We start from the raw sequence: 230686 nt of genomic DNA, 5'->3' as shown, positions 1-230686 counted from the left end.
GGCCACCTACGCCGCAAGCCTGGGACTGAAGGTTAACGCCGGTCACGGCCTGACCTACCATAACGTGAAGGCCATTGCCGCCCTGCCTGAAATGCACGAGCTGAACATCGGCCACGCCATTATTGGCCGCGCGGTGATGAGCGGCCTGAAAGAGGCGGTTTCTGAGATGAAACGCCTGATGCTGGAAGCGCGTCAGTAATGGCCATTCTGGGCTTAGGCACCGATATCGTCGAAATAGCCCGCATAGAAGCGGTGATCGCCCGGAGCGGCGATCGCCTCGCAAGACGCGTGCTGAGCGATAACGAATGGGCCATCTGGGAAGCGCACCAGCAGCCGGTGCGTTTTCTGGCAAAGCGCTTTGCGGTAAAAGAGGCTGCGGCCAAAGCCTTCGGGACCGGCATTCGTAACGGCCTGGCGTTTAACCAGTTCGAAGTATTTAACGATGAGCTGGGCAAACCGCGCCTGCGGTTATGGGGAGAAGCGCAAAAGCTGGCGGAAAAGCTGGGGGTGAATCACATGCACGTGACGATCGCGGATGAACGCCACTATGCCAGCGCGACGGTGATTATCGAAAGCTAAATTTTGTCCGCGTGATGCAGCAGGACAAATTTATCCCACAGCTGTTCTTCGCTCTCGACGTGTGCCGGATCCTTCAGGATAGTGTTGGGGATCGGGCACACCTTCTGGCAGGTCGGCGTTTCATAGTGGCCGATGCATTCCGTGCAGCGGTCGCTGTTAATCTCGTAAATGCTGTCGCCCATCGAAATCGCCTGGTTCGGGCATTCGGGTTCGCACATATCGCAATTGATGCATTTTTTGGTAATTAACAGCGCCATCAGGAAATTCTCAGAAACAACACAAACTGGGCGGGCATTATACGCGTCAAACCAGTTTCTTTACCAGTTCTTCGCTGTGACGAATGCGCTCGGGTGCGCGCTCCAGATCCTGCTGTACCAGCGCCATAAACAGCAGGTCCGTCAGCATCATTTGCGCGCTGGTGGACGAGATAGCCGCGCTGCGCGTGGCCTGCTCTTCGGCAATAGTATATAAACAGCGCGTTGCCCGCTGCTGCAGCGAATTTGGGGTGAATCCGGTAATGGCCAGAATTTTACCGCCGACGCGCAGGGCTTCGTCGGTGGCCATATTGATCTCGCGGCGCTCGCCGGAATAGGAGATGGCCAGCAGCAGATCGTCAGGATCCATTGCCTGTACGGTCGCCAGCAGGGCATGCATATCCTGCTCGACAATAGCGTTAAAACCGATTTTAGTCAGCTTCCAGCCAAAATTACGCGCCACCAGACCGGACGCGCCAATACCGGTCAAAATAATACGCCGCGCCGCGCGCAGCATCGCCACGCTTTCCAGTAACTTCTCTTCGGTATTCACATCCAGCGTGGCGTGCATCGCCGCCACGTTCTCTTTGATCAGCTTTTCCCCGACCAGACGCATGGGATCATCGCCGCGGATCTGGTTATGCACCGGCATGGACTGCGGGTTTGGGTTACTCACCAGCGCTTCGCTGATCGCAAGCTTAAGGGCAGGGAAGCCTTTAAAGCCAATCTTCTGGGCAAACTTCACCACGCTTGACTGACTCACCCCGGCTTCGCTTGCCAGCTGCTGCGAGCTGAGATGACGGGCGCGGTCAGGTTGGGAAAGCAGAAAGTCCGCCAGCTTTTTGTCGCTTTGAGCAAAGCCGGCGTAGCGCTGGCGAATGCGAATTAAACAGTTCATAGGTACTCCCGGCGGAAATGTGATTGTCTGCGCAAATACGAATTTTGCTCGCCTGAATGAATTTTATATTCCATTATAGTGAGATTATTATGAATTAAAAATTCTTGAGGTACAAAAATGAATCTTGGCTCACTTGTTTCTGAAACGCGTAACCCGCAAACCATGGATCTGGATGCGCTCTCCACCCTGGAGCTGGTTAACCGCTTTAATCAACAGGATACGCTGGTCGCGCAGGCAGTGAAAGAGACATTGCCTGAGGTAGCGAAAGCGGTCGATGCGGCGGCGGCGGCCCTTAAGGCCGGCGGTCGCATTATCTATATGGGCGCCGGCACCAGCGGGCGTCTTGGCGTGCTGGATGCCTCGGAATGTCCGCCCACCTTTGGCGTTCCGCACGGCCTGGTCGTTGGCCTGATTGCGGGGGGGCCCGGCGCGCTGCTGAAAGCTGTTGAAGGTGCGGAAGATAACAAACAGCTGGGCGAGGATGACCTGAAGGATCTGAACCTGACGGCGAACGATCTGGTGGTCGGCCTGGCGGCATCCGGGCGCACGCCGTACGTCATTGGTGGCCTGGAATACGCCAACCGGACCGGCTGCACGACGGTCGCCATCTCCTGCAACCCCGGCTCCCCGATTGCGCAGGTGGCCGCTATCGCTATCTCTCCGGTCGTTGGGCCGGAAGCGCTCACCGGCTCCACGCGCCTGAAATCCGGGACCGCGCAAAAGCTGGTGCTCAATATGATCTCCACCGGCGCGATGGTGAAATTTGGCAAGGTCTACCAAAACCTGATGGTGGATATGCAGGCCACCAACGTCAAGCTGGTGGACAGAGCCTGCCGCATGGTGATGGAGGCGACAGGCGCAGGCCGTGAAGAGGCAGAAGCGGTACTCAAACAGACCGATCACGATGTTAAACCTGCCATTCTGATGATCTTAAGCGGGCTGGATGCGGCGGCCGCGCGAGCCAGGCTTGATGCGCATAACGGCTTCTTACGGGCGGCATTAGAAAACTAGCAGAGGCGTGTATGGACAAAACAGCAGCGCTCGCCAGCGATATCCTGCAGGGGATTGGCGGAGAAAAAAATATTCAGCGTCTGGAAAACTGCATGACGCGCGTGCGCGTCGAGGTGCATAACGACGACCAGCTTGACGTGCCGGGTCTGAAGAAGCTATCCGGCGTCAGCGGCTATGTGAAACAGGGGCAGCAGCACCAGCTGATCGTCGGGCCGGGCAAGGCGGCGCAGGTCGTCGATGCCATGCGTGCGCTGATGGGCGGCGAAGCGAGCGTGACGGTTGACGATGCTGAACGCACCAAAGCGCAGGCGAAGGCGAAATATAAAGCCCCCATGAGCGACGCGCTGCGACAGCTGGCAAACGTCTTTATCCCGCTGATCCCCGCGTTTATTGCCTCTGGCCTGATCACCGGGATCATCAACATCCTCAAGCGGCCGGATATCGTCGGGGACTTTGCAACGCAGTATCCGAACCTGCTGGGTATTCTCGCAATCTTTGGCAGCGCGGTGTTTGCCATCATGAACATTCTGGTCGGGGTCAATACCGCCAAAGTGTTTGGCGGCTCGCTGGCCATGGGTGGCGTAATGGCGGGGATCTTGTCCAGCCCGCAGCTGGCGCAAATCACGCTGTTTGGCGAGGCGCTCCAGCCTGGTCGCGGCGGGGTAATTGCCGTGCTGCTGGTGGTTATTCTGATGTGCTGGATCGAGAAAAAGCTACGTACGGTTCTGCCCGGCTCGATTGAGCTTATCCTCAACCCGCTGCTAACCACCTTAATTACCGGTAGCGTCGCGATTGTGGTCCTTCAGCCGCTAGGCGGGTGGATCTCTGATGCCATCGCCCACGGCGCGTCTCTGGCTATTGACCGCGGCGGCCTGTTAGTGGGCGCGGTGCTGTCAGGCACCTTCCTGCCGCTGGTGCTGACCGGCCTGCACCAGGGGTTGGTACCTATTCACGTCGAGCTGGTGCAGGCGCACGGTTACAACGCGCTGCTGCCTATTCTCTCGATGGCGGGCGTCGGGCAGGTGGGGGCAGCGATTGCCGTCCTGATGAAAACCCGCAACGCGCGCCTGAAAAAAGTGATTAAAGGGGCGTTGCCGGTCGGGCTGCTTGGTATCGGCGAGCCGTTGATATTCGGCGTCACGCTGCCGCTGGGTAAACCGTTCCTCGCCGCCTGTATGGGCGGCGCGGTGGGCGGGGCGCTCATCAGCTACTGGAAAGTCGCCACCGTTATCACCTTTGGTCTTTCCGGTTTACCGCTGGCGTTAACCATCGTGACCGGAAAAGTGATGCTCTATCTGTTAGGCTATTTAGTAGCGGTGATCGCCGGGTTCCTGTTTACCTGGCTGTTAGGATTCAACGACCCAGAGGAGTAAGGTTTGGCCAATCACGAGCGTCGCGTTGTCTTTTTCGACCTGGATGGAACGCTGCATCAGCAGGATATGTTTGGTACGTTTATGCGCTACCTGCTGCGGCGTCAGCCTCTGAACGCGCTGCTCGTCTTACCGCTCTTACCCGTGATTGGCATTGCGCTGCTGGTAAAAGGCCGGGCGGCGCGCTGGCCGATGAGCCTGTTGCTCTGGGGATGCACCTTCGGTCACAGTGAAGCGCGGCTCAAACAGCTCGAACAGGATTTCGCTGACTGGTTTCGCGGCCACGTTGCCGCGTTTCCCGTGGTGCAGGCGCGCCTCACCAGCTATCTTGATGCCAACGATGCCGACATCTGGTTGATTACCGGCTCGCCGCAGACGCTGGTGGAGCGGGTCTACTTTGATACGCCCTGGCTGCCGCGCGTAAATCTTATCGCCACGCAAATTTCCCGCGGCTACGGCGGCTGGGTACTGACGATGCGCTGCCTGGGGCATGAAAAAGTGGTCCAGCTGGAAAAACGTATCGGCACGCCGCTGCGGCTGTACAGCGGCTACAGCGACAGCAAACAGGACAACCCGCTGCTCTACTTTTGCCAGCACCGCTGGCGCGTGACTCCCCTCGGTGAACTTCAGCAACTCGAATAGTCTTATCTATAAGGGCTGTGTATAATGCCGCCCGCTTTTCGACTGGAGTATCAACCCTTGTCCAACCCTGAATACAATCATGAATACTGGATGCGCCACGCGCTGACGTTGGCTCAACGTGCCTGGGACGAGGGCGAAGTGCCCGTGGGCGCGGTGTTGGTTCATAACAACCAGGTGATTGGCGAAGGGTGGAATCGTCCTATTGGCCGCCACGATCCTACCGCGCACGCCGAAATCATGGCGCTTCGTCAGGGCGGGCTGGTGCTGCAAAACTATCGCCTGCTTGATACCACCCTGTACGTCACCCTGGAACCGTGCGTGATGTGCTCCGGTGCGATGGTCCACAGCCGGATCGGGACGCTGGTGTTTGGTGCGCGGGATGAAAAAACCGGTGCGGCCGGTTCGCTGATGGACGTGCTGGGGCACCCGGGGATGAACCACCAGGTGCAGACTATCGGTGGGGTACTTGCACCAGAGTGTTCGGGGCTATTAAGCGATTTCTTTCGAATGCGCCGTCAGCAGAAAAAGCAACAAAAGGCAGAATTGAAGCTGTCGGATGATTAAGCTCGCCCGGCGCCACAACCGGATAACTTTCCGCCAGCTGTTTTGCCTCTGTTGCCTCTTTCTCTTTCTCCAGCAGATAGCCGACCAGGCTAATCTGATACTTACGAATATTTTCCACGTAGGCGTAGGCTTCATGTCCGCGCGCGTAGCCATACGTCAGCTTGTTATACCATGGCTTCTGGCTCAGCAGCGGCAGGCGCTGTTTGACGTCTGACCAGCTGTCCGGGTTCCCCTTCGTTTTCGCCGTCAGAGCCCGCGCGTCAAGCATGTGCGCATAGCCCATGTTGTAGGCCGCCAGTGCGAACCAGATCCGCTCTTCTTCCGGCACCGTTTCCGGCACTTTAGCCATCATATCCTGCAGGTAGCGCGCCCCGCCGCTGATGCTCTGTTCCGCATCGGTACGATCATTCACGCCCAGGCTCAGCGCGGTATTTTTGGTTAACATCATTAACCCACGCACACCCGTGGGGGAAGTCGCCTGGGTGTCCCAGTGGGACTCCTGGTACGAGATCGCCGCCAGCAGTTTCCAGTCAATTTCCTGGGCGTATTTTTCAAATAACGGCTGAAGGTCCGGCAGGACGCTGTCTACCGCGCGCAGGAAGCTGCGGGTATCAACGTAATCGAAGTCATCCCCGTGGCCGAGGTACTTCTCCTCAAGGCGCGCCAGCGTGCCGTCTTCATTTATGGTGTTATAGAAATCCAGCATGGCCGCAGAGAGGGTCTGATCGTCATCCAGATGGGTAAACCAGGTAACGGGCTGTTCGTCCGTCACGTCCAGCGCCACGGCGATTTCTGGATGCACCCGCTGGAAAAGGCTGATCGCCACCGAATCGGCAATGGTGTAGGGCAGTTTCTGATCTTTGACTTGCTCCAGCAGCGCCGTCGTGCCGAGTTTGGGATCGACCGTCCAGCTCAGATCGGGGTATTTCTTCTCCTTAAGCTCGCGCAGATCGTCAATCACCACATGGCCGGGCGCAATCGCCAGCTGTTGTGCGTTGATCGAGGCAAGCGTACGCGGGCGCAGGCTCCCGACGCGATAGACCAGCTGCTGGGAAACGGAGTAGTAGGTCGGGCCTGGCTGGTAGTTCTTGCTGCGCTCGCTGTTATAGACCAGACCGGCGGCAAGGATATCGGCATCGTCGTTATCGAGGTCGTCAAACAGCTGGTTGATGTTCTGACGAACGGTAATTTTAAGCTTCACGCCCAGATAATCGGCGAACTGCTGCGCCAGCTCATAATCCAGACCAATAATTTTGCCGTTAATGTCGCTGTAAATCAGCGGAGAGTTGAGGGTACTGACGCGCAGTTCCCCCCGCTCCTGAATGGCGGCGATACGGTTTTCGGCTTTGCCGAACCAGGGGATGGAAGGCCAGAGGGCCACTGCCAGCAGCAACGTTACAATGCCGATGAGCAGATAATTAATCTTTAATTTTTTCAATTAGTTAATTCTCTGCGACGCCGGATGCCTCAGTCTGCTGTAGCCATGTTAACAATAAGGTTTGCCATTGAATGAGCGGCATTTTGCGTAAACTTGCGCCACTTGGCAACCAATTAGAGAGACAGGTCACATCTATTGCTAAACATCTTCGCAAATTTTATTTCGACGCAAACGGTTTCGTCGACGCTCAGGATTCTCTATAATGACGCCCGTTTTCCCCCCTTGCGCACACTGTAAGCGCCCCGGCGCTTCGAAGACGAGAGACTTATGATGGAAATTCTGCGTGGTTCGCCTGCACTGTCTGCCTTCCGTATTACCAAACTGCTGGCACGTTTTCAGGCGGCCGACCTTCCGGTAAGCAATATTTACGCTGAGTATGTCCATTTTGCTGACCTGAATGCCCCCCTGAATGCAGAGGAGCGCGTACAGCTGGAACGCCTGCTCAAGTATGGTCCAAATCTGAGCAGCCATACGCCAACCGGCAAACTGATCCTTGCGACGCCGCGTCCGGGTACCATCTCCCCCTGGTCTTCCAAAGCTACCGACATCGCCCACAACTGCGGCCTGAGCCAGATTAACCGTCTGGAGCGCGGCGTGGCGTACTATGTTGAAGCCTCTACCCTGAGCGACGCGCAGTGGCAGGCGGTTGCGGCTGAACTGCACGATCGCATGATGGAGAGCGTGTTTGCCTCTCTCGATGACGCGCAGAAGCTTTTCTCCCACCATCAGCCTGCGCCGGTACAGAGCGTGGATCTGCTGGGGCAGGGCCGTCAGGCGCTGATTGACGCCAACCTGCGTCTCGGCCTGGCGCTGGCAGAAGACGAAATCGACTACCTGCAGGATGCGTTTATTAAGCTCAACCGTAACCCGAACGATATCGAACTCTATATGTTCGCGCAGGCTAACTCTGAGCACTGCCGCCACAAAATTTTCAACGCCGACTGGATTATTGACGGCGAACAGCAGCCGAAGTCGCTGTTCAAAATGATCAAAAACACCATGGAGCAAACCCCTGACCACGTGCTGTCTGCCTACAAAGACAACGCCGCTGTGATGGAAGGTTCCGAGGTGGGCCGCTTCTTTGCCGATCGCGAAGCAGGGCGCTATGACTTCCACCAGGAGCCTGCGCATATCCTGATGAAAGTGGAAACCCACAACCACCCGACCGCAATCTCTCCGTGGCCGGGGGCGGCGACCGGCTCCGGCGGTGAAATCCGTGACGAAGGGGCGACCGGTCGTGGTGCAAAACCCAAAGCGGGTCTGGTCGGTTTCTCCGTATCCAACCTGCGTATCCCGGGCTTTGAACAGCCGTGGGAAGAAGATTTCGGCAAGCCAGAGCGCATTGTCACCGCGCTGGATATCATGACCGAAGGCCCGCTGGGCGGGGCAGCGTTCAACAACGAATTTGGCCGTCCGGCGCTGAACGGTTACTTCCGTACCTATGAAGAGAAAGTGGACAGCCACAACGGCGAAGAGCTGCGCGGCTACCACAAACCGATCATGCTGGCGGGCGGGATCGGCAACATTCGTGCCGATCACGTGCAGAAAGGCGAGATCGTCGTCGGCGCGAAGCTGATCGTGCTGGGCGGCCCGGCCATGAACATCGGTCTGGGCGGCGGCGCGGCCTCCTCTATGGCCTCCGGCCAGTCTGACGCGGATCTCGATTTCGCGTCCGTGCAGCGCGACAACCCTGAAATGGAGCGTCGCTGCCAGGAAGTGATCGACCGCTGCTGGCAGCTGGGCGATGCCAACCCGATTCTGTTCATCCACGACGTGGGCGCGGGTGGCCTGTCAAACGCCATGCCTGAGCTGGTGAGCGATGGCGGCCGCGGCGGACGCTTCAACCTGCGCGATATCCTGAGCGATGAGCCGGGCATGAGCCCGCTGGAAATCTGGTGTAACGAATCCCAGGAGCGCTACGTGCTGGCGGTTGCGGCCGATCAGCTGCCGCTGTTTGACGAGCTGTGCCGCCGCGAGCGCGCGCCGTATGCCGTCATCGGTGAAGCGACCGAAGAGCAGCACCTTTCCTTAAGCGACACCCACTTTGACAACCAGCCGATCGATCTGCCGCTCGACGTGCTGCTCGGTAAAACGCCGAAGATGACCCGCGACGTAACAACCCGCAAAGCGGCGGGCAAAGCGCTGGATCGTCAGGGCATCACCGTGGCAGAAGCGGTCAACCGCGTGCTGCACCTGCCTGCTGTGGCGGAGAAAACCTTCCTGGTGACCATCGGCGACCGTACCGTGACCGGTATGGTCTCCCGCGACCAGATGGTCGGCCCGTGGCAGATCCCGGTCGCTAACTGCGCCGTGACCACCGCGAGCCTCGACAGCTACTACGGCGAAGCGATGGCTCTCGGCGAACGCACCCCGGTGGCGCTGCTGGACTTCGCCGCCTCTGCCCGTCTGGCGGTCGGTGAAGCGCTGACCAACATTGCCGCGACGCAGATTGGCGACATCAAACGTATCAAGCTTTCCGCGAACTGGATGGCCGCTGCCGGCCACCCTGGCGAAGACGCGGGCCTGTATGAAGCCGTGAAAGCGGTGGGTGAGGAGCTGTGTCCAGCCCTCGGCCTGACCATTCCGGTGGGTAAAGACTCCATGTCGATGAAAACCCGCTGGCAGGAAGGTAACGAGCAGCGCGAGATGACCTCTCCGCTGTCGCTGGTGATCACCGCGTTTGCCCGCGTGGAAGACGTGCGCCACACCGTTACGCCGCAACTGGCCACCGAAGACAACGCCCTGCTGCTGATTGACCTGGGCAAAGGCCACAATGCGCTGGGCGCCACCGCGCTGGCGCAGGTTTACCGTCAGCTCGGCGACAAGCCAGCCGACGTGCGCGACGTGGCGCAGCTGAAAGGCTTCTACGACGCGATTCAGGCGCTGGTGGCGCAGCGCAAGCTGCTGGCCTACCACGACCGCTCCGACGGCGGCCTGCTGGTGACGCTGGCAGAGATGGCCTTCACCGGTCACTGTGGCGTGGAAGCGAACATTGCCACGCTTGGCGAAGACCGCCTGGCGGCGCTGTTTAACGAAGAGCTGGGCGCGGTGATTCAGGTTCGCGCGGCAGACCGCGATGCAGTTGAAGCGCTGCTGGCGCAGCATGGCCTGGCTGACTGCGTGCACTATCTGGGTAAAGCCGTTCAGGGTGACCGCTTCGTCATTGAAGCTGACGGTCACGCCGTGTTCAGCGAAAGCCGCACCACGCTGCGCATGTGGTGGGCGGAAACCACCTGGCAGATGCAGCGCCTGCGTGATAACCCGGAATGTGCCGATCAGGAGCACAATGCGAAGGCTAACGACAACGATCCAGGCCTGAACGTGAAGCTCACCTTCGACATCAATGAAGATATTGCCGCGCCGTACATTGCGACCGGCGCGCGCCCGAAAGTGGCCGTTCTGCGCGAGCAGGGCGTTAACTCCCACGTTGAGATGGCGGCAGCCTTCCACCGCGCGGGCTTTGACGCTATCGACGTCCACATGAGCGACTTGCTGGCCGGACGTACCGGTCTGGAAGATTTCCATGCGCTGGTGGCGTGCGGCGGTTTCTCCTACGGGGACGTGCTGGGCGCGGGTGAAGGCTGGGCGAAGTCCATTCTGTTCAACAGCCGCGTGCGCGATGAGTTCGAAACCTTCTTCCACCGTCCGCAAACGCTGGCGCTGGGCGTGTGCAACGGCTGCCAGATGATGTCTAACCTGCGCGAACTGATCCCAGGCAGCGAAGCCTGGCCGCGCTTTGTGCGTAACCAGTCAGACCGCTTTGAGGCGCGCTTCAGCCTGGTAGAAGTGACTCAGAGCCCGTCTCTGCTGCTGCAGGGGATGGTCGGGTCGCAGATGCCAATCGCCGTTTCCCACGGTGAAGGCCAGGTAGAGGTGCGTGATGCTGCGCATCTGGCTCAGCTGGAGAGCAAAGGCCTGGTGGCGCTGCGCTTTGTCGATAACTTCGGCAAGGTCACGGAAACCTATCCGGCTAACCCGAACGGCTCCGTCAACGGTATTACGGCGGTGACCAGCGAAAGCGGCCGCGCGACTATTATGATGCCGCACCCGGAGCGCGTGTTCCGTACCGTGAGCAACTCCTGGCATCCGGAAAACTGGGGCGAGGACAGCCCGTGGATGCGCATCTTCCGCAACGCGCGTAAACAGCTGGGTTAAGAAATAAAGCAGGTACTTCGCAGGCCCGGTAAGCGGTAGCGCCACCGGGCTTTTTTATGCGTGTCGCAAAATTGCGACAAAGAGGGTACATGACTGTCTCTAAAAGGAGACATATAACTCATTGATTTATATATAGCAGTAAAGGTTCCCATTAAGGTGTTGCTTAATAGCGACACTTAGCCTGGAAATCATTCAACACACAATGAACCGATTAAGTGAGTAAAAATTATATATTTCAATGTGTTAATATTTTGTTTTGCATTCTGGCATGGGTGTTGCATAATATTAACCAGTGGCTCATTCACCTTCTTATGTCAGCCCCTTCGGGACGTGCTACATAAACTTCGAATGACGCACAAAAAGGTGCCTGCCGTCCAACTACTGATCATAGCGATGCTTTATCAGGCCAGGGCGAAACGTCGAGTTAGGCACCGCCTTATTCCATGACAAAGCCGGGTTTTTACCCGGCTTTGTTGTATCTGAAGGGCAGACTCAGTTACGCTCTCCGTAAACCCCCATGAAGAGAGTAATGCGTTGAAACGCTGGCCCGTTTTTCCCCGCTCCCTGCGACAGCTCGTGATGATGGCCTTTCTGCTGATCCTGCTGCCATTGCTGATCCTCGCCTGGCAGGCGTGGCAGAGCCTGAACGCGCTGAGTGCCCAGGCGGCACTGACGAACCGCACCACGCTTATCGACGCCAGACGCAGTGAAGCGATGACCAACGCCGCGCTGGAGATGGAGCGTAGCTATCGTCAGTACTGCGTGCTCGACGATCGGACGCTGGAGAAGGTGTACCAGAGCCAGCGCAAGCGCTACAGCGAAATGCTGGATGCCCACGCGGGCGTGCTGCCGGACGACAGGCTCTATCAGGCACTACGTCAGGATCTGAACGATCTCGCGCAGCTGCAGTGCCATAACAGCGGCCCGGATGCGGCTGCCGCCGCGCGCCTTGAAGCCTTTGCTGCCGCCAATACCGAAATGGTGCAATCCACGCGGACGGTAATTTTCTCTCGCGGCCAGCAGCTACAGCAGGAGATTGCCGAGCGCGGCCAGTTCTTCGGATGGCAGGCGCTGGTGCTGTTCCTGGTGAGCCTCGGGCTGGTGCTGCTCTTTACCCGCATGATCATCGGCCCGGTGAAGGGTATTCAGCGTATGATCAACCGCCTGGGGGAGGGGAAATCGCTCGGGGATACGGTTGCCTTTAAAGGTCCTCGCGAGCTGCGATCCGTCGGCCAGCGCATTATCTGGCTATCCGAGCGCCTGGCGTGGCTGGAATCCCAGCGCCACCAGTTCCTGCGCCATATCTCTCATGAGTTGAAAACCCCGCTGGCCAGCATGCGTGAAGGAACGGAGCTGCTGGCGGACGAGGTGGCAGGACCGCTTACGCCGGAGCAGAAAGAGATTGTCGAGATTCTGGACGCCAGCAGCCGCAACCTGCAAAAGCTCATTGAGCAGCTTCTGGATTACAACCGCAAGCTGGCTGACGGGGCGGTCGTGCTGGAAGAGGTGGAAATTGAGCCGCTGGTGGATATGGTGATCTCCGCCCATAGCTTGCCGGCAAGAGCTAAAATGATGCATACCGGGGTAGAGCTGAATGCGCCGACCTGTCTCGCTGAACCCATGCTATTAATGAGCGTTCTGGACAATCTTTACTCCAATGCGGTGCACTATGGTACTGAATCCGGTAACATTTATATCAGAAGTTATATGAAGGGTTCCCGGGTGTTTATTGACGTCGCAAACACCGGCACCCCGATCCCCGATGACGAAAAAACCATGATCTTCGAACCCTTTTTCCAGGGGAGTCATCAGCGGAAAGGTGCGGTAAAAGGAAGCGGTCTGGGCTTAAGCATCGCCCGGGACTGCATACGACGCATGCAGGGTGAGCTAAACATTGCCACGGACGAACGTTCAGATGTTTGCTTCCGTATTGAACTGCCCCTGAGCCGGAAAAATTAATAAAATGAATCTATATCTGGTGAGTATGTCACACGTCTTTTTCCGCGCCATACGCGCGGTGTTTTCCAGCAAAGCGGGTCGCCTGAGTCTGCCCTGTTTAGTTCTGGCGGGGTGCGTTTCCCATGCGCCGCAAAGTGCGATAAGCGGTAAACAAGAAGATAAATGGCCCGATAACCAGCTGGCGGATTTCCTCTCTACCCGCTGTGACGATATCTGGAATCTGTCAGGGCATGACGTCGAAAATAATCCGCTGTTCTGGCTGCGCGGAATAGATTGCGCCCAGCGGCTTGCGCCGGTAGACGCCCGCTCGAAGGCGGCGATGCTGGATGAGGACACCTGGCAGGACGCTTTCAAGCGTGGGATTTTACTGGCCGATGCGAAAATTACCCCCGTTGAACGTCGGGCCAACGTGACCCGGCTGGACACGTTTGTGATCAATCTTCCCGCACAGGTGCGCCCGGTCTACCAGCTCTGGCGGGACGGGCAGACGTTACAGTTGCAGCTGTCTGAAGAGCGCTCCCGCTACAGCAAGCTGCAACAGTCAACCGACAGCGAGCTTGATACGCTGCGCCAACAGCAGCAACATTTACGTAGCCAGCTGGATACCACGACGCGCAAGCTGGAAAACCTGACCGATATCGAAAGGCAGCTCTCGTCGCGTAAATATCAGCCAGGTAGTTCATCTGCTGCACCGGACAGCGATATGCCGAAACAAGAGGATGTGAAGCATGACGAGCCGTAAACCAGCCCATCTCTTACTGGTGGATGACGATCCCGGCCTGTTAAAGCTGCTGGGGATGCGTCTGGTGAGTGAAGGCTACACCGTGGTGACCGCGGAAAGCGGGCAGGAGGGGCTGAAGGTCCTCAGCCGCGAGAAGATTGACCTGGTGATCAGCGACCTGCGGATGGACGAAATGGATGGCATGCAGCTGTTCGCCGAAATCCAGAAGCAGCAGCCGGGCATGCCGGTGATTATCCTGACGGCGCACGGGTCAATCCCGGATGCCGTTGCCGCAACCCAGCAGGGCGTATTCAGCTTCCTCACCAAGCCGGTAGATAAAGACGCGCTTTACAAAGCTATAGACAGCGCGCTGGAGCACGCCGCGCCCTCCGGCGACGACGCATGGCGTGAATCTATCGTCACCCGCAGCCCGATAATGCTGCGTCTGCTTGAGCAGGCGCGAATGGTCGCACAGTCAGACGTTAGCGTGCTGATTAATGGTCAAAGTGGAACCGGGAAAGAGATCCTGGCGCAGGCGATCCACAACGCCAGCCCGCGCAGCAAAAACGCCTTCATCGCCATTAACTGCGGTGCCCTGCCAGAGCAGCTTCTTGAATCTGAACTTTTTGGCCATGCCCGCGGCGCATTTACCGGCGCGGTGAGCAGCCGGGAAGGGCTGTTCCAGGCTGCAGAAGGCGGCACGCTGTTCCTCGACGAGATTGGCGACATGCCCGCGCCGCTGCAGGTCAAACTGCTGCGCGTGCTTCAGGAGCGTAAAGTGCGCCCGCTGGGCAGCAATCGCGATATTGATATTAACGTGCGAATCATTTCCGCCACCCACCGCGACTTGCCAAAAGTGATGGCCCGCAACGAGTTCCGAGAAGATCTCTACTACCGCCTGAACGTGGTGAACCTGAAGATACCGGCGCTGGCGGAGCGCGCGGAAGATATTCCGCTGCTGGCGAATCACCTTCTGCGCCAGGCGGCCGATCGCCATAAACAGTTCGTGCGCGCCTTTTCGACGGATGCGATGAAGCGGCTGATGGCCGCAAGCTGGCCGGGTAACGTGCGCCAGCTGGTGAATGTGATTGAGCAGTGCGTGGCGCTGACCTCCTCACCGGTTATCAGCGACGCGCTGGTGGAGCAGGCGCTGGAAGGGGAAAACACGGCCTTGCCGACGTTTGCCGAAGCGCGGAATCAGTTCGAACTGAACTATCTGCGCAAGCTGCTGCAGATAACCAAAGGCAACGTGACCCACGCGGCGCGGATGGCCGGACGCAACCGTACAGAGTTCTATAAGCTGCTCTCACGCCACGAGCTGGAAGCAAACGATTTTAAAGAGTAGTGCCGTATGGTACTGTGAGCAACCGATTACGAAGCAGCTTACAGGCAAGAGTTTAAGGACCCACCATGAAAAAGATTGATGCGATTATTAAACCTTTCAAACTGGATGATGTACGTGAAGCGCTGGCGGAAGTCGGCATCACCGGGATGACCGTGACGGAAGTGAAAGGTTTTGGTCGTCAGAAGGGCCACACCGAGCTTTATCGTGGCGCAGAGTACATGGTCGACTTTCTGCCGAAAGTGAAAATTGAAATCGTGGTCAGCGACGATATCGTCGATACCTGCGTGGATACCATTATCCGCACGGCGCAGACGGGCAAAATTGGCGACGGGAAAATCTTTGTCTTTGACGTGGCGCGCGTGATCCGAATCCGTACCGGTGAAGAAGACGACGCGGCGATTTAAAAAAAGATTTGCCAGGCCGGGTAAGGTGAAGCCGCCACCCGACGAAAAAAAGCCCCTCGAACGAGGGGCTTTTTCATTACAGCACCTTATGCGGCCCGAAACATTCGTAATGAATGTGGTCTTTATTTACGCCCAGCTCAACCAGCTGCTTCGCGGCATACTGCATAAACGCCACCGGCCCACAGACGTAGAACTGCATCTCCGGCGCGCTAAACGCCCCTTCCATCTGGCTTAAGTTCATCAGACCTTCGCTGTCAAACCGTGCGGCTGCGCGGTCTGCTTCCGTCGGCAGGCGATACCAGGTATTTGCGGTGAAACGCGGCAGGGACGCCCCCAGCGCATTCACTTCATCCGCAAAGGCGTGCACGTCGCCGTTTTCCGCAGCATGGAACCAGTTGACCTGCGCACCGTGGTTTGCTTTCGCCAGGGTATCGAGCATCGCCAGCATAGGCGTTTGGCCGACACCCGCAGAGATCAGCGTGACCGGGGTATTGGCTTCGACGGCCATAAAGAAATCGCCCGCCGGCGCGGCCAGATGAACCACGTCGCCCACGTTGGCTTCGTTGTGCAGCCAGCTGGAAACCTGACCGCCGTCCTCGCGCTTCACCGCAATGCGGTAGCCTTTGCCGTTTGGCTTGCGGGTCAGAGAGTACTGGCGGATCTCCTGGTGCGGGAAGCCTTCAGGCTTCAGCCATACGCCCAGATACTGGCCCGGCTGGTAATCGGCCACCGGCTGTCCGTCCACCGGCTCAAATTCAAAGCTGGTGATTAATGCGCTGCGCGGCGTTTTCTCGACGATGCGGAAGGCGCGAGTGCCTTCCCAGCCGCCGTTCTTGCTGGCGTTTTCGCTGTAGATCTGCGCTTCACGGTTGATAAATACGTTTGCCAGTACGCCATAGGCTTTACCCCACGCGTCCAGCACCTCCTGGCCCGGGCTGAACATTTCGTCCAGCGTCGCCAGCAGGTGGCCGCCGACGATGTTGTACTGCTCGGGTTGGATCTGGAAGCTGGTGTGTTTCTGCGCGATTTTTTCCACCGCGGGCAGCAACGCCGCCAGGTTTTCGATATTGCTGGCGTAGGCCGCGATGGCGTTGAAAAGCGCTTCACGCTGATCGCCGTTACGCTGGTTGCTCATGTTGAAAATCTCTTTGAGCTCCGGGTTGTGCGTAAACATGCGATCGTAGAAATGGGCGGTAAGTTTAGGGCCGGTTTCCACCAGCAGGGGAATGGTGGCTTTAACGGTAGCGATGGTTTGAGCGTCGAGCATGGCAGCTTCCTTCTGATGTCACTTTAATGATGTATTTTAAATGCATCTTATAAAAAATACCCATGCTTTGTAAATGGTTCTTTGCAAGATGAAAAATATGCATCACAAACCTGAAAAGAAATCTGCTGGAAATAGCGAGATCTTTATTCCTCAAACCCTTGCGTGGCGTGAAGGAAAACGTTTGCGTAAAATCGTTTGTCAAGACCTGTTATCACAGAACTATTCAGTTATACTGTTGCCCGTCGTCCAACAGGACTGCCTTTTCAGGCCAAAATTTACTTGTTAGCTGAGTCAGGAGATGCGGATGTTAAAGCGTGAAATGAACATTGCCGATTATGATGCCGAACTGTGGCAGGCTATGGAGCAGGAAAAAGTACGTCAGGAAGAGCACATCGAACTGATCGCCTCCGAAAACTACACCAGCCCGCGCGTGATGCAGGCGCAGGGCTCTCAGCTGACCAACAAATACGCTGAAGGTTATCCGGGCAAGCGCTACTACGGCGGTTGCGAGTACGTTGATATCGTAGAGCAGCTGGCTATCGACCGTGCGAAAGCACTCTTTGGCGCTGACTACGCAAACGTCCAGCCGCACTCCGGCTCCCAGGCTAACTTCGCGGTTTACACCGCACTGCTGCAGCCGGGCGATACCGTTTTAGGAATGAATCTGGCGCAGGGCGGCCACCTGACTCACGGCTCCCCGGTTAACTTCTCCGGCAAACTGTACAACATCATCCCTTACGGTATTGATGAGTCCGGTAAAATTGACTACGAAGACATGGCGAAGCAGGCTAAAGAGCACAAGCCGAAGATGATCATCGGCGGCTTCTCCGCTTACTCCGGTATCGTTGACTGGGCAAAAATGCGTGAAATCGCAGACAGCATCGGCGCGTACCTGTTCGTTGACATGGCGCACGTTGCGGGCCTGATTGCCGCAGGCGTTTACCCGAACCCGGTTCCACACGCTCACGTTGTGACTACCACCACCCACAAAACCCTGGCAGGTCCACGCGGTGGCCTTATCCTGGCGAAAGGCGGTGACGAAGAGCTGTACAAAAAATTGAACTCCGCCGTGTTCCCAAGCGCGCAGGGCGGCCCGCTGATGCACGTTATCGCGGCAAAAGCGGTAGCGCTGAAAGAAGCGATGGAGCCAGAGTTCAAGGTTTACCAGCAGCAGGTTGCTAAGAACGCTAAAGCGATGGTGGAAGTTTTCCTGAACCGTGGCTACAAAGTGGTTTCCGGCGGGACTGAAAACCACCTGTTCCTGCTGGATCTGGTTGATAAAAACCTGACCGGTAAAGAAGCTGACGCCGCTCTGGGCCGCGCCAACATCACCGTGAACAAAAACAGCGTGCCAAACGATCCGAAGAGCCCGTTCGTGACCTCGGGTATCCGTATCGGTTCTCCGGCCGTCACTCGCCGCGGCTTTAAAGAAGCGGAAGTGAAAGAACTGGCTGGCTGGATGTGTGACGTTCTGGACAACATCAATGACGAAGCGGTTATCGAGCGCGTTAAAGGTAAAGTTCTGGATATCTGTGCACGCTTCCCGGTATACGCATAATTCCTCTGCTTTGCAGAAATAAAAAAGGCCGCGCTTGCGGCCTTTTTTTTGGTTTAACGCCGATCCAGGGAAATGGCCCCAGGCCCGACTATCGCCAGCAAAATAAAGGCGCCAGCAATACTGACGTTCTTGTAGAAATTAATCATATTCGGCACAACCGCATCACCGGTCATATCCCAGTAGTGGTGACCGATGATCGCCGTGCCCAGCGTATAGAAGACAAAGAGAACCGCGAGAGGGCGGGTGAAAAAGCCCAGCACGATCAGAATGGCGGCAGGCACTTCCATCACCACCGCAATAATGGCCGCCAGCATGGGCATCGGCGTACCCAGCGAGGTCATATACTGTACGGTGCCGCTAAATCCTGTCAGTTTCGGGTAACCAAAGATAATAAACAGTACGACAAGTGCGATACGCCCAATCAACAGCAGCAGATGACGCGACTGACCAAAGTCGAGATAACGTAGTGAGTTCATGGCAGAAATACCTCTGCAAGTGGAGTAATTTAAACGTAATACACATTTTCATTCACTGCCATAAGCCAGACGACTGCTCAATATGTTAATTTTTCGTTAATTTATAGCAGGCTATCTACTTGCTTAATTTTTATATTCTCGCCAGACTATGGCCTCCATTTCGGGAGGGATTCATGGTCTTGCATTCCACGCGCTGGCTGGCGCTCAGCTACTTCACCTACTTTTTTAGCTACGGTATTTTTCTGCCTTTCTGGAGCGTCTGGCTCAAGGGAATTGGTTTGACCCCAGAAACCATCGGTATCCTGCTGGGCGCGGGGCTGGTGGCTCGTTTCCTTGGTAGCCTGCTGATTGCACCCCGCGTCAGCGATCCCTCCCTACTAATAAAAGCGGTGCGTATTCTGGCGCTGCTAACGCTGGTCTTTGCGGCCTGCTTCTGGGTCAGCCACCAGTTTGCCTGGCTGATGGTGGTGATGGTCGGCTTTAACCTGTTCTTCTCACCGCTGGTACCCTTGACGGATGCCCTGGCGAACACCTGGCAAAAGCAGATCACCATGGACTATGGGCGCGTGCGCCTGTGGGGCTCGATTGCCTTCGTGATCGGCTCGGCGCTGGTGGGGAAACTGGTCAGCCTTTACGACTACCGCGCGATTCTGGCTTTGCTCAGTATCGGGATAGCCTCGATGCTGCTTGGGATGCTGCTGCGCCCGTCGGTGATGCCGCAAGGGGAGAGTCGCCATCAGGAGAGCGCCGGCTGGCCCGCCTGGCGGAGCCTGGTGGCACAGAGCTGGCGTTTTCTGGCGAGCGTCTGTCTGCTTCAGGGGGCGCATGCGGCGTATTATGGCTTCAGCGCTATCTACTGGCAGGGGGCGGGCTACTCTGCCTCTGCGGTCGGTTACCTGTGGTCGCTGGGCGTGGTGGCAGAAGTCATTATTTTCGCCCTGAGCAAGAAGCTGTTCCGCCGCTTTGGCGCGCGCGACCTGCTGCTGCTTTCCGCGGTGTGCGGCGTGGCTCGCTGGGGCATTATGGGCTGGACAACGGAACTGCCGTGGCTGATTGTGGCGCAGATTCTTCACTGCGGCACGTTCACCGTGTGTCATCTGGCGGCGATGCGCTATATCGCTGCGCGTGAGGGCGGGGACGTGATTCGTCTTCAGGCGGTCTATTCTGCGGTGGCGATGGGCGGCAGCATTGCAGTGATGACGGTATTTGCGGGCTTCCTCTACCAGCATCTTGGACACGGCGTGTTCTGGGTCATGGCGCTGGTGGCGCTCCCGGCGATGTTTGTTCGACCAAAAGTGGCCGCGCGAACGTAACTACGATTCCAGCATGGCGCGAATATGCTCTTGCTGCTGCGCGTTCAGTGATTCAACTGCGTGGATCAGCGGCGGCGAGAACAGCGGCAGGGCCGTAGGATAGGGGGTGATAACCAGCGCGGCTTCGCGCGGCGCCCCCTCTTTCTGAAACGCCTGCAGGGTCAGATAGCGAATATTGAGCGGCAGCAGCGTCAACTCGCGCAGCTGCTGTTCAATTATCTCCTCGCAGGATTTATCCTCCCCGGTCAGCAACACCACCTGTTTTTCATGCAGATCGGACTCCTGCATCAGCCAGGCGCCAAAAATGACCGCCACGAGCGCCATCTCCTCATCGGAAAAACGCAGGCCAAACTCCGCCTCCAGCTCAAACAGCGCCTCTTTCGTTGTGCGCAACAGCCGGGGGTAGAGGCGGTGGATCTCCTCCGGCAGGCTGTTATCGATGCCGATCTCAAACAGAGAGCGGTCCAGCGCCTGAGCCAGATGAATATATAGCTGATCGGTCAGCCCCTGCTCGTCGCTGAAGTTCATCCCTGTCTGGGAGCGAAAACGGGCCACCATGCGCACAATGGCTCGGCGCAAACGCTGATCCTGCTGGTGTTTATCGAGCACCGGATCGGGCGTGCGGAGCATCATAAACAGCAGCGCCAGAAACAGTTGCTCATCTACGTGCGCGCCCTGCGGCACGCGCCGCTTCCAGTGGCGGACAATCTCCTGTGCCGTAAAATACTCTCCCCGCGACTGGGTCCAGCTGCGCTGGGCATGCGAAAACTGCGGCGTGTTTCCTAAGTGATGCTGGATGAGGCAGTATTGTAAATAGAGCTGTAAGAACTGAACGTCCCGGCATTCAAACTGGCGCTGAAGCTTGCGGGAGCAGAAGCCGATCAGCGCCCGCAGGTTTGCATCGTCGTAAAGCGGCCGCGCGATGCCGTGCTGTTTAAGCGCGGTTTTTAAGGCTGGCGTAAACTGGTGCAAGACAAACTGTGGGCAAAGGCGCAGCGCCCTGCGCAGCCAGTGCAGGAGGCACAAACGCTGATTCAGGGCAGTGCCTTCAATTCGGTAGCTGCCGTCGTGGTGCGTAACGATATCCAGCCGGTGATAGCGCTGGATTTCATCGCGCGTCTCGGCTATATCTTGCCGTGCCATGACGTCGTCCACGCCGTTGGCAGCGATTATGCTCTGTGCGGTGACGGCAGCATCGGGCAGGTAAAGCATTAAAAGCACCTGGCAGCGGCGCTGCGAACTGGAAAGCACAGATGGAATTTCAAGCGTCGTCATCATCTGTCGGGTATCCAGTGTGAATGTTTGATAAGAATAGCTAAAGGATGGGCGCTGAAAAGCGCGCCGGCAGGCCTTTCACTCAGGATTGCTGGGGAACATCACAGAATTTTTGACGTGAGGAATTGATGCGGACAGTTAAACAAAATGCGATGGCGTTATTTTTGGCGGTTATCACCTTTACCGCCAGCGCGCATCCTCACAGTTTTATCAGCCTGAAAACCGAGCTGGTCACCGACGGCACGCAATTGAGCGGCCTGAAAATGCGCTGGACGATGGATGAAATCACCTCGGCGGATCTGCTTTATGATGCGGGCAACGCGAAGCCCGGCGACGAAATCTGGAAAAAGCTGGCGGCGGAAGTGATGGCCAACGTGTTGGGTCAGCACTACTTCACCGAGTTCTGGCATAACGGACAAAAGGTGAAGTTCCTCAATCGCCCGACAGAATACGGCATGTCCCGCGACGGGCATCAGGCGGTGCTGACATTCGTGCTCCCGCTGGCGCACCCGCAGCCGCTGGCAGGACAAACCTATACGTTTTCCACCTTTGACCCAACGTACTACGTGGACATGAGCTATGCCGAAGAGCGCGACGTTCAGCTTCCGGCATCGTTGCAAAAAACCTGCAAAATTGCGGTTCATACCCCGAAGCCCAGCGAAGAGACGCTGAACTTTGCGGTCTCTCTCGATAAGGAAGATGCGCCGCCGGAGGACATGGAACTGGGTAAACAGTTCGCACAGAAGGTAACGTTACAATGTCAGTGATCTCCTCTCCGGTACGAAAACCGCGCCGCTGGTTGCACCTCTGGCCGCTGGCGCTCTTTTTACTGTTTGCCTTCGGCGGTTCGCTCTGGCTGTGGCAGGCCTGGCCGCAGGTGATGATGAAAAGCATCATCTGGCAGCGTGAGGTCAACCAGCAGATGAGCGGGCTGCTGAAGGCGGTGGCGGAGAATCCGACCAGGGCGGGCGGTTCTCTGCTGGCGTTCAGCTTCATCTACGGCGTGCTGCACGCGCTGGGTCCGGGGCACGGTAAAATCGTTATAACCACCTGGCTTGCGACCCATCCGTCGAAGCTGAAATCGAGCATTGGCCTGACGCTGGCCTCTTCGCTGCTTCAGGGGGGCGTGGCGATAGCGCTGGTGGTGGTTGTGCTTTCGCTATTACAGCTTCCCGCGCGCCAGCTTCACATGAGCAGCTTCTGGCTGGAGAAGGGCAGCTATGCGCTGGTGGGCGTGCTGGGGCTGATCCTCTGCTGGCGGGCGCTGAAAAAGCTGCGCGCGCTGCTGCAAAAGCCCAAATTCAAAACCTTTACGCCGCACCACGTTCATGATGAACACTGCGGCTGCGGGCATCAGCACCTGCCGACGCAGGATCAATTACAGAGCGGTGACGACTGGCGCGCGCGGCTGATGATAGTTCTCTCTATGGGGATGCGCCCGTGCTCGGGGGCCATCATGGTGCTGCTGTTCAGTAAAGTGATTGGTGTGTTCGGCTGGGGCATGCTCTCGGCGCTGGCGATGGCGGCAGGGACGTCTCTCACCATTTCGTCTTTAGCGCTGCTGGTACACAGCTTCCGTCAGCTGGCGGTCAAACTCAGCGGCAATAAAACGCCGGTGCTGTGGCGGCAGGTAGGATGGACAACGCTCGCGCTGGCGGGCGGGGTGATTCTGCTGGTGGCGGCGGTGACGATGTGGGTGAGTACGGTGCCGTTTAACACCCTCTCCCCTTTGGGGAGAGGGTTGGGGTGAGCGGATTAACGCTTCAGCGCATCGCTCAGCTCGTCACGCATGTTGGCCAGCATGGCTTTAACAACGCGTGGGTTACCCGCAACGATGTTGCCGGTAGACATATAGTTATGGCCGCCGGTGAAGTCGCAAACAATCGCGCCTGCTTCACGTGCGATCAGCTCGCCCGCCGCGAAGTCCCACGGCTTCAGTGACAATTCGAAGTAACCGTCAACGCGGCCGGTGGCAACGTAGGCCAGATCCAGCGCAGCAGAGCCGGTGCGACGGAAGTCCGCGCATTCGGTGAACAGCTTGCCCAGGATATTCATATAGGTGGTCGCGTGCTGCTTCGCCTTGAATGGGAAGCCGGTCGCCAGGATGGTGCCGTCCAGGTCGCGTGCATTGCTGCAGCGCAGACGGTAGCCGTTCAGCTGTGCGCCCTGGCCGCGGGTAGCGGTGAACAGTTCGTTACGCATTGGATCATAAACAACGGCGACTTCAGTACGGCCTTTAATGCGTACTGCAATTGACACAGAGAAGTGTGGCAGGCGTTTGACGAAGTTGGTGGTGCCATCCAGTGGATCGATAACCCATTGAACATCCTGATCGGTACCTTCATGTTCACCGCTTTCTTCGGTGATGATGGTGTGCTGCGGGTAAGATTTGCGGATCGTTTCGATAATAATCGCTTCTGCGGCTTTATCGACGTTAGTCACGAAATCATTGCTGCCTTTCTGGCTGGTTTCTACGGAGTCTGGCGTTTCGTAGTGTTTGGCAATTACGTTACCCGCCTTGCGCGCTGCGCGCACGGCGATGGTCAGCATCGGATGCATCGGTCTCTCTCACTGGATGTTAAAGAACAGGAAAATCGGCGCAGAGTATAGCAGCGGGATCGGATTATGTCTCCCGTTTATGATAATATGCCCGAATATTCTTCAGACACTGAATCCAGACATCTAAAAATTATGCTGCAAAACATTCGAATCGTGCTGGTCGAAACATCGCACACCGGCAACATGGGCTCCGTTGCCCGCGCTATGAAAACCATGGGCTTAACGAACCTCTGGCTAGTTAACCCGCTGGTGAAGCCCGACTCTCAGGCTATCGCTCTGGCGGCCGGGGCAAGCGACGTGATCGGCAACGCCCAGATCGTCGATACCCTCGACGAAGCGCTGGCCGGCTGTAGCCTCGTTGTCGGTACCAGCGCGCGCTCCCGCACGCTGCCGTGGCCGATGCTGGACCCACGCGAATGCGGCCTGAAAAGTGTCTCAGAAGCAGAACAGGCGCCGGTTGCGCTGGTGTTTGGCCGCGAGCGCGTTGGCCTGACCAACGACGAACTGCAGAAGTGCCACTACCACGTTGCGATTGCCGCCAACCCGGAATACAGCTCGCTGAACCTGGCGATGGCGGTGCAGGTTATCGCCTACGAAGTGCGTATGGCGTGGCTGGCGACGCAGGAAAAGCAGGCTGAACCGAAAGAAGAGACGGCCTATCCGCTGGTGGACGACCTTGAGCGTTTCTACGGCCACCTGGAGCAGACGCTGCTCTCTACCGGTTTCATCCGTGAAGGCCACCCGGGTCAGGTGATGAACAAGCTGCGCCGTATGTTCACCCGCGCGCGCCCGGAAAGCCAGGAGCTGAACATCCTGCGCGGAATTCTGGCGTCGATTGAGCAGAAGAATAAAGAGTAGTGCCGGTTTGTTTTCTCCCTCTTCCCGTGGGAGAGGGCCGGGGTGAAGGCATCAGGCCGAACCCAGGCAATACGGCACGGAAGGTTAAATACCTGACTAAAACAGTCAAGTAAATAGTTGACCATTTTAGTCAGGAATGTCAGACTTGGCCCTGCTATGCAATACCCCCATTTTACAATAAAAAACCCCGGGCAGGGGCGAGTTTGAGGTTAAGTAAGACATGAGACTGACATCTAAAGGGCGTTATGCCGTGACCGCGATGCTGGACGTTGCGCTCAACTCCGAAGCGGGCCCGGTTCCGTTGGCTGATATTTCTGAACGACAAGGGATCTCCCTCTCTTACCTGGAACAGCTGTTCTCCAGACTGCGTAAAAATGGACTGGTTTCCAGCGTTCGTGGCCCGGGCGGCGGTTATCTGCTGGGTAAAGACGCGGGCAGTATTGCGGTTGGTGAAGTGATTAGCGCCGTTGACGAATCTGTGGACGCGACCCGTTGCCAGGGTAAAGGCGGCTGCCAGGGCGGCGATAAGTGCCTGACCCACGCGCTGTGGCGCGATCTGAGCGACCGTCTGACGGGCTTCCTGAACAATATCACCCTCGGTGAACTGGTGAATAACCAGGAAGTTCTGGACGTATCAGGCCGTCAGCACAGCCATGATTCACAACGCAGCACCCGCGCGCAGGACGCTATCGACGTCAAATTACGCGCGTAATAAAACGATAAGTATTTCAGAATCAGGCCGGGGCGGTCACGCCCCGCGTACTCGGTCGTACATCCAGCCGGTTGCCTGATTCCTTGCATTGAAGCGATGTACGGAGTTTAAAGAGCAATGAAATTACCGATTTATCTCGATTACTCCGCAACCACGCCGGTGGACCCGCGTGTTGCCGAGAAAATGATGCAGTGTCTGACCCTGGACGGAAACTTTGGTAACCCAGCTTCCCGTTCACACCGTTTTGGCTGGCATGCTGAAGAGGCGGTGGATATCGCCCGTAATCAGATTGCTGACCTGGTGGGTGCCGACCCGCGTGAGATTGTTTTCACCTCCGGTGCGACCGAATCCGACAACCTGGCGATCAAAGGTGCAGCCAACTTTTATCAGAAAAAAGGCAAGCACATCATCACCAGCAAAACCGAACATAAAGCCGTGCTGGATACCTGCCGCCAGCTGGAGCGTGAAGGGTACGAAGTAACTTACCTGGCGCCACAGAGCAACGGGATCATCGACCTGAAAGAGCTCGAAGCGGCTATGCGTGATGACACCATTCTGGTCTCCATCATGCACGTCAACAACGAAATCGGCGTGGTGCAGGACATCGCGACCATCGGCGAAATGTGCCGCGCGCGCGGTATCATCTACCACGTGGACGCGACCCAGAGCGTGGGCAAACTGCCTATCGACCTGAGCCAGCTGAAAGTGGACCTGATGTCCTTCTCCGGCCACAAAATCTATGGCCCGAAAGGTATCGGCGCGCTGTACGTTCGTCGTAAGCCGCGTATCCGCATCGAAGCACAGATGCACGGCGGCGGTCACGAGCGCGGCATGCGTTCCGGCACGCTGCCTGTTCACCAGATCGTGGGCATGGGCGAAGCGTACCGCATTGCAAAAGAAGAGATGGAAACCGAGATGGCGCGCCTGCGCACGCTGCGTAACCGTCTGTGGGACGGCGTGAAAGATATGGAAGAAGTGTATCTGAACGGCGATCTCGAGCAGGGCGCACCAAACATTCTCAACGTCAGCTTCAACTATGTTGAAGGCGAATCGCTGATTATGGCACTGAAAGACCTGGCCGTTTCTTCCGGTTCTGCCTGTACGTCTGCAAGCCTGGAGCCATCCTACGTGCTGCGCGCGCTGGGCATGACCGACGAGCTGGCACACAGCTCTATCCGTTTCTCTTTAGGTCGTTTCACTACCGAAGAAGAGATTGACTACACCATCAAGCTGGTTCGCAACTCCATTGGCCGTCTGCGCGACCTTTCTCCACTGTGGGAAATGTTCAAGCAGGGCGTGGATCTGAACAGCATTGAATGGTCACATCACTAATCGGTACATAAGGAGAATTCAATCATGGCATACAGCGAAAAAGTCATCGATCATTACGAGAACCCGCGCAACGTTGGCTCTTTTGACAACAGCGACGAATCTGTCGGTAGCGGCATGGTTGGCGCACCGGCGTGTGGCGACGTGATGAAGTTGCAGATTAAAGTCAACAATGAAGGTATCATTGAAGACGCGCGCTTCAAGACCTACGGCTGCGGTTCTGCAATTGCGTCCAGCTCCCTGGTCACCGAATGGGTGAAGGGCAAGTCTCTGGACGAAGCACAGGCAATCAAGAACACGGATATTGCTGAAGAACTCGAACTGCCGCCGGTGAAAATTCACTGTTCTATTCTGGCAGAAGACGCGATCAAAGCCGCCATTGCGGATTATAAAAGCAAACGTGAAGCAAAATAATTGAGGTTTGAGTATGTCGATTACCCTTAGCGACAGCGCTGCCGCGCGAGTAAGCTCTTTTCTGGCGAACCGTGGTAAAGGCTTTGGCCTGCGACTGGGCGTACGTACCTCCGGCTGTTCTGGTATGGCTTACGTACTGGAGTTTGTTGACGAGCCGGCGTCTGACGACACCGTGTTTGAAGACAAGGGCGTGAAGGTGGTGGTCGATGGCAAAAGCCTGCAATTCCTCAACGGCACTCAGCTGGACTTCGTTAAAGAAGGCCTGAACGAAGGGTTCAAATTCACGAACCCGAACGTCAAAGACGAGTGTGGTTGCGGCGAAAGCTTCCACGTTTAACCGCGCGTCATCCGAAACCCCACCGCAGGATCTCTGCGCGTGGGGTTTGTTCTAACAGGCTACCCCTGAGATTGTTATGGATTACTTCACTCTCTTCGGACTACCCGCTCAATACCCGATCGATCTCCAGTCGCTGACGATCCGTTTTCAGGATCTGCAGCGTCAGTATCATCCGGATAAATTCGCCAGCGGGACGCAGGCAGAACAGCTGGCTGCGGTTTCCCACTCCGCCACCATCAATCAGGCCTGGCAGACGCTGCGCCATCCGCTGGCGCGCGCTGAGTATCTGCTCTCGCTCCACGGTTTCGACCTGGCGAGCGAGCAGCACACCGTGCGCGACACGGCGTTTCTGATGGAGCAGCTGGAGCTGCGCGAAGAGCTGGATGAGATTGAACAGGCCAAAGACGAAGCGCGTCTGGAAAGCTTCATTAAGCGCGTGAAGGGCATGTTCGATACCCGCCATCAGCAGATGGTGGAGCAACTGAACAACGAGACCTGGGATGTAGCGGCAGACACTGTGCGCAAACTCCGTTTTCTCGATAAACTGCGAAGCAGTGCTGAACAACTCGAAGAAAAGCTGCTCGATTTTTAATTTCGGAAGCAATTATGGCCTTATTACAAATTAGTGAGCCTGGCTTAAGTGCCGCACCGCACCAGCGTCGTCTGGCGGTGGGTATTGATCTCGGCACCACCAATTCCCTCGTGGCAACCGTGCGCAGCGGCCAGGCGGAAACGCTGGCCGACGAGCAGGGCCGCCATCTGCTGCCTTCCGTGGTCCACTACCAGCAGCAGGGTCACGCGGTCGGCTATGACGCCCGCGCCAACGCCGCGCGCGATCCGGCCAACACTATCAGCTCCGTAAAGCGCATGATGGGCCGCTCGCTGACCGATATTCAGACCCGCTACCCGCATTTGCCGTATCAGCTGCAGGCAAGTGAAAACGGCCTGCCGATGATCGCGACCGCGGCCGGTCTGCTGAACCCAATTCGTGTTTCCTCCGACATCCTCAAAGCGCTGGCGGCACGCGCGACGGCGACGCTCGGCGGCGATCTGGACGGTGTAGTCATTACCGTTCCGGCCTATTTTGACGATGCACAGCGTCAGGGCACCAAAGACGCGGCGCGTCTGGCGGGCCTGCACGTACTGCGCCTGCTGAACGAACCGACGGCGGCGGCGATTGCCTACGGCCTCGACTCCGGTCAGGAAGGGGTCATTGCGGTTTATGATCTCGGTGGCGGCACCTTTGATATCTCGATCCTGCGCTTAAGCCGCGGGGTGTTTGAAGTGCTGGCGACGGGCGGGGATTCCGCGCTGGGCGGCGATGACTTCGACCATCTGCTGGCGGACTACATCCGCGAGCAGGCGGGTATCAGCGATCGCAGCGATGCGCGCGTGCAGCGTGAACTGCTGGATGCGGCTATCGACGCCAAAATCGCCCTGAGCGATGCGCAGACGGTTACCGTAAACGTTGCGGGCTGGCAGGGTGACATTACCCGCGACCAGTTCGACGACCTGATTGCCCCGCTGGTAAAACGCACCCTGATGGCCTGTCGTCGCGCGCTGAAAGATGCGGGCGTTGAGGCCAGCGAGGTGCTGGAAGTGGTCATGGTGGGCGGTTCGACCCGCGTGCCGCTGGTGCGCGAGCGCGTGGGCGAATTCTTTGGCCGCACGCCGCTGACCTCCATCGACCCGGACAAAGTGGTTGCCGTGGGCGCCGCAATCCAGGCCGATATTCTGGTCGGCAACAAGCCGGACAGCGAAATGCTGCTGCTGGACGTCATCCCGCTGTCCCTTGGTTTAGAAACCATGGGCGGTCTGGTGGAGAAAGTGATCCCGCGTAACACCACCATTCCGGTGGCGCGTGCGCAGGAGTTCACCACCTTCAAAGACGGCCAGACCGCAATGTCCATCCACGTGATGCAGGGCGAGCGCGAGCTGGTGCAGGACTGCCGCTCTCTGGCGCGCTTTGCGCTGCGCGGCATTCCTGCGCTGCCGGCGGGCGGGGCGCATATTCGCGTCACCTTCCAGGTAGATGCGGACGGCCTGCTGAGCGTCACGGCGATGGAAAAATCGACCGGCGTGGAATCGTCCATTCAGGTGAAGCCGTCCTACGGCCTGACCGATGGCGAAATCGCCTCCATGATTCAGGACTCAATGAGCTACGCCGAGCAGGATGTGAAGGCGCGTATGCTGGCTGAACAAAAAGTTGAAGCCGCCCGCGTGCTGGAGAGCCTGAACGGCGCGCTCGCTGCCGATGCCGCGCTGTTAAGCGCCGCTGAGCGCCAGGTGATTGACGACGCTGCCGCGCGCTTAAGCGCTGTCGCAGTTGGCGATGACGCTGACGCAATAGAAGAAGCCATTAAAAACGTTGATAAACAAACCCAGGACTTCGCTGCTCGCCGCATGGACAAATCTGTCCGCGTCGCGCTGAAAGGCCAGTCCGTGGACGAGGTTTAATATGCCAAAGATTGTTATTTTGCCTCATGCGGACCTCTGTCCGGATGGCGCTGTTCTGGAAGCGAAGACCGGTGAAACCATTCTCGATGTAGCCCTGCGTGCAGGTATCGAAGTGGAACACGCCTGTGAAAAATCCTGTGCCTGCACCACCTGCCACTGCATCGTGCGTGAAGGTTTTGACTCTCTCGCCGAGAGCACCGAAGACGAAGACGACATGCTGGATAAAGCATGGGGTCTGGAGCCAGACAGCCGCCTGAGCTGCCAGGCCGCGGTGACCGATGAAGATCTGGTCGTGGAATTCCCACGCTACACCATCAACCACGCACGCGAGCATTAATATGGGACTAAAGTGGACAGACAGCCGTGAAATCGGCGAAGCGCTCTACGACGCGAACCCGGATCTCGATCCGAAGACCGTACGATTCACCGACATGCATCAGTGGATCTGCGATTTAGAGGATTTCGACGACGATCCAAACGCATCCAATGAAAAAATTCTGGAGGCGATTCTGTTAGTCTGGTTAGATGAAGCAGAATAAATAACAAAACGGGCTGCCTTCAGGCGGCCCGTTTGCTAGTTGCTAATAAGGATAAATAAAATGACCGAAGCGATGAAGATTACGCTCTCTACGCAGCCAGCCGACGCGCGCTGGGGCGAGAAAGCCAGCTACAGCATCAACAACGATGGTATTACCCTGCACCTGACGGGCAAAGATGATCTGGGCCTGATCCAGCGCGCCGCGCGGAAAATTGACGGCCTGGGTATTAAGCATGTGTCCCTGGAAGGTGAAGGCTGGGATACCGACCGCAGCTGGGCATTCTGGGCGGGCTACAAAGGCCCAAAAGGCACCCGCAAAATTGAGTGGGCGAACCTCGACGAAGCCGGTCAGAAAGAGCTGGAAAGCCGCCTGCAAATTATCGACTGGGTGCGCGACACCATTAACGCTCCGGCGGAAGAGCTCGGTCCGGAGCAGCTGGCGCAGCGCGCGGTTGACCTGCTGTGCGGCGTGGCGGGCGACAAGATGTCCTACCGCATCACCAAAGGTGAAGACCTGCGCGAGCAGAACTACATGGGTATCCACACCGTGGGCCGAGGTTCTGAGCGACCTCCGGTCCTGCTGGCGCTGGATTACAACCCAACCGGCGATAAAGAAGCGCCGGTCTTTGCCTGCCTGGTCGGGAAAGGCATCACTTTTGATACCGGCGGCTACAGCCTGAAGCAGAGCGCGTTCATGGATTCCATGAAGTCCGACATGGGCGGCGCGGCAACCATCACCGGCGCGCTGGCGTTCGCCATCACCCGCGGTCTGAACAAGCGCGTGAAGCTCTACCTGTGCTGCGCGGACAACATGGTCAGCGGCAACGCCTTCAAGCTGGGCGACATCATTCGCTACCGCAACGGCAAAAACGTTGAGGTGATGAACACCGACGCGGAAGGCCGTCTGGTGCTGGCCGATGGCCTGATCGACGCCTCTGCCCAGAAACCAGAACTGATTATCGATATGGCAACCCTGACCGGCGCGGCGAAAACCGCCCTGGGTAATGACTACCATGCGCTGTTCAGCTTCGATGACAAGCTGGCCGCTCGCCTGCTGGCAAGCGCCGCTGCGGAAAACGAACCGTTCTGGCGTCTGCCGCTGGCCGAGTTCCACCGCAGCCAACTGCCGTCCAACTTTGCCGAGCTGAACAACACCGCGAGCGCTGCATACCCGGCGGGGGCAAGCACCGCCGCAGGCTTCCTGTCTCACTTCGTTGAGAATTATCATGAAGGCTGGCTGCACATCGACTGCTCCGCAACGTACCGTAAAGCGGCGGTTGAGCAGTGGTCCGCGGGCGCGACCGGTCTGGGCGTGCGTACCGTGGCGAACCTGCTGACGGCTGAGTAATCGTTATTGCCCTCACCCTAACCCTCTCCCACGGGGAGAGGGGATAGTTTGCTCCCTCTCCCTGTGGGAGAGGGCCGGGGTGAGGGGAAATGCATCATCTGGAATTGTTATGTCCGAAACCAAAAACGAATTAGAAACCCTGTTGGAGCAGGCGGCGACCGAGCCCGCACACCGTCCGGCATTTTTCCGCACGCTGCTGGAGTCCACCGTCTGGGTGCCGGGCACCGCGGCGGAAGGCGAGCAGGTTGTCGAAGACAGCGCGCTGGATCTGCTGCACTGGGAAAAAGACGACGGCTCTTCGGTGATCCCGTTCTTCACCTCGCTGGAAGCCCTGCAGGAAGCGGTAGAAGATGAACAGGCGTTCGTGGTAATGCCGGTGCGTACCCTGTTTGAAATGACGCTGGGCCAGACGCTGTTCCTCAACGCGAAGCTGCCAACCGGGAAAGAATTCACCCCGCGTGAAATCAGCCACCTGATCGGCGAAGAGGGTAACCCTCTCAGTACCCAGGAGGTGCTGGAAGGGGGGGAAACGCTGCTGCTGTCTGAGGTGGCCGAGCCGCCTGCGCAGATGATAGATTCCCTGACCACGCTCTTCAAAACCCTGAAACCAGTAAGACGCGCATTCCTCTGCTCTATCAAAGAGAGCGCTGACGAAAAGCCTGTTTTGCTGATTGGCATTGAAGCCGACGGCGATATCGACGACATCATTCAGGCGGCGGGAAGCGTGGCGACCGACACGCTTCCGGGCGACGAGCCGATCGATATCTGTCAGGTGACGAAAGGTGAGAAGGGCATCAGCCACTTTATCACCGAGCACATCACCCCGTTCTACGAGCGTCGCTGGGGAGGCTTCCTGCGCGATCTAAAAACAAACCGCATTATCTGATTACGGCGGGGTGAGTTTCACCCCGTTGCTTCCAGCAGCAGTAAATCCATCAGCAGCACCAGATTCGACTCAAACGACGTCACTCCTGCGGCTTCGGCGGCGAAGTGTACCGCTTCGTCATAGAGGGCAAAGTGCACGTCCGCCATCCCCGCCAGCGTATTGGCCGAGGCGCGGGTAAACGCGACGATGGTCATGCCGACGTTTTTGGCAATCCGCGCTTTGTCCAGCACCTGCTCCGTTTCGCCGCTGCGCGAGACGGCAATAAACACCTGATAGCGCGTGGCGTTGCTGAGAAATATATTACGGCTGTCCCCCGGTCCGGAGATGAACGCCGTTTTGCCCAGTACCTGTAATTTCTTGGTCAGGTACTCGGCAAAGAGATAGGAAAACCCGGCGCCATAGAGAAAGAAGCTCTCTTTCTGGCGCAGAAGGTCGGCAAACTGCTGGCGCTTCTCCTGCGTGACCCACTGGAAGGTGTGCTGATAGTTGGCGATAAACTGATTAAACAGCGCCGGGAGTTCAGGAAGGGATTGCGCCTCGGCTGCTATATGCGGCGTGTCGGAGAGCAGTTGCTTGCAGTGCCAGATAAATTCGCTAAAGCCGCTGAACCCCAGCTTCTGACACAGCCGCATAATGGTGGCGGTCGAAACAAACGTCGCCTGCGCCAGCTCGCGCACCGTGATATTGCCTACCAGCAGCGGATGCTCCGTGAGGTGGGCGAGGACGCGATACTCCGCGCGGGTCAATGACGCTCCGCGCGTTAACAGCGTGGCCAGGCGGTTATCCATTATTTCGCGGGTTCGACAGGCAGATCTTCCCGCGCACCCCATTCGCTCCAGGCGCCGTCGTAGAGCGTGACGTCGCTTACGCTGAGCGTGGCAAGCGCCAGAATCACTACGCAGGCCGTTACGCCGGAGCCGCAGCTGGCAATAATCGGACGATGTAAATCCACGCCAGCACGGTCAAAAATGGCGCGCAGCTCGTCGGTGGTTTTCAGCTCGCCTTCAAACACCAGGTCGCCCCACGGCACGTTCAGCGCGCCCGGAATATGTCCACGCTTCAGCCCCGGACGCGGCTCGTCCGCTTCGGCATTGAAGCGCGGAGCAGGACGGGCATCGACGATTTGCGCCGTTTTTTCATGGCTCACGACCAGCACGTCGGTCAGGCGTTTCACCACGTGCGCGTCGAACGTGGCATCGAATTCGCCTTCCGGCAGCGTCACGTCGCCCTGCTGAAGGGGCAGCTCGTCACGCTTCCAGCCCGCCAGCCCGCCCGCCAGAATCGAGACTTTTTCCACGCCGAAGTTTTTCAGCATCCACCACGCGCGCGGTGCGGAGAAGAGGTTACCTTCATCATAGACAACAAGATGTTTGTCTTTACTGACGCCCAGCTCGCGCATCGCCACGGAAAACGCTTCCGGGCGCGGCAGCATGTGCGGCAGGGGAGAGTTGCGATCGGAGAGGGCTTCGATATCAAAAAATACCGCGCCAGGCAGATGTCCGGCACGGTATTCCGCGACCATATCGCGAAGGTGTTCCTGCCCGGCCGGGGCCATACGCGCGTCAATAATCTGGACTTCCGGATCGTCGCCGTGCTCAATCAGCCAGTCGGCGGCGACAAAATATGAGGTGGACATGGGTTGCCTCCATTCTTTTCCGTAAAAAAGGATTGTCGGTGTTTTTTCTGACACCGACAAGCAAACCTCGTTCAACTCGCGAGCAAGCCCCTATTTTTTCACCGGTTCGCCGTCCTGCCAGGCTTTTTGCAGCGCAGGCCAGTAGTCGCGGTTGGCCTCGATCATCTCATCCAGAATCGCTTTTGCATGCTCCATGGTTGGCACGGTGCGGTTGAGGGTGAACGCCTGCAGGGCTTTCTCATAGCTGCCCTCGATGGTCGCCTCCACCAGAAGCTGTTCCGAGGCGAGCTGCTGTTGCAGCAGAGTCTGATGAAACAGCGGCACCTGCCCCACGCGCACAGGCTCCGGCCCTTCGGAGGTGATATAGGCGGGCACTTCCACCACCGCATCGTACGGCAGATTGGTTATCGCCCCGCGGTTTTCCACCATCACCAGATGTCGTTGGCGCAGGTTAAAGGCCAGCGAGCAGGCGACGTCAACGATAAACTCGCCGTGAACACCCACGTGGAAGGCATCCGGTAAAATCCCGGTGCGCTTGTACTCTTCAGCAGCAGCAAAAAGTTTTTTCTCACGCCCGTTCATCACTTCGTTAGCACGGGTATAGTCCGGGTTCTGGTGCTCCACAATCTGGTTCGGCATCAGGTAGTACTGCAGGTACGGGTTCGGCAGGTACTCCGGGAAGTTATCCATAATCGGCTTGATGTTGCGCCAGGTTTTAACCCACGAGGGATCGGAGTGCTGCGGATCGGTTTTGGCCGCATCTTCCGTCAGCAGACCAAACTTCGCGATATGCTTACGCAGCGCCGGCAGCTTGTCCTCGCCGTCCACCAGCACGCGGGTAAACCAACCGAAGTGGTTCAGGCCGAAGTAGTCCACTTCCAGCTTGCGGCGATCGACACCCAGAATCGCTCCCATATTGCGCATGGCAGCCACCGGCATATCGCAGATGTTCAACACCCGCGCGTTAGGGCGCAGGCGGCGCACACCTTCCGCGACGATCGCCGCCGGGTTGGAGTAGTTCACGATCCAGGCCTTCTCATGCGCGTAGCGATCCACCAGATCGATAAGCTCGACCATCGGCAGGATCGTGCGCAGTCCGTAGGCCAGCCCGCCGGGGCCGCAGGTCTCCTGGCCGACCACGCCGTGACGCAGCGGGATCTTCTCATCCTGCTCGCGCATTTTATACTGGCCGACGCGCATCTGGGCGAAGACGAAATGCGCGCCGCTGAAGGCCACTTCCGGGTCACTGGTGACGGTAAATTTGATGCTCTGGCTGTGGTCGCGAATGACCTTTTCGACGACGGGCGCAATGGTGTTCTGACGCGTCTCGTCGATGTCATAGAGGCGAATTTCGGCCAGCGGGAAATCCTTCAAGCGCACCATCAGGCTTTTTACAATACCCGGCGTGTAGGTGCTGCCGCCGCCGGCAATCGACAGAATAAATGGGGGTGTAAACATCTTTAGCTCCTTTCAGAGAAACGTCTCAACGGCTTCTCGCATTTTTTTGACATGCAGCCCGTAGACCACCTGAACGTTGTTACCTTGTTTGATAACCCCTTTCGCGCCGGTCGCCTTCAGGCGAGGCTCGTCGATGATGGCGACGTCCTTCACCGTGACGCGTAAGCGGGTGTAGCAGTTATCCACAACCTCAATATTTTCCCGGCCGCCCAGTCCCACCACGATGGACTCGCCCAGCCCGTCGTTGTTGCCTTTCGCCTGGTACTCCTGCTTGCTGTAAAGGCGTGTCTCCTGATCTTCATCCTCACGGCCCGGCGTTTTCATGTTGAAGCGCAGGATCAGGAAGCGGAACACCACTAAGTAGAGGGCAAACACGATCAGCCCGACCACGATGTACATCGGCCAGTTGGACTTCTCCGTGCCGAGCGGCAGGTTGTAGAGGATGAAGTCGATAATCCCGTTGGCGCCGATGGCGTGAACACCCAGCAGCGAGAACAGCATCATGCCGATGCCGGTCAGCACCGCATGCACCACGAACAGCAGCGGGGCGACGAACAGAAAGGAGAACTCAATCGGCTCGGTCACGCCGACCAGCAGTGAGGTCAGCGCCGCCGGGATCAGAATCGCTTTCGCAATGGCTTTACGCTCGGGCTTCGCGGTCATGTACATTGCCAGCGCGGCGGCGGGCAGCCCGAACATCTTGCTGATGCCGCGCGCGTCCCACACTACCGTGCTGCTGAGCTGCTTCACGTCCGGGCAGGCCATCTCGGCGAAGTAGATATTGCGCGCGCCCTGATAGGTTGCGCCGCACACCTCCTGCGTACCGCCCAGTTCGGTATAGAGGAACGGCGTATAAACCAGATGATGCAGGCCTGTCGGCACAAGAATGCGCTCAAGGAAACCGTAAATGGCTACGCCGAGCGGGCCGGAGCCTTTAATAGCCAGCGCCAGCGCGCTAATGCCGTGCTGAGCGTACGGCCAGAGTTCGCTCATTACCACGCCGAGCAGCATAGAGACGGGCAACATGACAATCGCCACAAAGCAGTGTCCGGAGTAAATCGCCATCGCGCCGTTAAACTGTACGCCGGAGTATTTGTTATACAGATAACCGGATAGCGCCCCGGTCAGGATCCCGGCGAACACGCCCATCTCCAGCACCTGCACGCCCAGCACCATGCTTTGACCCGCGGCTTTCATCTGCTCAGCAGGGGCCAGCTCGCCCTGTAGCTGCAGCGTGACGTTCATGGCATTGATAAACACCACGAAGGTCACCAGCCCAATCAGCGCCGCGTAGCCTTTATCGCGCGTCGCCAGACCAATCGGGATCCCGACGGCAAACACCAGCGCCAGGTTGACCAGCACCGACACGGCAGACTTGGCGATCAGCTGGCCAATATTCTGAATAAGGGGATGCCCGAGAAAAGGCAGGTATTCTGCGAGGTTACCGTTACCCAGCACGTTACCAAAGGCGATAAACAGACCGACGATCGGTAAGATAAGTACCGGTCCGTACAATGATTTTCCGAAATTTTGTAGGGCGTTCACGGCTCGTTTCATAGCTTTCTCTCTTTTTGAACCGCGCACTCGAGGTGCGTCATGGTCATAAAGCTAGCAGTCTTCAGGCGAGCTTATCCAGCTATCTTCTTGTTTTAAAAACAAATGACGTGAAAGGTAACATGTGACGTTATGTGCTGTGATCGCGGTTTCATCCCGGTGTAACGGGGGAATGCCATTCTGCGAGGCGCTTTCCAGATTCTAAAATTGGACTTTTTGTATTAACGAAACTTGCGGATAATACTTATTCGGACGACGACCAACAGGCCCCCTCTCAGGCCAGGGACAAAGGATGAAACCGTTTCGCTTAGCCGCGATCTCTCTCGCGCTGCTCACCACGTTTACGCTTGTCGGCTGTGATAACAGCGATGATAAGCCTCAGACTGCTGCGCCAGCAGCGTCTACTGCATCAACACCGAAAGCCGCAGAAAAGCCCGATGCTGAAAAACTGGCTAAAATGGCCGCCCAGAGTCAGGGAAAAGCGCTGACCCTGCTTGATGCCTCGGAAGTTCAGCTCGACGGTGCCGCCACGCTGGTGCTGACCTTCTCTGTACCGCTGGATCCGAATCAGGATTTCGCCAAAACGGTGCATGTCGTGGATAAGAAAAGCGGCAAGGTTGACGGGGCGTGGGAACTTGCGCCTGGCCTGAAAGAGCTTCGCCTGCGTCATCTGGAGCCTAACCGAAACCTGGTCATCACCGTGGATCGTGGCCTGGTGGCGCTGAACAAAGCGACCTTTGGCATTGATTATGAAAAAGCCCTGACCACCCGGGATGTAGAACCGACGGTCGGTTTTGCCAGCCGCGGCTCGCTGCTGCCGGGCAAGGTAGTGGAAGGTCTGCCGGTGATGGCGCTTAACGTCAACAATGTGGACGTTAATTTCTACCGCGTGAAGCCGGAATCGCTGGCCTCGTTTGTCAGCCAGTGGGAATACCGTAACTCGCTGACCAACTGGGAATCAGACAATCTGCTGAAGATGGCGGAGCTGGTCTATACCGGTCGCTTTGACCTCAATCCGGCGCGCAACACGCGCGAAAAACTGCTCCTGCCGCTCAAGGATATCAAGCCGCTTCAGCAGTCCGGCGTCTATATTGCCGTTATGAACCAGGCCGGGCATTACAGCTACAGCAATGCCGCAACACTCTTTACCCTGAGCGATATCGGTTTGTCCGCTCACCGCTATCATAACCGGCTGGACATCTTCACCCAGAGCCTGGAAAACGGTGCGGCGCAGTCCGGTGTCACCGTCACGCTGTTAAATGATAAAGGGCAGACGCTTGCCGAGGCGAGCAGCGACGCCGACGGTCATGCGAAGCTTGAAACCGATAAAGAAGCCGCGCTTATTCTGGCCAGCAAAGACGGCCAGACCACGCTGCTTGACCTCAAGCTTCCGGCGCTGGATCTGGCGGAGTTCGATATTGCCGGTAACCCGGGATACAGCAAGCAATTCTTTATGTTTGGCCCGCGCGATCTCTATCGTCCGGGTGAAACGGTGATTCTCAACGGCTTACTGCGCGACAGCGACGGAAAACCGCTTCCCGACCAGCCCGTGAAGCTTGACGTGCTGCGCCCGGACGGCCAGGTGGCACGTACTATCGTTGTTCAGCCTGAGAACGGCCTCTACCGCTTCAATTATCCGCTGGATAGCGGCGCGCAGACCGGCATGTGGCATATTCGTGCCAACACGGGCGATAACCTGCAGCGCATGTGGGACTTCCACGTTGAAGATTTTATGCCTGAGCGTATGGCGCTGAACCTGACGGGACAAAAAGCACCGGTTTCCCCGCAGGATAACGTGGACTTTAACGTTGTGGGCTATTACCTCTATGGCGCACCGGCCAACGGCAACTCGCTGCAGGGCCAGCTTTTCCTGCGTCCGCTGCGCGAGGCGGTTACTGCGCTGCCGGGCTTCCAGTTCGGTGATATTGCTGAGGAAAACCTGAGCCGCAGCCTGGATGAAGTACAGCTTACGCTGGATGAGCAGGGGCGCGGGCAGGTGACCACCGAAAGCCAGTGGAAAGAGGTACACTCGCCGCTGCAGCTGATTCTGCAGGCCAGCCTGCTGGAGTCGGGTGGACGTCCGGTAACGCGTCGCGCTGAGCAGGCCATATGGCCGGCGGCGGAGCTGCCGGGGATCCGCCCGCAGTTCGCCAGTAAAGCGGTTTACGACTACCGTACCGATACCACCGTCAACCAGCCGATTGTCGATGAAAACGGCAACGCCACCTTTGATATTGTTTATGCCGATGCCAGCGGCTCGAAAAAAGCGATTTCCGGCTTGCAGGTTCGCCTGATCCGCGAGCGACGTGACTACTTCTGGAACTGGTCTGAGAGCGAAGGCTGGCAGTCTCAGTTTGATCAGAAAGACCTGGTCGAAGGCGAGCAGGCGCTTAGCCTTAAGGCCGATGAAACCGGAAAAGTCACCTTCCCGGTGGAGTGGGGCTCATACCGTCTGGAAGTGAAAGCGCCTGATGAAATGGTCAGCAGCGTGCGCTTCTGGGCGGGCTACAGCTGGCAGGATAACAGCGACGGCACGGGAGCAGCACGCCCTGACCGCGTGACGCTGAAACTGGATAAACCGGCCTATCAGCCAGGCGATACCATCCAGCTGCACATTGCAGCGCCGGCCGCAGGCAAGGGCTATGCCATGATTGAGTCCAGCGAAGGGCCGCTGTGGTGGAAAGAGATCGACGTACCGGCAAACGGTCTGGATCTCTCCATTCCGGTGGATAAGGCCTGGAAACGGCACGATCTCTACCTCAGCGCGCTGGTGGTGCGTCCTGGCGATAAATCCAAATCCGCTACGCCGAAGCGCGCGGTTGGACTGCTGCATCTGCCGATGGGCGACGAAAATCGTCGCCTGAACATAGCGCTGGATAACCCGCAGAAAATGCGTCCAAACCAGACGCTCTCCGTGAAGGTGAAGGCCAGCGTGAAAGAGGGGGCAGTTCCGCAGAAAGTGAACGTGCTGGTCTCGGCGGTGGACAGCGGCGTGCTGAACATTACCGATTACGTCACGCCGGATCCGTGGCAGGCTTTCTTTGGCCAGAAACGCTACGGCTCGGATATCTACGATATCTACGGCCAGGTCATTGAAGGGCAGGGCCGTATGGCCGCGCTGCGTTTCGGTGGTGACGGCGATGAACTCAAGCGCGGCGGCAAACCGCCGGTGAACCACGTTACCATTATTGCCCAGCAGGCTCAGCCGGTTACGCTGGATGCCAACGGAGAAGGCACTATCACGCTGCCGATTGGTGATTTCAACGGCGAGCTGCGCCTGATGGCGCAGGCCTGGACGGAAGATGATTTCGGCAGTAGCGAAAGCAAGGTTGTGGTGGCCGCGCCGGTTATTACCGAGCTTAATACGCCGCGCTTCCTGGCTAGTGGAGATACCTCACGGCTGACGCTGGATCTCACCAACCTGACCGACAAACCGCAAACGCTGAAGGTTGCCCTGAGCGCGACAGGCAAGCTGTCACTGGAAGGCGCGCAGCCGCAGCCGGTTCAGTTGCCTCCGGGCGCGCGCAGCACCCTGTTTATTCCGGTGCGTGCACTGGAGGGGTATGGCGACGGTGAGGTGACGGCACAGGTTACCGGTCTGGAGCTTCCTGGCGAAACCTTTGCCCCGCAGCAGAAGAGCTGGAAAATCGGCATTCGTCCGGCGTTCCCGGCGCAGACGGTCAATACCGGTGCCATGCTGAACCCTGGCGAGTCCTGGACCGCGCCGGCACAGCATAGCAATGGATTCTCTCCTGCCACTCTGCAGGGGCAACTGCTGCTGAGCGGTAAACCACCGCTCAACCTGGCGCGCTACATCCGCGAACTACAGGCGTATCCGTATGGCTGCCTGGAACAAACCACCAGCGGCCTGTTCCCGTCTCTCTATACCAACGCGGCGCAGCTTACCGCGCTTGGCATCAAAGGAGATACCGATGACAAGCGCCGTGCTGCCATTGATGTCGGGATCTCCCGTCTGCTGCAGATGCAGCGTGATGATGGCGGTTTTGCCTTGTGGGATAAAAACGGCCCGGAAGAGTACTGGCTGACCGCCTATGTGACTGACTTCCTGGTGCGCGCGGGTGAGCAGGGCTATAGCGTACCTGCCGATGCGGTGAACAATGCCAACAACCGTCTGCTGCGCTACCTTCAGGATCCGGGCATGATGTCCATTCGCTATAGCGATGATACTCAGGCCAGCAAATTTGCCGTGCAGGCTTATGCCTCGCTGGTGCTGGCGCGTCAGCAAAAAGCGCCGCTCGGTGCGCTGCGTGAAATCTGGGAGCGTCACGCTCAGGCCGCCTCCGGGCTGCCGCTGATGCAGTTGGGCATGGCGCTTAAACTGATGGGCGATGCGCCGCGCAGCCAGCAGGCGCTGGATCTGGCACTTAAAACGCCGCGCAACGACAGCAAAAACTGGATGGCCGATTACGGCAGTCAGTTGCGCGATAATGCCCTGATGCTCTCCCTGCTGGAAGAGAACAAGCTGCTGCCGGATGCGCAAAATACGCTGCTGAATGCGTTGTCTGAACAGGCTTTCAGCCAGCGCTGGCTGTCTACTCAGGAAAGCAACGCGCTGTTCCTGGCCGGACGTTCGCTGCAAACCTTGTCAGGTGCCTGGCAGGCGAAAACTTCCCTGTCTGATACCGCATCAGGCGGGGATAAGGCGCAGGTACAAAACGTGAGCGGCGACCAGCTCGGTGCGCTGCAGGTAACCAATACCGGCACGGCACCGCTGTGGGTACGTCTGGACAGCACCGGCTATCCGGAATATGCCCCTCAGCCGAGCGCTAACGTGCTGCAGGTTGAACGTCATATCCTGGCAACCGATGGCAGCAGCAAATCGCTCTCTTCGCTGAAGAGCGGTGAGCTGGTGCTGGTCTGGCTTGAAGTGAAAGCCAGCCAAAACGTGCCGGATGCGCTGGTAGTGGATCTCCTCCCGGCAGGTCTGGAGCTGGAAAACCAGAATCTGGCGAGCAGCAGCGCCAGCCTGCAGGATAGCGGTAGCGAAGTGCAGAACCTGCTCAGCCAGATGCAGCAGGCGGATATTCAGCATATGGAGTTCCGCGACGACCGCTTTGTGGCTGCCGTGCCGGTAAACGAAGGTCAGCCGATCACACTGGTCTATCTGGCACGCGCCGTGACGCCGGGAACCTACCAGGTACCGGTGCCGATGGTGGAGTCTATGTACGTTCCGCAGTGGCGGGCAACGGGTGCGGCCAGCGGCCCGCTGATCGTTGTTCCGTAACATGCCGGGAGCACGTCTGACACGCTCCCGCTGGCTCTGGCTGGCGGGAGCGCTTCTCGTTTTATGGGGGCTGATTATCGCCGCCGACCGCCTGTGGCCGTTGCCTCTGAAAGAGGTTAACCCTGCACGAGTCGTGGTGGACGAGAAGGGCGCGCCGCTCTGGCGTTTTGCCGATAGCGACGGTATCTGGCGCTATCCGGTTACCATTGAAGACGTTTCTCCGCGCTACCTTGAGGCTCTGATCCAGTACGAAGATCGCTGGTTCTGGGATCATCCAGGCGTAAACCCGCTCTCTGTCCTGCGCGCCGCCTGGCAGGATCTCACCTCCGGAAGAGTGGTTTCGGGAGGAAGCACGCTTACCATGCAGGTTGCGCGCCTGCTGGATCCGCATCCGCGCACCTTTGGCGGCAAAATTCGCCAGCTATGGCGGGCGATGCAGCTGGAGTGGCATCTCTCTAAACGTGACATTCTTACGCTCTATCTCAACCGCGCCCCGTTTGGCGGCACGCTGCAGGGCGTGGGGGCGGCGAGCTGGACCTATCTTGGGAAACCCCCTTCGCAGCTGAGCTACTCCGACGCGGCGTTGCTGGCGGTTCTGCCGCAGGCGCCAAGCCGCCTGCGCCCGGACCGCTGGCCGGAGCGGGCCGAAGCGGCACGCAACAAAGTGCTCGACCGCATGATGACCCAGGGCGTCTGGTCAGCAAAGCAGGTGAAAGAGTCCCGTGAAGAGCCGGTATGGCTGGCTCCCCGGCAGATGCCGCAGCTGGCGCCGCTCTTTGCACGCATGATGCTTGGCAAAAGTCGCGACACAAAGATTGTCACCACGCTGGATGCCGGACTGCAACGGCAGCTGGAAGAGCTGGCGATGAACTGGAAATCCCGCCTGCCGGCACGCAGCTCGCTGGCGATGATCGTAGTCGATCATACCGACATGAAGGTGCGCGGCTGGGTTGGCTCGGTAGATATCAACGACGACACGCGTTTTAGCCACGTGGATATGGTTAACGCGATCCGATCCCCGGGATCGGTATTGAAACCGTTTATCTACGGTATGGCGCTGGACGATGGCCTGATCCATCCCGCCTCGCTGCTTCAGGACGTGCCCAGAAAAACCGGCGATTATCGCCCGGGAAATTTTGACAGTGGGTTCCACGGGCCGGTCAGCATGAGTGAAGCGCTGGTGCGCTCCCTCAACCTGCCAGCCGTACAGGTGCTGGAAGCCTACGGACCTAAACGGTTTGCGGGGATGCTGAGCAATGCCGGGCTGCCGCTGATCCTGCCTGCCGGAGCGCAGCCGAATCTTTCGCTGATCCTGGGGGGCGCAGGCGCGAGGCTGGCGGATATCGCCGCCGCGTACAGCGCCTTTGCAAGGCATGGCAAGGCGGGGCGGCTGCGCTTACAGCCGGGCGACCCGCTGACTGAACGCCCGCTGTTATCGCCGGGCTCGGCGTGGATTATTCGCCGTATTCTGGCGAACGAGGCGCAGCCGCTGCCGGACAGCGCGCTGCCGCAAATTGCGCCACTGGCGTGGAAAACGGGCACCAGCTACGGCTACCGTGATGCCTGGGCCATCGGTCTGAATGCCCGTTACGTAATAGGTATCTGGACAGGACGACCGGACGGCACGCCCGTAGCGGGGCAGTTTGGTTTTGCCAGCGCGGTTCCGCTATTAAACCAGGTGAATAACCTGCTTCAGTCACGCTCGACCATAGACGAGGCCCGCCTGCCGCGCGATCCGCGCCCGGAAAGCGTCGGGCGGGGCGTGATCTGTTGGCCTGGCGGTCAGTCGCTGCCGGAAGGGAGTGAAAACTGTCGACGTCGTCTGTCGACCTGGCTGCTGGAAGGGAGTGACCCCCCTACGCTGCTATTGCCCGAACAGGAAGGCATTCGCGGCATTCGTTTCCCGGTCTGGGTGGATAAAACGGGCAAGCGTGTGGCGGCAGATTGCCCTGATGCAACGGAAAAAGTCCTCGATGTCTGGCCGCTGCCGCTGGAGCCGTGGCTGCCTGCGACCGAGCGTCGTGCGGTACGGGTCCCGACTTCATCAACAATCTGTCCTCCGCTCTCGCAGGATGCACCTGCGCCACTCATCCTGACCGGCGTGCGCGAAGGGGCCGTTATAAAACGTCTGCCGGGGGAGTCCCGCGTTTCGCTGCCGCTTCAGGCGACCGGCAACAGCGGCGAGCGCTGGTGGTTTTTGAACGGTGAACCGCTGAGTGTGAAAGGACGGGTTTACACATTACAGCTTGATAAACCGGGCGAATATCAGTTACTCGTTATGGATGAGACCGGGCAGGTTGCGACGGTGAATTTTACGCTGCAGTGACCTTAAAACAGCGTTCAGATGTGAGCTGTTGCTAAAACTCGTCTTATTTTAAAAAAATGTTACCTGAATCCATAGGCAATGGCGCTATTGCTCATTATAATCCGCGCCACACCATACTCCGGTATGCAAAACAACAGAACATTGACAGAGGTTATCATGGCTATTGAACGTACTTTTTCCATCATCAAACCAAACGCGGTGGCAAAAAACGTTATTGGCAGCATCTTCGCTCGCTTTGAATCAGCAGGGTTTAAGATCGTTGGCACCAAAATGCTGCACCTGACCGTTGAGCAGGCTCGTGGTTTCTACGCTGAGCACGAAGGTCGTCCATTCTTTGATGGCCTGGTTGAGTTCATGACCTCCGGTCCAATCGTGGTATCCGTGCTGGAAGGCGAAAACGCAGTACAGCGTCACCGCGATCTGCTGGGTGCAACCAACCCGGACAACGCGCTGGCGGGTACCCTGCGCGCTGACTACGCGGACAGCTTCACCGAGAACGGCACCCACGGTTCCGACTCTGTTGAATCTGCTGCGCGCGAAATCGCGTTCTTCTTCGCTGAAGGCGAAGTGTGTCCACGTACCCGTTAATTTAACGGTTTCGTTTACACATTATTTTCGTAAATGCCACGTCCAGACGTGGCATCCCTGCGCCAGACTTTGTACAATGCAACGCCCCGGACGAGCAGACAGCTTTCCGGGGCGTTTCTATTCAACCCTCCATGGGCCACAACGTGTAACAACGAGGCCGGAAAAAATTATGTCTGAACTAGTGAATACCTCCGAAGTCGCCATTCCTGCGGTTCCCAATAAAAATGGAAAAATTAACCTGCTGGACCTGAACCGTCAGCAGATGCGCGAGTTCTTTAAAGATATGGGTGAGAAGCCGTTTCGTGCAGATCAGGTCATGAAGTGGATGTACCACTACTGCAGCGACAACTTTGATGAGATGACTGACATCAACAAAGTGCTGCGCAACAAGCTCAAAGAAGTGGCTGAAATCCGCGCACCGGAAGTGGTGGAAGAGCAGCGCTCGGCGGACGGCACCATCAAATGGGCGATTGCGGTAGGCGATCAGCGTGTTGAAACCGTCTACATCCCGGAAGAAGATCGCGCCACGCTGTGCGTCTCTTCTCAGGTGGGCTGTGCGCTGGAGTGCAAATTCTGCTCTACCGCTCAGCAAGGGTTTAACCGTAACCTACGCGTGTCTGAAATCATCGGTCAGGTCTGGCGTGCCGCGAAGATCGTTGGCGCAGCGAAAGTGACCGGCACGCGTCCGATCACCAACGTGGTGATGATGGGGATGGGTGAACCGCTGCTGAACCTGACCAACGTGGTGCCGGCGATGGAGATCATGCTGGATGACTTCGGTTTTGGCCTGTCCAAGCGTCGCGTGACGCTGTCTACCTCAGGCGTTGTGCCTGCGCTGGACAAGCTCGGTGACATGATTGACGTTGCGCTGGCTATCTCCCTGCACGCGCCAAACGATGAAATCCGTGACGAAATTGTACCGATTAACAAAAAGTACAATATCGAAACCTTCCTCGCTGCCGTGCGTCGCTACCTGGAGAAATCCAACGCAAACCAGGGCCGCGTTACCATCGAGTACGTGATGCTTGACCACGTCAACGACGGTACCGAACACGCGCATCAGTTGGCTGAGCTGCTGAAAGATACGCCATGCAAAATCAACCTGATTCCGTGGAACCCGTTCCCGGGCGCACCGTATGGCCGTAGCTCGAACAGCCGTATCGACCGTTTCTCCAAGGTGCTGATGGAGTATGGTTTCACCACCATCGTCCGTAAAACCCGTGGTGATGATATTGATGCTGCGTGCGGACAGCTGGCAGGCGACGTCATTGACCGTACCAAACGTACCCTGCGTAAACGCATGCAGGGCGAGACGATTGCGGTCAAAGCTGTTTGATTATTATGCACTCACGGCGCATTATCTGCGCCGTGATGCTTAATCTTATTGAATAATCAGTCAGATTCGTGATGACTGATCAATAATTACGGTGCGTTTCATCCGACTTTCGGGCAGTATGTAACGACGTAACAACAGTTTAGCCGTTCGGGCAGGGCTGTACTGTCATCTCCGGGCTGACAGTCTTATACTGTCTGTTCAAGGTTAACTGACCTGAAGTTTCGCGGTGCGGGTGGCATTGTGACTCACCGGCACCTGAACCCTTTTTTTCACGTACCAGTAGTTGTAGCGAATGAATACTGAAGCCACTCACGACCAACATGAAGCACTCTCCACTGGCGTTCGTCTTCGCAACGCCCGTGAACAACTCGGACTCAGCCAGCAAGCCGTTGCAGAACGCTTGTGCCTGAAGGTTTCCACGGTTCGCGATATTGAAGAAGATAAGGCGCCTGCCGATCTGGCTTCAACATTTCTGCGCGGTTATATCCGCTCTTACGCAAAGCTGGTGCACATCCCCGAAAACGAATTACTGCCAATGATGGAGAAGCAGGCACCGGTTCGTGCAGCAAAAGTTGCCCCGATGCAAAGCTTCTCCCTGGGGAAACGCCGTAAAAAACGTGATGGCTGGCTGATGAGCTTTACCTGGCTGGTGCTGTTTGTGGTTGTCGGTCTGACCGGCGCGTGGTGGTGGCAGAACCACAAGGCACAGCAGGAAGAGATCACTACCATGGCCGATCAATCCTCCGCCGAACTCAATCAGGCGAGCAACGGTGGCGCCCAGAGCGTCCCGCTGAACACCGAGGGTGCAGCGACCTCAAGCGAGCCGCAAACAACGGCTCCGGCGACCGAAGCAGCACAGGCTCCGGCCGCAACGGCTAACACCGCTGCGCCGCAGGCCCAGGATCAAAACGCGGTCGTCGCGCCTTCTCAGGCAAATGTCGATACTGCGATGAACGCCCCGGCAGCGACTCAGCCTGCGGACAATAACGCGGCGTCCCTGCCGACCGACCCGGCGGCAACAGCCGCGCCAGCCGCCGATCCAAACGCGCTGGTGATGAACTTCACGGCTGACTGCTGGCTGGAAGTGACAGACGCGACAGGTAAAAAACTCTTCAGTGGCCTGCAGCGTAAAGATGGCAATTTAAATCTGGTCGGTCAGGCTCCTTATAAGCTTAAAATTGGCGCTCCGGCAGCGGTACAGATCCAGTATCAAGGAAAACCTGTCGACCTGAGCCGCTTTATCAGAACTAACCAGGTTGCACGTCTTACCGTTAATGCCGAACAATCAGCAGCACAGTAACAGACGGGCAACGCGGGAGATTTTTCATGCATAACCAGGCTCCGATTCAACGTAGAAAATCGAAACGGATTTACGTTGGGAATGTGCCAGTCGGCGATGGGGCACCTATCGCCGTCCAGTCGATGACCAATACGCGCACCACGGACGTGGAAGCGACGGTCAACCAAATCAAAGCATTAGAGCGTGTAGGCGCGGACATTGTTCGCGTCTCCGTGCCCACTATGGATGCCGCTGAGGCGTTCAAACTGATCAAACAGCAGGTCAGCGTTCCGCTGGTTGCAGACATCCACTTCGACTACCGTATCGCGCTGAAAGTCGCCGAATACGGCGTTGATTGCCTGCGTATTAACCCGGGCAACATCGGTAACGAAGAGCGTATCCGCATGGTCGTGGACTGCGCCCGCGACAAAAATATTCCTATCCGTATCGGCGTAAACGCCGGTTCCCTGGAAAAAGATCTGCAGGAAAAATACGGCGAGCCTACGCCTCAGGCGCTGCTCGAATCCGCGATGCGTCACGTCGATCATCTCGATCGTCTTAACTTCGATCAGTTTAAAGTCAGCGTAAAAGCGTCCGACGTGTTCCTCGCAGTGGAATCTTACCGTCTGCTGGCAAAACAGATCGAGCAGCCTCTGCACCTCGGGATCACCGAAGCGGGCGGTCTGCGTAGCGGATCTGTAAAATCGGCGATCGGTCTGGGGCTGCTGCTCTCTGAAGGGATCGGCGACACCCTGCGCGTCTCGCTGGCGGCCGATCCGGTCGAAGAGATCAAGGTCGGTTTTGATATCCTGAAGTCACTGCGCATTCGTTCGCGTGGGATCAACTTCATTGCCTGCCCAACATGCTCACGTCAGGAATTTGACGTGATCGGCACGGTGAATGCCCTGGAGCAGCGTCTGGAAGACATCATTACCCCAATGGACGTCTCCATTATCGGCTGCGTGGTGAATGGTCCGGGTGAAGCGCTGGTGTCAACCCTGGGCGTAACCGGCGGTAACAAGAAAAGTGGTCTCTATGAGGATGGCGTTCGTAAAGATCGTCTGGATAATAGCGACATGATCGACCAGCTTGAAGCCCGCATCCGCGCCAAAGCCGCGATGATGGACGAAACACAGCGTATCAGCGTTCAGCAGGTTGAAAAATAACGTGATGGGAAGCATGCCGCTTCCCATGTATGATTGAACCCATTCTTTGGGTTTTTTTTGTATATAGAAAGAGAATAAACGTGGCAAAAAACATTCAAGCCATCCGCGGCATGAACGATTACCTGCCTGGCGAAACCGCCATCTGGCAGCGCATTGAAGGCACACTGAAGCAGGTGCTCGGCAGCTACGGTTACAGCGAAATCCGTTTGCCGATTGTAGAGCAGACCCCGTTATTCAAACGTGCGATCGGTGAAGTGACCGACGTGGTTGAAAAAGAGATGTACACCTTTGAGGACCGCAACGGCGACAGCCTGACCCTGCGTCCGGAAGGTACGGCGGGCTGCGTACGCGCCGGCATCGAACATGGTCTTCTGTACAATCAGGAGCAGCGCCTGTGGTATATCGGCCCGATGTTCCGCCACGAACGTCCGCAGAAAGGTCGTTATCGCCAGTTCAACCAGCTGGGCGTGGAAGTCTTTGGCCTGCAGGGCCCGGACATCGACGCCGAACTGATTATGCTGACCGCCCGCTGGTGGCGCGCGCTCGGTATCGCCGATCATGTCTCCCTGGAACTGAACTCAATCGGTTCTCTGGAAGCGCGAGCTAACTACCGCGATGCGCTGGTGGCGTTCCTGGAACAGCACAAAGAGAAGCTGGACGAAGACTGCAAACGTCGCATGTACAGCAACCCGCTGCGCGTGCTGGATTCCAAAAACCCTGATGTCCAGGCGCTGCTGAACGATGCCCCTGCGCTGGGTGACTACCTGGACGACGAGTCTCGCGAACACTTTACCGGTCTGTGCAAGCTGCTCGAAGCGGCGGGCATTGCCTACACCGTGAACCAGCGTCTGGTGCGCGGTCTGGATTATTACAACCGCACCGTGTTTGAGTGGGTAACCACCAGCCTCGGTTCGCAGGGTACCGTATGTGCCGGCGGCCGTTATGATGGTCTGGTTGAGCAACTGGGTGGCCGTGCGGCCCCTGCGGTTGGCTTCGCGATGGGTCTTGAACGACTTGTTTTGCTGGTTCAGGCAGTTAATCCGGAATTTAAAGCAGATTCCGTTGTCGATATATACCTGGTGGCTTCAGGCGCGGAAACGCAGTCTGCGGCGATGCAGCTTGCCGAACGCGTGCGTGATGCGCTGCCGGGCGTTAAGCTAATGACCAACCATGGCGGCGGCAACTTCAAAAAACAGTTTGCTCGTGCCGATAAGTGGGGCGCAAGTATTGCACTGGTGCTGGGCGAGTCCGAAGTGGCTAACGGCGAAGTGGTAGTAAAAGACCTGCGCTCTGGTGAGCAGACAACGGTAACGCAGGACGGCGTTGCGGCGCACTTGCGCACTCTATTGGGCTAAGGAGAAAGACGGCGTGGAAATGTACGAGAACGAACACGATCAGGTCGACGCGATTAAACGCTTCTTTGCTGAAAACGGCAAAGCGCTGGTTGTTGGGGTAATTTTAGGTGTGGGTGCGCTGGTTGGCTGGCGTTACTGGAACAATCATCAGGCGGATTCCGCGCGCGGCGCGTCTCTGTCCTATGAAAATACCGTTAGCGCGCTTCGGGCCGATCAGCCGCAAACGCTGGTTGCGGCAGAGAAATTTGCCGCCGACAACAAAAACACCTACGGTGCGCTGGCTGCACTGGAAGTGGCTCAGCAGTATGTTGATAAGAACGAACTGGATAAAGCCGCTGCTCAGCTGTCTCAGGGCCTTGCTGCTGCCAGCGATGAAAATCTGAAGGCAGTGATCAATCTGCGCCTGGCACGTATTCAGGTTCAGCAGAAAAAAGCTGACGACGCGCTGAAAACGCTCGATACCATCAAAGGCGAAGGTTTTGCTGCCATCGTTGCCGATCTGCGCGGTGAAGCACTGCTGAGCAAAGGTGACAAAGCGGGCGCGCGTAAAGCGTGGCAAGCTGGCGTAGAGAGCAAAGCGTCACCTGCGCTGAGCGAAATGATGCAGATGAAAATAAATAATTTGTCCGTCTGAGAGGGACCCGATGCAATTGCGTAAATTACTTCTGCCAGGACTGCTTTCTGTTACGTTATTGAGTGGTTGTTCACTGTTCAGTGGCGAAGAAGACGTTGTGAAAATGTCCCCACTGCCGACGGTTGAAAACCAGTTTAACCCATCCACCGCGTGGGATGTCTCCGTGGGCAGTGGGATTGGTGATTTTTATTCCAACCTTCATCCGGCCTATGCCGACAGCGTTGTCTATGCCGCTGACCGCAAAGGTACCGTGAAAGCGGTCAACGCCGATGATGGAAAAGAAGTCTGGTCCGTTAACCTGGCGGAAAAAGACGGCTGGTTCTCCCGTAAACCTGCACTGCTGTCTGGCGGTCTGACCGTTTCCGGTGGTCATGTGTACGTGGGCAGCGAAAAGGCGCAGGTGTATGCGCTGAACAGCAGCGACGGTTCCATTGCCTGGCAAACGACCGTTGCCGGTGAGTCTCTGTCTCGCCCTGTGGTGAGCGACGGCCTGGTGCTGATTCATACCAGCAACGGCCAGCTGCAGGCGCTGAACGAAGCGGACGGTCTGGTGAAATGGACCGTTAACCTGGATATGCCAGCGCTCTCTCTGCGCGGTGAATCTGCGCCGGCTACCGCATTTGGCGCTGCCATTGTGGGCGGTGACAACGGTCGCGTGAGCGCCGTGCTGATGCAGCAGGGCCAGATGATCTGGCAGCAGCGCATCTCTCAGGCCACTGGCTCAACGGAAATTGACCGTCTGAGCGACGTAGACACCACGCCGGTTATCGTTGACGGTGTGGTTTACGCGCTGGCCTATAACGGCAACCTGACCGCGCTGGACCTGCGCAGCGGCCAGATTATGTGGAAACGTGAGCTGGGCTCCGTGAATGACTTCATCGTTGACGGTAACCGCATCTATATGGTTGACCAGAACGATCGCCTGCTGGCGCTGAGCACCGAAGGCGGCGTGACGCTGTGGACGCAGAGCGATCTGCTGCACCGCCTGCTGACCGCGCCAGCCCTTTACAACGGCAGCCTGGTGGTCGGTGACAGCGAAGGGTATATGCACTGGATTGATCCAGAAAACGGTCGCTTTGTTGCACAGCAAAAAGTTGATGGTTCTGGTTTCCTGACCGATCCGGTTGTGGCTGACGGCAAACTGCTGATTCAGGCAAAAGACGGCACGCTGTACGCGATCACGCGTTAATTACCCGGCGGTTGTAGTATACTAAACGGCTCCTGTTCACTCAGGAGCCGTTTTGACATTTTTAAAAACGCCGCGAAAGCGACGTTTATTTGAATTTTATGAGGCTTCAAACATGGTACCTGTGGTCGCGCTTGTCGGGCGCCCTAACGTTGGAAAATCCACTCTTTTTAACCGTTTAACACGCACCCGTGATGCGCTGGTTGCGGATTTCCCGGGGCTGACGCGTGACCGTAAGTACGGTCGTGCAGAGGTGGAAGGACGCGAGTTCATCTGTATTGATACTGGCGGTATCGATGGCACAGAAGACGGCGTTGAAACCCGCATGGCGGAACAGTCATTGCTGGCGATTGAAGAAGCGGACGTCGTGCTGTTCATGGTGGATGCGCGCGCTGGCCTGATGCCGGCGGACTCCGCTATCGCTAAGCACCTGCGTTCACGCGAAAAGCCAACTTTCCTGGTGGCGAACAAAACTGACGGCATCGATGCCGATCAGGCTATCGCGGACTTCTGGTCTCTGGGCATGGGGGAGATCCACCCGATTGCGGCATCGCATGGCCGCGGTGTGACCAGCCTGCTGGAAACCGTTCTGCTGCCGTGGGTGGACGAAGTGAACCCGCCGGAAGAGGTGGATGAAGACGCCGCCTACTGGGCGCAGTTTGAAGACGGTGAAGAGGGCGAAGAAGAAGCGCCTGAGGATGACTTCAACCCTCAGGATCTGCCGATCAAGCTGGCTATCGTCGGCCGTCCAAACGTAGGTAAGTCTACGCTCACTAACCGTATTCTGGGTGAAGAGCGCGTGGTGGTTTACGACATGCCGGGCACTACGCGTGACAGCATCTACATCCCGATGCAGCGCGATGAACGTGAGTATGTCCTGATCGACACCGCCGGGGTACGTAAGCGCGGAAAAATCACCGACGTGGTGGAAAAATTCTCCGTTATCAAAACCCTGCAGGCAATTGAAGATGCCAACGTGGTGCTGCTGGTTATCGACGCGCGCGAAGGTATCTCCGATCAGGATCTCTCTCTGCTCGGCTTTATCCTCAATAGTGGGCGCTCACTGGTTATCGTGGTCAACAAGTGGGACGGCCTGAGCAATGAAGTACGCGAGCAGGTGAAAGAGACCCTGGACTTCCGTCTGGGCTTTATCGACTTTGCCCGCGTGCACTTTATTTCTGCGCTGCACGGCAGCGGCGTCGGTAACCTGTTCGAATCCGTGCGTGAAGCGTATGACAGCTCCACTCGTCGTCAGAGCACCGCCATGCTGACCCGCATCATGAATATGGCTGCGGAAGACCACCAGCCGCCGCTGGTTCGTGGTCGTCGCGTGAAGCTGAAATATGCCCACGCCGGTGGCTATAACCCGCCAATCGTGGTGATCCACGGCAACCAGGTGAAAGACCTGCCGGATTCCTACAAGCGCTATCTGATGAACTACTTCCGGAAATCGCTGGACGTGATGGGCACGCCTATCCGCATCCAGTTTAAGGAAGGGGAAAACCCGTTCGCCAACAAGCGCAACACCCTGACGCCAAACCAGATGCGTAAGCGTAAGCGTTTGATTAAGCACATTAAGAAAAGCAAATAATCATTGACGATCTCACGAAGGCCCGCGTTTATCGCGGGCTTTTTTTTGCCCAAATCATACCGCCAGTTTTCTCTGTGTGATGTCAATCACTATTCATTTTCAACCACGTTTAAATCTAAGAAAGTAGACAATCGTCGAATTTTCATCTTAAAGTCCAGGGTCCGGTACTAGACAAAACTAGCGACTGGTTATCAAATGGTTAACTAACTTTTCGCCGCATGTAAAAAATCGGTCAGATACGTAACTGGCCGGCGTACCTGCTGGTGTTTACAAGCACGACACATACCTTTCGGGAGAATTATGCAATCCTCTGTTAATCAAAAAGAGAGCCGAACGTTCTTCGGCCATCCGTATCCGCTCGGTTCGCTGTTCTTTACCGAGATGTGGGAGCGTTTCTCGTTTTACGGCATTCGTCCGCTGCTGATCCTGTTTATGGCCGCCACCGTCTATGACGGCGGAATGGGGCTGGCGCGCGAAAACGCCTCGGCGATTGTCGGTATCTTTGCCGGCACCATGTACCTCGCCGCGCTGCCGGGCGGCTGGCTGGCGGATAACTGGCTCGGCCAGCAGAGAGCTGTCTGGTACGGTTCGATTCTGATCGCGCTCGGCCATCTGTCGATCGCGCTGTCGGCCATCATGGGCAATAACCTGTTCTTTATCGGCTTGATGTTCATCGTGCTCGGCTCTGGCCTGTTCAAAACCTGTATCTCGGTGATGGTCGGGACCCTGTATAAAAAAGGCGATGCGCGTCGTGACGGCGGTTTCTCGCTGTTCTACATGGGCATCAACATGGGCTCGTTCATCGCCCCGCTGATTTCCGGCTGGCTGATAAAAACCCACGGCTGGCACTGGGGCTTTGGCATTGGCGGCATCGGGATGCTGGTGGCGCTGATTATCTTCCGCGTGTTTGCCGTTCCGGCAATGAAGCGTTACGACGGCGAAGTCGGCCTCGACTCAACCTGGAACAGCCCGGTGGTGAAGCGTAACGGCGTGGGCGTTTGGCTGCTGGCGCTGGCGGCAGGCGTGGCAACGCTCGTGACGCTGATTGCGCAGGGCGTGATTGTCATTAACCCGGTCGCGGTAGCCAGCGTGCTGGTCTACGTGATTGCGGCGTCTGTTGCCCTCTACTTTATCTACCTGTTCATTTTCGCGGGCCTGAGCCGCAAAGAGCGCGCCAGGCTGCTGGTCTGCTTTATTCTGCTGGTCTCCGCCGCGTTCTTCTGGTCCGCGTTTGAGCAGAAGCCAACCTCGTTCAACCTGTTTGCCAACGACTACACTAACCGCATGATTGGTGATTTTGAAATTCCGGCGGTGTGGTTCCAGTCGATCAACGCCCTGTTCATCATCCTGCTGGCCCCCGTGTTCAGCTGGGCATGGCCGAAGCTGGCGAGCATGAACATTCGCCCGAGCAGCATCACCAAGTTTGTAATTGGTATTCTGTGTGCGGCAGGGGGCTTTGGCCTGATGATGCTGGCGGCACAGAACGTGCTGAGCAACGGCGGGGCGGGCGTGTCGCCGTTCTGGCTGGTGGGCAGTATCCTGATGCTGACGCTCGGTGAGCTGTGCCTGAGCCCGATCGGTTTGGCGACCATGACCCTGTTGGCACCGGAGAGAATGCGCGGCCAGATGATGGGGCTGTGGTTCTGCGCCAGCGCGCTGGGTAACCTGGCGGCTGGCTTGATTGGCGGCCACGTGAAGGCCGACCAGCTGGATATGCTGCCTGATCTCTTTGCGCGCTGCTCCATGGCGCTGCTGATTTGTGCCGCAGTGCTGATCGTCCTCATTGTTCCGGTGCGCCGCATGCTGGAAAATGTGCAAACTAAACCGGCAGTCAGCGCCTCATAAACCTCGGTGTGCCGGGGCAGGCGTTACGCCCCGGCACGGTATTTTCTGAGGCGAAACTATGCAGTTAGGATTTGTTGGTCTTGGCGCGGTAGTGGAAACAGCGTATCTGCCCGCTTTGCGTAACCTGTTCGATGGCGCTGTTCGTTGTTTCGGCTTCGATGTTCTCCCCGCTAAGCACCCCGAAGGCGTTACGCGCAGCGCCTCGCTTGCGGAGCTTTTAGCCACCCCGCTGGATACCCTTTTTATCACCACCGCATCGCTGCACCATCTTGCAGTGCTTGAGCAGGCGATTGCCTCGCCCGTACCGCGGATTGTGATTGAAAAACCGATTGTCGCCACGCTTTCTCAAATCGAAAAACTCAACGCGCTGCTGGCAACGCCCGATGTGGCATCCCGCGTGCTGGCGCTCGACCACTGGATGGCGCGCACCGAAACGGTGAAGCATTCACTGGTCGGCCATTTTTCTGACATCGTTCGCATCGAAGGCTTTTTGCAGGAGCCGAGTGGGTATAACGACGCCGGGGAACCTGTCGCGCTCAATTTCGCGACCGGTGAACCGGATACGAGAACGCTTCGCCACCCGGACGGCGTGATTCTGGATATCGGTACGCACGTGCTGGCGATGCTGCGTGAAACGGTGCGCTATCTTGGCGGCCATGACGATATGACGCTGCAGGTCGTCACGGCCAAAGATCGCCTGGGCCGCAATATTGCAAAAGGCGACCTGACCACGGCGGAAGGTGAGGCGCACTTGCAGGGAAGCATCAGCGGTGTGCCAGTGGAGATCTGGCTTAACAAATACGCGGGGCCTGCAGGTGGACAAAAGGGCTTACGAGTGTATTTACGCGACGGGCGCATCATCAACCACGACCGACGCGGCGCGGAAGATGTGCTGGAGCTGATTGAGGGTAAGGATATTCAGCGCTGGCATATCCCCGGTACGATCTATGAACGCTGTCTTGCCGAACACATTATTGGCGCAAAGAGCCTGTTTGAACGCGATCCGCAGGAGGTGAGCCGCACGACGCGCCGCAGAATCGAGGAGGTGGCGCTGCTGCTGACCTTGCAGCAACAGTTACGTGGCCCTCACTGAAGACGTGGTAAAATTATCGCAGACCAGAACGCCCTGAAGGAGACACCATGACCATTACCTGCCCGGATTGCCAGGCACAGCTTGAACCCCTGAACGGGGCGGTGCACTGCGACAGCTGTAATAAAGATATTGCGCTCGAAGCCCGCTGCCCGGAGTGCCATCAGCCACTCCAGGTCTTAAAAGCCTGCGGGGCGGTGGATTATTTCTGCCAGAACGGCCACGGCTTAATCTCTAAAAAGCGCGTGGAGTTTGTCCCGGCCGAAGGTTAATCACACACGCAGCCTTCGCCTTTCTTCCACAGCTCGACCAGCGACTCGGGCGCTTCCTGCTCAGGTACCAGCACGATGATATCGGCGTAGTGCGCCTGATTTTGGCCGGTCCAGATAATCTGGATGCGGAAATAGCGCTGGTCCCCGCTGCCGGGGGAAGAGACTTGTCCGGGCGGCTGGCCGCGCGGGAAGGCCTGCTCGAGGATGCTCACCAGGCGCTGGCGCTGGGCCTCATTGAGCGAGGAGAGCGCGATGGTGCGCTGGCCGCTCAGCTTAGGAATAAAAGCGACGCCGCCTTCCCGGGCCAGCTCAACCACGGCGTCATCCGTCAGTTCCGGAACCTGCATTTACAGCACTCCCACCTGTTCCCAGGCTTGTTTTATTGCCGCCCCTACGTCGCTACCGGAGCGTTTCTCTCCGTGCGCTATCGTCAGTTTTGCAAAGGCATCAAAATCCGCATCCTGCGCCAGATTGCGATCGCAAACCGTGTCGTACCAGGCATAACCCGCTTTTTCCCAGGCGTAACCGCCGATTGCGGTCGCTGCCAGATAAAACGCCCGGTTAGGGATGCCGGAGTTAAGATGTACGCCGCCGTTATCCTCGCGCGTTTTGATGAAATCTTTCATATGCGCGGGCTGCGGGTCTTTGCCTAGCAGAGGATCGTCGTAGGCGGTGCCGGGTTCTGACATGGAGCGCAGCCCTCTGCCGTTAATGCCCGCGGCCAGCAGCCCTTCACCAATCAGCCAGTCTGCTTTATCGGCGGTTTGCTTCAGATGATACTGTTTCACCAGCGAGCCAAACACGTCTGACAGAGACTCGTTCAGCGCGCCCGACTGCTCAAAATATATCAGCCCGGCTTCGGTCTCGGTTACGCCGTGGCTCAGCTCGTGCGCCACCACGTCGATGGCAATCGTAAAGCGGTTAAAGATTTCCCCGTCGCCGTCACCGAATACCATCTGCTGCCCATTCCAGAAGGCGTTCTGATATTCCCGCCCATAGTGAACGGTGCCGGTCAAAATAAGCCCCTTATTATCGAGCGAATCACGCTGATATTCTTTCCAGAAGAAATCATGGGTGATACCTAAATAGTTATAGGCTTCATCCACCGCCACATCGCCGTTGGAGGGTTGCCCCTCATAACGCACCTGCGTACCCGGCAGCTCCTGGGTCTGTTTCGCATCGTAGATATCGCGCTCAAGCTGACCGGCTTTATTCACGTGCGGCGCGGCGGGTTTGCCCGGCATATGCGCCATCAGGGTCTGGACGTGGGTTAAGGTCTGGCGGGCACAGCGCTGCTGCGGCTCGGAACCGCTTTCGATAATACGACGAAGAATATAAGGGGGAATAACGCTACGAAGATGGGACATGCTGCTCTCCTTATTAAAAAAGGGAATAGCAGCAGTATAGTAAGTAACCGGCGAAGAATTATCCGGTTTTGCGCTGACGCGTCTTTTTCACCGGTTTAATTGATTTCACTTCGCTTTCTACCCAGCCGTCAGACAGCCGGGTGGTAAGAACATCACCGGTATTCACCTGTTTTGCTTGCTTCAGCACTTTGCCGTCCGCTGCCGTCGTCACGCTATAGCCGCGCGCCAGCGTGGAGAGGGGGCTCACGGCTTCCAGATGGGTCACCGCGTTGCCAAAACGTTCGCGGGTGCTGCTCAGACGCGCCCGGAGAGTTTCCGCCAGACGATACTCCAGCTGCTGAATGCGCGTTTGCGCGCGATAAATTTTCGGCTGCGGATTCTGCTGGTTCAGGCGCTGCGTCACGCGCTGCTGGCGCGCTACCGCGCGCTTGAGCTGCGCGTCCACCGCAACGTTCATGCGCTGACGCAGGCGCTCCAGCACGGTCTGCTGACGCGCCAGACGCAGCTGCGGGTGCTGCTGCTGAAGACGATGATGAAGCTGAGTAAAGCGGCGGGTACGGTTGGCAAGGAAGTAGTCCATCGCCATCTCAAGACGCTGCTGGCCGTTCTGAATCTGGCGCAGCAGCTCCAGCTGGTTACGGCTCACCACTTCCGCTGCCGCGGACGGCGTAGGCGCGCGCAGATCCGCGACAAAATCGGCAATCGTCACGTCTGTTTCGTGCCCGACGGCGCTCACCACGGGGATAACGCTTGCAAAGATTGCCCGCGCCACGCGCTCGTCGTTAAAGCTCCACAAATCCTCCAGCGAGCCGCCGCCGCGCCCGACGATTAAGACGTCGCACTCCTGACGGGCGTTCGCCAGCTCAATGGCGCGAACTATCTGTCCTGGCGCATCGTCACCCTGAACGGCGGTGGGGTAGATGATGACGGGCAGGGAAGGGTCGCGACGCTTCAGCACGTGCAAAATATCGTGCAGTGCCGCACCGGTTTTCGAGGTAATCACCCCCACGCAGTGGGCAGGCGAGGGCAGCGGCTTTTTGAACTGCTGGTCGAACAATCCTTCGGCAGAGAGCCTGGCTTTTAACTGTTCATACTTCTGCTGCAGCAGACCTTCGCCCGCAGGCTGCATGCTCTCGACGATAATTTGATAATCACCGCGCGGTTCATACAGGGTGATATTGGCGCGTACCAGAACCTGCTGGCCGTGCTGAGGGCGGAACGTCACGCGGCGGTTGCTGTTGCGGAACATCGCGCAGCGCACCTGGGCGGTATCGTCTTTTAGCGTAAAGTACCAGTGGCCGGAGGACGGCTGCGTGAAGTTAGAGATCTCACCGCTGATCCAGACCTGCCCCATTTCCTGCTCAAGCAGCAAACGCACCGTCTGATTAAGGCGGCTAACGGTATAAATTGAGGGGGATTGAGAGGATAACATGTGAGCGGGATCAAATTCTAAATCAGCAAGTTATTCAGTCGATAGTAACCTGCTGAGAGGCAATCGCAAGCTTTTTTATAAAAAAGTGTAGATGCAATCGGTTACGCTCTGTATAATGCCACGGCAATATTTAACCACCCAGGTCAGAGATATTGCCCATGCTACGTATCGCTAAAGAAGCACTGACGTTTGACGACGTCCTCCTCGTTCCCGCTCATTCCACCGTTCTGCCGAATACTGCCGACCTCAGCACGCAGTTGACGAAAACCATTCGTCTGAACATTCCTATGCTCTCCGCGGCAATGGACACCGTGACGGAAGCGCGCCTGGCAATCGCCCTGGCACAGGAAGGCGGCATTGGCTTTATCCACAAAAACATGTCTATCGAGCGTCAGGCGGAAGAAGTTCGCCGCGTGAAGAAACATGAATCCGGCATCGTGTCTGACCCACAGACCGTTCTGCCAACCACCACCCTGCACGAAGTGAAGGCCCTGACCGAACGTAACGGCTTCGCCGGTTACCCGGTTGTGACCGAAGACAACGAACTGGTCGGTATCATCACCGGTCGTGACGTACGTTTCGTGACTGACCTGAACCAGCCTGTCAGCGTGTACATGACGCCAAAAGAGCGTCTGGTGACCGTTCGCGAAGGCGAAACCCGCGACGTGGTGCTGGCAAAAATGCACGAAAAACGCGTTGAGAAAGCGCTGGTGGTGGATGCGAACTTCCACCTGCGCGGCATGATCACCGTTAAAGATTTCCAGAAAGCTGAACGTAAACCGAACGCCTGTAAAGACGAGCATGGCCGTCTGCGCGTCGGCGCTGCGGTTGGCGCCGGTGCCGGTAACGAAGAGCGCGTTGACGCGCTGGTTGCTGCGGGCGTTGACGTCCTGCTGATTGACTCCTCTCACGGCCACTCCGAAGGCGTTCTGCAACGTATTCGTGATACCCGCGCCAAATACCCTGACCTGCAGATCATCGGCGGTAACGTGGCCACTGGCGCAGGCGCTCGCGCGCTGGCTGACGCTGGCTGCAGCGCGGTGAAAGTGGGTATCGGCCCAGGCTCTATCTGTACCACGCGTATCGTGACCGGCGTGGGCGTTCCACAGATCACCGCCGTGTCTGACGCGGTTGAAGCGCTGGAAGGCACCGGTATTCCGGTTATCGCTGACGGCGGTATCCGCTTCTCTGGCGACATCGCTAAAGCCATCGCCGCTGGCGCAGCTGCCGTGATGGTAGGCTCCATGCTGGCCGGTACCGAAGAATCCCCGGGTGAAATCGAACTCTACCAGGGCCGTTCTTACAAATCCTACCGCGGCATGGGCTCCCTGGGCGCGATGTCCAAAGGTTCCTCCGACCGTTACTTCCAGACCGATAACGCCGCTGACAAACTGGTACCGGAAGGTATCGAAGGCCGCGTTGCCTATAAAGGCCGCCTGAAAGAGATCATTCACCAGCAGATGGGCGGCCTGCGCTCCTGTATGGGTCTGACCGGCTGTGGTACCATTGACCTGCTGCGTACCAAAGCGGAATTCGTACGCATCAGCGGTGCGGGTATCCAGGAGAGCCACGTTCACGACGTGACGATCACCAAAGAGTCCCCGAACTACCGTCTGGGCTCCTGATTAATTTCCGCGCCCGGCTTCTGCCGGGCGCTCTGTTTTTGTTTCACTTGCCTCGGAATTAGCGTCAATGACGGAAAACATTCATAAACATCGCATTCTCATCCTGGACTTTGGTTCTCAGTACACTCAGCTGGTGGCGCGTCGCGTGCGTGAACTGGGCGTTTACTGTGAGCTGTGGGCGTGGGATGTCACGGAAGCACAGATTCGCGAATTCAATCCAAGCGGCATCATCCTGTCCGGCGGCCCGGAAAGCACCACCGAAGAGAACAGCCCGCGTGCGCCGCAGTACGTGTTCGAAGCGGGCGTGCCGGTATTCGGCGTCTGCTACGGTATGCAGACCATGGCAATGCAGCTGGGCGGCCACGTAGAAGGCTCTAACGAGCGTGAGTTCGGCTATGCACAGGTAGAAGTCGTCACCGACAGCGCGCTGGTGCGCGGTATCGAAGACTCCCTGACCGCAGACGGTAAACCGCTGCTGGACGTGTGGATGAGCCACGGCGACAAAGTTACCGCCATCCCGTCTGACTTCGTCACCGTTGCCAGCACCGAAAGCTGCCCGTTCGCCATCATGGCGAACGAAGAAAAACGCTTCTACGGCGTACAGTTCCACCCGGAAGTGACTCACACCCGTCAGGGTATGCGCATGCTGGAGCGCTTCGTGCGTGACATCTGCCAGTGTGAAGCCCTGTGGACCCCGGCAAAAATCATCGACGACGCCGTTGAGCGTATCCGCCAGCAGGTTGGCGATGACAAAGTGATCCTCGGCCTCTCCGGCGGCGTGGACTCCTCCGTGACCGCGATGCTGCTGCACCGCGCCATCGGTAAAAACCTGACCTGCGTCTTCGTGGACAACGGTCTGCTGCGTCTGAACGAAGCTAAGCAGGTTATGGACATGTTCGGCGACCACTTCGGTCTGAACATCGTTCACGTGGAAGGCGAGCAGCGCTTCCTGGACGCGCTGAAAGGCGAGAACGATCCGGAAGCGAAACGTAAGATCATCGGCCGCGTGTTCGTGGAAGTGTTCGACGAAGAAGCGCTGAAGCTGGAAGACGTGAAGTGGCTGGCGCAGGGTACTATCTACCCTGACGTGATCGAATCTGCGGCTTCCGCCACCGGTAAAGCACACGTCATCAAATCTCACCACAACGTGGGCGGCCTGCCGAAAGAGATGAAGATGGGTCTGGTTGAGCCGCTGCGCGAGCTGTTCAAAGACGAAGTGCGTAAGATCGGTCTGGAGCTGGGTCTGCCGTACGACATGCTCTACCGTCACCCGTTCCCGGGTCCGGGTCTGGGCGTGCGCGTGCTGGGTGAAGTGAAGAAAGAGTACTGCGACCTGCTGCGTCGCGCGGACGCGATCTTCATCGAAGAGCTGCACAAAGCTGATCTGTACAACAAGGTAAGCCAGGCGTTCACCGTGTTCCTGCCGGTTCGCTCCGTCGGCGTGATGGGCGATGGCCGTAAGTACGACTGGGTTGTTTCCCTGCGTGCGGTGGAAACCATCGACTTCATGACCGCGCACTGGGCGCACCTGCCGTATGACTTCTTAGGCCGCGTGTCTAACCGCATCATCAACGAAGTGAACGGTATTTCCCGCGTGGTGTATGACATCAGCGGTAAGCCACCGGCTACGATTGAGTGGGAATGATTTCCCTCTGAATTAACACCCAAACCCTCTGCCTGTGCAGGGGGTTTTTTATTTCCTTACTTCCCTTCCCCCAACCGATACGCCAGCGCCACCACCAGCGACTGCACCAGGCACAGCGTCGCCGACTGAGACCGAAACGCATCCACCTGCGCCTCTTTCACCACAAAGCAGAGATCGCTGAACGTCGCCAGCGGGCTTATCTGGCTGTCCGTAATCACGATCTGCCGCGCGCCGACGCTGGCGGCGGTTTCGCTGACCATCACCGTCTCTTCCGCGTACGGCGAGAAGCTGATCGACACCACGATGTCGCGCGCCTTAATGCGGCTGATCTGCTCGCGCAGCATCCCGCCCATGCCGTCGAGCAGGATAGGGCGACACTCGAGGTGGCTCAGGGCGTAGGTGAGGTAGGCCGCGACGCTAAAGGAGCGGCGCAGTCCGGCAATGTAGATGGTGTCGGCGTCGGCCAATAGCTGCACCGCGCGCTCCAGCATTTCCGGCTCGGCGCGGGCGGCCAGCTGCTGTAGCGCCTGCGCGTTCGAGCGGGCGAACTCCTGCAGGATATCGAGCGGCGTTTCCGGCACGGCCTCGCTCTCCATCTCGCGAAACAGCCGGGCGCGGTCGCTGTAGCTGGCGGTCTCCTCCACCAGGTTCATGCGAAACAGCTGTTTCATTTCGTTGAAGCCGGTGAAGTAAAAGGCGTTGGCAAAGCGGATCAGCGTCGAGGGCGGCACGTCGGCGCGCTCGGCAATAACGGCAACCGTATCAAAGGCCACGCTGTTGGTGTTATCCAGCACGTAGCGGGACACCTGCTGCAGCCTCTTGCTCAGGCTATCGTAGCGATCGCGGATTTGCTGCTGCAGTTCGTTCAGGCTGGTTGCTGTCGTCATGTTATCCCCCAAATACAGTCTTATGATTCTAAACGCAAAACCGCGTCTTTTAAATGTCGGCCATCCATCTGGCAGCAAAAATGAAACAGAAGCTTCAGTCATTTCCTCGCCCGAAATCCCTTAATAGCGCACGCGGCGTCAGTGTTGCTGGCTGTTAACATAAAAATCCATCCTTGATCACATTAATCATTATTTATTTTATTTCAACTTAAAATGGAATATTTGTTTCATATATAGTGTTCAGTACACAGCGTTCAGGTAACAGTCACGTATCAACAGCGAGAGGTTAAGGATGGAGACGGTAGCGAATTTTATTCACGGCGAATGTGTCACCGGTTCAGGCCAGCGCGTTCAGGCGATCTTCAACCCGGCCACCGGCGAGCAAATCCGCCAGGTGGTGATGAGTACGGCGCGGGAAACCGAACAGGCGATTGCCGCCGCGCAGCAGGCGTTTCCTGCGTGGGCGCGCCAGGCTCCGCTTAAGCGCGCGCGCGTGATGTTCCGCTTCAAGGCGCTGCTGGAGGAGAACATGGAGCGCCTGGCCCGCATCATCAGCGAAGAGCACGGCAAGGTCTTCTCCGACGCGGTGGGTGAACTGACCCGCGGTCTGGAAGTGGTGGAATTTGCCTGCGGCATTCCGCATCTGCAAAAGGGTGAACACTCGGCGAACGTCGGTACCGGCGTCGACAGCCACTCGCTTATGCAGCCGCTCGGCGTCTGCGCCGGGATCACGCCGTTTAACTTCCCGGCGATGGTGCCGATGTGGATGTTCCCGATTGCGCTGGCGACCGGTAACACCTTCGTGCTGAAACCCTCTGAAAAAGATCCCTCTCTGGCGCTAGCGCTGGCCCAACTGCTGAAAGAGGCTGGCCTGCCGGACGGCGTCTTCAACGTGGTGCAGGGAGATAAGGAATCCGTTGACGTACTCCTGACCGACCCGCGCGTGCAGGCGGTGAGCTTTGTCGGCTCCACGCCAATTGCGGAATACATTTACCAGACCGCGTCCGCCCACGGTAAGCGCTGTCAGGCGCTGGGCGGCGCGAAAAACCACTGCATTCTCATGCCGGATGCCGACATGGAGATGGCGGCCAACGCCATTATGGGCGCGGCCTACGGAGCGGCGGGAGAACGCTGCATGGCACTCTCGGTGGTACTGGCTGTGGGGGATAAAACCGCCGATGACCTCTGCACCCGGCTGGAAAAACAGATTGCCGCGCTGCGCGTCGGGCCGGGCCTGGACCAGACGCCGGAAAACGAAATGGGGCCGCTTATCTCCTCCGCGCACCGCAGCAAGGTGCTGGGCTACATCGACAGCGGCGAGTCGCAGGGGGCAAAACTTCGCGTGGACGGTCGCGGCTTCAGCGTGAAGGGGCACGAGCAGGGCTACTTCGTCGGGCCGACGCTGTTCGATAACGTCACCCCGGAGATGACCATCTATAAAGAAGAAATTTTCGGCCCGGTACTTTCTGTGGTGCGCGTAGCAGATTACGCCAGCGCGGTGGATCTGATTAACCGCCATGAATATGGTAATGGCTCAGCGATTTTCACCCGCGACGGCGGCTGCGCTCGCCGCTTCTGCGAAGAGGTGCAGGCGGGCATGGTGGGAGTCAACGTGTCGATCCCGGTGCCGATGGCGTTCCACAGCTTCGGCGGCTGGAAGCGCTCGATTTTTGGCGCGCTCAACGTCCACGGCAGCGACGGCGTGCGCTTCTACACCCGAATGAAAACCATCACCGCGCGCTGGCCGGAAATGCAGCAGGAGACAAGCGCTGCGTTCTCCATGCCGACGCTGGGCTGACAGGAGGCGTTATGCAAACCGAACGTATGACCATGGCCCAGGCACTGGTCCGGTTCCTTAATCAACAGTACGTCAGCGTGGATGGCAATGAAACGCGCTTTGTCGAGGGCGTGGCGACCATCTTTGGGCACGGCAACGTGCTGGGTATCGGCCAGGCGCTGGAGCAGGAGCCCGGTCATCTGAAAATCATGCAGGGGTGCAACGAGCAGGGTATCGCTCACATGGCGACGGGATTCGCCAAACAGCACCGCCGCCAGCGCATTTTTGCCGTCACCTCCTCGGTCGGGCCGGGCGCCGCCAACATGGTGACCGCCGCGGCAACCGCCACCGCGAACCGCATCCCGCTTTTACTGCTGCCGGGCGATATCTACGCCAGCCGACAGCCGGACCCGGTGCTGCAGCAGATCGAGCAGTATCACGATCTCAGCATCAGCACCAACGACTGCTTCCGTCCGGTCTCCCGCTACTGGGACCGCATTAACCGGCCGGAGCAGCTCATGAGCGCCATGCTAAGCGCGATGCGAACGCTTACTGACCCCGCCAATACCGGGGCGGTGACCATCTGCCTGCCGCAGGACACGCAGGGAGAAGCCTGGGATTACCCGCTGAGCTTCTTCGCGCGTCGCGTGCACCACATTGAGCGTCGTCCGCCTGACCCGCAGCGTCTGGCGCAGGCGCGGGCGCTGATCGCCCGCAAACGTCGTCCGCTGGTGGTGTGCGGCGGCGGTGTGCGCTATTCCGGCGCGCATGAGGCGTTTCGCGAATTTGTCGAGACGCTGCAGCTGCCGTTTGCCGAAACCCAGGCCGGAAAGGGGGCGCTGGTAAGTGACCACCCACTTAACCTGGGCGGTGTAGGGGTGACGGGGGGAATGGCCGCTAACCAGCTTGCGCCACAGGCCGACCTGGTGATCGGCATCGGCACCCGCCTGACCGATTTTACCACCGGCTCTAAGGCGCTCTTTTCCCACCCGGACGTTGAATTCCTGCTGCTGAACGTGGCCGAGTTTGACGCCCTGAAGCTGGACGCCACCGCGCTGATTGCCGATGCCCAAACCGGACTCCAGGCATTAACCCACGCGCTCAGGGATTACCGCAGCGGCTGGGGAGAGGCAATCGCCCAGGCGAAATCCGCCTGGCGCGACGAGTGCAGCCGCCTGTGGGATCGCCAGTGGCGTCCTGACGACGCGCCTGAAGTGGCGGGGCACCTGGATGCGCAGCTGGCGGAGTACGGCGAGACGCTCAACACCCGCCTGACCCAGACGCGGGTGCTGGGGCTGATCAACCAGCATATTGAAGATAACGCCATCGTGGTGGGCGCGGCCGGTTCGCTGCCGGGCGATTTACAGCGTCTCTGGCAGGTCAAAACGCCGGACAGCTATCACCTGGAGTACGGCTACTCCTGCATGGGCTACGAGATTGCGGCGGCCATCGGCGCGAAGCTCGCCAGACCCGGGCTGCCGGTGTACGCCATGGTGGGGGATGGTTCCTACATGATGCTGCACTCCGAGCTGCAAACCGCCGTGCAGGAGGGGATTAAGGTCACCGTTTTGCTGTTTGATAACGCCAGCTTCGGCTGCATTAACAACCTGCAGATGGGGCACGGGATGGGCAGCTTTGGCACGGAAAATCGCCATCGCAACCCGGAAACCGGGCGGCTCGACGGGCCGCTGGTAAAGGTCGATTTTGCGCAAAACGCGGAGAGCTACGGCTGCCGCGCGTGGCGGGTGAACGACGAGCAAACCCTGCTGGCGGCGCTGGAGGCATCACGGGCGCATCCGGGCCTGACGCTGCTGGACATCAAGGTGCTGCCGAAGACCATGACCCACGATTACGCCTCCTGGTGGCGAACCGGTGACGCGCAGGTGGCAGAGTCTTCTGCCGTGCGTGAGGCCGCAGAGCAAACCCAGGCGCAGGTGAAAAAAGCCCGCCAGTATTGAGTTTTCTCTTCGTAACGAAATTTTCATTTCATTTTGTTTCCCCCTCACCCCGGCCCTCTCCCCAGAGGGGCGAGGGGGAAAAGCCCGCACTCAACCGTCCCCTCTCCCCTCTGGGGAGAGGGTTAGGGTGAGGGACATCCCTTCCTCAATGTTGTGAGATTGATAACAAAATTTATCTCATTCATCTCAAAAGTGTTAACCCACACTCAAAAACATAATTTTCACTATTTATAAAAATGAAATAAATGTTTTATTTATAGGGTCGTTAGTTCACAGCATTCACCAACACCGGGAGCCGTTATGTTTAACATTGCTTTACTGGGCGCTGGCCGAATTGGCCAGGTACATGCAGCTAACATCGCCAGCCACGGCGCGACCACGCTCTGGTCCGTGGTTGACCCGAATCAGGAATTTGCCACCCGTCTCGCCACGCAGTATCAGGCCCGCCAGCAGAGCCTGAACGAGGCGATGACCGACCCTAACGTTCACGCCGTGCTGATTGCCTCCGCCACCGATACCCACGCGGATCTGATTGAAATGGCCGCCCGCCACGGCAAGGCTATCTTCTGCGAAAAGCCGGTCCACCTTGACCTCGCCCGCGTGCGCGACTGCCTGAAGGTGGTTAAAGAGTACGACGTGCCGCTGTTCATCGGCTTTAACCGCCGCTTTGACCCGCAGTTCCGCCGCGTGAAAACCGACGCCCAGGCCGGGCGCATCGGCAAACCGGAATCGCTGCTCATCATCTCCCGCGATCCGTCTCCGCCGCCCGCAGAGTACGTGCGCGTCTCCGGCGGCATGTTTCGCGATATGACCATTCACGACTTCGACATGGCCCGCTTCATCATGGGCGAAGAGCCGGTGTCGGTGTATGCCCAGGGGAGCAACCTGGTGGATCCGGCGATTGGCGAGGCGGGGGATATCGATACCGCGTTTATCGTTCTGAAATACGCCTCCGGCGCAATGGCGACCATCGTCAACAGCCGCCGCTCATCTTACGGCTACGACCAGCGCCTGGAGCTTCACGGCTCCGAAGGCCTTCTGTGCGCGGGCAATATCCTGGAAAACCAGGTGCAGCACTATGGCAAACAGGGCTGCACCAGCGCGCTGCCGGAACACTTCTTCCTGCAGCGCTACAAATCCGCTTACGCCGCGGAATGGGAGCACTTTGTTGCGGTATTACGCGGCGAAGCGGTGCCTGACTGCAGCGGCGATGATGGTGAACGTGCGCTGTACCTTGCGGATAAAGCGCTGGAGTCGCTGCGCAGCCAGCGCGAGATCGTCCTCTAAATACACCAACCCTACACAGAGAGACATAATAATGAAAAAACTGATCTTAGCCGCCCTCATCGCCATGACATCCGGGGCCGCCCTCGCCGAAAACGAGCAGATTGTTTTCAGTACGCCAAACCTGGCGATGCCGTTTGAAGTTCACATGCAGCGCACGGCGGTGAAAGCCGCAAAAGAGATGGGCGTGAAGCTTCAGGTACTGGACGGGCAGGGCAGTTCACCGAAGCAGGTGGCTGACCTGGAAAACGCCATCACCCGCGGGGCGCAGGGTTTTATCGTCTCCCCGAACGACGTCAACGCGGTCTCAAGCGCGGTGGATGAAATTCAGGATGCGAAGCTGCCGGTGGTCACCCTTGACCGCTCCGTCGACAGCCAGAAGAAAGTGCCGCACTTTGGCGCCAACAACTACAAAGGCGGCCAGGCGATTGGCGACTTCGTCAAAACCAAATTCCCCGACGGGGCGGAGATCATTCTGCTGACCGGCCAGCCGGGCTCCTCCTCCAACATCGAACGCACCAAAGGGATCCGCGACAGCCTGAAGGCAGGCGGGGATAAGTACAAGATCGTCGCCGATCAGACCGGCAACTGGATGCGTTCCGAAGGGATGCGCATCGTTGAAAGCGTGCTGCCCTCGCTGCCGAAACGCCCGCAGGTGATCCTCTCCGCTAACGACGACATGGCGCTGGGGGCGATTGAAGCGCTGCAAAGCCAGGGCGTGAAGCCGGGCGAAATTCTGGTGACCGGGTTTGATGCGGTGCCGGAAGCGCTGGCCCGCGTGCGCGACGGCTGGCTGGCGGTAACGGCGGATCAGCGTCCGGGCTTTGCGGTGCAGACGGCGATGAGCCAGCTGGTGGCCAATGTACGCGAGAAGAAAGCCATCACCGGGGCCGACTACCCGCCGACGCTGATCACCAAAGAGAACCTGCAGCAGGCTGAGCGTATCGGTGAGGCCGGTAACTGATATGTCCCGAGCCGCCTTTGGCGGCTCATCATGAGGAGGAGCAGACCGATGTTGCAACCCTTACTGAAAGTGACCGACCTGGCAAAAAGCTTTTCCGGCGTCTGGGCGCTGAGCAGCGCCCAACTGACCGTCGGCGCGGGGGAGATCCACGCCCTGCTGGGGGAAAACGGGGCGGGAAAATCCACGCTACTGAAGGCGCTCGCAGGCGCGCAGCCGCAAACCCGCGGGGATATCTGGTTCAACGGCGAAACGCTGCCGGTGGACGACTCCCCGGTGGAACGCCAGAACAAGGGCATTATCACCATCTATCAGGAATTCAACCTGCTGCCCAACATGACCGTCGCGGAAAACATGTTTCTCGGGCGCGAGCCGCGCAGGCGTAACCTGATCGTCGACGAAAAGGCGGTCAACCAGGAGGCGCAGGTTATTCTCGATTACCTGCAACTGAACGTTGCGCCGACCACGCCGGTGGCCCGTCTGAGCGTCGCCCAGCAGCAGATGGTGGAGATCGCCCGCGCGCTGACCCTCAACGCCCGGTTAATCATCATGGACGAACCTTCCGCCGCGCTGAGCGACAGCGAGGTGGAAAGCCTGCACCGCGTGGTGCGCGAGCTTAAAAACCGCGGCGTGAGCATTATTTATGTTACCCACCGTCTGCACGAAGTTTTCCAGCTCTGCGATCGCTTCACCGTTTTCCAGGACGGCCGTTTCACCGGCACCGGCGCGGTGGCGGAGACTAACGTCGAACAGCTGATTCGCCTGATGGTCGGGCGCGACGTGGCCTTTAACCGCCGCCCCGCCAGCGAAACCCATCATGAAGACAAACCCGTCCGCCTGGCGGTGAAGGGGCTGAGCCGCGAAAAGCCGCCGCTGGATCCGCACGGTATCGCCCTGCACGACATCAGCTTCCACGTCCACGCCGGGGAGGTATTAGGCATTGCCGGGCTGGTGGGCGCGGGGCGTACCGAGGTGGCGCGCTGCCTGTTTGGTGCAGACGCGTTTACCTCGGGGAGCTTTGAGCTGGACGGCGTGCCTTACCAGCCGCGCGACCCGCTGTATGCCCTCGATCAGGGCGTGGCGCTGGTGCCGGAAGATCGCAAAAAAGAGGGGGCGGTGCTGGGGCTGTCGATTCGCGACAACCTGTCGCTCTCCTGTCTCTCCTCGCTGCTGCAGTGGCGCTGGTTCGTGAACACCCGCAAAGAGGACGATCTGATTGAGTCCTACCGCCAGGCGCTGCAGATCAAAATGGTCAACAGCGCGCAGGAGGTGCGCAAGCTCTCCGGCGGCAACCAGCAAAAAGTGATCCTTGCGCGCTGCATGGCGCTCAACCCGCGGGTGCTGATCGTCGATGAGCCGACGCGCGGCATCGACGTGGGGACCAAATCGGAAGTGCACCAGGTGCTGTTTGACATGGCGAAAAAGGGCGTGGCGGTGATCGTGATCTCCTCCGATCTGCCTGAAGTGATGGCGGTGTCTGACCGGATCATCACCCTCAGCGAAGGCCGGGTGACCGGCGAGATCCACGGTGACGACGCTAACGAAGAACGGCTGATGACGATGATGGCCATCAACCACAACGCCCTGAACGCGGCATAACGGAGTTTCTCATGACGCAGATGATTTCTAAAACGCAGGCCCCGGTCAAACGCGCCGGACGCATCGATCCCATCGCCTTCTTCGAGCGCTTCGGGGTGCTGATTTTCATGATCCTGCTGCTGATCTTCTTCCAGTCGCAGAACAGCAACTTTTTCTCTGAACGCAATATTTTCAACATCCTGACCGAAGTCTCCATCTACGGGATCATGGCCGTGGGGATGACGTTCGTCATTCTGACCGCCGGGATCGACCTCTCCGTGGGCTCCATTCTGGCGGTGTGCGCAATGACCGCAGCGTACGTGATCAAGGGTGATAACTTCACCACCGTAGACCCGAACGCCTGGGGCGGCATGAGCTGGCTGATCGGCCTGGGAATTTGTCTGGCCATGGGCACGGCGATTGGCTTCCTGCACGGCCTGGGCGTCACCCGCCTGCGCCTGCCGCCGTTCATCGTCACCCTCGGCGGGATGACCATCTGGCGCGGCCTGACGCTGGTGATTAACGACGGCGCGCCGATTGCCGGTTTCGATCAGGGCTACCGCTGGTGGGGGCGCGGGGAGCTGCTCGGCATCTCCATTCCGATCTGGATCTTTGCCATCGTCGCCGTCGGCGGCTATCTGGCGCTGCACAAAACCCGCTGGGGCCGCTTCGTCTACGCCATCGGCGGCAACCCGGAGGCGGCGCGCCTGGCGGGGGTCAACGTCAAGCGCGTGCTGGTCAGCGTCTACGTGCTGATCGGCTGTCTGGCGGGTCTGGCGGGCTTCATCCTGAGCGCGCGTCTGGGAAGCGCCGAGGCGGTGGCCGGGATCTCCTTTGAACTGCGCGTCATCGCCTCGGTGGTGATCGGCGGTACCTCGCTGATGGGCGGCTACGGGCGCATCGGCGGCACCATTATCGGCTCCATCATAATGGGTATTCTGATTAACGGCCTGGTGCTGATGAACGTCTCGGCCTACTACCAGCAGATTATCACCGGATTAATTATCGTTCTGGCGGTGGCATTCGATACCTATGCCAAAAGCCGTCGCGGCGCACTGTGAGGAACACGATGAAAGAGGTTCGTATTGGATTGATTGGCACCGGGTATATCGGCAAGGCGCACGCTATCGCCTATGCCCAGGCCGCGACGGTGTTCAACCTGCGCGGCAAACTGGTGCGCGAGATGGTGGCGGAAGTCACGCCGGAGCTGGCGGCAGAGCGCGCGCGGGCGTTTGGCTTCAACCGTTCCACGGGCGACTGGCGGGCGCTGGTGGCCGACCCGGCCATTGACGTGGTGGATATTTGCTCACCTAACCACCTGCATAAGGAGATGGCGCTGGAGGCGATCCGCCACGGCAAGCACGTCTACTCGGAGAAGCCGCTGGCGCTTAACGCCCACGACGCGCGCGAGATGGTCGACGCCGCGAAGCGGGCCGGTGTGAAAACGCTGGTGGGGTTCAACTACATGAAGAACCCAGCGGCGCAGCTGGCGAAGGAGATTATCGCCCGCGGCGAGATTGGCGATGTGATCCACTTCTACGGCACCCACAACGAAGACTACATGGCCGACCCGCTGTCGCCCATCCACTGGCACTGCTTTAAAGAGACCGCCGGGCTGGGCGCACTGGGCGACCTCGCGGCGCATATCGTCAATATGGCCCAATACCTGGTGGGCGATATCGAGCAGGTCTGCGGCGATCTGAAGATCGTGGTTCCGGCGCGCCCGGCGAAGGCCGGTTCGTCAGAGATGATTGCCGTCGAAAACGAGGATCAGGCCCACGCGATGGTGCGCTTCGCGGGCGGGGCGCAGGGCGTGATTGAAACCTCCCGCGTTGCCTGCGGCCGCAAGATGGGGCTGTCGTACGTCATCACCGGGACGAAAGGCGCCATCAGCTTCACCCAGGAGCGCATGGCGGAGCTGAAGCTTTATCTGCATGACGATCCGGTGAACCGTCAGGGGTTCCGTACGCTGCTCGTCGGCCCGGCGCACCCGGAATACGCCGCGTTCTGCATGGGTGCGGGCCACGGGATTGGCTTTAACGATCAAAAAACGGTGGAGGTGCGCGACCTGGTGGACGGGATTGCCGCCGACGCGCCGATGTGGCCGGACTTCGAAGAGGGCTGGAAGGTGTCGCGCGTGCTGGACGCGATTGCACTCTCGCACCGGGAAGGCCGCTGGCTGAACGTGAACGACATTGTCTGATGAGGTATCAACGTGGAAAAGCAGTTTGATGTGATATGCATGGGCCGCGTGGCGGTAGACCTCTACAGCCAGCAGATTGGTGCCCGTCTGGAGGACGCGTCGAGCTTCGCCAAATATCTCGGCGGGTCATCGGGTAACGTGGCGTACGGCACCGCGCGTCAGGGTTTACGCTCGTCGATGCTGGCGCGCGTCGGCGATGAACATATGGGCCGCTTCCTACGCGAAGAGCTCAACCAGGTGGGCTGCGATACCAGCCATCTGATTACAGATAAACAACGCCTTACGGCGCTGGTGCTACTCGGTATTAAAGACCGGGACACCTTTCCCTTAATTTTTTATCGCGATAACTGCGCGGATATGGCGATTACCGCCAGCGATGTGGACGAAAGCTACATTGCCTCCGCTCGTTGTCTTGCCATCACCGGGACCCACCTTTCTCATCCTCAGACCCGCGAGGCTGTGCTGACGGCGCTGGGCTATGCCCGCCGTCACGGCGTGCGCACGGTACTGGACATCGACTACCGTCCGGTGCTGTGGGGGCTCACCTCCTTAGGCGACGGCGAAACGCGCTTTATCGCCGCCGATAAGGTCACCCGCGAGCTGCAGGAGGTGCTGCACCTCTTCGACGTCATTGTCGGCACCGAAGAGGAGTTTCACATTGCGGGCGGCAGCACGGATACCCTGCAGGCGCTGGGGCAGGTGCGCGCCGTCAGTGACGCAGCGCTGGTCTGCAAACGCGGCGCGCTCGGCTGCTCGGTCTATACCGACGCCATTCCGCCCCGGCTGGACGACGGCCTGACGGTCACCGGCGTGCGCGTGGAGGTGTTGAACGTCCTCGGCGCGGGGGACGCGTTTATGTCCGGCCTGCTGCGCGGCTACCTGAACGACGAGGGCTGGGAGCAGGCGTGCCGCTACGCCAACGCCTGCGGCGCGCTGGTGGTCTCGCGCCACGGCTGCGCCCCGGCCATGCCGAGCAAAATCGAGCTGGATGACTATCTTTCCCGCGCCGCGAACGTGCCGCGCCCGGATCTCGACCCGCGTCTTAACCATCTCCACCGGGTGACCACCCGCCGCGGCGAATGGCCGGAGCTGTGCGTGATGGCCTTCGATCACCGCAGCCAGCTTGAGGATATGGCGATGCAGTGCGGCGCGTCGCTTAAGCGCATTCCGGCACTGAAGCAGCTGATCCTGCAGGCCAGCCGCGAGGCGGCGAGCCGCGCCGGGCTGGAGGGCAAAGCGGGCTTGCTGTGCGACGGCACCTTTGGTCAGGACGCGCTGAACGCGATCACCGGGGAAGGGTGGTGGATTGGTCGCCCCATTGAGCTGCCGGGCTCCCGGCCGCTGGAGATGGAGCACGGCAACATCGGCACCCAGCTTATCAGCTGGCCGCAGGAGCACGTGGTGAAGTGTCTGGTCTTCTTCCATCCGGAAGATGCCCACGGCCTGCGCCTGGAGCAGGAGCAGAAAATTGCCGAGGTGTACCACGCCTGCTGCCGGTCCGGGCACGAGCTGCTGCTGGAGGTGATCCTGCCTGCGACCATGCCGCGCAGCGACGAGCTCTACCTGCGCGCCATCTCCCGCTTCTACAACCTGGGCATCTACCCGGACTGGTGGAAGCTGCCGCCGCTTTCCGCCGACGGCTGGACGGCGCTCGGCGAGATTATCGACCGCCGGGACCCGCACTGCCGCGGGGTGGTGATCCTCGGCCTGGACGCCCCGGCAGAACAGCTGCGCGCCGGCTTCAAAGCCGCAGCGGGGCAGCCGCTGGTAAAAGGCTTCGCCGTGGGGCGCACGCTGTTTGGCGATGCGTCCCGCGCGTGGCTGAAGCACGATATTGACGATGCGCAGCTGGTGGCGCGCATTCGGGACAACTACCTGCAGCTTATCGCCTGGTGGCGCGAGCGCGGACACGCATAATGGAGACGACAATGAGTGTGCAATTAGGCATTAACCCGCTGACGTGGACGAACGACGATCTGCCTTCTCTCGGCGCCGAGACGTCGCTGGAGACCTGCCTGAGCGAAGGAAAAGAGGCCGGTTTTGCCGGCTTCGAGCTGGGCAACAAATTCCCGCGCGAAGCGCGCCTGCTTGGCCCGATTTTGCAGCGCCACGACCTGAAGCTGGTCTCCGGCTGGTACTCCGGCCGCCTGCTGGAGCGCAGCGTGGGGGAGGAGATTGCCGCCGTGCAGTCCCACCTGACGCTGCTGCGTGAGCTGGGGGCAAAGGTGCTGGTCTTTGCGGAGGTGAGCGGCTGCATTCACGGCGAGCAGCAGACGCCGGTGCATCTGCGCCCGCGCTTCCCACAGGAGCGCTGGAAGGAGTACGGCGAGAAGCTCACCGAATTTGCCCGCTACACCCAGCAGCAGGGGGTGCAGATTGCCTACCATCACCATATGGGCACGGTGATTGAGTCCGCCGAGGATGTTGACAACCTGATGGCCCACACCGGCGACGAGGTTGGACTGCTGCTGGATACCGGCCACCTGACCTTTGCCGGGGCCGATCCGCTGGCGGTAGCGCAGCGCTGGGCGTCGCGCATCAACCACGTTCACTGCAAAGACGTGCGCGCCGACGTGCTGGCGGACGTCAAAAACCGCAAAACCAGCTTCCTCGATGCGGTGCTGAGCGGCGTGTTTACCGTGCCGGGCGACGGCTGCGTCGATTACCCGCCGATTATGCGGCTGCTGAAGGCGCAGGATTATCACGGCTGGCTGGTGGTCGAGGCGGAGCAGGATCCGGCGATTGCCCATCCGCTGACCTACGCCCGTCTGGGGTACAACAACCTGAGCCGCCTGGCGCGCGACGCCGGACTGATTTGAGGAGGGGACATGTCACGTCTGTTATCACGCTGGCAACAGCCGAACACGGAGGGGCGAACCCAGTCCGTTACGCCGGAAAGCGCGGGGTGGGGCTACGTCGGGTTTGAGGCGTATGAGCTGCAGGAGGGGCAGACGCTGACGCTGCCCGCCGTCAGCGAAGAGCGCTGTCTGGTGCTGGTCGCCGGACGGGCCTCCATCAGCACCCCTTCCGCGCAGTTTAACGACATCGGCGAGCGGATGAGCCCCTTCGAGCGCATCAAGCCGTGGGCGGTGTACGTCGCCCCGCGGGAGACGGTGCAGGTGAAGGCGCTGACGAAGCTGGAGCTGGCGGTCTGCGCCGCGCCGGGCAAGGGCTCGTATCCGACGCGGCTGATAGCCCCGCAGGACATCGACGCCGAGGCGCGCGGCAAGGGCCACAACCAGCGCTACGTGCACAACATTCTGCCGGAAGACAAACCGGCTGACAGCCTGCTGGTGGTGGAGGTATGGACTAACGAGGGCTGCACCAGCTCGTACCCGAGCCACAAGCACGACACGGATAACCCGCCTCAGGAGACATATCTGGAGGAGACCTACTACCATCGCCTCAATCCGGAGCAGGGGTTCTGCATGCAGCGGGTCTACACCGACGACAGAACGCTGGATGAGTGTATGGCGGTCTACAATCGCGACGTGGTGATGGTGCCGAAGGGCTATCACCCGGTGGCGACGATGGCCGGGTATGACAGTTACTACCTTAATGTGATGGCCGGCCCGGTGCGCAAATGGATGTTTACGTGGGAAAAGGACCACGCGTGGATTAATCATGATTATCCCGCGGATGGCGGGGGCTGAGACGGCCTTTTTTGTCGGGTGGCGCTGCGCTTACCCGACCTACGAAATCGTAGGCCCGTGCAAGCGTAGCGCCGCCGGGCGAATTGTCCTCAGTGCATCCGCCTCGCCTGCTCAATCGTCCGGGCGATAGCCTCCGGCTGGCTTACCATCGACACGTGGCTCGCCGCCACCTCGGTGGTTTTCGCGCGGATCGTCTTCGCCATGGCGCGCTCAAGCTCCGGGTTGATCATTCGGTCATTCTTGCTGACCACAAACCAGCTCGGTTTATCATGCCACGCCGCGTGGGTGACCTTTTCACCAAACGCATCGGCCTTAATTGGCCCCTGCGTGGCCGCGATAGCGTTTTGTTCTTCTGGCTTCACATCCGGCGCGAAGTCCTTCCTGACGGCTCCTGTCGGCAGGTATAAATAGCCGTCTGCCGTTTTGGTGATGCCCGCGCTGCCCGGCGGTTCAGGGTAGCTTCCTGCCAGATCTGCCGTCGACTGGCCGGAATCCGGCGCGAATGCCGCTACATACACCAGCGATTTCACCCGCGCATCGTTGCCCGCCTCGCTAATCACAGTGCCGCCCCAGGAGTGGCCCACCAGCACCACGTCGCCTTGCGCCCGGGAGATGGCCCGTTTTGTGGCCGCAACGTCGTCCCTGAGAGAGGTGAGCGGGAGCTGGACGGCAATCACCTCATCGTGCTGCTTCTGCAGCAGGGCGATCACCTTATTCCAGCTGCTGCCGTCGGCAAACGCGCCGTGCACCAGCACAACGCTGGTTTTACTTTGTGCAAAGGCGCTGGCGGAAAAGGCCAGCAGGCCCGCCGTCACTACAGACAGTGCTTTCATCTTCAGACTCCTTAAAAATGGTGGACCGCCGCGTGGGGCGGAACGGTGAATTCAATGGTTTTGTGATCGAGCGGCTTGTGCGTCGGGTCGGCCAGGATAATCGTTACCTTGTGCTTGCCGGCGGGCAGTCCCACCAGGATCACCGGCTCGCCGCTGGCGTCAGCCCAGTGCCACGGCGCGCCGTCCACCACCACGTGAATGTGTCCGATACGCGGGGTTACCTTGAGCGCCTCGGGGCCGAACACCGGTTCGATGCGCAGGTTTTCGGCCCGGTACTGAATAAACACCGCGCCTTTGCTCAGCGGGCCAGCGAGCGGGGGATCGACGATCAGCCTGGCGGGCGGCTGCGGCTGCGCCAGCGGCGCAACGGCGGCGGGGCCGTTAACGTCCGCGGCGCTCAGGTTGTCCAGCGGTGTGGCCCGGGCATGGGCTACAGATGCCAGGAAAAGCAGGGGGATAAGTGCATAACGGCGGATCATCGGTTTCTCTCCTCATCGGTTCTGAATGGCGACAGGGAAAGAAAACCATTTTTATGTATCGGAGATATTTGCCGGAGGCGGCGTTTTGTACCCGTTTGTCAGCGCAGGGTTCTGGATACAGTGCGATACACTTTGCCTCCCGGGACGGCGCACAATAGCTATCGCCAGCCCGGCAATTACCAGCGTCAGCCCCATTGAAACCCACATTGCACCCGCGATCCCCAGCGTTTTATTCAGCCATGCAAAGGCAAACGGAGAAGCTGCGGCCATCAGCTGCCCCGGGATGAGAAGCATGCCTGTCCGGCTGGCGTAACGTTCCGCGCTGAACAGCTCCAGCGGCAGGGTCGCTTTGACAATGGTTACCAGCCCGTTAATTGCGCCATAGCCCAGCACAAATCCGGCGGCACCCCAGACAAACAGGGTGCTGCTCAGCCCGATGAGAAAACAAAGCGGCATGGCAATGGCAGTAAAAAGCGTAAGTTTTAAAGGGGTTAAGCGTGCTCCCGCCAGCACCTCCATAAAGCGCGCGCCCGTCTGGCCGATCCCCCACAGCATGCCGACCGCGACCGGCAGGCCGAAGCTGGCGATAAACTCGGGGAGGTGGGTAGAGGTCCCGCTTGAGACAAAGGTAATGAGCGCAATAAAGGTCGCATACAGCCAGCCGTTACGCCTGTCTTGGGGCGAGACCGGCGCGCTCGCTTTTGGCTTCACCGCAAAGCGCTGACGCGGGAAGTGGCGAAGAAGCAGGGCGCTCAGTAATCCGGACAGGGCGTAGACCTTCAGCGCGTCCTGCCATGCCATCACATTGAGTAAAGCCTCTCCCAGCGGCCAGAAGACGGCGGACGCCAGCCCGCCCATCAGCGTAATACGTGAGATGGTCCCGCGTGCCTGCTGGCCGTACAGGTTAACCAGCGCGGCGAACAGTGCGTCATACAGCGACAGGCGCATCCCGAGGCCGCACAGTAGCCAGGCGCAGTACCAGCCAGACAGCGTCCGGGTATACGCCATACCGGCGCAGCTTGCAGCAATCAGCAGCGTTCCGCCCATCACCACCCTCTGTCCGCCAAAACGTGCCAGCAGACGGGCGACGTAAGGGGAGACCGCCGCCATCACCAGCATCGCCAGCGTCAGGCCGAGGTAAATCTGCGGTGCTGACCAACCCCGATCGGCTGAAATCGCCCGCGCAAAGGTGCCGGGCATATAAAATGAGATCCCCCAGTTGAGGAGTTGATGACATCCGGCAGTGAGGGCAAGGCGACGAGGCAGGGCAGGTGTTTCCATTGTTTTTCATTCCGTTATGCAGTTGTCCTGAGCATAGCGAGCGCGGTATTGTGCTGGCAGGCCTGCAACCTTATGCGCTGTATAAGAGAAACTTTGAATGACGACGCTTAACCTCGGCTATCTCGCGACGTTCCGCCTGGCGATCCAGCGCGGCAGCTTTTCGGCGGCGGCGGATCTGCTGGGCATTTCCCAGCCCGCGGTCAGCCTGCAAATACGCCAGCTGGAGCAGTTTCTGCAAACGCGGCTGGTGGAGCGTACCGGGCGGGGCATTAAGGCCACGGCGGCCGGAGAGGCATTGCTGGCGCACGGGGAGCGCATTCAGCAGGTCGTGGACGAAACCCTCCTGTCCGTGAGCGCGTTCAGCCACGATGTCAGCGGGACCATTACCCTTGGCACGGGGGCGACGGCCTGCATCCATCTTCTGCCACCCCTGCTGGAGCAGCTGCGCCGCGACTATCCGCTCCTGCGGGTGGGCGTAACAACGGGCAACACCCTCGATATCGTCAGGGCCATCGAAGAGAACCGTCTTGATATGGGGCTGGTGACGCTGCCGGTGAGCGGCAGAGCGCTGGACGTTATGCCGGTGATGGACGAGGAGTTTGTTTTTATCGCGGCGCGGGAGCAGCAGGACGCTTTCCGGGAATTAACCCCACAGGCGCTCCATGCTCAGCCGCTGATTGTCTTTGAGTCAGGCAGCAGTACGCGGGCGCTGATTGATGGCTGGTTTGCGGCCAATGGGTTAGCGATCGCGCCGGTGATGCAGCTTGGCAGCATTGAGGCGATTAAGCGTATGGTTCGCGTGGGGCTGGGCTACAGTATCGTTCCGCGAATGGCGGTTGAGCATGACGCTGACCGTGAAGGGCTCTGCGTCATGTCACTCACGCCCATGCTGCAGCGGCAGCTGGCCATCGTGATGCGGCAGGATAAGATCCTCAGCAAAGGGATTGCCGGGATTATTCGGCTGGTGCAAGACACTGCGGCGGGCTAGCGGTCAGCGGCGTCGACGTTCAGGCTGGACTGCTGTGACTGGGTTTTGTCCTGATGGTGATACCAGGCGCCGATGGAAGAGTAAACGAAGCGGCCAAAGAAAAACAGAAAGCTGATGAGCAGTATGATGCGGGTCATTCGGGTGTTAAAACGGTGTCGTTTGCGCATACGCGTGGCCTGACTCACTCTCTTTTTTCCTGGGCATGCCCTTTTGGGCGACGGGGATATTAAGGCACAGCGGAAAGAGAGGGTCAATTCCGTCATGTGTAAATAACCGTCAACGTATACATTAATTATTGTTATTGAAATTAATAATTGCATTTACCATATTGATAACATGAAGAAAATTATTTCAAAAAAACGCTATGCAAGGCTTATTTGCGTAAAATAGTTTGATTTATGTCAACGGATTCCCGGCCCTGATATTTAAAATCCCTCCTCCATACCGTTCGCCCTGCATGTAGCCGGGCGGCGCCAGGTCAGGTTGGATGCCTGTCTTTATTTTCCCTCTGGAGAAAAAGGGGTTTAACCGGGCATCTATGAACATTTTCGCTTTCCTGAAAAACAATAAACACCGCTGGTGGGCATTGCCGCTTATTTTACCGGTGGTTTTACTTCCCGTACTGAGCGTGGCGAATACGTTCACGCAGCTGGGTGACGGGATAGTGGCACTTTATTATTTACCGCTCTCGTTTTTGCTTTCGCTGATGATGTTTTTTGGTCCTGGAGCTCTTCCCGGGATCGTGTTGTCGCTGTTTATCCGCTATTACCCGTCGGTCGGGATGTTTGAAACCGTCGCCGGCGTGCTCCATTTTATTGTCCCTTTAGTGCTGAGCTGGGGCGGCTACCGGGTGTTTGCGCCCAGACGCAATATGACGGCGTACGGCGACGTACGGCTGATGGCGCAGCGCATCTTCTGGCAGGCCTTCTGTCCCGCGACGCTGTTTCTGGTGCTGTTCCAGTTTGCGGTGTATCTGGGCGTATATGAGAGCCGCCAGAGCCTGGCGGGGCTTAACCCCCTCAATATTCGCACGCTGATCAACTATCAGGCCTTGCTGGTCAGCGGCCTGACGGGCGTGCCGTTAAGTTATCTGCTGATCCGCCTGATTCGTCATCCGCGCTATCTCAAAAGCCTCGTCTCGCAGATCCGTACCCAGATAGACAAAAAGGTGACGCTCGCTGAGTTTCTGATTTGGGCCATTGCGCTTGGCGGGCTGCTTTCGCTGCTGCTGCTCCCGATGAATGAAAACAGTTCGATTTTCACCACTAACTACACCCTGTCGCTGCTGATGCCGGTGATGCTCTGGGGCGCGATGCGTTTTGGCTATAAGCTGATTTCGATTATCTGGATCCCGATCCTGCTCGTCTCTATTCACTATTTTTACCGCTATATTCCTGTGAACCAGGGGTACGACATTCAACTGGCGATCACCTCTTCCAGCTATCTGGTCTTCTCGTTTGTGGTGATTTACATGTCGATGCTGGCGACCCGGCAGCGGGCGGTGAACAAACGCGCCCGCAGGCTGGCGCTGCTCGACCCGGTCCTGCATATGCCTAACCTGCGGGCGCTCTCCCGCGCTCTGGCGAAAAAACCGTGGTCGGCGCTCTGTTTACTCCGCGTTCCGGAGCTGGAAATCCTGGGCCGTAACTATGGCGTGTTACTGCGTATTCAGTACAAACAGCAGCTGGCGCAATGGATTAACGGCACGCTCCAGCCCAATGAGCAGGTCTATCACCTGACGGGCTGTGACATGGCGGTTCGCCTTAACGCCGAATCGCACCAGCAGCGGATTGAAACCCTGGACGAGCACATCAAGCAGTTTCGCTTTGTCTGGGACGGCATGCCGCTGCAGCCGCAGGTGGGCGTGAGCTACTGCTATGTGCGTTCGCCGGTTAACCACCTCTATCTGGTGCTGGGTGAGCTGGGCGTGGTTGCCGATCTGTCGCTCTCCTCTAACCACCCGGAAAATCTTCAGCAGCGCGGAGCCGTGCATATGCAGCGCAGCCTGAAGGATAAAGTCGCGGTGATGAGTCGCCTGCAGCGTGCGCTGGATAACAACGCATTCACGCTGCTCGTTCAGCCCGTGCGCGGCCTGCGTGGCGATAGCTATCACGAGGTCCTGCTGCGGATGACAGACGTAAACGGACTGTTGATCTCCCCTGAACAATTTCTGCCGATAGCCCAGGAGTTTGGCCTCTCTTCGCGGGTGGATTTGTGGGTGCTGGAGCATACGCTGCGCTTCCTTGCCGCGCATCGCGAACGGCTGCCCGGCCAGCGCTTTGCCATTAATCTGGCCCCTTCAACGGTGTGTCGGGTGCAGTTCCCGCTTGAGGTGAGCCGCCTGCTGGTGAAATATGCCATTGAGCCGTGGCAGCTGATCTTTGAAGTCACGGAGTGCAGCACCTTCTGCAACGCGGAGCAGGGGCTCCACATTCTCCGGCAACTGCAGAAAATGGGGGTGCGCATTGCGATTGATGATTTCGGCACCGGGTATGCGAGCTACGCGCGGCTGAAAAGCGTGGATGCGGACATTCTCAAAATAGACGGCGACTTCATCCGCAATATCGTCAACAACAGTCTGGATTACCAGATTGTGGCGTCTATCTGCCATCTGGCGCGTATGAAGAAGATGCTGGTGGTGGCGGAATATGTCGAGACCGAAGAGATACGTAGCGCGGTTCACGCGCTAGGTATCGATTATGTGCAGGGCTATCTGATTGGCAGACCGGCACCGCTTGAGTCACTGCTGGAAGCAGAGGCGTCCACCGCGGACGCCTGAGCCGTTACGCGGCGACGTCGGCGCTCTCTTCCTCGATTTTGAGCATCCAGCCGGTGACCGATTCCCAGTACTGCTGCTCTTTTTCCAGGTCCAGCAGGACCAGCGCGTTCTGGCTAAACCAGTCGTGCGGGAAGCTCAGCGTCCAGTGGTGATCGTCGGTTTTCAGCTTCAGCGTCGGCGGCGTGGTGGTCGCCTGCCGCTGATTATTCAGCAGCACGCCCAGACGCAGAAGCTGAATTAACGGCAGGAACTGCTTTTTCTTAAACAGCGTGAAGCGCGGCAGATCGTCGAGCTTGATGGCTTTGCGGTGATAGCGCACCAGGGTTGCCATCATGGTTTGCTGCTCCTGGTTGAAGCCGGGCAGATCGCTGTTTTGCAGAATATAGGCCGAGTGGCGGTGCATCCCGCTGTGGTTGATGTTCAGCCCCACTTCGTGCAGCATCGCGGCCCATTTCAGCAGAGCGGCAAGCTGCGGGTGCGCGAGCTTGGGGTTCTGCTCCTGCCACTGTTCGTACATCTGCACCGTGGTTTCCAGCACGCGCTTCGCCTGCTCGCGGTCGATGTTGTACTGGTTGGCCAGGCTCTGGGCGGTGCGGCTGCGAATATCCTGATGGCGGAAGCGGCCTTCCATCTCATACAGCACCCCCTCACGCAGCGCGCCGTCGGAGAGGCGCAGCTCTTTAATTGCCAGCGCGTCAAATACGCCGCAGAGAATAGCCAGACCCGGCACGAAGACTGCCTTACGCTCGTCGGAAAGCCCCGGCAGGCTTAGGGCGTCAAAACTTTTATGCTTCAGCACCTCTTCAGTCAGCAGGGTCAGGCGTTCAGGCGTGATAAAGCCGTCTTTTTCACCCATCGCCAGCAGCACCTCATGCGCCGCCTTGATGGTGCCCGACGCGCCCAGCGCCACGTTCCAGCCCTGAATGCGGTACTGCCAGGCCAGGTTTTCCAGCTTCTGGATCGCAGCCATTTTCGCCCGCTGGAAGTTCTCGCGGGTGATGGTGCCGCCCGGGAAATACATCTGCGCGAAGCTGACGCAGCCCATACGGCGGCTCTCCACCAGGCGAGGCTCAAAATCTTCGCCGATCACAAGCTCCGTTGAGCCACCGCCGATGTCGATCACCAGCTTGCGGCCTTTTTCCGGCTGGGTGTGTTCAACGCCCATGAAAATCAGACGCGCTTCCTCGTTACCGGAGATGATCTCAATCGGGTAGGGGATCACTTTTTCGGCCCGCTTGAGGAACTCCGGCGCGTTCAGCGCCTGGCGCAGAGTGTGGGTGCCCACGATGCACACGCTGGAGGGCGAGAAGCCCTGCAGGCGTTCAGCAAACAGCGACAGGCAGTTCAGGCCGCGCTCCATCGCCTCTTCGCTGAGCATGCTGCGCTCATCAAGCCCATCCGCCAGGTGTACGCGCTGCTTCAGACGACCGATGATCTGCAGCGCGCCATCCACCTCACGGGCAATGACCATGTGAAAACTGTTAGAGCCAAGATCGACCGCGGCGAATTCCTGCGGGCGTGGGGTCTTATCATTTATCGGCATAGGTTAATCGGGTTGCTCGAGTGATTTGATATAGTCGTAAATCGCCAGCTGTGACCGCACTTTACGGCGATTGCCGCGCGGTACGTAGCGGTTACTGAGTTCTTTGTCGATATAGCGCGCTTTTACCGTATCGCTGAACAGGATCTCGATAATGTCGAGGATACGCTGTTTCAGACGCGGATCCAGCAGCGGGGTTGCGACTTCAATTCGATAGTCAATATTGCGCGTCATCCAGTCTGCCGAAGAGAGATAGACCTGTTTATCGCCAGCATTATCGAAAATATAGACCCGATCGTGCTCCAGGTAGCGGTCAACGATGCTGATAACGCGAATATTGTCGCTAATGCCTTCCAGTTCGGGGATAAGCGAGCACATGCCGCGGATCAGCAGGTTAACCGGCACACCGGAGCTGGACGCTGCGTACAGCCTGTCCACCAGTCCTTTGTCGACCAGGTTGTTAAGCTTCAGCGTGATGCCGGACGACAAGCCTTTCTGGGCATTGGCGATCTCTTTATCTATCATATCGTACAGCAGGCGGCGCGAGTTCTGCGGGGAGACCAGCAGATAATCGAAGCTTACCGGGCGGTACGGGTTTTCGATAAAGTTAAAGACCCGGCGCACCTCGTTAGTGATGCGGGCATCGGCGGTCAGCAGCGAGTAGTCGGTGTAAATCCGTGCGGTTTTTTCGTTAAAGTTCCCGGTGCCGATGTGGGCATAACGCACCACGTCGTCGCCCTCTTTGCGCGAAATCAGGAACAGCTTGGCGTGAATTTTCAGCCCCGGCGCGGAGAAGATGACGTGCACACCGGCTTCCGTCAGACGGCGCGCCCAGTGAATGTTTGCCTCTTCGTCGAAGCGCGCCTGTAGCTCAACCACCACGGTCACTTTTTTGCCGTTGTGCGCCGCGTGGATCATCGCGTCGATGATGCGGGAATCTTTTGCCACGCGGTAGATGTTGATTTTGATCGCCAGCACGCTCGGGTCGAAGGAGGCCTGACGCAGCAGCTCCAGCACGTGCTCAAACGTGTGATACGGATAGTAGAGCAGCACGTCGCGCTCGCGAATGGCGTCGAACCCGTTGCGGAACTTATCGAACCACAGATGGCGCAGTCGCGGCAGCGGCTTGTTCACCAGATTGGCTTTGCCGACGTTCGGGAAGCCAATAAAGTCTTTAAAATTGTGGTAACGGCCACCCGGCACGATGGAGTCATAGCGCGAAATGGTCAGTTTCTCGCGCAGCATCTCCACCATGGCGTCCGGCATATCGCGCTGATAGACAAAGCGCACCGGCTCGGCCGTCAGGCGCTGTTTCAGGCTGGAGGACATTAGCTCCATCAGGCTGGCTTCCATCTCGTGCACCAGGTCATATTCGGCGTCACGGGTCATCTTCATCGAGTAGGCGTTTAAGGCATCGTAATCGAAGAAGCCTTTGAAGATGTCGTCCAGACAGTAGCGCAGGATGTTGTCCAGCAGGATCATCGGCTTGCGTCTGCGCGGGGTCTCCGGCGGCAGGTTCACAAAGCGCGGAACCTTATCGGACGGGATCTCCAGCAGGGCGTAACGGATGGATTCACCGCGAATAATTTCCACCGCCAGGTAGGTATAGTCATCCTTGAGGAACTGCACCAGGTCGGTTTCGCGGTTGATGAGAATCGGGGTAATGTGCTGGCGCAGGTAGTGTTTAAAGTAGTGACGCAGCCAGCTTTGTTGGTTAACGGAAAGCTGACGTTCGTTAATCAGGAAGATTTGATTGCGCGCCATCTCCAGCAGCAGTTCGTTATACAGGCCGTCAAATTCCTGATCGGCTTTCAACACGCGGGACTGGATTTTGCCCAGCAGATGCCGCGAGTGCGAGTTTAAGCCCTGTTCTTCGCTGATGATGATCCGTCTTTTCAGCTCGGCAAAGCGAACCTTGTAGAACTCATCCAGGTTGTTGGAATAAATGCCTAAAAAACGCATGCGTTCGATCAGCGGGTTACTTTTGTCTGCCGCTTCCTGGAGTACACGTTCGTTAAATGCTAACCAGCTTAGCTCTTTCTCGATATATAACTTTTCCTGACCCATTACAGCTCACACTCCAGTTCAATCACAGGACGTGGTAAATCCGTCTCGTCCTTATTATGGCGAGCATTTCCACGATATGTCCAACAGTGCCAGAAAAGTATGACAGTTATTTTTTTTGTTGGGGATTTTAGCGGGTTGGGGGAGGGAATATCGGGTAATGCAATGTACAGGTCGGGTAAGCGCAGCAGCGCCACCCGACATAACAAACTACTCTTCCGCTGCATAGCCCTGCGGGGGTAACTTCACGCCGTCCAGCCAGGCCGCGCCGTCGAGCATCTCCAGACGCCCGTCGACAAACCAGCTCACCACCAGCGGGTAAATGGCATGTTCCTGGGCCTGCACGCGCTCGGTCACGTCTTCTTCGCTGTCGCCGTCAAAGACCGGGACTTTCGCCTGCAGGATAACCGGGCCGCCGTCCAGCTCGTCGGTGACGAAATGGACAGAAGTGCCGTGCTCCTCGTCGCCGTTTTCCAGCACCTGACGATGGGTGTGCAGGCCGGGATATTTTGGCAGCAGGGAAGGGTGGATATTCAGCAGACGACCGGCGAAGTGTTCGACGAAGGCCGGGCTCAGAATACGCATATAGCCCGCCAGCACGACCACGTCTGGCGCGTAGGCATCAATCTCATGCACCAGCTCGCGGTCAAAGGCTTCACGCCCGGCGAACTGGCTGGCTTCCAGCGCGTGCGCAGGAATGTTCGCTTCCCGCGCGCGCTCAAGGCCGAACGCGTCGGCCTTGTTGCTGAAAACTGCCCGAATGGTGCCATTGATTTTCTTCTGTTTGCAGGCGTCTATGATTGCCTGCAAATTGCTTCCGTTGCCGGAAATGAGCACCACGATGTTTTTCATTCAATGACCACACGCTGTTCGGAATCGGAGGCTTTAATCGTACCGATTTTCCACGCGTTTTCACCTTTCTCTGTCAGCAGCTTAACCGCTTTATCCGCTTCGCTTGCCGGCAGGGCGATAACCATGCCCACACCGCAGTTAAAGGTGCGGTACATTTCGTGAGAGCTCACGTTGCCTGCGGTCTGCAGCCAGTTAAAGACGGCCGGCCACTGCCATGAGGATTCGTCGATCACCGCCTGGGTGTTGTCCGGCAGGACGCGCGGGATGTTTTCCCAGAAGCCGCCGCCGGTCAGGTGAGCGATAGCGTGCACGTCAACGTTCTCGATAAGCTCGAGCACGTTCTTCACGTAGATGCGGGTTGGGGCCAGCAGGTGGTCAGCCAGCGGTTTGCCGTCCAGCTCGGTGGTCAGCGGGTCGCAGCCGCTCACTTCGAGGATTTTACGTACCAGAGAGTAACCGTTAGAGTGCGGGCCGCTGGAGGCCAGCGCGATCAGCACATCGCCATCGGCCACTTTGCTGCCGTCGATAATTTCTGATTTTTCTACTACGCCGACGCAGAAGCCCGCGACGTCATAATCTTCGCCGTGGTACATGCCCGGCATTTCAGCGGTTTCACCGCCTACCAGCGCACAGCCGGACTGCAGACAGCCTTCGGCGATACCGTTAATGACGCTGGCTGCGGTATCCACATCCAGTTTGCCGGTCGCGTAGTAATCGAGGAAGAACAGCGGCTCTGCTCCCTGAACCACCAGGTCGTTCACACACATCGCGACCAGATCGATACCGATCGTGTCGTGACGTTTTAAATCCATCGCCAGGCGCAGCTTGGTGCCTACACCGTCAGTACCCGAGACCAGAACAGGTTCACGATATTTTTGCGGCAGCGCGCACAGTGCGCCGAATCCACCCAGACCACCCATCACTTCCGGGCGGCGGGTTTTCTTCACCACACCTTTGATTCGGTCAACCAGCGCATTACCTGCGTCAATATCAACACCGGCATCTTTGTAGCTGAGAGAAGTTTTGTTGGTCACGGCTTAAATCCCCACGCGATTGCATAGCTAGTAAGAAAAATCGGCGCAATTCTAACAGTCCAGGCAAACGTTTGCGAGCCTATTCTGGACGTGGGGATCTTTTTTTCTGCATAGCCTGTAAATGCAGCCAAACTTGACTCCGTTCACGAAAATGAAACCGGTTTCGGAGAACTGCTTGCAACGGATATCCCCTTTGCACATCATCGAAATGAAACCGGTTTCTGTAATTGTTTTTGCAGAAAATAACGCAGAATGAGGGAAAGCGAATGTCAGGATTTAAAGCAGATTTTCTGTGGGGTGGGGCCGTGGCGGCACACCAGCTTGAGGGCGGCTGGAAAGAGGGCGGCAAGGGCGTAAGCGTGGCCGACGTGATGACCGCGGGCGCGCACGGCGTGCCGCGTGAAATCACCAACGGCGTTCTGGAGGGGAAAAACTACCCTAACCATGAGGCCATCGATTTCTACCACCGCTATAAAGAAGACATCAAACTCTTTGCCGAGATGGGGTTCAAATGCTTCCGTACCTCCATCGCCTGGACGCGCATCTTCCCGAAAGGCGACGAGCTTGAGCCCAACGAGGCGGGCCTGAAATTCTATGACGATCTGTTCGACGAATGCCTGAAGTACGGCATTGAACCGGTTATTACGCTTTCCCACTTTGAGATGCCTTTCCACCTGGTCACAGAATACGGCGGCTGGCGCAACCGTAAGCTGATTGACTTCTTTGTCCGCTTTGCGAAGGTCGTTTTTGAGCGCTACCAGCATAAAGTGAAGTACTGGATGACCTTTAACGAGATCAACAACCAGGCCAACTTCCACGAAGACTTTGCGCCGTTCACCAACTCCGGGCTGAAATATGCGCCGGGTGAAGACCGCGAGCCGGTGATGTTCCAGGCCGCGCACTACGAGCTGGTGGCCAGCGCCCTGGCGGTGAAGGCGGGGCGCGAGATTAACCCGTCGCTGCAGATCGGCTGCATGATTGCCATGTGTCCCATCTATCCGCTGACCTGCGCGCCGGACGACATGATGATGGCGATGAACGCCATGCACCGCCGCTACTGGTTCACCGACGTGCACGTGCGCGGCAAGTATCCTCAGCATCTGCTCAACTACTTTGAACGTCGCGGCTTCGCGCTGGATATCACCCAAGAGGACAAAGCGGCGCTGACGCAGGGCTGCGTTGATTACATTGGCTTCAGCTACTATATGTCCTTCGCCACCAAGGCAACGGCGGATAACCCGCAGTTGGACTACGACGAGAGCAAGAGCCTGGTCTCCAACCCTTACGTGCAGAAATCCGACTGGGGCTGGCAGATTGACCCGGTGGGATTGCGCTACTCCCTGAACTGGTTCTGGGATCACTACCAGCTCCCGCTGTTTATCGTTGAGAACGGCTTTGGCGCAATCGACGTGCAGGAGAGCGACGGCACGGTGAACGACCAGTACCGCATTGATTACCTGGCCGCCCACATCCGCGAGATGAAAAAAGCGGTGGTAGAAGACGGCGTGGATCTGATGGGCTACACCCCGTGGGGCTGTATTGACCTGGTGTCTGCCGGTACGGGCGAAATGAAAAAACGCTACGGCTTTATCTTTGTCGATAAAGATAATGAAGGTAACGGCACGCTGAACCGCAGTAAGAAGAAATCGTTCGACTGGTATAAGCAGGTGATCGCGAGCAACGGCGATAACCTGTAATTGTCGGGTGGCGCTAACGCTTACCCGACCTACAATACACGTAGGCCCGCGTAAGCGTAGCGCCACCGGGCAGAACCTCGCACTTAAGCCGGAGACCTGTCTCCGGTTTTTTGTCTTTGCTTGATCCCTGTCAAGCAACATGGGTATGGCGCAATCCGAAAAAAGCGGTATAATCCCGCGATTTTTTTGCGGATGCCACCTCAGAGGAGAAAGAGAATGAAGATTGTGGAAGTGAAACACCCACTCGTTAAACACAAGTTGGGCCTGATGCGTGAGCATGACATCAGCACGAAGCGTTTTCGCGAACTGGCTTCTGAAGTGGGCAGCCTGCTGACCTACGAAGCGACCTCTGATCTGGAAACAGAAAAAGTGACCATCGAAGGCTGGAACGGCCCGGTGCAGGTTGAGCAGATCAAAGGTAAGAAAATTACCGTCGTGCCTATCCTGCGTGCCGGTCTCGGTATGATGGAAGGCGTACTGGAGCACGTCCCAAGCGCGCGCATCAGCGTGGTCGGTATCTACCGTAACGAAGAGACGCTGGAGCCGGTACCTTATTTCCAGAAGCTGGTCTCTAACATCGACGAGCGTATGGCGCTGGTGGTTGACCCAATGCTGGCGACCGGCGGTTCAATGATCGCCACCATCGACCTGCTGAAAAAAGCGGGCTGCAGCAGCATTAAGGTGCTGGTTCTGGTGGCTGCACCGGAAGGGATCGCGGCGCTGGAAAAAGCGCACCCGGACGTTGAGCTGTATACCGCCTCTATCGACCAGGGGCTGAACGAGCACGGGTACATCATCCCGGGGCTCGGCGATGCCGGCGATAAGATCTTTGGTACGAAATAATCGAATAACGATAAATAAGCCGACTTTGATAGTCGGCTTTTTTTTGAATAAAACACCAACAACGATACTACACAGAGGAAAACACTATGACGCGCCGTGCTATCGGGGTGAGTGAAAGACCGCCGCTTTTACAGACTATCCCGCTTAGTTTGCAGCACCTGTTCGCCATGTTTGGCGCAACCGTGCTGGTGCCAATCCTGTTTCACATTAACCCGGCTACCGTACTGCTGTTCAACGGCGTCGGTACGCTGCTGTACCTCTTTATCTGTAAAGGCAAAATCCCGGCGTATCTCGGGTCGAGCTTTGCCTTTATCTCGCCGGTGCTACTGTTGCTGCCGCTGGGTTATGAGGTCGCGCTGGGCGGCTTTATCATGTGCGGCGTGCTGTTCTGCCTGGTCTCCTTCATCGTGAAGAAAGCGGGTACCGGCTGGTTGGACGTGATGTTCCCGCCTGCGGCGATGGGCGCTATCGTTGCGGTCATCGGTCTGGAACTGGCGGGCGTGGCGGCGAACATGGCCGGCCTGCTGCCTGCGGACGGCCAGTCGCCGGATTCCAAAACCATCATTATCTCGCTGGTAACCCTGGGCGTGACGGTGTTTGGCTCCGTGCTGTTCCGCGGCTTTATGGCGATTATCCCGATCCTGATCGGCGTGCTGGCGGGCTATGCGCTCTCCTTCGTCATGGGCGTGGTGGATACCACCCCGATTGCTCAGGCACCCTGGTTCGCGCTGCCAACCATCTACACCCCGCGCTTTGAATGGTTTGCTATTTTCACCATTCTGCCTGCCGCGCTGGTGGTGATTGCCGAGCACGTTGGCCACCTGGTGGTGACGGCGAACATCATTAAGCGCGACCTGATCCGCGACCCGGGGCTGCACCGCTCCATGTTTGCCAACGGTTTCTCGACTATCATCTCCGGATTCTTCGGTTCCACGCCAAACACCACCTACGGCGAAAACATCGGCGTGATGGCGATTACCCGCGTCTACAGCACCTGGGTTATCGGCGGCGCGGCGATCATCGCCATTCTGCTCTCCTGCGTGGGCAAGCTGGCGGCAGCGATCCAAATTATCCCGGTTCCGGTGATGGGCGGCGTTTCCCTGCTGCTGTACGGGGTGATCGGCGCGTCCGGTATTCGCGTGCTGATTGAATCCAAAGTGGATTACAGCAAAGCGCAAAACCTGATCCTGACCTCCGTCATCCTGATCATCGGCGTGAGCGGTGCGAAGGTGCATATTGGCGCGGCCGAGCTGAAGGGCATGGCGCTGGCGACCATCGTCGGTGTGGGCCTGAGCCTGATTTTCAAGCTGATCTCGGTGATCCGCCCGGAAGAGGTGGTGCTGGACGCTGACGAAAGCGAAAAAGCGCCACATTGATCCTTTAACCGGGTGGACGATCCGCCCGGTTCTCTCCCGGATGGTTCCGTGTTAAACTCATCGCCGATTTTATGTAAGATCTCTGGTTGAGGTATTTCTGAACGGACCGGCACAGCTCTCTCTGCCACTTTATCTCCCTGACGACGAAACTTTCGCGAGTTTCTGGCCGGGTGATAACCCCTCTTTACTGGCTGCACTGCAAAATGTGCTGCGCCAGGATCACAGCGGATACATTTATATCTGGTCACGCGAAGGCGCGGGGCGCAGCCACCTGCTGCATGCCGCCTGCGCGGAGCTTTCGGCCCGCGGTGACGCGGTAGGCTACGTGCCGCTGGATAAACGTACCTGGTTCGTGCCTGAGGTGCTGGAGGGAATGGAACATCTCTCGCTGGTCTGCATCGATAATATCGAATGCGTGGCGGGGGACGAGCCGTGGGAAATGGCGATCTTCAACCTCTACAACCGCATTCTGGAGTCGGGAAAAACCCGGCTGCTGATCACCGGCGATCGACCGCCGCGACAGCTGAATCTGGGGCTGCCGGATCTGGCGTCTCGTCTGGATTGGGGGCAAATCTACAAGCTCCAGCCGCTGTCGGATGAAGATAAGCTTCAGGCGTTACAGCTGCGCGCAAAGCAGCGCGGCTTTGAGCTGCCGGAAGACGTGGGCCGTTTCCTGCTCAAGCGTCTGGACCGCGAAATGCGCACCCTGTTTGATACGCTCGATCAGCTCGATCGCGCCTCGATTACCGCCCAGCGCAAGCTGACCATTCCGTTTGTGAAAGATATTCTCAAGCTGTAGTTATGCCGGGTGGCGGCTACGCCTTACCCGGCCTACATATGGCACCCGTAGGCCCGCGCCACCGGGCTAAAGATCCCCCAGCAAGTGCTCCACCAAAAGTGGAATCGGTCTCCCCGACGCCACGCTCCTGCCATTCTCACGCCACAGCGCCGTGCCGCTGATGTCCAGATGCGCCCACGGGATCGTCGGCGGGCAGAAATGGTGCAGCAGCCACCCCGCCGAAGCGCTGATCGCCGCGTTGTTTGTCGGGGTGTTGCACAGATCGGCGATGGCGCTGTCGGTCTGCTTTTTCAGCCGCGCATCTAAAGGCAGGGACCACACTTCATCGCCGCTCTGCTTACCCGCCCGCGTCAGCGCGGCGCGCAGCGCTTCATCCTGCGTCATTAGCCCGCTCAGCTCATACCCCAGCGCCTTCACCACCGCGCCGGTTAAGGTTGCCATATCAATGATATAGCGCGCCTGCGGATGGCGCTGGCTGGCCCAGGCGATGACGTCGGCCAGCACCAGTCGGCCTTCGGCATCGGTGTTGTTGATTTCAACGGTGGTGCCGTTGCAGGCGGTCGCCACCGTGCCGGGCTGCATGGCGTCCGGGCCTATGGCGTTTTCCGCCAGCGCCAGCACGCCCATGATGCGCACGGGCAGCGCCAGCTCTGCAGCGGTCAGCATCAACCCCAGCACGTTGGCCGCGCCGCACATGTCGTATTTCATGGTGTACATGCCCGCGCCTTCCTTCAGCCACAGGCCGCCGGTATCGAAGGTGATGCCTTTACCCACGTAGCAGCGCACCGGGCCGTCAGACACGCCGTCGTAATGAATCGCCAGCAGACGCGGCGGACAGGTCGCCCCTTTGCCGACGGCGTTCAGCAGCCCCAGCCCCTGCTCAACGATTTGTTTTTCATCCAACACTTCACAGCGCAGGGTGAGGAAGGTAGCGCAGAGTTTTTGCGCCTCTTCGACGACAAACTGCGGCGTGCAGCGGTCGGACGGGATATCCGCCAGGCGTCGCGCCGCGACCATACCGTGGGCGATAGCCTGCTGCTGGCGGAAAATAACCGCCAGTCGGTCCTGCTGTTCTGGTAAACAGAGCGCGGTGATGCGCTGAAGACGGACCTCGTCACTGGTTTTCTTCAACTGCAAATCGCTTAGCCTGTGCGCCTGATTAAAGAGAAAGCGCAGAACCTGCGCCAGGACGACGTCGTCGATATTTGTTACGTCCAGCACGATGTCTGCGCTGACGGGAGAGGCAATCAGCGGTCGCAGGGCGGCAAGCAGGCTTTCAGTAAGTGCGTCATGCCAGAGCGCGTCCGGCAGCAGAGTGATGCGGGCAAACGGCGCGCAGCCAAAGCGGGTGTCAGCTATGCTGGCAGAATTGCGCATTTCCGCGACAAGCGCCGTTTCGGGCAAGTGCGTACAGGAGGTGGAGGCAATCAAATGGCATTGCGGAGCCGCGTCAGAAAGCGCGGTGATAAACTGATATTCAATCATCATGACTCCTCAATCGGCGCACGGATCCGCGCGGCATAGGCCTGCATCCACTCATCGTCTACCGCGTGATAGTGCGTTTTCTCCCGCAGGCGCTCGGTACGATAAACGGTGAGAGGCTGACGGGCCGTCGCCACCACGAACGAGAAGGTTTTGATGTTGGTGGCGGCACCAAATTCGCCCCTGTTATTCATGCATACCACGGAGAGATCGCCCGCGCGGCCGAAGCGCGACATCAGCTTGTCCTCCAGCTCGAACACCACTGAATCTGCCGCCTGCTGGGGAGACATCCCTTGCGCCATGCGGCGGACGATTTCGTAGCTGGTGCAGCCTTTCATCAGATCTTCACCGACGCCCGTGGCGGTGGCCGCGCCGGTTTCGCTGTCGCAGTAGAACCCAGAGCCGATAATCGGCGAATCCCCAATGCGGCCGCGTTTTTTCATAAACAGGCCGCTGGTGGAAGTGGCGACGCTCATCGAGCCCTGTTTATCGAGGCCGATAATGCCGACGGTGTCGTGCCCGTCGTACGGGCTCAAGCCTTTATCCAGCGTCTCGCGGCAGCGCTTACGGTAGTGCTGCATGGCCCGGTCGGTGAGCATGGTTTTGTCGGCAAAGCCCTGGCTTAGCGCCCATTCCCGTGCGCCCTGGCCGACCAGCAGGCTGTTGTAGCGCTGGCGGCTGAGCGCGAGCGCCACGCGCACCGGGTTGGCGATATCCACCAGATTCCCCACGGCACCGAATGCCAGCGTGTCGCCGTCCATGTAGGCCGCGTCCAGCTCGACCTCGCCGTTTTCGGTAGGCAGCCCGCCGTAGCCGACGGATTTATAAAACGGAAAGTCTTCGACGGCGGCGACGGCATCAACCACCGCCGGCGCGACCGGTTTTCCCGCCGCCAGCGCAGACGCGGATTCCGTCACGCCTTCAAGCGCCATTCGCCAGGTGGCGATAATTCCCCACATGCTTTACTCCTGTTTTGCAAGGGTGGTGTCGGTGTGCGTAACGGTGGCAATTTCCGCCACGCGGTACTGTTTGTCCACGATACGCATGAAAGGAAGGTACAGCATGGCGCCAATCAGCAGGTTAATCAGCTGCATCACGCTGCCGCTCAGGTGCCCGGTGACGATAAAGCCGCTGATCACAGGCGGCAGTGTCCAGGGAATAAACACCCCGGTGGTGACGGCGACCGCGCCAACCTTCATCGCCGCATACTGCACGGTAACCAGCACCAGCGGTACCAGGTTGAACGGGATGAGCATGATCGGGTTCATGATCACCGGCAGGCCAAACAGAATCGGTTCGTTGATGTTAAACACCGAAGCCCCGGCGCCGAGGCGCGCCACTTCGCGCATGTTTTTGCTGCGGGCGAAAATCAGCATCGCTATCACCAGCGACAGCGTGGCACCCGCGCCGCCCATCCAGATCATGTCAAAAAACTGCTCGGTGATGATGTGCGGCGGCGTTGCCCCGGCCTGAATGGCAGCGATGTTGTCGGTCTGGTTCTCCATCCACAGCGGGCGAATAATGCCGTTTATCATCGAGCCGGAGTTAATGCCCACGGACCACAGAATGGTGATGCTGAAGACGGTCATCAGCGCGCCAAAGTATGAGGTGCCGTAGTGGCGTACCGGCGTGGCAACGACTTCATAAATAAACTGATGAATCGTGTGGTAGTGGGTGTTTTCGAAGACGATGCGGATACCCAGCACCAGAATCATCACCAGCAGGGCGGGGATCAGCGCCGCGAACGACACCTGCACCGCAGGCGGCACGCCGTCGGGCATTTTTATGACCAGATTTTTGCGCTTCAGCCAGCAGAACAGCTCCGTCCACAGCAGGGAACCGATCATCGCCACGAACAGACCTTTGCTGCCAATCCACTCCACCGGCATCACGGTAATGCCGCCGTTTTCTGCCACCTTGATAAACGGCGTCAGGATCAGAAACGCGACCAGCGCCAGAATGCCGCAGGAGATGCGGTCCTCGCCATAATGTTCGGCCAGGCGGTAGGCCACGAGGAAGCTGATAAACAGCGACATGGTGGAGAAGACCGCGTTGAATGGGATTTCAATAATGGCGCTCCAGCTCTCACCAAAGGCCTGAGACATAAACTGCTGATAGGCTTGATTCGGGAACGACGAGATCACCAGCAGAATAGAGCCGACGATGATAAACGGCATGAATGACACGTAGGCGCCGCGAATGGCCCCGAGATGACGTTGCTGGGCCGTTTTGGCCGCCAGCGGCATCAGTTTTGCTTCAAGAAATCCCAGAACATTGTTCATTGTGAACTCCGTACAAGATTGAGGGGTGTTGTTTATGTTATGTCTGTGGATTATCAGTGAAGCACGGCGAGCGAAAGGTGAAATCGGTCACAAAGCAACCGCCTTTGTAATATAAATCTCACATGATTAGTTAATGGAGTTGTTGCGATGGAAATTAAGCTACACGCCAACGCCACCACCACGCCGCGTATCCGCCGCTATCTGCAGCAGTCAGATAAAAGCGACAGAGAGCTGGCCGTTGAGCTGGGGATCTCGGTCACGACAGTCAGGCGCTGGCGCAACCGAGATCGGGTTTCGGATAATCACACCACGCCAAAAGTGATACACAAAGCGCTGAGACGGGAGCAGGTTGCGCTGGTCAATGCCCTGCGCGATATCTCAGGGGCGCCGCTGGATGAACTGCTGAAGATGGTTAACGACGTGCTGGGGATCCCCGTTTCAAGGGCAACGCTCAATCGCTATCTCAAACCGGCACCCGCGAAACATAAGGGGAGTTCACTGCAGGGGAAAAAAGCGCTGAAGGCCGGCATCCTGCCGCATACGCTGATGCTGCATCATCTGCCTTTGTCGCTGCATATGGACGATGGGGGAGAACAGCATCTGCTCTGGGCGCGTGAACCGGTAAGCGGCTGGTGCTATGCCCGGCTCTACGCAGGTCTTTCGCCCCGGTTGCTTACTACCTGGACGCAGGCGCTGCTGGAGGCCTGTCCCGCTGATATACAATCTATTGAGACTTTTGGCTTTGAGCCGACACAGCCTGTAAAAGATGTGGCTGTAAAAACGCATCCCCAGAAACAAAATGCGCTTCAGGTGGCGGTGCCATTACGCGATATTATTCCGCGCGTGAATGATGAACCTGCCGGAGAGGTATTAATCGCGCTGTGCGAGTTTTATAACCGGGGCAAAACGCAGAAAAAGCTGGGAGAAAGTACGCCGCAGGCGTTTCTGGAAGCGCTGCGGCGTAAGGACTAGAGGATGTCGAGCACATCTTCCGGCGGGCGGCCAATGCGCGCCTTGCCGTTCGCCACCACAATCGGACGCTCAATCAGCTTTGGATTGTCGACCATCGCCTGTACCAGCTCAGCCTCGGTGAGACGGCTGTCATCCAGATTAAGCGATTTATACAGATCCTCTTTCTGACGCATCAGTTCGCGCGCGCTGCCCATCCCCAGCATGTGCAGCAGTTCGCGGATTGTCTGCGCGTCCGGCGGCGTCTCCAGATACAGCACCACCTCCGGGTCGATGCCGTTAGACTTCAGCAGGCTGAGCGTGTCGCGGCTCTTGGAGCAGCGAGGGTTATGGTAAATTTTTACCGCGTCTGTCATGACTTCTCCTTTATTACATCTTCTCGTACGGCTTAAAGCGCTGTTGCAGGCCGCGCAGCTGGTCGATACGCGCGTCGTAGCGGGCCTGCTGCAGGCTGCCGAGCTTCACCTGCGAGCTGGCGCTGCTGAGCAGGGAAATCGCCTGATCGAGGCGACCCGCCAGGGCCAGCCCTTCAGCACGCGCCGCCAGCTCCTGATCGCGGTTACCCAGCTGACCCTGGGCCTGGGCGAGCAGCTCCCAGCCGTTCTGGTCGTCTTTATTGTTAAAGGTATAGCGGTTCAGAATGGTCACGGCCTGCGCAGGCTGACCGCCCTGTAAGTAAGCGTTCGCCAGGTTAAGCTGCAGCACCGGGTTGGTCCGTACGTCTTTCGCCCCTTTCAGGCGGTTAATCGCATCGGTGGCTTTCTTCTGTCCCAGATCGATATCCGTCGAGAGATCGAGATACCACGGGTTATTGGGGTCGGCTGCCAGCAGCGGCTGCAGCGCTTTACGCGCCTCGTCATATTTGCTGGCTTCCATCGCCTGCAGCGCCTGACCATATTGCGCGGCATTTTTTTCCCGCACGTTGCCTTTCGCCAGGGTATCCAGCAGATCGCTGGTGAGCTGGTTACGCCCGGAGTTGTACATGCCGAGCGTTCTTACCTTAGCCATGTAGAAGTCCTGCGACGACTGCACGACCACCGGGCGCATCTGGTTGGCACGGTTGCGCGCATCCGACAAACGGCTTTCCGGTAACGGGTGGGTAAGCAAAATTTCCGGTGGACGGGATGAATAACGCGCCTGGTCGAGCAGTTTTTCCAGGAAGCTCGGCATCGCCTGCGGGTCAAAGCCGGAGCGCTGTAAAACCTGGATGCCGATGCGGTCTGCTTCCTGCTCGTTTTGCTGGGTGAAGCTGATCATCCCCTGGCGCGTTCCCGCCAGCGTACCGGTCAGGGCCGCCATCCCGGCCTGTGGGCTGGCCATCGCCAGCAGAATAGAGCCCAGTGCGCCCACCCAGGTGAGCGGGGCGTTACGCTTCTGATCTTCCATCGCACGCGCCAGGTGGCGCTGGGTGACGTGCGAAATTTCGTGCGCCATCACCGAGGCCAGCTGGCTTTCGTTGTCAGAGTAACGGAATAACGCCGAATGCAGCACCACGTTACCACCAAAGAAGGCGAAGGCGTTGATTTCGTCGTTATTGATTAAAAAGAAGTGGAAGGGGGTTTTTACCGAGTCGGCGTGCGAAACCAGCCGCATCCCCAGCCCGTTAATGTACTGCACCAGCAAAGGGTCGTTGATCAGCGGGGCGCTACCGCGCAGCTGGCGCACATAGTAATCACCCATCTGCATCTCTTGCCCGATAGAGAGCGTGCTTCCTGCCGTGGTGCCCATGTCCGGCAATGAATCGGACGAGTCAGCGAAAGCGGGCAACACCTGACCGACCGTCACTGCGGCAATCAGTGTTGCAACCAGTGTTTTTCTCAACTGCCTGAACATAACCACTGTCCTGTATGTTGGAGGTGCTAATTTGACCGATGAACCGGCATATCGTTCATCTCTGCTGCCCTGCGAGTGTAGCCGTGTTACCGCATGAAGAAAATCCCATTCATCAGGCTTTTGCGGATTGTGACAGGGATACAAAAAGCGAAAGTCTTTTTTGTGACAATTAGATACAATTCATCGTCTCACTCCCGCCAATCGATTCAGGGAAGGGTTGTATGCTCGAAATGTTAATGCAGTGGTATCGGCGTCGGTTCAGTGACCCGGAAGCCATTGCTTTGCTGGTTATTCTGGTTGCCGGGTTCGGTATTCTGTTCTTCTTCAGCGGTCTTCTCGCCCCCCTGCTGGTGGCGATTGTGCTGGCGTACCTGCTGGAGTGGCCAACAGCGCGCCTGGAACATATCGGCTGTTCACGCCGCTGGGCAACGAGTATCGTGCTGGTGCTGTTTGTCGGCATTCTTATGTTGATGGCATTCGTGGTGATGCCGGTTGCCTGGCAGCAGGGGATCTACCTGATCCGCGATATGCCCGGCATGTTGAATAAACTCTCTGATTTCGCCGCCACGCTGCCGCGTCGTTATCCCGCGCTGATGGATGCCGGGATTATTGATGCGATGGCCGAAAACATGCGCGCCCGCATCATGACGATGGGCGACTCGGTGGTGAAATACTCTCTGGCCTCGCTGGTGGGGCTGCTGACGCTGGCGGTTTACCTTGTGCTTGTGCCGTTAATGGTGTTCTTCCTGGTCAAAGACAAAGAGCAAATGCTTAACGCAGTCCGCCGCGTGCTGCCGCGCAATCGCGGCCTGGCCGGGCAGGTCTGGGAAGAGATGAACCAGCAGATCACCAACTACATTCGCGGCAAGGTGCTGGAGATGATTGTGGTCGGGGTCGCGACCTGGATTGGCTTCCTGATCTTCGGCCTGAACTACTCGCTGCTGCTGGCGGTGCTGGTCGGATTTTCGGTTTTGATCCCCTACATCGGCGCGTTTGTGGTGACCATTCCAGTGGTGGGCGTTGCGCTGTTCCAGTTTGGCCTGGGCACGGAGTTCTGGAGCTGCTTTGCGGTATACCTCATCATTCAGGCGCTGGACGGTAACCTGCTGGTGCCGGTGCTGTTCTCCGAGGCGGTGAACCTGCATCCGCTGGTGATTATCTTATCCGTGGTGATTTTCGGCGGGCTGTGGGGGTTCTGGGGTGTGTTCTTTGCTATTCCGCTGGCGACGCTGATTAAAGCGGTGGTGCATGCGTGGCCGGATGTGCCGGCGATGGAAGAGAAGTAGTTTTTGTGCGGGCTGATGCCCTCACCCCGGCCCTCTCCCACGGGGAGAGGGGGAAAACACTCAAAACGGCAACCTGGGTTGTAATGCCAGTCAGTTAAGCAACTGACTGGCTTTTTTTCGGGGCTGTGGGGTATCTCCAGGGCCTTTCCTTTACCACCCTCGGGAAGGCCCTTTCCCTTCTTGTCGGCAACTTTACCAGTTGCGCCATGCTTTCAAGATCACGCATCAGCTCCGGGATACGCCCTGGTGAAGCGCCCTGCAGCGTCATCAGCATTCTCATGACCATGCCGCATGATTCTGAGAAGCTCAGCTGATTCGGCCAGTATCCTTTCAGATGGCCCGCCATTTTAATCATCTGATATCGCACCAGATTATACGCCAGTAACACGCCCCATAACTCCTGCTCCACAAGCTCCGGCTTTTTACTTCTCAGCGTCAGCCTGCTCAGTTGCATCGTTTGTTTTATCTCCCTGTACCCCAGCTCTATTTCCCAGCGATGGCTGTACAGGTCTGCCATTTCTCCTCCGGGATAGCGCATGGCGTCCGTCATCGACGTCAGCAGATGGCAGACTTTCCCTTTGCGCGTTACGGTCAGCAGGCGGGCTGTCATCTCATCTCCCAGACCCGGCCATTTTTTTCGTGCCTGTGGGCTGGTTTTCAGCTTCACCAGATAGTCGCCTTTACCCAGCTTTCTGACCTCTTCATACTGTGCTCCCTTTCTGAGAGGGAGCATCCAGTGACGGTGTTCTCCCGCCTGGCTCCACGCATTCAGCAACCCCAGCGAGTAATAGCCTTTATCCATTAACGTCAGGGTGTTATCCCCGGTCTGCTCTATCAGTTGCTTCGCGAGCTCATTTTCGCTGTTTTTCATCGTGCCGAAGGCCGCTGCCGTCAACAGATGGCTGGTCAGTTCCATCTGGCAGACCATTTTTACCTGCGGGTAGAGTGCCGGGTTTCCGCCATGCGTCTGGCGGGGAAAGGCGCTGTCGTTTTCCGGCGTGTCCGGTGTTCGCCAGAACACACCATCGATGGCCAGCAGGGTCAGGCCGCACCAGTGCGGATGCGGTGTTGCGTTATGCCAGAGCTGCGCTGTTTGCGTGAACACACGGCGGACGGCTTCGCTTCCCAGCCGCTGACGGGCCTGGATCACGGCGCTGGGGGCAACGAACGGACGATTGCCGGGTAACATGATATCCAGCCGGTTAACGATCTGATGAAGCGGCTCCTTGCGCTCAAGGGCCATACCGACAATGCACCAGACCATCATTTCCAGAGGAAGGCGCCGTTTGCGTAACGTGACGGTGCCGGATTCTTCAAGGCAGCGGGAAATCAGTTCCGGGTCAAGACAGTCGCCCAGAGAAGTCAGAGGGTTACGCAGAGAATCGTAACGGGATACCAGATCAAGAGCCTGTCCAATGTGCATAAAAAAGTCCGGAAACGGGTAAACATTTCCGGATTCTTACACAGCCACTGGATCGGTCAACCGATCCTTAACTGATCGGCATTACAACCTGGGTTGCCGTTTTGCTGTTTATCAGGCGCTTGCTTTCAGCCAGTTCAACACCACGTCGTGGTGGTTGCTGGTTTTGAAGTCGTCAAATACATGTTCAACTTTACCGTCAGCGTCAATCAGGAAGCTGATGCGGTGAATGCCGTCGTAGGTTTTACCCATAAAGGTCTTTTCACCCCAGACGCCGAACTGCTCGCATACCTGGTGGTCTTCGTCGGAAAGCAGCGTGAAGTTCAGCAGCTCCTTTTCCGCAAATCGTGACAGCTTTTCTGGTTTATCGGTGCTGATTCCCAGCACTTCCACGCCGACTTTCTTCAACTCGTCCATGTTGTCGCGTAAGCCGCAGGCCTGTACGGTGCAGCCGGGGGTCATGGCTTTCGGGTAGAAATAGACCAGAACACGCTGTCCCTGGAAGTCGGTCAAATTTACTTGCTCGCCGTCTTGATCCGGTAAGCTAAATTTCGGTGCGATGTCACCGGCTTTCAGTGGATTCATTACTCAACTCCATCCTGTTCGTGCTGCGAATAATTGACGACGCTTATACTGCCCTGCGCGTTTAATTCTGTACAGAGGGCTTTGAACGCTTGCTCGATATTTGACGCATCCTGTGAGGCAGGGCTGTGCGCGGTAATTTGAATAAACAGCGTGGGAACGGTGCTCTCGTCGCCCGGCTGCGTGCGGGAGACGAGCTCGGCAATGTTCATCTGATGGCTGTCGAACAGCGCGGTAAAGCGCTCAATCAGATGTGGAGAATCAGGGACTTCAACCTGCACCCAGACGGTCGCAGGCATGGCCGGACGCGGGCGCGCGGTAGTGCGCTTCATGACGATCAGCAAATCCAACTCCGCGCCTTTCAGCGGCAGGGTGGATTCAATAAGGGTAATGGCATTCCATGTTCCGGACAGCAGCATGATAAACGTGAACTCTTCGCCGAGCATCGCAAGGCGGCTGTCTTCGATATTACAGCCGCAGCTGCTCACGTGACGGGTGATGGTGTTCACGATACCCGGCCTGTCGGCACCCAGCGCAGTGATAACCAGGTAATGTTGTGATGAGGTTGTCAAACCTGTTCTTCCTTTGCATGGTTAAGTCTTCCTAAGGAAAGCATAAAAAAAACGTGCATACAACCGCCAGAGGGCCTCAGGTCGCTTGCTTTTATTACAGTTCCAAACGTACCATTGAGACTCTTGTTCGCACAGAGGATGGCTCATGTTCACGGGAAGTATTGTCGCGCTTGTTACACCGATGGATGAAAAAGGTAATGTCTGCCGGTCCAGCATGAAGAAGCTGATTGATTACCATGTCGCCAATGGAACCTCGGCGATCGTTTCGGTAGGGACTACCGGTGAATCTGCAACGCTGAGCCACGAAGAGCACGGCGATGTGGTTATGCTGACCCTGGAACTGGCTGACGGACGTATTCCGGTCATTGCGGGAACAGGCGCTAATGCAACCGCAGAAGCGATCAGCCTGACCAAACGTTTTAACGACAGCGGCATCGTGGGCTGTCTGACGGTAACCCCTTACTACAACCGTCCTACTCAGGAAGGTTTGTTCCAGCACTTCAAAGCCATCGCTGAACATACTGACTTGCCACAAATTCTGTATAATGTGCCGTCCCGTACCGGCTGCGATATGCTGCCGGAAACCGTTGGTCGTCTCTCGGAAGTAAAAAATATTATCGGTATTAAAGAGGCGACAGGGAACTTAAGCCGCGTTCATCAGATCAAAGAGCTGGTTTCAGACGACTTTATCCTGTTGAGTGGTGATGATGCGACCTCGCTGGACTTTATGCAGCTCGGTGGCCATGGCGTTATCTCCGTAACGGCAAACGTTGCGGCGCGCGATATGGCTGAAATGTGCAAACTGGCCGCAGCCGGTCACTATGATGAAGCGCGCGTCATTAATCAGCGTCTGATGCCGCTGCACAATAAATTATTTGTCGAACCCAATCCGATCCCAGTGAAATGGGCGTGTAAGGCGTTGGGGCTTGTAGCATCCGATACGCTGCGTTTGCCTATGACACCGATTACCGACCACGGTCGCGATATCGTCAGGGCTGCGCTGAAGCATGCCGGTTTGCTGTAAAGTTTAGGGAGATTTGATGGCTTATTCAGTACAGAAGTCGCGCCTGGCGAAGGTTGCGAGTGTTTCGCTTGTTATGCTGCTCGCTGCCTGTAGTTCAGACTCGCGCTACAAGCGCCAGGTGAGCGGTGATGAATCCTATCTGGATGCGACCCCGCTTGCTGAACTTCATGCACCGGCTGGTATGATCCTGCCGATTCAAAACGGCGATTATAATATCCCCGTGACCAACGGCAGTGGTCTGGTCGGTAAAGCGCTTGATATTCGTCCGCCAGCTCAGCCTCTGGCGCTGGTGAGCGGTGCGCGTACCCAGTTTACCGGTGATACGGCCTCTCTGCTGGTTGAAAGCGCGCGCGGAAGCAATCTGTGGCCACAGGTGGTCAGCGTTATTCAGGCGAAGAACTACACCATTGATAAACGTGATGACGCCAGCCAGACGTTAACCACCGACTGGATCGAGTGGAACCGTCTTGATGAAGATCAGCAGTACCGTGGACGCTATCAGGTCTCCGTGAAACCACAGGGTTACCAGCAGGCGGTTAACGTTAAGCTGTTGAACCTGGAGCAGGCGGGTAAACCGGTTGCGGATGCCGCCTCTATGCAGCGTTACAGCACTGAAATGCTGAACGTGATTGCCGCAGGTCTGGATAAGACCGCTACCGATGCCGCCAACGCCGCGCAGAACCGTAACGGCGTCACTTACGACGTTCAGAGCGGCGCGGATGATACCGGCCTGCCAATGCTGGTGGTGCGTGCACCGTTTAACCAGACCTGGCAGCGTCTGCCGGCGACGCTGGAAAAAGTGGGCATGAAAGTGACCGACAGCACCCGTTCAACCGGTAGCATGACGGCGACCTATAAGCCGCTGTCCGACAGCGCATGGCAGGAGCTGGGCGCCAAAGATCCTCAGCTTGCTTCCGGTGACTACAAGATTCAGGTAGGCGACCTTGATAACCGCAGCAGTCTGCAGTTTATCGATCCAAAAGGTCACACGCTGACCCAGGCGCAGAACGATGCGCTGGTTGCTGTGTTCCAGGCTGCATTCAGCAAATAAATACGAGGGCGGGTTAATCCCGCCCTTTTTATTTTCGTGCTACGCAAACGTGTGCGTGGCATAATATACCCGGTTTTGAACACAAATTATCACACCAGGAGTAATGAAGATGCAGAAGCAAGCTGAGTTGTATCGTGGCAAAGCGAAGACCGTATACAGCACGGAGAACCCGGATCTGTTGGTGCTCGAGTTCCGCAATGATACGTCAGCAGGGGATGGCGCACGCATTGAGCAGTTCGATCGTAAAGGCATGGTGAACAACAAGTTCAACCACTTCATTATGACCAAACTGGCCGAAGCGGGTATCCCGACCCAGATGGAAGCGTTGCTGTCCGATACGGAATGTCTGGTGAAAAAACTGGATATGGTTCCGGTTGAGTGCGTGATTCGTAACCGTGCGGCAGGCTCCCTGGTGAAGCGTCTGGGCATTGAAGAAGGTATCGAACTGAATCCACCGCTGTTCGACCTGTTCCTGAAAAACGATGCCATGCACGATCCGATGGTCAACGAATCCTACTGCGAAACCTTCGGCTGGGTGAGCAAAGAGAACCTGGCGCGCATGCAGGAACTGACCTACAAAGCCAACGACGTGCTGAAAAAGCTGTTTGATGACGCGGGCCTGATCCTCGTCGACTTCAAGCTGGAGTTTGGTCTGTTCAAAGGTGAAGTGGTGCTGGGTGATGAGTTCTCCCCGGACGGCAGCCGCCTGTGGGATAAAGAAACCCTGGATAAAATGGACAAAGACCGTTTCCGTCAGAGCCTGGGTGGCCTGATTGAAGCGTACGAAGCGGTTGCTCACCGTTTAGGCGTTAAGCTCGACTAAGTCCCTCTGTTGCCAAAGGATGTTCGCATCCTTTGGCGTCTTACCTTTGTTTCCTATGGTAATCTTGCCGTTAACCGCCTACGATCATAGCTATTATTAATGGAATAGTTCGAGGTGGTTATGCGCTGGCAAGGGCGTCGTGAAAGTGACAATGTAGAAGACAGACGCGGTGATGGCGGCGGCGGTCCTTCAATGGGCGGGCCCGGCTTCCGCTTACCCAGCGGCAAGGGCGGTATCATCCTGCTGATTGTGGTGCTGGTCGCGGGTTATTACGGCGTCGATCTCACCGGTCTGATGACCGGTCAACCGCTGCAACAGCAGCAACAATCTCCGCGCTCCATCAGCCCGAATGAAGATGAAGCGGCCAAATTTACCTCCGTTATTCTCGCCACAACTGAAGACACATGGAGTCAGCAGTTTGAGAAGATGGGGCGCACCTATCAGCAGCCGAAGCTGGTGATGTACCGGGGCGCAACCCGCACCGGATGCGGTACCGGGCAATCTGTGATGGGGCCGTTCTACTGCCCGGCAGACGGCACCGTCTATATCGATCTCTCTTTTTACGATGACATGAAACGCAAGCTTGGCGCTGACGGTGATTTTGCCCAGGGCTACGTTATCGCGCATGAAGTCGGCCATCACGTGCAAAAGCTGCTGGGGATTGAGCCCAAAGTGCGCCAGCTTCAGCAGAATGCATCTCAGGCTGAAGTGAACCGCCTTTCCGTCAAAATGGAACTGCAGGCGGACTGTTTTGCGGGCGTCTGGGGCCACAGCATGCAGCAACAGGGCGTGCTGGAATCCGGCGATCTAGAAGAGGCATTAAACGCGGCTGAGGCTATCGGCGACGACCGTTTACAGCAGCAGAGCCAGGGTCATGTCGTTCCGGACAGCTTTACTCACGGTACGTCGCAGCAGCGCTACAGCTGGTTCAAGCGCGGCTTTGACAGCGGCGATCCGGCCCAGTGTAATACCTTCGGCAAAGCCATGTGATGGTGTCGTTTGAACATCTGACGCACGAGCTTGAGCGTACCGGGCACCGCCGTCTGGTGGTGCTCACGGGTGATGAACAGTGGACGTTCAGCCAGGCGGCAGGCCTGCGTGATGCCTTGCCGGGAGACTGGCTGTGGCTCGATGACAATCCCTCTAAAGCCGTTAGCGGACTGCTGGGCCGCGAATACCTTCACGCCGTTTTTGACGCGCGTGCCGGGTTTGACGTTTCAGCCTTTGCCGCGCTCAGCGGGACGCTGCGCGCCGGTAGCCTGCTGGTGCTGCTGGTGCCGCCGCTCTCTGAGTGGGCCGACAGGCCCGACGGCGATTCCGTACGCTGGAGCGACAGCGCGGAGCCGATCGCCACCCCGCACTTCGTTCACCATTTTTGCCGGACGCTTGCCGCCGATGCGGATGCGATCGTCTGGCAACAGCATCGTCCTCTATCTCTTCCCGCTGCGCCGGATCTTCCCGCCTGGCAGCCTGCCAGCGGCGAGCCGCAGCGCGAGCAGGCGGAGATCCTCGACGCGCTTCTGGCCATGCCTTCGGGCGTCGCTGCCGTGACGGCACCGCGCGGACGCGGAAAGTCAGCCCTGGCGGGGATGCTGCTCAACGGCATCCACGGAAATGCAGTGGTGACGGCACCGGCAAAAGGGGCAACGGATGTTATTGCGCGCTTCGCCGGCGAGCGTTTTCACTTTATGGCCCCGGATGCGCTGCTGGCCTCCGCGACAGAAGCCGACTGGCTGATTGTTGATGAAGCCGCCGCCATCCCTGGCCCGCTGCTGGACAAGCTGGTGGCGCGTTTTCCCCGCGTACTGCTGACCACCACGGTCCAGGGTTATGAAGGCACGGGCAGAGGGTTTCTGCTCAAGTTCTGCGCCCGGTTCAGCGGGCTGCGGCGCCATACCTTATCCACCCCCATTCGCTGGGCAGCCGGGTGTCCGCTTGAGCGGATAGTGGGGAATACGCTGCTGTTTGACGATGCACTTATTGACCGCAAGCCGGAAGGTGACGTGCGTTTACGGACGCTGGAGCCGCGGATGTGGGAGAGCGACCCGGCACGCGTGGCAAGCGTTTATGAACTGCTGTGTGCCGCGCACTACCGGACGTCTCCGCTCGATTTACGTCGGATGATGGACGCACCCGGCCAGCACTTTGCGGTTGCACACGCGGGTGCGGATATCGCTGGCGCGCTCTGGCTGGTGGAAGAGGGGAGATTGCCTCCTGAGCTGAGCCGCGCGGTGTGGGCGGGCTTTCGTCGTCCACGCGGGAACCTTGTGGCGCAGTCGCTGGCGGCGCACGGCGGATCGCCACTCGCGGCGACGCTGAAGGGGCGACGGATTAGCCGCATTGCGGTACATCCCCACCGTCAACGGGAAGGCATCGGCCAGCGGCTTATTCGCAGCGCCAGCGGTGAAGATTATCTCTCGGTCAGTTTTGGCTATACCGACGAGCTGTGGCGTTTCTGGCAGCAGTGCGGCTTTGTGCTGGTGCGAATGGGCAGCCATCGGGAAGCCAGCAGCGGGTGCTACACGGCGATGGCCATACTGCCGCAGAGCGAGGCCGGGCACCGGCTGTGCGCTCAGGAACATCAGCGCTTGTGTCGCGATATGCGCGTCCTGTCGGCCCGGAACGGCGAAAAGATCCCGGTAAGCGATGCCTGGGAAGCTACCCTTAATAGTGACGACTGGCTGGAGCTGGCGGGGTTTGCCTTTGCGCACCGGGCGTTTTCAACCTCGGTTGCTGCGCTGACGCGGTTGGTGTTAACCACAGACATGCCGCTCCCGGCGCTGCGCGGGAAAATCGAGGGAAAGACGGACGAGACGGGGCGAAAAGCGTTGCTGGCTAAGCTGCGGAGTGAAGCTGCGCAAGCGCTTGAGAGTCTTGACTATTCCCGCTGCCAGCGGTTGAAAGCAGACATTTTGCAATGGCAATTTTTTCAATGACTTCTTCAGTAAAGTGGCATGGTCATTACCCCGCAGAGGCGTAAAATCCTGCTCATCAATTAAGGAGACCGCCATGAAACACGACCATTTTGTTGTTCAAAGCCCTGACAAACCGGCTAAACAGTTACTGCTCCTGTTTCATGGTGTGGGCGATAATGCCGTTAACATGGGGCAGATTGGCCGCTGGTTTGCCCCCGTGTTCCCGGAAGCGCTAATTGTCAGCATCGGCGGCGTGGAGCCGTGCGGCCCGAACGGACGGCAGTGGTTCGCGGTTCAGGGCGTGACGGAAGAGAACCGTCAGGCGCGCATTGATGCCATTATGCCCACGTTTATCGACATCGTACGCTACTGGCAGCAGCAGAGCGGCGTAGGCGCTGACGCAACGGCGCTGATTGGTTTCTCTCAGGGGTCAATCATGTCGCTGGAAAGCGTAAAAGCGCAGCCCGGTCTGGCTTCACGCGTGATCGCGTTTAACGGGCGCTACGCGACGCTACCGACCAGCGCGACCACGCAGACCACTATCCATCTTATTCACGGCGGCGAAGACCGGGTGATTGAGCTTTCGCATGCGGTGGCAGCCCAGGAAGCGCTGGTGCGCGAAGGCGGGGATGTGACGCTGGATATTGTTGACGATCTGGGCCACGCGATTGACGACCGCAGCATGCAGTTTGCGCTCGACCATCTGCGTTATACCGTGCCGAAACACTACTTTGATGAAGCGCTCAGCGGCGGCAAGCCGAATGATGATGATATTGTTGAATTTATATAAACATTTATCCCCTTACCCGGCCCCTCTCCCCTAAGGGGAGAGGGGCCGGGGGTGAGGGAATTACTTCTTCTGGTCTTTCTTCGGCCAATCGTCGTCATCGTCCCACTTGTCGTTAAAATCCCGGTGCGGCGGAAGATCCGGTTTGTTGGCGAGAAATTTTTTGTGGTCAACGCGCTTAAGGTCTTTAATCACGTTAAGCAGTACGCCTACCAGAAACACCAGAACCAGAATCCACCAGTACTTTGCAAGCCAATCCATTCGCTATTCCTCTCTGAGCGTTCGTCAGGCGACGAGTTGCTCCATAATACGTTGATACATGCGGGCCAGCAGTTGTAAATCGGCAGCGTTCACACACTCGTTGATTTTGTGAATCGTCGCGTTAACCGGACCCAGTTCGACAACCTGTGCACCCATGCGGGCGATAAAGCGTCCGTCTGAGGTGCCGCCCGTCGTCAGCAGCTGCGGCTTAATTTCATTATAGTGCTCGATGGCGTTCACTACCGCATCTACCAGCTTGCCGCGCTGCGTCAGGAACGGCTGGCCGGAAAGCCACCAGTCGACGGTGTAGCGCAGGTTGTATTTTTCCAGCAGAGCGACAACGCGCGCTTTGATCGTCTCTTCGGTCAGTTCGGTGCTGAAGCGGAAGTTGAACTGAACGAAGAAGTCCCCCGGGATCACGTTGTTGCTGCCGGTCCCGGCCTTGACGTTTGCAATCTGCATGCTGGTCGGCGGGAAGAACTCGTTGCCTTTATCCCACTCGATGCCCACCAGTTCGTTCAGCATTGGCGCGGCGCGGTGGACCGGGTTATCGGCCAGATGTGGATAAGCCACGTGCCCCTGAACGCCGTGAATGGTCAGGTTACAGGTCAGCGAGCCGCGACGACCGTTTTTGACGACATCACCCACCACTTCGGTACTGGACGGCTCGCCGACCAGACAGTAGTCGAGACGCTCGTTACGCGCCATCAGCGCCTCAACGACCTTTACGGTACCGTTATGGGCGCTGGCTTCTTCATCGGAGGTGATCAAAAACGCGAGACGGTTTTTGTGGTTCGGATGCTGAGCCACAAAGCGCTCTGCCGCCACCACCATCGCCGCCAGCGAGCCTTTCATGTCTGCCGCGCCGCGACCGAAGAGCATGCCATCGCGGATGGTTGGCTCAAACGGCGGGTTAATCCAGCGATCTGCGTCACCCGCGGGAACGACGTCAGTGTGCCCGGCAAAGGCCAGCGTTTCGCCCTGGCCGCGCCACGCCCAGAAGTTCTGGGTATCGCCAAAATCCATGCGCTCAACGGTAAAACCGATGGCACGCAGGCGCTCAATCATTAATGCCTGACAACCTGCGTCGTCCGGGCTAAGGGAAGGACGGCGAATAAGCTGTTGAGTCAGCTCAATGACCGGGCATGACATACACTACACCTCAACGAAAAAGTCAGAATAAAGGGTTTCACTGAAACCCAGCAGCATAGGCTGACCTGGCTTGCAGAGCAATGGGCGTTTGATAATTGCCGGCATATCGAGCATCAGCTTTGCCGCGCTGTCGGCATCAACGATGCTGGCGCGCACGGATTCATCCAGCTTACGCCAGGTGGTGCCGCGGGTGTTCAGCAGCGCTTCCCATCCCAGTTCGTTAATGGCGGTATGCAGAAATTGTGCATCAAGCCCGTCGGCACGGTAATCGTGGAAGCGGTACTCCACGTGGTTTGCTTCCAGCCAGCGGCGCGCTTTTTTGATGGTGTCGCAATTTTTAATGCCGTACATCACAACCATGTTGAATCCTTTTGCTCTTATGGCGATTAAATGTTCAATAAATTCGAAGATATATCCTTAAGTGGAATATAACACATTCAGGAATTGTCTGGATTTACGCTTCATCTTAATTCAACTCACACTTGTACGCTGAATATTCTTTCACCCTTTAAGCATAGATGTCCATAGGGTTTAAATTCCCCATAAACTCAGCGAGTAAAATAGAACTCACCCGTTCGCAGGGTTATTTCAAAATATTGCTGCCCATCACACAAAATTTAAGGTTCTCCGTTCATATTTATCATAAATCCCCGGCGGTGGCGGGGTACAATCGCAGCGATTGGTTAAATAGTCTTCACAATGATGATACGTTTTCGTAGAATGCGCATAATAATAAGAGAGGTTGTTATGATTGAACGTGAACTGGGGAACTGGAAAGATTTTATCGAAGGCATGCTTCGTAAATGACATTCAGTAAGAATTGCAAGAGCACTAAAATAAGTAAAATAACCATAGTGTGAATTAATCACACAATAAAAAGGCGGCCGATAAAGCCGCCTTTTTTATGGCTGCGGGTTATTCCTGTCGCTCCCGGAGCGGGAAGCGACGACGCACCAGCACAAAGAACAGCGGAACAAAATAAATCGCCAGGATGGTGGCCGAAATCATCCCCCCCATAACGCCGGTACCCACCGCATGCTGGCTGCTTGAGCCTGCACCCGTGCTGGTTGCCATCGGCAGTACGCCAAAAATAAATGCCAGCGAGGTCATCAGGATCGGACGCAAGCGCTGACGGCAGGCGTGCAGCGTGGCGGCCATCAGCTCGTGGCCTTTAGCATTCATCTCGTTGGCAAATTCTACGATCAGAATGGCGTTTTTCGCCGATAAGCCGATCACCGTGAGTAGCCCCACCTGGAAGTAAACGTCGTTCTCCAGGCCACGCATCCAGGTCGCCAGCAGCGCACCGATAACCCCAAGCGGCACCACCAGCATGACCGAGAACGGAACCGACCAGCTCTCATACAGCGCGGCAAGGCAGAGGAAGACCACCAGCAGAGAAAGCGCATAAAGCGCGGGCGCCTGTGCCCCGGAGAGGCGCTCCTGGTAAGACATGGCCGTCCATTCCAGACCAAAACCAGCGGGCAGCTGCTGCACCAGTTTTTCCATGGTGTCCATGGCGGTACCGGTGCTGACGCCCGGCGCGGCTTCCCCGACGATTTCAACTGCCGAATAGCCGTTATAGCGCTCCAGGCGCGGCGAACCGCTCTCCCAGCGCGACGTGGCAAAGGCGGAGAAGGGTACCATCCCGCCAGAATTATTACGTACAAACCAGCGGTTAATGTCATCCGGCAACATGCGGAAAGGCGCGGCTGCCTGAACATACACTTTTTTCACGCGGCCGCGATCCATAAAGTCATTTACGTAGCTTGAGCCCCACGCGGTTTGCAGGGTGTCGTTGATATCGTCGATCGAGACGCCCAGCGCCTGCGCCTTACGCTGGTCTATATCCACCTGAAGCTGCGGGCTGTCGTCAAGACCGTTGTGACGAACGCGGGTCAGGCCGGGATCTTTACCTGCAAGTTCTAACAGCTTGTCGCGCGCGGCCATCAGCGCCGAGTGGCCCGCGCCGGCGTGATCCTGCAGCTCCATATCAAACCCGGCGGAACTGCCCAAGCCGCTGATCGCGGGCGGACTGCTGGCAAAAACGCGCGCCTCTTTAATGCCCGCAAAAGCTTTGGTTGCCCGTTCAATGATGGCGAACGAGGTTCCCGTTCTGGCGTCGCGTTCGTCCCAGTCTTTCAGGCGGACAAACATGCGGGCGACGTTCTGCCCATTCCCGCCCGGGCCGGAGCCGACGGTAGAGAAGACCGAGACAACGTTATCTTTCTCTTTGGTGAAGAAGTACTGCTCCACGTTCTGAACCACCTTCAGCGTCTGCTGCTGCGTTGAGCCGCTCGGGAGCTGCACCGAGGTGATGAACATCCCCCGGTCCTCCTGAGGCAGGAACGAGGTGGGAAGATGCAGAAACAGCCACACCATGCCGCCCAGCAGCACAACGTAAATCATCATCCAGCGCAGGCTGCGGTGCAGCACTTTACCGACGGCAGATTCATACCGCTCGGCATTGCGGTTGAACATACGGTTAAACCAGCCGAAGAACCCTTTCTGTCCGTGATGTTCCCCTTTGTGCAGCGGCTTAAGGAGGGTGGCACAGAGCGCGGGGGTGAGGATCAGCGCCACCAGCACGGAAAGCACCATCGCCGAGACGATGGTAATTGAGAACTGACGGTAAATCGCCCCGGTTGTACCGCCAAAGAAGGCCATCGGGATAAAGACCGCCGACAGCACCATCGCGATACCGACTAACGCCCCCTGAATTTGCCCCATGGATTTGCGCGTGGCCTGACGCGGGGAAAGCCCCTCTTCGCTCATGATGCGCTCGACGTTTTCCACGACCACGATGGCATCGTCCACCAGCAGGCCAATCGCCAGCACCATGGCAAACATCGTCAGGGTGTTGATGCTGTAGCCGAACGCGTAGAGCACCGCAAAAGTACCCAGCAGCACTACCGGGACGGCAATGGTGGGGATCAGCGTGGCGCGGAAGTTTTGCAGGAACAGGTACATGACCAGGAACACCAGCGCGATCGCTTCCAGCAGGGTTTTCACCACATCCTCAATCGAGGCTTTAACGAAGGAGGTGGTTTCATAGGCGACTTTGTACTCCAGCCCGTGCGGGAAATACTGCGACAGCTCATCCAGACGGTCCAGCACCAGCTTCGCCGTCGCCATTTCGTTCGCGCCGGAGGCCAGCTTGATCCCAAGACCGGAGGCCGGATTGCCGTTAAAGCGGCTCAGGTAATCGTATTTCTCCGCACCCATTTCCACCTTAGCGACATCGCCCAGGCGCACCTCTGAACCGTCCTGATTCACGCGAAGGGTGATGTTGCGGAACTGGTCCGGCGTCTGAAGCAGGGATTGTGAATTGATGGTGGCATTCAGGGCCTGTTTATCAACCGAAGGCGTGCCTCCCAGCTGCCCCACGGCAATTTGGGCGTTCTGGGCTTTGATGGCGTCCGTCACGTCGGTTGCGGTCATCTGATAGCTGTTCAGCTTGTTAGGATCGAGCCAGATACGCATTGAGTACTGTGAACCGTAGGCGTCGATATCCCCTACGCCGTTAATACGGCTGAGCGGGTCCTGAATATTACTGGCGACGTAGTCCGCAATGTCCTGTTTATCCATTGAGCCATCGGTGGAGACAAACGCGATAGTCAGAATGTTGGTATCACCGGTTTTACGCACGGTGACCCCCTGGTTCTGCACCGCCTGGGGCAGCTTACGCATGGCCGACTGCAGCTGGTTTTGTACCTGCTGCACCGCTTCGTCCGGGTCGGTGCCCGCCTCAAAGCTCAGGGTGACCGTGGCCTGTCCCGTGGCGCTGCTTTGGGAGGACATGTACATCAGATTATCCAGACCCGTCATGTTCTGCTCGATAACCTGCGTCACGGTGTTTTCCAGCGTTTGTGCGGAAGCGCCGGGATAGTTGGCGGTGACACGCACGTTAGGCGGTGCCAGATCGGGATATTGCTCAACGGGAAGAGAAGTAATCGCCAGGACGCCTGTCAGACACAACAGGATGGCAAGCACCCAGGCAAAAATGGGGCGATCGATGAAAAAATTCGCCATGGAAAAGTGACCTCGTTTTGCTGCACGTCATTATTGTTTATTGCCCGCATCACTTTAGCGGCAAGGCCCAGGCCAAACGTGGAGAAATAAAGGAGATAATGTAAATTATCATGCGCTTTTCCCGGCGCTTCCCCCTTTACCGTTATTTACCTGTTAACGGCGCGGGTGCGGGGAACGTCACGCTGACCTGCGTGCCGCCGTTTTGCGGCTGCGAGAAGTGCAGCATTCCGCCGAGCCGTTGCGCGCGTTCTCGCATAATGTTCAGCCCGTAGTGTCCCGGCGGTTCGCTGGCCTCGCCAATTCCGATGCCGTTGTCACGAATGCTGACGTTGTGCGTGCCGTCCACGGCGGTTACGCAGCTGACGGTGATCTCGCTGGCCTGCGCGTGCTTAATCGCATTCAGGACGGCCTCCCGCACGATCTGCAGCAAATGCACCTGCTTCTGCGCGTCAAGCGCCAGCGAGGAGAGGCGGCAGTCGAGGTACAGCTTCGCCTGCGTTTGGCTCTGCAGGGCATCGAGGGACTCCTGAAGCGCCGCGGGTAAATTCGCATGGTTTAGCGTCAGGCGGAAGGTGGTCAGCAGCTCGCGCAACTGCTGCCAGGCGTTGTTCAGCTCGCGGGAGAAGTCGGTGATGATGGTCTGCGCGGGGGCATTTTCCGCCGGCACGGCGTGTTTAAGCAGCGTGAGCTGGATCCGCAGATAGGAGAGTACCTGCGCCAGCGAATCATGCAGCTCGCGGGCGATGGTGGCGCGCTCCTCCATCAGCAGCAGCTGCTGGTAGTGTTTCTGCGCCTGGTTAAAGTACAGCCCGCGCCCGAGCATGGTCGCGACACTTCTCATCAGCGGAAGAGGAACGCTGCCCGTCTCGCTTTGCCAGCGCAGCTCGCCGTAAAGGGTGTCCTGCATCAGCACCGGCAGGGTTTGCAGAGAAATGCCGCTCACCTCTGTCCCTTCACACAGCCGCCAGTCGTCGCTGGTGCGTAGCTCCAGGTAATTCATCTGCGTGTATTCATGGACAATCTGTAAAATATGCCGGAAGCACAGGCTGTCAATCTGTCCGGTATTCAGCGCCTGAGAGCATTTGAACAGCATGTCGAGCTGCTGGTGGGCTTCATGCAAATGCCGCGTCTTTTCCGCGACGGAGGCTTCGAGCGACCGATAGAGAGTATGTAGCTCGCCCGACATATGGTTGAAGGCGCGGGAAAGCTGGCCCAGCTCGTTGGGCAGCGCGGTGTCCGGCGCCGGGGTGGTAAATTCACCTCGCTCAATCCGTTCACTGGCGGCCACCAGGTTGTTCAGTGGCAACACCACCTGGCGGCGGATGCGCCGCAGGGTAAACAGCGTCAGCAGCAGGATCCCGAGCGCGCCAACCAGAGAGAGAAGGGTCACCGTCTGGATTTTATTTTCGGTGTAGTGCTGGAGGGCGAGAACAAAGGCATCAATGCGGCCGACAAAATCCTCAATGTTAGCGTCATACCATGCGCTGTTGCCGCGGGCGATGTGCTTATCCATTTCCCGCCAGGCCACATGCAGCTGCTGATAGCGCGCCTTGACGTTTTCCGGGACGTACCAGCGGTTCAGCTTCTCCAGGGAAGGCGCGCTTAACGTCTGCTGCCAGTTCTCAAGATGCGCCTTAAGGGAGGGGCTGTTGCGCTGCATCTCGTAGCCGAGGCGGTAGCTCTGCATGCGCAGCGAACCCGCAATGTTAATGGCTTCGGCATCACGCTGGCTGCTGGCAAGCGTCAGCAGCGCGACGGTGCTGGTCAGCACGGACAGGGCAATGATCGAAAAGAAAGCCCAGGCAAGGCTTCCGGAAACGGGGCGTTTAACGGTCACGGAACGGCTCTCTGAATAAAATGGCTCTGCCACAGGTTACGGGCAGTTGTACATTGCCTGATAACGCGATAGTGAGCAAATAGCTTATTCATAATAAAAATAAGGTTATTGATCCAAAAAGCCGCTTTGGGGATTAACATGAAATCTGACGAGAAGAGACGCGCCGTCTTAACCGACGGGCGACAAAGCGGGCTTCACGGCGTAGTATAAACAGACTCATTTTGCCGTGGAGCCCGTATGTCCCTGAACATTACCGTTATCAAAGACAAAATCCTCTCTGAAAATTACTTTGTCCTGCGGAATATCACTTACGATTTAACCCGTAAGAACGGTGACGTGATTCGCCACAAACGCGAAGTCTACGACCGGGGCAATGGCGCAACCATTCTGCTGTATAATCGTGAAAAGCAAAGCGTGGTGCTGATTCGCCAGTTTCGGGTCGCGACCTGGGTCAACGGCAACGCGGACGGGCGTCTGATTGAAACCTGCGCCGGCCTGCTTGATGACGATGAGCCGGAAGTCTGCATCCGCAAGGAGGCCGTCGAGGAGACCGGTTTTGAAGTAGGCGCGGTGCAAAAAGTCTTTGAGCTTTTCATGTCACCTGGCGGCGTGACCGAGCTGGTCCATTTCTTCATTGCGGAATATACCGATGCCCAGCGCACGCATCGCGGTGGCGGCGTGGAGGATGAAGATATTGAAGTGCTGGAAATGCCTTTCGCTCAGGCCGTTGAGATGGTGAAAAGCGGCGAGATCCGCGACGGTAAAGCGGTGATCCTGTTGCAATATCTACAAACCAGCGGGTTAATGAACCCCAAACCGATGTCGCAATAGCCTGCATTTCAGATAAATCTATCCGATAAATCCGATTGAGCCCGCCCGCGCTGGGCACGAAGATACGCCCCAGATTGACCTTTTCGTTTCCGGGGCTGTGCCATTCATGCGCTACTGCGTTTTGCTTCTCTTCTTTTTCTGCGTGCTACCCGTGCCTCTGGTGTGGGCGGCACCTGCGCAGCAGTCTTTCTCAGACTGGCAGGTCACCTGCAATAACCAGAATTTTTGTGTTGCCCGGAATACGGGGGAACATCGCGGTCTGGTTATGACGCTGAGCCGTAGCGCCGGCGCGAAAACGGACGCCAGCCTGCGCATCGATCTCGGCGGGCTTTCGGCCCCGCCGGTAAAAGAGCCGGACATCGCCCCGCGCCTTCTGCTCGACAACGTTCCGCTAAAACTCAATTCACAGCACTGGCAGTTAACGCCCTGGCATCTCAAGACCGACGATACAGGTACCCTCAACGCATTTCTGAAAACTATTCAGGAAGGGCAGGCGCTGACCCTGCGCGGGGGGAAGCAGACGATTTCGCTGGTCGGGCTGAAGGCGGCGCTGCTGTTTATTGACGCCCAGCAGAAGCGCGTTGGCAGCGAAACGGCATGGATTAAAAAAGGGGATAGCCCGCCGCTGAGCGTGCCTCCTGCACCAGCATTAAAAAAGGTGGCCGTGGTGAACCCGACGCCGACGCCGCTGACGCATAGCGAGCTAAACGATCTGCTGGATTATGGAACCTGGCGGATGAACAACAGCCAGTGCTCGCTGGATCCTAACCGCCGTGAAGTACGCGTCACCGCATTAACCGACGACAAAGCGCTGTTAATCGTCAGCTGTGAGGCAGGAGCCTATAACACGGTCGATCTGGCGTGGCTGGTATCACGTAAAAAACCGTTCACTGCCCGCAGCGTCAGGTTACGTCTGCCGTTTACCCCCTCCAGCCAGAGCAGCGACATGGAGCTGATGAACGCCAGCTTTGATGAAAAAACGCGCGAGCTGACGACGCTGGCGCTGGGACGCGGTATCGGGGACTGCGGGATCCAGACGCGCTGGCGTTTTGACGGCCAGCGCTTCCGCCTGGTGCGCTATGCGGAAGAGCCAAGCTGCGATAGCTGGAATGGGCCAGACGCCTGGCCCACGCTGTGGATCACCCGCTAGTTTTACCGGGTGGCGGCTTAGAAAACCTCGAACCGTAGGCCGGGTAAGCGACAGCGCCACCCGGCAACGAAGAACGCACTACAGCACGCTCAGCGCCTTCTCCACCACGTTCTCAACGGTAAAGCCGAAGTACGGGAAGAGCTTGTCGGCAGGTGCCGATTCACCGTAACCCCGCATGCCAACAATCGCTCCTTTTAGCCCCACGTATTTATACCAGTAGTCGGCAATACCCGCTTCCACCGCCACGCGTGCCGCGACGTTGGACGGCAGCACCGATTCCCGATACGCCTCATCCTGGGCGTCAAAGATATCCGTTGAAGGCAGGGACACAACGCGCACCGCGTGGCCTTCGGCGGTCAGTTTCTCCGCCGCTTTCACCGTAATTTCCACCTCGGAACCGGTGGCAATCAGGATCACGTCCGGCTTGCCGCCGCTGTCTTTCAGGATGTACCCGCCACGGGCGATGTTTTTAACCTGCTCCGGGGTGCGCTCGATCTGCGCCAGGTTCTGGCGCGACAGGATCAGCGCCGTGGGGCCGTTGTGGCGCTCAACCGCCAGCTTCCAGCCCACCGCCGCTTCCACCTGGTCGCACGGACGCCAGGTGCTGAAGTTTGGCGTTAAGCGCAGGCTCGCCAGCTGTTCCACCGCCTGGTGCGTCGGGCCATCTTCCCCCAGGCCGATGGAGTCGTGGGTGTAGACCATGATCTGCCGGGCCTTCATCAGTGCCGCCATGCGCGCCGCGTTTCGGGCGTACTCGACGAACATCAGGAAGGTGGCGGTGTAGGGCACGAAGCCGCCGTGATGGGCGATGCCGTTTGCAATCGCGGTCATTCCGAACTCGCGCACGCCGTAGTGGATGTAGTTCCCGGCAATATCCTCTTTCAGCGATTTCGAGCCGGACCAGATGGTCAGGTTACTTGGTGCAAGATCCGCCGAGCCGCCGAGCAGCTCAGGCAGGATTGGGCCAATGGCGTTGAGGGTATTTTGCGACGCCTTACGGGTGGCGATTTTCGCCGGGTTGGACTGCAGATTTTCAATCAGCGCCTGGGTTTTATCGTCCCAGTCCTCCGGCAAGCCGCCGCTCATGCGGCGGGAAAACTCGGCCGCCAGCTCCGGGTGCGCTTTTTTGTAGGCGGCAAATTTTTCGTTCCACGCCTGCTGGGCTTTTTCACCCGCTTCGCGGGCATCCCAGGCTCTGTAGATCTCTTTCGGGATCTCAAATGGCGGATACTTCCAGCCCAGCTTCTGGCGGGTTAACGCCACTTCCTCTTCGCCCAGCGCCGCGCCGTGCGCCTCTTCTTTACCCGCTTTGTTCGGCGAGCCGAAGCCGATGGTGGTGCGACAGATAATCAGGGACGGTTTGTCCTTCACGCTCTGCGCTTCCTGAATCGCTTTTTTCACCGCCTCAGGATCGTGGCCGTCGATCTCGTGCACCACGTGCCAGTGGTAGGCCTCAAAGCGTTTCGCCGTGTCGTCGGTAAACCAGCCCTCGGTTTCCCCGTCGATGGAGATGCCGTTGTGGTCGTAGAAGCCAATCAGCTTCCCGAGCCCCAGCGTGCCCGCCAGCGAGCAGACCTCGTGGGAGATCCCCTCCATCAGGCAGCCGTCGCCCATAAAAACATACGTGTAGTGGTCGACAATCTCGTGGTCCGGCTGGTTAAACTGCGCCGCCAGCGTGCGCTCGGCAATCGCAAGACCGACGGCATTCGCCAGACCCTGACCCAGCGGGCCGGTGGTAGTTTCCACGCCCGGGGTATAGCCGATCTCCGGGTGGCCCGGCGTTTTAGAGTGCAGCTGGCGGAAGTTTTTCAGCTCTTCCAGCGGCAGATCGTAGCCGGAAAGGTGCAGCAGGCTGTAGAGCAGCATCGAGGCGTGGCCGTTGGAGAGAATAAAACGGTCGCGGTCGTACCAGGTTGGGTCTGTGGGGTTGTGCTTCAGAAAGTCGTTCCACAGCACTTCGGCAATATCGGCCATTCCCATCGGGGCGCCAGGGTGGCCGGAATTGGCTTTTTGTACGGCATCCATGCTGAGGGCGCGAATGGCGTTGGCGAGCTCTTTACGGGACATAGTTCACTCCGTGGCAAGGTTAAAGTTTGGCGGCGAGAAGATCTTCAAGTTTGCGCTGGTCGACGGCGAACTGGCGGATGCCGTCAGCCAGTTTTTCCACGGCCATAGGGTCCTGATTGTGCTCCCAGCGGAACTCCGCTTCGGTCATGGCTTTCGGTTTTGGCAGTACGGTAGAGGTCGGCACCAGTTTGCGGATCACCGTTTCGTCGCTCTCCTGCAGCTTTTTCAGCAGATCGGGGGAGATGGTCAGACGGTCGCAGCCTGCGAGCGCGAGGATCTGCTCGGTGCGGCGGAAGCTGGCGCCCATCACGATGGTTTCGTAGCGGTGCTGCTTGTAATAATCGTAGATATTACGCACCGACTTCACGCCAGGGTCTTCCTCTACCACGTACGGATCCATCGGCTGTTTCGCCTGATACCAGTCGTAGATGCGCCCGACAAACGGCGAGATCAGAAACACGCCCGCTTCGGCACAGGCGCGCGCCTGGGCAAACGAGAACAGCAGCGTCAGGTTGCAGTGGATCCCCTCTTTTTCCAGAACCTCCGCCGCGCGGATGCCTTCCCATGTGGACGCGAGCTTGATCAGAATGCGCGACTTATCGATCCCCTGTTCCTGGTAGAGTTCCACCAGGCGGCGCGCTTTGTGAATACTCTTTTCCTGATCGAATGAGAGGCGGGCATCCACTTCGGTCGACACGCGCCCCGGAATGCTTTTCAGAATTTCCGCACCAAAATTAACCGCCAGCTTGTCGCTGGCTTCAGCAACCTGCTGTTCCTGTGTTTTCCCGCGCTGTTTACCGTAGGCAATCGCGTCATCAATCAGATGGCTAAAGTGGGCAAGCCCTGCCGCTTTCAGAAGCAGCGAAGGGTTGGTGGTCGCGTCCTCCGGCTGATAGTGGCGAATCGACTCGATATCGCCGCTGTCTGCAACCACGGTGGTGAATTGTTTGATGCCGTCTAGCTGGTTCATAAATCATTACTCCTTGGAAATAAAAGAGTTAGATGAGTGCGTTAGTTCACACTTCTGAGAAAATCATGATGGACTTAACAAAAAAGCATAGCAGACGGGGCAGGCATTGCTTTTGAGACGGGTAACATGGCTGTTATAAATTGATAACAATTTTTAATGTGTGATGGTGAGAGTTTGGCAGCCTTCAAAGTTTATGCGCTGTCCTGAGGCGATACTAGGCGGCACACCAGGGTGTGCATCAGGATCGCTTACGTCACCCTTTTGATCGATACGTGAAAGGAAAAATAAGATGGATGAGCAGTTGAAACAGAGTGCCCTCGATTTTCACGAGTTCCCTGTCCCCGGTAAAATTCAGGTTTCCCCAACCAAGCCGCTGGCGACGCAGCGCGATCTGGCGCTGGCCTACTCGCCGGGCGTGGCGGCACCGTGTCTGGAAATCGAAAAAGACCCGCTTGCGGCCTACAAATACACCGCGCGCGGTAACCTTGTCGCCGTTATCTCTAACGGGACGGCGGTACTGGGCCTGGGCAACATTGGTGCACTGGCCGGTAAACCGGTGATGGAAGGGAAGGGCGTACTGTTCAAGAAATTTGCCGGTATCGACGTGTTCGATATCGAAGTGGACGAACTCGATCCAGATAAATTCATCAACGTGGTAGCCGCGCTGGAGCCGACCTTCGGCGGGATCAACCTGGAAGACATCAAAGCGCCGGAATGTTTCTATATCGAGCAGAAGCTGCGCGAGCGTATGAACATTCCCGTGTTCCATGATGACCAGCACGGGACCGCGATTATCAGCACCGCCGCCATTCTGAACGGCCTGCGCGTGGTCGAGAAAAATCTCTCCGACGTGCGCATGGTGGTTTCTGGCGCAGGCGCCGCTGCCATCGCCTGTATGAACCTGCTGGTGGCGCTGGGCATGCAGAAACACAACATTGTGGTCTGCGACTCCAAGGGCGTTATCTACAAAGACCGTGAGCCGAACATGGCGGAAACCAAGGCGGCGTACGCGGTAGAAGACGACGGCAAGCGCACGCTTGAGGACGTGATCGACGGCGCGGATATCTTCCTCGGTTGCTCCGGTCCTAAAGTGCTGACCCAGGAGATGGTGAAGAAGATGGCGCGTGCGCCAATGATCCTGGCCCTGGCGAACCCTGAGCCGGAAATCCTGCCGCCGCTGGCGAAAGCGGTGCGTGAAGACGCCATTATCTGTACCGGCCGTTCGGACTACCCGAACCAGGTCAACAACGTGCTCTGCTTCCCGTTCATCTTCCGCGGCGCGCTGGACGTTGGCGCGACGGCGATCAATGAAGAGATGAAGCTTGCCGCCGTTCACGCCATCGCCGAGCTGGCCCACGCCGAGCAGAGCGAAGTGGTCGCCTCCGCGTACGGGGATCAGGATCTGAGCTTTGGCCCGGACTACATCATTCCAAAACCGTTCGACCCGCGTTTGATTGTCAAAATTGCGCCAGCCGTCGCCAAAGCGGCGATGGACTCCGGCGTGGCAACGCGTCCGATTCAGGATTTCGACGCTTACGTCGATAAGCTCACCGAGTTTGTCTATAAAACCAACCTGTTCATGAAGCCGATCTTCTCTCAGGCCCGCGCAGACGCGAAGCGCGTGGTGCTGGCGGAAGGTGAAGAGGCGCGCGTGCTGCACGCTACCCAGGAGCTGATCACCTTAGGGCTGGCGAAGCCGATCCTGATCGGTCGTCCGAGCGTGATCGATATGCGGATCCAGAAGCTGGGCCTGCAGATTAAGCCGGGCGTGGACTTCGAGATCGTGAACAACGAATCCGATCCGCGCTTCAAAGAGTACTGGAGCGAATACTACGCGATCATGAAGCGCCGGGGGATCACCCAGGAGCAGGCGCAGAAAGCCGTTATCAGCAACACGACGGTGATCGGCGCGATCATGGTCCATCGCGGCGAGGCGGATGCGCTGATTTGCGGCACCATCGGCGACTACCACGAGCACTTTAGCGTGGTGCAGGAGATCTTCGGCTATCGCGACGGCGTCCACACCGCCGGGGCGATGAACGCGCTGCTGCTGCCGAGCGGCAACACCTTTATTGCTGACACCTACGTTAACGACGATCCGTCCCCGGACGAGCTGGCGGAGATCACCGTGATGGCGGCGGAAACGGTGCGTCGCTTTGGTATCGAGCCGAAGGTAGCGCTGCTGTCGCACTCTAACTTCGGTTCGTCCAAATCGGCGGCGGCGTGCAAAATGCGCCAGACGCTGGAGCTGGTGCGCGAGCGTGCGCCGGAGCTGATGATTGACGGGGAGATGCACGGCGATGCCGCGCTGGTGGAAAGCATTCGTAACGAACGTATGCCGGACAGCCCGCTTAAGGGGTCGGCGAACATACTGATTATGCCGAACGTGGAAGCGGCGCGTATCAGCTACAACCTGCTGCGTGTCTCCAGCTCTGAAGGGGTGACCGTAGGACCGGTGCTGATGGGCGTGGCGAAACCGGTGCATGTGTTAACGCCGATTGCCTCCGTGCGCCGCATCGTGAACATGGTGGCGCTGGCTGTGGTTGAAGCGCAGACGCAGCCGCTGTAAGCCTTGTGAGTCGGGTGGCGCGTTCGCTTACCCGACCTACGGGTTGAGTAGGCCGGATAAGCGCAGCGCCATCCGGCAGTTAAACCCAGTCGCGTACTTTAAGGAACTCATACAAGGCAGCCTCCGGGCTGCCTTCTTTTGGCTCGTAGCAGTACTCCCAGCGCACCAGCGGCGGCATCGACATCAGAATCGACTCCGTGCGTCCGCCGGTCTGCAGGCCGAACAGCGTCCCGCGATCCCACACCAGGTTGAACTCCACGTAGCGCCCGCGGCGGTAAAGCTGGAATTCACGCTCGCGCACGCCGTAGTCGGTGTTTTTACGGCGTTCGACGATGGGCATATAGGCATCGGTAAAGCCTTCGCCCACCGCGCGCATAAAGCTGAACGCGGTGTCAAAATCGGGCACGTTGAGATCGTCAAAGAACAGCCCGCCGATGCCGCGCTGCTCATCGCGGTGCTTCAGGTAAAAGTAGTCGTCGCACCACTTTTTAAATTTCGGGTAGACGTCTTCGCCAAACGGCAGGCAAAGATCCCGCGCGGTGGTGTGCCAGTGCACGGCGTCCTCTTCGAAGCCGTAGTAGGGCGTGAGGTCGAAACCGCCGCCAAACCACCAGACCGGATCGGCCCCTGGCTTCTCCGCAATGAAAAAACGCACGTTAGCGTGGCTGGTGGGCACAAACGGGTTATGCGGATGCACCACCAGCGAAACGCCCATCGCTTCGAAGCTGCGGCCCGCCAGCTCAGGGCGATGCGCGGTAGCGGAGGCGGGCATGGCGTCGCCGTGAATGTGGGAGAAATTTACGCCCGCCTGTTCAAAAATACCGCCGTTTCGCAGCACGCGGCTGCGCCCGCCGCCGCCGGCCTCGCGCTGCCAGCTATCTTCCTGAAATTCACCACCGTCTGCGGCGGCCAGTTTCTGGCAGATCGCATCCTGCAGCTGCAGCAGGAAGGTTTTTACCAGTTGAGCATTGGGTTTCATCAACGTTTCCTGGAGTGCGCTTTTTGGTTATCGAACCAGTTGAAGTAACTGATAATGCCGGAGGCGATGGCGTTGGCGATCTTCTGGCGAAACGCCGTGGTGCCGAGCAGTCGTTCTTCTTCCGGGTTGGTAATAAAGGACGTTTCCACCAGCACGGACGGGATGGACGGTGACTTTAGCACCACAAACGCCGCCTGTTCGGTGCTTTTACTGTGCAGGCGGTGCACCGGCTTAATCCGCTTGAGGATATGCGAGCCGAGCGTCAGGCTGTTTTTGATGGTGTCCGTTTGCACGAGATCGAACAACACCTGCTGCAACAGATGATCTTTATCAGTGGCCTTCTTTCCGGCCACTTCATCCGCCCGGTTTTCACGGTCAGAAAGGTACTTCGCCATGGCGCTACTGGCGCCACGGTTGGAGAGGGCAAACACCGACGCGCCCGCGGCGGAAGGGTTGGTAAAGCCGTCCGCGTGAATGGACATAAACAGATCCGCACCGTGCTGGTGGGCAATCTCGACGCGGTCGTACAGCGGAATGAACGTGTCGCCCGTGCGCGTCAGGCGGGCGTCAATGCCGTTGCTGCGTAAAATCGATCGCACATTTTTTGCAATCGCCAGCACGACGTGTTTTTCTTTCGAACCGTTTTTGCCAATGGCACCGGTATCAATCCCGCCGTGGCCCGGATCGAGCATCACCAGACGCTTTGCGCCCGGCTTTTTGGTTTTTGGCTTACTGTGTCCGTTACTGGTTTTGAGCGTGCTCTCGTCTTTTGCCTGAGCCTGCTTTGCGATGCCCGTTAACGTTAAGGCCGCCAGCCCCGCTTTGAGAACCTGACGACGCGATGTGAGTGCTTTTAATGGTTTGAATGTGCTCATGCGGCCTGAATACTAAAAAAAGGGGTCCTGGTGTTATATCGTATCGTGTTTCCCGTTACGACAGTCCTTATTGAGAATTGTTTTACTTTTCATTTCAATACGTGACAAAGTGACATTATGCCAAATTTTGGCGAGATTTTCCCCGGTTATTGGCTAAACGCCCCGTTCACGCCATAATCACTGTTTTTAAACCCGAAAAGGCGGTTAATACCATGGAGATACGCGTTTTTCGCCAGGAAGATTTCGAAGAGGTGATCACCCTTTGGGAGCGCTGCGATCTGCTGCGTCCGTGGAACGATCCGGAAATGGATATCGAACGTAAGCTGAATCACGACGTTAGCCTGTTTCTGGTCGCGGAAGTGAACGGCGAGGTCGTCGGTACCGTGATGGGCGGCTACGATGGCCATCGCGGCTCGGCCTATTATCTGGGCGTCCACCCGGAATACCGGGCGCGCGGCATTGCCAACGCGCTGCTTAATCGGCTTGAGAAGAAGCTGATCGCCCGCGGCTGTCCGAAAATTCAGATCATGGTGCGGGAAGATAACGACGTGGTGCTGGGCATGTATGAACGTCTGGGCTATGAGCACGCTGACGTGCTGAGCTTAGGTAAGCGTCTAATCGAAGATGAAGAGTACTGAGATCCACCCGGCTGACTTTGATGCACAGGGCCGCGTCAGGCTGCCGTTTTTATTCTGGTGTGTTTTGCTCCTGCAGGCCCGCACCTGGGTGCTGTTTGTGATGGCCGGCGCCTCGCGCGGGCAGGGCGATACGCTGCTGAATCTCTTTTATCCCGATCACGATGCTTTCTGGCTCGGCTTACTGCCGGGCGTACCGGCGGTGGTGGCTTTTTTATGCAGCGGTCGGCGGCACATAATCCCGCGTCTGTGGCGCGCCCTTCGCTGGCTGCTGATCCTCGCCCAGATCGCGCTGCTGTTCTGGCAACCCGTGCTCTGGTGGTTGGGTGAACCGCTTTCGGGTATTGGCATCGCGCTGGTGGTGGCGGATATCGTGGCGCTGCTGTGGCTGCTGACGAATCCCCGATTACGCGCCTGTTTTACGCAAGAGTCAGATTAGCGCGGCACTTTTTGCCGATGCCGCACTCCAACTAGCGTTGATTTAATTAGAAAGGACGTTTCAATGAAATCGCTGCGTTTACTTTTATGCGCTCTCCCGCTGGCGTTGACCGGCTGTTCCACGCTCTCTTCTATTAACTGGTCCGCCGCGTATCCGTGGAACTGGTTTGGCTCTTCCATCGAAGTCACCGAGCAGGGCGTAGGAAAAATCACCGCGTCGACCGCGCTCAATCAGGACGCTATTCAGGATGCCCTGAGCAGCGACTACCGCCTGCGTAGCGGGATGAAAACCGAGAATGGCAACATTGTGCGTTACTTTGAAGCGCTGAAGGGTGACAAGCTGGCGCTGGTAATTAACGGCGATAAAGGGACGGTGAACCGCATTGCGGTGCTGGACGATGATATCCCGACCGCCAGCGGCGTAAAGGTCGGCACCCCGTTTAGCGATCTTTATAAACAGGCCTTTGGCAACTGCAGCAGCGCCCCTTCAGACGATGGCGTTGCGGTGGAATGTAAGGCGGAAGGCAGCCAGCACATCAGCTATGTCTTCACCGGAACCTGGAGCGGCCCGGAAGGATTGATGCCGTCTGACGACACGCTGAAGAGCTGGAAAGTGAGCAAAATAGTCTGGAAGCAGTAATTTGCGCCTGAACAAACCGCCTCGCTGAAATCCGGGTATAATAGCCGCCATCAATGCCACGCTGACGTGGCATCTTTATTTCAGGAGGAGCGATGTCTCAGGTTCAGAGTGGCATTTTGCCAGAACATTGCCGCGCGGCGATTTGGATTGAAGCCAATGTAAAAGGGGACGTGGATGCCCTGCGTGCGGCCAGTAAAGCGTTTGTGGACAAGCTGGCGACCTTCCAGGCCAAATTCCCCGACGCCCACCTCGGTGCCGTTGTTGCCTTCGGCAATAACGTCTGGCGTCAGCTGAGCGGCGGCGAAGGGGCGGAAGAGCTGAAAGACTTTATCCCTTACGGCAAAGGTCTGGCACCAGCTACCCAGTATGACGTGCTGATCCACATTCTCTCCCTGCGTCATGACGTGAACTTCTCCGTTGCGCAGGCGGCGGTCGCGGCCTTTGGCGACAGTATTGAGGTGCAGGAAGAGGTTCACGGCTTCCGCTGGGTGGAGGAGCGCGATCTGAGCGGCTTCGTTGACGGCACCGAAAACCCGGCGGGTGAAGAGGTTCGTCGCGACGTGGCGGTGATTAAAGACGGCGTGGACGCGGGCGGCAGCTATGTGTTCGTCCAGCGCTGGGAGCACAACCTCAAGCAGCTTAACCGCATGAGCGTGCACGACCAGGAGATGATGATTGGTCGTACTAAAGAAGCCAACGAAGAGATTGACGGCGACGAGCGTCCGGTGACCTCTCACCTGAGCCGCGTTGACCTCAAAGAGGACGGTAAAGGGCTGAAGATTGTTCGCCAGAGCCTGCCGTACGGCACCGCAAGCGGCACGCACGGCCTCTACTTCTGCGCATACTGTGCGCGCCTGCACAACATTGAGCAGCAACTGCTGAGCATGTTCGGTGACACCGACGGCAAGCGCGACGCCATGCTGCGCTTCACCAAACCGGTGACCGGTGGCTACTACTTTGCGCCGTCCGTTGAGCGACTGCTGGCGCTGTAATGGCCTTTCTCCCTCTCCCTGTGGGAGAGGGCCGGGGTGAGGGCATCAGGCCGCACCCCTTATTCCCTTTTCTGCTTGTAAATCACCAAACGGTATATAAAACCGTTACTCCTTTCATCCCCGTTATAAATATTATGACTATAAGATAGTCATCACATTTATAAGGGTGCGCAATGGCCGTTACTGTACTGAAAAAAGGAACTCTGGCGCTGGCAGGTATACTGCTGGTGGCCCAGGCGCAGGCGACCGAGCTGCTGAACAGCTCGTATGACGTCTCCCGCGAGCTGTTTGCCGCCCTTAACCCACCGTTTGAGCAGCAGTGGGCGAAAGACAATAACGGCGATAAGCTGACCATCAAGCAGTCCCACGCCGGCTCGTCCAAGCAGGCGCTGGCGATTTTGCAGGGGCTGAAAGCGGACGTCGTGACCTATAACCAGGTGACTGACGTGCAGATCCTGCACGACAAGGGCAAGCTGATCCCGGCTGACTGGCAGAGCCGCCTGCCGAACAACAGCTCGCCGTTCTACTCCACCATGGGCTTCCTGGTGCGTAAGGGCAATCCAAAGAACATCCACGACTGGAGCGACCTGGTGCGTTCCGATGTGAAGCTGATTTTCCCGAACCCAAAAACCTCCGGTAACGCACGCTACACCTATTTAGCTGCGTGGGGCGCGGCGGACAAGGCTGACGGCAACGACAAAGCCAAAACCGAGCAGTTCATGACCCAGTTCCTGAAAAACGTCGAAGTGTTCGATACCGGCGGCCGCGGCGCGACCACCACCTTCGCCGAACGCGGTCTGGGTGACGTGTTGATCAGCTTTGAATCCGAAGTGAACAACATTCGCAAGCAGTACGAAGCGCAGGGCTTCGAGGTGGTTATCCCGAAAACCAACATCCTGGCCGAGTTCCCGGTAGCGTGGGTGGATAAAAACGTGCAGGCGAACGGCACCGAGAAAGCGGCAAAAGCCTATCTCAACTACCTGTACAGCCCGCAGGCGCAGACCATCATTACCGATTACTACTACCGCGTGAACAACCCGGACGTCATGAACAAACTGAAAGACAAATTCCCGCAGACCGCGCTGTTCCGCGTGGAAGATCATTTCGGCTCCTGGCCTGAGGTGATGAAAACGCACTTTGCCAGCGGCGGTGAGTTAGACAAATTGCTGGCGGCGGGGCGTAAGTAATGTTTGCAGTCTCGACAAAACGCGTGCTGCCGGGCTTTACCTTAAGCCTGGGGACCAGCCTGCTGTTCGTCTGCCTGATCCTGCTGTTGCCGCTCAGCGCGCTGGTGATGCAACTTGCTCAGATGAGCTGGGCGCAGTACTGGGAGGTCATCACCAACCCGCAGGTGGTGGCGGCCTATAAGGTGACGCTGCTGTCGGCGTTTGTCGCCTCCATTTTTAACGGCGTGTTTGGCCTGCTGATGGCGTGGATCTTAACCCGCTATCGCTTCCCGGGCCGCACGCTGCTTGATGCACTGATGGATCTGCCGTTTGCGCTGCCGACGGCGGTCGCGGGCTTAACCCTCGCGTCGCTCTTCTCCGTGAACGGGCTGTACGGCGAGTGGCTGGCAAAGTTTGATATCAAAGTGACCTATACCTGGCTTGGGATCGCGGTGGCGATGGCCTTTACCAGCATCCCGTTTGTGGTCCGTACCGTGCAGCCGGTGCTGGAAGAGCTGGGTCCGGAATATGAAGAAGCGGCGGAAACGCTGGGCGCCACGCGCTGGCAGAGCTTCCGTAAAGTGGTTCTGCCGGAGCTTTCTCCGGCGCTGATGGCGGGCGTCGCGCTGTCGTTTACCCGCAGCCTGGGTGAGTTCGGCGCGGTGATTTTTATCGCCGGGAACATCGCCTGGAAAACGGAAGTTACTTCGCTGATGATTTTCATCCGTTTGCAGGAGTTTGATTACCCGGCGGCGAGCGCGATTGCTTCGGTGATCCTGGCGGCCTCGCTGCTGCTGCTGTACTCGATTAACACTCTGCAAAGTCGCTTTGGTCGACGTGTGGTAGGTCACTGATGGCGGAAGTTACGCAATTGAAGCGATACGATGCGCCCCGCATCAACTGGGGAAAATGGTTTCTGATTGGCGTGGGCGTGCTGGTGTCCGCCCTCATTCTCGTCGTCCCGACGGTTTATATCTTCGTTCAGGCGTTCAGCAAGGGCCTGATGCCCGCGCTGGAGAACCTGGCGGACCCGGATATGCTGCATGCCATCTGGCTGACGGTGCTGATTGCGTTGATCACGGTACCGGTGAACCTGGTATTCGGTACCCTGCTGGCCTGGCTGGTGACGCGCTTTAACTTCCCGGGACGTCAGATGCTGCTGACGCTGCTGGATATTCCCTTTGCCGTGTCGCCGGTGGTGGCGGGTCTGGTGTACCTGCTCTTTTACGGCTCCAACGGTCCGCTGGGCGGCTGGCTGGATGCGCATAACCTGCAGATCATGTTCGCCTGGCCGGGCATGGTGCTGGTGACCATCTTCGTGACCTGTCCGTTTGTGGTGCGTGAGCTGGTGCCGGTGATGTTAAGCCAGGGCAGCAACGAAGATGAAGCAGCGGTGCTGCTGGGCGCGTCAGGCTGGCAGATGTTCCGTCGCGTGACGCTGCCAAATATCCGCTGGGCGCTGCTTTATGGCGTGGTGCTGACCAACGCCCGCGCGATCGGTGAGTTCGGTGCCGTTTCCGTTGTCTCCGGCTCCATCCGTGGTGAGACCCTGTCGCTGCCGCTCCAGATTGAACTGCTGCAGCAGGACTACAACACCATCGGCTCGTTTACTGCCGCAGCGTTACTGACGCTGATGGCCATTTTGACCCTGTTTTTGAAGAGTGTGGTGCAGTGGCGTTTAGAAAATCAGGAAAAACGTCAGCATCAGGAGGGAAATCATGAGCATTGAGATTGCCAATATTAAGAAGTCTTTTGGTCGCACCCAGGTGCTGAATGATATCTCTCTGGATATCCCTTCCGGACAAATGGTGGCGCTGCTGGGGCCGTCTGGCTCGGGCAAAACCACGCTGCTGCGTATTATCGCCGGGCTTGAGCATCAGACCAGCGGGCATATCCGCTTCCACGGCACCGACGTGAGCCGCCTGCACGCCCGCGATCGTAAAGTGGGCTTTGTGTTTCAGCACTACGCTCTTTTCCGCCACATGACCGTGTTCGACAACATCGCCTTTGGCCTGACCGTGCTGCCGCGTCGCGAGCGCCCGGATGCGGCAACCATTAAAGCGAAAGTGACCAAACTGCTGGAGATGGTGCAGCTGGCTCACCTGGCGGACCGTTTCCCGGCCCAGCTTTCCGGTGGGCAGAAACAGCGCGTGGCGCTGGCGCGCGCGCTTGCTGTTGAGCCGCAGATTCTGCTGCTGGATGAACCCTTCGGCGCGCTGGACGCGCAGGTACGTAAAGAGCTGCGCCGCTGGCTGCGCCAGCTGCATGAAGAGCTGAAGTTCACCAGCGTCTTCGTGACCCACGACCAGGAAGAGGCGATGGAAGTTGCGGACCGCGTGGTGGTCATGAGCCAGGGCAACATTGAGCAGGTTGACGAGCCGGAGCAGCTCTGGCGCGAGCCGGCGACCCGCTTCGTGCTGGAGTTTATGGGCGAGGTAAACCGTCTGCAGGGCACCATTCGCGGTGGGCAGTTCCACGTCGGCGCGCACCGCTGGCCGCTGGGTTACACCTCCGCGCATCAGGGGCCGGTCGATCTGTTCCTGCGCCCGTGGGAGGTGGACGTCAGCCGCCGAACCAGCCTGGATTCACCGCTGCCGGTTCAGGTGCTGGAAGCTAGCCCTAAAGGTCACTACACCCAATTGGTGGTACAGCCTCTGGGCTGGTATACCGAGCCGCTGACCGTGGTTATGCGCGACGACGTGCCGCCGCACCGGGGAGAGCGCCTGTTTGTCGGGCTGCAGCACGCCCGTATTTATCACGGTAACGAGCGGATTGAGACGCGCGAGGATATTGCTCTGGTGGAGTCAGCCTGATAGGTTATTGAGTATGTTTTTCGCCCGGTGGCGTGATGCTTACCGGGCTTTTTATTGAGTAAAAAACGTGAATACACTCGAAAACACCATCGGCAACACGCCTCTGGTCAAGCTTCAGCGTATGGGGCCAGACAACGGCAGTGAAATCTGGGTCAAACTCGAAGGCAATAACCCGGCGGGTTCGGTAAAAGACCGCGCGGCGCTGTCGATGATTGTCCAGGCCGAAAAACGCGGTGAAATTAAGCCCGGCGACGTGCTGATTGAAGCCACCAGCGGCAACACCGGCATCGCCCTGGCGATGATTGCGGCGCTGAAAGGCTACCGCATGAAGCTGCTGATGCCGGACAACATGAGCCAGGAGCGCCGCGCCGCGATGCGTGCCTACGGGGCCGAGCTGATTCTGGTGACCAAAGAGCAGGGGATGGAAGGCGCGCGCGACTTAGCGTTAGAAATGGCCGGGCGCGGCGAAGGTAAGCTGCTCGACCAGTTCAACAACCCGGACAACCCGTACGCGCACTACACCACTACCGGGCCGGAAATCTGGCAGCAAACGGACGGGCGCATCACCCATTTTGTCTCCAGCATGGGTACCACCGGCACCATTACCGGTGTGTCGCGTTTTCTGCGCGAGCAGGCGAAAGCCGTCACCATCGTTGGCCTGCAGCCGGAAGAGGGGAGCAGCATTCCGGGCATTCGCCGCTGGCCTGCGGAGTATATGCCCGGCATCTTTAATGCGCAGCTTGTGGACCAGGTGCTGGATCTTCACCAGCGCGAGGCGGAAAATACCATGCGTGAGCTGGCCGTGCGCGAAGGTATCTTCTGCGGCGTTAGCTCGGGCGGCGCGGTAGCGGGTGCGATTCGGGTAGCGCAGGCAAACCCGGGTGCCGTAGTGGTGGCGATTATTTGCGATCGCGGCGATCGCTATCTGTCTACCGGTGTCTTTGGTGAAGAAAGTTATTCGCAGGGGGCGGGGATTTAAGCATCATGGAGATGATTCTATTCCGGGATAATACCCGGGCGCAGCAAACCGACATTGTCGCCGTGCAGTCGCAGGTGGTTTACGGCAGCGTGGGGAACAGCATTGCGGTTCCGAATATTCGTACCCACAGGCTGAACGTTACCGCCGTGCCGACGGTACTGTTCAGCAACACGCCGCACTATGACACCTTTTATGGTGGAGTGATCCCCGACGAGTGGTTCAGCGGCTACCTGAAGGCGCTGGAAGAGCGAGAGATCCTGCGCGAGCTTAAGGCGGTCACCACCGGCTATATGGGCAGTGCCAGCCAGATCGTACTGCTGGCGCAGTGGCTGAAGGCGGTCAAAGCGCAGCATCCTGACCTGCTGGTGCTGGTCGATCCGGTTATCGGCGATATCGACAGCGGGATGTACGTGAAGCCGGATATCCCGCAAGCGTATCGGGAGCACCTGCTGCCACTGGCGCAGGGGATCACGCCAAACGTCTATGAGCTCGAAGTGTTGAGCGGCAAACCGTGCCGTACGCCGGAAAGCGCCATCGCGGCGGCGCAGGGACTGCTCTCTGACAGCCTGAAATGGGTGGCGATCACAAGCGCGCCGGTCGCAGACGACCCGGAAAACATCCACGTGGTGCTGGTGTCGAATGAAGGCGTGACCGTCAGCGCGCACCCGCGCGTAGAAACCGATCTGAAAGGGACGGGCGACCTGTTCTGTTCAGAGTTGGTGAGCGGCATTGTAGAGGGGAAAACCGTTGCCGATGCCATTCGCATGGCCGGCGATCGGGTGACTGACGTGATGCTTTATACCCAGTCGAAAGGCTATGACGAGCTTATCCTCCCTGCATAAACAAAAATGGCGCCCGAAGGCGCCATTTTTCTGTGCGGCAAGAATTACTTCTTGATGCGGATAACCGGGGTTTCACCCACGGTGACGCTGCCAGACAGTTTGATCAGTTCTTTGATTTCGTCCATGTTGGAGATAACAACCGGCGTCAGGGTAGACTTGGCTTTTTCTTCCAGCAGTGGCAGATCGAATTCAATCACCGGGTCGCCAACTTTAACACGCTGGCCTTCTTCCGCGATACGTTTGAAGCCTTCGCCTTTCAGTTCAACGGTGTCGATACCGAAGTGAACGAACAGTTCGATACCGCTATCAGATTCGATAGAGAACGCATGGTTGGTTTCAAAAATTTTACCGATGGTGCCGTCAACTGGAGCAACCATTTTGTTGCCAGTTGGTTTGATAGCAATGCCATCACCAACGATTTTCTCAGCAAACACTACATCCGGCACGTCTTCGATGTTGACGATCTCGCCGGAGAGCGGAGCAACAATCTCAATAGTTCCGGAGTCTTTCTTATCATCAGAAACCAGAGATTTCAGTTTATCGAACAAACCCATGATCTTCTCCTAAGCAGTAATTTGGGCCGCATCTCGTGGATTAGCAGATTGTTTTTTCTTCAATGAACTTGTTAACCAGCGTCATTAACTCGTCCGTTGTCGGTTGAGCAAGAGCCTGCTCTGCTAACACCTTCGCATCTTCGAAGTTCGTGTTACGGATAATCTTCTTAATGCGCGGGATGGAAATGGCGCTCATAGAGAATTCGTCCAGACCCATACCCAGCAACAGAAGTGTAGCACGTTCGTCGCCTGCAAGCTCACCACACATGCCAGTCCATTTACCTTCTGCATGAGAAGCATCAATAACTTGCTTGATCAAGTTCAGTACGGACGGTGACATTGGCTGGTAGAGATGTGAAATCATATCATTACCACGGTCAACTGCCAGGGTGTACTGCGTTAAATCATTGGTGCCGATACTAAAGAAATCAACTTCTTTGGCTAAATGACGCGCAATAGTCGCCGCAGCAGGTGTTTCCACCATCACGCCGATCTCAATTGACTCGTCAAACGCTTTACCTTCGTCACGCAGTTCCTGTTTGTAGATTTCGATCTCTTTCTTCAGTGCACGCACTTCTTCAACAGAGATGATCATCGGGAACATGATGCGCAGTTTACCGAAAGCGGAGGCACGCAGGATTGCGCGAACCTGGTCACGCAGGATCTCTTTACGATCCATCGCGATACGAATCGCACGCCAGCCCAGGAATGGGTTCTCTTCTTTCGGGAAGTTCATGTACGGCAGCTCTTTGTCGCCACCGATGTCCATGGTACGGACGATAACCGCCTGAGAGCCACACGCTTCAGCCACGGCTTTATAAGCAGCAAACTGCTCTTCTTCCGTTGGCAGCGCGTCGCGGTCCATGAACAGGAATTCTGTACGATAGAGACCTACGCCTTCCGCACCGTTGCGCTCAGCGCCATCAACGTCGCGGACGGTACCGATGTTTGCGCACACTTCTACCTGATGGCCGTCCAGGGTGATGGCTGGCAGGTCTTTCAGCTTAGCGAGTTCCGCTTTTTCAGTCGCAACCTGCTCCTGAACCGCGCGCAGTTTTTCGATCTCTTCGTTAGTTGGGTTGACGTAAACCAGATTGTTTACGGCATCCAGAATCAGATAATCGCCGTTTTTCACCTGAGAGGTGACGCTACCGGTACCCACGATGGCAGGCAGTTCCAGGGAGCGCGCCATGATAGAGGTGTGGGAGGTACGGCCACCCGCGTCGGTGATGAAACCGAGGACCTTTTTCAGGTTCAGCTGTGCGGTTTCAGACGGGGTGAGGTCAGCGGCAACCAGGATCACTTCATCCTGAATCGCGCTCAGGTCGATGATGGCCAGGCCCAGGATGTTGCGCAGCAGGCGCTTACCGATGTCACGTACGTCAGCCGCACGCTCTTTCAGGTATTCATCATCCAGTTCTTCCAGGGCAGTTGCCTGACCTTCGATAACTTCATGCGCAGCCGCGTCGGCCGTCATGCCTTTATCTTTAATCAGGGCTATGATTTCCTGCTCCAGCTCCTCATCTTCGAGCAGCATGATGTGCCCTTCGAAGATGGCTTCTTTTTCTTCACCGAAAGTTTCGCCAGCTTTAGTTTTGATTGCTTCCAGTTGCGCAGATGCCTTGGCACGACCGCTCAGAAAACGTTCAACTTCCTGATCAACCTTGTCGGCAGAAATTTTTTTCCGGTCGATGACGATCTCGTCTTCTTTCAGCAGCAGTGCTTTGCCGAAAGCGATACCCGGGGATGCTAAAATGCCTGAAATCATAACCCTACCTTACTTGTGACTGATATTTAAAAGAACCCGGAAACTTACTCGAGCTCAGCCATCAGTTTTACCAGATGCTCAACTGCTTTCTGCTCGTCTTCACCTTCAGCAGAGATGGTGACAACGGTGCCCTGAGTCAGGCCCAGAGTCTGCAGTTTAAACAGGCTTTTTGCGCTGGCGCTTTTGCCGTTGGAAGTCACAGTGATTTCAGATGTGAAGCCTTTCGCTTCTTTAACAAACTGAGCAGCAGGGCGGGTGTGCAGACCGTTCGGAGCGGTAATGGTAACTTCTTGCTGGAACATTGTATTTCCCCAACTTATAGGTTTAGTGTTGTGGAACTAAAGTCTAGCCTGGCGACTGAACTTTAGCCTGTATTGTTAGCGCTGACGTTTCGATCGTCATTAAACATTATGCAGCGAAAGCAAGACTTGAACCAAATCATAAAATCGATTCAGCAAGGCTATTTCGTTCACTGATTAATTTCACGCATCAAAATAATTGCTGGTTTAAATACCAGACCCTACGGGGTGAAGCAATGCCAGGAGGGGCAAAAGTTTGAAGCAGGCCACAAAAAAGCACCTGAAAAGGTGCTTTTTTACGCGTTATTAACATGCTGGCACTACTGTTGCAGCTCTTTTTCGGTAAACAGATCGGCAAACAGTGCGGTGCTCAAGTAACGCTCACCCGAGGAAGGAAGGATAACCACAATATTCTTATTGGTAAAGGCTTCATCTTCCTGAAGTTTGAGCGCCGCCGCAACGGCCGCACCGGAAGAGATACCCGCCAGAATGCCTTCTTCATCCATCAGGCGACGCGCGGTAGAGATGGCTTCTTCGTTAGTGATGGTGACGACTTTATCGATCAGCTTCAGATCCAGGTTGCCCGGAATGAAGCCTGCGCCAATGCCCTGTATTTTATGCGGGCCTGGCTTGAGCTCTTCACCCGCCAGTGCCTGGGTGATAACCGGTGAGTCGGTTGGCTCAACGGCAACGGTGATCAGGTCTTTTTTACCCTTTGTGCCTTTAATATAGCGAGACACGCCGGTCAGCGTTCCGCCGGTACCCACGCCGGAGATAAATACATCAACCTGGCCGTCGGTATCTTCCCAGATTTCCGGGCCGGTGGTCTTCTCGTGAATTTCCGGGTTAGCCGGGTTGCTGAACTGCTGCAGCAGCAGGTATTTCGCCGGATCGCTGGCCACAATCTCTTCCGCTTTCTGAATGGCACCCTTCATGCCCTTCGCGCCTTCGGTCAGGACCAGGTTCGCGCCCAGCGCTTTGAGCAGCTTGCGACGTTCAATGCTCATGGTTTCCGGCATGGTCAGCGTCAGCTTGTAGCCACGCGCGGCGGCAACATAGGCCAGAGCGATACCGGTGTTACCGCTGGTCGGTTCCACCAGCTCAACGCCAGGCTTCAGCACGCCACGTTTTTCAGCATCCCAAATCATGTTTGCACCGATACGGCATTTTACGCTGAAGCTCGGGTTGCGTGATTCGACCTTCGCCAGAATGCGTCCATTACCGATACGGTTCAGTCGAACCAGGGGCGTATGACCGATAGTCAGCGAGTTGTCTTCATAAATCTTACTCATGGCCTGTCCTTAACTGTATGAAATTGGGATACCGACCCAGCATACCTGCTAAGCAGGTAGGGGGAAGTAAGGAATTCGCATATCTATATACTGCAAGGAAATAATGGGGATCAGTATGGAATAAGGGGCGGCATAAGCCACCCCTGCTTTACACATTTTTGCATTATTTCCATAACGCGTGCTTAGCACGGTAGCAGTCCACCCACATCGCCGTCGCGCCGCAAACCGCAACCGGCATGATGAACAGGTTAAGGAAGGGAATCATGGTGAACAGGCTGGTCAGCGCGCCGAACTGCATATTGGCGACCTTCCGGGTGCACAGGGTAGTGCGCATCGCTTTAAACGGCACCTTGTGGTTATCAAACGGATAGTCGCAGTACTGGATGGCGAGCATCCAGGCGCTGAACAGGAACCACAGCACCGGCGCAACCGTCTGGCCAATGCCGGGGACAAAGTAGAGAGCAAGCAGCACAACCGCGCGGGGGAGGTACCAGGCAAATTTCTGCCACTCGCGCTTCATAATGCGCGGGATATCTTTCACGATCCCCAGTACGCCCGTGTCCGGCGGCGTCGCGCCGGTAAGCCGCGCCTCCAGCTGTTCCGCCAGCAGGCCGTTAAACGGCGCGGCTATCCAGTTCGCAATCGTTGAGAAGAAATAGCCGAACACCAGCAGCACAGAGATGACCGCCACTGGCCAGAGCAGATAGTTCAGCCACTGCAGCCAGTCCGGTACGTAGCTCATCAGCGACGGGATCCAGCTTTCGAGCTTTGTGAACAGCCACCAGAACGCGCCGCCCATCAGAATAATGTTGATCAGCAGCGGCAGAATGACGAAGCGTCGGATACCCGGCAGTGAAACCAGTTTCCAGCCCTGTGAAAAATACCAGACGCCGCTGCGCGGGGGAGAAGACGATGTTGAAACCATAACCAGGCTGTACTCCTTTTTTCACAACCAGTGGAATTGCCCGCCTATATTATCCACTTGCGGACCAATGACCAGTTCGGAAATGTTCGAAAAACCAGCAAAAAGCACGATTTACTTCATCTTTATGCTGTGAATGCTCTGCACACACTTGCACTTGACGTAAACGGCAAATACTCTTAGTGAGTAAATGTTTGCCGTGGTGGCAAGGTGTTAGAACAACAGAGAATATAATGATGCAGGATTTGCGTCTGATATTAATCATTGTTGGCGCGATCGCCATAATCGCTTTACTGGTACATGGTTTCTGGACCAGCCGTAAAGAGCGTTCCTCGATGTTTCGCGATCGCCCACTGAAGCGCATGAAGTCCAGTCGTGACGACGATGACACTGAAGATGACATCGACGGCAGCGACGACGACGGCGTGGGTGAAGTTCGTGTTCATCGGGTCAATACTGCGCCCGGCGCGGCTCATGGGGAGCATGAAGCCCCCCGCGCTCCGCAGCACCAGTATCAACCGCCGTATGCCTCTGCCCAGCCGCGTCAGCCAGCGCCGCAGCCGGTGGAAGAACCTGTGCGTCAGGCGCCGCAAGCGCCTGTGCAACAGCAGCCCGCTGTGCCACAACAGGTTCAACACCAGCCGATGCAGCAGCCCGTCCAGCAGCAGCCCGCTCAGCCGGTACAACAGCCGCAGCAGCCTGTTCATGTGCAGCCTGCGCCGCAGCCCGCTCCGGCTCCGCACGTTGAGCCAGAGCCGGTCGTCGAGCCAGAACCGGTTGTCGAAAAGCCACAGCGCAAAGAAGCGGTGATCATCATGAACGTGGCCGCGCATCACGGCAGCCATCTCAACGGTGACGTTCTGCTTAACAGTATTCAACAGGCAGGCTTCAAGTTTGGCGATATGAACATTTTCCATCGCCACCTGAGCCCAGACGGAAGCGGCCCGGCGCTGTTCAGCCTGGCTAACATGGTTAACCCTGGCACCTTCGATCCGGAAATGACCGGTGATTTCGTGACCCCGGGCGTCACTATCTTTATGCAGGTGCCGTCCTACGGCGACGAGCTGCAAAACTTTAAGCTGATGCTGCAGTCCGCTCAGCATATTGCTGATGAAGTGGGTGGTGTGGTGCTCGACGATCAGCGTCGAATGATGACCCCGCAGAAGCTGCGCGAGTATCAGGACCGCATCCGCGAAGTTAAGGAAGCCAACGCGTAATCGTCGCGTTTACGTCAACTCCTCCTCAACCCCCGCCTGTCGGGGGTTTTTTCTCATTGATGGTGCGATATGGACTCAATCGAACAACAACTCACTGAACTGCGAACCACGCTTCGCCATCATGAATATCTCTATCATGTTATGGACGCTCCGGAAGTACCGGATGCGGAGTACGACCGGCTGATGCGCGAGCTGCGCGAGCTGGAGGCGCAGCATCCGGAGCTGATTACGCCGGATTCTCCCACACAGCGCGTCGGTGCTGAGCCGCTGGGGGCTTTCAGCCAGGTGCGTCATGAAGTGCCAATGCTGTCACTGGATAACGTCTTCGATGAAGAGAGCTTCCTCGCGTTTAACAAGCGCGTGCAGGATCGCCTGAAAAGCAGCGATTCCCTCACCTGGTGCTGCGAGCTGAAGCTCGACGGCCTGGCGGTCAGCCTTCTCTATGAAAACGGCGTGCTGGTGCGCGCCGCCACGCGTGGCGACGGTACGACGGGTGAAGACATCACCACCAACGTGCGTACCATCCGCGCGATCCCGCTGAAATTACAGGGTGACAACATCCCTGCGCGTCTGGAAGTGCGTGGGGAAGTATTCCTGCCTCAGGCGGGCTTCGAAAAAATCAATGAAGAAGCGCGTCGCACCGGCGGGAAAGTGTTTGCTAACCCGCGTAACGCGGCGGCAGGCTCTCTGCGCCAGCTTGACCCACGCATCACCGCGAAGCGACCGCTTACTTTCTTCTGCTACGGCGTGGGTATTTTGGAGGGGGGCGAACTGCCGGAAACGCACCTCGGGCGTCTGCTGCAGTTTAAAGCCTGGGGCCTGCCGGTGAGCAACCGCGTTCAGCTCTGCGATTCGCCGGAAGCGGTACTGGCGTTCTACCACAAAGTGGAAGAGGACCGTCCGACGCTCGGTTTTGATATTGATGGCGTTGTCATCAAGGTGAATTCGCTGGCGCTGCAGGAGCAGCTGGGCTTTGTGGCGCGCGCGCCGCGCTGGGCGGTGGCGTTTAAATTCCCTGCCCAGGAGCAGATGACCTTCGTTCGCGACGTAGAGTTCCAGGTGGGCCGTACGGGCGCGATTACTCCGGTCGCACGACTGGAGCCGGTGCAGGTCGCGGGCGTGCTGGTGAGTAATGCTACGCTGCATAACGCCGATGAAATCGAACGCCTGGGCCTGCGCATTGGTGACAAAGTGGTGATTCGCCGCGCGGGTGATGTTATCCCGCAAGTGGTCAACGTCGTAGAGTCAGAACGTCCTGACGATACGCGCGAGGTCGTCTTCCCGACCCACTGCCCGGTATGCGGCTCTGACGTTGAGCGTGTGGAAGGCGAAGCGGTGGCCCGCTGTACGGGCGGCCTGATCTGTGGCGCGCAGCGTAAAGAGTCCCTGAAGCACTTCGTCTCCCGTCGGGCGATGGACGTCGACGGCATGGGCGACAAGATTATCGATCAGCTGGTTGAGAAAGAGTATGTCCATACGCCAGCGGACCTCTTCAGGCTGACGGCGGGTAAACTGACCGGTCTGGATCGCATGGGGCCGAAGTCAGCCCAGAACGTGGTTAACGCGCTGGAAGCGGCGAAAGAGACGACCTTCGCCCGTTTCCTTTACGCGCTGGGCATTCGTGAAGTTGGCGAAGCGACGGCGGCAGGTTTAGCCGCGTACTTTGGTACGCTGGAGGCGCTGGAAAAGGCAAGCATCGACGAGCTGCAGAAAGTGCCGGACGTTGGCATCGTCGTCGCCACGCACGTCTTTAACTTCTTTGCCGAAGAGAGCAACCGCGAGGTCATCGGCCAGTTGCTGGAAGAGGGCATTAAATGGCCCGCGCCAGTGGTGGTCAACGCCGAAGAAATTGATAGTCCATTTGCCGGTAAAACCGTGGTGCTAACCGGTAGCCTGAGTCAGCTTTCTCGCGATGATGCGAAAGCGCGTCTGGTGGCGCTGGGGGCCAAAGTGGCGGGCAGCGTGTCGAAGAAAACCGACCTGGTGATCGCCGGGGAAGCGGCGGGGTCTAAGCTGGCGAAAGCCCAGGAGCTCGGCATTGCGGTTATCGATGAAGCGGAAATGATGCGTCTGTTAGGAGAGTAACGTGGAGAAAGAGCAGCTCGTTGAGATTGCCAATACGGAGATGCCGTTCGGTAAATACAAGGGCCGCAGGCTGATTGATTTGCCGGAGGAGTATCTGCTGTGGTTTGCCCGCAAGGATGAATTTCCTGCAGGGCGACTGGGTGAGCTGATGGCTATCACGCTACTGATTAAAACCGAGGGGCTGACCCAGTTGGTGCAGCCCCTGAAACGTCCTTAAGCCTTCGCGGCGCGGGTCTCCTCCTGCGCCAGTTTTTCCGTCTGGCGCTTGTAGCGACGCGCCAGCACCGCACAGACCATCAGCTGGATCTGGTGGAAAATCATCAGCGGCAGCACCATCATTCCGATCACCGAGGTGGGGAACAGAATGTTCGCCATCGGGATACCGTTTGCCAGGCTCTTTTTGGAGCCGCAGAAGACAATGGTGATCTCATCGGCTTTGCTGAAGCCGCACCTGCGTGCCACAAAGACGTTTACCGCAATCACAATCGCCAGCAGGACGATGCTGACCACCACGATAAACAGCAGCGAGCCTGCGCCCACCTTGTGCCAGATGCCATTTACCACCGCTTCGCTAAAGGCGGAGTAAACCACCAGCAGAATCGAGGTCTGGTCGGTTTTTGAAATCCATTTTTTATGCTTCGCCACAAACGCGCCGGTCCACGGTCGGGAAAGATGCCCCAGCACAAACGGCAACAGCAGTTGCAGACAGATTTTGCCGACCTGCTCCAGGTTACCTTCCGCACCGTGCATGTTCATCAGCAGGCCCACCAGCAGCGGAGAGACGAAAATCCCTAACAGGCTGGAGGCGGACGCCGAGCAGACCGCGGCCGCAACGTTCCCTCCGGCAAGAGAGGTAAAGGCAATGGCGGACTGCACGGTAGCCGGGAGAATACAGAGATACAGGAAACCGGTGTAGAGCGCCGGGTCGACGTTAACCGGCGCCCACCATGCAAACAACACCCCAAGGATCGGGAACAAAATGAAAGTGCTGCACATCACCCAGAGGTGCAGTCGCCAGTGGCTACCGCCGGCGATAATTGCTTCGCGGGAGAGTTTTGCGCCGTGCATAAAGAACAGCAGCGCGATAGCGGCCGTCGTTAGTCCCTCAAAAAACGGCACAAAACCGCCGCGAGCGGGGAAGAACGAGGCCAGTAGAACGGTAACCACCAGGGTGAGCGTAAACGGATCAAGAATACGAAATAGTTTCATAATGACTCCTGAAAACAGATGTCGCTATTGTGCTTTTTTCCATTTGAGAAATAAAATTGATTTATTGCATCCATTCATGAATTAAATAGATGAATTATTCCCTGCGTCAGCTTCGCATTTTCGTTACCGTCGCCCACGCCCGCAGCTTCAGTCGGGCAGGGGAGATGATTGGCCTGAGCCAGTCGGCGGTCAGCCACAGCGTGAAAGAGCTGGAAAATCAGACCGGCGTTAGGTTGCTTGACCGCACCACGCGCGAAGTGGTGTTAACCGAAGCAGGGCAGCAGCTGGCCCTGCGCCTTGAACGGCTGCTGGATGAGCTGAACAGCACGCTCAGAGACGTGGGGAGGCTGGGGCAGCAGCTGTCGGGCACCGTGAGGGTTGCGGCCAGCCAGACGATATCCGCGCATCTTATCCCGCAGTGTATTGCCGAGGGAAGCCACCGCTATCCGGACATTGATTTTGTCCTGCATGACAGGCCGCAGCAGTGGGTGCTGGAGAGCATCCGTCAGGGAGATGTGGATTTTGGTATTGTTATCGATCCCGGTCAGGTGAGCGATCTGGCGTGCGAAAGCGTACTTTCTGAGCCCTTTTTGCTGCTCTGCCGTGACGACGACCCGCTGGCAACGTTGCCGGAGGTCAGCTGGCAGTCCCTGACGGGCGCGAACCTGGTTTTACAGGATTATGCCTCGGGCAGCCGCCCGCTGATTGATTCCGCGCTGGTGAATCAGGGCGTTAAGGCAACGATCGTACAGGAGATTGGTCACCCGGCGACGCTGTTTCCGATGGTGGAAGCCGGGATTGGCATCAGCGTGTTGCCCGCCCTGGCGCTTCCCCTGCCGCAGGGAAGCCGACTGGCCGTCAAGCGATTAACGCCGGTTGTCGAGCGAAAGCTGATGCTGGTGCGGCGAAAAAATCGTTCACTCTCGGGGGCGGCGCAGGCTATCTGGGAAGTGGTGCGTATCCAGGCACAACGATTAACTGAAGCCCGCATACGCGACCCACTGTTTAACGCATCAGACGATTAGATGTAGATATCAATCTGATGATTGTCTGACGGGCTGTTCACACCTTCCACTTTGCCCAGCTTTTGATCCTGCTTCTTCTGAGCTTCTTCGGCCTGCTGGCGCTGCAGCGCCGCGAGCTGCGCCTGCAGCACTTTGATCTGGGTCTGAATCAGTTCCTGCTGCTTCTTCTTCTCATCCGTACTGCCGGGGCTGTTTGCCAGCTCTTTTAACTGCTGTGTCAGCTTTTTGATCTTATCGGTAATGCGGCTGATTTGCGCCGCGATATCGTTACTGCCGGAAGCGCCGCTCCCGCCGCTGCTGGTTTGAATGGGTTGGGTTGAAGCCTGAATGGTCGTCATACTTTTTCCTCGCGCTATAAAACAGAGGTATCGGCACCGACGGGATTAGCTTGAGCAAAACTGCCATATCTGGCAGGGGGTTGCATTAATACACAATCAGTATTGATGGTGCGATAAAAGTGTATTGGAGATGACCTGCAGGCTGCGGATATAAGACATAAGTCATGCGATCCCTGCTATCGCGATCTTAATCCTCAAGGAGCCTCTATGACCCTCTCGAATAACCCGTGGTACTGTGCTGACATCATTCGCACCGCTAAGCCAAACTTCACCCCTCGCGTGGCGTTTATTCTCGGCTCCGGCCTGGGCGCGCTCGCCGACCAGATAGACGACGCCGTTTCCCTGAGCTACGAAAAGCTGCCTGGCTTCCCGGTGAGCACCGTGCACGGACATGCCGGCGAGCTGGTGCTTGGGCATCTGGCCGGGGTGCCTGTCGCCTGCATGAAGGGGCGAGGGCACTTCTATGAAGGCCGAGGAATGACCGTCATGACCGATGCGATCCGCACCTTTAAGCTGCTGGGGTGCGAGCTACTGTTTAGCACCAATGCGGCGGGCTCACTACGCCCGGAGGTTCAGCCAGGAAGTCTGGTTGCCCTGAGCGACCATATCAACACCATGCCGGGCACGCCGATGGTGGGGCTGAACGATGAGCGCTTTGGCGATCGTTTCTTCTCTCTGGCCAATGCTTACGACGCGGATTACCGTGCCGTTCTGCAAACCGTGGCAGCGAAAGAAGGCTTCCCGCTGCACGAAGGAGTGTTTGTCTCTTATCCCGGCCCGAACTTCGAGACGGCGGCCGAGATCCGCATGATGCAGATTATCGGCGGCGATGTGGTGGGGATGTCCGTGGTGCCTGAAGTGATTTCCGCACGCCATTGCGGCCTGAAGGTGGTGGCCGTTTCTGCTATTACCAATCTCGCCGAAGGTCTGGGAGAGGTAAAACTCTCGCATGAGCAAACCCTTGCTGCCGCCGAGCTCTCCCGCCAGAACTTTATCAATCTTATCTGCGGTTTTCTTCGCCATATTGCCTGAATAAAACAATAAAGTGGCCCGCCAGGGCCACACTGCGATAAGGAATGGGTTATGAACATCACGACTCGCTTAAAGATGATGTCCTTTATGCAATATTTTATCTGGGGGAGCTAGCTGGTTACCCTCGGCGCTTACATGATTAATACCCTACACTTTACCGGCTCTGACGTGGGCATGGTGTACAGCTCCAAAGGACTTGCCGCGATCGTTATGCCTTCGCTGGTGGGGATTATTGCCGACAAGTGGCTGCGGGCAGACCGCGCATACGTCATTTGCCACCTCGTCTGTGCCGTCGCGCTCTGCTATGCCGCGCAGGTCAATGAGCCAGGGCTGATGTTCTGGGTCATGCTGGTGAATGCGATGGCCTTCATGCCCACGATTGCGCTGTCGAACACCATTTCCTACTCCTGTCTTGAACAGGCAGGGCTGGATACGGTGAGCCATTTTCCGCGAGTGCGGGTGTATGGCACCGTGGGCTTTATAGCGGCGATGTGGGCCATAAGCCTCATGGGCGCGGAGCTAAGCAACGTGCAGCTCTATATAGCGGCTGGTGCGTCTCTGCTGCTGGCACTCTATTCTCTGACCCTGCCGGCCATTCCGGTTGTGAAATCGAAAACGTCTCCGTCTCTGGCAAGCAAGCTGGGCCTCAATGCGTTTATCCTGTTTAAACAGCCCCGCATGGCGGTGTTCTTTTTATTTGCCATGTTGCTCGGCGCCGTGCTGCAGATAACCAACACGTTTGGCAGCCCCTTCCTGCATGATTTTGCGCGTAATCCGGCGTATGCAGATAGCTTTATCGTCAAATATCCGTCCATTCTGCTCTCCGTTTCGCAAATGTCAGAGGTATTCTTCATCCTGACCATTCCGTACTTCCTCGGACGATTTGGCATTAAGGCCGTCATGCTGATGAGCATGGTGGCCTGGATGCTGCGGTTTGGCCTGTTTGCCTTTGGCGATCCGTCCGCAACGGGCTTTGCGCTGCTCATGCTCTCAATGATTGTCTACGGCTGCGCGTTCGACTTCTTCAACATTTCCGGGTCGGTGTTTGTTGAACAGGAGGTCAGCGCCGATATCCGCGCCAGCGCGCAAGGGTTGTTTATGACGACCGTTAACGGTATCGGGGCGTATTTCGGTTCGGTATTGAGTGGTGCGGCGGTTGATTATTTCTCGGTTGAAGGAGTGAAGGACTGGCAGACGATCTGGCTGGTGTTTGCGGCCTATGCTCTGGTGCTCGCGGTGGTCTTTTACTTCAGCTTTAACTATCGCCACACCAGTAAAAACAGCGAGATGCGCACAGTTGCGCACTAAATTTTCCCTCCGGACGCTGAAAGGCTTTAAGGTAGGCGCATAAGTGTTATCGCCAGGATATGTTTTGATGGAACGCGTCTATCGAACCGATCTCAAGCTGCTGCGCTATTTTCTGGCCGTGGCGGAGGAACTACATTTTGGACGGGCTGCGGCCCGTCTCAACATGTCCCAGCCGCCGTTAAGCCTGCACATTAAAGAGCTGGAAAGTCAGCTGGGCACGTTACTGTTTATTCGCCACTCGCGGAGCGTCGCGTTGACGCATGCCGGTAAAGTGCTGATGGAAGAGTCACGCCGGCTGCTCGCCAGCGCAAACCAGGCTCTGGCTCGCGTCGAGCAAATTGGCCGGGGGGAAGCAGGGCGCATCGAGCTGGGGATTGTCGGCACCGCCATGTGGAGTGAGGTGCGCACGGTGATGCGCGCTTTCCTGAAAGAGCATCCGAACGTTGATGTCGTTTTTCGCGAAAAATCGCCGGTAATGCAGATGGCGCTGCTTGAGCGCCGGGAGCTGGATGTCGGGATCTGGCGAATGGCAACGGAACCTACCGCGGGTTTTACCAGCCTGCGGTTGCGTGAAGCGGCTTTTCTGGTGGCGATGCCGGAAGATCACCGCCTGGTCAGCGAATCATCCGTTGCGCTTACAGAATTGCAGGATGAGTATTTTGTCACGATGCCTTCAGCACATTCTGACTGGGCATTTTTACATCGCGTTTGCCAGCAAGCCGGGTTTTCGCCGATGATCGTGCGTGAAGCCGTTGAGCCGCAAACGGTACTGGCGATGATCAGCATGGGAATGGGGATTACGCTTGCTGCCGACAGCTACGCGCAAATGCAGTGGCCGGGCGTGGTATTCCGCCCGTTACGGGAGCGTATACCGGCAGATTTGTATGTAGTGTATGACGAGAAGCAGGCGACGCCTGCGGTGAAGACGTTAATTGCGGCGTTGAAGATGTAAAGTGCAGATAGCAAAAAAGCGCCTTTAGGGCGCTTTTTTACATTGGTGGGTCGTGCAGGATTCGAACCTGCGACCAATTGATTAAAAGTCAACTGCTCTACCAACTGAGCTAACGACCCGAAATGGTGGGCGATGACGGGCTCGAACCGCCGACCCCCTCCGTGTAAAGGAGATGCTCTACCAACTGAGCTAATCGCCCATTTCGGAACTGCTGCGATAAGGTGAGAATGGTGGGCGATGACGGGCTCGAACCGCCGACCCCCTCCGTGTAAAGGAGATGCTCTACCAACTGAGCTAATCGCCCAATCTCAATTCTTATCTACACTGCGAGTCTACCGAAGTAGATGGTGGGTGATGACGGGCTCGAACCGCCGACCCCCTCCGTGTAAAGGAGATGCTCTACCAACTGAGCTAATCACCCCCGCTGTGTGGAGTCGCATTATAGGGAGAGTTGAAAATGAGTCAACGCATTTTCTAAAGTTTTTATTCGTTCGTCGTAAAATTAAACAAAACGATCGCAAAACGGGCGGTGGCGCATGATTTCTAAACAAAAACAGTAAACTCCGCCACGATAAAGGGATCGACATTGAGGAATCCCCCCACAGTGATAGAATATTGCCCATCGTTTTTTCCCCGGGATTTGCCGATTGCCGGCATCTTTATAACGTAAGGCCATTTCATGAAAATCAAAACTCGCTTCGCGCCGAGCCCGACAGGCTATCTGCACGTCGGTGGTGCTCGTACTGCTCTCTACTCCTGGCTTTTTGCACGCCACAACAAAGGTGAGTTCGTGCTGCGTATAGAAGACACCGATCTTGAGCGCTCCACGCCGGAAGCAATTGAAGCCATTATGGATGGGATGAACTGGCTGAACCTGGAGTGGGATGAAGGCCCGTATTTCCAGACTAAACGTTTTGACCGCTATAACGCTGTTATTGATGAGATGCTGGTCGCGGGCACGGCGTATAAATGCTACTGCTCCAAAGAGCGTCTGGATGCGCTGCGCGAAGAGCAGATGGCGAACGGTGAAAAACCGCGTTATGACGGCCGCTGCCGCCACGACCATAGCGAGCATGCTGCTGATGAACCGTGCGTGGTGCGTTTTGCTAACCCGCAGGATGGCTCGGTGATTTTCGACGACCAGATCCGTGGCCCGATCGAATTCAGCAACCAGGAGCTGGACGATCTGATCATTCGTCGCACCGACGGTTCTCCAACCTATAACTTCTGCGTAGTGGTTGATGACTGGGATATGGAAATTACCCACGTTGTCCGTGGTGAAGACCATATCAACAATACCCCACGCCAGATCAACATCCTGAAAGCGCTGAATGCGCCTGTGCCTGTCTATGCGCACGTCTCTATGATCAACGGCGACGATGGTAAAAAACTGTCTAAACGTCACGGTGCGGTCAGCGTCATGCAGTATCGCGACGACGGTTATCTGCCGGAAGCGCTGCTGAACTATCTGGTGCGCCTGGGCTGGGCCCACGGTGACCAGGAGATCTTCAGCCGTGAAGAGATGATCGAACTGTTCTCTCTGAGCTCTGTGAGCAAATCAGCGAGCGCATTTAATACCGACAAGCTGCTGTGGCTGAACCACCACTACATCAATACCATGCCGCCGGAATATGTGGCGACGTATCTGCAGTGGCACATTGAGCAGGCAAATATTGATACCCGCACCGGCCCTGAGCTGGCGGACCTGGTGAAACTGCTCGGCGAGCGCTGCAAAACGCTGAAAGAAATTGCCGAAAGCTGCCGCTACTTCTATGAAGAGTTTGACGAGTTCGACGCGGACGCCGCGAAGAAGCACCTCCGCCCGGTAGCTCGTCAGCCGCTGGAAGTGGTGCGTGACAAGCTGGCTGCGCTCACCGAGTGGACCGCTGAGAATGTGCATCACGCCATTCAGGCGACCGCAGACGAGCTGGAAGTTGGCATGGGCAAAGTCGGTATGCCGCTACGCGTCGCGGTGACCGGTGCGGGCCAGTCTCCAGCGCTGGACGTGACTGTCCATGCCATCGGGAAATCACGCAGCGTGGCGCGCATCAACAAGGCGCTGGATTTTATTGCAGAACGTGAAAATCAGCAGTAATAAAGTCTTATAAGAAAAAACGGCAGGGTATCCTGCCGTTTTTTTTGCCTTTCATTCAGCAATACCCAGACGAGCAAGAAAACCGCGTATGCCTTCGCGCTTCAGTAAGGTATCCAGACGCTTTTGCTCAAGCTCAGTCATACTCTCCAGCGTTTCGATAATGCCCGGACGCAGATTTGAAGTATGTTCACCGTAAGAGGAGGTCACCTCAGCCAGATGATAAACCGCCTGACGGTTACGGATAGCCGGGAGGCTCATAATATGTTCCTTCACGCGCGCATCAACGTGAATGAGCCGCGCCCGACCGCCTTTTACGCCATTGAGCCCTTCGGTTTTCCACCCCTGCTGGCGTATCCAGCGATTTACCGTTTGTCTGGCAACTCCCAAATTCTCCGCCAGCTCTTCTGTGGTCATTTTGCTACGTAGTCTTTTCATATTAATTCTGATCGCGAATCCCTAAACGTTGCAACAAACCGGTAATCCCTTCCCGCAACAGCAGCGATGTCATCTGCTTCTGCTCTTCCGGCGTCATTTCATTGGCCAGCGTCAGGAGTAGGGTATGAAGCGAACCGTCAGTGCTGATGCCGTCAGGCATAGCGGATGTTTCCGTTGCCCTGCGTGCGCTGCGGATAAAGTCACGCACTTTTTCGTTCACATGCACCAGTCGCGCTTTACCCCCCTGGACGCCGGGCTTAGGTGACGTTATCCAACCCTCTTTACGTACCCATTTATTGATGGTCTGTCGGCTATAGCCAGTGAGGAGGGCTAACTCTTCCGGCGTCATTCGTTCCTTGATCATGCAATTTCCTGAATATTCGTAGGGTTAATTAATGGCTCATTTTATAGCACCGTTTTACATGAAAACGTGACAGGCTTAACTCATGACTGCGAGCAGGCTCGCAAAGTGATTCATTTGCATGATTTTTCGGCGATTGAATAGCTGGAATTGATTTTGCCGTTGACACTCCGCGGCGGAATTCATATTATGCCGCCCGTCAACATGACAGCTTTACGATGGGGCTATAGCTCAGCTGGGAGAGCGCCTGCATGGCATGCAGGAGGTCAGCGGTTCGATCCCGCTTAGCTCCACCAAACTCTGAACCCAACAGAGTGCGGTTAGTAAAGTCACATGTGGGGCTATAGCTCAGCTGGGAGAGCGCTTGCATGGCATGCAAGAGGTCAGCGGTTCGATCCCGCTTAGCTCCACCAAAATTTTAAACCCTCGTCAAAAGACGAGGGTTTTTTTATCTGTTTGTAAAACCCCTCACCGCTTTTTGTTATCAAAAAGAAGGTATTCCTGTACCTGACCTCAATCGACATCAATAAACCAGTCTATAAATAGACTTCAACTTGATTCGTGCAATTAATAAACCTATTATCCATCCGGTCAATAAAATGAACGGATAATAATGTCATCATCTTAATGAATAGAAAAACGTACAATAATGTAAAGATATTTATAATTGCCCTGACAATATGTCTGATTGCGGTACCTTTTTCCCGTTACCTCTCTCCCCGCGCAATGGTAAATGGTCACGATGTTTATTTAGCGTGGCTCCCCCTGAGCGTAATGCTGGCGGTAATACTGTTATTTGGTCGCCGGGCCGTTCTTCCCATTTTGTTAGGTTTTAGTGTCACTAATTTATTTTATGTTAATTTAGTGCCGCTACAATATTCAGTATTACTGTTTTGTCAGACCTTTTCGCTGTTCGCGGCATGTGGCCTTTTGCGCCTCATGCTGGGCAGGCGCTGGCGCTTCTGCATTCCGAACAAGTACGTCGGGTTACGTATATTCTGGCTCGGTTTTATCGTTCCCGTCGGCATTAAGCTGTCGATGTATTTAGCTGGCTATTTCTTTGATTTCCCGGTAACTATCTCCACCTTCTTCGGCGAAGGAACGGTAATTTATAACGTCGTGGATATTCAAAGCCTGATTTGCGCGGCGCTGATTTTTACCATGATGTTCTATTACCCGTTAAGAATGATAATTAATCCCCGCTATGCCATAACCTTCTGGCGGCGAAGCGTGAAGCCCGTGTTTTTCCACAAGAATTCATTATATATATTTGTCTGGCTGATGCTTTTAGGCTTCGTCCTGGCCGTTTTATGTGGGCCTTTTGAATCACCTGTTATTGCGGGCTATTTAATGCCGCTGATTTTTATTCTTTTTACCTTAGCGATAAGCCGCCTGACCTACGCGCTTATCTCACTGCTGTGGGCTGCTTCAGCGCTTCTGCTGTTGACCTACAACTATAACTTCCTGAACGGGGTGGAAACAGGCCATTCGCTCTCCTTTATTCTGTCCGTGCTGATCTCTTTTGCCATCTGCTTGCTTTACATGTCGCGGATTTACCAGCGCAGCGAGTGGCTGAAGCGGGGGTGGCAGGGCAGGGCGCTCACCGATCCGCTAACCGGTTTACCCAATATTCGTGCCCTGGAAGAGCATCTTGAGATGCATCCGGAGGCCAAGGTTTGCATGTTGCGCATGGATAACCTGGAATTTTTGAGCCGCCACTACGGGATCCTCATGCGGGTCCATTGCAAACGAACGATCGCCACGTCGCTGCAGCCGCTTCTGCAAAAGAATGAGATGCTCTTCCAGTTACCCGGAAGCGAGCTGGTGGTGGTATTGCTGGGGCCAGAAATTGCAGAGCGTCTCCAGCATATGGTCGATCGGCTGAACAGCCGTAAGATTTTCTGGAACAACACCGGGCTGGATATTGAGTTTGGTGCGTCCTGGGGGATGGTAGAAAACGGTGAAAATTTGCATCACACGCTGGGGCAACTGAGCTGGCTGGCCGAGCAATCTTGCGCAGGGCACAACGTGCTTGCGCTGACGAATAGCCTGGAGGCAGCATCGGGACAAACAACGGAGCGTGTTCTGATGTTAGCGCGTATTAAGCATGCTCTGGAGACAGATCGGTTCCATTTATACGTGCAGCCGATTCAGAAGGCAGACGGTAGCGGCTACTATGAAATTCTGACGCGCATGGAGAGTGAAGGGGAGATCATCACCCCGGATCGCTTTATTCCGTTGGTTGCCCAGTTCAACCTCAGCCACCGGTTTGATATGTGCGTTATGGAAAAATTACTGCAGTGGCTGCGCGATCACCCTGCGACGCAGGCTGGCGCCCGTTTCTCCGTCAATCTGATGCCGCTCACGCTGATGCAACAGGAGGTGGCGACCGAGATTTGTACGCTGTTTGAGCGCTACGGCGTTGCGCCTCAGACCGTGGTGATTGAGATCACTGAAGAGCAGGCCTTCTCAAATTCCGGCTGCAGCATCAGCAATATTCAACAACTGCGGGATTATGGTTTCCGGATTGCCATTGATGATTTTGGCACCGGTTATGCCAACTACGAGCGTCTCAGACGTCTGCAGGCAGATATCATTAAAATTGACGGCTGCTTTGTTAAAGATATTTGCACTGATGATATGGATGCGATGATCGTCCAGTCGATGTGTAATCTGGCGAAAACGAAATCGCTGTGCATTGTTGCGGAATATGTAGAAACACCGGCGCAGCGGGAGATGCTGCTTCGCTTCGGCGTGGATTATCTGCAGGGCTATCTGATAGGCAAACCCAAACCGCTGAAAGAATTGCGGGCATAAAAAAACCGGGAGCCAGACTCCCGGTTTTTGTTTTAACAGTAAACGTTACAGTACCAGTGCTGCGATAGAAGCAGACAGAACGCTCACCAGGGTGGAGCCGTAAACCAGTTTCAGGCCAAAGCGAGAAACTACGTTACCTTGTTCTTCGTTCAGGCCTTTAATCGCACCGGCGATAATGCCGATGGACGAGAAGTTGGCGAAGGAGACCAGGAATACGGACAGAATACCCACCGCACGTGGAGAGAGCGTGCCGGCAATTTTCTGCAGATCCATCATCGCAACGAATTCGTTTGAAACCAGCTTGGTCGCCATGATACTGCCCACCTGCAGCGCTTCGTGAGCCGGAACACCCATCACCCAGGCAAATGGATAGAAGATGTAGCCCAGAATGCCCTGGAAGGAGATACCCAGCACCGCAGCGAACAGGGCGTTCAGTGCAGCAATCAGCGCAATGAAGCCGATCAGCATGGCGGCAACGATAATCGCCACTTTGAAACCGGCCAGAATGTACTCACCCAGCATTTCGAAGAAGCTCTGACCTTCGTGCAGGTTTGACATCTGAATGTTCTCTTCGCTGGCGTCAACACGGTACGGGTTGATCAGCGACAGAACGATAAAGGTGCTGAACATGTTCAGAACCAGCGCTGCAACAACATATTTTGGCTCCAGCATGGTCATATACGCGCCCACGATAGACATGGAAACGGTAGACATTGCGGTTGCCGCCATGGTGTACATGCGGTTACGGGACATTTTGCCGAGGATATCTTTATACGCAATGAAGTTCTCAGACTGACCGAGGATCAGGGAGCTTACGGCGTTGAAAGATTCCAGCTTACCCATGCCGTTCACTTTAGATAACAGGAAACCAATTCCTCGAATAACGAACGGCAGAACGCGGATGTGCTGCAGAATACCGATGAGCGCGGAGATGAAGACGATTGGGCACAGTACCTTCAGGAAGAAGAACGCCAGACCTTCGTCGTTCATTTTACCGAAGACAAAGTTTGTCCCTTCGTTGGCGAATCCGAGCAGTTTTTCGAACATTTCGGAGAAGCCTTTCACGAAGCCGAGGCCTACGTTGGAGTTCAGGAAGAACCACGCAAGTAAAACTTCAATGACCAGCAGTTGGACAACATAACGAATACGAATTTTTTTGCGGTCTGTGCTGACCAGCAATGCGAGTGCAGTAACGACAACAAGTGCCAGGACAAAATGAAGGACGCGGTCCATATTTGCTCCAAATATGAGGCAGGTTTAATTTTCGTGCACATTCTATGTAACAAGCGAAAAGAAAACGAGATCAAGGACACACTATAGTTACATCCTGTGACGAGTCTCAAAAATAGTGATCCACAATACATTTTTGTTATGTTAGGTAAATGAGTGAAAAGTTAAGTTTGTGTGCTACGCTTCACAAATGACTGCGCATTTTCACATTCTGTGATGTCGCACCACCTGCCCATCTATCGTTCTTAGCTATCAGAGAAATCATTTCAAACCATCCAAATGATCTTGATAATCATTCTCATTTTTATAGCATTAAACATAGCAAAGGCTATATTTCCAGAGGCAGATAATGACAAACAGTCGCGTAGAGGGTAGCAGTGGCAGAGCAGCGCGCAAGTTGCGGTTCGCATTAATGGGGCCTGCGTTCATTGCTGCCATCGGCTATATCGATCCGGGTAATTTTGCGACCAATATTCAGGCCGGGGCCAGCTTCGGCTATAAGCTGCTGTGGGTGGTCGTCTGGGCTAACCTGATGGCGATGCTGATCCAGATGCTCTCTGCAAAGCTGGGGATTGCCACGGGTAAAAACCTGGCGGAGCAAATCCGCGACCACTATCCGCGTCCAGCGGTCTGGCTCTACTGGGTTCAGGCAGAAATCATCGCCATGGCAACCGACCTCGCTGAGTTTATCGGCGCGGCGATCGGCTTTAAGTTAATTCTGGGTGTGTCACTGTTACAAGGGGCGGTACTGACCGGGATTGCTACGTTCCTGATCCTGATGCTGCAGCGTCGAGGGCAAAAGCCGCTGGAGAAGGTCATTGGTGGTCTGCTGCTGTTTGTCGCTGCGGCGTACATCGTTGAGCTGATTTTCTCACAGCCGAACCTGGCGCAGCTCGCGAAAGGCATGGTGATCCCAGGCCTGCCAACCTCGGAAGCGGTGTTCCTGGCCGCCGGGGTGTTGGGGGCGACCATCATGCCGCATGTCATTTATTTGCACTCCTCGCTGACCCAGCATCTTCATGGTGGGACGCGCAAAGAGCGTTATTCGGCAACCAAATGGGATGTGGCAATCGCCATGACCATCGCGGGTTTTGTGAATCTGGCGATGATGGCCACCGCCGCCGCCGCTTTCCATTTTAACGGCCATACCGGTATTGCCGATCTCGATCAGGCCTATCTCACGCTGGAGCCGTTACTGAGCCATGCTGCTGCAACGATATTTGGTCTGAGCCTGGTCGCTGCCGGCCTCTCTTCCACGGTGGTAGGTACGCTGGCAGGGCAGGTGGTGATGCAGGGTTTTGTGCGCTTCCATATTCCACTGTGGGTGCGTCGTTTTGTCACCATGCTGCCGTCATTTGTTGTGATTCTGATGGGGCTCGATCCAACGCGAATTCTGGTGATGAGCCAGGTGCTGCTGAGCTTTGGTATTGCGCTGGCGCTGGTGCCGCTGCTGATTTTCACCAGCAATAAAACGTTGATGGGCGATTTGGTTAACACGACGCTGGTGAAACGAACCGGTTGGGCGATTGTGGTGGTAGTCGTAGCGCTAAACTTATGGCTGTTGATTGGCACAGCGCTGGGGCTATAAAAGAAAAAGGAGCCGGGAGGCTCCTTTTTGCATTAATGACGACCGTGGCCGTGACCACCGTGTCCTTTTCCGCCGTGACCCCAGCCGCCGCGGCGGTCGTCACGATCGTTCCAGCCTTCGCGGTAGCCGCGTTCATAGGCGTTATTTTTATACCAGCCGCGATGCAGGCCGTTATCATGCCTGCGCCAGCGGTCACCACGCCATTCATAATGACGGTTCCAGTAGTCACGGTCGCGCCAGTAGCCACCGTCCCAGTATCTGCCGTAGTCGTCACGATCGCCAATTTGTAATTTTACTGATGGCAACAGGGTGATTTCGCCCGCAGTGGCGATGAGCGGGGCTGAAGCCAGTAATACCGCTGCAAGAATCAGTGACCTGAACATACTCTTTCTCCTTCACGATCGGGGCCTTCGTGGGGCCTGTTAACGCAATATTACGAGTTGGTAAAGCCTCGTTTCATCGCCTCAACTCCGAATTGCTGAGGGAGAGCACTTTTTGCTAAAAGTGGTTTTATTTTGAGCTGTTCAGGATTTCGTTAATACGCGTCAGCTCTTCTGCGGAAAAATGGCGGTTTTTCAGCATGCCCACGGCGTCATCGATCTGAGCCGCTTTACTTGCCCCAATCAGCACCGAGGTCACTTCCTCATGGCGTAACACCCAGGCCAGCGCCATCTGGGAGAGTTTCTGGCCGCGGCTTTCCGCCAGGGCGTTTAGCTTGCGTACCTTCTCCAGCTTCTCTTCGGTGATCTGATCCGGGTTAAGGAATTGACTGCCGCTTGCCGCACGGGAATCGGCGGGAATACCGTTAAGATACCGGTTGGTCAACTGTCCGCCTGCCAGCGGCGAGAAGGGAATACAGCCGACCCCTTTTTCCTGCAGAACATCCAGCAAACCCTGTTCCGGCGCACGTTCGAACATCGAGTATTTCGGCTGGTGAATCAGGCAGGGCGTGCCCAGATCGTTCAGGATATCAATCGCTCTACGCGCCAGTTCGGCGGGGTAGTTGGATAACCCGACATACAGAGCTTTGCCCTGGCGCACCAGATGGTCAAGCGCTTTCATGGTTTCCTGCAACGGCGTTTCAGGATCGGGACGGTGATGATAGAAGATATCGACATACTCCAGCCCCATGCGCTTCAGGCTTTGATCCAGGCTTGCCAGCAGATATTTGCGCGATCCCCAGTCGCCGTAAGGGCCGTCCCACATGGTATATCCCGCTTTCGTGGAGACGATTAGCTCGTCGCGCCAGGGCAGGAAATCCTCCTGCAAAATACGGCCGAAATTACGCTCGGCGGACCCCGGCGGGGGACCATAGTTATTGGCAAGGTCGAAATGCGTAATACCCACATCGAATGCGCGCTGTAAAAGTTGACGGCTGTTTTCGAGAAGCGTGGCGTCACCAAAATTGTGCCACAGCCCGAGCGAGACGGCAGGGAACCTGAGCCCGCTACGCCCGCAGCGGCGATACTCCATTGTCTGGTAACGACTTTTGTCCGGCTGATAACCCATTTTTATGACCCCTCGCGCTGCAGAGAAAAAGTAGTGTATACGTTTACATTAACGTGAAAAAAAGCAGCATAGCGCAGCCTTTTTTGTAAAGCATTCTTTCCATACCCTTCTTACCGCCAATTCTGGACAGCCATCACGCTTATTTAATACTCAAGGTGAGGTCAACATCAGAAGGATACCTGTTTATGCGTACCCCGTACTGCGTCGCCGATTACCTGCTGGACCGTCTTACAGATTGTGGAGCCGATCATCTGTTTGGCGTGCCGGGCGACTATAACCTGCAGTTTCTCGACCACGTGATAGACAGCCCGGATATCTGCTGGGTGGGCTGTGCCAACGAATTAAACGCCTCTTATGCCGCTGACGGATATGCCCGCTGTAAGGGCTTCGCGGCGCTGCTGACGACGTTTGGCGTAGGAGAGTTAAGTGCCATGAACGGCATTGCGGGCAGCTATGCCGAGCACGTTCCGGTACTGCATATCGTTGGGGCGCCGGGCACGGCTTCTCAGCAAAGAGGCGAGCTGCTGCACCATACGCTGGGCGATGGTGAGTTCCGTCATTTTTACCATATGAGCGAACCGATCACCGTTGCACAGGCGATCCTGACTGAACAAAACGCCTGTTATGAAATTGACCGGGTACTGACGACCATGCTCCGGGAACGTCGCCCCGGCTATCTGATGTTACCTGCCGATGTGGCAAAAAAAGCCGCCACGCCGCCTGTAAACGCTCTCACGCTTCGGCATGCCCATGCCGATAGCGCCTGCCTGAAAGCGTTCCGGGATGCCGCGGAGAATAAACTGGCTGCCAGCAAACGTACCGCGCTGTTAGCGGATTTCCTTGTTCTGCGCCATGGGCTGAAGCATGCGCTACAGAAGTGGGTGAAGGACGTACCGATGGCACACGCCACCATGCTGATGGGCAAAGGCATATTCGACGAACGTCACGCCGGCTTTTACGGCACTTACAGCGGTTCGGCAAGCGCCGGCCCGGTAAAAGAGGCGATAGAGGGGGCGGACACGGTGCTGTGCATCGGCACGCGATTTACCGATACCCTGACGGCTGGCTTCACCCACCAGTTAACCCCGTCGCAAACGATAGAGGTTCAGCCTCATGCTTCACGCGTCGGTGATATCTGGTTTACCGGCATCCCAATGCTTCAGGCAATTGAAACGCTGGTGGAGCTGTGCAAACAGCATGTTCACGAGAAGCCAGCTCCCTTGTCCCATAGCGCGATGAACTTCCCTCAACCGGAGGGATCGCTTACCCAGGAGAATTTCTGGAAAACGCTGCAAACGTTTATTCGCCCGGGAGATATCATCCTTGCCGATCAGGGGACCTCGGCCTTCGGCGCGATTGACCTGCGTTTGCCTGCCGACGTGAATTTTATCGTCCAGCCGCTGTGGGGCTCGATCGGCTACACCCTTGCCGCGGCGTTCGGCGCACAAACGGCTTGCCCGAACCGGCGCGTGATTGTGCTGACGGGTGATGGCGCGGCGCAGCTGACCATTCAGGAGCTCGGGTCAATGTTGCGTGATAAACAACCCCCCATCATCCTGGTGCTCAACAACGAAGGATACACGGTTGAAAGGGCAATTCACGGGCCGGAACAGCGTTACAACGACATTGCGCTATGGAACTGGACGCAAATCCCGCAGGCCCTGAGCCTCGATCCTCAGGCTCAGTGCTGGCGGGTCAGTGAAGCGGAGCAATTGGCGGACGTGCTGGAGAAAGTGGCGCACCACGAGCGGCTCTCGCTGATTGAGGTGATGCTGCCAAAAGCGGACATCCCGCCGCTGCTGGGAGCGATTACCAAAGCGCTGGAAGCGCGCAATAGCGCCTGATTACTTGTCGTTTCGCCAGGCCATCATCATCGGTTTGCCCGCCAGCAGGAGCCAGGCGGGCAACATCACGATGCAGAGCAGCGGGAAAAGCGTTGAATCCGGCACCACGACCGCCGCCATAAACAGGCTTAGCCACGCATCACGCGTCACCACCAGTACCAGCCCCAGAATAGAGCAGGAGACGGTAATCGCCGCTGGAACCGCATCGACATGCTCGTGCAGCATCAGCCCCAGTGCCACACCGACAAACACCGCCGGGAAGATGCGTCCACCGCGGAAACCGCAGGCTGCAGCGACGACCAGCGCCGCCAGCTTGATGACGGCAAACAGCAGGTAATCGGAAACGCTAAATACCTGGCTGAAGGCGAGCTGCTGCATCTCATCCAGACCTTTGAACAGCGTCACCGTCCCGCCAATCGAGCCTAATATTCCGAGGATTAATCCCCCTGTACCCAGAATCAGCACCGGATGTTTGAGCTTATGCACCAGCCGGTGCAGGCGCGGAAGACACCATACCGCCACCATCCCCAGCGCGATGGCTATTGCGACGACGATGGCGCCGCTGAAAATATCCGCTATCTGCATCTCTCCGTAGTGGGGCAGAGAGAGGGAAAAATGGGGATGGAAAAACAGGCTGGTCGTCAGCGCGCCGGCGGCTGCAGCCATCAGCGGAGCAAAAAGTTTATCCCAGAGTGGGGCATCATCATTGCTGGTGAGCGTCTGTGAAAAAATCAGAGCGGCAGCAACAGGCGTGCCGAAAAGCGCCCCGATGGTGCCAGCGGAGGCGAGGATGGTCCAGTCCAGCGCGCCGACGCGCGGTAGAATGCGTGAGCCAAGGTAAACCGCCAGACCTATATTCACCGCCATAATAGGATGCTCGGGGCCCAGACTGACGCCGCCCGCCAGGCCCACGATCAACGCGACGATCAGCCCCGGCAGTGCAGAGGGCTGAATCGGAGCGCCAATCAGCGGTTCCAGCGCCGGGTCCGGTCCGGCATGACCGGGACTGAAACGGATCACCAGGCCCACCGCAATGCCGGTTAACGTCAGCATTACAATGATCCACGCCGAAGAATCAGCGGTGACTCCCAGTTTTGCCGGAAGCGCCGTCCATAACAGGGTTTGCAGCACCGACGCGACTTTCATCACGACAATAAGTACCAGGCTTGAGGCCACGCCGATGATCAGCGCAGGAATGGCCAGCAACAGCATGGTTCTGGCTCGCGGGTGGAGCATGATGATTTCCTTGTACAAAAGGTATTACGTTACTTTGCACATTAAGCCTTCTGGCAATAGTGCAAAAGGTGCTGAAACGGTAAAGTTATTCTGTGACGAAGATCGATAATCCACGGGCATTCACCTTCCGGTCGTTGTTGTTATCACGCCTTGAATTTACAGTGTCCCAAAGATTTATTCTGACTTTAGCGGAGCAGTAGAAGAATGACAAAGTATGCTTTGGTAGGCGATGTGGGCGGCACGAACGCGCGTCTCGCATTATGCGATGTAAGTAGCGGTGAAATTTCCCGGGCGAAAACCTACTCAGGGCTGGATTACCCAAGCCTTGAGGCCGTTGTTCGCGTCTATCTGGAAGAGCATCAGGCGAGCGTCGAAGACGGTTGCATCGCCATTGCCTGCCCGATAACCGGCGACTGGGTCGCAATGACCAACCATACCTGGGCCTTCTCCATCGCAGAGATGAAAAAAAACCTCGGGTTTGCGCATCTGGAAATCATCAACGACTTCACCGCGGTGTCCATGGCGATCCCGATGCTAAAGCCGGAGCACCTGATCCAGTTTGGCGGTGCTGAGCCGGTCGAGGGCAAGCCGATTGCGGTTTACGGTGCCGGTACCGGCCTGGGCGTGTCGCACCTGGTGCATGTTGCTCAGCGCTGGGTGAGCCTGCCGGGTGAAGGCGGCCACGTAGACTTTGCGCCAAACAGCGAAGAAGAGGGCATTATCCTCGAAGAGTTACGCGCGGAGATCGGCCACGTTTCCGCCGAGCGCGTCCTTTCAGGGCCGGGGCTGGTGAACCTGTACCGGGCGATTGTGAAATCGGATGGTCGTCTGCCGGAAAATCTGCAGCCGAAGGACGTCACCGAACGCGCGCTGGCGGACAGCTGCATTGACTGCCGCCGCGCTCTGTCGCTGTTCTGCGTGATCATGGGACGTTTCGGCGGCAACCTGGCGCTGACGCTGGGCACTTTCGGCGGGGTCTATATTGCGGGCGGGATTGTGCCGCGCTTCCTCGACTTCTTTAAAGCCTCCGGCTTCCGCGGCGGGTTTGAAGATAAAGGGCGCTTCAGAAGCTACGTACAGGACATTCCTGTTTATCTCATCGTGCATGATAACCCAGGCCTGCTGGGTTCGGGTGCCCATCTGCGTCAGGTTCTCGGTCAAATCCTCTGACGCATCATAACCCTCTCCCGCGGGAGAGGGCTCTTTCGTTACAGGTGCATCAGCTGGCGGAACTCTTTCACTTTGCTGCGGCTCACCGGCACCTGAAAATCCAGATCTTTGAGACGCAAAATATAGGTGTTGTTAAACCACGGTTCGATCTCGCGGATCTTGTTTAAATTGACGCAGAACGAACGGTGGCAGCGGAAAAAGTGGGCCGCTGGCAGCTTGCTGCAAAACTCGGTGATGTTCATCGCCATGACGTATGATTCCCGCCGCGTATAGACAAACGTCATCTTTTCGTGCGCTTCGGCGTAGTAGATATCGTTGACCGGGGTCACGATGATGCGCTCATCTTTGACCAGATTAATGGTGTCGTTTTCGCGTACCGCGGGGCTGGCGGGGGCGGTCTGCTGCTGCCATGCGGCCTCCAGCTTTTGCAGCATGCTGACAATCCGCGACTCCTGGTAAGGTTTCAGAATATAGTCAAACGCCTCCAGCTCGAAAGCTTCTACGGCGTGCTCTTTCCAGGCGGTAACGAACACAATAAACGGCTTATGGGCAAACTGATTGATGTTTTGCGCCAGCAGTACGCCATCCAGCGAGGGAATATTGATATCGAGAAAAATCGCGTCGACCCGGTTGTGCTGCAAAAACTTCAGCACGTCCAGACCGTCATCAAACGTACCCACAATCTCCATCTGGCTGTGGGTTTTGATAAGCCAGCTGAGCTCCTGTTGAGCCAGGATTTCATCTTCTACGATGATAACTTTCATATTACTCGCCCTGAGGTAACAGTGATGTCGCCGCATGAACAGGGGAGCGTTCATTCGGGACGTAAAAAGCGATTTCAGTGCCTGGTTCAAGACGGTGAATATGCAGCCCGTCGCCGTAGAGAAGCTTGACCCTGTGGTGTACGTTCAATAGCCCGATTTTATTCCCTGGCATTTCGTTAGACTCCACGCGCTCAATGACTTTTGGGTCAATCCCGTGGCCGGTATCGCGTACGGCAATACGCACCCGGTTTCCGCTTTCAGTGATGCTGATGGTGACCACCCCTTTGCCTTTACAGGGCTGAATACCGTGAACAATCGCGTTTTCGACCAGCGGCTGGATCAGCAGGCTCGGGATCACGCAGTTGACCTCTTCATCAATATCAAAAATCACCGTGAGCTTGTCGCCGAAGCGCGCCTGCTCAATCGCAATGTAGTCTTTGATCTGATACAGCTCTTTTTTGATGTCGATCTGCTCGTCATCTTTTAGTTCGATGTTGTAGCGCAGATAGCGCGACAGGTTAAAAATCAGCTGGCGCGCGGTGTCCGGATTCAAACGAATGGAAGAGGAGATGGCATTCAGCGCGTTAAACAGGAAATGGGGATTAATTTTGCTCTGAAGCGCGCGCAGCTCTGCCTTATTTGCCATCTCGCGCAGCTGTTCTGCCCGGGAGACCTCAAGCTGGGTAGAAATAATCTGCGACAGGCCAATGGCCATCTCCTGCAGCGTGGAGGTGATCTGATGCGCGTGGCAGTAATAAATTTTCAGCGTGCCCGTCACAACGCCTTTCTCCCACAGCGGGATCACCAGCATCGAGTGAATCTCCGGCGTTCGGTGAGCTTCATCATTGTTTTTAATAATGATTTTGCCGTAGTTAATCGCCTGTCTGGTGGTCGGACTAATGGTGTCATCGCTGTCGCGATAGTTGTGTTCCCCAACGCCAACGTAGGCCAGCACGTGGTCGATATTGGTGATGGCGACGGCGTCAGCGTGAATGTCGTGGCGGATAATCTCGCAGACCTGGCGCAGCGACTCCGCGTTAACGTGACGAAAGAGCGGCAGCGTTTTGTTGGCGATGTCCAGCGCCAGCTTGGCCTGACGGGCGGCGCTGGCCTCTTTCTCCCCTTCAACGCTCTGCACCAGCAGCACGATAAAACCGATGCAGACGCTGCCCAGGATCATGGGAATACCTATTTTTGAAACGATATCCAGCCCCAGCGCGGTGGTGGGGGCCCAGACGACGACCAGAATCATGGTCAGCGTTTCGCACACCATGCCCGCGACAATCCCGGCGCGCCAGCGCTGTTTTTTCGGGATCTTGCGGCTTATCCAGCCGGATAGCACCCCGGCGATAATGCTAGTGATAAAGCACGGCACTGCCGTTACGCCACCGATATCAATCAGGTAGCGATGGGTCCCGGCAATCACGCCGGTGATGATACCCACCCACGGGCCAAACAAAATTCCGCCGGACATGACGGCGATAATGCGCACGTTAACCAGCGAACCCTCTACCGGCACCCCGGACCAGGTGCTGAACAGGGCGAACAGCGAAAAGATGGCGGTTACGGCCAACAGCTCTTTCGGCGAGTGTGCGGATTTATGCAACAGCTCGCGAAACAGGCGAATGCGAATAAGGAAGAACAGGCAAATCAGCATTAATGCCGCACGGTCAAAAACCGCCAGCAGCATAGTGAATATCTCGTGCACGGAGCAGACCTGGGAAAACGGGAAAAAACCATGATAAAAAACCTGAGGCGTATTGACCAGCTATCCGTCGGGTTTATCAAATGAGGAAAAACCATAATTTACAAAGGGGATTGCCTGGTAAGGATTGATGCGACCCGATTTGTTCTCAGCGCCATATCGGCAGGTAACTGTTTTGATATCATTGTGTTAAATAACGGCTAACAGAAAGCCGATATCAGAACCATGCTTTCAATTTCAGGCGTTGCCGTGTTCCGGTTTTCACGCGCGCGCTTTTTTTTCATTTCCCCCTCGACAGCATGATTTTTTTCAGGTTATTTTCTAAGCACGCCACATCGGTGGCAGCGTCGCTCGGACGGTCCGGGCGCTAACGTTAATCTGAGGAATCTATGGCTGAATTCAGTCCTGAACGCCGTTTTACGCGTATCGATCGTCTCCCCCCTTATGTTTTCAATATCACTGCTGAACTGAAGATGGCTGCGCGTCGGCGCGGCGAAGATATTATCGATTTCAGCATGGGTAACCCTGACGGCCCAACGCCGCCACATATCGTTGAAAAGCTTTGCACGGTTGCCCAGCGCCCGGATACGCACGGCTACTCAACCTCTCGCGGTATTCCCAGGTTACGTCGCGCGATCTCGCGCTGGTATCAGGATCGCTATCAGGTTGATATTGATCCTGAAAGTGAAGCGATTGTCACCATCGGCTCGAAAGAGGGGCTGGCACACCTGATGCTGGCCACGCTGGATCATGGCGATACGGTGTTGGTGCCTAATCCAAGCTATCCGATCCATATCTACGGCGCGGTGATTGCCGGGGCGCAGGTCCGCTCCGTGCCGCTGGTGGAAGGTGTCGATTTCTTTAACGAGCTGGAACGTGCCATTCGCGAAAGCTATCCGAAACCTAAAATGATGATCCTGGGTTTCCCGTCGAACCCAACGGCCCAGTGCGTGGAGCTCGATTTCTTCGAGAAAGTTGTCGCGCTGGCCAAGCGTTATGACGTGCTGGTGGTTCACGATTTAGCCTACGCTGACATCGTCTATGACGGCTGGAAAGCCCCGTCGATTATGCAGGTTCCGGGCGCGCGTGACGTGGCGGTAGAGTTCTTTACCCTGTCGAAAAGCTACAACATGGCGGGCTGGCGTATTGGCTTTATGGTGGGTAATAAAACGCTGGTGAGTGCACTGGCGCGCATCAAGAGTTACCACGACTACGGTACCTTCACGCCGCTGCAGGTCGCCGCTATCGCTGCCCTGGAAGGCGACCAGCAGTGCGTTCACGAGATTGCCGCCCAGTATAAGCGCCGCCGCGACGTACTGGTAAAAGGGCTGCATGAGGCCGGCTGGATGGTGGAAATGCCGAAAGCGTCCATGTACGTCTGGGCGAAAATTCCTGAACCTTACGCGGCGATGGGATCGCTGGAGTTTGCTAAAAAACTACTGCAGGATGCGAAGGTGTGTGTGTCACCGGGCATTGGCTTTGGTGATTACGGCGACACCCATGTGCGATTTGCCCTGATTGAAAACAGCGACCGTATTCGTCAGGCGGTGAGGGGCATCAAGAGTATGTTCCGGGCCGACGGTCTTCTCACCTCAAAGAGCGTCGCAGAACACCCCGCATCGTCATGACATAAAAAACAGGAGCCAAATGGCTCCTGTTTTTTTGACTGCATGTTCTCACTAGATCATCAGGGCAAAGGTTCCGGCCCAGACTAAAACGATCACCGAAATGCCCATAAAGAAATATTTCACGTTTCATCGCTCCGCGTATCTTGTGGTACGCACTTAAAAACAGAGTCCAACTGATTATAGAGAGCTGAAATCCGGCCAAATCAGAAATGAGAATTATCCCGTTATGCCGCCGACTCCAGCTCAGAATTCTGTGCTTTCCTGTAGCCAGACGGCGCTAATGTACGCCTAAAAATGAGGGGTGGCAAGAGGGATTTTTTTAAATAATTTCCGTTACTTACGAGTGTCGTGGAACGGCGACAGTTTGATTTCACGACGCAATAAATTCACTTTGGGCGACGCTATGAAAGGCGGTTTAGTCGTGGGATGACAGGTGATTGAAAAGGTTAGTTTCTTAGCGAAACTAACCTTACTGGAAGGCTTAAATATAGAGCGAGGCTTCGCCGAGAGGGCGCGTTTTGAAACGGCGATGCATCCAGAGGTACTGCTCAGGCGCGCGCATAATTTCTGTTTCGATGACCTTATTGATAAACGCTGCTGCTTCACACTCGTTTTCCGGATAGTTAGCCATTTCTGGGGAGATGTGCAGACGGTAGCCTGACTTATCCGCTTTTCTCACCATTGTCACGGTCAGCATGGAGGCACCTGACAAACGCGAAATGACAAAAGTACCGTTGGTCGTCGCCACGTCTTTTACGGCAAAGAAGGGAGCAAAGCTGCTGCCTTTACGTCCGTAATCCTGATCGGGTGCAAACCAGACGGCTTCACCTTTCTTCAGAGCACCAACCATACCGCGCAGGTTATTACGGCTGATCATCGCTTTGTTGGAACGCATACGTCCGCGCGTTTGCACCCACTCCATCAGCGCACTGTTGTGCGGTCTGTAGGTTGCCATCATGGGCTGACAAAGCCCCATCACGCGGCCGCCCAGCTCCAGCGACATAAAGTGAACGCCAACGACCATCACGCCGCGTTTTTGCATCTGCGCGCGTTTAAGGTTATCCAGTCCTTCCACGTCAAACCACTTGCGCACGCGCTCATCCGGCCAGAACCAGGCCATGCCGGTTTCAAGCAACGCCATGCCGATAGACTTGAAGTTTTCAGCGATGAGTTTCTCCCGCTCTTCAGCATTGTACTGAGGGAAGCAAAGCTCAAGATTTTTACGCGCGATGGATTCGCGACGCTTCAGGAAATAGCGGGAGACGCTACCCAGTTTAGACCCCAGCAAACGCAGCGCAGGGTAGGGGAGTTGAACCAGCAGCCAGAGAACGCCAAGACCAAACCATGTAAACCAGTAACGTGGGTGTAAAAACGCACGTTGAAATTTGGATTGAGACAAAATAGTAAAACCTATATGAAGCCTGTAAAGGTAGCGCAGAGTTTGCGATACGACGTGCCGATAAGACCGTTCTTCAAGGTGATGGTTGCAGGCTTTACCGAACTTTACGGCGTTGCCTGGCCACTGCTGATTTGGGCGGGCGGCGTAATGTAGCACCGTTATACGTTATGTGCTATTACTCGTTTTTGATTAAAAAAGCGACAGTCAGGGAGGTGCTTGATTTTACAGTTTTTATATTCTCTGCTGTGAAAGCGTCAGTCTGCATGTGTTGGCGATGGAAACATCTCAAAATGGGGGGCTGAATGAATAAAAAGCGTCGCGGGTTAAGTTGTGGCAGGTCACTTAGTTAAGAAAATTATTTAACACTCCAGGTAAATTAATAAGAAAATTCCCTGCGAAATTTCTTAGGTGTTATTCATGCAATCAATAAAATCGTGTGTTTTCATTATTTCTTAACGTCTTCATTTTATCGAGTCACAATAACGTTTGCCTGTGTGTTTATTATTTTTGACTTCATTGTTATGATGCAGGTCAAGACAGGGTGTTTTTGTGAGGGTTTATCTGCCTGCGATCGTTTATTCGATATGAATATTCGTTTTATAGTCCAGAAGTAGCGTCTTTTTCTGAGTTGACCAGCCATTCCGCAATAATGTTTTAGTGGAAAATTCTTAAGAAATTTCTTGATTCGGATAAATGATCTGTGCATTTGATTTTGCGCCGATCATTATTCTATTATTGCGCATCAAGAACGATACCGTGAAGTTTTCATAGCAAAACAAAGAGGGACGATGAGATGGCTGACAGTTTTCAGAATGAGGTGCCTAAGGCACGTATTAACCTGAAGCTTGACCTGCATACTGGCGGAGCAAGTAAGAAAATGGAATTACCCTTGAAATTGCTTGTTACGGGTGATTTCAGCAACGGGCAGGAATCTGCGTCAATATCCGAGCGTGAAAAAGTTAATATTAACAAAAATAATTTTGACAGTGTCCTTTCCGAATATTCCCCAAAAGTTAATCTGACCGTTAAAAATACGCTCTCTGACGATGGTGGTGAAGACAACATTCAGCTGACTTTCCAGAGCATGAAAGATTTCACGCCGGAGCAGGTTGCTGCCCAGATACCGCAGTTGAAGGCGATGTTGGCGATGCGCAACTTGCTTCGCGATCTGAAGGCCAACCTGTTGGATAACCAGACTTTCCGAAAAGAGCTGGAAAAAATCGTTCTTGACCAGTCGCTTAGCGCTGATTTGCGAAATGAGCTATCAGCTCTGGCACCAAAAAAACCTTAACCATCAAGCTGTTTTAACGGATTAATCAAGGAATGCTCATGTCTGTACAAAATAATATTGCTGACGGTGAAAGCGTGGTGCTGGAACGTCCTGTTGCGGGTGGGGTTTACGCTTCCCTGTTTGAGAAAATCAATCTGAGCCCTGTCTCTGAGCTGAGCGCGTTGGATATCTGGCAAGATGCCCAGGCGATGTCAGATGCGACCGCGGATGAGCGTCTGACTGCAGGTATGCAGGTCTTTCTGGAATGTCTGACCAAAGCAGGCTCGAAGGTCGAAAAACTGGATAAGAGCCTGATTGATCATCATATCGCTGAGCTCGATTATCAGATCAGCCGCCAGCTGGACGCTGTCATGCACCATGATGAGTTTCAGGCGGTTGAAAGCCTGTGGCGCGGTGTGAAGTCGCTGGTGGATAAAACCGATTTTCGCCAGAACGTGAAAATTGAGTTGCTGAGTATGTCTAAAGAAGACCTGCGTCAGGACTTTGAAGACTGTCCAGAAGTCATTCAGAGTGGTCTGTATAAACATACCTACATCGACGAATATGACACCCCGGGCGGCGAGCCCATTGCGGCGCTGATTTCCGCTTACGAGTTCGACGCTTCAGCGCAGGATGTCGCTCTCCTGCGCAATATTTCCAAGGTCTCTGCTGCGGCACATATGCCGTTTATCGGCTCGGCAGGCCCGAAATTCTTCCTCAAGGAGTCCATGGAAGACGTCGCGGCGATTAAAGATATTGGTAACTATTTTGACCGCGCGGAGTACATCAAGTGGAAATCGTTCCGCGATACTGACGACGCCCGCTACATCGGCCTGGTGATGCCGCGCGTACTGGGACGCTTACCGTATGGCCCGGATACCGTTCCGGTTCGCAGCTTCAATTATGTCGAAGAGGTCAAAGGTCCGGATCACGACAAATATCTGTGGACCAACGCATCGTTTGCCTTCGCGTCCAACATGGTGCGCAGCTTTATCAATAATGGCTGGTGTGTACAGATTCGTGGGCCACAGGCTGGCGGTGCGGTTCAGGACCTGCCGATCCATCTGTACGATCTCGGTACCGGCAATCAGGTGAAAATCCCAAGCGAGGTGATGATCCCGGAAACCCGTGAATTCGAATTCGCGAATCTGGGCTTCATTCCTTTGTCCTACTACAAAAACCGCGACTACGCCTGCTTCTTCTCGGCTAACTCCACGCAGAAACCGGCGCTGTATGACACTGCAGATGCAACGGCGAACAGCCGCATCAACGCCCGTCTTCCGTACATCTTCCTGCTGTCGCGTATCGCTCACTACCTGAAGCTGATTCAGCGTGAAAACATCGGTACTACCAAGGATCGCCGACTGCTGGAGCTGGAGCTGAATACCTGGGTCCGCAGCCTGGTGACCGAAATGACCGACCCGGGCGATGAGCTGCAGGCGTCTCATCCACTGCGTGATGCGAAAGTGGTGGTGGAAGATATTGAGGACAACCCAGGCTTCTTCCGCGTGAAATTGTACGCTATTCCGCACTTCCAGGTAGAAGGCATGGACGTGAACCTGTCGCTGGTTTCCCAGATGCCGAAAGCGAAATCGTAAAAACGGGCAGGAAGCCGATGAAAACGGAACAACCGTTATGGGGCAGAGGCATAATGGTCTCTCCCCAGCACTTTCAGCAACAGGCCGCGTATGCGGCCTGGTCTGCCGAATGTATTGCCCGGCTGGGGCTTACCTCGCCGTATGGGGTCATTGACGCCACTTTCGAACCGGAATCTCTCAGGCTTGGACGTCTGCAGGCCCGTCATCTGCATGTCCGTTTTCAGGACGGTACGCTGATTGATACAGACAATGCTGATGCTTTGCCGCCGGTGCTGTCGCTTGAAAGCGAATCGCAGGCGGTGACGGTCGTGCTGGCTCTTCCGCTGCTGCGGGCAAACGGCGGCAACTGCCTGAAACCCGATGAAGTGGCCGAGCGCCCGGTGAGATATCGCCAGCGCTGGCGGGATGTGCGCAATACTTTTGGGGAAGATACACGCCAGATTGCGGTGATGCAGCCGGAACTGACTTTGCGTTTTGCCCACCAGAACAACAGTGACTACCTGACCTGCCCGATCGCCCGATTGCAGCAAGATTCGCAGGGTATATGGCAACTCGATGAGACGTTTCTCCCCCCGCTGTTGACCCTGCAGGGCAGCCGCTGGCTGGTTACCCAGCTTGAACAATTGATGACCCAGCTGCGGGCGCGCCTGAGCCGTCTGATGGCAATGCGGCGTGAAAGCAATGAGCGTATGGCGGACTTTGCCGTGGCAGATGTATCGCTGTTCTGGCTGCTCAACGCGCTAAACAGCGCTGAGCCCGTGCTTGGCCAGTTCCAGCGTAACCCGCAAAGTCCGCCGGAACGTCTGTATCCGGAACTTTCTCGCCTGGCGGGGAGCCTGCTGACCTTCTCTCTGGAGCATCAGGTGAACGCCATACCGGTCTGGCATCATGAGCAACTGAACGCGGTGTTTCCGCCGCTGTTTGATTTGCTTGGCGATTTGCTTGAGGCCAGCCTGCCGTCCCGCGTGGTGTCTTTGGCACTTGATTATGATCCGCGACTGCACTTCTGGCAGGCTCGGCTGCATGATCCACGACTGCGCGAAGGGGCTGATTACTATCTTTCTGTGCGTTCACCGATCCCGGTGGCGCAACTGCAGGAACAGTTTCCGCGCCAGTGTAAGGTGGGCAGTCCTGACCATGTGCGTGGGATCGTCAACTCTTCCCGCGTGGGCGTGCCGTTGACGCCGCTGCGCCATGTGCCAGCCGCCATTCCACTGCGCCTGGAAAATCAGTATTTCAGTCTCGATCTCTCCCATCCTCTTGCAGCGGACATGCTCCAGAGTGGGACATGCATGTTTTACGTCCCGGGCATGCTTGGCGAGCCAGAACTTGAACTCTTCGCGGTGCTGAGAACATGAGTGAGCGTAAACGCGGCACCGCCGTGTCTGTTGATATTGATGCTTTGCTGCAGAACACCTGGCTTCAGGTCATTAGCCTCCGCCATGGCCCGCAGTTTCAGGAAGGTGAAGGTCGGCTCTTGTGGGAACGCTGTATCGCTGATGTGGAGCGAGTTCAGCGTGAACTGAAAGCGAGCGAGCTGGACGAGACCAGCTGTGAGCATATCCTCACTGCACAATGTGCATTGCTTGATGAGGCGGTCAAAGGTCGCGGTGTGGAGGATGATGCCTGTGTTCAGTGGTATGACATACCGCTGCAGGGGCATTTTCTCGGCACGATGGATGCCGGTGACACCCTGTGTGACAGGATGCGCGATGTGCTGCGTGATCCAGCACCGGACAATGCCGTACTGACCTGCTTCCAGCGGGTAATGATGCTCGGTTTTCTGGGCAATTTTCGTGCGCTGAACGACCCGGAACGCCAGAAGCTGGTCAGCGCACTCAGTGAACATATTACGCCGTTCAGCTACCCACAAAATCACCCTGTGCTGGCAGAGAGCCGTGCCGGGCGAGGAATGGGGGGATGGCTGGGATCATGGCCCGTGCGTATTGTCCTGAGCGTGGTTGTTCTCGCCGCGCTCTGGTGGGGGCTGGATCACTGGCTCGATCAGATGCTGCTGTCCCTGTTGCCGGGAGCCATAAAATGAGTCCTGCACAACAGCGTGGACTGGCATTGTGGGCTGCCCTGCTGAGTGCTGCGGTCTGTCTGGGTTTCCTGCCGGTATCCCGGCTGGTTTCAGTGCTCGTTCTAATGGCAATGTTCGGGCTTATCATCGCGTTCTGGTATATCGCCAGACCTCGTGCTGAGCACGACGCCACCCTGCATCTGGATGACCTTCCGGAAGCCACTTACCGTCAACCCGTGGTGCTGGTCTGTGGCGATCTGCCGCTGGCATGTATGCAACAGTCACCGGTACTGACCGTCACGCAGGGATGCTGGATCCGCGTTGAGGGCCATCAGGATCTGGAACAGGTTGCCCGTCAGGTACTGCAGCAGCGCCCGGACTGGGGGCGTCAGCTGTCGGTGATGGTCTGTGTATGCCCGCAAAAGCATGCTGACAGCGAGGGGCTTACCAGCCGACTGCTGGCTTTGCGCTGGCAAATTAGCCAATTACGCAAAGAAATCGGACATTCTGTACCACTGATTCTGAATGGTCAGATTGGTAGTGAGATGTCGGCTGACATGTTCTGGCAGGCCGCTCTTCCGGGTGAAGGAAGGACCGTCTGGCGTGAGTCGAACGCGCCTTGTTCTATCGCAGCGTGGGTCAACACCGGCGGTGCGCCTGCGATGCAGCAGCAGGTGCTGATGAACAGCCTGGCGAGCTGGTTCCATCAGCATGTCCAGGCGGTATTTATGGACGAAAACCCTGATGTTCCGGCCATCGCACCTGCAGCGGTGCTGTGGGGAATGGGGCCAATTCTTGCAGGAAGCCTCGCCTCATCGGCCTGGACGGCGTGGTTGTCGCGCCATACCGCTTTGCAGCAGGTGAGCGGCTGGCAGCCGGTAGGGACGGACAGCACGGTTTTCTCACCCTTCCCGGATTTCATCCTGCCGCTGCTGCCGGAGGGACGCGGGCTCACGCCACGAGCCCGCACCTGGCGCTGTGCCCTTGGTCTTTTCACCCTGGCGGCCATCGCCGCGCTGCTCAGCAGTGGCTGGAACAATCGCCAGTTGCTGCATCGCGTGGGCTTCGATATTGCCCGTTACGACAGCCTCTCCATGGATGACTACGGTCCGAAGGCTCGCGCCGTTGCGGTCCTCCGCGAGGATGCGGCGTTGCTGGATGACTATGCACGTAACGGCGTACCGACCCGGCTGGGGCTGGGGCTTTATCAAGGGGAACGTTTACGAACGCCGGTACTGGACGCGATCCGCTCGTATGTGCCGCCACCTCCGCCACCCAAACCGCAGCCGAAGCCCAAACCGGTACCGAAAATTGTGCGCCTCGACAGCATGTCATTGTTCGATTCCGGCAAGTTCGTGCTGAAAGCGGGCTCCACCAAAATGCTGGTGAATTCACTGGTAGGTATTAAAGCAAAACCGGGCTGGCTGATTGTCGTGTCCGGCCATACCGATAACACCGGCAATCCGCAGCTAAACCAGACGCTATCTCTGAAACGTGCCGAGGCGGTACGCAACTGGATGCGTGACACCGGCGACGTGCCGGAAAGCTGTTTTGCGGTGCAGGGCTATGGTGAAAGTCGCCCTGTCGCAACCAATGACACTCCGGAAGGCCGTGCGCTCAACCGTCGTGTCGAAATCAGTCTGGTACCGCAGGCGAACGCCTGTCAGATACCCGGCAAACACCCGGCGCCATCGCAGGATGATGGCGCATCACAATTAAATGGAGAGTAATTCCATGGCAATTCCTGTTTATCTTTGGCTGAAAGACGACGGCGGCGCGGACATCAAAGGGTCTGTAGACGTTCAGGACCGCGAAGGCAGCATCGAGGTGGTCGCACAGGAGCATAACCTGTACATCCCAACCGATAACAACACCGGCAAGCTGACCGGCACGCGTATCCACACGCCGTTCCTGTTCACTAAAGAAATCGATTCCTCCAGCCCGTATCTGTACAAGGCGGTGACCACCGGTCAGACCCTGAAATCTGCTGAATTCAAGTGGTACAAAATCAACGATGCGGGCCAGGAAGTGGAGTACTTCAACACCAAACTGGAAAACGTGAAGGTGGTGAAAGTGAATCCTGAAATGTATGACATCAAGGATCCTTCCAAAGAGAAGCACAACCACCTTGAACGCATTGAACTGCGTTACGAAAAAATCACCTGGACCTACAAAGACGGCAACATCATTCATTCCGATTCCTGGAACGAACGCGCCACGGCGTAATCCTGATGCGGGCAGGTTTTCCTGTCCGCAGTTTTTTGCTGAGTGCCTGAGATGCGGGTATTCAGCAAAGAAAAAACAATCTGCCTGCCTGACCTTATGCGCTTTGGTGAACAGCGAGGGGCGGTAGCGTGTCCAGGAACCGACAAAGAGAGAATCTCATGGAAAATCCAGCCATCCTGTTGCGACGTCTGAACCCTTACTGTGCCCGTGCGATGGAAGGGGCGGCTTCGCTCTGCCAGACCCGTGCCCATGCGGAAATTTTGCCGGAGCACTGGCTGCTGAAGCTGCTCGAACAGGGGGAAGGTGACCTGACAGTGCTGGCACGCCGCTACGAGTGGGATATGGATGCACTGTGGCAGGATTTGCTCGGCTGGCTGGATAATCAACCGCGTTCGGTACGCCGCCGCCCGCAGCTGTCCGCAGATATTCAGAAACTGATGCAGGAAACCTGGATGCAGGCCTCACTAGCCGGAGAGGAAAGTATCCGTAGTGTACACCTGCTGATGGCGCTGACGGAAAACCCACGACTTGCTCACTGCGACGGTCTGTGGCCACTGCTGACGCTCGGGATGAGCCAACTCTCCCGCCTGCGTCCGCTGCTGGATGCACAATCTGATGAACGCCCGGAACTGCAGTTTGAGGCTGAACTGGCCCAGGAGCATGGCAGTGACGTGGAGTTTGTGGGCCGCCCGGTCGGTGCAGAGCTGAAAGAAGACGAACTGAACCCGGCGCTGCAGAACGCGCTGGATAAATTCACCCTTGATGTTACCGCCAAAGCGAAAGAGGGCAAAATCGACCCGGTATTCGGGCGCGACACTGAGATCCGCCAGATGGTCGATATTCTCTCGCGCCGCCGTAAAAATAACCCGATTCTGGTCGGCGAACCGGGTGTCGGCAAAACCGCACTGGTTGAAGGTCTGGCGCTGCGTATAGCAGAGGGCAACGTCCCGGAATCGCTCAAGCCGATCATCCTGCGTACCCTTGACCTCGGCCTGTTGCAGGCGGGCGCAGGTGTGAAAGGCGAGTTCGAACAGCGCCTGAAAAACGTTATCGATGCCGTGCAGCAGTCACCGGTACCGATTTTGCTGTTTATCGACGAAGCCCACACCATTATCGGTGCAGGTAACCAGGCAGGTGGCGCAGATGCGGCCAATCTGCTGAAACCGGCACTGGCGCGCGGCGAACTGCGTACCATCGCCGCGACCACCTGGAGCGAGTACAAACAGTACTTCGAGCGCGATGCCGCGCTGGAACGTCGCTTCCAGATGGTGAAGGTCGACGAGCCGGACGACGACACCGCGTGTCTGATGCTGCGTGGCCTCAAATCCCGCTATGTCGAACACCACAACGTACATATCACCGATGATGCTGTACGTGCTGCCGTCACGCTGTCCCGCCGCTATCTGACCGGACGCCAGCTGCCGGACAAGGCCGTTGACCTGCTGGATACCGCCGCGGCACGTGTGCGCATGAGCCTTGATACCGTGCCGGAACAGATCGTGCGCCTGAAAGCACAATTGACCGCGCTGGAACTGGAAGAACAGGCACTGCTGGAAGATATCGCCGCCGGCAGCAACCGCCATGGTGACCGCCTGGGTGCCATTGAGCAGCAGCGGACTGAACTGGAAGCGCGTATTGCGGAGCAGGAATCGCGTTTCAGCACTGAAAAGGCGCTGGCGCAGCAGCTGATGACCAGCCGCCAGGACATCAGCCAGCAGGCGGAGATTTCCGACCTGCAGCAGCTGCTCGAACAGGCACAACAGGGCGACGTGCTGGTTCAGGTGGATGTGGACACCCGCACGGTTGCCAACGTGATTGCCGACTGGACCGGCGTGCCGCTCTCATCCCTGATGAAAGACGAACAGACCGAACTGCTGACCCTGGAAAATGAAATCGGCCAGCGTGTCGTCGGTCAGGATGTTGCTCTTGAGGCTATCGCCCAGCGCCTGCGCGCGGCCAAAACCGGGCTGACGTCCGAGAACGGCCCGCAGGGTGTGTTCCTGCTGGTCGGCCCGAGCGGCGTCGGTAAGACCGAAACCGCACTGGCGCTGGCGGACGTGCTGTATGGCGGTGAAAAATCGCTGATTACCATCAACCTGTCCGAGTACCAGGAGCCGCACACTGTTTCCCAGCTCAAAGGTTCCCCGCCGGGCTACGTCGGCTACGGTCAGGGCGGTATTCTCACCGAAGCAGTGCGCAAGCGCCCGTACAGCGTGGTGCTGCTGGATGAAGTGGAGAAAGCTCACCGCGACGTGATGAACCTGTTCTATCAGGTCTTTGACCGCGGCTTTATGCGCGACGGCGAAGGGCGTGAAATTGACTTCCGTAACACCGTTATTCTAATGACCTCGAACCTCGGCAGCGACCACCTGATGCAGTTGCTTGATGAGCAGCCGGAAGCCACCGAGGCAGATCTGCACGAACTGCTGCGTCCGATCCTGCGTGATCACTTCCAGCCCGCGCTGCTGGCCCGCTTCCAGACCGTGATTTACCGTCCTCTGGCGGAAGCGGCTATGCGCACCATCGTTGAGATGAAACTCGCACAGGTCAGCAAGCGACTGAACCGTCACTACGGTCTGACCACGCAGATAGATGAGAGCCTGTATGACGCTCTCACTTCTGCCTGCCTGCTGCCGGACACCGGCGCTCGCAACGTTGACAGTCTGCTCAATCAGCAAATCCTGCCGGTGCTGAGCCAGCAACTGCTGATTCACATGGCTGCGAAACAGAAACCACAGTCGCTATGCCTTAGCTGGAGTGAGGAAGAGGGTATCGGGCTGGAGTTTGACCGTACACAAGGAGTGCACGCATGAGCAACAATCCCCCGATCAGCTTCAGCCACAACCATCACCAGTTGGCAGTGAAGGGATGTGACGCAGAGCTCGATGTACTGGCGTTTGAAGGCGATGAAGCCCTGAGCACGCCATTCAGCTATCGTATTGAATTCACCAGCGCTGACCATGCCATCAGCAAAGAAATGATGCTGATGAAAGCAGCCTCCCTGACGCTGCAGGCCCCGGTGGACCAGGGTTACGGCATCAAAATGCAGCAGGCCGTGCGAACTCTTCAGGGAGTGGTGAGCGGCTTTGAACGTCTCAACACCTCAAAAGATGAAACCCATTATGCCCTTACGCTGCAGCCACGCCTGGCGCTGCTCGATCGTTCGCACCAGAACGCCATTTATCAGGACATGTCGGCCCCACAAATCGTTGAAAAAATTCTGCGCGAGCGTCACAACATGCGCGGTCAGGATTTTCTGTTCTCACTCTCAAAAGAGTACCCGCGTCGTGAACAGGTGATGCAGTACGGTGAGGATGACCTGCACTTTATTACCCGCCTGTTGGGTGAGGTGGGTATCTGGTTCCGCTTTACCACTGATACGCGCCTGAACATCGACGTGGTGGAGTTTTACGACGGTCAGCAGGGGTATGAAAAAGGCCTGACGCTGCCCTCTGTTCCGCCATCAGGACAGCATTCGGAAGGGGTAGACTCGGTCTGGGGCATGGAGAGCCATCATTACGTGGTGCAGAAGCAGGTCAGCACCCGTGATTACAACTACCGTCAGGCCACGGATGACATGAACACCCAGGTCGATGCGACTCGCGGGGATGCCACCACCTATGGTGATGCCTATCACTATGCGGATAACTATCTGGCAGCGGGCAGCACCTACGACCGCAATCCGGCCCCGGAGTCCGGAGCCTTTTTTGCCCGCATTCGTCATGAGCGTTATCTGAATAGCCAGACGCAGACTCATGCCATCACCAGCTGCCCGACCCTCTCTCCGGGTCAGGTACTGAAAGTCACCGGCGGGTACGAAGTGGCAGACGTGTTTGCTCATGGCGTGGTCATCACGGCGATGCATAGCCATGCGCGCCGTGATGAAGATTTTGGCGTCAACTTCGACGGCATCCCGGACAGCACTGATTTTAGTTTCCGCCCTGAGCCTGGCTCACGTCCGGTGATGGCTGGCACATTGCCGGCACGTGTCACGAGCACCACCGAGAACGATACCTACGGTCACATCGATAAAGACGGCCGCTATCGCGTCAACATGCTGTTTGACCGTGATAACTGGGAAACCGGGTTCGAGAGCCTGTGGGTGCGCCAGTCACGCCCGTATGCCGGTGACACCTACGGTCTGCACCTGCCGCTGCTGGCAGGCACCGAAGTGGCGATTGGTTTTGAGGACGGTAACCCGGACAGACCGTACATTTCTGGCGTACTTCACGACTCGGCGCACGGTGACCATGTCACTATCCGAAACTACAAACGTAACGTCCTGCGCACCCCGGCGAACAACAAAATCCGCCTTGATGACAGCCGCGACCAGGAACATATCAAGGTCTCCACGGAGTACGGCGGCAAGAGTCAGCTGAATCTCGGACATTTAGTGGATGCTGAGAAGCAGAAGCGCGGTGAGGGTTTTGAGCTCAGAACCGACAGCTGGGGAGCCATCCGGGCACAGAAAGGGATGTTCATCAGCGCTGATGGCCAGACGAAAGCACAGGGTCAGGTGCTGGAGATGCAGCCAGCGGTCAGCAATCTGGATGATGCCCGGGAGCAGATGACGTCTATCTCCGATGATGCGCAGAAGGCAACCGCGAACCCGGCCGATCTCCAGGCGCAAATCAAACTGCTGGAACAGCAGCTGACAGACCTCAAAAAATCAGTGCTGCTGCTCAGTGCACCGGAAGGAATGGCGCTGACCAGCGGACAACATCTGCAGGTATCAGCTGGCCAGAACCTGATAGCCTCTGCCGGTAAAAATGCCGACGTCAGCGTGGTGAAAAATCTGTTCATCGGGGTAGGTAATGCCCTGAGCGTGTTTGTTCGTAAGTTGGGGATCAAGCTCATCGCGAACCAGGGGCCGGTGAGGATCCAGGCACAGAATGACCTGATGGAGCTCATCGCTCGTGGAGAAATCAGCGTCGTCAGTACCGAAGATCGTATCGAGATTATTGCCAAGAAACAGGTCACGATCAACGGGGGGGGGAGCTATATCACCCTCGATGCCAATGGCATTGAATCAGCCACACAGGGGGAGTACCGGACTAAAGCCGGGCATTACGGGCGAAAAGAAAAGGCTAACAAGCCAGAAGACTTCCCGAATGTGGCTCCTGAAACCACAGAACCTTCCAGTAAATTCAGCTTTTCCTGACAAGGAGTCAGTTTATGATTATCAGCCCACCGCTTTTGAAAGCGAAAGATGCCCATGAAACTGATGCGGCCTGGATTGAAAGAGTCATGACCGTAGTTGACCGCCGTGGGTATCCGGTTAACGGTTATGGTTCGTGGCATGGCGGAATACATATACGTCAGACTGACGAAGGGAGACCTGCTGAGAGCGTGCGGGCGATAGCGGATGGTACCGTCGTTTCACTCCGCAAAAGCTCAGACAAGCGCGATCAGGCACCATTTAACATCAACGCCGATAAACCCAATACAAAGGGGAGTGATGATGGTTATGTGCTGATAAAGCATGAAACCGAGATCGGTAGCAGTGATGAAGCAAAAGTGGCTTTCTACTCCCTATACATGCACCTGAAGTCGCTGGCTGAAACTGTTAAAGCCGGTGAGAAAGTTTACCGTAAGGATCCGTTAGGCCTTCCGGGCATGGTGGATGGAGTCAATGCTTTCCATTTCCAGATTTTCTGCGATGACGACAACATCAGCAAGCTGACGGGCAGGAAATCAGGAGAGCTGGATATTTCGAAGAATGGCCGCACTGATGCAGTTTACGGTGATATTCACTTTTATCTGCCTCCGCAGACAAAGTTTTATGACAAGGCCCCCGCAGATAACAGCACGTCTATCACCGGACTTTCTGAGCTCTATACCAGCAATGCGCCTCTTTATGCCAGCATGACTCTGGCCCAAGGCAACTGCACGATGGTAACGCGGCAGAAAAATACGCAGGTTGACGGGAAATATGATCTGCTGGGCGAGCCACTGGTTAATGCTGATGGTAATGACTACGAATACAATCTCTATAAAACCGCGATGCGGAATTATAAGGAAAGCCCGAGTGCCGGGTTCGAATTACTTCGCTTTGGGCGGGTAATCAACACGGACAATGAAACCCTGGTACCGGCAGATGCGCCATTATGGATGACGGTCAATTACCCGGGGGGAAAGGGGGTAGTCAATCTTGCTGATTCCGGTATTAAAAAGTTTAGTGACGCTGATTTCCCTCACTGGACGGGCTGGCAGTTGGTTGATGACGATAGTGACAGCGACAGCCAGTGTAATTCAGCCGCTATTAAGAAACTTCAGGAAGATGGTGAGTTCGATAACCAGTGCGGAAAGCTAATCTGCCATTTCCCGTTTGAATGGGAAAAAAGTACGATCGACACCCGCTTCTCGTGGCTGAAAACGGGAAGTGAAGAGCATGATTCGATGACGGATGAAGATTACGCAAAATTTAAAGCTCATGCAGAAGCGCTGTGCTTTGAATCAGCATTCAGTAGCGGAAGCCTTTGGCACTTCAATCCTACTAAACTTATAAATAATTTGAGAGCGTGCGGTTGGCTTAGCCATGAAGAAATTTCCTCCATGATTCCAAGGAAATATTATGAAGGCTACCCCAGCAAACCAGTTAATGTGACAGTTCCATGGGCTACTTCGTTTGGTAGGTGGGAGAAGTATGTGAAAGATTTTAACAATACGTGTAATAAGTACAATATAATATCCCCGCCAAGACGTTCTGCATTTTTAGGACAGATTTATATTGAGACTGGAATGCTCAGGACAATGATTGAAGGCGGAAAGGGGCGGAAAAATAGCAAAGGAAAGTTTGTATCCCCAGCGGCTGAGTATTATCAGCCATTTTATGGCAGAGGTTTCATGCAGCTAACTTGGCCACAAAATTTCGATGACTATAGAAAATTTAGAACGAAAGTGAAGTTACCTGATGAAACTTCAGGGTATGTTTACGATGATAGTCGAATAACAAATGTAAGTGAACACTACTGGGCAGATCCAAGAAAGACAGTTGTAGATAAACATACTCATGAAAAACACACTGTTATTGACGATGAACTATTAAAAAGATGGTACCCACGTTACGATCCTAAAATTGTTGCTGAAGATTCGTTTTGTGCAACTGACAGTGCTGGTTTTTATTGGGTTTCAAAACATCATAGTCACGAAATTAATATTAATCGAGTCCCGGATAATGGAATTACGTCAGAATCAATTGGTAGATGTTCAGTTCTAGTTAATGGTGGCGGGTATGGGTATTTTGAACGACAGGCCTATACACGGTATGCGTTCTACTATTTAAATGATGCCGTAACAACAAATGCCAAAGAAACAGTTCAAGTACAAAAAGGTCGTAGTACTGTAAAAATCACTGTTGATTACACTAGGCAGTGCAAGTGAGATGGCGGTTAATTATGAATAATACAATTTTACTGTTGGGTTTTGTTAGTGCCATTAATTTTTTTTCATTGGGTGCGTCTGCGAATGATGTAGATGTATTATCGGCAGTTAAAAGCTACACCTTCAAGGATGGAGAACCTTACGGCCTATCACAAGTATATCAAATTGATGCACCTGACACCGGTTTCCCTCCTTATTATATTTTCCAGAAGTTAGGTAAAGGGAACGCATACCCATTTGTTTTTAATCGCGAAGGACTACCTGGTAAAGATGAGCCATACAGCCGGTGTAACGTAGTGCTCAAAGTTAATGACCAATATCTCATACCAAACAGGAATTATAAATCTGGATATGCCGAAGATTCTGAACCATGCCTCGGCATCGATAGAATGCAGATTATTAAAGGTAACAAAGATATTAAATGGTATGTGACCGAGGCTTTATATCAGTCAGAAGGTGATACACCAGATAAAACTGAAGAAATATATTTTTATTCTGACAGTTTTTTTTGCTTCTCAAAAGATTATAGTTCAAAACTAGCTGTAGGCAAAATTAAAATAAAAGACCTCGAGAGTTTATCTGTGGATGGGAAAAACGCCGAGGAGTGTGCTAAATAAAACTCAGTGGTGATGCTAATTTACACTAGGATCGCGTTAATAATGAATAGAGCTCAAGCTGACAGGTTTTATTAATACACTACATATTATTTTATTGTAGAGACACTATCGCAGAAGGGGATAATTAGAGTATCTCATATATAGATGGACTAACAAATGAATCTTATTATTTCAACAATTGCAGGTTTTTTTATTTCATTTAATGCATATGCATCAGGTGTTACATTAAATGGAACTGACTCAATAACCGTTGACATTAACAATCATACAAAGACTCTCAAGTTTGATACTGTTATCAATGGCTATAGTGTTAAATGTAGTGGTGATAAAATAATTCTCTGGGGTAAGTCGAAAATAATTAATGAGGGCAATCCCCAGGATACAAATGTGATTCTTGTAGATTTAGATCACAGATATAAAAAGATTGAAAAGAGTGTGAGCGAAGGTGTTTTTAGCATTGATTTTATAAAAGGAAAGGATCTCGCCTATATCGGAACCAATCAGGGGTTGTTTTTTAATCTTGCAAATGGAAATTTGAAGCCAGTTGGGTCAGAATTTGACCCTACGGATGATAATAACTTTGAAACGTGCGACAAAAATAGCTCGTGGGAATTTAATAGATATCCTTGAGCAACACCCCGTGTAAGCCCTGCTGGAGAATCATTCAAAATTCCTAATGATACTATCATGAAATATATTTTTTCTTCCTGTGCATTTTTACAAAGATTGCAATTGGATGTGATTATTGCATTTTAGATGTTAATAGTGCAAAAAAACTTTCTGCAAAGGTTTTGCTGAAAGATAATGATTCGTTGGAAGTATCAGTTTTAGAAGCCGGCAAGCAGGTTAATCTAAAAAATGTTGATGTGTCATCGGAGAAAGAAAACCACATTACATTTGAAGATTACAATCGTGATGGCTATAAGGATTTTAGTATTTGGCATCTGGATGAGGGAATGGGCACTTATAAAATCTATAGATTATTTGTCTTTTCTCCTGCTGAAATAAAGTTCAAAGAGAAAAAGCCTGCATGTGGCGATAACTTTGTTAACGTAAGGGTTGAAGGCCATGATCTGATTAATATGATTTATGACGATAACACTCCAAAGTCATGCTCTATCGCTCTCAAAAGTCTTAAATGACTGCATTCGATATATAAGTGAGAGATATAGAGTTAAAGATATATTTAATTGGAAAATTGTATCAATGGTCGAAGCCTGGTGAAAAGTTAAATATCATAGTCATTAGGACACCCATGTAAGTATGTAAGCACAGGACGTAATGTTATGAAAAAAGTTTGCATGCCATTCATTATCGGTTTCAGTTCTTTCTCTATGGCTTCTGTTCTTGCTGCTGACGCAGGGTTTGTTCCTGTAACTAGAGCCCTGTCATTTGATTCAAGTGCCAACATTTCTTCGTCATCCAGTTTTGATGCATGCAATATGCATTTTAGTGATTTTAAATACCCCGCATTGTCTGATGATGAGTACTTCAAAAAAAAATCACCAATATCGGAGTGGACTTGCCTGTATTCTGGTGAAGCATTTGAAGCAGGATATGATGTACAGCAAGTTAACAACAAAGGGGTCAGTGTTAGTGCCGCTGATAATAAAATTGTTTATGACTACAAGAATAAGTTATGGAAATCAATTCCGGATGCCACATATGTGAAAAATGGGAAGGCAAATCATCTATCTCTATTTCAAGTTAAAAGCAAAGATGCATCTGGTTTTATGGCTGTTAATGCCATGGCGAAACTTAAAGATGGAACGCTAGGGCAGAGTGTTTATTTTTGTTTGATACATAAAAATAATGCCCTATGTGGTTCTGGTGTTAATTCTTCGGATGATAAAGGTGAAGAACTATCTAAAGAAACATTGAAGTTGCTTGAGAGTATTTCATTTGATGGTGACTAGCCTTAGTCAAAATTTCGAAATTTTAAAGCATGAGCATATGAATGTCGTATTCCCTGAAAGATCTTCCGAAATGTTATTCCCGGCAAGTTCCACCTAAAATATCCCGTTGGCTTGCCGTATTGGTGGCGATGCTGGTCATCAGCGTGATCCTTATGCGGATATTCGGACGATACATCGATAACAGTCACTTTTGGATGTTGGCCATTGGCACACCATTAGTTGTGTGGATTGTGTGTTTCACTATTCGCATGTGGGCCTGGTCATTACAGGACAGTAAAGCGAATGGTTTTGACCGGCGTCGGGAGCAATGGATCCTAAGTGAGACCCGTAGGGCTCGTCGTGCACTTCAGGTTTTGAATACGACATTTATTACAGCCCATCAGGAAGACGAACAGCGTTCTGTTGCTGATGATATGCTCAATAATCACAGCATTATCATTTCGCAGCCGGACTGGAAAGGCGAAAAAAGCAGGAGGCTGAGCCGTATTACGGCAGAACCAGAAGATACTCCTGGATTGGTTATCTCACGTCTGTTTTCAGAGCTGATTGCCGATCTTCCAGTTCGCCAGTTTCCTGAGAACGCTTCGCTTGTTGTCATCCTTGATGTCTCGTCATCTCTGCCATTCCCTGCTGTCAGAAATATTTGGCAGGAAGCTTGGCAGGAGAGTGGCATAACCTGCGCGCTTGAGTACACAGACAGCAATGGGCCGGGGGTAGTCAACCACTGGCTGGATCACCGCATCAAAGATGATGCGATGTTGTTGATTGTTGGCCTCCAGATTGATCCGGTTGTTTCAAACAATACTGCTGAGGCAGCCGTTACTCTGCTTCTTGGCAACCGCCTGACCCAGGAGGCACTCGAACCTCTCGCGTTGCTGCACCGGCCAGATGCTGCTCCAACCGGTGAGCTGAGGGAGGGGATGAACATGGCCGCCTATAACGTCCCGCTCAAAGAAAACATCGTCAAAAATTTATGGCTTGCCGGGCTGACGGGTGAGCAGCGTGCAGAAGTTATTGAGTGCCAGAATGCGCACCCTGCGCAGTTTGTAGAGGACGAAGCCGTCATTTCGCTCGATACATCTATGGGACATGCCGGTGCCGCGGCCCCCTGGCTGGCTATTGCTGCCGCCACCGAAATCGCCCGACAAACTCAGTTACCACAGATGATTATCTGCGGTGATACCACACAGAATGTGCTGTGGAGCACGCTCATTACCCCGATTGCTTCCCGACAGGAGATGGATCCGTGAAGCTACCTTTAGCACCGAAGACTACGGAAGGCCGCTATCTTGCTGTCGCATTGATTTTCTTTTTGCTGTTAGCCGTTATGACTTTCATGGTCTGGAAGCATCCGGATATAGCCGGGATTGAATACGGAAGTCAGCAGCAAATTTACTGGCTTATTGCCGGCGGATGTATTTCAGGCTGCGCCCTTATCGTATCCGTAGTGCTTCTGGCGGCGGTACGCAATGCCGGCAAACAGGAGTTTAATGCGCTTGTCGACAACACCAACGGTGATGATGAGAAAAAGAAGCGGGAAAATGATAAAGCGCCTGTTCACCCTGCGGTGGCCATGTGTAACAAGATTCGGGGTCATCTCTGCTCCCGTATTGGCCTTTACTGGCGTCGTAAAACCCGTCTGTTGCTCATCACTGGCGATGAGGTGGCAATCGAGCAGCTGGTACCCGGCCTGCAGGAAAACCAGTGGCTTGAAGGTAACCGTACCGTTCTGATTTACGGCGGCAGTCTTACTGCTGAGCCCGATAAGGAAAAATACGCCGCGCTGCGTAAACTGCGCCGCGGGCATCCACTGGACGGTATTGTACGTGTCATGCCGCAGTCGCTTAATCTGACCCCACAAATCAGCGACAGCGATTTACGCGGACTGGAAAAAATCAGCGAACTGCTTCGTTACTCCGCCCCGGTCTGGCTGTGGAAACTGTGTGACAGCACCTGGTCGCAGGCAAAACGCACTGAGCAGCCGGTAGGGGCCAGTTTCCCACTGCGTGCCAGGCCTGACGATATTACCCGCCAGCTTGAGCTGATGCTGCCGGCCCTGCGAACGCAGGGGGTGAGTCAGGTTGCTGAGAACAATGGTCACGACTTCCTGTTGCGCCTTGGCCAGCACCTCAAAGACGGCGGTATCGCCCGCTGGGCTCAGCAACTGGTGTCATGGCTGTCTGTCTCACAGCAGCGCGTTCTGCTGCGTGGCCTGATGTTCAGCCTGCCGGAGAATAAACCCGCCGCTATCGCAGGAGAAACCGTCGGTGCTGCACCTGCCGAGGCTGAGAAATATATCCCGGAATCACAACGCCATGCGCTGACCCTGCCGGTGATCTGGCAGGGGATCATTGATGATTGTACCCATGTTCGTGGCCGCCGTGTTGGTATGGCCTGGGAACAGACGCTGGCCTGGACGCTGATGGCCATTGTCGGTGTCTGGGGGGCGGGGACGCTGCTGTCGTTTGCGGTCAACAGGATGCAGATTGTTTCTGTCGCTGAGCAGGCTCACGCCCTGGTGGAGCACCCTTCCGTTTCGGATTACCAGCTGACGGCGCTGCATACCCTGCGTAATGAAGCCGGCCGCCTGCAGCACCGTATTCAGGAAGGCGCGCCTTGGTATCAGCGCTTCGGTCTGGACCATAACCAGCAGCTACTCGACGCGATGCTGCCCTGGTACGGCGTGGCGAACAACCGCCTGATCCGCGACCCGGCAAATGACGCCCTGACGCAGAAGCTCAGCGTGCTGGCTGGCTCCGCTCCCGGCAGCGACCAGCGTTCACAGCTGGCGAAGCCGGGCTATGACCAGCTGAAGGCCTGGCTGATGATGGCCCGTCCGGATAAAGCCGATGGTGCGTATTACGCTCAGACCATGAAAGCCGTGCAGCCGACGCGGATGGGCATTTCAACCGGCCTGTGGCAAAGCCTGTCGCCGGATTTATGGGCCTTCTACATCTCTGAACTGCCAAAGCAGCCACAGTGGAAAATCACCCCTGAGGCACAGCTGGTCAGCCAGAGCCGTCAGGTGCTATTGCAGCAGATTGGCCGCCGCAACGCAGAAAGCACACTGTATGAAAACATGCTCAAATCCGTACGCCGTAATTTTGCCGATGTGTCTCTGGAGGACATGACCAGCGGTACCGATGCCCGTCGCCTGTTCACCACCGAGGAAGTGGTGCCGGGCATGTTCACCCGTCAGGCATGGGAAGGGGGGATTCAGCAGGCCATTGAGAAGGCGGCAACGTCGCGCAAGGATGAAATCGACTGGGTGCTGAGTGAATCCCGCAAAGCCGTATCGGCGGACCTCTCCCCGGAGGCGCTCAAAGCGCGCCTGACAGAGCGTTACTTCACTGACTTTGCCGGCAGCTGGCTGAGCTTCCTTAACAGTCTGCGCTGGAACCCGGCAAACAATATTGCGGACGTTACCGACCAGCTGACGCTGATGAGCGATGTCCGCCAGTCTCCGCTGATTGCCCTGATGAATACCCTCGCCTGGCAGGGACAGACCGGTCAGCAAAGCGAAGGCCTTTCAGACTCAATCATCAAATCGGCTAAAGACCTCGTAGGCGGAAAAGACAAACCCGCGATTGACCAGTCAGCGTCAGGCCCACAGGGACCACTGGATGAAACCTTCGGCCCGCTGCTTCAGCTTCTGGGTAAAAACAACGGCAGTAACGTCATGTCGGCTGACAACTCTCTGAGCCTGCAGACCTATCTGACTCGTATCACCCGCGTGCGTCTGCGCCTGCAGCAGGTGGCCAGCGCCTCAGACCCGCAGGAGATGATGCAGACCCTGGCGCAAACCGTTTTCCAAGGCAAAAGCGTGGACCTGACCGACACCCAGCAGTACGGCAGCCTCATTTCGGCAAGCCTTGGCGAGGAGTGGAGCGGATTTGGCAGCACGATGTTTGTGCAGCCTTTGACCCAGGCCTGGGAGACCGTACTTCAGCCGTCGGCAGCAAGTCTGAATGACAAATGGAGTCGCTCAGTTGTGGCTAACTGGCACACGGCATTTGACGGGCGCTTCCCGTTCGCCGCGAGCAAGAGCGATGCCTCCTTGCCAATGCTGGCCGAATTTATACGTAAGGACAGCGGGCGTATTGAACGCTTCCTGACGACTGAACTCAGCGGTGTGTTGCACAAAGAGGGCAGTCAGTGGGTACCGGATAAGGTTAACAGCCAGGGGCTGAACTTTAACCCAACGTTCCTGCGGGCGATTAATCAGTTGAGCGAGCTGTCAGACATTCTGTTTACCGATGGCAGTCAGGGTATTAGTTTCGAGCTGCAGGCACGCCCGGCACCGCAGGTAGTGGAAACTCAGTTGTCCATTGATGGGCAAAAGCTGCACTACTTTAACCAGATGGCCGACTGGCAGTCCTTCCGCTGGCCGGGAGACACTTACAAACCAGGGACAATGCTGACCTGGACCACGGTCAACGCCGGTGCGCGTCTGTTTGGGGATTACAGCGGGACGTGGGGCTTTATTCGCTGGCTGGATCAGGGCAAGCGGCAGCAGCTTGACCGTAGTCAGTGGATGGTGAGCTTCACCGCCTCCGATGGCCGCACCCTGCAGTGGGTAATGCGCTCACAGCTGGGCAGCGGGCCGCTGGCATTACTGGCACTGCACGGCTTCACGCTGCCGGAACAGATCTTCAGTGTCGACAGCGCCGCCACGGCTCAGGCGCTGATGGCCAGTGCCGGAAACAGTGACATGGATGGAGTCGAATAATGAGCACACTGCAGAATCTGGTCGTGGCCTGTCAGGCTGACGACACGCAGCTGCGGCAACAGGCGCAAACACGCACGGAAAACTGGCAGGCCTGGCTTGCTCCGGTAAGTGACACCAGTCCTGCCGGAGAAGACCCTGGCTATGACGACGATTTTCAGCGTATCCGGGAGGAGGTCAATAAGCTTTCCGGCATCGATACCGGGCTGATTTGTACGCTTGCCGAAAAACTGCTGACCAGCACTGCCAAAGATATCCGGATCGCCACCTACTACTGCTGGGCGCGTTTGCACCTGGACGGGGAAACCGGATTTGCCGAAGGGCTTGAACTGCTGGCGGGATTGCTACAGTGCTATGGAACGCAGCTTCATCCTCAGCGTGAGCGGAGCCGTAAACCGGCGCTTGAGTGGCTCGCAGGCTCCCGTGTTCTAGACAGCCTGTCACTCTGGCCGGAAGTGGTACGCGACGATGCACTACGCACTACCGGTGCGCTGCTGCTCATTCGCCACAGTCTGGAGTCAGAGCCGGAAGCGTCGCGGCCAGAGCTGAATACTCTGTACAGCGCGCTGGAATCTCGCCTGATGAAAGCCGGTGGTGTGGATGCTGTGGTGCCACAGAACGCCGGTAACAAGGCACAGTCACAGACCTCCACGCACACGACGGAGCCTGACGCGCCGGTTCTGAGTCGCATTACCTCCGGTCAGGATTTGCTGGCTCAGGCCCGTACACTGACAGGATATTTGCGTGATCAACCCGATGGCTGGCTTGCCGCCCACCGGTTGATGAAAAGCCTGCGTCATGACACGCTGAGCGCTATTCCGGCCCCGGATGCTGAAGGAAAAACGCGCATTGAACCGCCGCGCGCTGACCAGCGGGCCATGCTCAAACGCCTGTACCTGCAGCAGAGCTGGCTGGAGATACTGGAACAGGCGGACAGTACCTTCTCGCGTGGCGCCAATCACCTCTGGCTGGATTTGCAGTGGTATATCCACCAGGCCCTGATGAAATCGGGACAGGATGTGCTGGCTGATATCATCGCCGCCGACCTGAAAGGGCTGCTGTGTCGCCTTACCGGGCTTGAAACCCTGGCCTTTAATGACGGTACGCCGTTTGCCGATGAGGTCACGTTGAACTGGATAAACCAGAGCGTGCTGGACGATATGTCCGGCTGGCGGGATGAGCCAGTCAGTGCCGACAGTGGGGATAAAAACGATATTCTGGCTCTTGAGCCGGAAGCGCTGGAGAAAGCGGATACTGATGGTCTGGATGCCACACTTCACTGGCTGCAGACTCGCCCGGGCGCCGACTCCGCAAAAGACAAATGGCTGCTGCGTCTGCTGATGGCCCGTATAGCCGAGCAGAAGGGCAAAAATGAACTGGCGCTGCATTTGCTGGGTGAGCTCGACAGTGCCGCACAGTCAATCACCCTCACGCAGTGGACACCGGCACTGCTGTTTGAAGTGAAATCGCGTCGCCTCAGACTGCTGCGCATGAAAGCCACACGCAGTGAAACCGATAAATCACGACTTCAGCCCGAGATGGATTTACTTCTGTCCGGTCTGATTGCGCTCGATCCGGCAAGCAGTGCAGTGCTTTGCGGATAACCCGGACAGAATTCAGCTAAAGGGAAAAATATGGCAGCAGAAGGCTTTTACCTGGTGCAGGGCGACAAGACGACCTGCGGCGGGAAAATCACCACGGGCGCAGAGGATCACACTCTGTTTGATAAACCGGTTGCCCGGGAACAGGACAGCGTGACCTGCGGTAAACATGCCGGGCTTTTCAAGATAGCCGGTGGCATCGACAACGATACCATTCATGACCGGCGAATGGCCGGAACCCTCGACAGCTACAGTACCTGCCCCTGCAAGGCGAAGTTTATTCCATCAATGATGGATGATACGTACGAGAAGAGCAGTGGATCTTCCTCTGGAGAATCGGCAGCAGGCTTTACAGCGGCTTCGACGCAAACTTCTCCTGAATTGCCTGGTTATCTGACCGGTGAGCAAAAACCATCTGCTTTTGTGCCAGATTACCCGGCATTACGTAATACACGTAACTTCCCGGATAGTAATTTAAGAGCCATGCTGCAGGCCAATAGCCAGGAAGTTATGCTACTTACCCTCGGCGAAGTATATGAAATACTGTCGTCATGGGGGTTTTACAAAAATGGTTGGGTGGACCTGACACAAAGTCAGCCGGGACAGATTGCAGTAAATTATGGCCTGGGTATTAAAGACGCCATTACAACAACCATGCTTATTGCCGATTTAAAACTGTATGACATTAAATCTACGGTGTATGTAAATAAAAATGGAACTGAGCTCATAAAGCTTACTGGATATGCAGGGATACGAAAAATATTAAACGCGCCTGTATATGCGCTTAAAAATCCCAAGGTCGTCAGCCTGGGGATTGGGAAGTTTGGTGTTAAGAGTGCTATTGTCGAAGGCACTGTTATAACGTTTTATTTCGCTCTCGCGTATCGTACTATTGATTTCATAATGAATGATGATACCAGTCTGGCTGAATTTATCGGCTCGCTGGCAACAGATGCCGTAAAAATCGGTATAGCGTCTGCTGTCAGTTGGGGGGCCGGTGCCTTATTGACAATGACTCCATTTGTTATTGGCCCGATCGTGGCTGTCGTACTTGTTGGTCTTGGGGCGAGCATCGCATTGAACGTACTTGACGATCACTTTAAAGTCACTGATAAGCTTGTTGAATTGATTGAGAATGCACAGCAGGAATTTGTTGATAAAGCTCGCGAGATCGAGGACGGATTCTGGGATCTTGGAGCTATGTATCTGGATGGGATGCTACGGACAGGGAGAGAGTTCGTGATTGCAGAAACCAGGAAATACCTGCGTGAAACACTACAAGAAATTATTCCAATGGATTATTGATAATGTATCCTCTTAAACAACGTGTAATTGCATTTTTCGGAATGGTATTCTTCCTGGCGATTTCCGTCGGGATTTCATATCTCGGTATTTTTAAGTTGCGAGAATACCTTTCTTACCCCGATGTCGTTAACTTCTCTTTTTGGGTAACTTTTGCTGCCGCATTTTTCTTTTTTTTCTCACCGTTATTGGCGATGATTTTTCCTGTTATTTTTACCGGGAAGCAGATAACCATTGCATCAGGTAAAAAATTACTGAAAACAACGTTTATCATCTTAGGGTTAACTGTCCTGGGAATGTCTATCTTTTCAGAAAGATACACAGCATCTTTAATGCATAAAGGTTACACAGAATGTCAGGGGATCCCTTCGGGTTGGATGCCTAGTATGGCAAAAAAATATGCCATAGAACCGTCCCTTTGTACTCAGCATTGATAGTTCTCTTTTCTCTATGATTATCCGTGCCAGACTCCCGTAGTCTGCTTCAGTGTTTAACACGCAGCAATTTACTAAGCAGAATAAATATGGATGATTTAACCCTGCGTTATTATGACGCTGAAATGCGCTACCTGCTTGAAGCCGGCGAAGAATTTGCCCGCGCTCACCCCGAGCAGGCGGCAATGCTCAACCTTGATAAAGCCGGCGCGCGTGACCCGTACGTGGAACGCCTTTTTGAAGGCTTTGCCTTCATGATGGGGCGGCTTCGCGAAAAGCTCGATGACGACCTGCCTGAACTGACAGAAGGGCTGGTCAGCCTGCTGTGGCCGCATTACCTGCGCACCATCCCGTCGATGTCGGTGGTGGAGTTCACACCCGACTGGCGTGAGATGAAAGAGCAGATGCGCATCGTCAAAGGTTTCGAAGTGAACTCGCGGCCGATCGGTGAGAAGGGCACGCGCTGCCGGTACACCACAACTAAAGAGATCACCCTTCTGCCGCTGTCGCTGGAGCACGCCCGCCTGTCGACTGACCCGAACGGGCGTTCGGTCATCAGTCTGCGGTTTAACTGCAGCCATCTTGCCGACTGGAGTCGTGTCGATCTCAGCCAAATCCCGCTCTACTTCAACGCTGATGCACCGCTGGCCTGCGCCATGCACGAAGCCTTTACCATGAACACTGCCTGCCTCTGGCTGCGGATGCCCGGGGAGGTGGACAGAAGACCGCTCGATGGGTATTTCAGCGCGCTGGGGTTTGGCGATGACGACGACCTTTGGCCGAAGGGCAGCAGCAGCTTTAGCGGCTATCAACTGCTGCTGGAGTACTTTACCTTCCGCGAGAAATTCATGTTCACCGGCCTGCGTGGTCTGGAGAGCGTTGTCTTCCCGGCTGAGCTTCCCTGGTTTGAAATTGACGTGGTGCTGGCGGAACGCTGGGAGCATGATTTCAGCTTCACCGAAAAGCATCTTCGGCTGAACAGCGTGCCCGTGATTAATCTGTTCCCACTCGAATCCGATCCGCTGACGCTAAATTCATTGCAGACTGAATACCTGCTGCGGCCGATGCGCGTGCAGGATGGTCATACCGAGATTTACGCGGTCGATTCGGTGATGTCATCCAGCCAGCATACCTACGTGCCGTTTTCGAGCTTCCGCCATAAAGGTGGAATGATGCGCCATGAAGCGCCGGAATATTATTATCACACCCGCGTTCGGCGCGGTCCGTCAGGGCTACACAATACCTGGCTTATCCTGGGTGGCGAAGCCTTTGACAACCACACCGTCCCGGAAGATGAAAGTCTGTCCCTGACGCTCACCGGCACCAACGGCCAGCTACCGCGACGGGCGCTGCAAAGTACCGTGCTCGATACGGTGATGAAAACCACCTCGGCCAGCATCGTCGTGCGCAACCTTTGCGCGCCAACGCTGCCCTGTTATCCACCGGCACAGGATCGTTTCCACTGGCGCGTGCTGAGCCATCTCGGCAGCAGGTTTCTGTCGATGATGGATAATGCCGACGTGCTGCGGGGTACCCTGGCGCTGTACGAGTGGACGGACAGCGAGATGAACCGCCGTCGCCTGGAAGCCATCATCGACGTGAAGCACGGTGAAACCGAACGATTTGAGCAGGGCTACCTGGTCCGCGGTGTGCAGATTGAGGTGACGCTGGACAGCCACGGTTTTGCCGGACGCGGCGACATCTGCCTTTTCGGCGAGATGCTGAGCCGCTTCTTCGCGCTCTACACCGACATCTACCTGTTTAACCGCCTGATTATCATCCTGCAACCGACCGGAGAGCGCCTGGAATGGCAAGAGAAACACAACCGCCGCATTCCCGGCTGACGCCACGGCTGGAGGCCGATCTTCACCGCATTAACTTTTACCGTTTATGTCAGCTGCTGGAGAAGCGTAATCCGGGAAGGCCGCTGATGGGCTCAACCAGTCATCCCGCCGATGACCCGGTACGTTTTGCGCCGCATCCGGGGATGGGGTTTCCGGTCAGCGAACTGAAGTCCGTTGAATATGACGAAGACAATGGCGGTAAGCCTCCGGTTATCCGCACAACCTTTATGGGCATGTACGGCGTCGACTCACCCTTACCGACGGCCTATCTCGATGACATCACCCAGCGCCGGGAAGGGCATGAGGCGCTGCAGGGCTTTCTGGATATTTTCAGCCATCGCATTCTGACGCAGTTTTACCGCATCTGGCGTAAATACTCCTACCCGGCCACGTTTGAGCCCGGCGGAACCGACAGCATTTCACAGTCGTTATTGGGTCTCGTGGGGCTGGGAATACCGGGTACGGCAAATCATATTGCCATGCCAGTGTCGCGTTTTCTGGCACTGCTGGGAGTGCTGCAGCAGCCGGGCAAAACCCAGGAAGGGATGCAGGCACTGGTGAGTCTGCTGGCTCCCGATACATCCGTGCAGGTGAGTCCGTATTGTCTCCGATCTGTAGAGATCGACAGGCCGCTGGGTTTTTACGGTGACGAAGATTTTCTGCTGGATGGTAATACGCCGCTGGGTGACGAAGCGATGGATGCCGGTAGCCAACTGCTGGTTGCTCTCGCAACGGATAATGAACGGGAAGCGCAGGGCTGGAAGCCGGATGGCCAGTTGTACCAGGATTTTCTGGTTATGCTGCGGGTGTATCTGGGCTGGCGGTTCAAGGCCAGAATCACCCTGACCACTTCAGTCCGACTGCTGGCCGTACCACCGCTGGGTGAAAACCCTTTCTGGCTGGGAATGAACGGCGTGCTGGGCGCCGAAGATAATAGCCATCCTGATGATATTCCTGAAACCTTTACGACAGAGCTGGGCTATTACAGCGGGCTGGAGCCCGCGAAACCACAACAAGGAAACCGACGTGTTACGTACAAGTTTAACTAAGACCACGCGCTGGTTGATGCCTCTGATGGCGCTCGCTCTGACAGGTTGCGGCGTGACGCAGAGCGTCACCGACGGTACTAAATCGGCGTTTAATTCTGTGTTCTATAAAAAAATTAAAATCCTGCACCTGGATTTCACCGCGCGTGAGGCGCTGAACACCGACTCTCGCGAAAATAACTCGCTTTCTGAGCCTGTCGTGGTCCGGGTTTACCAGCTCAAAGACCGCAAAATCTTTGATAAGACGGTTTACCAGCAGCTGCTGGAGGTCGATGCCAGCATTCTGAAAGACGACATGCTGGCCAGTCGTAATGTCGTGGTGAAACCGGGCGGTGATGCAAGCCTTGATATGCCGATGGAAGAAGAGGCGCAGTTTGTCGCGGTAGTGGGGCTGTTCCGCCATCCGGACATGACCAACGACACCTGGAAGCTGGTTATCAAGCGCAGCGATCTGGATCCGGATAAACCGCGCATTCTGGAAGCCGGCGAGAACCATCTGACGCTGCAACCGCTTAAGGATGACTGATGCCCCAGGGACATAACACGCCTTCGCTGTATGAGATGCTGACCGGAAATTTTACCGGCGGCCTCGATCTGCATCAGGTCACTGAAGAAAATCAGGTCATCCTCTCGGTGCTGGATAACATGCAGCGCGTTCTTAACTGTCGCGCCGGCACGCTGGCGCATCTGCCCGACTACGGGTTGCCTGATATGACGAAAATCCTGCAGGGTATGCCGGGAACGGCTCATGAACTCATGAGCACCCTCTCGACTGTCCTGCTTAAATATGAACCCCGACTGAAAAAAATAGACGTGGTTCTGCTGGAGCAGAACGTACCCGGCGAACTGCGCTATGCCATTGACGCTGAACTCAAAGGGATTGGCCTGGTGCGCTACGGCACCGAGTTTATGCCCGAAGGGCGGGTTCTGTTGCGGCATCTCAGGCAACAGCAGTATCTCGACACGTCAACCCGTATATAAGGTCAGATAACACCATGTCATTAAAATCACAGTTCCTGAAGGAGCTGCACTCCCGACAACCCGCTCCGGTTTCTCCTGGCAGTAAGAGTCAGATTGATATTGCAGAGTTTCGCCTGCGAATGGCGCAGCTTCAGACGCAGATGGATGAGTGGCTGACGGGGACCGGACTCAACGTAGAGCCACTGACTGTATCCGTTCCGGACCTGCTGGTGGAGGGCGGGGCTTTTGATATTTCCGGTATCGTTCTGCGTTATGACAGTCGGGCGGTAAAGTTTATGCCGATTTTTCTGTATGGACAGGGCGTGGCTGGCTGTGTCGAAATAACATTCTGTTCCGGGGAAAAGGTTATTTCTCAAGGTCGCCTGTTCATGCGGGTGGGGAGTGTGAGTGACTGGACCTTTACTTTCCCTGATACGCCATCCCGGTCAGGACAATTATTCGATGAAGGTGTTTTTTTTGGCCTGATTTTAGCGCTGTTGTCATAGCGATAACATTCATTCCTTTTATTCGTCATTGCATTTTTAATCGCAAATTAGCCTTACACCTCAACTGACGAAATTAACCGATACGGATATGCAGGCTCTCCAGGATGACCACACATATAACGTTAAAAACCGGCGGCGACCCGCGTACGCTGCCAGATTACGCCGCCCTCCGCGATGAAATCAGCAAGCTGACGCATCCTGCCCGCCCGGATGTGAACTGGCAATATGCCGAAAAACTCTGCCTCTCTCTGTTTGAACAGAACGGTGTGGAGTTGCAGACTGCGGCCTGGTACACCCTTGCCCGTACTCACCTGTCTGGATTAGCTGGCCTGAACGAAGGGCTGGCAATTCTGGAGGCCCTGATTAGCCACCAGTGGGACTTTTTCTGGCCGAAAACACTACACGCGCGTCTGGAAATCCTTAATGGTCTGAGCCAGCGCCTCCAGCAGCGCATGCGTATGCTTCCATTCAACAACAGCCATCTTAGTGAGCTTTATAGTGCTGAAGCGTTGCTTATCAGCCTGAGCGCAGTGCTCCAGCGCCTTGAGCTCAAACACCTTAGCCAGTTCGATACGTTACGAACGTTGATACGTTCAAGTGCTGAACGGCTGGAAAGCAGTAATGACGCATCAGATTTGAATGCGATGATAATGCCCGGTCGCGAATTCCCTCAGGAGAGGGTAGAACCGATTGACGAAGTGAAATGGGTCTACGTTGTGCAGCAGGAAAATCAGCCGGATAAAGAGGATCGTCCGACAGAGCACGGGTCTGTCACACCATGGAAAACCTTTATCGCCGGGATGTGTTCTATGCTGGTGGTTAGCCTCGCCGTGGCGTGGGGTGGGGGCTTTCTGTCGAGACCCGATCCATTAACGGCTCAGGTCGTCGCTTCTCTCGCACCATTACCTGAAGCGCTAACGCCTGTTCAGCAAGACGCATTAACGCAGCGAGGCACTTTACCTTCCACGTTTATCTCAGATACGCAGCAGCAGCTTGCAAGACTGGATAAACTGCCTCCTGACTGGAGTATTTCCTATAGCCTTCAGCTGTTAGAGCAGCTCCAGGCATTGCGGCCTGAAGAGGCTAAGGCGCTGATAATACAGTGGCAAAAAAAGTTTAACGCGACGGCGTTGCCGGTAGACGCAATGAACAGCTGGCATCAGGGGATGATGACGCTTCAGCAACTGAGTGATCGGCTGAGTAGTCTGGATGAGCAAAAGGGAAAATATATAACCGTAAGTGAGCTTAAATCCGTGGTTTTTTCAACTATGCAGTCATTTAACCATGCGATACCGGCTGAAGAGCAACTCAGGCGCCTGTCGCAGTATCCTGCAGGAATTGCGCTCCCTGAAGCTGAAAAGACCCAGCTTGAGCTGCATCTAAAGCAACTGGCAGCGCGTTATGCTCAAATAAAGCAGGATGCTTCTGCTCAATGAGTTTTTGCAGCGAACGGGCTAATTTGGGCGAAAAACAGAGGTAGGTCAAAGTGTCCCCTGCAGGAATCGAACCTGCAACTAGCCCTTAGGAGGGGCTCGTTATATCCATTTAACTAAGGGGACGAGGCGGCACGAGTATACCGTTATTTACACTTTGCGTTAAGCGCATTGCCGCCTGACTGCTCAAAGAGTCACCATTCAGGTTGATTTTTTTGCCGCTTTATCCTTATTTGCCTGCGCCTTAAGTTCTGCTTTGCGTTTATTAGACATGTCGTTACGTATTTGGGCATGACTTAACAGCGCGAAGATAAACGTTCCGCCGCAGATATTCCCTGCCAGCGTCGGAAGGGCGAACGGCCAGAAAAAATCGCTCCAGTGAAGCGTGCCGTTAAAGACCAGGTAGAGTATTTCAACGGTACCGACCACGATATGCGTGGTATCCGCCAGCGCAATCAGCCAGGTCATCAGTATGATCACCACAATTTTAGCGCTGCCGGCTGAAGGAAACATCCATACCATCGTGGCGATAATCCACCCGGAGATGATGGCATTAGAGAACATTTCGACCGGCGTGTTTTTCATGACATCCATACCGATCTTCACAAACGCGTCCCGGGTGGGTTCATCAAAAATCGGCATATATTCGAACGCCCAGGCCGCAATACCCGTGCCGATGATATTTCCCAGCAGAACCACGCTCCAGAGCCGCATCAATAAACCGAAATTACCGAGGGTAGGGTTTTGCATCACCGGCAGAACGGCGGTTACGGTGTTCTCAGTAAATAATTGCTGGCGGGCCATGATGACGATAATAAAGCCGAAGGTATAGCCGAGGTTCTCCAGTAAAAATCCGCCGGGTACGCCCTCCAGCTGCACATGAAATATTCCTTTCGCGAGCAGCGAGGCGCCCATTGACAGTCCTGCAGCGATGGCTGACCAGAAGAGGGCCATCGCGTCACGCTCCATCTCCTTTTCGCCATCCTGGCGGATATGCTCGTGGATGGCCATCGCGCGGGAAGGGAGGCGATCTTCATCAATTTCTATCTTCTCACCGCGCGCTTTCTCCTCGCTTTCAATTTCATGTTCCTCATTACTCTCGCCAATTTTTTCTTCGCCCACGTCTTTCATATCTGCTCCCGGAGGTTGATCTTTCTTTTAAGCGTAGCGGCTTTTGTCGGGATGCCTGTGGGGATGCTCTTAAATTGGCGGGAATGACAACAAAGGTGATACATCTCGTTCAAAGACATTATAAAATTGCCAGCGAAACGAATTCCAAAAGTCAGGCTATGCTGAGATCAGAGTCACGGTGATTACTGCCCGTAATTGAACTCATAGACATCGGTAAACGTGCTGTTACAATCACTTGCACGTTTTCAGACGGAGCGCCAGATGCTCCGTTACGGATGGCAATCAACGATAGCCATACTGAACAGGGAGATATTTATGAAACTTCGGCTGTCGGCGCTTGCGCTGGGCGCGACGATGCTCGTGGGCTGCGCCAGCTCCGGGGAGCAAACGGGACGCTCCGATCCTCTCGAAGGATTTAACCGTTCTATGTATAGCTTCAACTACAACGTGCTGGACCCGTACGTGGTTCGCCCGGTGGCAGTAGCATGGCGCGATTACGTTCCACAGCCCGCGCGTAACGGGTTAAGCAATTTTACCAGTAACCTGGAAGAGCCTGCGGTGATGGTCAACTATTTCCTGCAGGGCGATCCGTATCAGGGGATGGTGCACTTTACGCGCTTCTTCCTGAACTCCCTGCTGGGGATGGGCGGTTTTATCGATGTCGCAGGTATGGCAAACCCGAAACTGCAGCGTGAACAGCCGCACCGTTTTGGCAGTACGCTGGGGCATTATGGCGTCGGTTACGGCCCTTACGTTCATCTGCCGTTCTATGGCAGCTTCACCGTGCGTGATGATGGCGGCGATATGGTCGATACGCTGTATCCGGTCCTGTCGTGGCTGACCTGGCCGCTGTCGATTGGTAAATGGACGGTGGAGGGGATTGAAACCCGCGCGCAACTGCTCGATTCAGACGGCCTGCTGCGCCAGTCTTCCGATCCGTACATTATGGTGCGTGAAGCGTACTTCCAGAATCATGACTTTATCGCCAACGGCGGCAAGCTGAAGCCGGAAGATAATCCAAACGCGAAGGCTATTGAAAACGAACTCAAAGATATTGATTCGGAATAAATAAAAAAGGTGAGCAACGCTCACCTTTTTTGATCCCTGCGCGATTAGAACGCGTAGTTGAAGTTAGTACCGAACAGCCAGGCTTTACCTTCAGAGGTAAATTCGTACGGACCTTCCTTGAAGGTCACTTTCTGACCATGCATATAAGACACGCCCGCATCGACAGAAGCATTTTCGTTGAACGCGTAGGTTGCGCCAGCACTCACCCAGAAGCGGTCCTGATCCGGAATGGAGATGGAGCGCTTATCAGCCGGTACCGGGCTATCATCGAATGCGATACCGGTACGGAACGTCCAGTTGTCATCCATATAATAGGTTGTACCCAACGCAATACGATAGGCGTCGTGGAAACTCTCGTCCTTATAGAACAGCGTTTGACCGTTGGTGCCGGTCGCTTTCAGCTCCTGGAACTGGCTCCAGCTGGTATAGGCCAGGCTATAGTGAATAGCCCACTGCGGCGCAACGCGGTTGTAACCGGAGACTTCCCACATTTCTGGCAGATGCAGTGACAGTGAACCAGGGACAGTTTGACCGGAAGTCCCCCACGGGATGGTGGTACCCGCGCCAGGAACCAGGCTGTTGACTGGCGCCAGGATGCCACTCTTGTAATCGCCGTCGAAGTCAATTTTCACTTCGGAACGATAGGTCAGGCCCCAACGGTTGTTTTTGTCCAGCTCGTACAGAATACCGGCGTTCCAGCCATAGCCCCACTCATCGCCTTTCAGGCTGGCAATTTTGTTGCTGTTTTTCGGCAGGCGAGCCGTCTGTTCTCCGGAGTAACGCTCAATTTTTGCATCGGCGTAGACGGCATCAAAGCCCAAACCGAAGCTCCAGCTGTCGTTCAGACGATAAGCACCGCTCAGGTTCAGGTTCAACGTTGTCAGGTCTGTTTTACCGCCGTATTCGCCTGCCGGGTAGTTGTTGTTGAACTCGGTAGCAAGGCCATAGTTAGACGTGACGGATGCGCCCCAGCCAAATTGTTCATTGATTGGTGCAACGAAGTGCAGGTTAGGGACCCACGCCGTTGGCGCAATGTTATCTGCTTTCAGGCTCGCACCAGAAGGTGACGTGCCGGAAATGTTGACATCAGGATCGATATACACCGCACCAGCAGAGAAGGTCGGGCGATCGAACATCATGATTAATGCAGGGTTACGGCTTGCGTTACCAGCATCATCAGCGATTGCACCTTCCCCTGAATACGCACGGCCAAGGCCAGAGGAAGAAAATTCGTTTAGCTGAAAGCCCGCTGACCAGGCGGAAGTAGAGACGATTGCCACTGCGACTGCCAGCGCAGTCTTGTTGAACAGGGTTTTCTGGCTCATGACCATAACCTCATTGAGTTATTTTTATTCAATAATTGTTACATACCGTAACAGGAGCGCGAAGTGTAGGGTCTGAGGTATGACAGACAAATCAGACCAGTGGCCAGAGTATAGGTCCGACCAGCCGGAATGTTGCAAGTTTGTTTATTAATATTTTCAAACATGTTTCTTGAAACGAGATCTGGTTGGCAAAATTGTGACCATCGCGGCTCACCCAAAAGGGTGGTTTTTGTTTTAGATCATTTTTTAGTGTGATATCGGTCACTTATCCGATTTTGCGCCATTAACGGCTGGAGAGAGCCAGCGCTGGGGCGTAAAATATCAGCATCGTGTTTATCTCGCGCGCTGCGCGAATACAGAGGAAATTGAGCTATGAGTAAATGCAGTGCTGATGAAACCCCGGTTTGCTGCTGTATGGATGTTGGCACCATCATGGACAACTCCGATTGCACCGCGTCTTACAGCCGTGTGTTCACCAACCGCGCCGAAGCCGAAGAAACGCTGGCCGCGCTAAGCAAGCGCGCGCGTGATGTGGAGTCCGATCCGTGTGAAATCAAATCTACCTTCACTGAAGTGGAAGGCGGCGTGAAGCTGGATATCGACTTTGTGTTTGCCTGCGAAGCTGAAACGCTGATTTTCCAGTTAGGCCTGCGTTAATTCCTGCGGTTTGGCGCACTCTCCCACGGGAGAGGGAGCAAACACTAAAAACGGTAACCTGTGGGTTACCGTTTTGCTTTTTCCCTGGGGCATTTTCTTTTTCTTCTCTGTGTTTTAGCTCGCATTTTTATGCTTCCCTGATTGGCTGAATGTAAAAAAATGGTTAAGACTGTTATCAGGTCAGACCACTTTATATTCATGTAAAATTTTTTACAGGGGAAGGTTATGAGTCAGCCATTACCGCTAATCACCCGACAGGGTGACCGCATTGCCATTGTCAGCGGACTGCGTACGCCGTTTGCGCGTCAGGCGACGGCGTTTCACGGTATTCCTGCTGTCGATCTGGGGAAAATGGTAGTGGGGGAGATGCTGGCTCGCAGCGAAATCCCGCCTGAGGTCATCGAACAGCTGGTCTTCGGCCAGGTCGTACAGATGCCTGAAGCCCCCAACATTGCGCGGGAAATTGTTCTCGGTACCGGCATGAATGTTCACACCGACGCCTACAGCGTCAGCCGCGCATGCGCGACCAGCTTCCAGGCGGTAGCAAACGTGGCGGAAAGCCTGATGGCGGGCACTATTCGCGCCGGGATCGCAGGTGGCGCCGATTCTTCCTCCGTACTGCCGATTGGCGTCAGTAAAAAACTGGCCCGCATTCTGGTTGATGCCAATAAAGCCCGCACCACCGGTGCGAAGCTCAAACTCTTCTCGCGTTTACGCCTGCGCGACCTTATGCCCGTGCCACCTGCCGTAGCAGAGTACTCCACAGGCCTGCGAATGGGCGATACTGCCGAGCAGATGGCCAAAACCTACGGTATCACCCGCGAGCAGCAGGATGCGCTGGCGCATCGCTCGCATCAGCTGGCAGCGAAAGCCTGGTCGGAGGGCAAGCTCACCGATGAGGTGATGACCGCCTATATTCCGCCCTACCGTGAACCGCTCGCGGAAGATAACAATATTCGCGGTACCTCGACACTGGCGGATTACGCCAAACTGCGCCCGGCGTTTGACCGCAAGCACGGCACCGTGACGGCGGCCAACAGTACGCCGCTCACCGATGGGGCTGCCGCCGTTATCCTGATGACGGAATCCCGCGCGAAGGAGCTTGGCATTACCCCCCTGGGCTATTTGCGCAGCTATGCCTTCACCGCCATTGATGTCTGGCAGGACATGCTGCTGGGTCCGGCCTGGTCCACGCCGCTGGCGCTGGATCGCGCGGGGCTGACGCTGGGAGATTTAACCCTGATTGATATGCACGAAGCCTTTGCCGCGCAAACTCTGGCAAACGTCCAGCTGCTGGCAACCGAGCGTTTCGCGCGCGACGTGCTGGGCCGCGCCCATGCCACTGGCGAAGTGGATCAGAGCAAATTCAACGTGTTGGGGGGCTCGATTGCCTACGGCCATCCGTTCGCAGCCACGGGCGCACGTATGATCACCCAAACATTACACGAGCTACGACGCCGCGGCGGCGGGTTTGGCCTCGTTACCGCCTGCGCGGCGGGCGGACTTGGCGCAGCAATGGTTCTGGAGGCTGAATAATGGATATGACATCTGCATTTAACCTGACGGTTCGCCTCGATAACGTGGCTGTTATCACTATTGATGTGCCTGATGAAAAGATGAATACCCTGAAGGCCGAATTTGGTGTTCAGGTGCGCGGGATGTTAAAGCAGATCCGCGACAACAAAGCCGTCCGTGGCCTGGTCTTTATCTCTGCCAAGCCGGATAACTTTATTGCCGGCGCCGATATCAACATGATCGCCCGAGCGAAAAGCGCCCAGGAAGCAGAAGACCTGGCGCGTCAGGGCCAGCAGGTGATGGCCGAGATCCACGCGCTGCCGGTCCCGGTTATTGCCGCGATCCACGGTGCCTGTCTGGGCGGTGGGCTGGAGCTGGCATTGGCCTGCCACAGCCGCATTTGCACTGACGATCCGAAAACTGTTTTAGGGTTGCCAGAAGTGCAGTTAGGCCTCTTACCGGGCTCCGGCGGCACGCAGCGTTTGCCTCGCCTGGTGGGGGTCAGCACCGCCCTGGAGATGATTTTAACCGGCAAGCAGCTGCGCGCGCGTCAGGCGCTGAAAGCCGGTCTGGTCGATGACGTGGTGCCGCACTCCATTTTACTGGAGGCCGCCGTTGAGCTTGCGCTGAAAGGGCGGCAGGCAAAGCGTCCTCTCTCCGTACGCGAGCGCGTGCTGGCAGGGCCACTGGGGCGTGCGCTCCTGTTCAACATGGTGGGCAAAAAGACTGAACAAAAAACCAAAGGCAACTATCCGGCGGCAAAGCGGATCCTGGAAGTGATCGAAACCGGGCTGTCCCAGGGAAGCAGTAGCGGCTATGCCGCTGAAGCCAAAGCCTTTGGCGAGCTGGCGATGACGCCACAGTCACAGGCATTGCGCAGTATCTTCTTCGCCAGCACCGAGGTGAAAAAAGATCCCGGCAGCGAGGGAGAGCCTGCTCCGCTCCGTGCTATTGGCGTGCTGGGCGGTGGGCTGATGGGCGGCGGCATCGCGTTTGTTACCGCCAGCAAAGGCAAATTGGCCGTGCGCATCAAAGACATCAATGCTAAGGGCATCAACCACGCGCTGCAGTACAGCTGGCAGAACCTTGATCAGAAGGTCAAACGCCGCCATATCAAGGCAAGCGAGCGTGATAAAACCCTGGCGACGATCTCCGGCACGACGGATTACAGCGGTTTTGCGCACCGGGACCTGGTAATTGAAGCCGTATTTGAAGACCTGGCGCTTAAGCAGCAGATGGTGGCTGACGTTGAGCAACACTGCGCGCCGCACACTATTTTCGCCTCAAACACCTCGTCTTTACCGATTGGCGATATCGCGGCGAAAGCTGCTCGGCCGGAGCAGGTGATTGGGCTGCACTTTTTCAGTCCTGTAGAAAAAATGCCTCTGGTGGAGGTGATCCCGCACGCCACGACCAGCCCGCGAACCATCGCCACCGTGGTGAAGCTGGCGAAAAAGCAGGGCAAAACCCCGATTGTGGTCGCGGACAAGGCCGGCTTCTACGTCAACCGTATTCTGGCACCGTATATTAACGAAGCGATGCGGCTGCTGACGGAAGGGGAGAAAATCGAGCACGTCGACGAGGCGCTGGTAAAGTTTGGTTTCCCTGTTGGCCCAATCCAACTTTTGGATGAGGTGGGAATAGACACCGGCACTAAAATTATACCTGTGCTGGAAGCCGCATACGGCGATCGTTTTACCCCGCCTGCAAACATTGTTTCTGCAATTTTGAAGGACGATCGCAAAGGCAGAAAAAATGAACGCGGTTTCTATCTTTACGGCGCGAAAGGGCGTAAAAGCAAGAAACAGGTCGACCCTTCGGTTTATGGGCTTATTTCGGTCACCGGTCAGGGAAAACTGTCTGCCGTTCAGTGCGCTGAACGTTGCGTCATGATGATGCTCAATGAAGCGGCGCGCTGCTTTGGTGAACAGGTGGTCAAGAGCGCGCGCGATGGCGACATCGGCGCGGTATTTGGTATTGGTTTCCCGCCGTTCCTTGGCGGTCCGTTCCGCTACATGGATACTCTCGGCGCGGGTGAAGTGGTTGCCATTCTGCAACGTCTGGCCTCGCAATACGGTCCGCGGTTTACACCGTGTGACGAATTATTGCAGATGGCGGAGCGCGGCCAGACATTCTGGCCTGCAAGGGAAACTGATTTCGTAAACTGAAGTCAAAGAAGGGTAAATCCTGAGGTGAATGAACCTGTTCTGGCGATTTTGTAAACAGAGATTGACTATACTTACGCCATTGAGGTAAAAAACAGCGTTTCATTCACTGAATGGATCAGGCACAATGCCCGGCCATCGGGTTTTCTACCTCAGAGCATTAATCGCGGGTAGTTAACGCCGGTGATTCTGGTTAACAAAAGCGGTGCAATATGCAAGTTTTTATCATGCGTCACGGCGACGCGGCACTCGATGCCGCCAGTGACTCAGTACGTCCTTTAACCGTCTGTGGCTGCGACGAATCCCGTCAGATGGCTACATGGCTTAAAGGTCAAAAAGTGGACATTGAACGCGTTCTGGTGAGTCCGTTCCTGCGGGCAGAACAGACGCTGGACGTGGTGGGGGAGTGTATGAACCTGCCATCCAGTGTGGATGTTTTACCCGAACTGACGCCATGCGGTGATGTCGGCCTTGTCAGCGCTTATCTTCAGGCGCTGTGCAACGAAGGTGTCGCTTCCGCACTGGTCATTTCCCACCTGCCGCTGGTCGGCTATCTGGTATCTGAGCTGTGCCCGGGCGAAACGCCGCCAATGTTCACCACTTCCGCCATTGCCAACGTCACCCTCGACGAAACCGGCAAAGGGGTCTTCAACTGGCAAATGAGTCCGTGCAACCTGAAGATGGCAAAAGCGATCTGACGTGACGTGTGACAGGGCGGGGTACTACGTGTTTCCCGCCCTTCTGTCAGGGTAACTCTGGCGGCTGCCACTCCTCAACTTCAATCAAGACCAGCAATGCGGCATCTCCGCCGTACTCTTTCGGTGCCTGATGAAACGCCATCACGTGTGGGTGCTGAGCCAGCCACAGCGGCGTCTGTTGCTTCAGAATATGTTTACCGTGGCCGTGCATCACGCAAGCGCAAAAAACGTGTTCGCGGCGACAGGCGGCAATCAACGCGCCCAACTCCTGTTTCGCCTGCATCTGCGTTAAACCGTGCAGATCGAGAAACAGCTCCGGCGAATAATCTCCCCGGCGTAACTTTTTCAGTTCAAAATGGCTGACGTCTTCGCGCACGTACTTCACAGCCCCTTGCGTATTGAGCAGCGGCTGAAATTCATCTGAAAAATAGTGGCTGTTATCCGCCTGCTCCTGCAGCAGCCGTTTGATCGGTACTTCGCTGATTTTTTTACGCTGCGGGCGGTGGACAATCGTGTCCTGCGCGATTTTACGCGTCCCGGTCATCAGCTGGCGGAAGAGAGCCTGATCCTCCTCGCTGAGCGATGTTTTCTTTTTCATTCGTCATTCTCATCTCGTATTTCCGATAGTGTACCCGACTAAACGCATTTTTTAACCTCAAGCGGTACGCGTCATTGCTGATTTATCGCCGTCTTCATGGCAAACTAGCCGCCGAAAATTATGCGAGCATGCCCTGGAGGAAAGAGTGGATAAAATATTTGTCGATGAAGCAGTAAACGAGCTGCATACCATACAGGACATGTTGCGCTGGTCGGTTAGCCGCTTCAGCGCCGCTAATATCTGGTACGGTCACGGTACCGACAACCCGTGGGACGAGGCCGTTCAGCTGGTGCTGCCGTCTCTTTACCTGCCGCTGGACATTCCGGAAGACATGCGCACCGCGCGCCTGACCTCCAGCGAAAAACACCGCATCGTTGAGCGCGTGATCCGCCGCGTAAACGAGCGCATTCCGGTCGCCTACCTGACCAACAAAGCCTGGTTCTGCGGCCACGAGTTTTACGTCGATGAACGCGTGCTGGTACCGCGTTCGCCGATTGGTGAGCTGATCAACAACCACTTTGACGGCCTGATCGGCCATCAGCCTCAGCACATTCTCGATATGTGCACCGGCAGCGGCTGCATCGCGATTGCCTGCGCCTACGCCTTCCCGGAAGCTGAAGTGGACGCCGTCGATATCTCTACCGACGCGCTGGCCGTGACCGAACACAACATCGAAGAGCACGGCCTGATCCATCACGTCACGCCGATCCGCTCTGACCTGTTCCGCGACCTGCCGACCCTGCAGTACGATCTGATCGTCACTAACCCGCCTTACGTCGATGCGGAAGACATGTCCGATCTGCCGAACGAATATCGTCACGAGCCGGAGCTGGGTCTGGCGTCAGGCTCTGACGGCCTGAAGCTGACCCGCCGCATTCTGGCCTGCGCGCCGGATTACCTGACCGATGACGGCGTTCTGATTTGTGAAGTGGGCAACAGCATGGTACATCTGATAGAGCAGTACCCGGATGTGCCGTTCACCTGGCTTGAGTTCGACAACGGCGGTGACGGCGTCTTTATGCTGACCAAAGCGCAGCTGCTCGACGCGCGCGAACACTTCAGCATTTATAAAGATTAATCCCGCGGGCTTCGGCCCGTTTCACAACGCTCAAACACAAACAACAACATCGGAGCCGTGATGGCAGGAAACAGTATTGGACAGTTATTCCGCGTGACCACCTTTGGCGAGTCGCACGGGCTGGCGCTGGGCTGTATCGTTGATGGCGTACCGCCAGGCATCGAACTGACCGAAGCCGATTTACAGCACGACCTTGACCGCCGTCGTCCGGGTACCTCCCGCTACACCACGCAGCGTCGCGAGCCGGACCAGGTCAAAATTCTCTCTGGCGTCTTTGAAGGCCGCACCACCGGGACCAGCATCGGTCTGCTGATTGAAAACACCGATCAGCGTTCTCAGGACTACGGCGCGATTAAAGACGTCTTCCGTCCGGGCCACGCCGACTACACCTACGAACAAAAGTACGGCTTCCGCGACTATCGTGGTGGCGGACGCTCTTCCGCGCGTGAAACCGCGATGCGCGTGGCGGCAGGGGCGATTGCCAAGAAATACCTGCAGCAGAAATTTGGCATCGTTATCCGCGGCTGTCTGACCCAGATGGGTGACATTCCACTGGCGATCAAAGACTGGGATCAGGTCGAGCAGAATCCGTTCTTCTGCGCCGATGCGGACAAGCTTGAAGCGCTGGACGAACTGATGCGCGGCCTTAAAAAAGAGGGCGACTCCATCGGTGCGAAAGTCACCGTGGTGGCTGACGGCGTTCCGGCGGGCTGGGGCGAGCCGGTATTTGACCGTCTCGACGCTGACATCGCCCACGCGCTGATGAGCATCAACGCGGTGAAGGGCGTTGAGATTGGCGACGGCTTCGACGTGGTGGCGCTTCGCGGCAGCCAGAACCGCGACGAAATCACGAAGGCGGGCTTCCAGAGCAACCATGCGGGCGGCATTCTCGGCGGGATCAGCAGCGGGCAGCAGATTATTGCCAACATCGCGCTGAAGCCGACCTCCAGCATCACCGTGCCGGGCCACACGATTAACCGCTCAGGCGAAGAAGTTGAGATGATCACCAAAGGACGTCACGATCCGTGCGTGGGGATCCGCGCGGTGCCGATCGCGGAAGCGATGCTGGCGATCGTGCTGATGGATCACTTCCTGCGCCAGCGCGCGCAAAATGCGGACGTGACGACCACCATTCCACGCTGGTAAACATGAAAAAAACCGCAATTGCTCTGCTGGCGCTGCTCGCCAGTGGAGCCAGTCTGGCCGCCACGCCGTGGCAAAAAATCACCCATCCGGTGGCGGGGAGCGCGCAGTCCATCGGCGCCTTCTCTAACGGCTGTATCGTGGGCGCGCAGGAGCTGCCGCTGCAATCGGATACGTATCAGGTGATGCGTACCGATCAGCGTCGTTACTTCGGCCATCCTGACCTGGTGCTGTTCATTCAGCGACTGGGGAACCAGGTGCATAACCTGGGGCTGGGGACGATGCTGATTGGCGACATGGGGATGCCTGCCGGTGGCCGTTTTAACGGTGGGCACGCCAGCCACCAGACCGGCCTGGATGTCGATATCTTCCTGCAGCTGCCGAAAACGCGCTGGACGTCTGAGCAGCTGCTGAAACCGCAGGCGCTGGATTTAGTGTCGGGCGACGGCAAACGGGTCGTTGCTTCCCGATGGTCACCGGAGATTTCCAGCATGATCAAGCTGGCGGCAGAAGATAAAGACGTTACACGGATTTTCGTCAACCCTGCCATCAAGCAGCAGCTCTGTCTGGATGCGGGAACCGATCGCGATTGGCTGCGCAAAGTGCGCCCGTGGTTCCAGCATCGTGCGCATATGCACGTTCGTCTGCGCTGCCCGGCGAACAGCCTGGAATGTGAAGATCAGCCCTTACCTCCGCCAGGCGATGGCTGTGGTGCGGAACTGCAAAGCTGGTTTGAGCCAGCAAAACCTGGAACCTCTAAGCCTGAGAAGAAGACACCGCCTCCGTTGCCGCCTTCCTGCCAGGCGCTACTGGATGAGCATGTACTTTAATGGATAATTTCGTCGATCTGTTTATGGTGTCACCGCTGCTGCTGGTGGTGCTGTTCTTCGTGGCCATGCTGGCCGGTTTTATCGATGCGCTCGCGGGCGGCGGCGGGCTGTTAACCGTGCCCGCGCTGCTGGCGGCGGGTATGAGCCCGGCACAGGCGCTTGCCACCAACAAGCTTCAGGCCTGCGGCGGCTCGCTCTCCGCGTCGCTCTATTTTATCCGCCGTAAGGTGGTGAGCCTGGCCGATCAGAAGCTCAATATCCTGATGACCTTTATCGGCTCCACGTCGGGCGCGCTGCTGGTGCAGCACGTGCAGTCCGATATTTTGCGCCAGATCCTGCCGGTTCTGGTTATCTGCATTGGCCTGTATTTCTTACTGATGCCGAAGCTCGGTGAAGAAGACAGGCAGCGTCGTCTGCACGGCCTGCCGTTTGCGCTGATTGCCGGTGGCTGCGTCGGTTTTTACGACGGTTTCTTTGGCCCGGGTGCCGGTTCATTTTACGCGCTGGCGTTCGTGACGCTGGCCGGGTTTAACCTCGCCAAATCTACCGCTCACGCCAAGGTGCTTAACGCGACCTCAAACGTCGGCGGCCTGCTGCTGTTTATCATCGGCGGCAAGGTTATCTGGGCAACCGGTTTTGTGATGATGGCAGGGCAGTTTTTGGGCGCGCGCGCGGGCTCGCGCCTGGTATTAAGCAAAGGGCAAAAGCTGATCCGCCCGATGATTGTTATCGTTTCGGCAGTGATGAGCGCCAAACTTCTTTATGACAGCCATGGACAGGAGATCCTCACCTGGTTGGGGATGCACTAATGAACAGTACGCATAAATACGAACAGCTGATTGAGATCTTTAACGGCTGTTTTGCTGATGATTTTAATACCCGTCTGATTAAAGGCGACGACGAACCGATCTATCTTCCTGCTGATGCAGAGGTTCCGTATAACCGCATCGTCTTTGCCCACGGCTTTTACGCCAGCGGCTTACACGAAATTTCGCACTGGTGCATCGCGGGGAAAGCGCGTCGCGAGCTGGTGGACTTCGGTTACTGGTACTGCCCGGACGGGCGCGATGCTGCGACACAGGGCCAGTTTGAAGATGTGGAAGTGAAGCCGCAGGCGCTGGAATGGCTGTTCTGCGTGGCGGCAGGCTTCCCGTTCAACGTGAGCTGTGACAATCTCGAAGGCGACTTCGAGCCAGACCGTATCGTCTTCCAGCGCCGCGTTCACGCGCAGGTGATGGAGTATCTTGAGAAAGGCATCCCGGAGCGTCCGGCACGCCTGATCGAGGCCTTACAGAATTATTACCACACGCCGGAGATCGCGGCGGAATGCTTCCCTTGGCCGGAAGATCTTTAACAGAGGAAAGAAGATGATCGCAGAATTTGAATCACGCATTCTGGCGTTAATTGATGACATGGTGGAACACGCCAGTGACGATGAGCTGTTCGCCAGCGGTTATCTGCGTGGTCACCTGACGCTCGCGGTAGCCGAGCTGGAAGCGGGTGACGATCACTCTGCCGACGCCGTTCACGCTGAAGTCACTCGCAGCCTGGAAAAAGCCATTCTCGCCGGGGAGCTCTCTCCGCGCGACCAGTCTCTGGTGCTGGGCATGTGGGACAATTTGTTCCAGCAGGCGAAAGCGAAGTAAGTGTTTCACCACCCTCTCCCTGTGGGAGAGGGACGGGGTGAGGGCACCAGACCGCACTCTACTTAACCTTCTTCCCCTTCAGCAGTTTCCGTACCCACAAGCGATTCGGATTCAGCCCCGCAAGCGTAACCCTGTCCAGCGGAATCGGCTCGTCGCTCATTTGCGCGGCTAACACTTCAGCCAGCAGCGGTGCGGAACATAGCCCGCGAGACCCTAATCCACCCAGCATATACAGCTCCGGATAAACCGGCGCGCTTACCGCTTTATCCCGGTTATCAGCAAGATCCTGATAGGCCTCAAGCGTAGCGTCGTAGTCCGGCACGTTTCCCGCCATCGGCAGATGATCGCGTGTGGCACAGCGCACGCCGCAGCGCGCTTCACCCTCGCTGACGTCAACCTCCTTCGCCCACGCTGCATCCGGGAAGCAGTCAATCAGGCGCTGACGGTTTTGCTGCTGATCCTCGTCGCTGTAGCGCATATCCGTTTCGCCACGATGATAGCTGGCGCCGATGCAGTGATGACCATTAGACGGATTTTGCGGCGTCAGATAGCCGTCATAGCACAGTACCTGACGAAGCTTGCTCAGTTCGGGCGCGGTCGGGATATGGCTCACCTGGCCGCCGACCGGATAGACCGGCAACGTCTCCGTCTGGATAAACTGGCTAATGTGGTGCCCGTTTGCCAGCACTACGCTGGCATGCTGTGCCTCTTTGCCATCAGCAAAACGCAGATTCCAGTGTTCTCTTCGGCTAAGCGATTCAACCTTATGAGCATAATGCACCATCATCCCGCGTGACTGCGCAAGGGTCATTGCCGCCGCGGTCAGTTCAGCCGGGCACAGCCAGCCGCCGAGCGGATACTGAATGCCGCCACAGCCGGTGACCACGCCAGCGGCGTCCCCCACCTCTTGCGCACTGACCGCGCGGGCAATCTCCTCCGGCAGACCCAGCGACAGCATCTGTGCGATTTTTTGCTGGCTCTTCTCATCCCAGCCGAGCTGCGTCACGCCGCACCAGTCATGGTCAAATGCTACCGGCAGCGCGTCGTACAGGCGACGGGCGAAGGTAAAGGCCGCGGGGAAAAACTGGAACAGGGCCGGGTCGTGCGCGCTTAAAAGCGGGTAGAGTGCCCCCTGGCGGTTACCGGACGCGCCGCTGGCCGGCGCCTCGTCAGCACAGTAGAGCGTCACCTGCCAGCCCCGGTGCAGCAGCGCGAGAGAGAGCAGGGCGCTGGCGATCCCTCCGCCAACGATCGCCACTTCGCGCGATGCGCTGGCGCTGCGCGCAAACCAGGGCGCCTGAGCGGGAATGTCCAGCGTCTGGTCCATCCTGCCGACCAGCATGTCGCGCTTGCGGCCAAAGCCTTTGGTCTTCTGCATGGTAAAGCCCGCTTCCTGCAGCCCGCGGCGGACAAAACCTGCCGAGGTGAAGGTGGCGAGCGTTGCGCCAGGACGCGCCAGCCGCGCCATCGCGCTAAACAGATGCTGGCCCCACATGTCCGGGTTCTTGGCGGGCGCAAAGCCGTCCAGGAACCACGCGTCCACCGTCTGATTCATCGAGTCGTCGAGCGTATCGGTCAGGTCGTTAATGTCGCCCAGCCATAAATCCAGCGTCACCCGTCCGCCGTCCAGAATCAGACGGTGGCAGCCGCCAATATGAGGTGGCCACTGCGCCTGAAGCTGCTCCGCCCAGGCTGCAAGCTCCGGCCAGCGCTGGTGGGCGAGCCGCAGATCGTGCGCGGTGAGCGGGAATTTTTCGAAACTGATGAAATGTAATCTTTGTAGCGTAGCCTCAGGGTGCGCAGCGTGAAACTGGTCAAACGCCTGCCAGAGGGTTAAAAAATTCAGCCCGGTGCCGAATCCGCTTTCCGCGACCACAAACAGGCTCCGTGGGTGCACCGGGAAGCGGGTGCTGAGCTGGTTTCCGTCGAGGAAAACATAGCGCGTTTCTTCGAGTCCGTTATCATTAGAAAAATAGACGTCATCAAAATCTCGGGAAACAGGTGTACCCTCAGCGTTAAATTCGAGGTTGGCGGGTTGTATAGCGTTTTGTTTCACGTAAGTTACTCGTCTGACAGGCAGTGGCACGATCTTAACGATGTGAGTCCATCGGTGCAAATTTCCGCAGAAAATGTCTGATCGGACTTGTTCGGCGTACAAGTGTACGCTATTGTGCGACTCGAAACTTTTTATAGTGCGACTTACAGAGGTATTGAATGAAACGTGCAGTGATTACTGGCCTGGGCATTGTTTCCAGCATCGGTAATAACCAGCAGGAAGTCCTGGCATCTCTGCGTGAAGGACGCTCCGGGATCACTTTCTCTGAAGAGTTTAAAGATTCAGGTATGCGTAGCCACGTATGGGGTAACGTCAAACTGGACACCACCGGTTTGATTGACCGTAAAGTGGTTCGTTTCATGAACGATGCCTCTATTTATGCTTATCTCTCCATGCAGGAAGCGATCAAAGATTCTGGCCTGAGTGAAGAGGTTTATCAGAACAACCCGCGCGTGGGCCTGATTGCTGGTTCCGGCGGCTCATCAAAAGCGCAGGTATTCGGTGCTGACGCTATGCGCAGCCCGCGTGGTCTGAAAGCGGTAGGTCCGTATGTGGTGACTAAAGCCATGGGTTCTGCGGTTTCCGCGTGCCTGGCGACCCCGTTCAAAATCCACGGTGTGAACTACTCCATCAGCTCCGCGTGTGCGACTTCCGCGCACTGTATCGGTAATGCTGTTGAGCAGATCCAACTGGGTAAACAGGACATCGTATTTGCCGGCGGTGGCGAAGAGCTGGGCTGGGAAATGGCCTGTGAGTTCGACGCGATGGGCGCACTGTCCACTAAGTACAACGAGACCCCAGACAAAGCCTCCCGTACCTATGACGCGCACCGTGACGGTTTCGTCATCGCGGGCGGCGGCGGTATGGTTGTGGTTGAAGAGCTGGAGCACGCGCTGGCGCGCGGCGCGCACATCTACGCTGAGATCGTGGGCTATGGCGCGACGTCCGACGGCGCCGACATGGTTGCTCCGTCCGGCGAAGGCGCGGTGCGCTGCATGAAGATGGCGATGCACGGCGTTGATACCCCAATCGACTACCTGAACTCCCACGGTACCTCTACTCCGGTAGGCGACGTGAAAGAGCTGGGCGCAATCCGTGAAGTGTTCGGCGACAACAGCCCGGCTATCTCTGCAACCAAAGCTATGACCGGTCACTCTCTGGGGGCGGCGGGCGTGCAGGAAGCGATCTACTCTCTGCTGATGCTGGAAAACGGCTTTATCGCCCCAAGCATCAACATCGAAGAGATGGACGAGCAGGCGGCTGGCCTGAACATCGTGACCAAACCAACGGAAGCGACGCTGACCACCGTCATGTCCAACAGCTTCGGTTTCGGCGGCACTAACGCCACGCTGGTTATGCGCAAGCTGAAAGCATAAGCGTTTGAATGTATAATAGAAGGGAGCCGGAAGGCTCCCTTTTTTTATGCCTGAACACGGAGTTATGCATGAAGGCTGTTACCCCCGAGAAGGGCACTCCTTCCGGGAACCTTTCTCTTTTCCGTATCGCCTTTGCGGTATTTCTGACCTATATGACCGTTGGCCTGCCGCTGCCGGTGATCCCGCTGTTCGTTCATCAGGAACTCGGCTATGGCAACACCATGGTCGGCATTGCTGTGGGCATTCAGTTTTTAGCCACGGTATTAACCCGCGGCTACGCCGGACGGCTGGCGGATCAGCACGGTGCAAAACGCTCGGCGTTGCAGGGGATGTTCGCCTGCGGGCTGGCGGGCGGCGCGTGGCTGCTGGCCGCTCTCCTGCCGGTCGATGCCGCGTATAAATTTGCGCTGCTGGTGGCGGGGCGCTTAATCCTTGGCTTCGGTGAAAGCCAACTGCTGACCGGCACACTGACCTGGGGCATGGGGCTGGTGGGGCCTGCGCGCTCCGGCAAAGTGATGTCCTGGAACGGGATGGCGATTTATGGCGCACTGGCTGCAGGCGCGCCGCTGGGTTTGCTGATCCACAGCCAGTTTGGTTTTGCGGTACTGGCAGCAACCACCATGGTATTACCGCTGCTGGCGTGGGTTTTTAACGGTTCGGTACGCAAGGTGCCCGCCCATAAAGGCGAACGTCCTTCGCTGTGGAGTGTGGTGGGGCAAATCTGGCAGCCAGGGCTCGGGCTGGCGCTTCAGGGAGTAGGCTTCGCGGTGATTGGTACCTTCGTTTCCCTCTATTTCATGAGCCGCGGCTGGGCAATGGCGGGCTTTACGCTGACTGCCTTTGGCGGCGCGTTTGTCCTGATGCGCGTCCTGTTCGGCTGGATGCCGGATCGCTTTGGCGGAGTGAAGGTGGCGGTGGCGTCGCTGGTGATTGAAACCATTGGGCTGGTGCTGCTCTGGCAGGCGCCGGTCGCCTCCGTTGCGCTGCTTGGTGCCGCGCTCACCGGCTGCGGCTGTTCGCTGATCTTCCCGGCGCTGGGTGTTGAGGTGGTGAAGCGCGTGGCGCCGCAGGTACGCGGTACGGCGCTGGGCGGCTACGCGGCGTTTCAGGATATCTCATACGGGGTAACCGGGCCGCTGGCCGGGCTGTTAGCCACCTCGTTTGGCTACCCGTCCGTCTTCCTGGCCGGCGCGGTTTCTGCGGTGGTGGGGATCGTGGTGACGCTGATGGCGTTTCGCAGAAATTAACTGTTGTCGCCGGGTGGCGGCTGCGCCTTACCCGGCCTACGGTTCGAGCCGTTGTAGGCCCGGTAAGCGTAGCGCCACCGGGCAAATCCTCAGGCAACCAGCCAGAAAATCGCCAGCGCAATCAATAACGCAATAAACATTAATCCCGGACGGGCAGAGAGCGTTCTGAACGTCTCCACAACGGGGGCAAACAGCGGGCTGTAGATCGGCTGAACGTTTCTTACCTCCGGCACGCCGCCTTCCCGCTCGGCGCGGCGAACGAAGATTTGATTGAGCAGATCCTGCACCTGCGCGGTGGTCAGCACCGTTTGCGGCGTGGCCTGCCAGTTCTGCTGGGCGTAATCCCGAATCACCTCGAACTCGTGCGGCTCCAGCGGCTGTTTTAGCGCCGCCTGAACGGTATGCAGGGTAGGGGCACTCTGGGTGCTGAGCGTCTGGCGCGCCTGAAGCCAGGTCACCAGATGGGTAAACTGCCTGGCCGGTATCAGCTCACCCGCCTTCACGCCGGACAGTTCAAGCATGGATTGCCAGATAAGCTTCGTCGACTCGCCGGTAGCGGCAGCCAGTTTGGTTACCATCTGGTTCAGCGTATTGTGCTCGGCAGGCTGCAGCGGGCGCTCGGTTGACGGGCGCACCTGAGGCTGCGGAATAGACAACTGATTGTTCTGCAACAGCGTCAGCACGGTTTTAAGCTGGTCTGGCGTAAGCTGGCTCAGGGCGGTCTGGCCATACTGCTGACGGATAAAGTCACTGACAGCCTGACGATTATTTCCCTGGCCCAGCAGCTCGGTCAGCTGTGTGACAATCTGACGCGTGGTGTGGTTTTGCTGCGCAGTCGTAATACGCTGGTTGAGATTTTGCTCAGCGGCAGGGAAATGACGCGACTGCAGCGGTGCGTCGTTCCTCACGCCTAAATCATGCTTTACCCCGGCCCAGACTTCCGCATTTTGCTGTGAAGTCAGCGCAATCAGGCGCGTGATCAGTCGCTCCAGCACGGTGCGCTGTTGCGTGGATAGCGGCTGTTCACCGGCAACGTTTGGCGTGACAGGGCCTTCACCCGGAGGGCGTGGCGGCGTACCTGAAATGGGCTGCATCGTCAAAAATCCTTAAAGTCAAAACTCAGCGTAAACCAGGTATACGTATATGCCTGGCGGCCAGATTATGGCACACTTGGCAGGTTTTCTTCCTCTCAAACAGGTACTCAGACGTGAAAATCCTCGTTGATGAAAATATGCCTTACGCCCGCGAGCTGTTTAGCCGCCTTGGCGACGTTAAGGCTGTCCCTGGTCGCCCAATCCCGGTCAACGAACTGGATGATGCAGACGCCCTGATGGTGCGCTCGGTGACCAAAGTAAATGAGACGTTGCTCTCCGGCAAAACGGTGAAATTTGTCGGGACCGCAACGGCGGGGACCGATCATGTGGATGACAAGTGGCTTAAGCAGGCGGGGATCGGCTTCTCTGCCGCGCCGGGCTGTAATGCTATTGCCGTTGTGGAATACGTTTTCTCCTCGCTGCTGATGCTGGCCGAGCGCGACGGTTTTGCGCTGAAAGACCGCACCGTGGGGATTGTCGGCGTGGGTAACGTCGGCGGGCGCCTGCAAAAGCGCCTTGAAGCGTTAGGGATCCGCACGCTGCTGTGCGATCCGCCGCGTAAAGACAACGGCGACGACGAGGATTTCCGCGCGCTGGATGAGCTGGTAGAGCAGTGCGATGTGCTGACGTTCCACACGCCGCTGTTTAAAGAGGGGCCGTATAAGTCCCTGCACCTGGCTGATGAGGCGCTGATTCGTCGCCTGAAGGCTGGCACAATTCTGATAAATGCCTGCCGTGGCCCGGTGGTGGATAATGCCGCGCTGCTGAAATGTCTGGATGAAGGGCAAGACCTCAGCGTGGTGCTGGACGTCTGGGAGCCGGAGCCGGATCTCAACGTTGAACTGCTGAATAAGGTTGACGTAGCCACTGCGCATATCGCGGGATATACGCTTGAAGGCAAAGCGCGCGGCACGACGCAGGTGTTTGAAGCCTATAGCGCCTTTATTGGTCATCCGCAGCAGGTAGCGCTGGATACCTTACTCCCCGCGCCTGAATTTGGCCGCATTACGCTGCACGGTCCCCTCGATCAGGCAACGCTGAAAAGGCTGGTGCATTTAGTGTATGATGTGCGCCGCGATGACGCGCTGCTGCGTAAGGTGGCGGGGATCCCGGGTGAATTTGACAAGCTGCGCAAGAACTACGTTGAGCGCCGCGAGTGGTCTTCCCTGTATGTGATGTGCGACGACGCAACGGCTGCGGCGCTGCTCAAGAAACTGGGTTTTAATGCCGTTCATCACCCGGCGCATTAATGTCTTCTTAATGCTCCCTGTCGGATACGCCGACAGGGACGCTTTTTTATTTCTGGAGTAAACCACCATGTCTGAAGGCTGGAACATTGCCATTTTAGGTGCCACGGGTGCCGTGGGTGAAGCCCTGCTCGAAACCCTTGCTGAGCGTCAGTTCCCGGTGGGAGAAATTTATGCTCTGGCGCGTGCCGACAGCGCGGGCGAGCATCTGCGTTTTGGCGGTAAATCCGTCATGGTTCAGGACGCGGCAGAGTTTGACTGGACTCAGGCGCAGCTGGCGTTTTTTGCCGCGGGGGCTGAGGCGACGGCGTCTTACATCGAAGATGCGACCAATTCGGGCTGTCTGGCGATCGACCTGAGCGGTCTCTTCTCCCTGGAGCCGGACGTGCCGCTGGTGGTCCCGGACGTCAACCCCTTTGTGCTGGCTGACTACCGTAACCGCAATATCATCGCGGTCCCGAACAGTCTGACCAGCCAGCTGCTGACCGCGCTGAAGCCGCTGATTGACGACGGCGGCCTGTCGCGTATCACCGTGACCAGCCTGTTGTCCGCCTCGGCAAATGGCAAAAAGGCCGTCGACGCGCTGGCAGGGCAAAGCGCGAAGCTGCTGAACGGCATCCCGATTGACGAAGACGATTTCTTCGGTCGCCAGCTGGCGTTCAACATGCTGCCGCTGCTGCCGGATCGTGAAGGTTCCGTGCGCGAAGAGCGCCGTCTCGTCGACGAAGCGCGCAAGATTCTGCAGGACGAGGGGCTGATGATTTCCGCCAGCGTCGTGCAGTCGCCGGTCTTCTACGGCCACGCGCAGATGGTCGGTTTTGAAGCGCTGCGCCCGCTCGCGGCAGAAGAAGCGCGCGATGCGTTTGGCCGCGGTGAAGACATTGTCCTTTCCGAAGAGAGCGAGTTCCCGACGCAGGTGGGCGACGCTACCGGCAGCGCGCATCTCTCCGTTGGCTGCGTGCGTAACGACTACGGTATGCCGGAGCAGGTTCAGTTCTGGTCCGTTGCGGATAACGTTCGCTTTGGCGGCGCGCTGATGGCGGTCAAGATTGCCGAGAAGCTGGTGCAGGAGTATCTGTACTGATGTCAGACGTGGAACAAAAGCCGGTTCATAAAATTGCCCTCGGTATTGAGTACGACGGCAGTAAATACTATGGCTGGCAGCGTCAGAATGAGGTACGCAGCGTCCAGGAAAAGCTGGAGAAAGCGCTCTCTCAGGTGGCAAACGAGCCGATAAACGTCCTGTGCGCGGGACGTACGGACGCGGGTGTTCACGGCACGGGGCAGGTGGTGCACTTTGAAACCACCGCCGTGCGTAAGGATGCTGCCTGGACGCTGGGTGTAAATGCGAATTTGCCTGGTGACATCGCGGTGCGTTGGGTGAAAGCTGTGCCGGATGATTTTCACGCGCGCTTCAGCGCGACGGCGCGTCGTTATCGCTATGTCATCTACAACCAGCGTCTGCGCCCGGCGGTGTTAAGCCAGGGCGTGACGCATTTTTATGAACCGCTCGATGCAGAACGCATGCATCGCGCGGCGCAATGTCTGATTGGTGAGAATGACTTTACGTCGTTTCGTGCGGTGCAGTGTCAGTCCCGCACGCCGTGGCGTAACGTCATGCACATTAACGTCAGTCGTTTTGGCGCGTATGTGGTGGTGGATATCAAAGCCAATGCCTTTGTACATCATATGGTGCGGAATATTGTAGGCAGCCTGATGGAAGTGGGTGCCGGACACCAGCCGGAGAGCTGGATTGCAGACCTGCTGGCAGCGAAGGATAGAACGCTTGCGGCAGCCACGGCGAAAGCGGAAGGACTGTATCTGGTCTCGGTAGACTATCCGGATCGGTTTGACCTGCCAAAACCGCCAATGGGCCCGCTGTTTTTAGCGGACTAAACAAAGGTGCAATTAAGGCTTAGACAATATGGACGTAATACGTTTTCTGATTGATTTCATTCTGCATATTGATGTTCACCTGGCGGAGCTGGTGGCGCAGTACGGCGTCTGGGTTTACGCCATTCTGTTCCTCATTCTGTTCTGTGAAACCGGGCTGGTCGTTACGCCGTTCCTGCCTGGCGACTCGCTGCTGTTTGTAGCCGGCGCGTTATCGGCGTTGCCCACCAATGATTTGAACGTGCATCTGATGGTGGTATTGATGGTGATCGCCGCGATTGTCGGGGATGCTGTCAACTATACGATTGGCAGAGTGTTCGGTGAGCGCTTGTTCAGCAATCCTGATTCGAAAATTTTCCGCCGCAGCTATTTAGACAAGACCCATGCCTTCTATGAACGTCATGGTGGAAAAACCATTATCCTTGCGCGTTTTGTGCCTATTGTGCGCACATTTGCACCGTTTGTGGCGGGAATGGGGCATATGTCCTATCGTCATTTTGCAATGTATAACGTCGCAGGCGCGCTGCTGTGGGTGCTACTGTTTACCTATGCAGGGTACCTGTTTGGCGATTTGCCGGTGGTTCAGGAAAACCTTAAGTTACTGATTGTAGCGATTATTGTGCTTTCCGTTCTGCCGGGCGTTATCGAAATCATTCGTCACAAACGTGCGGCGGCAAAACAAGCGAAGTAAATGCACACTGGCGGTTCGACCACTTTTTTATCCAAAGTTTCGGGCTGTTATGTTTTAATGTGCAACATTCATGGTCTGTTGGAGGCAAAAATGGCATTATTCGCCTCTTATAGCAAAACTGGCATACGACCAGGTTCAGGCAGAAAGGTTATCAATGAGCTGGATTGAACGAATTAAAAGCAACATTACCCCGACGCGCAAAGCGAGCATTCCTGAAGGGGTATGGACGAAGTGTGATAGCTGCGGCCAGGTTCTGTATCGTGCAGAACTGGAGCGCAATCTTGAGGTGTGTCCGAAGTGCGACCACCATATGCGTATGTCGGCGCGCAACCGCCTGCATAGCCTGCTGGACGAAGGTTCTCTGGTAGAACTGGGCAGTGAACTGGAGCCAAAAGATGTGCTCAAGTTCCGCGATTCCAAAAAATACAAAGATCGTCTGGCCTCTGCACAGAAAGAGACCGGCGAGAAAGACGCGCTGATCGTCATGAAAGGCACCCTGCATGAGATGCCGGTTGTTGCCGCTGCGTTTGAGTTCTCCTTTATGGGCGGCTCTATGGGCTCCGTGGTGGGCGCGCGCTTTGTGCGTGCCGTTGAGCAGGCGCTGGAAGACAACTGTCCGCTGATCTGCTTCTCTGCCTCTGGCGGTGCACGTATGCAGGAAGCGCTGATGTCCTTGATGCAGATGGCGAAAACCTCTGCAGCGCTGGCGAAAATGCAGGAGCGCGGTCTGCCGTACATCTCCGTGCTGACTGACCCAACCATGGGTGGCGTCTCTGCAAGCTTCGCGATGCTGGGCGACCTGAACATCGCTGAGCCAAAAGCACTGATCGGATTTGCCGGTCCTCGCGTCATCGAGCAGACCGTTCGTGAAAAGCTGCCGCCTGGCTTCCAGCGCAGTGAGTTCCTCATTGAGAAAGGCGCTATCGACATGATCGTCCGCCGCCCTGAAATGCGCCTGAAACTGGCCAGCATTCTGGCGAAGCTGATGAATCTGCCAGCGCCGAACCCGGATGAGCCGCGCGAAGGCGTGGTGGTACCGGATCAGGAACCCGAGGCCTGATAACTGAAAAGGGCAGGGCCAGATGGCGCTGCCCTTTTGCTTTATAACCTGTTAATGACAACCGGGCATTATGGAAAATAAAAGCATTCCCCAAGCCACGTCGCCCCTGGCCGCGTGGCTTTCTTATCTGGAAAACCTGCACAGTAAAACCATCGATATGGGGCTTGATCGCGTAAGTCAGGTTGCCGCGCGTCTCGACGTGCTGAAACCAGCGCCTTTCGTGTTTACCGTCGCCGGAACCAACGGTAAAGGCACCACCTGCCGAACGCTGGAAGCTATCCTGATGGCAGCCGGTTACAAGGTTGGCGTTTACAGCTCTCCGCACCTGGTGCGCTATACCGAGCGCGTTCGCGTGCAAAACAGCGAGCTGGCGGAATCTGCCCATACGGCGTCGTTCGCGGCTATCGAAGCTGCGCGCGGGGAAACCTCATTAACCTATTTCGAATACGGTACCCTGTCGGCGCTGTGGCTGTTTAAACAGGCTCAGCTGGACGTGGTAATTCTGGAAGTTGGCCTGGGCGGGCGTCTGGATGCAACCAATATGGTGGATGCCGATGTTGCGGTGGTCACCAGCATCGCGCTGGATCATACCGACTGGCTTGGCCCCGATCGCGAAAGTATCGGCCGTGAGAAGGCCGGTATTTTCCGCACGAATAAGCCTGCTGTGGTCGGCGAGCCGGACATGCCGCACACCATCGATGATGTAGCAAATGAGAAGGGCGCACGGCTCCTGCGCCGCGGCGTTGACTGGCAGTATGAGGTACAGGACAACGGCTGGCGCTTCAGCGATGCGCAGGGCGCGCTGGATAACCTGCCGCTGCCGCAGGTACCACAGCCTAACGCGGCAACCGCGCTGGCGGCACTGCGCGCCAGCGGATTAGCGGTCAGCGAGCAGGCTATCCGCGACGGCATTCAGAGCGCAATTCTGCCGGGGCGTTTCCAGATCGTCAGCGAGTCACCGCGTCTGATCCTGGACGTGGCGCATAACCCGCATGCGGCGGCGTATCTCGCAGGACGTCTCAAATCGTTACCAAAAACCGGGCGCGTGCTGGCGGTTATCGGTATGCTTCATGATAAAGATATCGGCGGGACGCTGGCCTGCATGGAGAGTGTGGTCGATAGCTGGTATTGTGCTCCTCTGGAGGGGCCGCGCGGCGCGACCGCTGAGCAGCTGATGGAACATCTCGGCAAAGGCGCAATCTACAGTAGCGTGGCGCAGGCCTGGCATGCCGCGATGGCGGAGGCTAAACCAGAAGATACCGTGCTGGTGTGTGGCTCTTTCCACACGGTGGCACATGTCATGGAAGTGATGGACGCGGGGAGAACCGGTGGCGAGTAAGTTTCAGAACCGTTTAACAGGAACCATTGTGCTGGTCGCGCTCGGGGTAATTATTCTTCCCGGGCTGCTCGACGGGCAGAAAAAACATTATCAGGACGAGTTTGCAGCCATTCCGCTGGTGCCGAAGCCGGGCGACCGCGATGAGCCGGATATGCTGCCTGCGGCGACGCAGGCGCTGCCTGCTCAGCCGCCTGAAGGGGCGGCGGAAGAAGTCCGCGCGGGCGATGCCGCTGCACCGTCACTCGATCCGTCGCGTCTGGCGGCGAATAACAACATCGAGATCGATCCGGTACCGGTAGAGAAGCCTAAGCCTGTTGAAAAACCGAAGCCGGTAGAGAAACCGCAGCCGAAACCACAGCAACAGCCACAGCGGGATAAAGCGGCAGAGCAGCTGGCTGCCGCGTCTGAAACCCCACCGCCGGCGAAGCAAGACGCGGCCCCGACCGGCAAAGCCTACGTTGTGCAGCTGGGGGCGCTGAAAAACGCCGATAAAGTCAACGAGGTTGTCGGTAAACTGCGCAGCGCGGGATATCGCGTTTACACTTCACCTTCCACGCCGGTGCAGGGTAAAATTACCCGTATTCTCGTGGGGCCGGAAGCGTCGAAAGACAAGCTGAAGGGGTCGCTCGGCGAGCTGAAGCAGATCTCCGGGCTGAGCGGTGTGGTGATGAGCTACAGCGCGAACTGATAAGATCTATCCCTCACCCCGGCCCTCTCCCCAAAGGGGAGAGGGTGAAAGTCGCATTGAGCGCGTTTGTATCATACTGCATCGTACCGTCCCCTCTCCCCTTTGGGGAGAGGGTTAGGGTGAGGGGCGTTGAACATTTTTTCAGCGCCTTTTTTATTTACGCGCGGGAAGGAAATCCCTACGCAAACGTTTTCTTTTTCTGTTAGAATTCGCCCCGAACTGGATGACAGGGCGTTTAATCGTGGGACACATATGGTCTGGATTGATTACGCCATCATTGCGGTGATTGGTTTTTCCTGTCTGGTTAGCCTGATCCGTGGCTTTGTTCGTGAAGCGTTATCGCTGGTGACATGGGGCTGTGCTTTCTTTGTCGCCAGTCATTACTACACTTACCTGTCTGTCTGGTTCACGGGCTTTGAAGATGAACTGGTCCGAAATGGAATCGCCATCGCGGTGCTGTTTATTGCGACGCTGATTGTCGGCGCTATCGTAAATTATGTGATAGGTCAGCTGGTCGAGAAAACCGGTCTGTCAGGAACGGACAGGGTACTCGGGATCTGTTTCGGGGCGTTGCGAGGCGTGCTGATTGTGGCCGCGATCCTGTTCTTCCTGGATACCTTCACCGGGTTCTCCAAAAGTGAAGACTGGCAGAAATCGCAGCTCATTCCGGAGTTCAGCTTCATCATCAGATGGTTCTTTGACTATCTGCAAAGCTCGTCGAGTTTTTTGCCCAGGGCATAAACCCTGAGATGTGGCTTAACGAGGAAAAGACGAATGTGCGGTATTGTCGGTATCGCCGGTTTCATGCCGGTAAACCAGTCGATTTATGACGCGTTAACGGTGCTTCAGCACCGTGGGCAGGATGCTGCGGGTATCATCACCATTGATGCAAACAACTGCTTCCGTTTACGTAAGGCGAATGGCCTGGTAAACGATGTGTTTGAAGCCCGCCATATGCAGCGTCTGCAAGGTAATATGGGGATCGGTCACGTTCGTTATCCTACTGCTGGCAGTTCCAGCGCCTCTGAGGCACAGCCTTTCTACGTCAACTCACCGTATGGCATCACGCTTGCCCATAACGGCAACCTGACCAACGCCCATGAGCTGCGTAAGAAGCTGTTCGAAGAGAAACGTCGCCACATTAACACCACCTCTGATTCAGAAATCCTGCTCAATGTGTTCGCCAGCGAGCTGGATAACTTCCGTCATTACCCGCTGGAAGCAGACAATATCTTCGCTGCCATTGCTGCGACCAACCGCCAGATCCGCGGTGCGTACGCCTGCGTGGCGATGATCATCGGTCACGGTATGGTTGCCTTCCGCGATCCAAACGGCATTCGTCCGCTGGTGCTGGGTAAGCGCGACCTTGGCGATGGCCGTACCGAATATATGGTTGCCTCTGAGAGCGTGGCGCTGGATACCCTGGGCTTCGAATTCCTGCGCGACGTTGCGCCGGGCGAAGCGGTCTATATCACTGAGAAGGGCCAGCTGTTTACCCGCCAGTGTGCTGACAACCCGGTCAGCAACCCGTGCCTGTTTGAATACGTCTACTTCGCCCGTCCGGATTCGTTCATCGACAAAATCTCCGTATACAGTGCGCGCGTGAACATGGGCACGAAGCTCGGCGAGAAGATTGCCCGCGAGTGGGACGATCTCGACATCGACGTGGTTATTCCTATCCCGGAAACCTCCTGCGATATCGCCCTGGAAATTGCCCGTATTCTGGAAAAGCCATACCGTCAGGGCTTCGTGAAGAACCGCTACGTTGGCCGCACCTTTATCATGCCGGGCCAGCATCTGCGCCGTAAGTCCGTGCGCCGTAAGCTGAACGCCAACCGCGCGGAATTCCGCGACAAGAACGTTCTGCTGGTGGATGACTCCATCGTTCGCGGCACCACCTCTGAGCAGATTATCGAGATGGCGCGCGAAGCGGGTGCGAAGAAAGTCTACCTGGCATCTGCCGCGCCGGAAATTCGCTTCCCGAACGTGTACGGCATCGATATGCCAACTGCCAACGAGCTGATTGCTCACGGTCGCGAAGTGGACGAAATTCGCCAGATCATCGGTGCCGACGGCCTGATTTTCCAGGATCTGAACGATCTCATCGACGCGGTGCGCGCCGAGAACCCGGAAATTCAGCAGTTCGAATGCTCCGTGTTTAACGGCGTCTACGTGACGAAAGACGTTGACCAGCAGTACCTTGACTATCTTGATTCGCTGCGCAATGACGATGCGAAAGCCGTTCAGCTGCAAAACGATCTCGAAAGCTTAGAGATGCACAACGAAGGTTGATCTCTTCGCAGGTGAGGGCGCGTGCCCTCACTTGCAACTCCCCGCAAAATCCTGCACAGTCAGCCCAGAAATCAGCAAGGGCGAAATCATGAAACGACTCATTATTGGCATCAGCGGTGCCAGCGGCGCGATTTACGGCGTACGCCTGCTACAGGTTTTGCGTAACGTGGCAGAAGTGGAAACGCATCTGGTGATGAGCCAGGCGGCGCGACAAACCCTCTCCCTTGAAACGGATCTTTCCCTGCGCGATGTCCAGGCACTGGCAGACGTGGTTCACGATGCCCGCGATATCGCCGCCAGCATCTCCTCAGGCTCGTTTAAAACCGCCGGCATGGTTATCCTGCCCTGCTCAATTAAAACGCTCTCCGGGATTGTGAACAGCTATACCGACACCCTGGTGACGCGCGCGGCGGACGTGGTGCTGAAGGAGCGTCGCCCGCTGGTGCTCTGCGTGCGGGAAACGCCGCTGCATCTGGGCCATCTGCGCTTAATGACCCAGGCCGCCGAGCTGGGCGCGGTGATCATGCCGCCGGTACCGGCGTTTTATCACCGACCACAGTCGCTGGACGATGTGATCAATCAGACCATCAATCGCGTGCTGGATCAGTTTGACATCGACCTGCCCGAAGATCTCTTCACCCGCTGGCAGGGAGCCTGATTCTGTGCACAAATGCTGTGCATGAAAAGAGACGTTGCCCTGTTTCAGGGCAATTATGCAACGGCGATCATATCCTCGACATTTAATTCGCTTTTTCCCTTTTTCTCTTT

202 protein-coding genes and 7 tRNA genes (1 of these 209 only partly in view) are annotated in these 230686 nt (G+C 56.6%); 142 read left to right on the top strand and 67 right to left on the bottom strand.

Annotated elements, in window-relative coordinates; genetic code table 11:
* Both pdxJ and acpS read left to right on the top strand, forming a co-directional pair.
* Window positions 1–199 carry the 3' portion of a pyridoxine 5'-phosphate synthase gene (gene pdxJ, locus V1603_RS21205; protein ID WP_116343315.1) on the top strand. It extends 533 nt beyond the left edge of the window, so the window shows 199 of its 732 coding nt (coding positions 534–732); its start codon lies off the left edge, out of view; the stop codon is at window positions 197–199.
* The gene (gene acpS, locus V1603_RS21200) at window positions 199–579 is read left to right on the top strand and encodes a holo-ACP synthase (protein WP_028014094.1); all 381 of its coding nucleotides are present in this window, start codon (window positions 199–201) and stop codon (window positions 577–579) included. The genes pdxJ and acpS overlap by 1 nt, the downstream gene beginning before the upstream one ends.
* On the opposite strand, the gene V1603_RS21195 is transcribed toward acpS, so the two are convergent.
* Window positions 576–836 (bottom strand): YfhL family 4Fe-4S dicluster ferredoxin, encoded by a 261-nt coding sequence (locus V1603_RS21195; protein WP_163330598.1) that lies wholly within the window; start codon window positions 834–836, stop codon window positions 576–578. The genes acpS and V1603_RS21195 overlap by 4 nt on opposite strands.
* Before the next feature lie 46 nt (window positions 837–882).
* Entirely contained in the window at window positions 883–1731 is an 849-nt protein-coding gene (locus tag V1603_RS21190) for a MurR/RpiR family transcriptional regulator (RefSeq protein ID WP_163330597.1), read from the bottom strand.
* Between the two features lie 117 nt (window positions 1732–1848).
* On the opposite strand from V1603_RS21190, the gene murQ reads away from it, so the two are divergent.
* From murQ to tadA, 4 genes are read left to right on the top strand one after another with little or no spacing between them, the layout of a single operon-like run.
* Entirely contained in the window at window positions 1849–2742 is an 894-nt protein-coding gene (gene murQ / locus V1603_RS21185; protein ID WP_116343308.1) for an N-acetylmuramic acid 6-phosphate etherase, read from the top strand.
* An 11-nt stretch (window positions 2743–2753) separates the two neighbouring features.
* On the top strand, window positions 2754–4115 hold the full coding sequence (locus tag V1603_RS21180) for a PTS transporter subunit EIIC (protein ID WP_233002489.1): 1362 nt from the start codon (window positions 2754–2756) through the stop codon (window positions 4113–4115).
* Between the two features lie 3 nt (window positions 4116–4118).
* On the top strand, window positions 4119–4754 hold the full coding sequence (gene yfhb, locus V1603_RS21175; protein WP_116343304.1) for a phosphatidylglycerophosphatase C: 636 nt from the start codon (window positions 4119–4121) through the stop codon (window positions 4752–4754).
* A gap of 24 nt (window positions 4755–4778) precedes the next feature.
* The gene (gene tadA / locus V1603_RS21170) at window positions 4779–5318 is read left to right on the top strand and encodes a tRNA adenosine(34) deaminase TadA (protein WP_116343302.1); all 540 of its coding nucleotides are present in this window, start codon (window positions 4779–4781) and stop codon (window positions 5316–5318) included.
* Here tadA and mltF read toward each other — a convergent pair.
* Window positions 5206–6756, bottom strand: coding sequence for a membrane-bound lytic murein transglycosylase MltF (mltF, locus tag V1603_RS21165; RefSeq protein WP_116343300.1), 1551 nt, complete (start codon window positions 6754–6756; stop codon window positions 5206–5208). The genes tadA and mltF overlap by 113 nt on opposite strands.
* Window positions 6757–7023: 267 nt before the next feature.
* Here mltF and purL point away from each other — a divergent pair, with 267 nt between their 5' ends.
* The 5 genes from purL (at window position 7024) to glnB (ending at window position 15340) form a co-directional block, all read left to right on the top strand.
* Window positions 7024–10911 (top strand): phosphoribosylformylglycinamidine synthase, encoded by a 3888-nt coding sequence (gene purL, locus V1603_RS21160; protein WP_395313233.1) that lies wholly within the window; start codon window positions 7024–7026, stop codon window positions 10909–10911.
* 534 nt (window positions 10912–11445) lie between these two features.
* The gene (gene qseE / locus V1603_RS21155) at window positions 11446–12870 is read left to right on the top strand and encodes a two component system sensor histidine kinase QseE/GlrK (protein ID WP_395313232.1); all 1425 of its coding nucleotides are present in this window, start codon (window positions 11446–11448) and stop codon (window positions 12868–12870) included.
* Between the two features lie 4 nt (window positions 12871–12874).
* Window positions 12875–13612 (top strand): two-component system QseEF-associated lipoprotein QseG, encoded by a 738-nt coding sequence (gene qseG / locus V1603_RS21150; RefSeq protein ID WP_116343293.1) that lies wholly within the window; start codon window positions 12875–12877, stop codon window positions 13610–13612.
* Window positions 13599–14936: a two-component system response regulator GlrR gene (gene glrR / locus V1603_RS21145; RefSeq protein ID WP_395313231.1), complete on the top strand. Its 1338-nt coding sequence runs from the start codon at window positions 13599–13601 to the stop codon at window positions 14934–14936. The genes qseG and glrR overlap by 14 nt, the downstream gene beginning before the upstream one ends.
* Before the next feature lie 65 nt (window positions 14937–15001).
* Complete coding sequence (gene glnB / locus V1603_RS21140; RefSeq protein ID WP_003860685.1) at window positions 15002–15340, top strand: nitrogen regulatory protein P-II; 339 nt, start codon at window positions 15002–15004, stop codon at window positions 15338–15340.
* A 76-nt stretch (window positions 15341–15416) separates the two neighbouring features.
* On the opposite strand, the gene hmpA is transcribed toward glnB, so the two are convergent.
* The gene (hmpA, locus tag V1603_RS21135) at window positions 15417–16607 is read right to left on the bottom strand and encodes an NO-inducible flavohemoprotein (RefSeq protein WP_395313230.1); all 1191 of its coding nucleotides are present in this window, start codon (window positions 16605–16607) and stop codon (window positions 15417–15419) included.
* A 304-nt stretch (window positions 16608–16911) separates the two neighbouring features.
* On the opposite strand from hmpA, the gene glyA reads away from it, so the two are divergent.
* Entirely contained in the window at window positions 16912–18165 is a 1254-nt protein-coding gene (glyA, locus tag V1603_RS21130) for a serine hydroxymethyltransferase (RefSeq protein WP_025757663.1), read from the top strand.
* A gap of 53 nt (window positions 18166–18218) precedes the next feature.
* Here the strand turns inward: glyA and V1603_RS21125 are convergent, their stop codons facing one another.
* Window positions 18219–18641 carry a DoxX family protein gene (locus tag V1603_RS21125; RefSeq protein WP_023615984.1) on the bottom strand — a complete coding sequence of 141 codons (423 nt, stop codon included), beginning with the start codon at window positions 18639–18641 and terminating at the stop codon, window positions 18219–18221.
* A gap of 173 nt (window positions 18642–18814) precedes the next feature.
* Here V1603_RS21125 and V1603_RS21120 point away from each other — a divergent pair, with 173 nt between their 5' ends.
* The gene (locus tag V1603_RS21120) at window positions 18815–19954 is read left to right on the top strand and encodes a 3-phenylpropionate MFS transporter (RefSeq protein ID WP_395313229.1); all 1140 of its coding nucleotides are present in this window, start codon (window positions 18815–18817) and stop codon (window positions 19952–19954) included.
* Here the strand turns inward: V1603_RS21120 and csiE are convergent, their stop codons facing one another.
* Window positions 19955–21232, bottom strand: coding sequence for a stationary phase inducible protein CsiE (csiE, locus tag V1603_RS21115; protein WP_395313228.1), 1278 nt, complete (start codon window positions 21230–21232; stop codon window positions 19955–19957). It abuts the gene before it with no gap.
* 125 nt (window positions 21233–21357) lie between these two features.
* Here csiE and V1603_RS21110 point away from each other — a divergent pair, with 125 nt between their 5' ends.
* Both V1603_RS21110 and V1603_RS21105 read left to right on the top strand, forming a co-directional pair.
* Window positions 21358–21996 (top strand): DUF1007 family protein, encoded by a 639-nt coding sequence (locus tag V1603_RS21110; RefSeq protein WP_166712079.1) that lies wholly within the window; start codon window positions 21358–21360, stop codon window positions 21994–21996.
* The gene (locus V1603_RS21105; protein WP_116343283.1) at window positions 21987–22979 is read left to right on the top strand and encodes a nickel/cobalt transporter; all 993 of its coding nucleotides are present in this window, start codon (window positions 21987–21989) and stop codon (window positions 22977–22979) included. The genes V1603_RS21110 and V1603_RS21105 overlap by 10 nt, the downstream gene beginning before the upstream one ends.
* A 5-nt stretch (window positions 22980–22984) precedes the next feature.
* Here the strand turns inward: V1603_RS21105 and suhB are convergent, their stop codons facing one another.
* Window positions 22985–23788 carry an inositol-1-monophosphatase gene (gene suhB / locus V1603_RS21100; protein WP_003860668.1) on the bottom strand — a complete coding sequence of 268 codons (804 nt, stop codon included), beginning with the start codon at window positions 23786–23788 and terminating at the stop codon, window positions 22985–22987.
* 132 nt (window positions 23789–23920) lie between these two features.
* Between suhB and trmJ the strand changes: the two genes are divergently transcribed.
* The 11 genes from trmJ to sseB all read left to right on the top strand — a co-directional run bounded on the left by trmJ (window position 23921) and on the right by sseB (window position 32667).
* The gene (trmJ, locus tag V1603_RS21095; protein WP_047652688.1) at window positions 23921–24646 is read left to right on the top strand and encodes a tRNA (cytosine(32)/uridine(32)-2'-O)-methyltransferase TrmJ; all 726 of its coding nucleotides are present in this window, start codon (window positions 23921–23923) and stop codon (window positions 24644–24646) included.
* A gap of 220 nt (window positions 24647–24866) precedes the next feature.
* Window positions 24867–25358: a Fe-S cluster assembly transcriptional regulator IscR gene (gene iscR, locus V1603_RS21090; RefSeq protein WP_008502158.1), complete on the top strand. Its 492-nt coding sequence runs from the start codon at window positions 24867–24869 to the stop codon at window positions 25356–25358.
* A gap of 117 nt (window positions 25359–25475) precedes the next feature.
* A complete protein-coding gene (gene iscS / locus V1603_RS21085) occupies window positions 25476–26690 on the top strand; it encodes a cysteine desulfurase (protein WP_008502157.1) in 1215 nt (404 codons plus the stop codon).
* 24 nt (window positions 26691–26714) lie between these two features.
* Window positions 26715–27101: a Fe-S cluster assembly scaffold IscU gene (gene iscU, locus V1603_RS21080; RefSeq protein WP_003860661.1), complete on the top strand. Its 387-nt coding sequence runs from the start codon at window positions 26715–26717 to the stop codon at window positions 27099–27101.
* 13 nt (window positions 27102–27114) lie between these two features.
* Window positions 27115–27438 carry an iron-sulfur cluster assembly protein IscA gene (gene iscA / locus V1603_RS21075; protein ID WP_003860659.1) on the top strand — a complete coding sequence of 108 codons (324 nt, stop codon included), beginning with the start codon at window positions 27115–27117 and terminating at the stop codon, window positions 27436–27438.
* Window positions 27439–27514: 76 nt separating this feature from the next.
* The gene (gene hscB / locus V1603_RS21070) at window positions 27515–28030 is read left to right on the top strand and encodes a co-chaperone HscB (RefSeq protein WP_116343281.1); all 516 of its coding nucleotides are present in this window, start codon (window positions 27515–27517) and stop codon (window positions 28028–28030) included.
* Between the two features lie 14 nt (window positions 28031–28044).
* Complete coding sequence (gene hscA, locus V1603_RS21065; protein WP_163330588.1) at window positions 28045–29895, top strand: Fe-S protein assembly chaperone HscA; 1851 nt, start codon at window positions 28045–28047, stop codon at window positions 29893–29895.
* A 1-nt stretch (window position 29896) separates the two neighbouring features.
* Entirely contained in the window at window positions 29897–30232 is a 336-nt protein-coding gene (gene fdx / locus V1603_RS21060; RefSeq protein WP_003860652.1) for an ISC system 2Fe-2S type ferredoxin, read from the top strand.
* A gap of 1 nt (window position 30233) precedes the next feature.
* Entirely contained in the window at window positions 30234–30434 is a 201-nt protein-coding gene (gene iscX / locus V1603_RS21055) for a Fe-S cluster assembly protein IscX (RefSeq protein WP_003860650.1), read from the top strand.
* Window positions 30435–30494: 60 nt separating this feature from the next.
* On the top strand, window positions 30495–31781 hold the full coding sequence (gene pepB, locus V1603_RS21050; protein ID WP_116343277.1) for an aminopeptidase PepB: 1287 nt from the start codon (window positions 30495–30497) through the stop codon (window positions 31779–31781).
* Window positions 31782–31890: 109 nt separating this feature from the next.
* Window positions 31891–32667, top strand: coding sequence for an enhanced serine sensitivity protein SseB (gene sseB, locus V1603_RS21045; RefSeq protein ID WP_116343275.1), 777 nt, complete (start codon window positions 31891–31893; stop codon window positions 32665–32667).
* A 17-nt stretch (window positions 32668–32684) separates the two neighbouring features.
* Here the strand turns inward: sseB and V1603_RS21040 are convergent, their stop codons facing one another.
* From V1603_RS21040 to V1603_RS21025, 4 genes are all read right to left on the bottom strand, one after another.
* Entirely contained in the window at window positions 32685–33455 is a 771-nt protein-coding gene (locus V1603_RS21040; RefSeq protein ID WP_395313227.1) for a MurR/RpiR family transcriptional regulator, read from the bottom strand.
* Window positions 33455–34303, bottom strand: coding sequence for a 3-mercaptopyruvate sulfurtransferase (gene sseA, locus V1603_RS21035; RefSeq protein ID WP_395313226.1), 849 nt, complete (start codon window positions 34301–34303; stop codon window positions 33455–33457). Before sseA ends, V1603_RS21040 begins: the two co-directional genes overlap by 1 nt.
* A gap of 90 nt (window positions 34304–34393) precedes the next feature.
* Window positions 34394–35761 carry a 6-phospho-alpha-glucosidase gene (locus V1603_RS21030; RefSeq protein ID WP_395313225.1) on the bottom strand — a complete coding sequence of 456 codons (1368 nt, stop codon included), beginning with the start codon at window positions 35759–35761 and terminating at the stop codon, window positions 34394–34396.
* A 12-nt stretch (window positions 35762–35773) separates the two neighbouring features.
* Window positions 35774–37318, bottom strand: coding sequence for a PTS transporter subunit EIIC (locus V1603_RS21025; RefSeq protein ID WP_395313224.1), 1545 nt, complete (start codon window positions 37316–37318; stop codon window positions 35774–35776).
* Between the two features lie 289 nt (window positions 37319–37607).
* Between V1603_RS21025 and V1603_RS21020 the strand changes: the two genes are divergently transcribed.
* From V1603_RS21020 to V1603_RS20960, 13 genes are all read left to right on the top strand, one after another.
* The gene (locus V1603_RS21020) at window positions 37608–42560 is read left to right on the top strand and encodes an alpha-2-macroglobulin family protein (RefSeq protein ID WP_395313223.1); all 4953 of its coding nucleotides are present in this window, start codon (window positions 37608–37610) and stop codon (window positions 42558–42560) included.
* A gap of 1 nt (window position 42561) precedes the next feature.
* Window positions 42562–44886 (top strand): peptidoglycan glycosyltransferase PbpC, encoded by a 2325-nt coding sequence (pbpC, locus tag V1603_RS21015; RefSeq protein ID WP_395313222.1) that lies wholly within the window; start codon window positions 42562–42564, stop codon window positions 44884–44886.
* A 156-nt stretch (window positions 44887–45042) separates the two neighbouring features.
* Entirely contained in the window at window positions 45043–45474 is a 432-nt protein-coding gene (ndk, locus tag V1603_RS21010; protein ID WP_003860625.1) for a nucleoside-diphosphate kinase, read from the top strand.
* A 169-nt stretch (window positions 45475–45643) separates the two neighbouring features.
* Window positions 45644–46810, top strand: coding sequence for a bifunctional tRNA (adenosine(37)-C2)-methyltransferase TrmG/ribosomal RNA large subunit methyltransferase RlmN (locus tag V1603_RS21005; protein WP_014884812.1), 1167 nt, complete (start codon window positions 45644–45646; stop codon window positions 46808–46810).
* 292 nt (window positions 46811–47102) lie between these two features.
* Window positions 47103–48110, top strand: a complete 1008-nt coding sequence (rodZ, locus tag V1603_RS21000) for a cytoskeleton protein RodZ (protein ID WP_395313221.1) — start codon at window positions 47103–47105, stop codon at window positions 48108–48110.
* A gap of 26 nt (window positions 48111–48136) precedes the next feature.
* Window positions 48137–49255: a flavodoxin-dependent (E)-4-hydroxy-3-methylbut-2-enyl-diphosphate synthase gene (gene ispG, locus V1603_RS20995; RefSeq protein WP_116343256.1), complete on the top strand. Its 1119-nt coding sequence runs from the start codon at window positions 48137–48139 to the stop codon at window positions 49253–49255.
* A gap of 80 nt (window positions 49256–49335) precedes the next feature.
* Complete coding sequence (hisS, locus tag V1603_RS20990) at window positions 49336–50610, top strand: histidine--tRNA ligase (RefSeq protein ID WP_116343255.1); 1275 nt, start codon at window positions 49336–49338, stop codon at window positions 50608–50610.
* Between the two features lie 13 nt (window positions 50611–50623).
* A complete protein-coding gene (locus V1603_RS20985) occupies window positions 50624–51244 on the top strand; it encodes a YfgM family protein (RefSeq protein WP_061097402.1) in 621 nt (206 codons plus the stop codon).
* A 10-nt stretch (window positions 51245–51254) separates the two neighbouring features.
* A complete protein-coding gene (bamB, locus tag V1603_RS20980; RefSeq protein WP_395313220.1) occupies window positions 51255–52433 on the top strand; it encodes an outer membrane protein assembly factor BamB in 1179 nt (392 codons plus the stop codon).
* A 112-nt stretch (window positions 52434–52545) separates the two neighbouring features.
* The gene (der, locus tag V1603_RS20975) at window positions 52546–54021 is read left to right on the top strand and encodes a ribosome biogenesis GTPase Der (protein WP_233002501.1); all 1476 of its coding nucleotides are present in this window, start codon (window positions 52546–52548) and stop codon (window positions 54019–54021) included.
* A gap of 300 nt (window positions 54022–54321) precedes the next feature.
* Window positions 54322–55866, top strand: a complete 1545-nt coding sequence (locus V1603_RS20970; RefSeq protein ID WP_116343249.1) for a peptide MFS transporter — start codon at window positions 54322–54324, stop codon at window positions 55864–55866.
* A gap of 58 nt (window positions 55867–55924) precedes the next feature.
* On the top strand, window positions 55925–56959 hold the full coding sequence (locus V1603_RS20965; protein WP_395313219.1) for an oxidoreductase: 1035 nt from the start codon (window positions 55925–55927) through the stop codon (window positions 56957–56959).
* A gap of 47 nt (window positions 56960–57006) precedes the next feature.
* Complete coding sequence (locus V1603_RS20960; protein WP_163330579.1) at window positions 57007–57228, top strand: zinc ribbon domain-containing protein; 222 nt, start codon at window positions 57007–57009, stop codon at window positions 57226–57228.
* Here V1603_RS20960 and V1603_RS20955 read toward each other — a convergent pair.
* From V1603_RS20955 to xseA, 3 genes are read right to left on the bottom strand one after another with little or no spacing between them, the layout of a single operon-like run.
* A complete protein-coding gene (locus V1603_RS20955; RefSeq protein ID WP_023294287.1) occupies window positions 57225–57575 on the bottom strand; it encodes a protealysin inhibitor emfourin in 351 nt (116 codons plus the stop codon). The two genes, V1603_RS20960 and V1603_RS20955, sit on opposite strands and share 4 nt — an antisense overlap.
* Complete coding sequence (locus V1603_RS20950; RefSeq protein ID WP_316380660.1) at window positions 57576–58595, bottom strand: M4 family metallopeptidase; 1020 nt, start codon at window positions 58593–58595, stop codon at window positions 57576–57578.
* Window positions 58596–58653: 58 nt separating this feature from the next.
* Window positions 58654–60027, bottom strand: coding sequence for an exodeoxyribonuclease VII large subunit (xseA, locus tag V1603_RS20945; RefSeq protein ID WP_316380659.1), 1374 nt, complete (start codon window positions 60025–60027; stop codon window positions 58654–58656).
* 158 nt (window positions 60028–60185) lie between these two features.
* Between xseA and guaB the strand changes: the two genes are divergently transcribed.
* Complete coding sequence (gene guaB / locus V1603_RS20940) at window positions 60186–61652, top strand: IMP dehydrogenase (protein ID WP_014884799.1); 1467 nt, start codon at window positions 60186–60188, stop codon at window positions 61650–61652.
* 67 nt (window positions 61653–61719) lie between these two features.
* A complete protein-coding gene (guaA, locus tag V1603_RS20935) occupies window positions 61720–63297 on the top strand; it encodes a glutamine-hydrolyzing GMP synthase (protein WP_003860599.1) in 1578 nt (525 codons plus the stop codon).
* A gap of 56 nt (window positions 63298–63353) precedes the next feature.
* Here guaA and V1603_RS20930 read toward each other — a convergent pair whose 3' ends face one another.
* On the bottom strand, window positions 63354–64184 hold the full coding sequence (locus tag V1603_RS20930) for a MurR/RpiR family transcriptional regulator (protein ID WP_193030342.1): 831 nt from the start codon (window positions 64182–64184) through the stop codon (window positions 63354–63356).
* Between the two features lie 292 nt (window positions 64185–64476).
* On the opposite strand from V1603_RS20930, the gene V1603_RS20925 reads away from it, so the two are divergent.
* From V1603_RS20925 to iolB, 10 genes are all read left to right on the top strand, one after another.
* Window positions 64477–65982, top strand: a complete 1506-nt coding sequence (locus tag V1603_RS20925; protein WP_395313218.1) for a CoA-acylating methylmalonate-semialdehyde dehydrogenase — start codon at window positions 64477–64479, stop codon at window positions 65980–65982.
* 11 nt (window positions 65983–65993) lie between these two features.
* Window positions 65994–67919: a 3D-(3,5/4)-trihydroxycyclohexane-1,2-dione acylhydrolase (decyclizing) gene (iolD, locus tag V1603_RS20920; RefSeq protein WP_395313217.1), complete on the top strand. Its 1926-nt coding sequence runs from the start codon at window positions 65994–65996 to the stop codon at window positions 67917–67919.
* A 300-nt stretch (window positions 67920–68219) separates the two neighbouring features.
* Window positions 68220–69206, top strand: a complete 987-nt coding sequence (gene iolG / locus V1603_RS20915) for an inositol 2-dehydrogenase (protein ID WP_116343227.1) — start codon at window positions 68220–68222, stop codon at window positions 69204–69206.
* 31 nt (window positions 69207–69237) lie between these two features.
* Window positions 69238–70167 carry a sugar ABC transporter substrate-binding protein gene (locus V1603_RS20910; RefSeq protein WP_041908742.1) on the top strand — a complete coding sequence of 310 codons (930 nt, stop codon included), beginning with the start codon at window positions 69238–69240 and terminating at the stop codon, window positions 70165–70167.
* Window positions 70168–70215: 48 nt separating this feature from the next.
* Window positions 70216–71763, top strand: a complete 1548-nt coding sequence (locus tag V1603_RS20905; RefSeq protein WP_395313216.1) for a sugar ABC transporter ATP-binding protein — start codon at window positions 70216–70218, stop codon at window positions 71761–71763.
* An 11-nt stretch (window positions 71764–71774) separates the two neighbouring features.
* Entirely contained in the window at window positions 71775–72803 is a 1029-nt protein-coding gene (locus V1603_RS20900) for an ABC transporter permease (RefSeq protein WP_013098254.1), read from the top strand.
* Window positions 72804–72811: 8 nt separating this feature from the next.
* On the top strand, window positions 72812–73945 hold the full coding sequence (locus V1603_RS20895; protein ID WP_395313215.1) for a Gfo/Idh/MocA family protein: 1134 nt from the start codon (window positions 72812–72814) through the stop codon (window positions 73943–73945).
* Between the two features lie 12 nt (window positions 73946–73957).
* Entirely contained in the window at window positions 73958–75862 is a 1905-nt protein-coding gene (gene iolC / locus V1603_RS20890) for a 5-dehydro-2-deoxygluconokinase (protein ID WP_395313214.1), read from the top strand.
* An 11-nt stretch (window positions 75863–75873) separates the two neighbouring features.
* On the top strand, window positions 75874–76764 hold the full coding sequence (gene iolE / locus V1603_RS20885; protein WP_395313213.1) for a myo-inosose-2 dehydratase: 891 nt from the start codon (window positions 75874–75876) through the stop codon (window positions 76762–76764).
* A gap of 9 nt (window positions 76765–76773) precedes the next feature.
* On the top strand, window positions 76774–77598 hold the full coding sequence (gene iolB, locus V1603_RS20880; protein WP_395313212.1) for a 5-deoxy-glucuronate isomerase: 825 nt from the start codon (window positions 76774–76776) through the stop codon (window positions 77596–77598).
* Window positions 77599–77687: 89 nt separating this feature from the next.
* Here the strand turns inward: iolB and V1603_RS20875 are convergent, their stop codons facing one another.
* Genes V1603_RS20875 through V1603_RS20865 form a run of 3 tightly spaced genes read right to left on the bottom strand, consistent with a single transcriptional unit; the run spans window position 77688 to window position 80191 of the window.
* Window positions 77688–78431 (bottom strand): alpha/beta fold hydrolase, encoded by a 744-nt coding sequence (locus V1603_RS20875; protein WP_395313211.1) that lies wholly within the window; start codon window positions 78429–78431, stop codon window positions 77688–77690.
* 11 nt (window positions 78432–78442) lie between these two features.
* On the bottom strand, window positions 78443–78910 hold the full coding sequence (locus V1603_RS20870; RefSeq protein ID WP_116343203.1) for a DUF6130 family protein: 468 nt from the start codon (window positions 78908–78910) through the stop codon (window positions 78443–78445).
* 51 nt (window positions 78911–78961) lie between these two features.
* A complete protein-coding gene (locus V1603_RS20865; RefSeq protein ID WP_395313210.1) occupies window positions 78962–80191 on the bottom strand; it encodes an MFS transporter in 1230 nt (409 codons plus the stop codon).
* Between the two features lie 97 nt (window positions 80192–80288).
* On the opposite strand from V1603_RS20865, the gene V1603_RS20860 reads away from it, so the two are divergent.
* Window positions 80289–81179 carry a LysR family transcriptional regulator gene (locus V1603_RS20860; protein ID WP_166711954.1) on the top strand — a complete coding sequence of 297 codons (891 nt, stop codon included), beginning with the start codon at window positions 80289–80291 and terminating at the stop codon, window positions 81177–81179.
* On the opposite strand, the gene V1603_RS20855 is transcribed toward V1603_RS20860, so the two are convergent.
* Window positions 81176–81346 carry a YfgG family protein gene (locus V1603_RS20855; protein ID WP_162874990.1) on the bottom strand — a complete coding sequence of 57 codons (171 nt, stop codon included), beginning with the start codon at window positions 81344–81346 and terminating at the stop codon, window positions 81176–81178. The two genes, V1603_RS20860 and V1603_RS20855, sit on opposite strands and share 4 nt — an antisense overlap.
* Window positions 81347–81717: 371 nt before the next feature.
* On the opposite strand from V1603_RS20855, the gene V1603_RS20850 reads away from it, so the two are divergent.
* A complete protein-coding gene (locus tag V1603_RS20850) occupies window positions 81718–83958 on the top strand; it encodes an EAL domain-containing protein (protein ID WP_395313209.1) in 2241 nt (746 codons plus the stop codon).
* 4 nt (window positions 83959–83962) lie between these two features.
* On the opposite strand, the gene ppx is transcribed toward V1603_RS20850, so the two are convergent.
* From ppx to purM, 4 genes are all read right to left on the bottom strand, one after another.
* Entirely contained in the window at window positions 83963–85501 is a 1539-nt protein-coding gene (gene ppx, locus V1603_RS20845) for an exopolyphosphatase (RefSeq protein ID WP_395313208.1), read from the bottom strand.
* Between the two features lie 3 nt (window positions 85502–85504).
* Window positions 85505–87565: a polyphosphate kinase 1 gene (gene ppk1 / locus V1603_RS20840; protein WP_163330562.1), complete on the bottom strand. Its 2061-nt coding sequence runs from the start codon at window positions 87563–87565 to the stop codon at window positions 85505–85507.
* A gap of 207 nt (window positions 87566–87772) precedes the next feature.
* Window positions 87773–88414 (bottom strand): phosphoribosylglycinamide formyltransferase, encoded by a 642-nt coding sequence (gene purN / locus V1603_RS20835; protein ID WP_395313207.1) that lies wholly within the window; start codon window positions 88412–88414, stop codon window positions 87773–87775.
* A complete protein-coding gene (gene purM, locus V1603_RS20830) occupies window positions 88411–89448 on the bottom strand; it encodes a phosphoribosylformylglycinamidine cyclo-ligase (protein WP_008501643.1) in 1038 nt (345 codons plus the stop codon). The genes purN and purM overlap by 4 nt, the downstream gene beginning before the upstream one ends.
* 266 nt (window positions 89449–89714) lie before the next feature.
* Between purM and V1603_RS20825 the strand changes: the two genes are divergently transcribed.
* From V1603_RS20825 to V1603_RS20810, 4 genes are all read left to right on the top strand, one after another.
* On the top strand, window positions 89715–91145 hold the full coding sequence (locus V1603_RS20825) for a 6-phospho-beta-glucosidase (protein ID WP_395313206.1): 1431 nt from the start codon (window positions 89715–89717) through the stop codon (window positions 91143–91145).
* Between the two features lie 216 nt (window positions 91146–91361).
* The gene (gene upp, locus V1603_RS20820; RefSeq protein WP_008501641.1) at window positions 91362–91988 is read left to right on the top strand and encodes a uracil phosphoribosyltransferase; all 627 of its coding nucleotides are present in this window, start codon (window positions 91362–91364) and stop codon (window positions 91986–91988) included.
* A gap of 86 nt (window positions 91989–92074) precedes the next feature.
* Window positions 92075–93364 carry a uracil permease gene (uraA, locus tag V1603_RS20815; protein ID WP_163330559.1) on the top strand — a complete coding sequence of 430 codons (1290 nt, stop codon included), beginning with the start codon at window positions 92075–92077 and terminating at the stop codon, window positions 93362–93364.
* A gap of 97 nt (window positions 93365–93461) precedes the next feature.
* Window positions 93462–94163 carry a DnaA inactivator Hda gene (locus V1603_RS20810; RefSeq protein ID WP_211438414.1) on the top strand — a complete coding sequence of 234 codons (702 nt, stop codon included), beginning with the start codon at window positions 93462–93464 and terminating at the stop codon, window positions 94161–94163.
* A gap of 66 nt (window positions 94164–94229) precedes the next feature.
* Here V1603_RS20810 and V1603_RS20805 read toward each other — a convergent pair whose 3' ends face one another.
* Genes V1603_RS20805 through celB form a run of 3 tightly spaced genes read right to left on the bottom strand, consistent with a single transcriptional unit; the run spans window position 94230 to window position 97927 of the window.
* Window positions 94230–95648, bottom strand: a complete 1419-nt coding sequence (locus V1603_RS20805) for a leucyl aminopeptidase family protein (RefSeq protein WP_395314005.1) — start codon at window positions 95646–95648, stop codon at window positions 94230–94232.
* Window positions 95648–96604 (bottom strand): N(4)-(beta-N-acetylglucosaminyl)-L-asparaginase, encoded by a 957-nt coding sequence (locus V1603_RS20800; protein WP_163330558.1) that lies wholly within the window; start codon window positions 96602–96604, stop codon window positions 95648–95650. The genes V1603_RS20805 and V1603_RS20800 overlap by 1 nt, the downstream gene beginning before the upstream one ends.
* 3 nt (window positions 96605–96607) lie before the next feature.
* Window positions 96608–97927, bottom strand: a complete 1320-nt coding sequence (gene celB, locus V1603_RS20795) for a PTS cellobiose transporter subunit IIC (protein WP_395313205.1) — start codon at window positions 97925–97927, stop codon at window positions 96608–96610.
* Window positions 97928–98074: 147 nt separating this feature from the next.
* Between celB and V1603_RS20790 the strand changes: the two genes are divergently transcribed.
* Window positions 98075–98899: a helix-turn-helix transcriptional regulator gene (locus tag V1603_RS20790; protein ID WP_116343179.1), complete on the top strand. Its 825-nt coding sequence runs from the start codon at window positions 98075–98077 to the stop codon at window positions 98897–98899.
* On the opposite strand, the gene arsC is transcribed toward V1603_RS20790, so the two are convergent.
* Together arsC and bepA are read right to left on the bottom strand one after the other, a co-directional pair.
* A complete protein-coding gene (gene arsC / locus V1603_RS20785; RefSeq protein WP_049136756.1) occupies window positions 98896–99252 on the bottom strand; it encodes an arsenate reductase (glutaredoxin) in 357 nt (118 codons plus the stop codon). The two genes, V1603_RS20790 and arsC, sit on opposite strands and share 4 nt — an antisense overlap.
* Before the next feature lie 13 nt (window positions 99253–99265).
* Window positions 99266–100729, bottom strand: a complete 1464-nt coding sequence (gene bepA / locus V1603_RS20780; protein ID WP_116343177.1) for a beta-barrel assembly-enhancing protease — start codon at window positions 100727–100729, stop codon at window positions 99266–99268.
* Between the two features lie 221 nt (window positions 100730–100950).
* Here bepA and V1603_RS20775 point away from each other — a divergent pair, with 221 nt between their 5' ends.
* Entirely contained in the window at window positions 100951–102015 is a 1065-nt protein-coding gene (locus V1603_RS20775) for an AI-2E family transporter (RefSeq protein WP_116343175.1), read from the top strand.
* Between the two features lie 94 nt (window positions 102016–102109).
* On the opposite strand, the gene V1603_RS20770 is transcribed toward V1603_RS20775, so the two are convergent.
* The 3 genes from V1603_RS20770 to V1603_RS20760 all read right to left on the bottom strand — a co-directional run bounded on the left by V1603_RS20770 (window position 102110) and on the right by V1603_RS20760 (window position 104589).
* Window positions 102110–103438, bottom strand: coding sequence for an IS4 family transposase (locus V1603_RS20770; protein ID WP_395313204.1), 1329 nt, complete (start codon window positions 103436–103438; stop codon window positions 102110–102112).
* A gap of 111 nt (window positions 103439–103549) precedes the next feature.
* Window positions 103550–104020, bottom strand: coding sequence for a thioredoxin-dependent thiol peroxidase (gene bcp / locus V1603_RS20765; RefSeq protein ID WP_032659360.1), 471 nt, complete (start codon window positions 104018–104020; stop codon window positions 103550–103552).
* Window positions 104020–104589 carry a glycine cleavage system transcriptional repressor gene (locus V1603_RS20760; protein WP_028014022.1) on the bottom strand — a complete coding sequence of 190 codons (570 nt, stop codon included), beginning with the start codon at window positions 104587–104589 and terminating at the stop codon, window positions 104020–104022. Before V1603_RS20760 ends, bcp begins: the two co-directional genes overlap by 1 nt.
* Before the next feature lie 145 nt (window positions 104590–104734).
* On the opposite strand from V1603_RS20760, the gene dapA reads away from it, so the two are divergent.
* The 6 genes from dapA to ypfH all read left to right on the top strand — a co-directional run bounded on the left by dapA (window position 104735) and on the right by ypfH (window position 111192).
* Window positions 104735–105613 (top strand): 4-hydroxy-tetrahydrodipicolinate synthase, encoded by an 879-nt coding sequence (gene dapA / locus V1603_RS20755; RefSeq protein WP_395313203.1) that lies wholly within the window; start codon window positions 104735–104737, stop codon window positions 105611–105613.
* A gap of 16 nt (window positions 105614–105629) precedes the next feature.
* The gene (gene bamC, locus V1603_RS20750) at window positions 105630–106664 is read left to right on the top strand and encodes an outer membrane protein assembly factor BamC (RefSeq protein WP_028014020.1); all 1035 of its coding nucleotides are present in this window, start codon (window positions 105630–105632) and stop codon (window positions 106662–106664) included.
* A gap of 109 nt (window positions 106665–106773) precedes the next feature.
* Window positions 106774–107487 (top strand): phosphoribosylaminoimidazolesuccinocarboxamide synthase, encoded by a 714-nt coding sequence (gene purC, locus V1603_RS20745; RefSeq protein ID WP_023332985.1) that lies wholly within the window; start codon window positions 106774–106776, stop codon window positions 107485–107487.
* 120 nt (window positions 107488–107607) lie between these two features.
* A complete protein-coding gene (locus tag V1603_RS20740; protein WP_116343173.1) occupies window positions 107608–108477 on the top strand; it encodes a neutral zinc metallopeptidase in 870 nt (289 codons plus the stop codon).
* Window positions 108477–110423 (top strand): GNAT family N-acetyltransferase, encoded by a 1947-nt coding sequence (locus V1603_RS20735; RefSeq protein WP_163330605.1) that lies wholly within the window; start codon window positions 108477–108479, stop codon window positions 110421–110423. The genes V1603_RS20740 and V1603_RS20735 overlap by 1 nt, the downstream gene beginning before the upstream one ends.
* Window positions 110424–110496: 73 nt before the next feature.
* Window positions 110497–111192 carry an esterase gene (ypfH, locus tag V1603_RS20730; RefSeq protein ID WP_163330555.1) on the top strand — a complete coding sequence of 232 codons (696 nt, stop codon included), beginning with the start codon at window positions 110497–110499 and terminating at the stop codon, window positions 111190–111192.
* A gap of 60 nt (window positions 111193–111252) precedes the next feature.
* On the opposite strand, the gene V1603_RS20725 is transcribed toward ypfH, so the two are convergent.
* The 3 genes from V1603_RS20725 to V1603_RS20715 are packed head-to-tail and all read right to left on the bottom strand — an operon-like array spanning window position 111253 to window position 112962.
* Window positions 111253–111450, bottom strand: coding sequence for a YpfN family protein (locus V1603_RS20725; RefSeq protein ID WP_013098222.1), 198 nt, complete (start codon window positions 111448–111450; stop codon window positions 111253–111255).
* Between the two features lie 24 nt (window positions 111451–111474).
* Window positions 111475–112602, bottom strand: coding sequence for a succinyl-diaminopimelate desuccinylase (gene dapE, locus V1603_RS20720; RefSeq protein ID WP_395313202.1), 1128 nt, complete (start codon window positions 112600–112602; stop codon window positions 111475–111477).
* A 3-nt stretch (window positions 112603–112605) separates the two neighbouring features.
* The gene (locus V1603_RS20715; protein WP_163330554.1) at window positions 112606–112962 is read right to left on the bottom strand and encodes an ArsC family reductase; all 357 of its coding nucleotides are present in this window, start codon (window positions 112960–112962) and stop codon (window positions 112606–112608) included.
* 387 nt (window positions 112963–113349) lie between these two features.
* Here V1603_RS20715 and ypfM point away from each other — a divergent pair, with 387 nt between their 5' ends.
* Complete coding sequence (ypfM, locus tag V1603_RS20710; RefSeq protein WP_015572204.1) at window positions 113350–113409, top strand: protein YpfM; 60 nt, start codon at window positions 113350–113352, stop codon at window positions 113407–113409.
* A gap of 108 nt (window positions 113410–113517) precedes the next feature.
* Here ypfM and acrD read toward each other — a convergent pair whose 3' ends face one another.
* Window positions 113518–116631 carry a multidrug efflux RND transporter permease AcrD gene (gene acrD / locus V1603_RS20705; RefSeq protein WP_166711935.1) on the bottom strand — a complete coding sequence of 1038 codons (3114 nt, stop codon included), beginning with the start codon at window positions 116629–116631 and terminating at the stop codon, window positions 113518–113520.
* Between the two features lie 142 nt (window positions 116632–116773).
* Complete coding sequence (gene narQ, locus V1603_RS20700; protein ID WP_163330552.1) at window positions 116774–118468, bottom strand: nitrate/nitrite two-component system sensor histidine kinase NarQ; 1695 nt, start codon at window positions 118466–118468, stop codon at window positions 116774–116776.
* Window positions 118469–118705: 237 nt separating this feature from the next.
* Here narQ and nudK point away from each other — a divergent pair, with 237 nt between their 5' ends.
* Window positions 118706–119299, top strand: a complete 594-nt coding sequence (nudK, locus tag V1603_RS20695) for a GDP-mannose pyrophosphatase NudK (RefSeq protein ID WP_116343163.1) — start codon at window positions 118706–118708, stop codon at window positions 119297–119299.
* Between the two features lie 106 nt (window positions 119300–119405).
* Entirely contained in the window at window positions 119406–120449 is a 1044-nt protein-coding gene (locus tag V1603_RS20690; protein WP_163330551.1) for a DUF1176 domain-containing protein, read from the top strand.
* A gap of 78 nt (window positions 120450–120527) precedes the next feature.
* Here the strand turns inward: V1603_RS20690 and tkt are convergent, their stop codons facing one another.
* Together tkt and tal are read right to left on the bottom strand one after the other, a co-directional pair.
* On the bottom strand, window positions 120528–122516 hold the full coding sequence (tkt, locus tag V1603_RS20685; protein ID WP_395313201.1) for a transketolase: 1989 nt from the start codon (window positions 122514–122516) through the stop codon (window positions 120528–120530).
* Between the two features lie 19 nt (window positions 122517–122535).
* Window positions 122536–123486 carry a transaldolase gene (tal, locus tag V1603_RS20680; protein ID WP_116343157.1) on the bottom strand — a complete coding sequence of 317 codons (951 nt, stop codon included), beginning with the start codon at window positions 123484–123486 and terminating at the stop codon, window positions 122536–122538.
* A gap of 289 nt (window positions 123487–123775) precedes the next feature.
* On the opposite strand from tal, the gene maeB reads away from it, so the two are divergent.
* Complete coding sequence (maeB, locus tag V1603_RS20675; RefSeq protein ID WP_395313200.1) at window positions 123776–126055, top strand: NADP-dependent oxaloacetate-decarboxylating malate dehydrogenase; 2280 nt, start codon at window positions 123776–123778, stop codon at window positions 126053–126055.
* A gap of 79 nt (window positions 126056–126134) precedes the next feature.
* Here the strand turns inward: maeB and hemF are convergent, their stop codons facing one another.
* Both hemF and amiA read right to left on the bottom strand, forming a co-directional pair.
* Entirely contained in the window at window positions 126135–127034 is a 900-nt protein-coding gene (gene hemF, locus V1603_RS20670; RefSeq protein WP_166711927.1) for an oxygen-dependent coproporphyrinogen oxidase, read from the bottom strand.
* The gene (amiA, locus tag V1603_RS20665; protein WP_116343151.1) at window positions 127034–127909 is read right to left on the bottom strand and encodes an N-acetylmuramoyl-L-alanine amidase AmiA; all 876 of its coding nucleotides are present in this window, start codon (window positions 127907–127909) and stop codon (window positions 127034–127036) included. The genes hemF and amiA overlap by 1 nt, the downstream gene beginning before the upstream one ends.
* A 212-nt stretch (window positions 127910–128121) precedes the next feature.
* On the opposite strand from amiA, the gene V1603_RS20660 reads away from it, so the two are divergent.
* The 10 genes from V1603_RS20660 (at window position 128122) to pdxK (ending at window position 136414) form a co-directional block, all read left to right on the top strand.
* Entirely contained in the window at window positions 128122–128547 is a 426-nt protein-coding gene (locus V1603_RS20660) for a GNAT family acetyltransferase (RefSeq protein ID WP_116343149.1), read from the top strand.
* The gene (locus V1603_RS20655) at window positions 128534–128983 is read left to right on the top strand and encodes a DUF2919 domain-containing protein (RefSeq protein WP_395313199.1); all 450 of its coding nucleotides are present in this window, start codon (window positions 128534–128536) and stop codon (window positions 128981–128983) included. The genes V1603_RS20660 and V1603_RS20655 overlap by 14 nt, the downstream gene beginning before the upstream one ends.
* A 63-nt stretch (window positions 128984–129046) precedes the next feature.
* Window positions 129047–129622, top strand: a complete 576-nt coding sequence (locus V1603_RS20650; RefSeq protein WP_163330549.1) for an RpoE-regulated lipoprotein — start codon at window positions 129047–129049, stop codon at window positions 129620–129622.
* Window positions 129623–129714: 92 nt separating this feature from the next.
* Complete coding sequence (locus V1603_RS20645; protein ID WP_116343143.1) at window positions 129715–130614, top strand: Dyp-type peroxidase; 900 nt, start codon at window positions 129715–129717, stop codon at window positions 130612–130614.
* 173 nt (window positions 130615–130787) lie between these two features.
* On the top strand, window positions 130788–131801 hold the full coding sequence (locus V1603_RS20640; protein WP_116343141.1) for a sulfate ABC transporter substrate-binding protein: 1014 nt from the start codon (window positions 130788–130790) through the stop codon (window positions 131799–131801).
* Entirely contained in the window at window positions 131801–132634 is an 834-nt protein-coding gene (gene cysT / locus V1603_RS20635; RefSeq protein ID WP_061097449.1) for a sulfate/thiosulfate ABC transporter permease CysT, read from the top strand. The genes V1603_RS20640 and cysT overlap by 1 nt, the downstream gene beginning before the upstream one ends.
* Entirely contained in the window at window positions 132634–133509 is an 876-nt protein-coding gene (gene cysW, locus V1603_RS20630) for a sulfate/thiosulfate ABC transporter permease CysW (protein WP_116343139.1), read from the top strand. Before cysT ends, cysW begins: the two co-directional genes overlap by 1 nt.
* Window positions 133499–134593 carry a sulfate/thiosulfate ABC transporter ATP-binding protein CysA gene (gene cysA / locus V1603_RS20625; RefSeq protein WP_395313198.1) on the top strand — a complete coding sequence of 365 codons (1095 nt, stop codon included), beginning with the start codon at window positions 133499–133501 and terminating at the stop codon, window positions 134591–134593. The genes cysW and cysA overlap by 11 nt, the downstream gene beginning before the upstream one ends.
* Window positions 134594–134660: 67 nt before the next feature.
* Window positions 134661–135572, top strand: a complete 912-nt coding sequence (gene cysM / locus V1603_RS20620) for a cysteine synthase CysM (RefSeq protein WP_116343137.1) — start codon at window positions 134661–134663, stop codon at window positions 135570–135572.
* Between the two features lie 5 nt (window positions 135573–135577).
* Entirely contained in the window at window positions 135578–136414 is an 837-nt protein-coding gene (gene pdxK / locus V1603_RS20615; RefSeq protein WP_395313197.1) for a pyridoxine/pyridoxal/pyridoxamine kinase, read from the top strand.
* Between the two features lie 44 nt (window positions 136415–136458).
* Here the strand turns inward: pdxK and crr are convergent, their stop codons facing one another.
* The 5 genes from crr to cysZ all read right to left on the bottom strand — a co-directional run bounded on the left by crr (window position 136459) and on the right by cysZ (window position 141252).
* Complete coding sequence (gene crr / locus V1603_RS20610; RefSeq protein ID WP_003861316.1) at window positions 136459–136968, bottom strand: PTS glucose transporter subunit IIA; 510 nt, start codon at window positions 136966–136968, stop codon at window positions 136459–136461.
* A 40-nt stretch (window positions 136969–137008) separates the two neighbouring features.
* Window positions 137009–138736, bottom strand: coding sequence for a phosphoenolpyruvate-protein phosphotransferase PtsI (gene ptsI, locus V1603_RS20605; protein ID WP_116343133.1), 1728 nt, complete (start codon window positions 138734–138736; stop codon window positions 137009–137011).
* A 44-nt stretch (window positions 138737–138780) separates the two neighbouring features.
* A complete protein-coding gene (gene ptsH, locus V1603_RS20600; RefSeq protein WP_000487600.1) occupies window positions 138781–139038 on the bottom strand; it encodes a phosphocarrier protein Hpr in 258 nt (85 codons plus the stop codon).
* A 317-nt stretch (window positions 139039–139355) separates the two neighbouring features.
* Window positions 139356–140327: a cysteine synthase A gene (gene cysK / locus V1603_RS20595; RefSeq protein WP_014884739.1), complete on the bottom strand. Its 972-nt coding sequence runs from the start codon at window positions 140325–140327 to the stop codon at window positions 139356–139358.
* A gap of 163 nt (window positions 140328–140490) precedes the next feature.
* Window positions 140491–141252: a sulfate transporter CysZ gene (gene cysZ / locus V1603_RS20590; protein ID WP_395313196.1), complete on the bottom strand. Its 762-nt coding sequence runs from the start codon at window positions 141250–141252 to the stop codon at window positions 140491–140493.
* 230 nt (window positions 141253–141482) lie between these two features.
* Here cysZ and zipA point away from each other — a divergent pair, with 230 nt between their 5' ends.
* The 3 genes from zipA to V1603_RS20575 all read left to right on the top strand — a co-directional run bounded on the left by zipA (window position 141483) and on the right by V1603_RS20575 (window position 144768).
* A complete protein-coding gene (zipA, locus tag V1603_RS20585) occupies window positions 141483–142466 on the top strand; it encodes a cell division protein ZipA (protein ID WP_395313195.1) in 984 nt (327 codons plus the stop codon).
* Window positions 142467–142535: 69 nt separating this feature from the next.
* Complete coding sequence (gene ligA / locus V1603_RS20580; RefSeq protein WP_395313194.1) at window positions 142536–144551, top strand: NAD-dependent DNA ligase LigA; 2016 nt, start codon at window positions 142536–142538, stop codon at window positions 144549–144551.
* A 1-nt stretch (window position 144552) separates the two neighbouring features.
* Entirely contained in the window at window positions 144553–144768 is a 216-nt protein-coding gene (locus V1603_RS20575) for a DUF3820 family protein (protein WP_003861328.1), read from the top strand.
* Here V1603_RS20575 and V1603_RS20570 read toward each other — a convergent pair.
* Entirely contained in the window at window positions 144765–145760 is a 996-nt protein-coding gene (locus tag V1603_RS20570; protein ID WP_395313193.1) for a bile acid:sodium symporter family protein, read from the bottom strand. The genes V1603_RS20575 and V1603_RS20570 overlap by 4 nt on opposite strands.
* Window positions 145761–145849: 89 nt before the next feature.
* Here V1603_RS20570 and V1603_RS20565 point away from each other — a divergent pair, with 89 nt between their 5' ends.
* Window positions 145850–146785 (top strand): LysR family transcriptional regulator, encoded by a 936-nt coding sequence (locus tag V1603_RS20565; RefSeq protein ID WP_116343121.1) that lies wholly within the window; start codon window positions 145850–145852, stop codon window positions 146783–146785.
* Here V1603_RS20565 and V1603_RS20560 read toward each other — a convergent pair.
* Window positions 146782–147123: a FlxA-like family protein gene (locus V1603_RS20560; RefSeq protein ID WP_163330543.1), complete on the bottom strand. Its 342-nt coding sequence runs from the start codon at window positions 147121–147123 to the stop codon at window positions 146782–146784. The two genes, V1603_RS20565 and V1603_RS20560, sit on opposite strands and share 4 nt — an antisense overlap.
* A gap of 207 nt (window positions 147124–147330) precedes the next feature.
* Here V1603_RS20560 and xapA point away from each other — a divergent pair, with 207 nt between their 5' ends.
* The 3 genes from xapA (at window position 147331) to V1603_RS20545 (ending at window position 150415) form a co-directional block, all read left to right on the top strand.
* Window positions 147331–148155 carry a xanthosine phosphorylase gene (xapA, locus tag V1603_RS20555; protein WP_163330542.1) on the top strand — a complete coding sequence of 275 codons (825 nt, stop codon included), beginning with the start codon at window positions 147331–147333 and terminating at the stop codon, window positions 148153–148155.
* A gap of 135 nt (window positions 148156–148290) precedes the next feature.
* Window positions 148291–149463, top strand: a complete 1173-nt coding sequence (locus V1603_RS20550) for a nucleoside permease (protein WP_395313192.1) — start codon at window positions 148291–148293, stop codon at window positions 149461–149463.
* Window positions 149464–149530: 67 nt separating this feature from the next.
* A complete protein-coding gene (locus V1603_RS20545; RefSeq protein ID WP_116343114.1) occupies window positions 149531–150415 on the top strand; it encodes a LysR family transcriptional regulator in 885 nt (294 codons plus the stop codon).
* 43 nt (window positions 150416–150458) lie between these two features.
* Here the strand turns inward: V1603_RS20545 and V1603_RS20540 are convergent.
* The 4 genes from V1603_RS20540 to V1603_RS20525 all read right to left on the bottom strand — a co-directional run bounded on the left by V1603_RS20540 (window position 150459) and on the right by V1603_RS20525 (window position 150836).
* A tRNA-Lys gene (locus V1603_RS20540) sits at window positions 150459–150534 on the bottom strand.
* A 4-nt stretch (window positions 150535–150538) separates the two neighbouring features.
* A tRNA-Val gene (locus tag V1603_RS20535) sits at window positions 150539–150614 on the bottom strand.
* Window positions 150615–150643: 29 nt separating this feature from the next.
* Window positions 150644–150719: transfer RNA gene (locus V1603_RS20530), tRNA-Val, on the bottom strand.
* Between the two features lie 41 nt (window positions 150720–150760).
* Window positions 150761–150836 (bottom strand) — tRNA-Val (locus V1603_RS20525).
* A gap of 258 nt (window positions 150837–151094) precedes the next feature.
* Here V1603_RS20525 and gltX point away from each other — a divergent pair.
* The gene (gltX, locus tag V1603_RS20520; protein WP_116338437.1) at window positions 151095–152510 is read left to right on the top strand and encodes a glutamate--tRNA ligase; all 1416 of its coding nucleotides are present in this window, start codon (window positions 151095–151097) and stop codon (window positions 152508–152510) included.
* A gap of 51 nt (window positions 152511–152561) precedes the next feature.
* On the opposite strand, the gene V1603_RS20515 is transcribed toward gltX, so the two are convergent.
* Together V1603_RS20515 and V1603_RS20510 are read right to left on the bottom strand one after the other, a co-directional pair.
* Window positions 152562–152945 carry a YfeC-like transcriptional regulator gene (locus tag V1603_RS20515; RefSeq protein WP_233002531.1) on the bottom strand — a complete coding sequence of 128 codons (384 nt, stop codon included), beginning with the start codon at window positions 152943–152945 and terminating at the stop codon, window positions 152562–152564.
* Window position 152946: 1 nt separating this feature from the next.
* Complete coding sequence (locus V1603_RS20510) at window positions 152947–153309, bottom strand: YfeC-like transcriptional regulator (RefSeq protein ID WP_028013988.1); 363 nt, start codon at window positions 153307–153309, stop codon at window positions 152947–152949.
* A 217-nt stretch (window positions 153310–153526) separates the two neighbouring features.
* Here V1603_RS20510 and V1603_RS20505 point away from each other — a divergent pair.
* From V1603_RS20505 to V1603_RS20495, 3 genes are all read left to right on the top strand, one after another.
* Window positions 153527–153602 (top strand) — tRNA-Ala (locus V1603_RS20505).
* 41 nt (window positions 153603–153643) lie between these two features.
* Window positions 153644–153719 (top strand) — tRNA-Ala (locus V1603_RS20500).
* Between the two features lie 214 nt (window positions 153720–153933).
* A complete protein-coding gene (locus tag V1603_RS20495) occupies window positions 153934–156123 on the top strand; it encodes an EAL domain-containing protein (RefSeq protein ID WP_395313191.1) in 2190 nt (729 codons plus the stop codon).
* 45 nt (window positions 156124–156168) lie between these two features.
* Here the strand turns inward: V1603_RS20495 and V1603_RS20490 are convergent, their stop codons facing one another.
* On the bottom strand, window positions 156169–157356 hold the full coding sequence (locus tag V1603_RS20490) for a NupC/NupG family nucleoside CNT transporter (RefSeq protein WP_116338443.1): 1188 nt from the start codon (window positions 157354–157356) through the stop codon (window positions 156169–156171).
* Window positions 157357–157702: 346 nt separating this feature from the next.
* Between V1603_RS20490 and V1603_RS20485 the strand changes: the two genes are divergently transcribed.
* Entirely contained in the window at window positions 157703–158941 is a 1239-nt protein-coding gene (locus V1603_RS20485) for an Nramp family divalent metal transporter (protein ID WP_116338445.1), read from the top strand.
* Between the two features lie 32 nt (window positions 158942–158973).
* Here V1603_RS20485 and V1603_RS20480 read toward each other — a convergent pair whose 3' ends face one another.
* Together V1603_RS20480 and mgrA are read right to left on the bottom strand one after the other, a co-directional pair.
* On the bottom strand, window positions 158974–159324 hold the full coding sequence (locus V1603_RS20480) for a DUF2502 domain-containing protein (RefSeq protein ID WP_116338447.1): 351 nt from the start codon (window positions 159322–159324) through the stop codon (window positions 158974–158976).
* Between the two features lie 127 nt (window positions 159325–159451).
* Window positions 159452–160450 (bottom strand): L-glyceraldehyde 3-phosphate reductase, encoded by a 999-nt coding sequence (gene mgrA, locus V1603_RS20475; protein ID WP_316380587.1) that lies wholly within the window; start codon window positions 160448–160450, stop codon window positions 159452–159454.
* A gap of 185 nt (window positions 160451–160635) precedes the next feature.
* On the opposite strand from mgrA, the gene ipdC reads away from it, so the two are divergent.
* A complete protein-coding gene (ipdC, locus tag V1603_RS20470; protein WP_395313190.1) occupies window positions 160636–162294 on the top strand; it encodes an indolepyruvate decarboxylase in 1659 nt (552 codons plus the stop codon).
* On the opposite strand, the gene V1603_RS20465 is transcribed toward ipdC, so the two are convergent.
* The gene (locus V1603_RS20465; RefSeq protein ID WP_116338453.1) at window positions 162295–163530 is read right to left on the bottom strand and encodes an ion channel protein; all 1236 of its coding nucleotides are present in this window, start codon (window positions 163528–163530) and stop codon (window positions 162295–162297) included.
* A 204-nt stretch (window positions 163531–163734) separates the two neighbouring features.
* On the opposite strand from V1603_RS20465, the gene glk reads away from it, so the two are divergent.
* A complete protein-coding gene (glk, locus tag V1603_RS20460; protein ID WP_116338455.1) occupies window positions 163735–164700 on the top strand; it encodes a glucokinase in 966 nt (321 codons plus the stop codon).
* 38 nt (window positions 164701–164738) lie between these two features.
* Here glk and V1603_RS20455 read toward each other — a convergent pair whose 3' ends face one another.
* On the bottom strand, window positions 164739–165464 hold the full coding sequence (locus tag V1603_RS20455) for a LytR/AlgR family response regulator transcription factor (RefSeq protein ID WP_395313189.1): 726 nt from the start codon (window positions 165462–165464) through the stop codon (window positions 164739–164741).
* Window position 165465: 1 nt separating this feature from the next.
* Window positions 165466–167172 carry a sensor histidine kinase gene (locus V1603_RS20450; protein ID WP_116338459.1) on the bottom strand — a complete coding sequence of 569 codons (1707 nt, stop codon included), beginning with the start codon at window positions 167170–167172 and terminating at the stop codon, window positions 165466–165468.
* A 386-nt stretch (window positions 167173–167558) separates the two neighbouring features.
* On the opposite strand from V1603_RS20450, the gene alaC reads away from it, so the two are divergent.
* Window positions 167559–168797, top strand: a complete 1239-nt coding sequence (gene alaC / locus V1603_RS20445) for an alanine transaminase (protein ID WP_023308710.1) — start codon at window positions 167559–167561, stop codon at window positions 168795–168797.
* Between the two features lie 51 nt (window positions 168798–168848).
* Here alaC and ypdK read toward each other — a convergent pair whose 3' ends face one another.
* Both ypdK and lpxP read right to left on the bottom strand, forming a co-directional pair.
* Window positions 168849–168920, bottom strand: coding sequence for a membrane protein YpdK (ypdK, locus tag V1603_RS20440; RefSeq protein WP_099458937.1), 72 nt, complete (start codon window positions 168918–168920; stop codon window positions 168849–168851).
* Window positions 168921–169278: 358 nt separating this feature from the next.
* Window positions 169279–170199, bottom strand: coding sequence for a kdo(2)-lipid IV(A) palmitoleoyltransferase (gene lpxP / locus V1603_RS20435; protein WP_116341078.1), 921 nt, complete (start codon window positions 170197–170199; stop codon window positions 169279–169281).
* A 12-nt stretch (window positions 170200–170211) separates the two neighbouring features.
* Here lpxP and V1603_RS20430 point away from each other — a divergent pair, with 12 nt between their 5' ends.
* The 25 genes from V1603_RS20430 to V1603_RS20310 all read left to right on the top strand — a co-directional run bounded on the left by V1603_RS20430 (window position 170212) and on the right by V1603_RS20310 (window position 201084).
* Window positions 170212–170349, top strand: a complete 138-nt coding sequence (locus V1603_RS20430) for a hypothetical protein (RefSeq protein ID WP_159427010.1) — start codon at window positions 170212–170214, stop codon at window positions 170347–170349.
* Between the two features lie 640 nt (window positions 170350–170989).
* Window positions 170990–171487, top strand: coding sequence for a type VI secretion system contractile sheath small subunit (gene tssB / locus V1603_RS20425; RefSeq protein WP_192983651.1), 498 nt, complete (start codon window positions 170990–170992; stop codon window positions 171485–171487).
* Window positions 171488–171519: 32 nt separating this feature from the next.
* Window positions 171520–173064 (top strand): type VI secretion system contractile sheath large subunit, encoded by a 1545-nt coding sequence (gene tssC / locus V1603_RS20420; protein ID WP_302219038.1) that lies wholly within the window; start codon window positions 171520–171522, stop codon window positions 173062–173064.
* A gap of 17 nt (window positions 173065–173081) precedes the next feature.
* Complete coding sequence (gene tssK, locus V1603_RS20415; protein WP_116338465.1) at window positions 173082–174422, top strand: type VI secretion system baseplate subunit TssK; 1341 nt, start codon at window positions 173082–173084, stop codon at window positions 174420–174422.
* The gene (gene tssL, locus V1603_RS20410; protein WP_395313188.1) at window positions 174419–175108 is read left to right on the top strand and encodes a type VI secretion system protein TssL, short form; all 690 of its coding nucleotides are present in this window, start codon (window positions 174419–174421) and stop codon (window positions 175106–175108) included. The genes tssK and tssL overlap by 4 nt, the downstream gene beginning before the upstream one ends.
* Window positions 175105–176817 (top strand): OmpA family protein, encoded by a 1713-nt coding sequence (locus V1603_RS20405; protein WP_395313187.1) that lies wholly within the window; start codon window positions 175105–175107, stop codon window positions 176815–176817. The genes tssL and V1603_RS20405 overlap by 4 nt, the downstream gene beginning before the upstream one ends.
* A 4-nt stretch (window positions 176818–176821) precedes the next feature.
* The gene (gene hcp, locus V1603_RS20400) at window positions 176822–177313 is read left to right on the top strand and encodes a type VI secretion system effector Hcp (RefSeq protein ID WP_024558534.1); all 492 of its coding nucleotides are present in this window, start codon (window positions 176822–176824) and stop codon (window positions 177311–177313) included.
* 158 nt (window positions 177314–177471) lie between these two features.
* Complete coding sequence (gene tssH, locus V1603_RS20395; RefSeq protein WP_395313186.1) at window positions 177472–180126, top strand: type VI secretion system ATPase TssH; 2655 nt, start codon at window positions 177472–177474, stop codon at window positions 180124–180126.
* Window positions 180123–182474, top strand: coding sequence for a type VI secretion system Vgr family protein (locus tag V1603_RS20390; protein WP_395313185.1), 2352 nt, complete (start codon window positions 180123–180125; stop codon window positions 182472–182474). Before tssH ends, V1603_RS20390 begins: the two co-directional genes overlap by 4 nt.
* Before the next feature lie 14 nt (window positions 182475–182488).
* Entirely contained in the window at window positions 182489–184696 is a 2208-nt protein-coding gene (locus tag V1603_RS20385) for a M23 family peptidase (protein ID WP_395313184.1), read from the top strand.
* Window positions 184697–184710: 14 nt separating this feature from the next.
* Entirely contained in the window at window positions 184711–185313 is a 603-nt protein-coding gene (locus V1603_RS20380) for a hypothetical protein (RefSeq protein WP_395313183.1), read from the top strand.
* A 156-nt stretch (window positions 185314–185469) separates the two neighbouring features.
* Window positions 185470–185943, top strand: a complete 474-nt coding sequence (locus V1603_RS20375; protein ID WP_395313182.1) for a hypothetical protein — start codon at window positions 185470–185472, stop codon at window positions 185941–185943.
* A gap of 161 nt (window positions 185944–186104) precedes the next feature.
* Window positions 186105–186455 carry an XAC2610-related protein gene (locus tag V1603_RS20370; protein WP_395313181.1) on the top strand — a complete coding sequence of 117 codons (351 nt, stop codon included), beginning with the start codon at window positions 186105–186107 and terminating at the stop codon, window positions 186453–186455.
* A gap of 144 nt (window positions 186456–186599) precedes the next feature.
* Complete coding sequence (locus tag V1603_RS20365; RefSeq protein ID WP_395313180.1) at window positions 186600–187229, top strand: hypothetical protein; 630 nt, start codon at window positions 186600–186602, stop codon at window positions 187227–187229.
* Window positions 187230–187270: 41 nt separating this feature from the next.
* On the top strand, window positions 187271–188479 hold the full coding sequence (locus tag V1603_RS20360; RefSeq protein WP_395313179.1) for a hypothetical protein: 1209 nt from the start codon (window positions 187271–187273) through the stop codon (window positions 188477–188479).
* Window positions 188476–191958: an ImcF-related family protein gene (locus V1603_RS20355; protein WP_395313178.1), complete on the top strand. Its 3483-nt coding sequence runs from the start codon at window positions 188476–188478 to the stop codon at window positions 191956–191958. The genes V1603_RS20360 and V1603_RS20355 overlap by 4 nt, the downstream gene beginning before the upstream one ends.
* Complete coding sequence (tssA, locus tag V1603_RS20350; protein WP_395313177.1) at window positions 191958–193559, top strand: type VI secretion system protein TssA; 1602 nt, start codon at window positions 191958–191960, stop codon at window positions 193557–193559. Before V1603_RS20355 ends, tssA begins: the two co-directional genes overlap by 1 nt.
* Window positions 193560–193589: 30 nt before the next feature.
* A complete protein-coding gene (locus tag V1603_RS20345) occupies window positions 193590–194861 on the top strand; it encodes a PAAR domain-containing protein (RefSeq protein WP_395313176.1) in 1272 nt (423 codons plus the stop codon).
* 2 nt (window positions 194862–194863) lie between these two features.
* On the top strand, window positions 194864–195292 hold the full coding sequence (locus V1603_RS20340; protein WP_395313175.1) for a hypothetical protein: 429 nt from the start codon (window positions 194864–194866) through the stop codon (window positions 195290–195292).
* A gap of 89 nt (window positions 195293–195381) precedes the next feature.
* Window positions 195382–197136: a type VI secretion system baseplate subunit TssF gene (tssF, locus tag V1603_RS20335; RefSeq protein ID WP_395313174.1), complete on the top strand. Its 1755-nt coding sequence runs from the start codon at window positions 195382–195384 to the stop codon at window positions 197134–197136.
* Entirely contained in the window at window positions 197100–198185 is a 1086-nt protein-coding gene (tssG, locus tag V1603_RS20330) for a type VI secretion system baseplate subunit TssG (protein ID WP_395313173.1), read from the top strand. The genes tssF and tssG overlap by 37 nt, the downstream gene beginning before the upstream one ends.
* Window positions 198163–198708 carry a type VI secretion system lipoprotein TssJ gene (gene tssJ / locus V1603_RS20325; RefSeq protein ID WP_163330955.1) on the top strand — a complete coding sequence of 182 codons (546 nt, stop codon included), beginning with the start codon at window positions 198163–198165 and terminating at the stop codon, window positions 198706–198708. The genes tssG and tssJ overlap by 23 nt, the downstream gene beginning before the upstream one ends.
* Entirely contained in the window at window positions 198708–199163 is a 456-nt protein-coding gene (gene tssE / locus V1603_RS20320; protein WP_116338490.1) for a type VI secretion system baseplate subunit TssE, read from the top strand. The genes tssJ and tssE overlap by 1 nt, the downstream gene beginning before the upstream one ends.
* Before the next feature lie 14 nt (window positions 199164–199177).
* Window positions 199178–199648: a hypothetical protein gene (locus V1603_RS20315; protein WP_116338492.1), complete on the top strand. Its 471-nt coding sequence runs from the start codon at window positions 199178–199180 to the stop codon at window positions 199646–199648.
* Between the two features lie 104 nt (window positions 199649–199752).
* Window positions 199753–201084 (top strand): VasL domain-containing protein, encoded by a 1332-nt coding sequence (locus V1603_RS20310; protein ID WP_395313172.1) that lies wholly within the window; start codon window positions 199753–199755, stop codon window positions 201082–201084.
* Window positions 201085–201135: 51 nt separating this feature from the next.
* Here the strand turns inward: V1603_RS20310 and V1603_RS20305 are convergent.
* Both V1603_RS20305 and V1603_RS20300 read right to left on the bottom strand, forming a co-directional pair.
* Window positions 201136–201207, bottom strand: a tRNA-Arg gene (locus V1603_RS20305).
* A gap of 75 nt (window positions 201208–201282) precedes the next feature.
* The gene (locus V1603_RS20300) at window positions 201283–202212 is read right to left on the bottom strand and encodes a formate/nitrite transporter family protein (protein ID WP_116338496.1); all 930 of its coding nucleotides are present in this window, start codon (window positions 202210–202212) and stop codon (window positions 201283–201285) included.
* Window positions 202213–202527: 315 nt separating this feature from the next.
* Here V1603_RS20300 and mlaA point away from each other — a divergent pair, with 315 nt between their 5' ends.
* Entirely contained in the window at window positions 202528–203280 is a 753-nt protein-coding gene (gene mlaA, locus V1603_RS20295) for a phospholipid-binding lipoprotein MlaA (RefSeq protein ID WP_061097503.1), read from the top strand.
* Between the two features lie 44 nt (window positions 203281–203324).
* On the opposite strand, the gene fadL is transcribed toward mlaA, so the two are convergent.
* Window positions 203325–204605: a long-chain fatty acid transporter FadL gene (fadL, locus tag V1603_RS20290; protein ID WP_116338498.1), complete on the bottom strand. Its 1281-nt coding sequence runs from the start codon at window positions 204603–204605 to the stop codon at window positions 203325–203327.
* A 372-nt stretch (window positions 204606–204977) separates the two neighbouring features.
* Here fadL and V1603_RS20285 point away from each other — a divergent pair, with 372 nt between their 5' ends.
* The 4 genes from V1603_RS20285 (at window position 204978) to sixA (ending at window position 209640) form a co-directional block, all read left to right on the top strand.
* Window positions 204978–205262 (top strand): YfcZ/YiiS family protein, encoded by a 285-nt coding sequence (locus V1603_RS20285; RefSeq protein ID WP_023294142.1) that lies wholly within the window; start codon window positions 204978–204980, stop codon window positions 205260–205262.
* Between the two features lie 225 nt (window positions 205263–205487).
* A complete protein-coding gene (gene fadI / locus V1603_RS20280) occupies window positions 205488–206798 on the top strand; it encodes an acetyl-CoA C-acyltransferase FadI (RefSeq protein WP_395313171.1) in 1311 nt (436 codons plus the stop codon).
* Window positions 206798–208945, top strand: coding sequence for a fatty acid oxidation complex subunit alpha FadJ (fadJ, locus tag V1603_RS20275; RefSeq protein WP_395313170.1), 2148 nt, complete (start codon window positions 206798–206800; stop codon window positions 208943–208945). The genes fadI and fadJ overlap by 1 nt, the downstream gene beginning before the upstream one ends.
* Window positions 208946–209154: 209 nt before the next feature.
* Entirely contained in the window at window positions 209155–209640 is a 486-nt protein-coding gene (sixA, locus tag V1603_RS20270) for a phosphohistidine phosphatase SixA (protein ID WP_003861375.1), read from the top strand.
* Between the two features lie 46 nt (window positions 209641–209686).
* Here sixA and smrB read toward each other — a convergent pair whose 3' ends face one another.
* Window positions 209687–210238: an endonuclease SmrB gene (gene smrB, locus V1603_RS20265; protein ID WP_395313169.1), complete on the bottom strand. Its 552-nt coding sequence runs from the start codon at window positions 210236–210238 to the stop codon at window positions 209687–209689.
* Window positions 210239–210383: 145 nt separating this feature from the next.
* On the opposite strand from smrB, the gene prmB reads away from it, so the two are divergent.
* From prmB to V1603_RS20235, 6 genes are read left to right on the top strand one after another with little or no spacing between them, the layout of a single operon-like run.
* Window positions 210384–211316: a 50S ribosomal protein L3 N(5)-glutamine methyltransferase gene (gene prmB / locus V1603_RS20260; protein WP_039023972.1), complete on the top strand. Its 933-nt coding sequence runs from the start codon at window positions 210384–210386 to the stop codon at window positions 211314–211316.
* A gap of 60 nt (window positions 211317–211376) precedes the next feature.
* Window positions 211377–212462 carry a chorismate synthase gene (gene aroC, locus V1603_RS20255; RefSeq protein ID WP_116338504.1) on the top strand — a complete coding sequence of 362 codons (1086 nt, stop codon included), beginning with the start codon at window positions 211377–211379 and terminating at the stop codon, window positions 212460–212462.
* 2 nt (window positions 212463–212464) lie between these two features.
* A complete protein-coding gene (gene mepA, locus V1603_RS20250) occupies window positions 212465–213289 on the top strand; it encodes a penicillin-insensitive murein endopeptidase (RefSeq protein WP_395313168.1) in 825 nt (274 codons plus the stop codon).
* Window positions 213289–214098 (top strand): sulfite exporter TauE/SafE family protein, encoded by an 810-nt coding sequence (locus V1603_RS20245; RefSeq protein ID WP_008502609.1) that lies wholly within the window; start codon window positions 213289–213291, stop codon window positions 214096–214098. Before mepA ends, V1603_RS20245 begins: the two co-directional genes overlap by 1 nt.
* The gene (locus V1603_RS20240) at window positions 214098–214643 is read left to right on the top strand and encodes an elongation factor P hydroxylase (protein ID WP_116338508.1); all 546 of its coding nucleotides are present in this window, start codon (window positions 214098–214100) and stop codon (window positions 214641–214643) included. The genes V1603_RS20245 and V1603_RS20240 overlap by 1 nt, the downstream gene beginning before the upstream one ends.
* A 13-nt stretch (window positions 214644–214656) precedes the next feature.
* A complete protein-coding gene (locus V1603_RS20235; protein ID WP_024908938.1) occupies window positions 214657–214935 on the top strand; it encodes a YfcL family protein in 279 nt (92 codons plus the stop codon).
* Between the two features lie 58 nt (window positions 214936–214993).
* Here V1603_RS20235 and mnmC read toward each other — a convergent pair whose 3' ends face one another.
* On the bottom strand, window positions 214994–216991 hold the full coding sequence (gene mnmC / locus V1603_RS20230; protein ID WP_166711886.1) for a bifunctional tRNA (5-methylaminomethyl-2-thiouridine)(34)-methyltransferase MnmD/FAD-dependent 5-carboxymethylaminomethyl-2-thiouridine(34) oxidoreductase MnmC: 1998 nt from the start codon (window positions 216989–216991) through the stop codon (window positions 214994–214996).
* Window positions 216992–217149: 158 nt separating this feature from the next.
* On the opposite strand from mnmC, the gene fabB reads away from it, so the two are divergent.
* Together fabB and V1603_RS20220 are read left to right on the top strand one after the other, a co-directional pair.
* Window positions 217150–218367 carry a beta-ketoacyl-ACP synthase I gene (gene fabB / locus V1603_RS20225; RefSeq protein WP_014832795.1) on the top strand — a complete coding sequence of 406 codons (1218 nt, stop codon included), beginning with the start codon at window positions 217150–217152 and terminating at the stop codon, window positions 218365–218367.
* A 68-nt stretch (window positions 218368–218435) separates the two neighbouring features.
* Window positions 218436–219614, top strand: coding sequence for an MFS transporter (locus V1603_RS20220; protein ID WP_116338514.1), 1179 nt, complete (start codon window positions 218436–218438; stop codon window positions 219612–219614).
* An 89-nt stretch (window positions 219615–219703) separates the two neighbouring features.
* Here V1603_RS20220 and flk read toward each other — a convergent pair whose 3' ends face one another.
* Window positions 219704–220708: a flagella biosynthesis regulator Flk gene (gene flk / locus V1603_RS20215; protein WP_116338516.1), complete on the bottom strand. Its 1005-nt coding sequence runs from the start codon at window positions 220706–220708 to the stop codon at window positions 219704–219706.
* Between the two features lie 113 nt (window positions 220709–220821).
* On the opposite strand from flk, the gene pdxB reads away from it, so the two are divergent.
* The 10 genes from pdxB to V1603_RS20165 all read left to right on the top strand — a co-directional run bounded on the left by pdxB (window position 220822) and on the right by V1603_RS20165 (window position 230576).
* Window positions 220822–221958 (top strand): 4-phosphoerythronate dehydrogenase PdxB, encoded by a 1137-nt coding sequence (gene pdxB, locus V1603_RS20210; RefSeq protein ID WP_166711884.1) that lies wholly within the window; start codon window positions 220822–220824, stop codon window positions 221956–221958.
* Between the two features lie 67 nt (window positions 221959–222025).
* Window positions 222026–223039: an aspartate-semialdehyde dehydrogenase gene (locus V1603_RS20205; protein ID WP_163330280.1), complete on the top strand. Its 1014-nt coding sequence runs from the start codon at window positions 222026–222028 to the stop codon at window positions 223037–223039.
* Window positions 223039–223851, top strand: coding sequence for a tRNA pseudouridine(38-40) synthase TruA (gene truA / locus V1603_RS20200; RefSeq protein ID WP_008502600.1), 813 nt, complete (start codon window positions 223039–223041; stop codon window positions 223849–223851). Before V1603_RS20205 ends, truA begins: the two co-directional genes overlap by 1 nt.
* Before the next feature lie 28 nt (window positions 223852–223879).
* Window positions 223880–224539, top strand: a complete 660-nt coding sequence (locus tag V1603_RS20195) for a DedA family protein (protein WP_116338522.1) — start codon at window positions 223880–223882, stop codon at window positions 224537–224539.
* A gap of 154 nt (window positions 224540–224693) precedes the next feature.
* Window positions 224694–225599 (top strand): acetyl-CoA carboxylase, carboxyltransferase subunit beta, encoded by a 906-nt coding sequence (gene accD / locus V1603_RS20190; protein ID WP_003861408.1) that lies wholly within the window; start codon window positions 224694–224696, stop codon window positions 225597–225599.
* Between the two features lie 70 nt (window positions 225600–225669).
* Window positions 225670–226938, top strand: a complete 1269-nt coding sequence (gene folC / locus V1603_RS20185; protein ID WP_395313167.1) for a bifunctional tetrahydrofolate synthase/dihydrofolate synthase — start codon at window positions 225670–225672, stop codon at window positions 226936–226938.
* Complete coding sequence (gene dedD, locus V1603_RS20180) at window positions 226928–227626, top strand: cell division protein DedD (protein WP_163330278.1); 699 nt, start codon at window positions 226928–226930, stop codon at window positions 227624–227626. Before folC ends, dedD begins: the two co-directional genes overlap by 11 nt.
* Before the next feature lie 252 nt (window positions 227627–227878).
* Complete coding sequence (cvpA, locus tag V1603_RS20175) at window positions 227879–228367, top strand: colicin V production protein (protein ID WP_000262116.1); 489 nt, start codon at window positions 227879–227881, stop codon at window positions 228365–228367.
* Between the two features lie 33 nt (window positions 228368–228400).
* The gene (gene purF, locus V1603_RS20170; RefSeq protein ID WP_116338528.1) at window positions 228401–229918 is read left to right on the top strand and encodes an amidophosphoribosyltransferase; all 1518 of its coding nucleotides are present in this window, start codon (window positions 228401–228403) and stop codon (window positions 229916–229918) included.
* Window positions 229919–230006: 88 nt separating this feature from the next.
* The gene (locus V1603_RS20165; protein WP_116338529.1) at window positions 230007–230576 is read left to right on the top strand and encodes a UbiX family flavin prenyltransferase; all 570 of its coding nucleotides are present in this window, start codon (window positions 230007–230009) and stop codon (window positions 230574–230576) included.
* The last annotated feature ends 110 nt before the right edge of the window (window positions 230577–230686 follow it).

This window comes from Enterobacter sp. ECC-219, from assembly GCF_043966805.1.
GTDB classification, from domain to species: Bacteria; Pseudomonadota; Gammaproteobacteria; order Enterobacterales; family Enterobacteriaceae; genus Enterobacter; species Enterobacter cloacae_N.
This window is presented reverse-complemented; position numbering and strand designations above follow the sequence as displayed.

Bases quoted from the DNA above. Each gene is read 5' to 3' on its own strand.
- acpS (WP_028014094.1), top strand. From the start codon at position 199: ATGGCCATTCTGGGCTTAGGCACCGATATCGTCGAAATAGCCCGCATA.
- V1603_RS21195 (WP_163330598.1), bottom strand. From the start codon at position 836: ATGGCGCTGTTAATTACCAAAAAATGCATCAATTGCGATATGTGCGAA.
- V1603_RS21190 (WP_163330597.1), bottom strand. From the start codon at position 1,731: ATGAACTGTTTAATTCGCATTCGCCAGCGCTACGCCGGCTTTGCTCAA.
- murQ (WP_116343308.1), top strand. From the start codon at position 1,849: ATGAATCTTGGCTCACTTGTTTCTGAAACGCGTAACCCGCAAACCATG.
- V1603_RS21180 (WP_233002489.1), top strand. From the start codon at position 2,754: ATGGACAAAACAGCAGCGCTCGCCAGCGATATCCTGCAGGGGATTGGC.
- tadA (WP_116343302.1), top strand. From the start codon at position 4,779: ATGCCGCCCGCTTTTCGACTGGAGTATCAACCCTTGTCCAACCCTGAA.
- purL (WP_395313233.1), top strand. From the start codon at position 7,024: ATGATGGAAATTCTGCGTGGTTCGCCTGCACTGTCTGCCTTCCGTATT.
- qseG (WP_116343293.1), top strand. From the start codon at position 12,875: ATGAATCTATATCTGGTGAGTATGTCACACGTCTTTTTCCGCGCCATA.
- glrR (WP_395313231.1), top strand. From the start codon at position 13,599: ATGACGAGCCGTAAACCAGCCCATCTCTTACTGGTGGATGACGATCCC.
- glnB (WP_003860685.1), top strand. From the start codon at position 15,002: ATGAAAAAGATTGATGCGATTATTAAACCTTTCAAACTGGATGATGTA.
- hmpA (WP_395313230.1), bottom strand. From the start codon at position 16,607: ATGCTCGACGCTCAAACCATCGCTACCGTTAAAGCCACCATTCCCCTG.
- glyA (WP_025757663.1), top strand. From the start codon at position 16,912: ATGTTAAAGCGTGAAATGAACATTGCCGATTATGATGCCGAACTGTGG.
- V1603_RS21125 (WP_023615984.1), bottom strand. From the start codon at position 18,641: ATGAACTCACTACGTTATCTCGACTTTGGTCAGTCGCGTCATCTGCTG.
- V1603_RS21120 (WP_395313229.1), top strand. From the start codon at position 18,815: ATGGTCTTGCATTCCACGCGCTGGCTGGCGCTCAGCTACTTCACCTAC.
- csiE (WP_395313228.1), bottom strand. From the start codon at position 21,232: ATGATGACGACGCTTGAAATTCCATCTGTGCTTTCCAGTTCGCAGCGC.
- V1603_RS21110 (WP_166712079.1), top strand. From the start codon at position 21,358: ATGCGGACAGTTAAACAAAATGCGATGGCGTTATTTTTGGCGGTTATC.
- V1603_RS21105 (WP_116343283.1), top strand. From the start codon at position 21,987: ATGTCAGTGATCTCCTCTCCGGTACGAAAACCGCGCCGCTGGTTGCAC.
- suhB (WP_003860668.1), bottom strand. From the start codon at position 23,788: ATGCATCCGATGCTGACCATCGCCGTGCGCGCAGCGCGCAAGGCGGGT.
- trmJ (WP_047652688.1), top strand. From the start codon at position 23,921: ATGCTGCAAAACATTCGAATCGTGCTGGTCGAAACATCGCACACCGGC.
- iscR (WP_008502158.1), top strand. From the start codon at position 24,867: ATGAGACTGACATCTAAAGGGCGTTATGCCGTGACCGCGATGCTGGAC.
- iscS (WP_008502157.1), top strand. From the start codon at position 25,476: ATGAAATTACCGATTTATCTCGATTACTCCGCAACCACGCCGGTGGAC.
- iscU (WP_003860661.1), top strand. From the start codon at position 26,715: ATGGCATACAGCGAAAAAGTCATCGATCATTACGAGAACCCGCGCAAC.
- iscA (WP_003860659.1), top strand. From the start codon at position 27,115: ATGTCGATTACCCTTAGCGACAGCGCTGCCGCGCGAGTAAGCTCTTTT.
- hscB (WP_116343281.1), top strand. From the start codon at position 27,515: ATGGATTACTTCACTCTCTTCGGACTACCCGCTCAATACCCGATCGAT.
- hscA (WP_163330588.1), top strand. From the start codon at position 28,045: ATGGCCTTATTACAAATTAGTGAGCCTGGCTTAAGTGCCGCACCGCAC.
- fdx (WP_003860652.1), top strand. From the start codon at position 29,897: ATGCCAAAGATTGTTATTTTGCCTCATGCGGACCTCTGTCCGGATGGC.
- iscX (WP_003860650.1), top strand. From the start codon at position 30,234: ATGGGACTAAAGTGGACAGACAGCCGTGAAATCGGCGAAGCGCTCTAC.
- pepB (WP_116343277.1), top strand. From the start codon at position 30,495: ATGACCGAAGCGATGAAGATTACGCTCTCTACGCAGCCAGCCGACGCG.
- sseB (WP_116343275.1), top strand. From the start codon at position 31,891: ATGTCCGAAACCAAAAACGAATTAGAAACCCTGTTGGAGCAGGCGGCG.
- V1603_RS21040 (WP_395313227.1), bottom strand. From the start codon at position 33,455: ATGGATAACCGCCTGGCCACGCTGTTAACGCGCGGAGCGTCATTGACC.
- sseA (WP_395313226.1), bottom strand. From the start codon at position 34,303: ATGTCCACCTCATATTTTGTCGCCGCCGACTGGCTGATTGAGCACGGC.
- V1603_RS21030 (WP_395313225.1), bottom strand. From the start codon at position 35,761: ATGTTTACACCCCCATTTATTCTGTCGATTGCCGGCGGCGGCAGCACC.
- V1603_RS21025 (WP_395313224.1), bottom strand. From the start codon at position 37,318: ATGAAACGAGCCGTGAACGCCCTACAAAATTTCGGAAAATCATTGTAC.
- V1603_RS21020 (WP_395313223.1), top strand. From the start codon at position 37,608: ATGAAACCGTTTCGCTTAGCCGCGATCTCTCTCGCGCTGCTCACCACG.
- pbpC (WP_395313222.1), top strand. From the start codon at position 42,562: ATGCCGGGAGCACGTCTGACACGCTCCCGCTGGCTCTGGCTGGCGGGA.
- ndk (WP_003860625.1), top strand. From the start codon at position 45,043: ATGGCTATTGAACGTACTTTTTCCATCATCAAACCAAACGCGGTGGCA.
- V1603_RS21005 (WP_014884812.1), top strand. From the start codon at position 45,644: ATGTCTGAACTAGTGAATACCTCCGAAGTCGCCATTCCTGCGGTTCCC.
- rodZ (WP_395313221.1), top strand. From the start codon at position 47,103: ATGAATACTGAAGCCACTCACGACCAACATGAAGCACTCTCCACTGGC.
- ispG (WP_116343256.1), top strand. From the start codon at position 48,137: ATGCATAACCAGGCTCCGATTCAACGTAGAAAATCGAAACGGATTTAC.
- bamB (WP_395313220.1), top strand. From the start codon at position 51,255: ATGCAATTGCGTAAATTACTTCTGCCAGGACTGCTTTCTGTTACGTTA.
- der (WP_233002501.1), top strand. From the start codon at position 52,546: ATGGTACCTGTGGTCGCGCTTGTCGGGCGCCCTAACGTTGGAAAATCC.
- V1603_RS20970 (WP_116343249.1), top strand. From the start codon at position 54,322: ATGCAATCCTCTGTTAATCAAAAAGAGAGCCGAACGTTCTTCGGCCAT.
- V1603_RS20965 (WP_395313219.1), top strand. From the start codon at position 55,925: ATGCAGTTAGGATTTGTTGGTCTTGGCGCGGTAGTGGAAACAGCGTAT.
- V1603_RS20960 (WP_163330579.1), top strand. From the start codon at position 57,007: ATGACCATTACCTGCCCGGATTGCCAGGCACAGCTTGAACCCCTGAAC.
- V1603_RS20955 (WP_023294287.1), bottom strand. From the start codon at position 57,575: ATGCAGGTTCCGGAACTGACGGATGACGCCGTGGTTGAGCTGGCCCGG.
- V1603_RS20950 (WP_316380660.1), bottom strand. From the start codon at position 58,595: ATGTCCCATCTTCGTAGCGTTATTCCCCCTTATATTCTTCGTCGTATT.
- xseA (WP_316380659.1), bottom strand. From the start codon at position 60,027: ATGTTATCCTCTCAATCCCCCTCAATTTATACCGTTAGCCGCCTTAAT.
- guaB (WP_014884799.1), top strand. From the start codon at position 60,186: ATGCTACGTATCGCTAAAGAAGCACTGACGTTTGACGACGTCCTCCTC.
- guaA (WP_003860599.1), top strand. From the start codon at position 61,720: ATGACGGAAAACATTCATAAACATCGCATTCTCATCCTGGACTTTGGT.
- V1603_RS20930 (WP_193030342.1), bottom strand. From the start codon at position 64,184: ATGACGACAGCAACCAGCCTGAACGAACTGCAGCAGCAAATCCGCGAT.
- V1603_RS20925 (WP_395313218.1), top strand. From the start codon at position 64,477: ATGGAGACGGTAGCGAATTTTATTCACGGCGAATGTGTCACCGGTTCA.
- iolD (WP_395313217.1), top strand. From the start codon at position 65,994: ATGCAAACCGAACGTATGACCATGGCCCAGGCACTGGTCCGGTTCCTT.
- iolG (WP_116343227.1), top strand. From the start codon at position 68,220: ATGTTTAACATTGCTTTACTGGGCGCTGGCCGAATTGGCCAGGTACAT.
- V1603_RS20910 (WP_041908742.1), top strand. From the start codon at position 69,238: ATGAAAAAACTGATCTTAGCCGCCCTCATCGCCATGACATCCGGGGCC.
- V1603_RS20905 (WP_395313216.1), top strand. From the start codon at position 70,216: ATGTTGCAACCCTTACTGAAAGTGACCGACCTGGCAAAAAGCTTTTCC.
- V1603_RS20900 (WP_013098254.1), top strand. From the start codon at position 71,775: ATGACGCAGATGATTTCTAAAACGCAGGCCCCGGTCAAACGCGCCGGA.
- V1603_RS20895 (WP_395313215.1), top strand. From the start codon at position 72,812: ATGAAAGAGGTTCGTATTGGATTGATTGGCACCGGGTATATCGGCAAG.
- iolE (WP_395313213.1), top strand. From the start codon at position 75,874: ATGAGTGTGCAATTAGGCATTAACCCGCTGACGTGGACGAACGACGAT.
- iolB (WP_395313212.1), top strand. From the start codon at position 76,774: ATGTCACGTCTGTTATCACGCTGGCAACAGCCGAACACGGAGGGGCGA.
- V1603_RS20875 (WP_395313211.1), bottom strand. From the start codon at position 78,431: ATGAAAGCACTGTCTGTAGTGACGGCGGGCCTGCTGGCCTTTTCCGCC.
- V1603_RS20870 (WP_116343203.1), bottom strand. From the start codon at position 78,910: ATGATCCGCCGTTATGCACTTATCCCCCTGCTTTTCCTGGCATCTGTA.
- V1603_RS20865 (WP_395313210.1), bottom strand. From the start codon at position 80,191: ATGGAAACACCTGCCCTGCCTCGTCGCCTTGCCCTCACTGCCGGATGT.
- V1603_RS20860 (WP_166711954.1), top strand. From the start codon at position 80,289: ATGACGACGCTTAACCTCGGCTATCTCGCGACGTTCCGCCTGGCGATC.
- V1603_RS20855 (WP_162874990.1), bottom strand. From the start codon at position 81,346: ATGCGCAAACGACACCGTTTTAACACCCGAATGACCCGCATCATACTG.
- V1603_RS20850 (WP_395313209.1), top strand. From the start codon at position 81,718: ATGAACATTTTCGCTTTCCTGAAAAACAATAAACACCGCTGGTGGGCA.
- ppx (WP_395313208.1), bottom strand. From the start codon at position 85,501: ATGCCGATAAATGATAAGACCCCACGCCCGCAGGAATTCGCCGCGGTC.
- ppk1 (WP_163330562.1), bottom strand. From the start codon at position 87,565: ATGGGTCAGGAAAAGTTATATATCGAGAAAGAGCTAAGCTGGTTAGCA.
- purN (WP_395313207.1), bottom strand. From the start codon at position 88,414: ATGAAAAACATCGTGGTGCTCATTTCCGGCAACGGAAGCAATTTGCAG.
- V1603_RS20825 (WP_395313206.1), top strand. From the start codon at position 89,715: ATGTCAGGATTTAAAGCAGATTTTCTGTGGGGTGGGGCCGTGGCGGCA.
- upp (WP_008501641.1), top strand. From the start codon at position 91,362: ATGAAGATTGTGGAAGTGAAACACCCACTCGTTAAACACAAGTTGGGC.
- uraA (WP_163330559.1), top strand. From the start codon at position 92,075: ATGACGCGCCGTGCTATCGGGGTGAGTGAAAGACCGCCGCTTTTACAG.
- V1603_RS20805 (WP_395314005.1), bottom strand. From the start codon at position 95,648: ATGATTGAATATCAGTTTATCACCGCGCTTTCTGACGCGGCTCCGCAA.
- V1603_RS20800 (WP_163330558.1), bottom strand. From the start codon at position 96,604: ATGTGGGGAATTATCGCCACCTGGCGAATGGCGCTTGAAGGCGTGACG.
- celB (WP_395313205.1), bottom strand. From the start codon at position 97,927: ATGAACAATGTTCTGGGATTTCTTGAAGCAAAACTGATGCCGCTGGCG.
- V1603_RS20790 (WP_116343179.1), top strand. From the start codon at position 98,075: ATGGAAATTAAGCTACACGCCAACGCCACCACCACGCCGCGTATCCGC.
- arsC (WP_049136756.1), bottom strand. From the start codon at position 99,252: ATGACAGACGCGGTAAAAATTTACCATAACCCTCGCTGCTCCAAGAGC.
- bepA (WP_116343177.1), bottom strand. From the start codon at position 100,729: ATGTTCAGGCAGTTGAGAAAAACACTGGTTGCAACACTGATTGCCGCA.
- V1603_RS20775 (WP_116343175.1), top strand. From the start codon at position 100,951: ATGCTCGAAATGTTAATGCAGTGGTATCGGCGTCGGTTCAGTGACCCG.
- V1603_RS20770 (WP_395313204.1), bottom strand. From the start codon at position 103,438: ATGCACATTGGACAGGCTCTTGATCTGGTATCCCGTTACGATTCTCTG.
- bcp (WP_032659360.1), bottom strand. From the start codon at position 104,020: ATGAATCCACTGAAAGCCGGTGACATCGCACCGAAATTTAGCTTACCG.
- dapA (WP_395313203.1), top strand. From the start codon at position 104,735: ATGTTCACGGGAAGTATTGTCGCGCTTGTTACACCGATGGATGAAAAA.
- bamC (WP_028014020.1), top strand. From the start codon at position 105,630: ATGGCTTATTCAGTACAGAAGTCGCGCCTGGCGAAGGTTGCGAGTGTT.
- purC (WP_023332985.1), top strand. From the start codon at position 106,774: ATGCAGAAGCAAGCTGAGTTGTATCGTGGCAAAGCGAAGACCGTATAC.
- V1603_RS20740 (WP_116343173.1), top strand. From the start codon at position 107,608: ATGCGCTGGCAAGGGCGTCGTGAAAGTGACAATGTAGAAGACAGACGC.
- V1603_RS20735 (WP_163330605.1), top strand. From the start codon at position 108,477: ATGGTGTCGTTTGAACATCTGACGCACGAGCTTGAGCGTACCGGGCAC.
- ypfH (WP_163330555.1), top strand. From the start codon at position 110,497: ATGAAACACGACCATTTTGTTGTTCAAAGCCCTGACAAACCGGCTAAA.
- V1603_RS20725 (WP_013098222.1), bottom strand. From the start codon at position 111,450: ATGGATTGGCTTGCAAAGTACTGGTGGATTCTGGTTCTGGTGTTTCTG.
- dapE (WP_395313202.1), bottom strand. From the start codon at position 112,602: ATGTCATGCCCGGTCATTGAGCTGACTCAACAGCTTATTCGCCGTCCT.
- V1603_RS20715 (WP_163330554.1), bottom strand. From the start codon at position 112,962: ATGGTTGTGATGTACGGCATTAAAAATTGCGACACCATCAAAAAAGCG.
- acrD (WP_166711935.1), bottom strand. From the start codon at position 116,631: ATGGCGAATTTTTTCATCGATCGCCCCATTTTTGCCTGGGTGCTTGCC.
- nudK (WP_116343163.1), top strand. From the start codon at position 118,706: ATGTCCCTGAACATTACCGTTATCAAAGACAAAATCCTCTCTGAAAAT.
- V1603_RS20690 (WP_163330551.1), top strand. From the start codon at position 119,406: ATGCGCTACTGCGTTTTGCTTCTCTTCTTTTTCTGCGTGCTACCCGTG.
- tkt (WP_395313201.1), bottom strand. From the start codon at position 122,516: ATGTCCCGTAAAGAGCTCGCCAACGCCATTCGCGCCCTCAGCATGGAT.
- tal (WP_116343157.1), bottom strand. From the start codon at position 123,486: ATGAACCAGCTAGACGGCATCAAACAATTCACCACCGTGGTTGCAGAC.
- maeB (WP_395313200.1), top strand. From the start codon at position 123,776: ATGGATGAGCAGTTGAAACAGAGTGCCCTCGATTTTCACGAGTTCCCT.
- hemF (WP_166711927.1), bottom strand. From the start codon at position 127,034: ATGAAACCCAATGCTCAACTGGTAAAAACCTTCCTGCTGCAGCTGCAG.
- amiA (WP_116343151.1), bottom strand. From the start codon at position 127,909: ATGAGCACATTCAAACCATTAAAAGCACTCACATCGCGTCGTCAGGTT.
- V1603_RS20660 (WP_116343149.1), top strand. From the start codon at position 128,122: ATGGAGATACGCGTTTTTCGCCAGGAAGATTTCGAAGAGGTGATCACC.
- V1603_RS20655 (WP_395313199.1), top strand. From the start codon at position 128,534: ATGAAGAGTACTGAGATCCACCCGGCTGACTTTGATGCACAGGGCCGC.
- V1603_RS20650 (WP_163330549.1), top strand. From the start codon at position 129,047: ATGAAATCGCTGCGTTTACTTTTATGCGCTCTCCCGCTGGCGTTGACC.
- V1603_RS20645 (WP_116343143.1), top strand. From the start codon at position 129,715: ATGTCTCAGGTTCAGAGTGGCATTTTGCCAGAACATTGCCGCGCGGCG.
- V1603_RS20640 (WP_116343141.1), top strand. From the start codon at position 130,788: ATGGCCGTTACTGTACTGAAAAAAGGAACTCTGGCGCTGGCAGGTATA.
- cysT (WP_061097449.1), top strand. From the start codon at position 131,801: ATGTTTGCAGTCTCGACAAAACGCGTGCTGCCGGGCTTTACCTTAAGC.
- cysW (WP_116343139.1), top strand. From the start codon at position 132,634: ATGGCGGAAGTTACGCAATTGAAGCGATACGATGCGCCCCGCATCAAC.
- cysA (WP_395313198.1), top strand. From the start codon at position 133,499: ATGAGCATTGAGATTGCCAATATTAAGAAGTCTTTTGGTCGCACCCAG.
- pdxK (WP_395313197.1), top strand. From the start codon at position 135,578: ATGGAGATGATTCTATTCCGGGATAATACCCGGGCGCAGCAAACCGAC.
- crr (WP_003861316.1), bottom strand. From the start codon at position 136,968: ATGGGTTTGTTCGATAAACTGAAATCTCTGGTTTCTGATGATAAGAAA.
- ptsI (WP_116343133.1), bottom strand. From the start codon at position 138,736: ATGATTTCAGGCATTTTAGCATCCCCGGGTATCGCTTTCGGCAAAGCA.
- ptsH (WP_000487600.1), bottom strand. From the start codon at position 139,038: ATGTTCCAGCAAGAAGTTACCATTACCGCTCCGAACGGTCTGCACACC.
- cysK (WP_014884739.1), bottom strand. From the start codon at position 140,327: ATGAGTAAGATTTATGAAGACAACTCGCTGACTATCGGTCATACGCCC.
- cysZ (WP_395313196.1), bottom strand. From the start codon at position 141,252: ATGGTTTCAACATCGTCTTCTCCCCCGCGCAGCGGCGTCTGGTATTTT.
- zipA (WP_395313195.1), top strand. From the start codon at position 141,483: ATGATGCAGGATTTGCGTCTGATATTAATCATTGTTGGCGCGATCGCC.
- ligA (WP_395313194.1), top strand. From the start codon at position 142,536: ATGGACTCAATCGAACAACAACTCACTGAACTGCGAACCACGCTTCGC.
- V1603_RS20570 (WP_395313193.1), bottom strand. From the start codon at position 145,760: ATGAAACTATTTCGTATTCTTGATCCGTTTACGCTCACCCTGGTGGTT.
- V1603_RS20565 (WP_116343121.1), top strand. From the start codon at position 145,850: ATGAATTATTCCCTGCGTCAGCTTCGCATTTTCGTTACCGTCGCCCAC.
- V1603_RS20560 (WP_163330543.1), bottom strand. From the start codon at position 147,123: ATGACGACCATTCAGGCTTCAACCCAACCCATTCAAACCAGCAGCGGC.
- xapA (WP_163330542.1), top strand. From the start codon at position 147,331: ATGACCCTCTCGAATAACCCGTGGTACTGTGCTGACATCATTCGCACC.
- V1603_RS20550 (WP_395313192.1), top strand. From the start codon at position 148,291: ATGATTAATACCCTACACTTTACCGGCTCTGACGTGGGCATGGTGTAC.
- V1603_RS20545 (WP_116343114.1), top strand. From the start codon at position 149,531: ATGGAACGCGTCTATCGAACCGATCTCAAGCTGCTGCGCTATTTTCTG.
- gltX (WP_116338437.1), top strand. From the start codon at position 151,095: ATGAAAATCAAAACTCGCTTCGCGCCGAGCCCGACAGGCTATCTGCAC.
- V1603_RS20515 (WP_233002531.1), bottom strand. From the start codon at position 152,945: ATGAAAAGACTACGTAGCAAAATGACCACAGAAGAGCTGGCGGAGAAT.
- V1603_RS20510 (WP_028013988.1), bottom strand. From the start codon at position 153,309: ATGATCAAGGAACGAATGACGCCGGAAGAGTTAGCCCTCCTCACTGGC.
- V1603_RS20495 (WP_395313191.1), top strand. From the start codon at position 153,934: ATGAATAGAAAAACGTACAATAATGTAAAGATATTTATAATTGCCCTG.
- V1603_RS20490 (WP_116338443.1), bottom strand. From the start codon at position 157,356: ATGGACCGCGTCCTTCATTTTGTCCTGGCACTTGTTGTCGTTACTGCA.
- V1603_RS20485 (WP_116338445.1), top strand. From the start codon at position 157,703: ATGACAAACAGTCGCGTAGAGGGTAGCAGTGGCAGAGCAGCGCGCAAG.
- V1603_RS20480 (WP_116338447.1), bottom strand. From the start codon at position 159,324: ATGTTCAGGTCACTGATTCTTGCAGCGGTATTACTGGCTTCAGCCCCG.
- mgrA (WP_316380587.1), bottom strand. From the start codon at position 160,450: ATGGGTTATCAGCCGGACAAAAGTCGTTACCAGACAATGGAGTATCGC.
- ipdC (WP_395313190.1), top strand. From the start codon at position 160,636: ATGCGTACCCCGTACTGCGTCGCCGATTACCTGCTGGACCGTCTTACA.
- V1603_RS20465 (WP_116338453.1), bottom strand. From the start codon at position 163,530: ATGCTCCACCCGCGAGCCAGAACCATGCTGTTGCTGGCCATTCCTGCG.
- glk (WP_116338455.1), top strand. From the start codon at position 163,735: ATGACAAAGTATGCTTTGGTAGGCGATGTGGGCGGCACGAACGCGCGT.
- V1603_RS20455 (WP_395313189.1), bottom strand. From the start codon at position 165,464: ATGAAAGTTATCATCGTAGAAGATGAAATCCTGGCTCAACAGGAGCTC.
- alaC (WP_023308710.1), top strand. From the start codon at position 167,559: ATGGCTGAATTCAGTCCTGAACGCCGTTTTACGCGTATCGATCGTCTC.
- V1603_RS20430 (WP_159427010.1), top strand. From the start codon at position 170,212: ATGAAGCCTGTAAAGGTAGCGCAGAGTTTGCGATACGACGTGCCGATA.
- tssB (WP_192983651.1), top strand. From the start codon at position 170,990: ATGGCTGACAGTTTTCAGAATGAGGTGCCTAAGGCACGTATTAACCTG.
- tssC (WP_302219038.1), top strand. From the start codon at position 171,520: ATGCTCATGTCTGTACAAAATAATATTGCTGACGGTGAAAGCGTGGTG.
- tssK (WP_116338465.1), top strand. From the start codon at position 173,082: ATGAAAACGGAACAACCGTTATGGGGCAGAGGCATAATGGTCTCTCCC.
- tssL (WP_395313188.1), top strand. From the start codon at position 174,419: ATGAGTGAGCGTAAACGCGGCACCGCCGTGTCTGTTGATATTGATGCT.
- V1603_RS20405 (WP_395313187.1), top strand. From the start codon at position 175,105: ATGAGTCCTGCACAACAGCGTGGACTGGCATTGTGGGCTGCCCTGCTG.
- hcp (WP_024558534.1), top strand. From the start codon at position 176,822: ATGGCAATTCCTGTTTATCTTTGGCTGAAAGACGACGGCGGCGCGGAC.
- tssH (WP_395313186.1), top strand. From the start codon at position 177,472: ATGGAAAATCCAGCCATCCTGTTGCGACGTCTGAACCCTTACTGTGCC.
- V1603_RS20390 (WP_395313185.1), top strand. From the start codon at position 180,123: ATGAGCAACAATCCCCCGATCAGCTTCAGCCACAACCATCACCAGTTG.
- V1603_RS20385 (WP_395313184.1), top strand. From the start codon at position 182,489: ATGATTATCAGCCCACCGCTTTTGAAAGCGAAAGATGCCCATGAAACT.
- V1603_RS20380 (WP_395313183.1), top strand. From the start codon at position 184,711: ATGAATAATACAATTTTACTGTTGGGTTTTGTTAGTGCCATTAATTTT.
- V1603_RS20375 (WP_395313182.1), top strand. From the start codon at position 185,470: ATGAATCTTATTATTTCAACAATTGCAGGTTTTTTTATTTCATTTAAT.
- V1603_RS20365 (WP_395313180.1), top strand. From the start codon at position 186,600: ATGAAAAAAGTTTGCATGCCATTCATTATCGGTTTCAGTTCTTTCTCT.
- V1603_RS20360 (WP_395313179.1), top strand. From the start codon at position 187,271: ATGTCGTATTCCCTGAAAGATCTTCCGAAATGTTATTCCCGGCAAGTT.
- tssA (WP_395313177.1), top strand. From the start codon at position 191,958: ATGAGCACACTGCAGAATCTGGTCGTGGCCTGTCAGGCTGACGACACG.
- V1603_RS20345 (WP_395313176.1), top strand. From the start codon at position 193,590: ATGGCAGCAGAAGGCTTTTACCTGGTGCAGGGCGACAAGACGACCTGC.
- V1603_RS20340 (WP_395313175.1), top strand. From the start codon at position 194,864: ATGTATCCTCTTAAACAACGTGTAATTGCATTTTTCGGAATGGTATTC.
- tssF (WP_395313174.1), top strand. From the start codon at position 195,382: ATGGATGATTTAACCCTGCGTTATTATGACGCTGAAATGCGCTACCTG.
- tssG (WP_395313173.1), top strand. From the start codon at position 197,100: ATGGCAAGAGAAACACAACCGCCGCATTCCCGGCTGACGCCACGGCTG.
- tssE (WP_116338490.1), top strand. From the start codon at position 198,708: ATGCCCCAGGGACATAACACGCCTTCGCTGTATGAGATGCTGACCGGA.
- V1603_RS20315 (WP_116338492.1), top strand. From the start codon at position 199,178: ATGTCATTAAAATCACAGTTCCTGAAGGAGCTGCACTCCCGACAACCC.
- V1603_RS20310 (WP_395313172.1), top strand. From the start codon at position 199,753: ATGACCACACATATAACGTTAAAAACCGGCGGCGACCCGCGTACGCTG.
- V1603_RS20300 (WP_116338496.1), bottom strand. From the start codon at position 202,212: ATGAAAGACGTGGGCGAAGAAAAAATTGGCGAGAGTAATGAGGAACAT.
- mlaA (WP_061097503.1), top strand. From the start codon at position 202,528: ATGAAACTTCGGCTGTCGGCGCTTGCGCTGGGCGCGACGATGCTCGTG.
- fadL (WP_116338498.1), bottom strand. From the start codon at position 204,605: ATGAGCCAGAAAACCCTGTTCAACAAGACTGCGCTGGCAGTCGCAGTG.
- V1603_RS20285 (WP_023294142.1), top strand. From the start codon at position 204,978: ATGAGTAAATGCAGTGCTGATGAAACCCCGGTTTGCTGCTGTATGGAT.
- fadI (WP_395313171.1), top strand. From the start codon at position 205,488: ATGAGTCAGCCATTACCGCTAATCACCCGACAGGGTGACCGCATTGCC.
- fadJ (WP_395313170.1), top strand. From the start codon at position 206,798: ATGGATATGACATCTGCATTTAACCTGACGGTTCGCCTCGATAACGTG.
- sixA (WP_003861375.1), top strand. From the start codon at position 209,155: ATGCAAGTTTTTATCATGCGTCACGGCGACGCGGCACTCGATGCCGCC.
- smrB (WP_395313169.1), bottom strand. From the start codon at position 210,238: ATGAAAAAGAAAACATCGCTCAGCGAGGAGGATCAGGCTCTCTTCCGC.
- aroC (WP_116338504.1), top strand. From the start codon at position 211,377: ATGGCAGGAAACAGTATTGGACAGTTATTCCGCGTGACCACCTTTGGC.
- mepA (WP_395313168.1), top strand. From the start codon at position 212,465: ATGAAAAAAACCGCAATTGCTCTGCTGGCGCTGCTCGCCAGTGGAGCC.
- V1603_RS20245 (WP_008502609.1), top strand. From the start codon at position 213,289: ATGGATAATTTCGTCGATCTGTTTATGGTGTCACCGCTGCTGCTGGTG.
- V1603_RS20240 (WP_116338508.1), top strand. From the start codon at position 214,098: ATGAACAGTACGCATAAATACGAACAGCTGATTGAGATCTTTAACGGC.
- V1603_RS20235 (WP_024908938.1), top strand. From the start codon at position 214,657: ATGATCGCAGAATTTGAATCACGCATTCTGGCGTTAATTGATGACATG.
- fabB (WP_014832795.1), top strand. From the start codon at position 217,150: ATGAAACGTGCAGTGATTACTGGCCTGGGCATTGTTTCCAGCATCGGT.
- V1603_RS20220 (WP_116338514.1), top strand. From the start codon at position 218,436: ATGAAGGCTGTTACCCCCGAGAAGGGCACTCCTTCCGGGAACCTTTCT.
- flk (WP_116338516.1), bottom strand. From the start codon at position 220,708: ATGCAGCCCATTTCAGGTACGCCGCCACGCCCTCCGGGTGAAGGCCCT.
- V1603_RS20205 (WP_163330280.1), top strand. From the start codon at position 222,026: ATGTCTGAAGGCTGGAACATTGCCATTTTAGGTGCCACGGGTGCCGTG.
- truA (WP_008502600.1), top strand. From the start codon at position 223,039: ATGTCAGACGTGGAACAAAAGCCGGTTCATAAAATTGCCCTCGGTATT.
- V1603_RS20195 (WP_116338522.1), top strand. From the start codon at position 223,880: ATGGACGTAATACGTTTTCTGATTGATTTCATTCTGCATATTGATGTT.
- accD (WP_003861408.1), top strand. From the start codon at position 224,694: ATGAGCTGGATTGAACGAATTAAAAGCAACATTACCCCGACGCGCAAA.
- folC (WP_395313167.1), top strand. From the start codon at position 225,670: ATGGAAAATAAAAGCATTCCCCAAGCCACGTCGCCCCTGGCCGCGTGG.
- cvpA (WP_000262116.1), top strand. From the start codon at position 227,879: ATGGTCTGGATTGATTACGCCATCATTGCGGTGATTGGTTTTTCCTGT.
- purF (WP_116338528.1), top strand. From the start codon at position 228,401: ATGTGCGGTATTGTCGGTATCGCCGGTTTCATGCCGGTAAACCAGTCG.
- V1603_RS20165 (WP_116338529.1), top strand. From the start codon at position 230,007: ATGAAACGACTCATTATTGGCATCAGCGGTGCCAGCGGCGCGATTTAC.